This is a genomic window from Yoonia sp. 208BN28-4 (genome assembly GCF_037543925.1).
Classification (GTDB): Bacteria; Pseudomonadota; Alphaproteobacteria; order Rhodobacterales; family Rhodobacteraceae; genus Yoonia.
The window spans coordinates 1-226646 of record NZ_JBBIFY010000002.1; the positions used below are offsets into that span (position 1 = coordinate 1).

A 226646-nucleotide genomic window follows, 5' to 3' on the forward strand; every position below is an offset into this window, starting at 1 on the left:
TGCATCTATGACAGTTTTATCATCCAGTATGATGGCGCAGGAGCGTTGAAACAGGTCATGGCTGAGGCGTCCCAGGCTGTTGTAGGTCTTCCGATCAACGTCGAAAGCAACTTTATTGGCCTTGACGAGATTGAACAGAAAGACCCGGATTATGTCGATGGGTACAAGGCAGCACGACATCTAGAACCTTGTACAGAATACCATGCCAGACAACATCTGTTCACCGAAAGACGTCTGTATTTGCGGTCCTTAAGGTAGGATTTAGTAGTGGTGATGGTGGAGGGTGGGCTAGCAAGCACATAGGTCTGATACAATCTTTCTGCTTGTTCCTCCTTTAAGGAAGGGAGGGACAGGCTTATGATCAGTCAGGTCTGTTCTCCATCCTTACCCCCCCTTTGTCTATCATTACTTATCCCTATCCCCACACAGGGACCGGTTACATACTCAGACGTATTGGGGCACTTTCTAGGGCACTTCCCGACCTTGACCGGACAGGTGGTGCTTATAGCAATGTCAGTGATTTGCTGGCTGGGATGGTAGGATTCGAACCTACGGTACACTGTACCAAAAACAGTTGCCTTACCACTTGGCTACATCCCAGCAGCGACGCATCAGATACGCGGATCAGACGGGGCGATCAAGCCCCAATCCGGCAAAAATTTTCATTCTTTCATCGCTTCTTCGCGCAGCAAATCTTCGTTGGCATCCGCCTCGCGTTCTGCCTTGATAATCTCGTCCAACGCTTCGTCGGATTTGGCGGAAACGGTCTCGACCGCCGTGGTTTCGGTCGGCGACGTGGCGACCTGCTGGCGTGCGGGTTGGCTTGTCGCGTCATCGCCCTGACCTTCCAGAATGACCACCTGTGCAGAGTTGGTAAGTTCGATCTCTGCCTCGCGCAGGGCTAGTTTAACCTGCCGGATCGCCTCGCCTTTGGACAACACGATAGAGGATGCATTCTGGTCAATCCAACCGGTGACGACGATCTCGACACTTGAGGTATCGACGCCTTCGATCCACGCCTGCGCCGCGGGCACATCAATCACAAACGGCAGGTCTTGCACCGTTTGCTGGATCAGCGTGCGTGCCACCTGCAAATCCTGCCCGCGATCAATCAGGATCGAAAACATAAAGCGACGCTCTGCGTTTTGCGAAAAGTTGATGATCCGGCTTTTGAAGACCGTCGCGTTGGGGATACGGATGTGATTGCCATCAAACGACAGCAGGATCGTCGCGCGACTGGTCAGGCGGATCACCTTGCCCTGATCGCCGTTGATCTCAACCGTGTCATTGGGCCGGAACGGTTGCCGGATCGACAGCATCACCGAAGCGATGAAGTTTTCAACTGTGTCGCGCACGGCAAAACCCAGCGCCAGACCGATGATACCCGCAGCCCCCAGAATGGTGGACAGCAGGGCCGTGGCATTCAGAATGTCCAGTGCGATCACGATCGCGGCGATCACAAAAATGATGCGCACGATATGGCGGAACAGATCGGCGATAAAGGCATTGGGGGCAAGACGTTCCCACGGTTGGCGCGCCCGCGCGATCCGCATGCCGATCAGCACGATAATAAAGAAAACGACGCCCGCGATAGCGGCCAATGGCAGGAACACCAGAAACTGGTCAATCCTTGCGCGAAAACGTTCTACCGCAGGGTTCAGACGTTCTGCGATATCGGTGGTTTCCGTCACCTCGTTCTTGACGGCGACGACCCCTTCCACACGATTGGCAAGCGGGCCAAGCTCTGTTGCTTCTATTGCGGATGTGGCCGTGCCGCGAAACGTCACAATCCCTTCGCTGACCGTCACGCTGACGTCACCATAATTGCCAAGTTCGGACAGGATATCGCGGATGCGGTTGGCGATATTCGCGTCAAGCTGGTCCGTGTTTTCGGTGGTAATGGTGCCGTTTGCCTCTTGCGCCGCTGCGGGCAGGGCGAGGGTGAACAACAGGCAAAGCAGGGTGAGAATACGCATGGGATCTGGTCTATGGCTTGGTTGCAATGCCATAGACCTTAGCGCGACCCAAGAGGGCGGTCTATCGCTTAGACGCGCAGCGGATCGGCTTTTGCCAATGCGTCAAAATCCATCAGGCTTTTCACCAGTTTGCCCATCTGATCCAGCGGGATCATGTTCGGCCCGTCGGAAGGGGCCGTATCGGGTGCCTCGTGCGTTTCGATGAACACCGCCGCGATGCCCAGCGACACAGCCGCGCGCGCCATGACAGGCGCAAATTCGCGCTGCCCGCCGGAACTGCCGCCTTGCCCACCCGGTTGCTGCACCGAATGGGTGGCATCCATCACCACCGGATAGCCTGTCTTGGCCATCGTCGGCAGGGACCGCATATCAGCGACCAACGTGTTGTAACCGAAAGTCGCGCCACGCTCTGTCAGCAGGATGCGCTTGTTTCCGGTGCTTTCAATCTTGGCAACCACATTGGGCATGTCCCAAGGGGCCAGAAACTGCCCCTTTTTGACATTGATCACCGCACCCGTTTCGCCAGCGGCAAGCAGCAGGTCGGTCTGGCGGCACAGGAATGCAGGGATCTGCATCACGTCGCAAACGTCTGCAACGGTGGCGCATTGGTCCGGGCTGTGAATATCGGTCAGCACGGGACAGCCGATGGCATCTTTGACCGACTGCATCACGCGCAGGCCTTCATCCATGCCAAGCCCGCGCACGCCATTCACAGATGTGCGGTTCGCCTTGTCGTAGCTGCCCTTGAAAATGAACTGCGCGCCAGCGGCCTTGCAGTTTTCGGCCATCTGCCCCGCGATCATTTGCGCGTGGTCTTCGCTTTCAAGCTGGCAGGGGCCCGCGATGACCAGCAGAGGGGCATCATTACTGACCGTCAGGTCGCCGATTTTAACATCAATCATCAGTTGGTTACCTGTTCGCGCAGGATCGACGCGGTGAGCGAGATCATAAGATAAATGCCGCAGAAGATCAGGAAGGCCAGCACCGTGTTTTCAAACGCCCGCGGATAGGTCGCCTCGTCGGGCGCGACAGGTTCAACACCAAGCGACAGATAGCGCACCTGCCGGTTCGCCTCGATCTGGGCGGCTTCCATCTGGGTCTGCGCGGTTTGCAGCATCAGCAATTCGGTCTGGTAGTTTTCCTCGGCCTTGCGCAATTCAGCGGTGATATTGGCCAGCGTGCCGGATTGATCACCCGTTGATGCAAGCTGGGACCGCAGGTTGTTGATGGAATCGTCAAGCCGTCCGATTGCGGCACGCGCCTGATTGACCCGCGCCTCGTTCGGGCGGGTATTGTCGAGCAGGCTTTGCAGTTCCAGTTCGCGGGCGTCGCGCTCAATCTCGAGATTGGTAATTCGTTGTAGCAACGCGCCGCTTTCGCTGACGGGATCAAGGATTTCGCTTTGCGCCTGAAGTTCTGTCAGACGATCAAGCGCCTCGGCGCGGCGGGCCTGTGCGCTTTCAAAGCTCAGCGTGGCACCGGCCATCTGGTCTTCGCGCAGGCGGCGGGTCAGTTGGTCGACCTGTTCTTCCGCGTATCCGATCAGGGCTTCGGAAAATTCCTGACTGGTTTCGGGATCAGCGGCGATCACCTCCATCCGTAGGATACCTTCGGTAGGGTCATAGCTGATCTTGACCATATCCTCGTAGACGCCAAACGCCGCCTCATTGGTGGCATCAGGTTCAAGACGCTGGATCGGGTCGATATCGGGGCTTGAGAAATGCTCCTTGAACCCAAGATCATCGTTCAAACGCTGCATCGCCGCACGGGACGCCAGATAGGACTGCACCGTGATGCTGTCCTGCTGCGTGGCCATGCCTGTCCCTTGGAACAACCCGCCCAGGCCCGCTCCACCTGTGGCGCTATCGGCCTGCTGGATCACAAATTCGGACTTTGTGGCGAACATCGGGGTCGCCATTGCATAGTAATACCACGCCACTGCAATCGTAGGCAGAAAGACAAACGCAGACAGGCGCGTCATCAGCAGGAAGAAGCGGCGGCGGCGGCGTTTTGTCAGATCGCGCTGGATCTTCATGATCTCGCTGGCGCGTGTGTCGGCAGGGCTGACCGTTTCGGTTGAGGGCAGGTTCTGTCCACCCTGCGGCACGGTCTGGGGCAGCTGGATGCGTCCCAATTCCTTTTTGCCATCGTCACCGGTTTTGGCAGCCGCAACACCGGCCGCGGCAGCGGGGGCGTTTTCGCCGCCTTCAGGCGTCACAAGTTCAAGAATGGTATTGCGTTGGAATGGATCAATGCCCGCAGCCCGCAACTGGCGCACGGCGTCAAAGTCGGATGCCACGGCCAGACCGTTTTTCTGGGCCACACGCCGCGCCATCCGCAGCTGACGTCCGGTCAGACCTTCCTTGCGGATGTCATCCAGCGTCGCCTCTCCTGCGACTTGCGCCGGCGTGGCCACATCACCACCGCCAGCGACACGGCGCTGCGGTTCCTGTGCCGCGACAGGCGTTTCCTGCGCCGCACTGTCAGAAGCCATCGACACACCACGGCGGATGCGGAATTTCTTTGCCTTAGGCTTGGTAGTCATAAAGCTGCTTTGCCTCTTCCAGTGTATCAAACATATGCAGTTGGCCGTCGCGCAACACAGCGGCGGACCGCGCAAAGCGTTCCAGTGTGGCGGCCTGATGCGATACGATGATCACGGTTGTATTTTCCAGTCTTTCGCGCAGGATATCACCCGCCTTGCGATTAAATTCGGCATCCATCGTTTGCGGCATGCCTTCGTCGATCAGGTATATATCAAATTCCAGCGCCAACATTAGGGAGAAAGTAAGGCGCGCGCGCATCCCCTGACTGTAGGTGCCGACGGGCATGTCAAAGTATTCGTTCAGCCCGCACAGCCAGCGGCAAAACGCCTCGATATAGTCGGGGTCCAGCCCGTAAAGGCGAGCCACGTAGCGTGTATTTTCCTTGGCCGTGTGCCGCGACACCAGCCCGCCCATAAAGCCAAGCGGAAACGATATCTTGCAGTTGCGGGTGATGGTGCCTTCGTCGGGCTTTTCCAGCCCCGCCATCATGTTGATCAGCGTTGTCTTGCCGGTGCCGTTGGGCGCAAGAATACCAAGCGACCGCCCGATATCCACGCGAAAGGACACGCGATCAAGGATCACCTTGCGCTGGGTGCCGGTCCAGAAGGATTTACTGACATTTGCGAATTCTAACATGGCCCTGCGGCTTTGTGCCCTTGCTCTTGCCCTGACATGGGTGCCGTCTGGTCTAGCGGCAATAGATTAACGCCGCCTCACGGCGCACCTGTTGTTCTTGTTACCACCACTTGACCGAATTTGCGGATCAATCTCAATGACATTTCCGCAATCCGGCACAATTGCAGGCCGTCTGTGACCCTGTTGCGCAAGGCTTGGCCATTGGCGCATGCGGCGCTAGGTCGTGTGGCATGAGCATTCAGGACGATATTGCAGCCTGCCGCATCTGTGCGGAGCGGTTTGCGGCTACCGCGACAGCCCACGACCCGCGTCCTGTGGTGTGGTTCAAAGGCCCGCCACGGATCCTGATTGCATCGCAGGCGCCGGGGATGCGCGTGCACGAGGCGATGACCCCGTTCTGGGATCGGTCCGGCGACCGTTTGCGCGACTGGTTGGGGATGGACGAGGATACATTCTACGACCGTGACCGCGTGGCGATTGTGCCAATGGCGTTCTGTTTTCCGGGATATGATGCCGCCGGATCAGACCTGCCGCCGCCACGCATTTGTGCAAAAACCTGGCGCAGCGATGCGCTTGCCGCCTTGGGTGATGTGCCGCTGACCGTCCTGATCGGCGGTTACGCCCAAAGCTGGCATCTGGGCGGCAAAGAAGGGGTGACAGCCCGCGTTGCTGCGTGGCGCGACCACGCCCCGCGCGTCTTTTGCTTGCCACACCCGTCGTGGCGCAATACCGGATGGCTGAAAAAGAACCCGTGGTTCGAAACCGATGTGTTGCCTGCGTTGCGGGCCCGCGTGAAAGAAGTGCTATGACCGACACCGTGACCGATCTTGATACCGCCCACGCCGCGATGAACGCAGCCCCCGATGATGATGCCGCACGCCTGCGGTTTTATGAACGGCTTGCCGACACCGAACTGTTTTTGCTGCTGGCGGGCGAGCCTGAGGGCGACCAGATCACACCGGAACTGTTCGACATCGAAGATCAGCAATTTGTGCTGGTGTTCGACCGCGAAGAACGCCTGTCGGAATTTGTGGGGCGCACAGTGCCTTATGCCGGACTGCCGGGGCGCGGGTTGGCGCAGATGCTGGCGGGGCAGGGGATCGGACTTGCGCTGAACCTGCAAGTAGCGCCATCCGCCATGCTGATCCCCGGCGAAGGTGTTGACTGGCTGGTCGACACATTGGCCCACGGCCCCGAACAGGGCGAGGCGCGGATCATGGAATTTACCCCGCCGACAGGCTTGCCAGAGGCTGTCGTGACCGGACTGGACCGCAAACTTGCCATCGCAGCAGGCCTCGCCAAGCTGGCCTATCTGGCTGGTGCGGAACACGAAAACGGGATGAAGGGCCATGTGCTGGCTTTTGTCGATGCCGTTGACGGGGCGGAGCAATCCCTTGCGAATGCCGCCTCCGAAGCGCTCACGTTCTCAGGCATCGAAGCGGGTGCGATGGACGTTCTGTTTCTGAAAGCAAGCGACCCTGCCGCCGCCTTACTGGCCAAGGTTGGCTTGCGCTTTGATCTGCCTGTGCCGGAAAAACCCCAAGCGCCCGGCGCACCGGGCATGGACCCCGACAAGCCGCCGAAGCTGCGTTAATAACCCGCGTCGCGGTCCACTTTGTGCTGTAACGGCGCGCCACGCTCCACGCCTGCGATGTTTGCAGCGATCACCTGTGATGCGGTGTCGGCCCGCGTCGTGGATGCGATATGCGGCGTGACGGTGACGTTTGGATGCGCCCAGAAGGCATGATCCTGCGGCAGCGGTTCGATCCGAAAAACGTCGAGCGTGGCGTGCCCGATTTGTCCGCTGTTCAGCGCGTCCAACAGCGCTTCATCGTCAATCAATGGCCCGCGTCCGGGGTTGATGATGACTGCGCCTTTAGGCATCAGCGCCAAAGCATCCGCATCAATGACATTCTCGGTCGCGTCAGTGAGCGGCAGCAACAGCACCATGATATCAGCGGTTTGTAGGGCGGTTTTCAACCCGTCGTCGCCGTGCAAACAGGTCACGCCGTCAATGGCTTTTGCCGACCGGCTCCACCCCGTGATCGGAAATCCAAGACCGGCCAGTGTCTGCGCGCAGGCCGCCCCAAGCGCGCCCATGCCAAGCACCGTCACACGGCGATCCTTGGCCAGCGGCGGCGGGGTATCGTCCCACGCGCCATCCTGATGCAGAATGTGCTGATCCATGCCCAGATGATGCCGCAGCACATGGCCTGTCACCCACTCGACCATGCCGCGCGTCAGCCCTTCGTCCACCATACGGGCCAGCGGTTGCGTCAGCGTGGTGTTGGTCACGATGCTTTCCACACCGGCCCACAGCCCAAGGACCGCTTTCGTCTTTGTGTAGGGCGTGAAATCCGACACAGGACCGCTTGGCGCAAACACGATATAGTCCACGTCGCCGGCTTGATGATCCGTCGCCAGATTGACCGTCAGATCATTGTCGGCAAATGCTTTGCGCAGATGCGGTTCGTACTCGGCCCATTGGCTGGCGCGTGCGGAAAACAGGACATTGATCATCGTGGTTTATGTACATGCGCGCTTTGCACAAGTCCAAAGCCAATCAGCAACACCAGCATCGCCGACCCGCCATAGCTGACCAGCGGCAGCGGCACACCCACAACAGGGGCCAGCCCCGTGACCATCGCCATGTTCACGGCAAAATACAAAAAGAACGCTGTCGCAATGCCAAGTGTCAGCAGCGACGAGAACCGATCCTTGTTCGTGATCGCTGACACGATGCAAAAGCCCACGATCAGCACGTAAAGCGTCAACAGGGCCGACGCGCCAATAAAGCCGAACTCTTCGGCTAGCGTGGTGAAGATAAAGTCAGTGTGCTTTTCGGGCAGAAAGTTCAGCCGCGACTGCGTGCCTTGCATAAATCCGCGCCCCGTCCAGCCACCGGAGCCAAAAGCGATCTTGGCCTGCGTGATGTGATAGCCCGCGCCCAGCGGATCATTGGCTGGATCAAGGAAGGTATCAATCCGGCGGTATTGGTAGTCTTTCAGAATTTGCCACGTGGTCCCGCGCGATTCAAACACCGCCACGACAAGGGCTACACCACCGGCAATCACAGTCGCAAAATAGGCCCAATGCACGCCCGCAAAAAACATCATCGCAGCCCCACCGAACAACAGCAAAAGCGATGTGCCAAGGTCAGGCTGGCTGAGCACAAGATACGTCGGCGCAAGGATCATCAGAACCGGAATAACCACCCACAGCGGGCGCGAGGTCTTATTGCGCGGCAGCCAGTCGTAGTAGGCGGCCATCAACATCACCAGCGTGATCTTCATCAGCTCTGACGGCTGTAGGTCCATTGGTCCCAGATCAAGCCAGCGCTGTGATCCGTTTCTCTCCACCCCGACAAATTCCACCGCGACCAGCAGCAGGATCGCCACGCCATAAGACACAACGGCCATGTTGCGCCAGAACCAGATGGGTGCCATCGCAACCGTGATCATCAGCGCCATACCCAGCGCAAAGCGTTCGATCTGCGTGCGCATCCACGGTTCGCTTGATCCGCCAGCAACGGAATAAAGCATGATGAAACCCGCACAGGCCACCGCCGTCAGCAGGATCGCGACAGGCCAGTTCAGATACATCAGCTTGCGAAAGCCGGATGGCACGTACTTTGTATTTTGGGCAAGATAACTCAACGGCTTATGCCCGATCCTGCGTCGTCGCACCGTCCGCGATCATTTCGCTGATGCGGCGCTGCTGTGCCTCGATCCGGCCACGCACGGCGGACGGATAGGCGCTTAGCGGCGGCGTGCCGTCATAGAGCGCCTGCAAGGTGATATCGCGGGCAATCGGCGCGGCTGCGGTTGATCCGCCACCACCATGTTCCACGATGACAGCCACGGCAAAGCGCGGATTGTCCACGGGCGCGAAGTTCACAAAAAGCGCGTGATCACGCCGTTCCCATGGCAGGTCTTCGTTACGGGTCACACCGCGTGCGCGTTCTTCAACGGTGATGCGGCGCACCTGACTGGTGCCCGTCTTGCCCGCCATGCGCATTTCGCCGGGCATAATGCGGGCATTGCGGTAGGCCGTGCCGCGCGAATTGTTGGCAACGGCCGACATCGCCTCGCGGATACGGCGCAGCATATTTTCATTGATATCAAGCTTTTCGCCCAGCCCGCTGGGCTGTTCGATCCCGTCAACCGACCGCACCAGACGGGGTGTCACCTCGCGTCCCGTGGCCAGACGCGCCGACATCACAGCCAGTTGCAGGGGCGAGGCCAGCACGTAACCCTGACCGATAGAGGCGTTGACGGTGTCACCGATGCGCCAGTCTTCGTTGCGCACTTCGGTTTTCCACGCCTTGTCAGGGGCCAGCCCTGATGCGACCGCCGACAAGGGCACGTCGTGCCGGATGCCCAGCCCCAGCTTGCGTGCCATCGCGGCGATCTTGTCGATGCCCACGCGCTGGGAAATTTCGTAGTAGTAACAGTCGCACGATTGCTTGAGGCTTTCATGCAGGTTCATGTTGCCGTGACCCGCGCGTTTCCAGCAGTGGAAACGGGTTCCGAAAACTTCCGTATAGCCGGGGCAGTAAACGGTTTCGTCCGCCGTCACGACACCGTCTTCCAACGCGGCCAGCGCCGTCACCATTTTGAATGTCGAACCGGGCGGATAGATGCCCTGCACAGCCTTGGCCGCTAGCGGGCGGTATTTGTTTTCGTTCAGATCGGTCCAGTCCTTGACCGAGATACCGCGCACAAAAAGATTGGGATCAAACGTCGGCGCTGATGCAACAGCCCGCAGATCACCGTTCTCAAGGTCAATCACCACGGCACCGGCGCTTTCGCCAGCAAGACGGGCTTGCGTATAGCTTTGCAGGCGGGCGTCGATGGTCAGCTGCACATCCGCGCCTTTGACACCTTCCTGACGGCCCAGCTCTCGCATGACGCGGCCAAGGGCGTTGACTTCAATCTGCTTGTTACCGGCAGAGCCGCGCAGCATCCGCTCAAGCTTGTTTTCGGCACCGGTCTTGCCGATCTGGAATTTCGGGATCTGGAGCAGCGGGTCCTGATCGTCGATCCGGCTAAGATCATAATCGCTAACTGGCCCCACATAGCCGACCACATGCGCAAGATCGGCCCCCCACGGATAGGCGCGCGACAGGCCAACCTCAGCGGTGATACCGGGCAGGGCGGGCGCGTTCAGATTGATCCGCGCCATGTCGTTCCATGTCATCCGGTCCGCAATGGTGACTGGCACGAAGGGTGAGCGGCGCATGATTTCTTCACGCGCTTTTTCCAGCGCCTCGGGGTCGATATAGACAAGCTCGGTCAGACGGGCGAGCACCTCATCCACGTCGCCCGCATCCTCGCGCACCATGACAACGCGGTAATTCTGTTCATTTTCGGCAAGCGCCCGACCGTTGCGATCAAAGATCAGACCACGGGCAGGAGGGATCAGGCGAATGTTGATCCGGTTTTCCTCGGCCAGCAGGCGAAACTCGTCCGCCTGTTCCACCTGCATGGATTGCATCCGGTAGCCAAGCGCGCCGACCACAGCCAGTTGCGCCGTGCCCATCAGCAGGGCGCGGCGGGTAATCTTGCGGGCGCTTTCGCCGTTTTCCTTAACAGGACGTCTCATATCCGGTGTCCGTAGCTGTTCGTCTGCCCCGGTGTCGTGCGCGCGATGCCAAACACATATTGCGCGGCGAAAAGCACCACAGGGTAGATTGCAATCGTCATCAACATCTGGATCAGGGTCAGGCCAAGTGGCGCCTGCGGTGTCATGACAATCGCCAATATAACACGATTGGCCACCGTAATTCCAATGATACCAATCGCCACAGCCCCCAGTTCAACCGCGATAGGCACGCTGCGCATGTTGCGGGCGCGCACCCGCAATATCTCGGTCAGAATGATAACCAGCGCAGTCCATAGACCGGGTGGGCGCTGGAACAACAGGTCAGTCAGCAGAAAAATGGCCGCGATAATGTACACTGGCAGAAAATCGGGGCGGCGCGACACCCATGCCAATGTGCAGGCCAATAGGAAGTCTGGCGCCGCCCACTGGCCCGGTATCGTATCCAGCGGCAAAAGTTGCAGGAACACGATCATCAGCGCCACGCTGATAAACACCATCCGGCGCATCCAGATCTGCGGGGTCGAGCGTTCAGCCATCGCCAGCCTCCACGGCGGCGGTCTCTTCTTCCGCGTCGTCGGATGGGGGCAAAATCACCCCTTCATCCGGCACCAAAAGGCCACCGGGGTCATTGATCACCTCATGCGGTTGCGCGCGCAGGACCCGCAGGAATTCAAGCCGTCCGTAGTCCGCGGAAAGCCGGACGCGCAGGCGGCGATCATTGCCAAGCGCCACTTGCCCCACCTGCAAATCGGCTGGAAAAACGCCGCCATCACCTGACGTGACCACACGGTCACCGGGGCGCACCAGATCGGCGTTCTCCAGAAACTCGATCGGCGGATTGAGGGTGTTGTCACCTGCCAGAATGGCCTTTTGTCCCGAAGGCTGAATCGTCACAGGGATGCGGCTGGAGGTATCGGTCAACAGGATCACACGGCTGGTTTCATCACCCACACCCGCGATCCGCCCCACAAGTCCGATCCCGTCCATCGTGGGCCAGCCGTCGATGATCCCGTCCCGCGCACCCACGTTCAGCAGCACCGACTGGCGGAAGGGCGAACCGGAGTCGGTGATCACCACGCCCGTGACATAAGTCAGCTGCGGATCAATTTGCACATTATTCAATCCAAGCAGCTTGGCGTTTTCCTGTTCAAGCTGCAGCGCGGCCTCTTTCCACGCTTTCATCTGCTGCAACTCGCGCCGCAGGTCACCGTTTTGTTCGGCAAGCTGTTGATAAGACTGAAAATCCGCGACCAGATTGATGACGCCTGTCACTGGCGCCATAGCCCAGTCAAACGATGGTACAACGCGGTCAATGACCATGGCGCGGAACCGCTCAACGCGCGGGCTATCGATGCGCCAGAGCAGAAAAACACCCAGCAACACAAGAACAAGCAACCCGACCAGCAGTCTGCGGATCGGGCCTGTGTAGTCGTCAGATGATCTGTCTCGTGCCAAGGCGGAACCTCACCAACGGGTCGGGAATCTGTTAGCTGTCGTAGTCTATCACATGCCGAAGCTGTTTTTCATACTCCAGCGCCTTGCCAGTGCCGAGAGCCACGCAGTTCAAACTTTCGTCAGCCACCGAAATCGCAAGACCGGTTTGTTCACGCAGCGCCAGATCCAGCTGGCCCAAAAGCGCGCCACCACCGGTCAGCATCACGCCGCGATCAACGATGTCGGCGGCCAGATCAGGTGGCGTTGCTTCCAGCGCGGTCATCACGGCTTCGCAAATCTGCTGCACGGGTTCGGCCAATGCTTCGGCCACTTGCGCTTGCGAAATCTCGGTTTCCTTTGGCACACCATTCAGCAGGTCGCGTCCGCGAATTTGCATGGACGACCCACGCCCGTCATCGGGCATGCGGGCGGTGCCGATAGATGTCTTGATCCGTTCGGCAGTCGCATCACCGATCAGCAGGTTATGCTGGCGGCGCAGGTAATTCACAATCGCCTCGTCCATGCGGTCACCACCAACGCGGACGGACCGTGCATAAACGATATCGCCCAGCGACAGCACGGCGACTTCGGTCGTGCCGCCACCGATATCCACGACCATGTTGCCAGTTGGATCGGTGATGGGCATGCCCGCACCAATCGCCGCGGCAATCGGCTCTGCAATCAGACCAGCGCGACGGGCGCCCGCAGACAGAACAGACTGACGGATCGCACGCTTTTCAACGGGGGTGGCCCCGTGCGGCACACAAACAATGATCTTCGGCTTGGAGAAGGTCGAGCGTTTCGCCACCTTGCGGATGAAGTGTTTGATCATCTCTTCGGCGGTATCGAAGTCGGCAATCACACCGTCACGCATCGGGCGGATCGCCTCAATCGAACCAGGTGTGCGGCCCAGCATCAGCTTGGCATCTTCGCCCACAGCCAGAACCTTTTTCTGACCGTCCTTGACGTGGTAGGCCACCACAGACGGTTCAGACAGGATCACGCCCTTACCTTTTACGTAGACCAGCGTATTTGCTGTCCCAAGGTCAATCGCCATGTCCGACGAAAACAAACTTCCCCAAAAGGCCATTCTGTCGTGTTCCTGTAGTTACAAATTCACTTGGCCCCGCGACTCGCGGTCGGGGGCTATCGCTGCCTTATAAGGTCAGCGGCACAGGGATTAAAACCCCTTGATTTACAGGACTAAGCGCCATTTCGCCGCTTGTCTAAAGCGAATGTCGAAATGAGCATTTACTCGCAAAAAATCCCCAAAGTTTCACTTTTCGAACATTTAGGTTGTGCTCACACCCTTAGATCGGTGCCTTGGGGTGCACGTTGGGAAAAACACCCGAAATATGATATAAGCGACGCACTTTCATGAGCAGGGCAGGTATCGGCAGGCCATTCAAAGAGAATGACAATGCCAAATTCCAAACGCGATAAGCTAACTGACATTTCGACCAAAGAGATTGAAGCTGAATTGAAAGCGCGGCGCGATGACGCCGCCAAGCACCCGACAGATGACAGTATTGATAAGCTACACGCGCTGATGGAATCGCCGCTACTGGCCGGTCACGCCATGCAAAGCGCGCTCAGCGGTATCTTCTTCGCGGCCCTCCACAAGATCCCGGACCCCGAAGATTGGAAGACCGTGTTCGACGGCACGCCCTTTCAGGTGAGCCATGCTGGCGACGCTGTCACTACCACTGACAGCAATGGCTGCACCGTCATCACCATTCCTGTGAAGTGGGACTATGAGACCCGCATTATTGGCATCCCACGCCACCGCGTTTTTACGATCGAAGAGACCGGCGGGGGATCAGGTGGTGCGGGTATTTCCGTTGGGCCTGGTGGCGCAAGCGGCTCGGTCCCGATCAGGCTTTATCAGATCATGGAATACGTCATCGGTCCGATATTCCATTACACCTTTGTGGTAAGCGGCACGATGACGGTGACCCACTGTCCCGGTCAGGTTCCGGTTGTCGCGAAGGCCCGAACTTCTGCGGCGTGGTCGCTGACCCATCTCGAACCCGAAGGCATTATCGGCGCGCCAATCGCGCGAAGCGGTGGTTTGCCTGATAAGGATCACGCGACCGCGATGCGCAGCGCACTGCTCAACCAGACGCCCGGTTCGACAACCGGTAACAGCAAGCTGGGCCTGCGCGACGGGTAGCAAAGCGAAAGGCTGCCCGACAGATCGGGCAGCCCGCGCTTATTTAGCTGACGTCTTTGTAGCTGACACCCTTGGTATCATAGCCGGGTCCGGACTGTTCGCGGCGCACCAGCAGACGGTTCAGCGCGTTGATGTAGGCCTTGGCACTGGCCACAACCGTGTCTGTGTCGGCGGACTGGCCCGTGGCGATGCGGCCTTCCTCTTCCATACGTACGCTCACTGTGGCTTGCGCGTCGGTGCCTTCTGTCACGGCGCTGACCTGATAAAGCTGCAACCGCGCGCCGTGTGTAAACAGCTCTTTCACCGCGTTGAATGTTGCATCGACGGGGCCGTCACCGGTTGCCGTGGTTGACACCTCTTTGCCGTCAACCTCCATCACCATGTCAGCCGTCTGCGGCCCGTCTGTGCCGCAGACCACCTTCAGCGAAACCAGCTTCAGGCGATCCTCGGCGCCCGAATTCTGGTGCACCAGCGCCAGAATATCATCGTCAAAAACTTCCTTTTTGCGGTCCGCCAGATCCTTGAATCGAACGAACAGGTCCTTGAGCTGGTTGTCGGCCATATCAATGCCCAACTCTTCCAACTTGGCCCGCAGCGCGGCGCGACCCGAATGCTTGCCCAGCGGCAGCGACGTCCCAGACAGACCCACGTCCTCGGGACGCATAATCTCGAACGTTTCCTTGTTCTTAAGCATGCCATCCTGATGGATGCCACTTTCGTGGGCAAAGGCGTTTTTACCGACAATCGCCTTGTTGAACTGCACCGCAAAGCCCGACACCGTTGCTACACGCCGCGAGATGTTCATGATCTTGCGGGTGTCGATCTTGGTCGTGTAGGGCATGATGTCGCTGCGCACTTTCAGCGCCATGACGACCTCTTCCAGCGCGGTATTACCCGCACGCTCGCCCAACCCGTTGATCGTGCACTCGATCTGACGCGCGCCGCCTTCAACAGCGGCCAGAGAGTTCGCCGTCGCCATGCCCAGATCGTTGTGGCAATGCGTGGCAAAAACTACGTCCTCGGCCCCGTCCACCTCTGCAATCAGGCGGCGGATCAGGTCGGCACTTTCCACAGGCGCGGTGTAGCCGACAGTATCGGGAATGTTGATCGTGGTCGCACCCGCCTTGATCGCGATATCAATCGTGCGCTTGAGGAAATCCCATTCCGTGCGCGTGGCATCCATCGACGACCACTGCACGTTGTCGCACAGGTTGCGGGCATGGGTCACACACTCATGGATACGCTCGGCCATCTCGTCCATCGTCAGGTTCGGGATCGCGCGGTGCAATTCCGACGTGCCGATAAAGGTGTGGATGCGCGGGGATTTGGCGTGCTTCACAGCCTCCCAGCAGCGATCGATATCCTTGAAATTGGCACGTGCCAGCCCGCAGATGGTCGACGTTTTCGCCAGCTCCGCGATCTCGGACACGGCCTTGAAATCACCCTCCGACGCGATCGGAAAACCGGCCTCGATAATATCGACGCCCATATCATCAAGCAGTTCGGCGATCTCCAGCTTTTCGGCATGGGTCATGGTCGCACCGGGGGATTGCTCGCCGTCGCGCAGGGTGGTGTCGAAAATCAACACGTCATTCTTGGTCATTTTGGAAGTCCTTTTGTCCTTAGCATATCTTGGCGCGTTTCACCTCTGAGCGGTCGCGCCGGAAGGCACGCTCAGAGGCAGCTAAGGAGAAGTAGGTCGCGGCAAAGCAGCCCGTTGGGGGCAGCGTTTGTGATATGTGCGACGGTATTCATGGCTGTGGACTATACTGACGTCGCCCGCGTTTGAAAGAGTGTTCTTGCCTCCGGCGGGAGATATTTTCAAAAAAGCGAGACTGCGTGGGTGGGCAAGGCTGCGTGCTGCACTACCGTCTGGACTATGAAAAATGCACTTGTTCTTGGCCATACTGGCGGCATCGGCGCCGCGATTTTTGCCCACCTGCAAGGGCAGGGCGTGGATGTTACGGGCCTGTCGCGCACCGACGGTTTGGATGTCACCGACCCTGCGGCGGTGGATCGGGTCCTCGGTGATGTCAGCGGACCATTCGATCTGATTTTCGTGGCCATCGGGATCCTCGCCCCGCCCGATGGCGCACCGGAGAAATCCCTTAGCGCGATCGAAGCGGACGCCATGGCGCAGGTCATGGCCGTCAACGCCATCGGCCCGGCGCTTATCCTCAAACACGCCGCCCGCCTGCTGACAAAGGACGCGCGCGGGGTCATCGGTGTGCTGTCGGCGCGCGTGGGCTCAATCGGTGATAACGGCATCGGCGGCTGGTATTCCTACCGAGCGTCCAAGGCCGCTTTGAACCAGATCGTTCACGGCGCTGCCATCGAATTGGGCCGCTCGCACAAGCAGTCGGTCTGCGTCGCCCTGCACCCCGGCACGGTCGAGACCCCTTTCACCGCCGACTACGCAGGCCGCCACAAAACCGTGCCTGCGGATGAGGCCGCTGGGAACCTGATTGACGTTCTGGCGGACCTGACCCCCGAACAATCCGGCGGTTTTTACGATTACGCAGGCAAGGAGATCGTGTGGTGAGGCTTGTTCTGGTTCTGGGCGATCAACTGTCCGACAATCTGTCTGCTTTGCGCAAATGCGACAAGGCAGAGGATATCGTGGTCATGGCCGAAGTTGCGGATGAGGCATCCTACGTCAAGCACCACCCCAAAAAGATCGCCTTCCTTTTTGCAGCCATGCGCAAATTCGCTTTGCGTCTGGAAAATGACGGCTGGCAGGTGGCCTATACGAAGCTGGACGATCCCGACAACGCAGGTTCCATCACCGGCGAGTTGCTGCGCCGCGCCGAGGAACACGATGCTGCCGGTGTGGTCTATACCGAACCCGGCGAATGGCGGCTGATCGAGGCACTTGGCGACATGCCCCTCAAAACGCACAGCCTGCCCGATGACCGCTTTATCGCCTCTCACGACGAATTCGACGATTGGGCCGAGGGCCGCAAACAGTTGCGGATGGAGTATTTCTACCGCGAGATGCGTCGCAAGACCGGCCTGCTGATGGACGGGGACGAGCCGGAGGGCGACAAGTGGAACTACGATCACGAGAACCGCAAATCAGCCCCGGATGCCGTCCACTACTCCGGCCCGATGCAATTCACGCCTGATGACACCGTGAAGGATGTCCTCGATCTCGTGCGCGAGCGGTTCCCCAGCAACTTCGGCACGGTTGATAATTTCTGGTTCGCCACCGACGCAGGGCAGGCCCAGCGTCATCTCACTCACTGGATCAAAAAGGCGCTGCCGCATTTCGGCGACTATCAGGACGCGATGGTCACGGATGAACCCTATATGTATCACGCCATCGTCGGCCTTTATATCAACGCAGGCCTGCTGGATCCGCTCGATGTCTGCCAGCAGGTCGAACAAGCCTACAAAGACGGCGACGCGCCCCTGAACGCCACCGAAGGCTTTATCCGCCAGATCATTGGCTGGCGCGAATATGTGCGCGGCATCTATTTCCGCGAAGGGCCGGATTACACCGACAACAACTACCTCGAACACGACCGCGACCTGCCCGATGTCTACTGGGGCGGCGAGACGAAGATGAAATGCATGCAGCAATCCGTCGCCCAGACCCGCGACGAGGCTTATGCACACCACATCCAACGCCTCATGGTCACGGGCAATTTCGCGCTTCTCGCGGGTATCCACCCCCATCAGGTCCACGAATGGTATCTGGCCGTATACGCCGACGCCTATGAATGGGTCGAGGCCCCCAACGTGATCGGCATGTCCCAGTTTGCCGATGGCGGTATCATCGCGTCAAAGCCCTATGTCTCAAGCGGCAACTACATCGACAAGATGTCGGACTACTGCAAATCCTGCGCCTATAAGGTCAAAGACAAAACCGGCGAAGATGCCTGTCCCTTTAATCTGCTCTATTGGGATTTTCTTGTCCGCCACCGCAACCGCTTCAAGGCAAACCCGCGCATGGGCCAGATGTATGCCACGTGGGATCGCATGGCCGACGAAAAGCGCGACACCATCCGCACAGAAGCCGCCGCATGGTTGGAAAAACTCGACGCGGGCGATCCTGTCTAGCTTCTTTTGGATGCAAATACTTCGGGGGAGTCTGCCTTTGGGCAGACGGGGGCAGCGCCCCCTAACCTGAATATCACGTGCGGCGCAGCCGCTCCGTCAGGTCAGTCTTCAGCAGCTTCTGCGTCGTCGGGGTCTTCAGCAACCGGTGCGACGACAGGTTCTTGCTCAAGGGCACCATCAGACCAGTCACCCGAGATTTCCTCACCCGTGGCATAGCGCATCGTGCCAGCGCCCTGCCGGCGTCCGTTTTCGAACATGCCTTCATAGACGTCACCGTTGGCATAGGTTGCCACGCCGATCCCGTCGATCTCGCCGTTTGTCCACTGGCCTTCGTAGGTAAAGCCGTCCGGCAACGTGATCTTGCCTGTGCCGTGCCGCTGCCCGTCTACAAAGCCGCCTTCGTAAACCGTCCCGTCCGCGTAAGTGGCGACACCCTGACCGTTGCGCTGCCCATTGGCCCAGTCACCGTCGTAAACGTAACCATCGGCATAGGTCATTTTCCCGCGCCCGTGGTTCTTGGCGTTCAGGAATTCGCCCTCGTAGATCAGTCCGTTGGTGTAGGTTGCCACACCATTGCCGTTGATCACGCCGTTCTCCCAGTCGCCTTCATAGCTGGATCCGTCCGCATAGGTGATCTTGCCAATGCCGTGCGCCAAGTCCGTGCGGAACGTGCCTTCGTAAACCGATCCGTCGGGATAGGTAACAACACCGCGCCCATCGATCTGGCCGTTTACCCATGACCCGATGTATTGATAACCATCCGTGCCGGTAAACGTGCCTTGGCCATGCCGCTTGTCATCCTGAAAGCCGCCTTCATACACATCACCATTGGCATACATCACTTTGCCAGTGCCCTGACGCCGACCAGCGGCAAGCCCGCCTTCATAGATGTCACCGTTGGTCTGCTCAAGCCGGCCCTCGCCCTGTATTTGCCCGTCGACCCATGTGCCCGCAAACACCGTGCCGTCCGCCATGCGCAGCGTGCCTGCGCCGTTGCGCTCACCTGCCTGCAATGCGCCTTCGTAAGTGGCACCGTCAGGATAGGTGATCTGGCCGATGCCTTCTTTTACACCGTTGATCCACGGCCCCTCATAGACGTAACCGTTTGGGCTTTGCATCTTGCCCATGCCGTGGTGCATCGCGTTGCGAAACTCGCCCTCGTAGGTGACACCGTTGGCATAGTTGGCAATGCCGCGTCCGGTGATGTTGCCATCCACCCAATCCCCCTCAAAGGTGCCGCCATCGGCAAAGGTGATCATGCCGGTGCCTTCGGGTTTCCCGCGCGCGAACGTGCCTTCATAGATTGATCCGTTGGGGAACATCGCCGTGCCTTGGCCGCGAATTTCACCCTCGAACCATTCGCCGGTGTATTCATAGCCATTGGGCAGGCGGTATGTGCCTGTGCCGTGCTGTTTGCCGTTCAGGAATTCGCCCTCGTAGACGCCGCCGTCATCGTATTGCTTGGTCTGCACTGTCTGGGCATCGGCGGTTGTGCCAAATGCGATACCGGCCGCCAAAAGGGCTGTCTTGGTCCATCCAAACGTCATGCTGCGATCCTCGGGTCTGGTCTTTTGTTGGCTTAACCTAGCGATGCGGCGGGCAGGGGGCAACGCCCGTCTGATGTGTCACGGCGGCATTCGGCTTTCCCTCCCGCGCCAGTCTGCTACATCTTTCCACAGCAATCAGGACGCCGCATATGACCAAGACATTCCGCCTTACCATGGCCCAGTTGAACCCGACCGTTGGTGATCTGGACGGCAACGCTGCCAAAGCCCGCGATGCGTGGGCGCAGGCAAAGGCTGCGGGTGCGGATATGCTGGCCCTGCCAGAGATGTTTATCACCGGCTATTCGACGCAGGATCTGGTGATGAAGCCTGCGTTTCATACCGCTGCCATGGATGCGATTGAGGCACTGGCGAAAGACTGCGCCGATGGACCGACTATCGGTATCGGTGGTCCCTATCTTGAAGGCGTGCGCCTGTATAACGCCTATCACATCTGCCGCGGTGGCAAGGTTGTGGCACGCCAGCTCAAGCATTTCCTGCCCAATTACAACGTGTTCGACGAAGTGCGCCAGTTCAACCGTGGCGCAATTCAGGGACCATATGCCATTCCTGACGGCCCGCGTATCGGCTCACCCATCTGCGAAGATGCGTGGTTTGAAGATGTCGCCGAGGCGATGGTCGAAAGCGGTGCTGAAATTCTGGTCGTTCCCAACGGATCGCCGTTTCGCAAAGACAAGTTCGACGTGCGCATGAACAAGATGGTCGCCCGCGTCACCGAAAACAACGTCCCGCTGGCCTATGTGAATATGGTGGGCGGGCAGGACGATCAGGTTTTTGACGGCGGGTCGTTTGTGCTCAATCCCGGCGCAAAATTGGCTGTGCAACTGCCGCTTTTTGACGAGATGCTGCATCACGTGGATTTTGAACAGACCGATGCGGGCTGGATCGCACACGACGGGCCAAAGGCCGTGTTCCCCGATGATCTGGAGCAGGATTACCGCGCTATGGTGGAATCCTTGCGCGATTACATGGGCAAGACGGGTTTCAAGAAAGTGCTGCTGGGGCTGTCCGGCGGGATCGACTCTGCGATTGTCGCCGTAATCGCGGCTGATGCGCTTGGCCCGCAGAACGTGCGCTGCGTGATGCTGCCGTCCGAATACACATCGCAATCCTCGCTTGATGATGCGCAGGCGGTGGTTGATGCGCTTGGCTGCAACTACGACACGGTCTCTATCGCTGGCCCGCGCAACGCGGTGACCGAGGCGCTGGCCCCGCTGTTCGAGGGTCTGGAGGAAGGCCTGACAGAGGAAAACATCCAGTCACGCCTGCGCGGCGTCTTGCTGATGGCGCAGTCCAACAAATTTGGCGAAATGCTTTTGACCACCGGCAACAAATCCGAAGTCGCGGTGGGCTACGCCACGATCTACGGCGATATGGCGGGCGGCTATAACCCGATCAAAGACATGTACAAAACGCGGGTGTTTGAAGCCTGCCGCTGGCGCAACGCCAATCACCGCCCGTGGATGATGGCCCCTGCGGGCGAGATGATCCCTGTGGCAATCATCGACAAACCCCCAAGCGCGGAATTGCGCCCCGACCAGAAAGACAGCGACAGCCTGCCGGATTACGAGGTGCTGGACGGCATCCTCAAAATGCTGGTGGACGGTGAAAAGTCGGTCGCCGATTGTGTCGCGGCTGGCTATGACCGCGACACCGTAAAGCGGGTGGAACATCTGCTCTATATTTCCGAATACAAACGCTTCCAGTCCGCCCCCGGCACGCGCCTGTCGAACCGCGCCTTCTGGCTTGATCGCCGCTATCCGATTGTGAACCGGTTCCGCGACACCAGCGGCTGAGAAATCCCAAGACAGTGCTTTACCGACGCTGCAATGGTTAACGCCGCATCGGTGCACGCGCAGTGCACGTCCTGTGCACGTGCGGTGCACCGCCATTTTGCGCAGATTGGAACTCGTGTTAACCATGTCCCCACCTATCGGAGGGCATCTCATGGCTGACAACAAAACCGTCGCAACAGCGCAAAGCGTCACCGACTTTATCGCGTCAATCGACCACCCCGTGCGCCGCGCAGATGCTGAAACGCTCCATCAGCTTTTCCGTGACGAGACAGGTTGGACGCCGCGCATGTGGGGGCCGACGATCATCGGATATGGCGAATACCACTATACCTACGACACTGGTCGCGAGGGCGATTTTCTGGCGACAGGCTTTAGCCCGCGCAAGGCCAACCAGTCGATCTATGTTATGCCGGGATACGCCAATTTCCAGCCCATTCTGGACCGGCTTGGCAAGCATAAAATGGGGAAATCGTGTCTTTACGTCAATAAGTTAGCCGATATCGACCTCGACGTTCTGCGCGAACTGATCCGCGCGGGCTTGACCGACCTTGCTGCCAAGTATCCGGTCAAGCCCAGCTGATTTTTTACATCAGTTGATAGCTGTGCGGCACATAGTGATAGCCGCCTTCGCCTCGTGTTTCGATAAAGCCCAGACCGGGGAACGGCATGTGATAGCCGATCAGCGGAATACGGTCCGCTGCGGCCATGCCCATCACGCGCTTGCGGGTCGCTGCTGCTGCGGCCTTATCCTGATCAAAGCGCACTTCCCACTCCGGATAGGCCACTGACCAGACATAGTGGTTCGCGGTATCTGCCATCAAAAACAGCTGCTTACCGCCACTTTCCAACATATACCCCATGTGCCCCGGCGTATGCCCGAACGCGGCCATCGCCGTGATGCCAGAGCGCACGGCATCGCCGTCGCCAAGGAAAGACATCTTATCGGCAAGCGGGCGGACCTTGGTCTCGAACCCGTCATTTTCTGCCTGCGCCCATGCATCGTATTCCACCTGACCCGTGACATACGCCGCGTTCGAAAACGTCTCGGCGCCGCTGTCGTCGGTCAGGCCGCCGATATGATCGCCGTGCATGTGGGTCAGCACGACATGTGTGATCTGGTCTGGCGTGTAGCCCGCAGCGCTTAGCGCGCTTGATGTGCCCGCTGCATTCAGCCCTGTGTCAAACAAGATAACTTCTGCCCCGGTGTTGACCACGGTGGGCGTAAAGAAGAATTGGGTCTCGTCCGCGCTGATAAAGTTGGCGGCGCTCACCTCGTCAAAAGTGGCGTCATCAACATTCATTCCGAAAATCTCGTGCGGATTTTCCGTGGCGCGGCTTCCCGCAAGAAGCGTCGTGACCTTGAAGTCGCCCAGCACGAAATCACGGTGGGTCGGCATGGCAATGGCGGTGTGCCCATCTGCGGCGGCTTGGCCTGCCAGTGTGGCACCAAATGGCAGTGCGGCACCCGAAAGCAGGGTTTGGCGGCGTGTCAGTTTCATCTGTCTGTCCTCCTGTTTTGAAAGTCTGACTAGGATGTAGCGCTTGGCCGCGCCGTGACGACAAACACCTGCTTGATCGTGCGCAATATGGACAAAGCTGCTGCGCCGTGACAGATGAACCTCCTGAAATGGAGAGCCCCATGACCACAACACGTTTCGCCCCTTCGCCAACCGGCTGGCTGCACATCGGTAACCTGCGTGCCGCCCTGTTCAACTATGCCATCGCGCGGCAAAACGGCGGCACTTTCATCCTGCGTATCGACGACACCGACCCGGAGCGGTCAAAGGATGAATACGTGCAGGGCGTGAAGGATGATCTGACATGGCTCGGCTTTGATTGGGACCGCGTGGAGCACCAGTCGGCCCGTATGGAGCAGTATCACGCGGCCAAGCAAAAGCTGATCGATATGGGGCGTTTGTACGAATGTTTCGAGACGCCGGTCGAGCTTGACCTGAAGCGTAAGAAGCAATTGAACATGGGTAAGCCGCCGGTCTACGATCGCGGGGCGCTGGCGTTGTCCGAAGATGAAAAGGATGCCTTGCGTGCCGAGCGCGGGTCGCACTGGCGGTTCAAGCTGGATCACGAGCGGATTGAATGGACCGACGGCATTATTGGCGACATTTCCATTGATGCGGCTTCGGTGTCTGACCCTGTGCTATTCAAAAATGACGGGCAAATCCTCTATACGCTGGCATCGGTGGTGGACGACACAGAGTTCGGGATCACCGATGTCGTGCGCGGCTCTGATCACGTAACGAACACGGCGACGCAGATTCAGATCATGCAGGCGCTTGGCGGATCAATTCCGCGCTTTGCCCACCATTCGTTGCTAACTGGTCCGCAGGGCGAGGCCTTGTCCAAACGGCTTGGCACTTTGGCACTGCGCGATCTGCGTAAAAACGGCGTTGCGCCGCAAGCGATCCTGTCCTTGATGGCCCGCCTTGGATCGTCTGATCCTGTCGAACTGCGTGCGGACATTGATGCGGTTGTCGCTGGGTTTGACGTGTCCAAATTCGGATCGGCCCCGACGAAATTTGATGCCGAGGACCTGTGGCCGCTGACTGCGCGGTATTTGGGCACGTTGGACCATACTGAGGTTTCCGAAACGCTGGACGCCGCTGGTGTGCCCGCAGACCTGCAACCGGCCTTCTGGCAGGTCGTGCGTGATAACATCACCAAACTGGATGACGTGGCTGGATGGTGGGCGTTGTTCCGTGATGGTGCGACACCACTGGTTGCTGATGACGACCGCGAATTTGTGGCGCAGGCCTTTGATATGCTGGGTGATCCACCCTACACCGCTACCACGTGGTCAGATTGGACAAGTGCTGTCAAAGACGCCACGGATCGCAAAGGTAAAACGCTATTCATGCCACTGCGCCAGGCGGTCACAGGCTTGCAGCGTGGTCCCGAAATGGCCGACGTCATGCCGCTTTTGCAGGTGAAGCCAAAGCTCTGACCTCTTGCTAAGCTTGCGCGAACCTGTTCCCGTGGCGACGACCCACAGGAACAGGCCGCAGCACATGGCAGAGACGCAGGCAAAATTCGTCACCGGAAATCTGTTTCGGCACATTACCGTGATGTCGCTGACCGCCTCGGTTGGTCTGATGGCTGTGTTTGCCGTCGACTTTATCGACATGATCTTTATCGCGATGCTGGGCAAGGCAGAGCTTGCTGCTGCGATCGGATATGCAGGCGCAATCCTGTTTTTCACGACATCCTTCGGGATCGGCATGGCCATCGCGGCGGGGGCTTTGGTCGCGCGGGCTTTAGGCGCGGGCGAGGTGGAACTGGCCCGGAGACGCGCCACCAACGCGCTGATCTGGGGCGTCGTATTCGGCGCTGTTTTTGCGGGCGTGGTCTGGATGAACCTTACCAGCCTATCGGCGCTGATGGGGGCCAGCGGTGAGACATTGGCGCTATCGGTGCTTTACCTTCAGATCATCGTGCCATCGCTGCCCTTTTTGATCGTCGGCATGGTCGGCGGCGCAATTCTGCGCGCTCACGGGGATGCGCGACGCGCGATGATGGCGACCCTCTGGGGCGGATTAGTCAATGCCGTGCTGGACCCGATCCTGATCTTCGGGTTTGATCTTGAACTGACCGGAGCTGCACTTGCCAGCGTGGCCGCGCGCCTTGTCATTGCCTATGCTGCGCTGCAACCGCTGCTGAAACACTACGGCGGATTTGATAGGCCCACTTTGAACACGTTGACCATTGATTTGCGGCCCATCGCGGTCATCGCATTTCCGGCGATCCTGACACAGCTGGCCACACCGGTCGGGCAAGCCTATGTCACCCGCGTCATGTCAGAATATGGCGAGGATGCGGTAGCGGGCCTTGCCATTGTCAGCCGGATGACGCCGCTGGCCTTTGGCGTGTTGTTTGCCATGTCTGGCGCCGTCGGCCCGATCATCGGCCAGAATGCAGGTGCGGGAAATGCCGCCCGTGTGCGGGGCGCGTTCCGCGACGGGTTGATCTTTGCGGGGCTGGTCGTGGCATTGATGTCATTGCTGTTGTTTCTATTGCGCCCGCAGCTTCAGGCGCTGTTCCAGCTGGACGGTTTGGCGCTTGTACTGGTGTTTCTGTTTGCCGGACCGCTATCGCTTTTGTTCTTCTTTAACGCCGTGATTTTCGTGGCCAATGCCGCGTTCAACAATCTTGCGCATCCGTTTTATTCTACATGGGTCAACTGGGGCCGCCACACGCTTGGCACGGTGCCGTTTGTCCTTTTGGGGGCCGCGTGGTTTGGTGCGCCAGGTATTCTTGTGGGGCAATACGTGGGCGGGGCGGTCTTTGCAGTCATCGCCTTCGTGCTGGCGCAGCGCGTTATGGCGACGCCTGCCGCTGGCGATCAGGACCCATACGCCCGCCAAAGCAGACTACTCAGCCTGTTGCACCTGCGCCGGTAGCAGGGCGATGTGCCTGTCGACAAGAGCCGTTTCTGCGGCATCCAGCGTCTGGGCTCGCGGATAAATCGGGTCCGTGCGATCGTTCAGGATCGGGCGCGCCCATCCGTCTGTGGTGGCGAAAAAGCCAGCGACACCGTCCGCGCCAAACGATCTGAAATAGCCCTGCACCACAACGTCCAGATAGCTCAACAGTATGGGATAAGGCCCGCTTAAGGGGGCAGTGATGTTCTGGGTGATCTGGTAGATCGACAGGCCCTCACGCCCCGCAACCTGATCCCGTTGATACGCTGCCTCGCGAGCATCCAGAGCTGCCCAGTCACCATTTGGCACGGTGGCCGCAATGCCGCGCAGCGTTGTGTCAGGGCAGGGCGTGACCGACAGGATCGCAAGCTGGCGGTGCGTGGTATCACGCCAGATACGCCGCCAGCCTGTCACGGTGGTCATCTGCGGGTCCGCGTAATCATGGGTCGCCAGATTGACGAGGCTCCCATACCCAAAGAAGGCCGGATCGGTCATTCGCGCGCGCGCAGCACCTGCGCCGGTTTGGCCCGCAGCGGCCTGATGGCAAAGGCAAGCCCCGCCAGAAGTGATGCCATGATCCCGCCGCCGATGATCAGGAACGCGTTGGACCAGACCACGTTAAACGCCGTCTCCATGATGTATGTGGACACGGCCCAGCCGCCTAAGATACCCGCGCCCAAGGCGACAGCACCCGCTGCAAAGCCCAGCAACGCGGCGCGAAGTGCAAAGCTTGCCAGAATGCGCCCGCGCGATGCTCCAAGCGTTTTCAGCACAGCCGCTTCATACGTGCGCGCCCGTTCGCCTGCAGCAGCGGCACCGATCAGCACGAGGAACCCCGTCAGCAGTGTCACCAAAGCGCCATAGCGCGTGGCCTCGGCAATGCCGCCGACGATTTGGACGACCTGATCAATCGCATCGCGGATACGGATCGCGGTGATGTTGGGATAGGCTGATCCAAGATCGCGCAGGATCTGCGCCTCGGCCTCCGGCGTGGAATAGACGGTTGAAATCCAGCTGTGCGGCGCACCGGCCAAAGCGCCTGCATTCATTGCCAGTACAAAGCCGATGCCCGCGTCTTCAAAGCTCACCTCGCGAAAGCTGCTGATCGTGCCGGTAATGTCGCGGCCCAGCACATTCACGGTCATCACATCGCCAATCGACAGGCCCATCTCGGCGGCCTCTTCTGCGGAAAAGCTGATAAGCGGCGGTCCAGCGTAATCGGCAGGCCACCATTCGCCTTCGGTGATGATGGTTCCGTCAGGGATTTCATCCGCGTAGGTGATCCCGCGATCACCCTGAACGACCCAGTGATCGTCGGCGAACGTCGCGGCGTCGGTATTGTTGATTTGCGTGATAATCCCGCGCAGCATCGGGGCCGTTTCAAACCGGCTGACGGCAGGGTCGCTTTCAAGGCGCTCGGTATAGCCGTCGATCTGGTCGGGCTGGATGTCGACAAAGAAATAGCTTGGCGCGTCTTGCGGTAGTTCCTCGGTAAACGCGGCGCGCAGGTTGGCGTCGATCTGGCCAACGGTGGCCAACACGGCAAGCCCAAGACCCAGTGACAAAACGACAGATGTGCTTTCCCCGCCGCGGTCGCCGATGGCCCCCAATGCCCACCGCCAGATCGGGCGACCACGCGCAGCACGTTTGGACCGGCGGGCAATAAAGCGGGCGATCAGCGCCGCGATGACAAGGATCAAAAGCGCGCCGATAATGCCGCCTGATGTCCAAAGCGTTAGAAACGCATTGCCCGAGAACCAGATGGCCGCACCAATGAGCGCGGCGACCAGAACCGCCGTGGCAATCAGATAACGCAGCGCGGGAAAGCCCTTCGCGCTGGCCATCGCGTCGCGAAACAAGGTTGCGGCGCGAATATCTTCGGTGCGGGCCAGCGGCCAAAGCGTGAAGATCAACGCGGCGAGGACGCCATAGAGCGCCGCCTCGGCCAACGGGGCGAATTGCAGCGTAAATTCTGCTGGAATGGGCAGTCGCGCCTCGATGATTGGGGCGAATATCAGCGGCAGTCCCCCGCCAAGGATCAGGCCAAGCACCACGCCGACTACGGTCAGCACCGCGACCTGAAGGAAATACGTCAGAAAGATCGTTTGCCGTGTGGCGCCCAGGGTTTTGAGCGTGGCGATTACACCGGTTTTGCCAGCCAGATAGGCCCGCACAGCCGCCGACACGCCAACGCCGCCCACGGCCAACCCGCTGAGACCCATCAGGATCAAAAACGCACCGATGCGATCAACAAAGCGTTCTGTCCCGCCAGCGCCACGCCTGCTATCGCGCCAGCGCAGACCGCTGGATTCAAACTGCGCTTCGGCGGCGTCCTCTGTCGCTTGCAGGTCGGTGCCTTCTGGAAGGTCCAATCGGTATTGTGTGGAAAACAGCGTGCCTTCGACGATCAGGCCAGAGTTCGCCAGATCATCCGTCAGAACAATCGTACGCGGGCCAAGGCCAAAACCGCCCGCGGCGTTGTCAGGATAACGCTCCAGCACGGCCCGCAAAGTGAACGCCTGCTGGCCCAGCGTGATCTGGTCGCCGACAGACAGCCCCATCCGGTCCACCAGCAAACGCTCCATCACTGCACCTTGATCTGCGAGCGCATCGGGCAGGGGGATCGGCGGATCAAGGGTGACCTGTCCAACGAGTGGATAAAGGTCATCCACAGCGCGGACCTGCGTCAGCGCGCGATCATCTCCCGCCACGGCCATCGACCTGAAATCAACGGTTTCGGACACCTGATCGGCGATGCCGTTCAGCCACGCCAATTCATCATCGCGGGCGAAACGATAGGTAAACTCAACCTCCGCATCGCCGCCCAGAAGGGAAGCGCCCTCACGCTCAAGTCCCGCCTGAATACCAGCGCGGACCGTGCCAACGCCGGCAATCGCGGCGACACCAAGTGCGAGGCACGCCAGAAACACGCGAAACCCGCGCAAGCCACCGCGCAATTCGCGGCGGGCAAATTCGGCGGCGAGTGACAGGCTCATTCGGCAGCCTTCAGCGCGGTGTCGATCCGCCCGTCACGCAAGCGCACAACGCGATCGCAGCGCGCCGCAAGGTCATTGGCATGTGTCACCATGATCAGCGTGGCACCGTGGCGGTCGCGCAGATCAAACAGCAAGTCGATGATGGCCTGACCGTTGGTTTCATCAAGATTGCCTGTGGGTTCATCCGCCAGCAAAATTTTGGGCCGCGGGGCAGAGGCGCGGGCGAGCGCCACGCGTTGCTGTTCGCCACCGGACATCTGGCTGGGATAATGGCCCGTGCGATCAGCCAGACCAACGGCGGCCAGTTCCGCCTCGGCGCGGTCAAACGCATCCGCGACACCGGCCAGTTCAAGAGGTGTTGCCACGTTTTCCAGTGCCGTCATTGTCGGGATCAGGTGGAAAGATTGGAACACCACACCCATATTATGCTTACGAAAGCGGGCCAGCCCGTCTTCGTTGCGGGCGGTCAAGTCCTCTCCGAGGGCTGTTACCGTGCCAGATGTTGCCTGTTCCAGACCGCCCATCACCATAAGGAGCGACGATTTGCCAGAGCCAGACGGCCCCACCAGACCAAGCGTTTCCCCTTTTGCGACGTCCAGCGTGATGCCGTGCAAAATATCGACCATCCCCGCATTTCCCTTCAGCGACAGGGACACATCGACAAGCGACAAAACAGGATCAGACATGAGATATACTTTCCGCGAACAGGTTGCCTTTGGATATGGGGCAATGCGCGCGCTTCGCAACCTTGGCGCTGCATTGTTGATCGGGACAGGGGCCGCGCAGGCTGACACCGTGGTCATTGCGGCGCTAGGCGACAGCCTGACGGCGGGCTACGGATTGCCTACGGCGGACGGGTTTGTGCCGCAGTTGCAAGACTGGCTGGACGCGCAGGGTATTGATGCAGAGGTGCGCAACGCGGGCGTGTCAGGTGACACCACGGCAGGTGGCCTGTCGCGCACCGACTGGACACTTACACCAGAGGTGGACGCGATGATCGTGGCCCTGGGCGGCAATGATTACCTGCGGGGGCTTGATCCGGCGGTCAGCCGCGCCAACCTACGCGGTATCCTGGAAAAAGCGCAGGCGGCTGAGGTGGATGTGCTTTTGGTCGGGCTTGTGGTAGGCGGCAACTACGGGCTTGATTACAAACAGGATTTTGAAGGTATGTATGCCGATCTGTCAGATGAGTTTGACACGTCGCTATTCCCAAGCTTCTTCGCAGGCCTACAGGCTGCCGCAGGGATGCAAGAGGGCGTGGCAGAATTCATGCAAGCCGACGGAATTCACCCCAATGCCGAAGGGGTCGCCGTGATCGTGGATGCGATTGGGCCCGCGGTCGAAACACTCGCAGAGGCGGCGGACTAATATGCCGGGGCGGCTGTTTCTGACCCGCGATCTGGGGTTGACCGCATTGCCGCAGCCGCCGCGCCATAACATCGCGCCGGGCCAAGACGTGGTGACGCTCACCACCCAAGGGTCGCAGATGATGCGGTGGGGCATGATCCCCGTTGGCCGCGTGAACGCGCGGGGCCGTCCGGTGATGGAGACCATCATCAACGCGCGATCCGAGACCGTGTTCGACAAGACCGCCTTTGCAGACGTGAAACGCTGCGCTGTGCCCGCAGACGGTTGGTACGAATGGACGGGCGAGGCGCGGCGCAAAACCGCTTGGGCAATCAGCGCCAAAGATGGTGCATTGCTATACTTCGCCGCGATCTACGACATCTGGACCGCACCCGGCGGTACACAACTGGCGCAGGTCGCCACGCTGACATGCCCGCCCAACGCCGATGTGCGCGATATCCATCACCGGATGGGGGTCATCCTGACAGCCGCGCAATTGGACATCTGGCTGGGTGACGATCAGGAAGCGGCCACAATGTTGATGCGCCCGATGCCTGACGGCACATTGCAGGTGGCAAAAGCCGATGATGTGGACTGGACCGCGCCTTAGGCCTAGGCTGTGCCCATTCCATTCATGAAAGGTCACAAAATGTCAGTCGCAAAAGTCACGGAAATCATTTCCTCGTCCACCAAATCGTTTGATGACGCCACCGAAAACGGGATCAAGCGGGCCTCAAAGACACTCAAGGGGATCACAGGCGCGTGGGTGGCCGATCAGAAGGTCACCGTCGATAATGGCGAAATATCGGAATACCGCGTCGTCCTGAAAGTGACGTTCGTTCTGGACGACTAAGCCCCAGAACGCAAAAGGCGCGGGTAAATCCCGCGCCTTATCAACTTTCGGATCGTGCCTTTAGGCAAGCGCGAGATTAATCGCGCTTTCGCGGCCATCGCGGCCTGCTTCGATGTCGAATGTCACTTTTTGGTCGTCTTGCAGTCCGGTCAGGCCCGAACGCTCAACAGCTGAAATGTGCACAAAAACGTCTTTGCTGCCGCCATCGGGCGCAATAAAGCCGTAGCCTTTGGTTGTGTTGAACCATTTGACAGTGCCGGTAGCCATGTCGATTTTCCTTCAAATGGACCGCTCGCTTGATTGCAGCGGCTTGGCCTACATTCCTGGATCGAAGGCCCAATCCGAATGTGTTGCCGGATGAAGGAGCAGTGGTCGATAGAGGTAACGTCGCGTCAACATGCTACGCAATGGGATATCCAAAATCAACAAGTGTGACCGATTGAAACAGTTCCGGTTAAGTCACTGTCCGCCAATGCGAAAAACCGTATAGGCACAAAAAAGGGGCGCCCGCAGACGGACACCCCAACGTCTTGAAGCCCTAGGACTTAGGCCAGAGCGAGGTTCACTGCCGACTCGCGGCCATCACGGCCAGCTTCGATGTCGAAGGAAACCTTCTGGTCGTCCTTGAGGCCAGTCAGGCCGGAACGCTCAACAGCGGAGATGTGAACGAAAACGTCCTTTGTGCCGCCATCAGGAGCGATAAAGCCGAAGCCTTTAGTTGTGTTAAACCATTTCACGGTGCCAGTAGCCATCACGTGTTTTCCTTGTATTAGGCTGCCCGCATTGTGCGGCAGCTTGGCGAAGTCAGTGCTAGATCGGACTGTGGCCAGTAAGGAGAACAGTGGTCGAGATAGGTAACGTCTGCACTGCGCATATGGGGCCGCGGGCGCACAATAGCAAGGCAAATCGTTGAAACCGCGCTCGTCTGCGAAACTCCGCGCATCGGGGCTGTTGCTTGGCGCTGTGCCTTGCTAGGGCGGTCAGGCGATGAATTTGGCGCAAGGATATGATGATGCGGTGGGATGAATTGATGGATCGCGCGGGCGGCGTGTGCGAATTTTGCGGCGCGTCCGAAGGGCTGAAAGCGGTTGACGTCACCGATCAGGATCAGGCGCTGTTATGTTCCGTCTGTCGGGGAGGGGGCGAAGCAGAAGCTGCCCACTGGCGCTGTCTGGAAGGCGCGGCTTGGTCCGCAGAGCCAGGCGTGCAGATCGCTGTCTGGCGCAAACTGGGCGAGATTGACGCGGCTTGGGCGGTCGAGACGCGCGCCAACATGATGATGGAACCTGATGTTTTGGCCCGCGCCGAAGGGCAGGCCGAGGTTGTCCACCTTGACGCCCACGGCATGCCATTGGCCCACGGCGATACTGTTGTCTTGGTCAAGGATCTGGTCGTCAAAGGCGCGGGCTTCACCGCCAAACGCGGCACGGCGGTACGCGGCATCTCACTGGTGCTGGACAATGCTGCGCATATCGAAGGCAAGGTCGAAGGCCAGCGGATCGTTATTCTGACGGAGTTTGTGAAGCGGAAGTGATTGGTTAATTCTTCAGCGGCTACAGTTCGGCACATGCCAAACTATCGCAGACCAAATTATACAGGCGGAACGATCTTCTTTACCGTCTGCCTTGCTGATCGACGTAAGTCGCTGTTGGTCGATTATATCGAAAAGCTCAGGACAGCCGTATCCGAGACGCGCAAAGACAGGCCGTTTCAGATTGATGCGTGGGTCGTGCTTCCCGATCATATGCACGCTATCTGGACATTGCCGGATCGTGATCGCGGGTACGGTGTCAGATGGGGCGCGATAAAGTCGAAATTCACGCGATCGCTGCGCCAATCAGGTGTCCTGTCTAGGGATGCGATGCGTCATGCAAAACTGGCCACAGGCACAGCAGGCGTCTGGCAGCCAAGGTTTTGGGAGCATCACATACGAAGCGCAGAATCGTTTCGACGCTGTCGTCACTACTGCTGGTACAATCCGGTCCGGCACGGCTATGTCGACGCGCCGGAAGATTGGGAATTTTCTTCGGTCCATCGCGATTTGCGGAACGGGGAAAGGATAGAGGCGGCGGGGTATAACCCCGCCCTACTATCGCGTCCCGGATTGGTGGTATCGTAGGGCGGGGTTATACCCCGCCGCGCCGATCATCTTAGCGCACGAACTTCTTGTGCTTCATGCGCTTGGGTTCCATTGCGTCGGCCCCCAGACGGCGTTTCTTGTCTTCTTCGTAGTCCTCGAAGTTGCCTTCGAACCACTCAACATGCGCGTCACCTTCGAACGCCAGAATGTGCGTGCAGATGCGGTCAAGGAAGAAGCGGTCGTGCGATATCACAACGGCGCAACCTGCGAAAGATGTCAGCGCATCCTCCAACGCACGCAAAGTCTCAACGTCCAGATCGTTGGTCGGTTCGTCAAGCAGCAGCACGTTGCCGCCTGATTTCAGCAGCTTGGCCATGTGCACGCGGTTACGCTCACCACCCGACAGCAGACCGACCTTCTTTTGTTGGTCGCCGCCTTTAAAGTTGAACGCCGAGCAATAGGCGCGGCTGTTCATCGACGCATCGCCCAGCTCGATAATTTCGGACCCGCCGGTGATTTCTTCCCAGACGGTGGCATCTGGCGACAGCGCATCGCGGGACTGGTCCACGTAGGACAGCTTTACAGTGTCGCCATATTCGACCGTGCCTTCGTCGGGTTCGGCCTGACCGGTCAGCATGGAGAACAGCGTGGATTTACCCGCGCCGTTAGGCCCGATCACGCCGACGATGCCACCGGGGGGCAGGTCGAACGACAGACCTTCAACCAAGAGCTTGTCACCCATGGCTTTCTTCAGGTTCTCGACCTCGATCACTTTGGACCCAAGACGTGGTCCGTTGGGGATGATGATCTGTGCGCGGCCCAGCTTTTCACGCTCGGACTGGTTTGCCAGATCATTATAGGCGCTGATGCGGGCTTTGGATTTGGCCTGACGTGCCTTCGCGCCCTGACGCATCCATTCCAATTCACGCTCAAGCGTCCGCTGCTTGGACTTATCCTCTTTCGCCTCGCGCTCAAGCCGTTTGGCCTTTGCCTCCAGCCACGACGAATAGTTACCTTCGTGCGGGATGCCCGACCCGCGGTCGAGTTCCAGAATCCAGCCGGTGATCGCATCAAGGAAGTACCGATCATGGGTGACGATCAGGATCGTGCCTTTGTAATCAATGAGGTGCTGCTGCAACCACGCGATGGTTTCCGCATCAAGGTGGTTCGTCGGTTCGTCAAGAAGCAGCATATCAGGCGCTTCAAGCAACAGCTTGCACAGCGCGACGCGGCGCTTTTCACCGCCCGACAGCGTGGTCACATCCGCATCATCGGGCGGGCAGCGCAGTGCCTCCATGCTGACGTCGATTTGCGCATCCAGATCCCATAGGTTCTGTGCGTCGATCTCGTCTTGCAGCTTCGCCATCTCGTCGGCGGTTTCTTCGGAATAGTTCATCGCCAGTTCGTTGTAGCGATCCAGAATGCCCTTCTTTTCCGCCACGCCAAGCATCACGTTTTCGCGCACGCTTAACGCCGGATCAAGTTCGGGCTCTTGTGGCAGATAGCCGACGCGCGCACCTTCGGCGGCCCAAGCCTCACCAGAGAAATCCTTGTCCTGACCGGCCATGATCCGCATCAGCGTCGATTTACCGGTGCCGTTCACACCAACCACACCGATTTTCACGCCGGGGAGAAAGTTCAACCGGATGTTTTCAAAAACCTTTTTCCCGCCGGGATAGGTTTTTGAGACACCGTCCATAAAGTAGACAAACTGGTAGCTGGCCATCACATGCTCCGCCCTAGGTCAGGAATTTGCCCTTAGATAGCGTTGGCGTGGCACGGGGGCAATCGCGGAACGGTCGATTGCGGCGATCAGGTCAGGGCGCGATGTCAGCCACGGGATGACATCATCGGCGGGCATCGGTTTGGCGAGCCAGTATCCCTGAACAGTCTTTCCGCCGATCCCGATCAGCGTGGCGGCATCTTCATCCGTTTCGATCCCTTCGGTCACAACATAAAAGCCCAAATCCTCACAGAGGTCATGGATCATCGCGATGATCTTTGCGTCAGGACCGCAGTCGCAGATTTTACTGGTCATGCTACGGTCGATCTTTACGCCACCCACGGCCAGCGTGGAAAGATGCGCAAGGCCCGCGTGGCCTGTCCCGAAATCATCCAGCAAGGTCGTGAACCCCTCGTCAGCGAGGCGCTTGATCGTGGTCACCATGGGATTTACGCGGTCCTGATCATGTATCACGACGCTTTCCAGCACTTCGATCACGACTTCCTTTGCCGTGACATCCCGTTTTGCCATCGTGCCTGACAGTCGTGTGAAGAAATCAGGATGGCGCAACAGTTCGGCGGACCCGTTGATTGTAACCCTAACATTGTTTGGTCCGTGCGCATTCAGCTTTTGCTTCATCGCCAGCGCCGCCCGCATCGCACCGAAATCGACCTGCGCCATCAGGCCAAGTTTGCGGGCGACTGGCAGAAAACTGTCAGGCGGGATCAGGCCGAGCCGTGGGTGGTGCCATCTGACAAGTGTTTCCAGGCCCACGATGTCGCCTTCTTCCAGTGACATAATAGGTTGAAAATAGTAGCTGAGCGCGTCGTTTGAGACCGCCGTCATCAGTTCGCTCGATAGCAGGTCTTCATCGGTAATGCGTTTGTGCAGCGTGCTGTCGTAGATCGCGACAGAGCCTTGACCGATGGATTTCGCCTCGTACAGGGCGGCATTGACGCGGCGCATGATGTCCTGCGCCGTGATCGATGCATCATCCACCATCGCGGCCCCCACGCAGGCCTGTCCTGTGATGACCCCCTGACTGCATCGCAGCGGTTGGCCAATGGCTTGGGCAACGGATGCGCCGATGATCTGCAATTCGGCAAGAGACGTAATATCGGGACAAACCACCACAAATTCGTCACCCCCGATCCGCGCGGCCAGATCGGTTTTGCGGATCGTCTTGCGCAGTTGACCCGCGACGTGCACCAGCATCGCATCGCCCGCAGCGTGGCCAAAATGATCATTCAGCGTTTTGAACTTGTCCAAATCAACTTGCAGGATGCCAAGGTGACCAGCGCCTTTGCGGGCCAGCTGGTTGTCCAGAAACTGTGTCAGTGCCGACCGGTTGGCGAGGCTGGTCAGTGCGTCCGTGGCCGCCAGACGGGCAAGGTCGTCACGGGTGCGCATCAACTGTTCTTCTTTAGAGATCTGCTCGCTCACATCGCGGCAGGCCAGAATGCTGATCCACATCCCGTCAGGAAATTGATGGAATGACTGGTTGATCTGGTTCCAGAATATATGCCCATCGCCATGGCGATTGCGGAACAACGCAAGATCGTTCGCAGATGACGCCTGCGGATCATAACGGAAAGCGGCAATCTGGGCGGCAGAGGGCGTTTCATCTTCGGGCAGGCAGAACGACAGCGGATTGCGCCCCAGCATCGCATGAAGATCGCGGCCCATCAGCGCCGCATACGCAGGGTTGGCCCATAGGATGATGCCGTGCATATCCTGCAGAACGATGCCGTCGTTGCTGTGCTGGCTGGCGATCCTGAAAAAGCTGTCCTTGTGCGCCGCGATCAGATCCGCCGCGATGCCAAAAGTGATGCCGGGTTTTTTGTTCATCCTGTTATCCCCGGAGCCGTGTGCAATGGCGCGATCCCTGCGCGGTTAGCATCCGGCCCATCACGTTTTGTGCCTCATACGGTGGTCGGGATACGCGCAATCGGTGCAATTTTGGTTAAAGTGTTTTCGTCGCGCCGGAATTTGCCCTAAGTCCAAAAGACAGTGTTCAAATTTCACACGCAGGAGCATCCATGACTTATGTCGCCGCTGAAAACCGCTATGACCGTATGCAATATCGCCGTTGCGGGGCATCGGGGCTGAAACTGCCGGCGGTGTCGCTGGGCCTTTGGCACAATTTCGGGCACGACTTTCCGCACGAGACAAAGCGCGACATTTGCCTGACGGCGTTTGATCATGGCATCACGCACTTTGATCTGGCCAATAACTACGGCCCGCCGCCGGGATCGGCTGAGCATGCTTTCGGGTCGATCCTGAAGGATGATCTGAAACCGTATCGCGATGAACTTATTATCAGCTCGAAGGCGGGTTATCTGATGTGGCCCGGCCCATACGGCGAAATGGGCAGCCGCAAGTACATGATCGCATCCTGCGACCAGTCGCTGAAACGGATGGGGCTTGATTACGTCGATATCTTTTATTCGCATCGCTATGATCCCGACACGCCGCTTGAGGAAACGATGGGTGCGCTGGACACAATCGTGCGGTCAGGCCGCGCGCTTTATGCTGGTATCTCGTCCTACAACACCGAACGCACCCGCGAGGCTGTGGCGATCCTCAAAGACCTCGGTACGCCCTGCGTGATCCATCAGCCGTCCTACAACATGCTGAACCGTTGGGTCGAGCGGGACGGTCTGAAAGATGCGCTGCAAGAGCTTGGCGTCGGGTCCATCGCGTTTACGCCGCTGGCGCAAGGCATGCTGACCAAGAAATATCTGGGCGGTATTCCCGATGGTTCGCGTGCGGCGCAGGATAAATCGCTGTTCCCGTCGATGCTGACAGAAAACGCGATCACCAATATCCGCAAACTGAACGAGATCGCAGAAGGCCGTGGGCAGACGCTGGCCCAGATGGCCATTGCATGGGTGCTGCGCGGCGGGGGGATCACCTCTGCACTGATCGGGGCGTCAAAAGCGTCGCAGGTGATAGATTGCGCAGGCGCGGTGAATAATCTGGAGTTTACAGCCGACGAACTGTCCGAGATCGAAAAATACGCAGACGAAGAGCAGATCAATCTGTGGGCAAAGTCGTCGGAAATGGACAGCTAGTCTTATGCTTGGCATGCCAACCGCACGGCCGGGGCAGGTGATTGGCCTGCTGGGTGGATCATTTGATCCGGCCCACGCAGGCCATGTGCACATCACCAAGGCCGCGCTGGCAAGGTTCGGGCTGGATCATCTCTGGTGGATGGTCAGCCCCGGCAATCCGTTGAAGGAACGCGGCCCCGCACCAATGACCGAGCGTTTACAGGCCGCGCGCGCGTTGATGCAGGACCCGCGTGTCACCGTTACAGATGTCGAGGCCAAGCTGGGCACGCGCTATACGGCCCAGACGCTGCGCGCTCTGCAACGCCGCTATCCGCGCGTCACATTTGTCTGGCTGATGGGGGCGGATAATCTGGTGCAGTTTCACCAATGGCAGGACTGGCGCTGGATCATGGAAAACGTGCGCATCGGTGTGCTGGCCCGTCCGGGCGACAGGATACAGGCGCGGCTTTCCAAGGCGGCGCGGTTTTATCGCGGCGCACGGATCAGGGGGCGGGCGGCGCATGCGCTGGGCCGTCATCCGACACCTGTCTGGTGCTTTATCAACGTGCCTTTGTCCGAACAGTCATCCAGCGCGATCCGCGCTCGTGGCGAGTGGTGATATAACCGTGACCGCGTGGGGCGTTGCCCCTGTCGCGTGCATCTGATTAATAATCCCCATGACACTGAAACTGACCCGCCGCGCCTTGCTGACGACCGCTGTGTCCAGCGTCGCGACCCTTGCGCTTGCTGAAGCGCCTTTGACATCGCTGCGGCCAACGGCCCGCCCCGGCACAGATATGCCAATCCTTGCCCGGATCGGCACGGACGAAATGCTGGCCGACGCCAATCTGGGCGGTATCGTCGGCTTTGTCGTGGCGGATGCCGCCACGGGTGAGGTGCTTGAGGCGAACGAGGCGGACGCCGCCTTGCCGCCTGCGTCAGTCACGAAGGCGGTCACGGCGCTTTACGCACTTGAAATCCTCGGGTCCGATTTCAAATTCCGCACACGCGTTCTGGGCACCGCACCCGTTGTGGACGGGGTGCTGGACGGTGACCTGATCCTTGCGGGTGGCGGCAACCCGAATTTCCTGACCGACGATATGGTGGCGCTCGTTCAAAGCCTGAAGGACAGCGGCCTGCGCGAAGTGCGCGGCGACTTCCACGTCTGGGGCGAGGCGCTGCCCTATCTGGACGAGATCGACGAAGAGCAGCAGGACCACCTTGGCTATAACCCGTCGATCAGTGGCCTGAACCTGAATTTCAACCGCGTCCACTTTGAATGGAAGCGGCAGGGCGCGTCCTATGATGTGTCGATGGATGCACGGTCCGAGACGATCCGCCCGCGCGCCTATACCAGCCGGATGCGTGTCGTGGATCGCAGTCTGCCGATTTACACATACGCGCAGGCGGGTGGTGTTGACGAGTGGACCGTGGCGCGTCGTGCGCTGGGCGATGCGGGATCGCGCTGGTTGCCTGTGCGCAATCCGCGCCTTTACGCCGGCGATGTGTTTCAGACGCTGGCCCGCGCGCAGGGCATCGTGCTGAAGAACCCGCAGATCATTGATGACCTGCCAACCGCGACCGAAATCGTGGGGCACGATAGTGAAGACTTGCGTGCCATGATGCGCTCCATGTTGCTTTATTCGACCAACATCACCGCTGAGGGCGCGGGGCTGACGGCGACTGCCGCGCAAGCAGGGCAGGCGCGTGGCTTGCGCACATCTGCGCTGAGTATGACGCAGTGGGCACGTGCCAAGGCTGCCATTACCCCGACTTTCGCCGATCATTCTGGGTTGAGCGATCAATCCGCCATTTCCGCCGCCGATATGGCCAAACTGCTTCGCGCCCCCGGCGTTGACGGCATGTTGCGCCCGATCATGAAGCGGATCGCGATGACCGACGCCGAACGCCGCGAGATTCCCAACTTCCCCGGTGAGGTGCGTGCCAAGACAGGCACGCTGAATTTTGTGACAACGCTGGCCGGATATGTGGATACCGGCGGCGGGCGTGATCTGGTCTTTGCGATTTTCGCAGCAGAGCCAGAGGCGCGGGCGCGAGGCAAACTGACGCCTGACGAACAACCAGCGGGATCGGTCAGCTGGAACAGGCGGGCCAAGCGGTTGCAACAGCGGCTCTTGCAGCGGTGGACCTTGCTTTATGGTGCCGACAGCTGAAACGAAAAAGGCGGCCCAAATGGACCGCCTTTTCTATATTTGCTGAGGGCCGCTTATGCTGCGACAGAACCGCTACGTGGCCCTGCGAAATACCAGATGATCAGACCGACCACTGGCAGCGCGAGTATCAGAATGGTCCAAAGCAGCTTGGCACCTGTGCCAGCACCCGAACCCCAGACTTGCACGATCGCATAGATGTCCGCGATCAGGATCAGAAGACCTACTACACCATATTCCATTGTCATTCTCCGTTGATTTCCATTTGGAGACACAACGCAGACCTGCGACAAATAGTTCCAGTTTGGTTAAAGCGTCATGTGCCGTGCGCGCGAACCACGCTCGATCGCGGCGGCGTGCAGACGATCCAAGTTTAATTCTTCGCGGATTTCTTCCAGCATACGGGCTTCGGCACCCGCAATGCGCCCGTCCGCTGCGGCCACATCACATGACAGCGCATAGGCAGTTTCGAACAGCTTTTCGGGCAGGGATGCACGGATGATGTCAAACAGCGCCTCAAGCCCGTCTTCCTTGTCCAGAAGATCAAAGACCGTTTTGCTGACGCGCGGCAGGTGCTCTTCGTCGTATGCGGCAAAGACCGGCAGCATGTTGATGGCATTGCTGATCTTGATCAGTTCGGCGGTGCGGATATCGCTGTCGGCGGCTGATACAGTAATCATCAGCGCGACAAGCGCATCTTCGGCGGTAAGTGTGACGTCGTTATTCATGACTAAATCCTTAACTGCTGTCTTGGATTTATTGACGCCTGTGCGTCCGCGCAATAGGGAGTGCGCGTTAAAGGCGCGACAACGCCCCTTATTCCTGATGCGAGACATGACATGACCAATCTGCGCGATGCTGCAATGACCTCTAAGGCGTGGCCTTTTGAAGAAGCACGTCGTCTGTTGAAACGGTATGAGAAAAAGGCACCAGAAAAGGGCTATGTCCTGTTTGAAACGGGTTACGGCCCCTCCGGCCTGCCGCACATCGGGACCTTTGGAGAGGTGAGCCGCACCACGATGGTGCGCCGCGCGTTTGAGGTGATCTCCGACATTCCGACCAAGCTGATCTGTTTCTCGGACGATGTGGACGGCATGCGCAAGGTGCCGGGCAATGTGCCGAACCCCGAACTGCTGACGCAGCATTTACAGCGGCCGCTGACACGCGTGCCTGATCCGTTCGGGACGCATGAAAGCTTTGGTCACCATAACAATGCGCGTCTGCGGACCTTCCTGGATACCTTCGGTTTCCAGTACGACTTTATCAGCGCGACAGAATTTTACGGCTCTGGCAAGTTCGACGAAATCCTGCTGCGCGCGTGCGAGCGGTATGACGATATCATGAAGGTGATGCTGAAGTCCCTGCGCGAGGAGCGCCGCGAGACCTATTCCATCTTCCTGCCCATCCACCCCGAAAGCGGGCGGGTGATGTATGTGCCCATGAAGCATGTGGACGCCAAGAACGGCACGATCACATTCGACGACGAGACAGGGCAGGAGATGACGCTGCCCGTCACGGGTGGCAACGTGAAGCTGCAATGGAAGCCCGACTTTGGCGCGCGCTGGGCGGCGCTCGATGTTGATTTTGAAATGTATGGCAAGGATCACAGCACCAATACGCCGATCTATGATCGCATTTGTGAAATTCTGGGTGGCAAGAAGCCGGAACATTTCACTTACGAACTATTCCTTGATGCTGACGGTCACAAGATTTCCAAGACGTCCGGCAATGGCCTGACGATTGATGAGTGGCTGACCTATGCGTCCACGGAATCGCTGTCGTATTTCATGTATCTTAAGCCCAAGACGGCCAAACGGATGCACTTTGACGTGATCCCCAAGGCTGTGGACGAGTATCACCAGCAGTTGCGCGCCTATCCAACGCAGGATGACGCGGGCAAGTGCAACAATCCGGTGTTCCACATCCACGGTGCGGACGTGCCAGAGTCGGACATGGTCGTGCCATTTGCGATGCTCTTGAACCTAGCAAGCGTTTCGGGCGCCGAGGAGAAGGATACGCTCTGGGGCTTTATCCAGCGTTATGCACCTGATGCGTCGCCTGAACAGAACCCGCAGTTGGATCAGGCCGCAGGGTTTGCGGTGCGCTATTACAATGATTTTGTGAAGCCTGCCAAAACCTACCGCGCTCCCAATGATCAGGAGCGTGCCGCACTGGCCGATCTGGCAGACCGTTTGCGGGCTTGGGACGGTGGTTTGGATGCAGAGGAATTGCAGACGATGGTCTTTGCTGTCGGCAAAGAGCACGGGTTCGATCCGCTGCGCGCATGGTTCACAGCCCTTTACGAAGTGCTGTTGGGCGCATCACAGGGCCCGCGCTTTGGCGGGTTCATTGCACTTTATGGTGTGGACGAGACTGTCAGTCTGATCGAAAACGCACTAAAATAGCCTGAAATCTGGTGGGTCGCCCTTAAGGCGGTTCACCGATTCATCCCCTCGCGTTTACCGATCCTTCATTTTTGTTTGATCCATTCCCTTGACGCGTGCGTAAAGCAAACAACAAGGGGAGCTGTCATGCGAAATATCATGTTTGTCATCGTGGGGATCTGGGTCTTCAGCGCGCTGTCGTTGTGCGCACAAGAAAGCCCGGTCGTGCCGGACCTGACAATCGAGGATGTGATCAGCAACCAGTTGTCTGCCTTCAATGATCGCGATGTCGAAGAGGCTTGGGCATATGCCAGCCCCTTTATCAAAGGCATCTTTGGCAACCCCGGCAACTTTGGCACCATGGTGCAACGCGGCTACCCGATGGTCTGGGACAACGACGCTGTGCGCTTTCTTGAACTGCGCGACGTCAACGGGCGTCCGATGCAAAAGGTCATGCTGCGCGATGCCGACGGAGGCGTGCATTTTCTGGAATACGAGATGCTGGAAACACCTGACGGCTGGCAGATCAACGGTGTTGCCCTCGTCGAGCCAGACCTGTCCGCCTGATCCGTTTGCCTGACACAGCGTTGCGCCCCCCAACGGGCGCAGCACCAAGGCCCCACTAACCTCTCCGATTTATCCCTTAGCGCGAGGGTCCGGCACATATGTCGGGTTTTGGCGCAATCAGGTTGTGTCGCTGTTTTGTGTGATCCGTCACACCGCGACCGCCCCCTGAGCAAAGGGATCGTTTATGAACAAGGCAATTACTGACGGGCTGGTGCTGATGCCGCTGCCGTTTGTGGCAGGGCTGGGTGTGTGGTCATCCGAGGATGGCACGCCGGGGACCGACACATACGCAACGTCCACCACCGCGGCATTTGTGTCGGCGGATCAGGATTTTGGCGGCTGTTTGGAACTGCAAAAGACAGCCACCACCACGCGTGTCCGCTACATGGGCGAAACCCCGATCTTGCCGGGCTGCTATCTGCGCATCACCGCGCGGATCAAAGCGGTAGCAGGTGCGTTCCCGACAGTGCGCATTGCAGCCTATGCAGGCGCTGCGGGGGGCGGCGCTGCGGGGGGTGTCACTACCACCGGACCCGCTACGCAACTGACCGCCTATGGCGACATCGTCGAGGTAAGCGCCATCGTTGGCACCGGTGCGCGGACCGGGGTGGATATGGTATGGCTCGATCCGGCGTTTGGGCATTTCGGGATTGATCTGACCGGCCCAAGCGGAGGCGTTGTACGTCTTGATGATCTGATCATCGAGGACATCACATCAGCCTTTCAGCGCGATATCATGTCAGTGGTTGATGTGCGCGATTATGGCGCAATCGGTGACGGCAACGCAGACGACTCGGAAGCTTTTGAAACAGCAGACGCTGCCGCGAATGGCCGTCGGGTGTTGGTGCCTGCGGGCACATTCCGGCTGGCCCAAGACGTGACGATCCAGAACCGGATTATCTTTGAAGGGACAGTGACCCAGCCCGCTAACAAGCGTTTCATTCTGCAAAAAGAATTTGATTATCAGGCCTACGTCGATGCGTTTGGTGATGAGGAGATTGCACTGCGCAAGGCCTATCAGGCGCTGATCAACTTCTCCGATCACGACTCGCTGAACCTGAACGGCCGCCGGATCAACCTGACCGAGCCGCTGGATATGCAGGCGGCTGACCCTCTGAAAACCGTTTTTGCCACGCGCCGTGTGATCCGCAATGGTCAAATTCGCGCGGTCGACGGACCGGCGTGGAATACGACACAAGTCACATCCCAAGGCACATATTCCGCCAGCCAGTCTACCCGCCTAAGCAATGTCAGCAACATCGCCAACATTCCTGTCGGCGCACTTGTTGAAGGGGCAGGCGTTGGCCGCGAGGTTTACGTGACGGCCGTGAATGTGGGGCAGCAGCGACTGACGCTGAGCCAACCGTTGTTTGATGCGGTGGGCACACAAAGCTTTACCTTCAAACGCTTCAAATACCTGCTCGATTTTTCGGGCTACGACAGCCTGAGCCAGTTTGTGCTGGATGATATCGAATTCCAGTGCGAAGGCGTGGCGTCCGGCATCATGATCGCCCCTGACGGTCTGACGTTCCATCTGCGTGACTGCTTTATGACTAAGCCCAAGGACCGTGGTCTGACCTCAATCGGGCGAGGGTGTCAGGGTATGATGCTGGATCGCTGTCAGTTTATCTCGAACGAACAGGCGTTGCCCGTGCCTGCGCGCACATCAATTGCGTTTAATGCCAACGCCAATGACGTGAAAGTCCGCGATAACCGCGTGGCGCTGTTCAAGCACTTCTGCGTGTTGTCCGGCACCGGCAACCTGATCAACGGGAACCACTGGTTCCACGGGGACAGTGACACAAACGCCGTGCGCAAGGGTGGCATTATCCTGACCTCGCCCAACTGCATGACCGCAATCACGGGCAATTATATCGACAACAACTTCATTGAATTGTCCAACGAACACGATGCAACGCCCGCGCTGGGCAATCAGCTTTCTTTTGGCGGCCTCACAATGACGGGCAATGTGTTCACAGCGCTTGGTGCCGCAAACTGGTTCAATTTCATCGTGGTGAAGCCCCATGGCCCCGATCACTTTGTCCACGGGCTGACGGTCACCGGCAATGTGTTCCGCGCGATCAACGGCAATATCCGCCGGATCGATATGGTGGACACCACTTTTGCTGATCTGGACTATACGCGGATGCGGGCGATCAGCTTTGCCAATAACACCTTCAACGGGATTGACGAGCCGATCTACAATCCCGCGCAGTTGGTCCACACACAATCGTCGACCGCCCGGTCCTGGACCGCTGACACCGAAACGAACATGCCGTTCGGCGGGCAGGCAAGGTTTGTTGACAGTTTCATGGCCGAGGGTGCGATCCGCGATTCCGGCAATGACGAGGTGTTCGACATGCCATACTTCGACGGCAACCAAGGTAGCGATAAGCAGGGGGTGAAATTTACCTTCAGCAAAGCTGTGAAGGGCAAAATCCGCTATGCGGTCCGCATGGATAACCCGCTTTAGGGATATGACGATTTTTGGCGGGGCATTGGCTCCGCCGAAGGTTCCGCTGAAAGCCTTGCAAATATTGCATGTCGGGACTGCAGGTTTGTGCGTTGTCCGCGCGGCGCTGTCGCACCAGATAAGAGGCAACGCACAACTGCAATCCCATGAGGTTTTTCAATGGCTTCGCTTCCAAACTCACACATCATCAGCAACGGCGAAATTCTGCTCGAACTGCTGGCAACACCTTTCCGCGCTCTGGGCGACATGTTCACGCGCGCAGCCGAGCGTCACCCACGTTTTATCGCAGTTGAGAAAATCAACGCGATGAGCGACGCCGAACTGGCAGCCCAAGGTCTGACACGCGCCGATGCGACACGCCGCGCGCTTGGAATTTACTTCTAATCCAGCGGTCCTTTGATCCGCCGTGCTGCCAATCGTGCAGCGTAGGCGGGGTAAGCAAAGGTTTCGCGCACATATTGCCGGGCCTGCGTGGGCAGATGACTGCCCTTCAGACCCGGTGACGATACAGAAGCCCGCAGCCCAAGCGTGCGGGCCACCAGTTTGGCCCTTGGACCGTGGTAGCCATCTGTGACGATGGTGATTTCCGCGCAGTCATATGAGCGCAAAATCTGCCGCGCAAAGATCAGGTTCTCCAGCGTGGTGGTGGATTGGTCCTCTTGCAGGATTTTGGTGGGCGGCACGTCGTTGGCCCTCAGGATGGTCATGATCGCCGCCGCCTCGGACGGCGGGAACCGACCCAGACCACCACATGCCACTATGAGGTCATGTCCGCCCCCGTGCCAGACGGAGGCCGCATGCACACTGCGGCGCAGCAGTGTTGGGGATGGCCCCTCTACCCAGACAGCGGCACCGAGAACGATAATGGCTTTCATCTGTCCCTTGTTTCGCTTTCCGGTGGCTATGTGAAGGCCTAGTGGTCCGTAAACAAATTGACATCCTGCGCGGTGTGATTTCTCGAACTTTACAAAAACCGATGCGCGGCAGTGGCGCCGGACTTGGCAAATGAACATTTCTGCCCATGATGGCCCCACCATAAGATCGGGGAGGATCATTCATGTCGGACCAAGCGAAAACCTATGCGCCATCAGATGCGTTTGCAGCCAATGCGCATGCGGACAAAGCCAAGTATGACGAGATGTACGCCGCGTCGATCAACGATCCGGATGCGTTCTGGGCCGAGCATGGTAAGCGCGTTGACTGGATGAAGCCGTTTACAAAGGTGCGCAACGCGTCCTTTGCGCCCGGCAACGTCGATATCAAATGGTTCGAGGATGGCACGCTGAATGTCGCCGCCAACTGCATCGACCGCCACCTAAAAGAGCGCGGCACGCAGACCGCGATCATCTGGGAACCCGACAGCCCCACCGACGAGGCGCAGCACATCACCTACCAGCAGCTGCATGCGCATGTGTGCAAGTTCGCCAATGTTCTCAAGGATATGGGTGTCAGCAAGGGCGACCGCGTTGTCATCTATATGCCGATGATCCCGCAGGCCGCTTATGCGATGCTGGCCTGTGCGCGGATCGGCGCGATTCATTCCATCGTTTTCGCGGGCTTCTCGCCCGATGCGCTGGCCGCCCGTGTAAACGGGTCCGAGGCCAAGGTCGTCATCACCGCAGACGAAGCCCCGCGCGGTGGTCGCAATACGCCGCTGAAGGTCAATGCTGACAAGGCGTTCGACAAGATTACAGTTGATACCAAGATGCTGGTCGTCAAGCGCACTGGCGGCGATATCACGATGGAAGACGGGCGCGATGTCTGGCTCCATGAGGCCGAGCAGACGGTTGCAAACGACTGCCCGCCAGAGGAAATGAACGCCGAAGATCCGCTGTTCATTTTGTATACGTCCGGCTCCACTGGCCAGCCCAAGGGTGTGGTCCACTCAACAGGTGGCTACATCGTCTATGCGTCCATGACGCACCAATATACCTTCGACTACCACGACGGTGACATCTTCTGGTGTACTGCTGACGTGGGTTGGGTCACGGGCCACAGCTATATTGTTTACGGGCCGCTGGCCAACGGTGCCACCACGCTGATGTTTGAAGGCGTGCCAACGTATCCTGACGCGGGTCGCTTCTGGCAGGTTTGCGAAGAGCATAAGGTCAACCAGTTCTACACTGCGCCCACCGCGATCCGTGCGCTGATGGCCAAAGGCGACGATCATGTGAACAAATACGATCTGTCGTCGCTCAAGGTGCTGGGCACCGTGGGTGAGCCGATCAATCCCGAGGCGTGGAACTGGTATCACAACATCGTCGGAAAGGGGAACGTGCCCATCGTCGATACGTGGTGGCAGACCGAAACCGGTGGTCATTTGCTGACACCGCTGCCCGGTGCGACAACACTGAAACCCGGCTCTGCCACAACGCCCTTTTTCGGAATTGAGCCGGTTATCCTTGAACCCACATCGGGCGAGGAAATCCACGATACCGCCGCCGAGGGTGTCTTGTGCATCAAGTCCAGCTGGCCCGCGCAAATGCGGACGGTTTGGGGTGATCACGAACGGTTCGAGAAAACCTATTTCGCGGACTACAAAAACTACTATTTCACCGGTGACGGCTGTCGTCGGGATGAGGACGGCTATTACTGGATTACGGGTCGCGTCGATGACGTGATCAACGTGTCAGGCCACCGCATGGGCACCGCCGAGGTGGAAAGCGCGCTTGTTGCGCACCCCAAGGTGGCCGAGGCCGCTGTTGTCGGTTACCCGCACGACATCAAGGGGCAGGGCATCTACGCCTATGTGTCCTTGATGGGTGGTGACGAGCCGTCAGAGGAGTTGCGCAAAGAGCTTGAGGTCTGGGTCCGCTCCGAGATCGGTCCGATTGCCAAACCCGACCTGATCCAATGGGCACCCGGCCTGCCGAAAACACGTTCCGGCAAGATCATGCGCCGTATCCTGCGCAAGATCGCCGAGGATGATTTTGGTGCGCTGGGCGATACATCGACGCTGGCTGATCCGTCGGTGGTGGACGATCTGATCGCGAACCGGATGAACCGTCAGGACTGACGGTTATTTCGCCTAAAGATATGGAAAGGGGTGCCAATGGGTGCCCCTTTTTGCGTTGAGGTGGGCGACGCAGGGCGAGCCATGTCTCAATTTGGAACAATCTGACAGCATCAGGCGTAACATTATGTCATAGATTGCAGTCGCTTTGATTGCTTTGGTGCGTTTGGCCAAATGCCGTCGGGTCACCCCAAGATTCACCTTGCCATTTGACCCGCATCGCAAAAGGATAGTGCATCAACACGCGCTAGACGTGTGACGACATCCAACAGAACCGACTGCATCAATGCGGTCAAACGATGGGAGAATAACACATGAAAATGACAACAACCCTCAAGGCGACCACAGCGATCATGCTGCTGACAGCCGGTGCCGCATACGCTGACGGCCACGCGACACACCCCGAAACCGGTGAAGCCTTGGCCTCCGAGCAGACTTTTGTTTACCGCGTCGGCGACGAAAGCCCCTCATTTGACCCCGGTCTTGTCGAAGACGTTGACGGCTCCAAGATCGTGCGTGACCTGTTTGAAGGTCTGATGAACCAGGATGCCGACGGCAACCTTGTGCCCGGCGTTGCGACTGATTTCACCGTGTCTGACGATGGCATGACCTACACATTTAACCTGCGCGACAACGCCATGTGGTCCAACGGCGATCCCGTGACCGCAGGCGATTTCGTCTATGCGTGGCGCCGCGCGTCATCGCCAGAGCTGGCATCGCCATACAGCTGGTACATGGAACTGATGTCGATTGAAAACGGCGCTGCCGTGATCGCCGGTGACATGCCCACCGAGGAACTGGGCGTGACAGCCATCGACGACACTACACTCGAGGTGCGCTTGTCCCAGCCGCTGCCGTATTTCGCGCAGATGGTTGTGCACGGCACCACGTTCCCGGTCCATCAGGCCACCGTGGAAGAGCACGGGTCCGAATGGACACGCCCTGAAAACATCGTGTCCAACGGTGCCTACGTCCTGTCCGAGCATGTGCCGCAAGAACGCCTCGTGCGCGTGCGCAACGAAAACTACTGGGACAACGAAAACACCATCATCGAAGAAGTGACCGCACTGGTTATCACCGATGAAAACACCGCCCTGACACGTTATCTGGCGGGCGAGCTGGACAAGACCCAAGTTCCAGCAGGCCAGTTCCCGCGTCTGTCCGCTGAGTATCCAGAGCAGGCCGTGTCCGTGCCAGAGGCATGTTCATATTACTACACCATCAACATGACAGAGACAGGCAACCCCGCGCTGCAAGACCAGAACGTGCGTCAGGCCTTGTCCATGGCCATTGACCGCGATGTGATCGCAGAGGCCGTTCTGGCCGGTGGTCAAAAGCCTGCCTATACGTTCACGCACTGGTCCACTGCCGGGTTTGAAACACCTGACATCGGCTATGCGAACATGACGCAGGAAGAGCGGAACGCCCAAGCTGTCGAACTGATGGCGGCTGCCGGTTACGGCGCGGATAACCCGCTGTCCATTGACCTGATCTACAACACGTCCGAATCCCACAAATCTGTCGCCATTGCGATCAGCCAGATGTGGAAGCAGACGCTGGGTGTGGAAACGGAACTCGGCAACCAGGAATGGCAGACATTCCTCGAGACACGTGGCAATCAGGACTACGAAATTGCCCGTGCCGGCTGGTGCGCCGACTACAACGAAGCGTCCACATTCCTTGATCTGATGCAGTCGGATTCGGGCTATAACGACGCCAAGTATATGAACGAGCGTGTTGACGAACTGCTGGCCGAAGCCAAAACATCCGACAACCCGCAAGCCGCTTACACGGAAGTCGAGCAGATCATCGCAGAAGAGATGCCGATCATTCCAATCTACCACTACGCGGCTGTGGATATGATTGCGGAAGACCTTGAGGGCTGGCCCTACAACAACTTCCAGCAAAACATCTACTCCAAAGATCTGTTCAAGATCGCCGAGTAACCTTTTGGTTTGAAACCAACGCGGCCCCGGATCATGTCCGGGGCCGCACCTGTTTATATCCGCCCCCTCATGCGTGGACCCTTTGCACATGATTAGCTTTATCGTCCGACGCCTTGCCGTCGCGATCCCGACGCTGTTGATCCTCGTGATCCTGTCGTTCGTCCTGATGTATGCGGCCCCCGGTGGTCCGTTTAACTCCGAACGCCCGCTGCCGCCCGAAGTCCTCGCCAATATCGAGGCGAAATACGGGCTGGATCAGCCGTTCTGGAAGCAGATCGTCAACTATGTGTCGGGCGTTGTGACGTCGTTCGATTTCGGACCGTCCTTTCAATATAAAAGCCAATCGGTAAACGATGTGATCGCCCAAGGCTTTCCTGTCACGCTGACATATGGCTTTTGGTCCTTCGCGCTGGCCGCAATCGTCGGCGTGTCGCTGGGCATCGCCGCCGCGCTCAAGCAGAACACATGGCTCGATTATCTGGCCGTTGGCTTTACCGTTGGCGCGCAGGTGCTACCGAACTTTGTGATGGCTCCCATTTTGGTGCTGGTCTTTACGCTGTGGCTGGGCTGGTTGCCCGGCGGTGGCTGGAACGGCGGCGCGTGGCAGAACCTGATCATGCCGGTGATCGCACTTTCCACATCCTACATGGCGTCGATTGCACGCATCACGCGCTCTTCCATGCTGGAGACACTGAACGCCAATTTCATCCGCACCGCACGGGCCAAGGGCCTGCCGATGCGCCGGATCATCTGGACCCATGCGTTCAAGCCGACGATCCTGCCGGTCCTGTCCTATCTGGGGCCAACATTCGTGTTCATGATCACCGGCTCTGTGGTCATCGACATCTTCTTTTCCACCGGCGGTATCGGCCAGTTCTTTGTGAACTCTGCGTTCAGCCGCGATTATTCGGTCATCATGGGCATCACCATTCTGGTGGGCGCGCTGACGATCCTGTTCAACCTTCTGGTCGATATCCTCTACGCGTGGATCGACCCGAAAATCCGGCTTTAGGGGGACGTCATGTTACCTGATACATCCGCAATCGAAAGCGTCGGCGACAGCATCCATCTGGCCGAAGTGCAGGGCAGGTCGCTCTGGGCTGACGCCCGCACCCGCTTTATGCGTAACAAGGCAGCGGTCGTGTCGCTGGTGGTGCTGGCCCTGATCGGGGCATTTGCCCTGTTCGGTCAATTCATCGCGCAGCACGAACGCGATTTTGTGAACTTCTCGTTGATGGGCGCCAATGCCTATAAGGGCGTGCCGTCGATTGAGACGGGGCACTATTTCGGCACCGACAGCTCTGGTCGCGACCTTTTCGCGCGAGTGGTGCAGGGCACTGGCATCTCGCTGATGGTCGGCATCGTTGGATCGCTTGTCGCGGTGGTTGTCGGCACGCTTTATGGTGCCACGGCTGGCTACTACGGCGGACGCATCGACAACATTATGATGCGGATCGTGGACGTGCTGATGTCGATTCCGTTCATGTTCGTTCTGATCCTGATGCTGGTGATATTTGGCCGTTCGATCTTCATGCTGTTTTTGGGCATCGGCCTGATTTCTTGGCTGGATATGGCGCGGATCGCGCGGGGCCAGACACTGACGATCAAGAATAAGGAATTCGTTGAAGTGGCCCATGCCATCGGCGTCTCGCCAATGCGGATCGTGCTGCGCCACATCATCCCCAACCTGCTTGGTATCGTGATCGTCTACGCCACGCTGCTGGTGCCGACGCTGATCATCTACGAAAGCTTTATCAGCTTTCTGGGGCTTGGCGTGCAGGAACCCAACACGTCGCTGGGTGCGCTGATTTCGGAGGGGGCGGCGAACATGTCCTACGGCGTCTTGTGGCAGCTGTTCTTTCCGCTACTTTTCTTTGTGCTGACCATCTTTGCGTTCTTCTTTGTAGGCGATGGCCTGCGTGACGCGTTTGACCCCAAGGACCGCTGATATGGCATTGCTAAGCATTGAGGACCTGACCGTCACCTTTTCCACCCCCGACGGCGATGTGAACGCGGTCAACGGCGTGGGCTTTGACGTGGATGCGGGCGAAACGCTGGCCATTGTGGGCGAAAGCGGGTCGGGCAAATCCCAGACCGCCTTTGCCATGATGGGTCTGCTGGCCAAAAACGGGCGGTCCACGGGGCGTGCGATGTTCGATGGCAAGGACCTGCTGACCATGAAGCAGGGCGCGCTGAACAAGATTCGCAGTCAGGACATCGCGATGATCTTTCAGGATCCGATGACGTCACTGAACCCCTACATGCGCATTTCGGACCAGATGGCCGAAGTGTTGCAACTGCACAAAGGGCTGGGCAAATCAGCCGCCGTGAAAGAAGCGGCGCAAATGCTCGACGCAGTGAAAATCCCCGACGCCCGCAACCGGATCACGATGTATCCGCACGAATTTTCGGGCGGTATGCGGCAACGTATCATGATTGCTATGTCGCTGTTGTGCCAACCACGTCTGTTGATCGCGGACGAGCCGACAACCGCTTTGGACGTAACCGTGCAAGCGCAGATCATGGAACTTTTCGGCGAGATCCGTGATGAATTCGGCACTGCCGTGATCCTGATTACGCACGATCTCGGGGTTGTCGCAGGTTTTTGTGACCGCACGCTTGTGATGTACGGCGGGCAGGTGATGGAAGAAGCGCCGACAGATGCGCTTTTTGCCGATCCGTCCCATCCCTATACCTCGGGCTTGCTAAAGGCTGTGCCGCGATTGGATCGCGACGATGGTGCGCTTGCCACCATCGCGGGTGAACCGCCCGATATGTCGCGTCTGCCCAGCGGTTGCCCGTTCTCGCCGCGCTGCGCGCAAGTCATGGACCACTGCGTCACGCAGCGCCCCGCTTTGGAAACCTTTGACGCCGGCGCACGCCGCCGCGCCTGCCATCTGCCTGCATCGGAGGTCGCGTAATGACTGATGCCATTTTGTCCGTCAAAGACCTGTCCGTCACTTTCGACGTGCGCAAACAAGGCGCATGGCCGTGGACCGCGCCGCAAAAGCTGCACGCAGTGTCCGAGATGTCGTTCGACCTGAAGCCCGGCGAATGTCTGGGTGTAGTGGGCGAAAGTGGGTCGGGCAAATCCACGCTGGCCCGCGCCATCGTCGGCACCGTTCCCACATCGGGCGGCAACATCATGTTCGAAGGAGCCGATCTGGCCGCGATGGACACACGGCAGCGGCGCGTGCACCGCCGCGATGTGCAAATGATCTTTCAAGACCCGCTTGCCGCGCTAAACCCCCGCATGACCGTGGGCGAGATAATCGCAGAGCCGCTGATCACCCACGAGCCGCAGACGCCCCGCAGCGAGGTGAAAGCCCGCGTGCGCGAACTGATGGAACGGGTGGGCCTGCTGCCCAACCTGATCAACCGCTACCCGCACGAATTCTCCGGCGGACAGTGCCAGCGCATCGGCATCGCCCGCGCGTTGATCCTGAAACCCAAGCTGGTTATCTGCGACGAACCTGTATCGGCCCTTGATGTGTCGGTGCAGGCGCAGGTGGTGAACCTGCTGATGGAATTGCAGCGCGACATGGGACTCTCGATGATCTTCATCGCGCACGACCTGTCCGTGGTGAAACACATCAGCGACCGGATCATCGTGATGTATCTTGGCCGCCAGATGGAGATGGCCGACGCTGGCACGCTGACAACGCTTCCCGAACACCCCTACAGTCAGGCGCTGATCGCGTCTGTGCCAATCCCCGATCCGGTGCTGGAACGCGCGCGCGTCCGTCCTATTCTGGAAGGGGAATTGCCCTCACCGCTTGCACCGCCATCGGGGTGTGTGTTCCGCACGCGCTGTCCCAAGGCACAGCCCGATTGCGCGGGCGACAGGCCCGCGATGCAGGATTTGGGGCAGGGGCATTTCGTGGCCTGTCCGTATCATGCGCCGATGGATGTGCAGAAGACGGCTTGAGTGGAGGTGTCGGTGATCTCCGGTAGCTGATCGGTGCCGCTGTCACATCGCGAGCGATGTGACCTTGCGCACGCTGACGAAAAGACGGTGCTTTTCGTCAGTAATCCCGCTCGTAAAAGATGCCGATGCTGGTTTCACCGTCGTCGCTGAAAGTGCCTTTGGCGGTCACGTCGTCGGTGATATCCAGATTGATATTCACCTCGGTTGAACCGTCCGACGCGATAGTGACGTCGGTATAGACGTTCTCGGACAGATACGCGCCCGCGCGCACGGCGGCATTGCCTTCCTCGTCGGTTGTGATGTCAAAGTCATCAAGCCCGATGTCCTGACGGAATGTATCGATCAAACCGCCGCCGCCGCGCCCCGCCAGAGTGCCGACTGCTGCGGCCAGTTGGACAGCCTGCAACGGGCTAATGTCCGCCAGATCGCGGCCAAAGATCAGCTGCGCCAGCACCTCGTCCTGTGGCAAGTCGGGGCTGGACTCGAAGGTTACCTCAGGCTCGGTGGCCGGGCCTTCGACGATGATGTTGATGACTGTGCCAGTGGCCGATTGCGTAGACGCGACCAGCCGGATGTAGGGTACAAAGTCGCCTTGCAGCGATGCGCGTCCCTCGGTCAAGTCAAAGCGTTGTTGCAGGATATCGATGCGCCCGCGAATCAGTTCAAACTGCCCGATCGGCACGATGTTTGATGTGGTGCCACCCAGTGTCAGTTGCCCGCCCAATTCGGCATCCAGACCACGACCACGGACAAACACGCGTGACGGCGCGTTGATCACCAGATCAATCGGATAACCGCCGCCGCCGCCGCCCGTGGATGCGCTGGTTGTGGCATCGTCATTGACCCCGGCGCGATCAAGCGTGCGACGCACGGACAAAGGTGCGCCGACATGCGTAACATTTGGCAATGTGCCCAGCCCGCCAACGCCGGAAGACGGCACCTGAATTTCCGTTGGCCCAAGGTTCAGTGTGCCAGCAATCTGCGCGCCGCCAGCCAATGGTCCGCGCACGGTGATTTGCCCATCCACAGTCGTCTCATAAAGCTCGGGGTCGCGCAGGCCGACATTGTTCAACCGGACAGCAAGATCGGCCGTATTTCCACCAGCAAGCCCGACAGGCCCGCTCACCGATACAGTGCCACCGCTGCTGACTTGTCCTGTGATATCCACCTGAGCGGCATCACCGTTCAAACTCACGCCGCCGTTGATATTTGTCAGCGCCACATCAAGGGTAGGCGCCGTCAGACGCGCGCCGTTCAGATTGACCTGCCCGGATACCGACGACAGCGCGGGCGGGCCATTGACCGCCAGATCGAATGTCGCGGTTCCATCAAGTCTGCGCGGCGCAAGGGCTGCATTGGCCAGGCCAAGCGGGACCTGACCGTCCACGTCCATATTCAGCGTGCCGCTTTCGTTATAAGTGCCGTCCGCGCGCACGGTGATGCCACCAGGACCGGTTCCATCCACATCGATCCCCCAGTTTCCGCTGGCATTACGGCTGGCGGTGCCAGAGGCGGTGACCGGCCCGCTTAGCTGGTCAGTAAAGAGGCCAACATCACGCAGGCGCGCATTGAATTGTCCGCTGCCTTCACCCGCGCGACCGTCAAGCGATCCGCTGAGAGAGACGTTGGGCGTCGTGGCGCTAAAGTCGCGAATACGCAGCCCTTCTGTGGTTTGCGATACGCTTGCATCCAGACGCCCCAGACCGCGCAGCAGCGGATCGACGGTCGCGTTGCCAATCGCAAGATCGCGGGTGGTGACGTTAATATCCGCAGTGGCACGGGTCAGATCGGGAAGGGCCGCGCCGCTGATGTTGGCGGTCACGCCGCCCGACAGTGGCAGGCCGGATATGGTCCGATAGGGGCGCAGGTCGTTCACGAACACCTCTGCAGTGCCGCTGATTTCGTATGTGTCGGCGGCAATGCTGGCATCAATGTCGGCGGATGCACCGGGGGCGGTGGCCTCTGCATCGATGGCCCAGACACCTTGCGCATCCAGCCGCGCCGTGCCCGTGGCTGTCGCGGGGCCGCTGATCCCGTCGGCAATGAGACCAATGTCGCGCAGGCGGGCATCAAACTGGCCTTCGCCAGCGCCTGATGCGCCTTCAAGTGATCCGCTAAGCGTCACATTGGGATAATCTGCGTTCACGGTTTCTACCCGCAAACCTGCTTCGGTCAGGGCCGCAGTGGCATTCAGCGTGCCAGCACCGCGCAGCAGCGGATCAACAGACGGATTGCCAATCGCAAGATCCGTGGATGACAAATCGACAGTCCCGTCAAAGCGGCTCAGGTCGGGAAGGGCGGTGCCAGCCACGTTCGCAGTCACAGCACCATCAAGCGGCATACCAGCCAGATCACGATAGACGGACAAATCCGCGACCGTCGCATCAAGCGTGCCGGTAATCCGGTTCGTCACCGCCTCGATCACTGCATCAACGGCAAAGTCCGTTCCGGGACCATTGCCTGTCACATCAACTGTCGCGTCACCCCCGGCATCACGCGACGCGGTGCCACGCAGGCTGAGCGGGCCATCAAGACTTGCCACAACTTGACCTGCATCGGTGAGCATGAAGTCAAACGTTGCATCGGCAGGGCCTGAGGCATCATACGTCGCATCGGCCCGCAGCCGGATTGCGGGTGTATCCACGGCAAGGTCTTGCGCGCGGTAAACGCCGTCACGCGGCGCGGCAAGGCTGACGGACAGCGTGCCGTCGCCTTGCAACAGTTGGTCAACTTGCGCGACCCCCACGGCCAGATCAGTTGTTTGCGCGGTCAGGTCCATGTCAAAGCGCAGACCGTCGCTCAGCAACGTGCCGGTTAATTCGGCATTGATCGCGCCATCAAGATCACGATCCGCCAGCTCTGAGAAGGTTTCCAGATCAGCAATCTGCGCCTGCACTGTGGCGTTGACCGCTTGACCGGCAGTGTCGGGAATGGCCTGTCCCACGGCGGTGATCGTGGCCGACGGACCCTCGGCGCGGATGTCGAAATCGGTCACAAGCTCGGCACTGCGGGCAGCCGTGCCAGTCACTGTCACGGGGCCGCTAAGCTCCGGCATGACAAGGCCGACCTCGCGCACAAGCACGTCAAAGCGGGCATTGCTGGCCCCACTTGTCAGATCGGCTTCTGCGGTGATTTGTGCCTCTGGGGTGGCGATATTGAGTGCCTCCAACCGCGTACCTTGGGTGTCGCGCACGGCAGCCACGGCGATCTCGCCCTCACCGGCCAGCAGCGGATCAAGTTGTTCAATCCCGACAGCCAGATCATTAGTCGTGCCGGTTACGGTGACGTCAAACATGCCATCTAGCGGCAGGACTTCTGCCTGAATGTTCACGTTCCCGCCGCCCGCCAGATCGCGGCCTGCCAGCGTGGAAAAGCGGCCGAGCGCGTTGACCTGCAAGTCGATGTTGCCAAATGTGCGGAAACCGTCGCCGCCGCCCGCAATCGTCGCGGCAGCCTGCATTTCAAGACCGGGACCGGTGAGGGTCAGGCGCGAGATATTGGTCGGCTCACCCTCGATCCGGTCAATTTCGATCACGCCGGAGATCTCGTCGCCAAGTGCTTGCGATGCGCCGGCATCATCAAGTTCCAACCCGCTGGCGGCGTAGGTGAAGTTTGCGGTCACCTCACCTTGCGATGCGCCTTCGCCGTCGCGCAGGATACCACCACCGTCAAGCGTGATGTCACGGATCAGCAAACCGGGGCGGTCAAAACCCGCGATGTTAAACTCGGCTGACCAGTCATCTGACTGCGATCCGTCATAGCCAATCGCCAGTGTCGCGCGGTCGATATACGTCTTGGGGCCGGTCAGTGGCAGCAGGACGATATCACCGTCCGTGTCTGCGATCGTGCCGTTCAGCGAAAGCCGCTGCGGCCAGCCTTGCGCGCCGATTAGCGCGCTGCCTGTCATCTTGATGCTTTGCCCGTCCAACTCGAACGTTGAAAGGTCAAAGCGGCCATCGGCCAACTGCCGCCCTTCGGCAATCAAGCTGACGTCATCGCCGAAAAATTCCTGATATTCCGGCACCAGAAGCGGCGTGACGTCACCACCGATATTGGCGGCGAAGCGCTGCTCTCCTTCAACTTCTGTCAAGGTGACAGTGCCACTCACGCGATCAACCCCGTCGGTGGCTAATGCAATTTCGGCCTCATAGCTGCTGAGCGGCCCCGCACCTTTGACCGTAAGAGCCAATGGCGGCTGACCCGGCAGGTCCAGCCTTCGTGCGATAATGCCGTTTGGACCTTCGGACAGCTCCAGTGCCAGCGCCAACATAGATGTCTCATTCTCGAATGAGGCGTCAATGATGAAGCGCCCTTCCTTATCATCAAGGCGGTTTGCTTCGACAATTGCGCCGCCTTCTCCGCCGATCAATGACGCGGATCCCGTCAGACTGGCGGCAAAAGGCTCTCCCAAAATGGTTTCGCCAAGTTCAATACGCGCGATGTTCAGTTTTTCAAGCTCAACGCTGACGGGCAGTTCGGGCAAGGAAAACGGCGTTGCTTCCGGCGAGGGGGCACTGTCATCAGCTTCAGACACCGGCACGCGCGCAACAATTACACGCTCGGCGCTAAGTTCCTCAACGTCGATAGCACCGCGCAGCAAGGCGGACCGGTTCCAGTCCAATACGACGTTCTCCAGCGTAAGCCATACGCCTTCATCGTCCGAGATGGTCATAACGTCCAAGGACGCCTCTGAGCTAAGCGCGCCCTCAAAGCCGATGATGGTCACATCGCGGCCAGCACCTGACAGGTTGTCTTCGATCAGGCGGGTCAGATAACCCTTATCCTCTTCGGCCTGATCCTGCGCGGCGGCTGGCAGCGGGGCCAGCATGAGGGCTGATGCCAAAAGAAGCTTTTTCAAAACGCTTGCCCAATCCCGATATAGACCTCAACGCGGTCGTATGCATTGTCACCACTGGCCGGCGTTGCGATATCCAGCCGGATCGGCCCGATGCCAGTGTTATATCGCACGCCAAAGCCCGCACCGCTTTGCCACTCTCCGTCACCGAAGGGGTTGCTTGTGTCGCCAACAAATCCTGTGTCGTAGAACCCGACCAGTCCGATGCTTTCTGTCACATCCACGCGGCCTTCAAGCTGTGCGCCCACGAACGAAAGACCACCCGTGCGGACATCTTCACCGTCAATCACGCGATCAACGCCAAGCGATTGGAACCGCTGACCCCGCACCGTGTTGCTGCCGCCCGAGAAGTAGAGGAAATCGGCAGGGGCGGTATCAAGTGATGCGCCAAGAACGGTGCCAATCTGGGACCGTGCGGCAAGGGTAAAGCGGTCATCCTCGCCAAAGCTGCGGTAAATGCGTCCGTCCGCGTAGGCTCGCGCACCATTGTCACCGCCGACGATGCTGATGAATGGCGTGGCGTCCAGATCAAGGTAGTAGCCGTTTTTGGGATTGGTCGCATTGTCGCGCAGATCATACGTCGCGCTGAGCGGAACCGTCAGCAAAACATAATCACGCTCGCCGGTGTCGGTCACCTCTCGGGCGGCAAGGATGCCAAGACCGCCTTCGATGGTGAGGTTGTCCCCGACTGGCCGTGTCAGCGTGGATTCAAGCGAAAACTGGTCGAGCAAGTAGTTCGGCTCGTCCTGTCGGCTGATCGAGATTGTATTCAGGAAATCCGTGTCAGCGCCCCACACGGCCGGACGCCGCAGGCTGGCAGAGAGGCGATAATCCGTGCCGCCGGTTTCCCCGCCGATGCCCGAAATCTCGCCCTCAACACGAAAGCGCTCGGCCCCGCCCAGAAAGTTGCGATGCAGCCAGAACGACGACAACGTCAGCCCGTCAACGGTCGAAAGTTCAATGCCAGCCCCGATGCGCCGTGGCTTGGCCTCAACGATCTGAGCAGTCACAGGAAGTGTGTTGTTCGGGCCGATATCATCGGACTCGACCAATGCCACGGATGCAAATGCCCCTGTGCGACGCAGGCGGTCTTCGGCGCGGGCGATTGCATCAGGCGAATAAATCTCACCGGTGGGCAGGCCTGCGATCCGCAAAATGCGGTTGGTGCGTACATCCTCATTGCCCGAAACCGTCAGGGGGCCAAATGTCAGGCGCGGGCCAGTGGCCAGTGACACGCTCACATCCAAGCGTTCGGCGGGGTGGCGTGCGGTGATCTGCTGACCGGATGGCGATACCTTGGCATAGCCCGCGTCCCGCCATGCGCTTGTCGCGGCGCTTACGCTTGAGCGGATGACCTCGGACTGGGCCGGTTCGCCGCTGCGGAAACCTTCGGGCAGGGTAGTTGCAGGAGCCAGTGGCGCGATGTCGGTGCGCCCAAAGGTAAAGCGCGGACCAGTGGCCACATCAATCGTGATCCGGTTAACCCGTGATGGCGCATCAAGCGGCGCAAGGGACGCAGCCTCGCGTCCGTCAATCTTGATCGAGATTGTGCCGCCATAATAGCCGTCGGCATAAAGTGCCGTCAGGATGCGCCGGTAATCGGCTCGCGCGGCTGCCACGTAATCCTGCGCGGCAGAACCTTCCTCGGGATCAATTTCAAGGGTCAGTGACGCGCTGCGCAGCAGATCGGTCAGATCCTCATCGGCATTAGGTGCAGAAAACGTGACTTCTTGCGCTGTTGCTGTCACCGGACACGTCAAAATTGCAGCCAATGCTGCCGCTATCGTTAGATTCTTCATGCCCCGCCCTTATCGTAGACCCCAAACCACAACGCCACGATTGGACCTTGGTTCCCTTCACCATAGTTTGTGGCAATCCGAAACGAAACAACGCGTTGTAGTATTACGCATCAATCCGCCGTGATTTTTTGCCTTAGTCCGCGAAGGGATCGTCGGGATAGCCGACACCGGCCAGATATAGCCCCATCGGCGGGCAAACCGGACCGCAGGCCGCACGATCCCGCGCCGCAAGCGCACGGCCCACATCATCAGGTGTCCATGCGCCAGCGCCCACCCGCTCTAACGTTCCAACAAAGCTGCGGACCTGATTATGCAAGAATGATCGTGCGCGCACGCGAAACTGGTATTCGGTGCCGTTTGCCCGTGGAACCTCGGTTACGTCCAGCGCATCGAGCGTTTTGACAGGGCTTTGCGCCTGACACATGGTCGATCGGAACGTGGTGAAGTCGTGCTCCCCAAGCAACTGATCAGCCCCGGCCTGCATGGCCGTCAGATTAAGCGTATGATTGATCCGCCATGCCTGACCCGCCTCAAACGTGAGCGGTGCGCGGCGGGCGATGATGCGAAACAGATAGCGACGTTCATGTGCTGAAAAACGCGCGTGCCAATCATCTGCCACACGCGCTGCCCCGACAATCGCAACAGGCGCGGGCTTAAGATGAAAATTCAGCGCCTCGGACAGGCGAAACGGGTCCCAGTCGCGGGTCAGATCGCAATGGGCAACCTGTGCGGTGGCGTGCACCCCTGCATCCGTGCGCCCGGCGGCGGCAATGGTATGCTGACCGGGTTGCAGCCGCGCCAAGGCGGCCTCAATCGCGCCCTGCACAGACGGCTGATCTGCCTGCCGCTGCCAGCCTGCGAAGGGCGAACCATCGTATTCGATCTGAAGGGCAAAGCGGGGCATGCGCGCGGCCTAAGGGGAAGGCGACGCAAAATCAATCCCTACACAAGACGCCATCCGCGCCCTATCTTTGGCAGAACATTGAATTGAAAGGGCCGGATTTTGGTCATCTCCGCAATTGCCGACCGGATTACCCGCAGCGTTGATGCGGTGGGCGAAACCTTGTCAGCGCCCTTTAGCGATCCGGTGATCCGTCTTGGTGTGACGGGCCTGTCGCGGGCCGGCAAAACGGTTTTCATCACCTCGCTTGTCGCCAACCTGATGGATCGCGGGCGGATGCCGCAGCTTTCTGCGGCGGCAAACGGGGCCATCCGCACGGCCTATCTGCAACCGCAGCCCGACGATACGCTGCCGCGCTTTGCCTACGAAGATCATCTGGCGCGGATCACGGCATCCGAGCCGCGATGGCCCGATGGCACGCATACGATCAGCGAATTGCGTTTGTCTCTGCGCGTGCAGCCAACAGGGCTTTTGTCCGGCTTCTCCGGCCCGCGCACGGTGCATCTTGATATCGTGGACTATCCCGGCGAATGGCTGCTGGACCTTGGCCTGCTGGATCAGGACTTTGCCACGTGGTCTGCCGCAGCGATTGCGCGCGCGCCCGAGCGGCCCGAAGGGGATGCGTTTCTGGCCGAACTGGCCACCATTGACCCCGCGGCTGATCTGGACGAAGGGCAGGCCACTGCGCTCGCGCGCCGCTTCACATCGCACCTCAAGGCCGCACGCGAGGCGGGCTTTTCCGATTGTTCCCCAGGGCGGTTCCTGCTGCCCGGTGATCTGGCCGGATCGCCCGTGTTGACCTTTGCGCCCTTGCCAGACAGCTCATCGCCCAGAGGGTCGCTTGCCCGTGAATTTGCGCGCCGCTTCGAGAGTTACAAGCGCAACGTCGTCCGGCCGTTTTTCCGTGACCATTTTTCCAAGATCGACCGCCAAATTGTGCTGGTTGATGTGCTGGGTGCGATCCATGCCGGCCCCCGCGCGGTTGAGGATCTTAGGCAGGCAATGGCCGATATTCTTGGTGCCTTCAGGCCGGGGCGGAATGCTTTTCTCAGCCGGATTTTCCAAGGCAAGCGGGTGGAGAAAATTCTGTTTGCGGCCACCAAGGCAGATCATTTGCATCACACGCAACACGGCAAGCTGACGGCAATTACCGAAGCCTTGCTGCGCGAGGCGCGTGACCGTGCGGATTTCGCAGGGGCACAGACAGCTGCCATGTCCATTGCCGCGTTACGCACCACGGTAGAAGAGACCGTCGATCACCGCGACGGGCCGCTTGATGTGGTGCGCGGGCGGCTTTTGGGATCAGGCAAACAGGCTGCGTTCTACCCCGGATTGCTGCCCCGTGATCCTGCGCATTTGCTTTCACCCGCACGGGCCGGTGACGCAGATTGGCAGGATGCCGGATACGAGGTGATGAATTTTGCGCCAGCGCCACTGACGCTTCGCCCCGGCGACGGGCCGCCGCATATCCGCTTGGACAAGGCCGCCGAGTTCCTGATCGGTGACAAGTTATGATCCGCCCCGCACGAGAGGCCGATGACGATGCCATGGCCGCCACATTGGGCGCTTGGGTGGCCGAGACTGACTGGATGCCCAAATTGCATAGTCCTGACGAGGACCGGTGGTTTTGTGGTCATTTGATTGAAACAGGTCTGGTCTGGGTGGCCGACTGCCGCGACGGTCTAGGCTTTCTGGCGAGCAAGGACAATGAGGTTGCTGCACTTTACCTGCCCCCCGCCCTGCGCGGACAAGGCTGGGGGCGTGCTTTGCTGACGGCTGCAAAAGCTGGCCGCAATCGCCTGACGCTGTGGACATTTCAGGCCAATACGCGCGCGATTGCGTTTTATCAGCGCGAAGGATTTGTCGTCGGTGGTTTCACGGACGGCAGGGCAAATGCGGAAAAGCTGCCCGATGCGCATCTGATCTGGGAAAGGGACGCGTGATGGCCAAAGGCCCGGTTTTGATCGATCTGGATGATGACGCGCCAAAGGCCGATCCCGCGGCAGCCCTGCCGGTGCTGGATACGGAAGACGCTGCACGCGGAGCGGCGATGCAGCAAGTTGCGGCATTGGCTGCGCGCCGTCCGTCCAGCCTTGCGCGTTGGTTCTGGTCGCTGCTCTTGTCGATCATCGGCATTGTGGTTTCGCTGGCCGCTTATGACTACGTTGCCTCGCTGATCGTGCGGTCCCCCGTTCTTGGCATGACCGTCCTCATCCTGCTGGTCCTGTTTTGTGGCGTTTTGCTGGTGATGGGATTGCGGGAACTCGCAGCGTTTGCGCGCTTGCGGCGGTTGGACAGTGTGCACAAGGCCGCTGAAACAGCGATTTCCACGCATGATCTGGGCGAAGCGCGGCGTGTCGTGGCGGCGCTGAACCGGCTTTACGCTGCACGCGACGATACCCGCTGGGGCCGCGAACGGTTGGCCGAGCAGCAGGACGACGTGCTGGACGCGGATGGGCTTTTGGGTCTTGCCGAAAACACCGTGCTGGCCCCGCTGGATGCGCGGGCCATGCGCGAAGTGGAGGCGGCAGCACGTCAGGTCGCGACCGTCACAGCGATTGTGCCGTTGGCGCTGGCGGATGTTGTCACGGCGCTGACGGCAAACCTGCGCATGATCCGCCGCGTGGCCGAGGTCTATGGCGGACGGTCAGGCACCATTGGCAGCTGGCGTCTGACCCGCACGGTCTTTACTCATCTGATCGCCACTGGCGCGGTTGCGGTGGGCGATGATCTGATCGGATCAGTGGCGGGCGGTGGCGTGTTGTCCAAAGTGTCGCGCCGCTTTGGCGAAGGCGTTGTCAACGGGGCGCTGACGGCGCGGGTTGGCGTCGCCGCAATCGAGGTCTGCCGCCCGCTGCCATTTCGGGCCCAGAAACGCCCGTCAGTGACCGCTTTGGTGCGACGGGCCATGATGGGTCTGTTCAGCGGTTGGGGGCAAAGCTGAGATTTTGCGCCCCAAACGCCGCAGCGACGTACAGTTTAGACGACGGCATGGGCCCTAGGGGTGAAGCCGGGGCGCTGGACCCAGCGGGAAAGGGCCGATCGACATACGCCCGTCACTAAACGACAGGGTCAATTCAAGCGTATCGCGGCCTTCTGACAACGCGGCGGCCAGATTTTCGAAGGTGGTATCAAAGCCGGGTTCAATCAGGCCCGCATTGCTGGCCGCAGCAATCATGGCCCGCCAGTCTTGCACGGAGATATCTATCTCACCGGTTGGCACTCCGCTTTGGTCGACGGTCAGGTCGCCATTGGCTGAAACTGCCATGGTGCCCCACTGCAACTGCGCCTCTTTTACGGTGACCGCCGTAATCAGCGCAGGGTCGGTTTCAAACTGCGCAATGCTGTGGCGGTCAAGCGGACGGTCAAGCGTGACGGTGCTGTTCAAGGTCAGGTCGGCGATGCTGTCGGGATGCTGTCCGTTTGGATCAAGTGCAGCACGCATGGCGTCGGGCAGGGTGATGGTGTCGAGGTTTGTGTAAACGTCATAGCGATTGACGACCGGACCCGCCTCGCGCAAGGCGGCGATCACGCGGTTTGTGGCCAGAGTGATGTCCGGACCCAAAGCGAGAGCAGCGCTATCGCCCTCAAACGTGATGGCATCCAGCGACAGATCGGCATTGAGATTAACCGCGGCACTGGCCCGCAACGCATCGGCATCAAGGGCCAGCAGATCAGCGCCCAAGCGCAAGGTCTGACTTTCCGGAAAGACGACGATCAGCTTGTTGGGCTGGTAGCTCAGCGCCAAAGCCTGCAGGAACGGGGCCTGATATTGCAGGCTGTCGTCAGGTGCGGTCATGTCCAGTGCATCAACCGTCGTATCAAAGCGGGACGGGAAACCGCGCGTTCCAAGATCGTCGTACGTGACCTGCCAGCCGTCGGCGCGCAAATCGTCAAACGCCTGTCGCACGCCGCGTTCCATGGCCATGGCGCCGATCATCCAATAGCCGCTGTAAAGAAGCGCAAGCACGATCACAACGATTGTCAAACGGCGCATGGGCAACCCTTTCATTCCGCAGATTTTGCGTGTCTACAGGGGCCGCAGCAGAAGGGCCAGATCAGATGCCAGACCAATCCGTTATTCCCGCCGACCAGCCACTTTGGGTGTTTGGATACGGGTCGCTTTTGTGGAACCCCGGTTTTACGCCTGCCGAAAAGCAGCGCGCACGGCTGGATGGTTATGCCCGCAGCTTTTGCATGCTGTCGATCCATCATCGCGGGTCGCACGAAGATCCCGGGTTGGTGCTGGCGCTGGATGAAAACGCGGATGAATTCTGCACCGGCGTGGCCTTTCGCGTGCATGAGGAAGAGCGTGACGATGTGCTTGCCGCACTGCGCGAGCGAGAGCTGGTGTCGTCGGCCTACTACGAACAACGCGTCTCGCTTGCCTGTGATGACGGCAGCCAGATTGCGGCGCTGGCTTATGTGATCAGCAATGATCATGTGCAGTATTGCCAGTTCGACCTTGAAAAGCAGGCCCAGATCATTGCGCGGGCCAGCGGCGGGCGCGGGCCGAACACGGAATATCTTTTCAACACAGCCGAGCATCTTTTCGAAATGGGGATCCGTGACGCCGACATGACATGGCTCGTGGCGCGGGTGCGGGAACTGACGCAGTAACGCTCAGAGTGGCATGCGCGATTACCGTTTGGGTTTTAAGGGAAAACCCGTATAACAGCCGCCAACCAGAACCCACATAAGAGGGACGCCTAAGTTGAGTGATGCAGTGACTGATCCGCTGACCGACCCCGGGGAACCAGAGGCAGAGCCGCAGTTTTCACAGCCCATCCGGCAGATCACCTTTATGATGATCGTGTTGGCTTTGGTGGGGGCGGGGCTTTATCTGGGCCGCGCGCAAATCGCGGCGATCTTTTTTGCCAACATCTATCTGAACGGCGTGATTTTCGCCGTCTTCGTTTTGGGCGTGCTGTCGTGTTTCGGGCAGGTGTACCAGTTGGTGAATTCGGTCCAGTGGATCGAAGGGTTCGCACGCGACCATGAAGGCAATCCGGCGCGGCGCGTGGCACCGTCGTTGTTGGCGCCTTTGGCCACGCTTTTGCGATCACGTGGGGCGCGGATGCAGCTATCGTCCAGCTCTGGCCGGTCGATCCTTGATTCCGTGGGCCAGCGGATTGACGAAGATCGCGAGATCACACGATATATCGGCAATACGTTGATTTTTCTCGGCCTTCTGGGTACGTTTTACGGCCTTGCTACCACAGTTCCGGCACTGGTCGAAACGATCCGGTCGCTGAACCCCGGCGAGGGAGAAGACGGCGCGGACATCTTCGGGCGCCTGCAGGCGGGACTTGAAAGCCAGCTTGGCGGTATGGGAACGGCGTTTTCGTCGTCCTTGCTCGGTCTGGCAGGATCGCTTGTTGTGGGGCTTCTGGAATTGTTCGCCAGCCACGGGCAAAACCGCTTTTACCGCGAGCTGGAAGAGTGGCTGTCGACCATCACGCGTGTCGGCTTCTCCACCGGCGAGGATGGTGGCGGCGACACCTCTATGCTGGCCAGCTTTGTGGATCATCTGGCCGAACAGATGGACAGCATGCAGACGCTTTTTGTCCGCTCAGAGGAAAGCCGCGCGCATGTGGATGAACGGATCACCCAACTGGTGCACACCGTCGAAACCATGGCCCATTCTGCCGATCAATCCGGCGGGGACCGTGACGTGCTGCTGCGCATTGCCGAGGGGCAGGAGGCGCTGATCAAGAAGATCGGCGATGGCGGCATGGAAGGGATCGACGCCGAAAGCCGGATGCGATTGCGGTCGATCGACGTGCAACTGCTGCGTATCCTAGAGGAGATGTCAGCGGGACGTCAGGAAACCATTGCCGATCTGCGCAATGACATTGCCGGACTGGCGCGCGCGATCAAACAAGGGCGCGGACGCCCGCCCAGCGACGGGGCGTAACCGATGGCGCTGTCACGCAGGCAAGGACGTTTTCAAAACGCCATCTGGCCGGGTTTCGTGGACGCGATGACGGGGCTTTTGCTGGTCCTGATGTTTGTGCTGACCATCTTTATGGTGATCCAGTTTGTGCTGCGCGAGACGATTACAGGGCAAGAAAGCCAGTTGAACGAACTATCCGCCGAGGTTGCGTCGCTGGCCTCTGCGCTTGGTCTGGAGCAGGACCGCACCGCCAGCCTGACCACAGCACTGGACGATGCGTCTGATGCCGCCGACACGCAATCGGCCCTGATCGCGCAACTGACAGCCGAGCGCGATGCCGGTCTAGCAGCACTCACGCAGGCGCAGAATAGCATCACTGGGTTCGAGGCGCAGGTCGCAGGTCTACTTGCCCAACGCAGCACCAACGAGGACCGGATCGCGGCGCTATTGTCCCAGCAAGCTGCCAATGAAGAGGTGATCGCGGGGCTGGAAACAGACAACGCAGATGCTGCGTCCCGTATTGCGGCGCTTGAAACCCGCGAGGCGGATCTGCTGACCGAAGCCGAGGCGCTGAACCTCGCGCTGGCTGCGGCCCGCTCAGAAATCGACCAAGGTGTCGAAGCGGCACGATTGGCAGCCGCTCAACGTGAAGCACTGGAAGCCATGATCGCTGATCTGGAAACCACCGGACAGACTGACGCCGCACGCATTGCCGCGCTTGAAACGGCTAATAGCGAAAACACCGCCCAGATCACGGCGCTGGAGGCGCAACAACTGGCCGAGGCAGCAGCGGCAGAGGCCTTACGCGAACGGCTCGCCAACGCGGACACAGAATTGACGGCCATGACACTGGCGCTTGAAGAGCAGCGCCGTGATGCGGAAGAAACGCTCACGCTTTTGGCCGCCGCCGAGACGGCTCGCAACACTCTGGATCGCAATCTGGCAGCCGCACTGCTTGCCCAGCAACAGGCAGAGAACGATCTGGCCCGCGCCCTGACAGAAGGCAGCGATCTGGATGCACGGTTGCTGGCGGCTTTGTCGTTGCAGGACAGCACCGCCGCTGAACTGGCGGATGCGCGCGCCGCACTTGATGCGGCCGCAACCCAGACCGATGATCTGACAAGCCGTCTGGCTGCCGCGATATCTGCACGTGACGCGACAGGTGCGGACTTGCAAGCGGCGCGCGACGCGCTTGATGCAGCCCTCGCCGACAGTGACGCGACCGAGACCGAGATACAGGCGCAGCTTGCCAGCGCCATCCTCGCGCAGGAGGCTGCTGCCGCCGAGCTTGCCGCCTTGTCGCAGACCCAAGCGCAAACCGATGCTGAACGCCAAAGTCTGGCAGATCAACTTGCCGAGGCGCTATTGGCGCAACAGGCGCTGACCGCCGAGGTGGCATCCCTATCGCAAGGGCAAAGCGAAACCGCGCAGGAACGTGCGAGCCTTGAGGCACGTCTGGCCGAGGCGCTTGCTGCAATGGCAGCCGCGCAAGAGGCCGCCGATAGCGGCCAGACCGAGCAGGAACGCCAAGCGGCCCTGTTGGCGCAGGCCAATGCAGCCCTAAGCGATGAACAGGCGCTATCTGCGGAAAGCCAGCGGCAGGTGGCGCTTTTGAACGAACAGGTCGCGGCGCTGCGCAATCAGGTTGGAACGCTGCAAACCCTGCTTAATCTGGCAGAAGAGGCGGACACGGCAGCAAACGTGCAGATTGAACAGCTTGGCGCTGACCTGAATACCGCGCTGGCCCGCGTTGCCGCCGAAGAGCGCCGCCGCCGCACGCTGGAAGAGGCCGAACGTATCCGGCTGGAAGAAGAGGCCGCCCGCCTTGCTGCTCAAGCGCAGGATCTTGAACGGTTCCGCTCCGACTTTTTTGGCGAAATTCGCACGCTGCTTGAAGGTCAGGATGGTGTGCAGATTGTTGGCGACCGCTTTGTGTTTTCGTCAGAAGTGCTGTTTCGGCCCGGTCAGGCCGAATTGTCCGAGCAGGGGCGTGCGGAAATTGCCAATATCGCAAGCATTTTGCGCGACATCGCAGACGATATCCCCAACGGCATCGATTGGGTGATCCGTGTGGACGGGCATACCGACGATGTGCCGCTGTCCGGCACGGGCCAATACCGCGACAACTGGGAACTGTCACAAGCGCGGTCGCTGTCGGTGGTCCAGTACATGATCAACTTCCTTGGCATCCCGCCAGAGCGTCTGGCGGCAAACGGCTTTGGTCAGTATCAGCCGCTGGTTGATGACGACAGCGATGCAGCGCGTGCCGCGAACCGCCGGATCGAGATCAAGCTGACCGAACGCTAAGGCTTAACCGCAATCGTCACGACCTGCGTATCAAGCACAGCACCATCGCGTGTCAGCGTGACCGTTCCTGTGTAGTCTCCTATGGACCAGCCGGTGTCGGGCGTCCGCCGCCCGCCGGCACGAAACATCTGCGCCTGCGTGCGGTCAAGCGTTTCGTCGTTGGCGAACACCTCGCCGTCCGGTCCGATAATGTTCAGCGTTACAATATCATCCGCGCGAGTACCAAAAGCATATCCCCAAAGAACAAGCGCCGCATCGTCGGTGGCAATGACGGGCGCCGCTGCCGTGCCCGCTTTAACATCTGCATAGTCAGGGATCGCGGTTGCGAAGCCGCTGGCGATCAGTCCGCCCTCTGGCGCGTCAAGCGGGGTGGACCAAAGCGTATCGTTGCTTGGCTGATCGCAAGTAATCTCGCCGTCAGGATCAAATGGATCAACGACGTCGCCGTTTTGACGAACGGAGATGTGCAGATGGGGAAATTCAGTGCTGCCTGATAGCCCGACAAAGCCTAGCGTATCGCCTGCTTCGACGCGGTCACCGACAGCGACGGTAATACTGTCCTGCGCCAGATGGCAGTATTGCGTTTCCCAGCCGTCAGGATGGCGCAAAAGAACACCGTTGCCACATTCCACATCGCGCACGTCAGGCGCGTCAGGTTCGCCTTGCAGGATGTCGGGCAGGTGGCTGCGCAAGGCGGTCACTTCTCCAGCGCTCGCCGCAAGGACCGCGATACCAGCCGCCTTCGCGGCAAGTGAAGGCAGGGCAAAATCGGTGCCCTTATGCGTGTCATATGTCAGCGGACCACAGCGAAAATTGGATGCGGCATCGGTGGGGTCGTGATCGACAAACTGCTGGATGTGACAAGTGTCGCCCAGCACGCAATCAATCGGAGGGTCCAAAGAAAATTCCCCCGCAACCGGATAGGCTGCGAGGGAAAAAATGGTGGCTGTCGAAAGCCGCATGTTAGTCGGCGGTCAGCAGGGGTGGCTTGTTACCCGAACCGCCGATCTTGCCTTGCTCCGGCTCAAGGAATTGCAGGTCAAGCTTGCCATCCTTTACGCCAACCTTGACCAGACCGCCCTTCATCAGTTTGCCGAACAGCAGCTCCTCTGCCAGTGGTTTCTTGATGTGCTCTTGGATAACGCGGCCCAGCGGGCGCGCACCCATTTTGGCATCATAGCCTTTGTCGGCCAGCCAATCGGCAGCGGCATTGGACAACTCAATATGCACGTTGCGATCAATCAGTTGTGCCTCAAGTTGCAGCACGAACTTTTCAACCACACGCAGGATGACAGGCTTCGGCAGCGCGCCAAAGCTGATGACCGCGTCCAGACGGTTGCGGAACTCCGGCGTGAACGTCCGTTCAATCGCGGCGGTGTCTTCACCTTCGCGGCTCTCGCGGCCAAAGCCCATCGCGTTTTTGGACATCTCGGACGCACCCGCGTTTGACGTCATGATCAAGATCACATTGCGGAAATCCGTTGTCCGGCCATTGTGGTCGGTCAGTTTACCGTGGTCCATCACCTGCAACAGGATGTTGTAGACGTCTGGGTGTGCCTTCTCCATCTCGTCAAGAAGCAGCACGCAATGCGGGTTCTGGTCCACACCGTCGGTCAGCATCCCGCCTTGATCAAAGCCCACATAGCCAGGAGGTGCACCGATCAGACGGGACACCGCGTGCTTTTCCATATACTCGGACATGTCAAAGCGCAGCAGTTCCACACCCAGCGTATCCGCCAGTTGCTTGGCCACCTCGGTTTTACCCACACCGGTTGGACCCGCGAACAGGTAGTTACCAATCGGCTTCTCAGGCTCGCGCAGGCCAGCCCGCGCCAGTTTGATGGCAGACGACAGCGCGACAATCGCGTCATCCTGACCAAACACCACGCGCTTCAGCGACTTTTCAAGGTCTTTGAGAACCTCTGCATCGTCCTTGGACACGTTCTTGGGCGGGATGCGGGCAATCTTTGCCACGACAGCCTCGATTTCTTTGGTGCCGATGGTTTTGCGGCGCTTGCTTTCCGCGACCAGATGTTGTGCAGCACCGGCCTCGTCGATCACGTCGATAGCTTTGTCAGGCAGCTTGCGGTCGTTGATATAGCGGGCGGACAGGTCCACGGCTGTGCGGATCGCGTCAGCTGTATATTTGATGCCGTGGTGCTCTTCAAAGTGCGGCTTGAGACCGCGCAGGATTTTCACCGCATCTTCGACCGAAGGCTCGTTCACGTCGATCTTCTGGAAACGACGCGACAGGGCGCGGTCCTTTTCAAAGTGCTGACGGAATTCTTTGTAGGTCGTCGAACCCATGCAGCGCAGCTTGCCGCCCTGCAACGCAGGCTTCAGCAGGTTGGAAGCATCCATCGCACCACCAGAGGTGGCACCGGCACCGATCACCGTATGAATCTCGTCGATGAACAGCACCGCATCAGGGTGATCTTCCATCTCGGTCATCACGGCCTTCAGGCGTTCCTCGAAATCGCCGCGGTAGCGCGTGCCAGCCAGCAGCGCACCCATGTCGAGCGAATAGATCGTAGCACCAGACAGCACCTCTGGTGTGTCCTTGTTCACGATCTTGAAGGCCAAACCTTCGGCAATCGCGGTTTTACCAACGCCGGGATCACCCACCAAAAGCGGGTTGTTCTTGCGGCGGCGGCACAGCACCTGAATGCAGCGCTCCACTTCGTGATTGCGGCCGATCAGCGGATCAACGTCGCCCTTGGACGCTTTCACGTTCAGGTCGACGCAGTATTTCGCAAGCGCCGATTTTTCCTCGGCTTCTTCACCGTTATCAACGGTGTCACCTTCGGACGTGCCAGTGATCGGGCGGCTTTCGCCAAACGCGGGGTCTTTGGCCACACCGTGCGCGATAAAGTTGACCGCGTCGTAACGGGTCATGTCCTGCTCTTGCAGGAAGTATGCGGCGTTGCTTTCACGTTCGGCAAAGATGGCGACCAGCACGTTTGCGCCTGTCACCTCGGTCTTGCCGGAGGATTGCACGTGGATCGCGGCGCGCTGGATCACGCGCTGGAACGCGGCTGTTGGCACAGCTTCGGATCCGTCCACATCGGTGATCAGGTTCGACAAATCCTCGTCGATGAAATCCTCAAGGTCCTTGCGCAATTCGTCCAGATTGACCGAACAGGCCTGCATCACGCGGGCGGCGTCAGGTTCGTCAATCAGCGAAAGCAGCAGATGCTCCAGCGTGGCGAGTTCGTGTTTGCGGGCGTTGGCCAGGGCCAGCGCGCCGTGAATGGATTGCTCTAGCGTGGTTGAAAAAGATGGCACGTGCGGTGCTCCTTTTGATCGGGGCAGTCTGCGGAGGGCCCGAGACTACCGTGGCCTGTTATCTTTAAGGTTTGGTTTTATTGCCGAACCTTCAAGGACTTTTTTGCGTTTGTTGTTCACAAAGGGCGGGAAATGCCGTGAACGTGTTGAATTTGGCGTGGTCGGCGCGGCAATTTGCTGCATGCGCCTTCACAGGCAGCACGATCAGAACTTGTCTTTGCGTGCACGAATTTCGGCAAATACGGCTGCATCATCTGCGTCGGGCATGCCGACTGCGGCTTTGACCTGAGGCAGATGCGTCCGCAAATACGGGTTGATTTGTTTCTCAAGGGCCAACGTCACACCTGTCGTCGGCCAATTCTCGTCTGCAAGAGTATTTAGGTGGTGTTTGCGCTGGGACAAGGCCCGCGGGTCGGGCGAACAGTGAGCGGCAAATTCCAGATTGGCATCCGCATAGTTGTGACCGCAATAAAGCTTGGTGTTATCCGGCAGCGCCGCAAAGCCCTGAACAGTCTCAAACATCTGCTGCGGCGTGCCTTCAAACAGCCGTCCGCATCCGTGGGTCATCAGGCTGTCGCCCGAAAACAGCGCTGTCAGTTCCGGCATGTAAAACGCGATATGGTTGATGGTGTGCCCGTCGGCGGCCATGACCTGAACGCTTGTGCCAAGGATATTCATGACGTCGCCGGGTGAAACCGCCTGATCCAGCTTGGGCAATCGGTCCGCATCTTTGGCACAACCGACAATCGTGAACCCGTCGCCTTTGTCCAAACCGTCGATCCCTTCGACATGGTCCCAGTGGTGGTGGGTCAGCAAAAGGGTCGTCAGGGTCAGCTTTTCACGCTTGAGAGCTTTGTTGATCGGAGCCGCCTCTGGGGCGTCGATCAGGATTGCCTGTCGCGTCTGCTTGTCAGCGACCAGATAGGCATAGTTGTCTTCAAGACACGGGACGGTGATGATGTCATAACGCATGGAATTCATGGTGGGCTTTGATAAGGTCGTGTCAACCCCGCGGCGGCAAGGAAAAAGACCCCGATGCACCTTGATGTTCTGGACTTGCGCAATTTCTACTATCGCAGTGCGTTAGGACGGCGGGCGCAAAAGGTGATCCGCGATGAACTGGTCGCGATGTGGCCCGATGTAAAAGGCCAGACGGTTGCTGGTTTCGGCTTTGCTGTGCCGCTGTTGCGACCCTTCCTGAAAGACGCGCGCCGCGTGGTCGGTCTGATGCCGGGGCCGCAAGGGGTGATGCCGTGGCCCGCTGGCATGCCGAATGTGTCAGTGTTGTGCGAAGACACGCTTTGGCCGATCGAGACAGGCCAGATCGACAAGCTGGTGATGCTGCACGGTCTGGAAACGTCAGACTACCCGTCTGCACTACTTGATGAATGCTACCGTGCCCTTGGTCCGGGGGGGCGGGCCGTGTTTATCGTGCCCAATCGCGCGGGCTTGTGGTCGCGGTCGGACAAAACTCCGTTTGGATATGGCCGACCCTATTCGCTGGGCCAGCTCGAGGCGCAGTTGCGCAAGCACCACTTTATTACTGAACGCTCCATGTCGGCACTCTATCAACCGCCGTCCGAAAAGCGGATCTGGCGCAAGGCGTCCGGTTTGATGGAGCGGGTCGGGCACAACATTCCCGTTTTCGCTGCCGGTGGTGTCCTGATTGTGGAGGCCAGCAAACAGATACCGGCACCCCGCAAACCGGGCCTGACCGCGCGTGTGCGCAACCCGTTGCGTGCGCTTGAAGGGATCGCAAGTGGCAGACCGGAACCGGCAAGACACGCGGGCAAGCCAACGGGCATGTGACAAAACAATTGTCAGATTTTTTCATTTGGCTACAGTCACGGGATATTTCGTGTTCAAATTCAAAGGTTTTCAAATGAACTATCTTCAGTCTTTTGCCTTGATCGGCGCAGTCACCGCACTTTCCGCATGCTCCCTTGAAGATTTGCTAGAAGAGCCGACACAGGCCGATCTGGCCGCGCGCGCTTTTGCCGCTGCGGTGGAGGATGGCAAGGCCTTCGGTCAGAATGGCGTGGATGGGCTGCGCATCTACAACGCATCCCAAGGGCAGCCTTTGACGACTTCCCAGCAGTTCCCGACCGTGGCCAAGGTTGAATATGACGGCCAGATCGCATTGGGCAGTGTTGAGAACAACGGCGTCGTGGGCGATCTGACCCTTTCGGCATCCTTTAACAATTCGTCCACAATCGGCGGCGGCGCTCGCAATTTCGTCGACCGCCTGAACAGACCGGTGGGGGGCACGCTGACCGTCTCGCCAAGCTCTATCAATGTGAATGCCGACCCAGATACCGCCTACCAGATCAGCCCGACCATTTCAGGCGATTTGACACAGGACGGCCAGGTGCGCCGCGTGAGCGCGCAGCTTTTGGGTGATTTCCTCGGATCAGATGCCGAGTTCATCGCGGGCGAAGTGTCTGACACAAACTTTGACGGGGCAGACGACGGCTTCTTTATTGTGCAAGAGCGCAACTAGAACCACCCGGTCTGCGTTAATCCGCTCTTAACGATTCTGTCCTGCAGCGGTGAAAGCCTTGCGGGGCAGGACCCAAAAGGCCCGAAATTGTATATAATGTCCGGCCTGATTGCGGGTATCACGGTTAAAACCTTATGCCAGCGGCACCTGCGGAAATTGTGACGCAGGTGACTTGCGGCACCATAACACCTCTGTTACATCGCGCATGATTTCGCCGCCCCCGCCTTTTGTGGGGGCCTCACATGCTGCCCTCTGTCATCCCGTCACTATGGGGTCTGCCGGACCGGGCGCCAAGACTTTGGAAGGGTGGACGTGTCCGAAACTGCTGGTATCTCCACAGGCATCGCCGAGCGTTACGCATCGGCTGTGTTTGATATTGCCCGCGAAGGCAAAAAACTCAAAGCGCTGGAAACCGATGTCGCCGCACTTGAAGGTGCAATGTCCGACAGCGAAGATTTCCGCACACTGCTGACGTCCCCGCTGTATAGCCGCGACGAACAGACAGCCGCGATTGGTGCAATCGCCAAGCAAATGAAACTGTCCGACACCACAGCCAACACGCTTTCGCTGCTTGCCAGCAAGCGTCGTTTGTTTGTGCTGCCACAGTTGACCACAGTCCTGCGCGAGCGACTGGCAGAAGAGCGTGGCGAAGTGACCGCCGACGTGACCACTGCCAAGGCGCTGACCAAAGCGCAGTCGGACAAGCTGGCCAAGACATTGAAAGCACAGGTCGGTAAGGCCGTGACAATCAACGAGACCGTGGATGAGAGCATCATCGGCGGTCTTATCGTTAAAGTGGGCTCCAAGATGATCGACACGTCGATCAAATCAAAGCTCAACGCACTCCAGAACACTATGAAAGAGGTCGGATAACATGGCGATCCAAGCGTCTGAAATCTCTGCGATCCTGAAGGACCAGATCAAGAACTTTGGCCAAGAAGCCGAAGTGGCCGAAGTGGGCCGCGTTCTGTCCGTAGGTGACGGTATTGCCCGCATCTATGGTCTGGACAACGTTCAAGCCGGTGAGATGGTCGAATTCCCCGGTGGTATCCGCGGCATGGCCCTGAACCTTGAAGCCGACAACGTGGGTGTTGTTATCTTCGGTTCCGACCGTGACATTAAAGAAGGCGACACCGTCAAGCGCACCAAGTCCATCGTGGACGTGCCTGTGGGTGACGAACTGCTGGGCCGCGTTGTTGACGGTCTGGGTAACCCGCTGGACGGCAAGGGCCCGATCAAGACATCCAAGCGCGCGATTGCAGACTCCAAGGCGCCGGGCATCATCCCGCGTAAATCGGTTCACGAGCCGATGGCAACCGGTCTGAAGTCCGTTGACTCCATGATCCCCGTTGGCCGTGGCCAGCGCGAGCTGATCATTGGTGACCGTCAGACAGGTAAGACAGCCATCGCGCTGGACACCATGCTGAACCAGAAGTCCTACAACGATGCCGCAGGCGACGACGAGAGCGGTAAGCTGTACTGTATCTACGTGGCGATCGGCCAGAAGCGTTCCACAGTGGCGCAGCTGGTGAAGAAGCTGGAAGAAAGCGGCGCGATTGAGTATTCGATCGTTGTGGCTGCAACCGCATCCGACCCCGCACCGATGCAGTTCCTTGCACCATATGCCGCCACTTCGATGGCAGAGCACTTCCGCGACAATGGCCGCCACGCGCTGATCATCTATGATGACCTGTCCAAGCAGGCCGTGTCCTACCGTCAGATGTCCCTGCTTCTGCGTCGCCCGCCAGGCCGCGAAGCCTATCCTGGTGACGTTTTCTATCTTCACTCCCGCCTGCTTGAGCGTTCGTGCAAACTGAACGAAGACAACGGGTCCGGCTCGCTCACAGCGCTGCCGATCATTGAAACCCAGGGTGGTGACGTGTCCGCGTTTATTCCGACCAACGTGATTTCGATCACCGACGGTCAGATCTTCCTTGAGACCGAACTGTTCTATCAGGGCATCCGTCCTGCGGTGAACACAGGTCTGTCCGTTTCGCGTGTGGGTTCCTCCGCACAAACAAACGCGATGAAATCTGTCGCTGGTCCGGTGAAACTTGAGCTTGCCCAGTACCGCGAAATGGCCGCCTTTGCGCAGTTTGGTTCCGATCTGGACGCCGCCACACAGCAGTTGCTGAACCGTGGTGCCCGCCTGACCGAACTGATGAAGCAGCCGCAGTATTCGCCGCTGACCAACGCCGAAATCGTCTGCGTGATCTACGCCGGCACCAAAGGCTACCTCGACAAGATCGCCGTCAAGGACGTGGGTCGCTTTGAGGCCGGTCTGCTGAAGCATCTGCGTAACGATGCAAAAGACGTGCTGGACTTCATCACCAAAGAAGACCCCAAGATCAAAGGGGAAGCCGAGGACAAAGTGAAAGCCGCAATCGACGCTTTCGCAAAAGACTTCGCTTAAACCCTTTGGACATAGGAGCACCTTATGCCTAGTCTTAAGGACCTAAAAAACCGGATCGAAAGCGTGAAATCCACGCGGAAGATCACCAAGGCGATGCAGATGGTCGCGGCCGCAAAACTGCGCCGCGCCCAAGACGCAGCCGAGGCGGCACGCCCCTACACAGAGCGTTTTAACGCTGTGATGGCTGGGCTTGCGGCTGGTGCGGCAGGGTCACCTGCGGCACCCAAGCTGTTGTCCGGCACCGGATCGGATCAAGTGCACCTGCTGGTCGTCATGACCGCAGAGCGTGGTCTGTGCGGCGGCTTTAACGGCAACATCGCCAAGCTGGCTCGCCAGCACGCACAAAAGCTGTTGGGGCAGGGCAAGACTGTCAAAATCCTGACCGTCGGCAAAAAAGGCCGCGACGCGATCAAGCGCGATTTTGGTGAGCACTTCGTCGGTCACGTCGACCTGACAGAGGTCAAGCGCGTGGGCTACGCCGACGCGCAAGGCATCGCCAAAGACGTGCTGGCGCGTTTCGATGCTGGTGACTTTGACATCGCGACGATCTTCTTTTCGCGCTTTGAAAACGTCGTCACACAGCACCCCACCGCCTTGCAGATCATTCCTGCACAGTTCGAAGCCCAAGAGGATGCGGAAAGCACCCTTTATGACTACGAACCAAGCGAGGACGCCATTCTGGCCGATCTGCTGCCACGCGGTGTGGCCACGCAAATCTTTGCTGCATTGCTCGAAAATGCTGCGTCCGAGCAAGGTGCCCGTCAGTCCGCCATGGACAACGCCACCCGCAACGCAGGCGAGATGATCGACAAGCTGACAATCGAATACAACCGTTCGCGTCAGGCCGTCATCACCAACGAGCTGATTGAAATTATTTCGGGCGCTGAAGCGCTTTAAGAGAACCGGAGAAACGTTATGGCAAATGCAAAAGGCAAAATCACGCAGGTGATTGGCGCCGTCGTCGACGTCAAGTTTGAGGATCACCTGCCAGAGATCCTTAACGCGTTGAAGACAGACAACAACGGCAAAGAGCTGGTTCTCGAAGTGGCCCAGCACCTTGGCGAAAACACAGTACGTACAATCGCGATGGACTCCACCGAGGGTCTGGTGCGCGGTCAGGACGTGACTGACACAGACGGTCCGATCACCGTGCCCGTGGGCGACGCCACACTGGGCCGTATCATGAACGTCATCGGTGAGCCGATTGACGAGCGTGGCGACATTGGTGAGCAAGAGCGTCGTTCGATCCACGCTGACGCGCCAGAGTTCGAAGCACAGTCCACAGCCTCCGAAGTGCTGGTAACAGGCATCAAGGTTATCGACCTGCTGGCGCCATACGCCAAAGGTGGTAAGATTGGTCTATTCGGCGGTGCCGGCGTGGGCAAGACAGTTCTTATTCAAGAGCTGATCAACAACATCGCGAAAGTGCACTCCGGCTACTCCGTATTTGCGGGTGTGGGCGAGCGGACACGCGAAGGTAACGACCTGTATTACGAATTCATCGAATCCGGCGTTATCAACATGGATGACCTGACCAAGTCCAAAGTTGCACTGGTCTACGGCCAGATGAACGAGCCTCCGGGTGCGCGTATGCGTGTGGCCCTGTCGGGTCTGACCATGGCCGAAGCGTTCCGCGACCAGTCCGGTACAGACGTTCTGTTCTTCGTGGACAACATCTTCCGCTTCACACAGGCCGGTTCCGAGGTTTCGGCTCTGCTGGGTCGTATTCCTTCCGCTGTGGGCTACCAGCCAACACTGGCCACAGACATGGGCCAGATGCAGGAACGTATTACTTCTACCAAGAACGGCTCGATCACATCCGTTCAGGCCATCTACGTGCCTGCGGACGACCTGACCGACCCCGCACCAGCGACATCGTTTGCGCACTTGGACGCGACAACCGTTCTGAACCGTGCGATCTCGGAAAAGGGTATCTACCCTGCTGTTGACCCGCTCGACTCCACATCGCGTCTGCTTGACCCCGCCATCGTGGGTGATGAGCACTACGCCGTGGCTGCCGACGTTCAGCAGATGCTGCAGCGCTACAAGTCGCTTCAGGACATCATCGCCATTCTGGGTATGGACGAGCTTTCCGAGGACGACAAACTGACCGTGGCACGCGCCCGTAAGATCGAGCGTTTCCTGTCGCAGCCGTTTGACGTGGCTCAGGTGTTCACAGGTTCGCCCGGTGTTCAGGTTCCACTGGATGACACAATCGCATCGTTTAAGGCCGTAGTCGCTGGTGAGTATGATCACCTGCCAGAAGGTGCCTTCTACATGGTTGGTGGCATCGCAGACGTGAAAGCCAAAGCCGAGAAAATGGCCGCTGACGCCGCTTAATCGGATTTAAGGAGTAGCCCTTATGGCAAATCTACAATTCGATCTTGTCTCGCCAGAGCGCCGCTTGGCGTCGATGGAAGCATCCGAGGTGCAAATTCCGGGTGCTGACGGCGACATGACAGCGATGGCAGACCACGCGCCAACGATCACCACACTGCGCCCCGGCGTTTTGCGTGTGGTGCACAGTGGTGGAACGGATGAATACGTTGTGGTTGGCGGCTTCGCCGAGATCACGCAATCCGGCGTGTCGGTTCTGGCCGAGCGTGCAATGCCAAAGTCCGAAGTGACGCAAGATGCGTTCAACGACCTGCTGGCCGAGGCGAAAGCCGCACACGCGCAGGCGCAGGAAACCTTCAAGAACGAACCTGGCCCTGTTGATGACGCGGCCAAGCTGATCGCCGATATGGTCGCCGTGGGTGGTCACATCGGTCTGACAGCCAACGACTAAGGTTCACATCTTTTGACGTCATAAAAAGGGCCCCGTTTTCGGGGCCCTTTTTCAATTCATGATCGAATTTTTAAGCATTTTGGTTAATAAGCTGTCTCTAGGGATGAGACTCGGCTGCGGGAACGGCAAATGACAATGAAAAGAATGCAAAGCCATCTGGTTGGCGTGGATCAGGGTGAAGTTGTCCTGTTTTCGGATTTTGCAGACGACGGCGAGATGTGGTCCGGCGATGGTCCGCGTGTCCGTCGCCACGAGGTGTCGTTCTCCGAACCCTATCACGTGCCGCCATCGGTGACCGTCAGTATGTCGATGTTTGATATGTCCAGCAGCACAAACCAACGCGCCGATATTCAGGCCGAAAACATCACGACGTCAGGGTTCGAGATCGTGTTTCGCACATGGGAAGACACGAAAATCGCCCGCGTCCGGGCGGCTTGGCAGTCTATCGGCGAATTGCCTAACGACGATACGTGGGATATCTGACCGCGCCTACTTTTGCCCTTAACGAAAAAGGGGGCGGGCACCGGCCCCGGTTGCCTGCCACCGACAGGCAACCCGCTAGCGGATCAGCCCTTGTACATGCCTTCGTAAATTGGTCCGAGTGTTTCGTGATTGAAAAGTGACGACACGGATGTGCCGTTTGACGTGTTCAAAATCGCCTGCGCGAACATCGGCGCGGTTGGCACGATGCGGATATTGGCGCAGTTTTTCACAGCGTCCGTCGCCTGAATGGTATCTGTGATGACGAGGTTTTTCATCACCGACTTGCTGACACGATCCACGGCAGGGCCGGACAGCACGCCGTGTGTGATATAGGCGTGCACCTCTTTCGCGCCATGCTCCAATAGCACTTCGGCGGCCTTGCAAAGCGTGCCAGCGGTATCGACGATGTCGTCAACGATCAGGCAGGTGCGGTCTTTCACATCACCGATCACGGTCATTTCGGCCACTTCGCCGGGCTTTCCGCGACGCTTGTCAACGATCGACAGCGGTGCACCGATGCGCTGCGCCAGATCACGGGCACGGGCCACACCGCCCACGTCAGGGGACACGACCATGATATCGTCGCGCTGATCTTTAAAATTGTGCATGACATCCAGCGCGTAGATCGGGCTGGCGTAAAGGTTATCCACCGGAATATCGAAAAAGCCCTGAATTTGCGTGGCGTGCAGATCAAGCGTCAGAATGCGTTCGACACCGGCCTCAACGATCATGTTTGCCACCAGTTTGGCGGTGATCGGTGTGCGCGCCTTTGACCGGCGGTCCTGGCGGGCGTAGCCGAAGTAGGGGATCACTGCGGTGATGCGCGCCGCAGACGACCGGCGGAGCGCATCGGCGATGATGCAAAGCTCCATCAGGTTGTCGTTGGCGGGGTTCGACGTGGGCTGGATAATGAACATATCCTCGCCGCGCACGTTCTCGAACACCTCGACGAAAATCTCGCCGTCATTAAACCGCTCGACCCGTGCATCTACCAAATCAACCGCGCGGCCACGGTGCATGGTCATCCGGCGGGCAACCTGCGCTGCAAGCGGGCGGTTGGCATTGCCGGAAATAAGTTTGGGTTCGTTGATCTGGGCCATGGGTGGCAGTGTCCTTTGGCAGCTTTCCGCGATGAAGTCACAGAATCGTGGCGTTGACACCGCGTAGCACACCGCTACCGTCACGCAAAGATTTGCCGCAGCAAGGATGCCCTAAATGGCCCATATTGATTACTACTTTGCCACCCTGTCACCTTACACCTACCTGTGTGGCACGCGCCCTTCCGAGATTGCGGCCGCGCATGGTGCGACGCTGACTTACAAGCCGCTGGATATCATGGCTCTCTTTGGCCGCACTGGTGGCACACCTCCCGGTGAGCGCCACCCGAACCGTCAGGCCTATCGCTTGCAGGATATGCGCCGTCGGGCGGCCATTCTGGATTTGCCGATCAACGTCAAACCCGCCCATTGGCCAACAAACGGCGCGCCAGCGTCCTATGCGATTATCGCGGCACAGGCCGAAGGTGGCGATGTCGCCAAGCTGGTCAGCGCCATCAGCACCGCCTGCTGGTCAGGCGAAAAGAACATCGCGGACGATGCGGTGATCCGGGATTGCCTGAAAGAGACGGGCTTTGATCCCGATCTGGCTGACAAGGGGATGTTGTCCAGTGCTGAAACTTTTGCCAGCAACCTTGAGGACGCAGTGAATGCCGGTGTCTTTGGCGCACCGTTCTTTGTCGTGGATAGCGGTGAAGTGTTTTGGGGCGAAGATCGTCTTGCCGATCTAGACGCGCACCTGTCCGGCAAAATCTAGTTACCTTAAAGTGACGGGCGCAGCACCAATGCTGCGCCCGTCATGCGTTAGATGCGTTCAATCGCCAATGCGATGCCCTGACCGCCGCCGATACACATTGTGATCAACGCGCGCCTCCCACCGATCCGTTCCAACTCATACATTGCTTTGACGGTGATGATCGCACCCGTGGCGCCGACGGGGTGACCAAGCGCAATCGCGCCGCCATTGGGGTTCACACGGGCAGGATCAAAGTCCAGTTCTTTGCTGACCGCCAGCGCTTGTGCTGCGAATGCCTCGTTGCTTTCGATGACATCAAAGTCCGCCGCCTTCAGGCCCGTGCGTTGCAACAGGTTTTGCACGGCGGGCACGGGGCCGATCCCCATGACCTCTGGCCGCACGCCAGCATGGCCGTATCCCAGAACGCGGAACGCGGGTGTCAGGCCCGCCTTTTCCGCAGCATCCGCGCGTGCCAGCACAACTGCCGCGGCCCCATCATTCAGGCCGGAGGCATTGCCCGCTGTGACCGTTCCGTCCTTCTGAAAGGCAGGGCGCAATCCGGCAAGCGTGTCTGTCGTCGTGGCCTTGGGATGCGCGTCGGTCACGAAATCAACCATCTCGCGCTTTTGTTTCACTTGCACCGGTGTGATCTGGTCAGCGAAATAGCCAGCCTCGATGGCAGCAAGCGCGCGGCGCTGGCTTTCGGCGGCGAAGGCATCCTGATCGGTCCGGCTGATGTCATGCTCTTTCGCGACATTCTCGGCGGTGATGCCCATGTGGCCCGTGCCGAACGGACAGTTCAGCGCCCCCAGCATCATATCCTGCGTGCGCACGTCGCCCATCTTGGCGCCCCAGCGTTGGTCTGAAATGATGTATGGCGACCGGCTCATGTTTTCCGCGCCACCGGCAATAGCAAATTCCGTGTCACCCAGTTGCAGCGCCTGCACCATCGACACAATCGCCTGCACGCCCGATCCGCACAGACGGTTCACGTTCATAGCGGGCACACTGTCAGGCACACCGGCCTGCATGGCACCAACCCGCGACAGATACATGTCACGCGGCTCTGTATTGATGACATGGCCGTAGGCGACGCTGCCGATTTGCTCGGGTGCGACACCCGCACGCTCCATTGCGGCCTTGTTCACAGCGGTGGCAAGGTCTATCGGCGGCGTGCCTGCCAGTGCGCCACCAAATGTGCCGATAGCGGTGCGTGCCCCGCCCAGAATGACGATGTCTGACATTTGCAAATTCCCTTGCTGCTGATGTGTTGCGCCCAGACTATCGCAAGCCGCCCACCTGAACAGTCCGACGTTGGGTCATTGCAGGCACAGCCCCTTTGCGCGATGAAAGCGGAAAAGGACACGACAATGATTGTATCGCTCGACCACTTGCAGCTTGCTCTTCCCGCAGGGAAGGAGGACGACATGCGCGCGTTCTACTGTGACCTTCTGGGGTGCGCTGAAGTGGCGAAGCCCGATGCGCTTGCTGGACGTGGCGGATTTTGGGCGCAGGCCGGTGATCTGCAGCTGCATTTCGGCGTTGATCCCGACTTCAAACCGGCGGGCAAGGCCCATCCGGCTTTTGTGGTCGCCGATATTGATGATCTGGCGGCACGCCTATCGGATGCGGGACATGCGGTTGCGTGGGATGACAAGCTGCCAGATGTGCGCCGCTTCTTCATCGCCGATGCGGTTGGCAACCGGATTGAAATCATCGCCGCGTGAGAATTCGCGTCGCTGACCCTTTTCACACGCGCCGCGTGCTTTAGGTCCTGCGCAAAGGAACTGCTATGCTTTTGACCGTCGACAACCTGCGCAAGACCTACACCACGGCTGACGGGCCGTTTGATGTGCTGCGCGGTGTCAGCCTGACACTTGCTGCTGGCGAAACACTGGCCCTGACAGGGGAATCCGGGTCGGGCAAAAGCACCTTGCTGCACCTTATCGGCGGACTTGATACGCCCGATGAGGGGAAAATCCTGATCGACGGGACCGATCTGGCCGCACTGGATGACACAGGCCGCGCCCGCGTCAGACGCGGTGTTGTGGGGGTGATATTCCAACAATTCAATCTGATCCCAAGCCTGCGCGTGGTTGATAACATCGCGTTTCAGGCGCGATTGGCCGACACGTATGACGCGCAGTGGTGCGCCGATCTGGCAAGCCGGATGGGCCTTTCCGATCATTTGCAAAAATACCCCGAGCAACTGTCTGGCGGACAGCAGCAACGGGTTGCGATTGCCCGCACCTTGGCACCACGTCCCAAGCTGATCCTGGCCGATGAGCCGACAGGCAATCTGGACGAAGAAACGGCGGGTCAGGTGATGGATCTGATGCTGGGCCTTGCGGCGGATACCGGTGCGGGCCTGATGATGGTGACCCATTCGCTTTCGCTCGCTGGCCGTTTGCAACGCAGGCTGCATCTTGCGGCGGGGCAACTTGCGTGATCAAGGCCGGCATGACTGCGCTCCTGTCGCACTGGTGGCGCAATCCGCTCCAGCTGTTCACGTTGATGGCAGGTCTGGCCTTGGCCACAGCCTTATGGTCGGGCGTGCAAGCCGTGAACGCGGAAGCGCGCGCCAGTTATGACGCCGCTGCCGCGACACTAGGCGAGGGGACCTTTGACCGCATCACCCTGCGTGGCGGCGCCGCTATGTCTCAGGCCGATTACGTTGACTTGCGCCGCGCTGGTTGGCTCGTCAGCCCCGTTGTGGAAGGCCGGCTGAATGGCGTGCGCCTGATCGGAATTGACCCCCTGACAGCCCCCGCAGGCGTCGGGCCTGTGACTGTGGATGAAAGCGCTGACCTTGCAACGTTCCTGAGCGGCGCGGGTCAGATTTTTGCAAATCAGACAACGCTTGATGCCATTGGCGATCTTCAGAATGTAGAAAAAGTGCAGGTTGGTGATGTAGCGCCAAATGTGGCCTACACCGATATCGGCATCGCGCAGCGACTTTTAGATCAGGTGGGACAGGTTTCGTTCGTCATCGTGCATCCCGATCAACCGGTCGGACGCCCGACGCTTGCGCAGGTTTCGTCTGATCTTGTGGTGCGCACGGCTGAAAACGGCACCGATGTCAGCAAGCTGACGGACAGCTTTCACCTCAACCTGACCGCCTTTGGTTTCCTGTCGTTTGCTGTGGGCATCTTCATCGTCAACGGTGCGATTGGCCTCGCGTTCGAGCAACGACGATCCGTTGTACGCACGCTAAGATCATTGGGCATGCCGTTGCGAACACTTATCTTTTTGATCGTGTTTGAATTGCTGCTGCTCGCCATCGTCGCGGGCGTGATCGGTGTGGCGATCGGGTATCTTGTCGCCGGATTGCTCTTACCCGACGTGGCAGCCACCTTGCGCGGGCTTTACGGTGCCGATGTTTCTGGCGCGTTGCAGTTGCGTGCATCATGGTGGCTGTCTGGTCTGGCGATTGCCGTGGGCGGCACGATGCTGGCGGGTGGTAGCGCTTTGTGGCAATTGGCGCGTTTGCCGCTTCTGGCACAGGGACAGCCGCGTGCGCTTGCAATGGCCGCAGGGCGCAGGGCATGGTGGCAGGCGGCCATAGCGGCAATATTGCTTGGCCTTTCGGCAATCTTGGCGTTCACGGCGACGGGGCTTGTCGCGGGATTTGCCCTTCTTGCAGCGTTGCTGATCGGCGCTGCGCTCGCTTTGCCCGTGATCCTTAGCCAAGTCCTGACGTTCGGCGAAAATGCGTCCAAAGGCATGATCACAAAATGGTTTTGGGCCGATACCCGACAACAGTTGAACGGGCTGTCCCTTGCCTTAATGGCGCTTTTGCTGGCCATGTCTGCAAATGTTGGCGTGTCCACGATGGTCTCAAGCTTCCGTCTGACGTTTGTCGGTTTCCTTGATCAGCGCCTCGCGTCAGAGCTTTATGTCTATACCGACGATACCGCAGCGGCAGAGGCACTGGTGGACTACGTGACACCGCGCGTCGATGCGATTTTGCCGATCCAGTCAGCGCAGGTCACGGTGTCGGGCGTGCCAACTGACGTATTTGGCGCGCGCGATCATCCGACCTACAGCGACAACTGGACATTTGTGGCCATTCAAGAAATGCCATGGAAGAAGGTCGCGCGTGGAGAGGCGATCCTGATTAACGAACAACTTGCCCGACGTGGAGCGGTGTCGTTAGGTGATCAGGTGAGTATCGCGGGGCAATCATTTGAAGTTGCGGGCATTTATGGCGATTATGGCAATCCCATCGGGCAGGCGCTCATTAATGAACAGCCATTCACGCGGCTTTTCCCTGATGCTGCCGCCCTCCGCTTTGGCTTGCGCATGCCGTCTGATGAAGTCGGTGATCTGCGCGATGATCTGGCACGTGACTTGGGCCTGCCTGACGCCAATATGATCAATCAGGCGGGGATCAAAGCCTATTCGCTTGATGTGTTCGACCGCACGTTTACCGTCACCACGGCGCTGAACATCCTGACGCTGTCAGTGGCTGGTTTCGCAATTCTGATGAGCTTGCTGACATTGGCGACGATGCGTTTGCCGCAGCTGGCACCTGCTTGGGCTACGGGCATGACACGCCGCCATCTGGCAACGCTTGAATTGGTCCGCGCCGTTTTGCTGGCGTCACTCACAGCCGTGGTCGCCTTGCCACTTGGTCTGGGATTGGCGTGGGTGCTGCTTGCGATCGTCAACGTGGCGGCTTTCGGATGGGAGTTGCCAATGTATTTCTTCCCCGCAGATTACGCGCGTTTAGGGATGTTTGCGCTGATCGCCGCCGCCTTGGCGGCGGTCATTCCCGCGATCAGGCTGTCCCGCACACCGCCCGCTGTTTTGCTCAAGGTGTTTTCCAATGAACGTTAGACTTATCATTGCGGCGCTGTGCTTTCCCGTCACCGCCTTCGCGCAGGGGTTTGCCGGGCTTGGGACCGCCGCGGATGACTTTGCTGTGCCGGAGGCAGGCTATGAATTCGACTTTCCGCGCGATCACGGTCCGCATCCTGATTTCCGAATCGAGTGGTGGTATCTGACGGCAAACCTGCGCGCGGCTGACGGCACGCCCTATGGTTTGCAATGGACACTTTTCCGCTCGGCCCTCGCGCCAGAGGCAGGCATGGGTTGGTCTGCCCCCCAGCTTTGGATGGGGCATGCAGCGGTCACCACACCTGACAACCATTATGTGTCGGAGCGTCTTGCGCGCGGTGGGATCGGGCAGGCAGGCGTCACCGCGTCGCCGTTCGAGGCGTGGATTGACGATTGGCAGTTAGTTGGCACGTTTGACGATTTGAATATGACAGCATCAGGCCCGGATTTTGCCTATGACATGCAGCTGGATGCCACCGGGCCGCTCGTTTTTCATGGCGATGACGGGTTTTCGGTCAAATCGGCAAGTGGGCAGGCGTCGTATTACTATTCCCAACCGTTTTACGAAGTGACGGGCATGCTGTCACTGCCTGACGGTGATGCGCAGGTCACGGGGAACGCGTGGCTTGACCGCGAATGGTCATCGCAGCCCTTGTCAGACAATCAAAGCGGATGGGACTGGTTTTCGTTGTCCTTCGCGGATGGCGCAAAGCTGATGGGTTTCGTCCTGCGCCAGACCGACGATACGTTTTACACCGCCGCCACTTGGATCAACCCCGATGGCACCACCGAAGCCTATCCAACTGGCGCCTTTGCTGCATCTCCGCTTGCGGTCCACGCCACCGCCGGACGCGATGTGCCGGTGTCTTGGCAGGTCACGTTGCCTGATCGGGAAGTTGATGTCACCGTGACGGCGATCAACCCGGATGCGTGGATGGACGTGTCGGTGCCATATTGGGAGGGGCCGGTGACAGTCACGGGATCACATGACGGAATTGGCTATCTGGAGATGACGGGATATGAATGACTGGCTGTCGTCATTAGACGCATTGTTCGAAAAGGTATGGGACCGGCTGGAAACAGGTGGCCAGAACGCGGATCAGGTTGCATTTGCAACGGTGGGTCCAAATGGCATGCCTGAAAACCGCACTGTCGTGCTGCGTCATGCGAACCGCGATACGGGTGTCATTGAGATTTATACCGACATTCAGTCTGACAAGATCGCCAGCCTGCGGGCCAATCCGCAGGCAGCGGTCCTTCTTTGGGATGCTGACCTAAAGCTACAGATCAGACTTCAGGCCAAAGTCGAGATATTGACCGGCGAAACAACAAAATCGCGCTGGGACGACGTGCCGCAGCATTCGCGGGCCAGCTATGGTGTGACGCCAGCGCCAGGTACGGTGATTGAGGCTGCGACAAGCTATGAAAAGCTCGCTCAACACGCGCAATTCGCGGTCATGCGGTGCACTGTGGAAACCATCGATGCCGTGTCGCTTCACACGCCGCATCAACGGGCCGCAGCCCACCGCGCGCCTTCACACGACGGTGACTGGGTGACGAACTGGCTGGTCCCTTAAGCCACGTCGCGCTAGATCGTTTTGCATGAATACATCACTTCCCCTGACCCGCGACCTTGTCCTGATTGGCGGCGGCCATACCCACGCGCTTGTCCTGCGACAGTGGGCGATGAAGCCTTTGGCAGGCGTGCGCCTTACGCTTATCAATCCGGGGCCGACGGCGCCTTATTCAGGGATGCTGCCCGGTTTCGTGGCGGGGCACTACACCCGCGATGAGTTGGATATCGACTTGGTGCAGCTTGCGCGGTTTGCAGGTGCTCGTCTGGTGCTTGGCGCTGTCACTGCGATTGATCCTGTCCGCAAACTCATCTCCGTGCCGGGGCGGCCTGATCTGGCCTATGATGTGACCGCAATTGACGTGGGGATTACCAGCGCGATGCCTGCGCTGCGCGGTTTTGCCGACCATGGTATCCCCGCCAAACCGCTTGGTCCCTTTGCCAGCCGGTGGAACACGTTTCGCGCGCAGGCGGATCAGCCGCGCGTTGCCATTATCGGCGGTGGCGTTGCGGGGGCAGAGCTTGCGATGGCGATGGCGTATGCCTTGCGTGAAAAAGGCGTTGCGAACGCGCTGGTGCAGCTAGTCGATCGTGGAACAATTCTAAAAGACCTTGGTCCGCAAGCGCAGGCCAAGATGCGGTCCGCGCTGGACCAGCAAGGCGTCACCCTGATCGAGAACGCCGATGTGGTCGAGGTGACAGCAACGTCTGTCCGACTGGCCGATGGCACGGAAATTGCGTCAGACTTCACCACCGGCGCCGCTGGCGCAAAGCCGCACGACTGGCTGGCTACAATCGGGGTAGAGACGCATGACGGGTTTGTTGCAGTAAACAAGGCGCTTCAATCCAGCGATCCTTCAATTTTTGCGGTCGGTGATTGCGCGCATCTGACGTACAATCCACGACCCAAAGCTGGGGTCTATGCGGTGCGCGAAGCCCCCGTATTGTTTGATAATCTACGCGCAGTTTTGTCGGGTGGGGCGTTGCGCGACTACGTTCCTCAACGCGATTACCTCAAGCTTGTGTCGCAAGGGGGGCAGGTCGCACTGGCCGAAAAGTTTGGCCGTGCATGGCAGGGCCGGATGTTGTGGCGGTTAAAAAACCACATTGATCGCAAGTTTATGAACCAGTTTACGGCATACCCGCAGATGCCGATGCCCGACCTGCCGCTGACGATCGCGGACGGTGTGACCGAAGCTTTGGGCGATAAACCAATGTGCGGCGGATGCGGCGCCAAGGTCGGGCGCGGTGCGCTATCGACAGTCCTGTCCCGGATGCCGAAGTCCACGCGTGCGGACATACAAAGCGTTCCGGGCGACGATGCTGCCATTTTGAAAACCGGCGGCGCGGTGCAGGTCATGACAACCGACCATTTGCGCAAACTGACAGACGATCCGGTGCTCATGACACGGATCGCGGCGGTACATGCCTTGGGCGATATCTGGGCCATGGGAGCCGCGCCACAAGCCGCGACGATCAACATCATTCTGCCGCGTCTGTCAGCGCAGCTACAAGAACGCACATTGACCGAGATCATGGCCGCGGCGTCCGATGTGATGACCGAAGCGGGCGCCGCAATCGTTGGCGGGCACACGTCGGTTGGCGATGAACTGACGCTTGGCTTCACCGTGACGGGGCTGGCCGAACGCGCACCCATCACGCTGTCAGGCGCACAGGCTGGCGATACGATCATCCTGACCAAACCATTGGGATCAGGGGTCATAATGGCAGCCGAGATGCAGACGAAAGCCAAGGGCGCAGACGTGGCGGCATGTCTTGATCTGATGGTGCTAGGACAAGCGGCGGCATCACGCTGTCTGGCTGGTGCGCATGCGATGACGGACGTGACGGGCTTTGGCCTTGCCGGACATCTGAACGGCATCTGTGAAGCCTCTGGCGTGGGGGCGGATATCAATTTGAATGACATCCCGATGATGCAGGGGGCGGTTGATCTAGCGCAAGCAGGCGTGAGATCGTCGCTGTACCCCGACAATCGCGCAGGTGCGGGGCCTGTGCATGGGGCTGCGGGTGCTGTGGCCGAACTGCTGTTTGATCCGCAAACCGCTGGTGGCCTTCTGGCGGCAGTTCCTGCGGCTAAGGCGGATGCCGTGTTGGCTGACTTGCGGCAGGCGGGTTATCCGGCGGCCATGATCGGATCATTCAAGGACGGTCCGGCACAGGTTACAGTGCATTCCTGACCAATTTTGCAATGGCGTCTGCAGCCATATTCAATCCGCTATCGTTCAGAGTGTCGGCATGCACCGACCCGAGAATGGCGCGGTCATTCAACCGCCGCGACTTGGCGTAGGATTTGTCGTAGTGATCGCGCATCAGTGCGGCTGCCAGACCTGTGAAATCCCGTGCGTCCTGAAGGGTTTGCCAGTGATCCACCGTCTTATGACCGCGAATCCGCCGCAACGGTGACAGACGATCACGCACTGTCGCAGGATCGCGCAGGATATCGGCATAGTCGTCAGCGATATAGGTTACGCGCGCGGAAAGGGGGGCTGTCAGATCAATACGGGGTGCCGCCACCATGCGGGCCCAAAGGGCAGGGGGCAGATTGATCTGGCCGATCTTGCTGCTTTCGGCCTCGACGATGGTAGGCTTGTCGGGATCAAGCGCCAAAAGGCGCTGGACGAGAGCCGTTTCAAAGCCGCGTTGCGCTGGTTGCCCACCGGGCATTGCCCCAAGCAAAGAACCGCGATGGCCTGCCAGCCCTTCAAGATCTATGGTCTGCACGCCACGCGCCGCCAATCGTGGCAAAAGCGCTGTTTTAGCAGTGCCGGTATAGCCGTCGAGCAGGATCAGATTATGCGGCAGGCTGCCGTCATAAAGATAGGTTTGCACCAGTTTGCGATAGCTTTGGTAGCCGCCTTTGACGGTATCGGCACGCCAGCCGATTTCCTTCAGGATTGTGGTGAAAACGCCTGATCGCTGCCCACCACGCCAGCAATACACCAACGGCTGCCAGCTTCCGTCATAGTCTTTCAGCGGCCCTGCGATGTGGTCGGCCACATTACGCAGAACAAGCGACGCGCCAAGTTTGCGTGCCAAAAACGGTGACACTTGCGTGTACATCGTTCCGACCTCTGCGCGTTCCTCGTTCGACAAGGCGGGCAGGTTGATGGCACCGGGTACATGATCTTCGGCGAACTCCGCCGGGGAGCGCACGTCGATGACAGTGTCAAAGCCGTGATCAAAAAAGGCGCTTGGACTGTCGAAAATACGAGGCATGTGCCGACTAGTAGAGGACCGGCGGACCAGAGGAAAGGGCGATCACGGTTGCAAAGGCACACGACCTTGGTCGGTTAACAGCCAGCAATTGCGGCCTTCAAAGACCGCAGGGATCAGCGGTCTGTCATAGCCTGCACCACCGTCCAGATCGATCCGGTTGCCGAAATGCTGCGGATAATCGAGCGCGGTGTGGCCGTGGACAACCAGACGCCCGAAATCATGTGTGCTGTCCAGAAATCCGTCGCGTATCCACAGCAGGTCTTCGGGGTCTTGCAAGGCCAGATCGACTTGCGGTTTCAGTCCGGCATGCACGAAAAGCAGATCATCGGTAAGGTGGGTGAGCGGGAGGCTATCCAGGAAATCGAGATGTGCTTGCGGCACGGCAGCTTGTGCTGCGGCATGGTAAGCGCTGGCATCCATCCGGGTGGTACCGTCGCCGGAGTGGATGAACTCTTCCAGCTCGCCACGTGTGTGTGGCGCAAAATGGGTGTCGCGCAGCAGTCCGTAAGAGGCCAGCGTGTTTGTGCCACCCAGGCGCGGATTCAGCCAGTGGATGCCGGAAGCGACGCGTGGATCATGGCCGCGCCCTGTGCGCACGTATGTGGTGAAAAACCGATCGTGGTTGCCTTTGATGAAATGCCAGTTGCGCCCCTCGGCCTGTCCGGAGATGAGCGTGTCGACGACGGCGCGGGATTGTGGTCCTCGGTCTGTGTAGTCGCCCAGAAATACGACCTCGGCGTCTGGTCCGCCGTCTGCGGTGATCCGCGCCAGAGCTTGATCCAGCATGTCTTTCTGGCCGTGGATATCGCCGATCGCATAGATCATGGTGCGTCCTGTCGTCTGTCGCTGTTGCCCGCGAGCGGGCAATGCGCCCCACCCGCCATCCCGTGGCGGATAGGGCAATTATGTTCAGGTATCAAACGACAGCGGCTTGACCTGCGAAAAGAGACCGGTGTCCTGCAAGGCGGTGATGGCGGTGGCAGGGACAGGCTCATCAACGTAAAGCAGCGCAATTGCCTCGCCCTGCGCGGCAGAGCGTCCGAGCGTGAAGTTCGCGATGTTCACGCCGTTGGCACCCATGGTCTGGCCCAATGCGCCGATGATGCCCGGCACGTCTTCGTTCGTGGTGTAAAGCATATGGGCACCGACCTCGGCATCGATGTTGATGCCTTTGATCTGGATAAAGCGCGGCTTGCCATCGCTAAAGACCGTACCCGCAACCGAGCGTTCGCGCTTGGACGTGACCACGGTCACCTTGATATACCCCTCAAACGTGCCAGAGCGGTCCTGCTTGGTCGTCGACACCTTGATGCCGCGTTCTTTTGCGATCACGGGCGCGCTGACCATGTTGGTGTCAGGGTTTGCCTTTTTCATGATGCCCGCGATGGTCGCAGCAGTCAGCGCCTCAAGGTTCATATCAGACACCGATCCATCGAACAGGATGTTGATCGCTGTGATCGGCTCGTCCGTCATTTGTCCGATGAAGTTGCCAAGGTGACCCGACAGTTTGATCCATGGGCCCATAACCTTTGCCTCTTCGGCTGTCACAGACGGCATGTTAAGCGCGTTCGAGACGGCACCGGTCAGCAGGTAGTCCGACATCTGTTCGGCCACTTGCAAGGCCACGTTTTCCTGTGCCTCGGTTGTGGCCGCGCCAAGGTGCGGGGTCACGACGACATTGGGCAGGTTGAACAGCGGGCTGTCCGTTGCGGGCTCTGTCTGGAACACGTCAAAGGCGGCACCTGCCACGTGGCCGGATTTCAGCGCTTCGGCCAAGGCTGCTTCGTCGACCAAACCGCCGCGCGCGCAGTTCACGATCCGCACGCCTTTTTTCAGTTTCGCGATGTTTTCGGCCGACAGGATATTGGCGGTCTGCTCGGTGTAGGGGACGTGCAGCGTGATGAAATCGGCATTCGCAAAAAGCTCGTCCAGCTCGACTTTCTTCACGCCCATCTTTTCGGCTTTTTCCTCGCCCAGATAAGGGTCGTAGGCCATGACCTTCATCTTGAGCGCGCGGGCGCGATCGCAGACGATACCGCCGATGTTGCCTGCACCGATCACGCCGAGGGTTTTACCGGTCAGCTCGACGCCCATGAACTTGGACTTTTCCCACTTGCCCGCGTGCGTTGACGCGGACGCCTCGGGAATTTGGCGGGCGACGGCGAACATCATTGCGATGGCGTGCTCAGCCGTTGTGATCATGTTGCCGAAAGGCGTGTTCATAACGATGATACCGGCCTTGGAGGCGGCATCCTTGTCGATGTTGTCTGTCCCGATACCGGCGCGGCCAATGACCTTGAGGTTTGTTGCGGCGTTGATGATTTTCTCGGTCGCCTTGGTGGCAGAGCGGATTGCCAGACCATCGTAATGCGGGATAGCGGCCAGCAGCAGGTCCTTGTCTTTGCCAAGGTCGGGCTGGAAATCAACATCGATGCCGCGATCCTTGAAGATTTGCACGGCAGCGTCAGAGAGTTTGTCGGAGATGAGTACTTTAGGCATTTTGGTATCCTTAACGCGCGGCAGGGCGTGCTGCGGGCGCGGCATGAGTATTTGGGAAAAAGCGATTACTGCGCTGTGATTTCGGCGTGGAAAGCCCATGACAGCCACGGCAGCATGGCTGTGATGTCATCGGTTTCGACAGTGGCGCCACACCAGATACGCAAGCCAGCGGGTGCGTCGCGATATGCGCCGATATCAAGCGCGACATCCGCATCCGCAAGCCGTTTGGCCACGGCCTTGGCGAAAGCGGCCCCGTCCGTGATCCGGTCATCGGTAAACTTCAGGCAGACAGAGGTGTTGGAACGCGTCGCCGGATCATCGGCCAGATTGGCAATCCAGTCGTTTTCATCGCAGAAGTCGAAGATGGCCTGTGCGTTGGCGTCTGCGCGGTCTTGCAGAGCGGTCAGGCCGCCGATTGCCTCGGCCCACTTCAGTGCGTTGAGATAATCCTCAACCGCGAGCATGGATGGCGTGTTGATTGTCTCGCCGCGGAAAATCCCCTCGATCAGTTTGCCGCCTTTGGTTAGGCGGAAGATCTTTGGCAGGGGCCATGCGGGCGTGTAGCTTTCGAGGCGGGCAACAGCGCGGGGTGACAGGATCAGCATACCGTGTGCCGCTTCACCGCCCATGACCTTTTGCCATGAGAATGTCGTCACATCGAGCTTATCCCATGGCAAATCCTGCGCAAAGGCCGCAGATGTCGCGTCGCACAGCGTCAGGCCCGCACGGTCTGCGGGGATCATGTCGCCATGCGGCATACGCACACCGGAAGTGGTGCCGTTCCACGTAAAGCAGACATCGTGGTCGTAGTTCAGCGCAGCCATATCGACGATCTTGCCGTAGTTAGCCGTGTGAACCTGCGCCTCGATTTTCAGCTGCTTGACCACATCGGTGACCCAGCCGGCACCAAAGCTTTCCCAAGCGACCATCTCGGCGGGGCGTTCGCCCAGAAGTGACCACATGGCCATTTCATATGCGCCGGTGTCGGAGGCAGGGACAATGCCGATGCGGTAATCATCGGGCACGCCCAGAATAGCGCGCGTGCGGTCAATCGCCTCGGCCAGCTTGGCCTTGCCGACAGCGGCACGGTGCGACCGGCCCAGCGGCGCATCGGACAGATCGGTCAGATCAAAAACGGGGGGTTTGGCACAGGGGCCGGACGAAAACCGTGGGTTTTGTGGCCGCACAGTTGGTTTTGCAGGCGCTTGGCCCGCGTCGGTGGTCTTTACCATCACTGGTATCCTCTCAGATATGCGCCCTTCGTTGGGGAAGGGTGTCCCAGCGCCTGAGTTAGAGCGCGAGGCGGGGTTCCACAACCGCAATTTTGGAGCTAGACCGCCGCTTGAGCCGATTTTTGCGACATGTTTGACGCAGATCGGAAACTCCGGCGTTGCGGTGACAGGTCCGGATTTGAGTATTTTTGGCAAAATGATGCAAAGGGCCACGCATGCTGAATGTTACGTTGATCGGGCGACCACTTGACCGTGCTTTGGTTGAGGCGCTGCGCAATGCATGGGGCGGGGGAGATGCGCTTTGGCTTGGTACAGATGAGGCCGCGACGTTTGATGTACCGGACCGACCCGACAACCAGTGGGCGGTTTGGGCAGACCTGCAGGCGCAATTTATTGATTTGGTGATCCAGCCCGCGGAGGGGCGTCGGAAACAGGTGCTGCTGGCGGACATGGACAGCACCATGATCCAGCAGGAATGTATCGACGAGCTGGCAGCCGAAGCGGGCGTCGGCCCGCGTGTGGCCGATATCACCGCGCGGGCGATGAATGGCGAACTTGATTTTGAGGCGGCGCTGGATGAACGCGTTGGTCTGCTTGCGGGATTGCCGACCAGCGTGATTGACGACGTTCTGGCCAACCGGATTACGCTGATGCCGGGAGGGCGGACGCTCGTCCAGACGATGAAAGCAAACGGGGCTTATGCCGCGTTGGTTTCGGGTGGCTTTACGGCTTTTACGTCGCAGGTGGCAGCGCAACTTGGCTTTGACGAAAACCGTGCCAACACGCTGCTTTCTGCGGATGGCAAACTCACAGGTCAGGCGGCGCGGCCCATTCTGGGGCAAGCGGCCAAAGTGCAGGCGCTGGAAGAGATTTGCGCGGCAAAGGGTCTGCCCGAGGATGCCGTGCTGGCCGTGGGCGACGGGGCCAATGATCTGGGGATGCTGGGGCGTGCGGGCACTGGTGTGGCACTTCATGCCAAGCCAAGCGTGCAAGAGCAGTGCGATGTGCGGATCAACCACAATGATCTGACCGCGCTGCTTTACCTGCAAGGCTATCAGCGCGATCAGTTTGTTTTGTCTTAAGGGCGTTTAGCTCTCGGTTGGGCCGCCAGCTTCTTTCCAGTCGGGGAAACCGCCGATGTTGGTGACGTTGGTAAAGCCCATCTCGTGCATGGTTTTGCCCGTCAGGGCGGCCTGACCGCCAGCGCCGCAGATCAGGTAATATGCGGCATTTTTGTCTTTGAACGTCGGGTCGAAAAGCGCCTCGACCGCAGGATCGGCGCGGAATTCGATCATGCCACGCGGGACGCGGTGGGCGCTTTTAATTGTGCCGGATTCCGCGATTGCCGCGCTGTCACGCACGTCGATGAATGTGCCGCCGCCGGCATTGTATGCGGCAATCGCATCCTCGGCGGACATGCGGGCAATCACGGCGTTTGCCTCGTCCAGATAGTCTTTTGCGGTCTTCATGGATCAGCGCTCCTTTATTGATGTGCGTTATACCCAGACATAGCAGGACTTGCTGCTGTGACCAGTCGCTGGTCTGTGCGCAAAAAAAGTCCGGGCACAAAGGCCCGGACAAGTCCAACAGGGAGGATGATGGCCAATAGCCCCGCCACCGTGGGGTCTGTCTTGCAAACGCGGTAATCGGGACGAAAGTTCCCGCGCCTGCAAAGAATTATGCGACCAAGCGGTAGCCGCCTGATTCCGTCACCAGCAAACGGGCGTTCGAGGGGTCGGGTTCGATCTTTTGACGTAGCCGGTAGATGTGCGTTTCAAGCGTGTGTGTTGTCACACCCGCATTGTAGCCCCACACCTCGTGCAGCAGCACGTCACGGGCCACCACGCCTTCGGTCGCGCGATAAAGGAACTTGAGGATATTGGTTTCCTTCTCGGTCAGACGCACCTTTTTGTCGTCTTCGGTCACCAGCATCTTTTGCGCAGGCTTGAATGTGTATGGCCCAAGCTGGAAAACAGCGTCTTCGGACTGTTCATGCGTGCGCAACTGACTGCGAATACGCGCCAGCAGGACGGGGAACTTGAACGGCTTGGAGACATAATCATTGGCCCCAGCATCAAGGCCGTAAATTGTGTCGGCGTCGCTGTCTTGTGCTGTCAGCATGACGATTGGGCATTTCACACCCTGTTTACGCATCAAACGGCACAGTTCGCGGCCATCAGTGTCAGGCAAACCAACATCCAGAATCATCAGATCATAAAGCGCCTCTTTGGCCTTGGTCATGGCGCTGGCACCATCATCGGCCTCGAAGACATCAAAATCTTCTGTCATGATCAACTGCTCGCCCAACGCTTCGCGCAGGTCGTCATCATCGTCTACCAGCAAAATCTTCTTTAGTTGTGCCATTGCGAAAACTCCTTTGAGTTGTTGTTTATAGAAATGTGGCCAAGACACGATTTGAACAAGATAAGGGGTGCGCATTTCACACGCTCGTGTGATATCACCGTGTAATGTTTCACTTTTGCGTCCAAACGGCTAAGGGATGAAACAAATAGAAGGCCTGTCGCATGGGTTTTGGCCCCGATATTACAGAACGTCTGGCGCGCGCCCGCGCGGATCTGCGGATGGGTGTGCCGATCATCGTGATAGGTGCGGCACCCGTGCTTGTGATGGCGGCGGAGACCGTCGATCATGATCGTCTGAACGCCGTGATGGCGACGGGGCAAGGTGCGGTGCTGGCCGTAACCGGACGGCGCGCTGAAATCCTGAAGGCCCGCGCCTACGATGGTGATTTGGCCCGTATCGTCATTCCCCAGAACGCGTCACTTGGCTGGGTGCATGCAATCGCTGATCCGGCAGGCGACCTGCAAAACCCGATGAAGGGCCCGTTGCAATCTGCGCGCGGTGGTGATGTCGCCGCACACAGAGCTGCGATTGCATTGATGAAATCCGCACGGCTATTGCCTGCTGCGATTGTGGTGCCGCTGCCCGATGATAGCCTCGCGCAGGCCGAAAACCTGACAGTGGTTCCTGCAGAGGCAGCACAGGCCACGGCACTATCACCGATGCACGAAGTGGTCGCGGCACGCCTACCGTTAGAGGTGTCGCAGGCAGGCCGCTTGCATATTTTCCGCCCGGAAGATGGTGCCGAAGAGCACTACGCGGTTGAAATCGGGCGCCCGTCGCGCGACGCGGCTGTGCTGACACGGCTTCATTCCGCCTGCTTTACGGGCGATCTGCTGGGGTCATTGAAATGTGATTGCGGGCCACAGCTGCGCGGGGCGATGGCGCAGATGGGCGAAGCGGGGCAGGGCATCCTGCTATACCTTAACCAAGAGGGGCGCGGCATTGGTCTGGCCAACAAGATGCGCGCCTATTCGTTACAGGATCAGGGGTTCGATACGGTCGAGGCGAACCACAGGCTTGGATTTGAAGATGATGAACGCGATTTCCGGATCGGCGCAGAGATCCTGACGCAGATGGGCTTTGGGCGGGTCCGGCTTTTGTCCAACAACCCCGCGAAAGTGGCTAAACTGGAAAGTTGCGGGATCAGCGTTGAAGAGCGTGTGCCGCTGCGTGTGGGTGAGAATCCGCATAACCACGCTTACCTTGCGACCAAGGCCGCAAAGTCGGGCCACGACCTTTGACCGGCGAAAAATTCTGGCGCGGGACCGCGCGATGAAGCAAACCGATCTGGTGGTCACGCCAACCTGTGTCCGGTTCATGGGCCGCAAATTTCCGCATACGGTCGGGCGCGGCGGGATCACGTCGCGCAAGGCCGAAGGCGATGGTGCGACGCCGCGTGGTACGCACCGGATCGTCGGAATGCTGTACCGACCTGACCGGATGGCAAAGCCTGCCGATTGGGCCGTGCCCATTCGTAACGGCGATTTGTGGTCGGATGATCCAGCGCATGAAGACTATAACCTGATGGTGCGCAGGCCCTGTCTCCACAGCCACGAAACCCTGCGCCGTGCGGATCCAATGTATGATCTTGTGATCATCACGGACTGGAATTGGCCTTATCCGGTCAAAGGGCGCGGGTCGGCGATCTTTATCCACCAATGGCGCAGATCGGGATACCCGACAGCAGGCTGCGTGGCGTTCCGGCGCGATCATCTGGCATGGATTGCCGCAAAAATCCGGCTCAATACCAGACTTGTTATCGCATAACGTCTGGACCTTGCGCCATGTTCTGGGCCAAACGAAAGGCACAGGCTTATGACACACCAAGGCACCTTTATGACTCCCGACGAAATTGCGCAGCTACCCTACCGTCCTTGCGTTGGCATCATGCTGGCCAATACGCGTGGCCATATCTTTGTTGGTCAGCGCCGCGACCGCGATCAGGACGCTTGGCAGATGCCGCAAGGGGGCGTCGACCCCGGAGAGACGACACGGCAGGCCGCGATCCGCGAACTGTGGGAAGAAACCGGCGTGACCGAAAACCTGATCTCGGTCGAGGCCGAAACCGCTGGGCTGATTGCCTATGATCTGCCCCACGAACTGGTGCCGCGTATCTGGAAGGGCAAGTATCGCGGGCAAGAGCAGAAGTGGTTCCTGTTCCGGTTCCACGGACAGGCCGACGATATCAACATCGCGACCGAACACCCCGAATTTTCCGAGTGGAAATGGATGCCAAAGGACGAATTAGTGGCCAATATCGTCCCGTTCAAGCGCGCAGTTTACGAACAGGTGCTGGCCGAGTTTGACGCCAAGCTTTAATCGCTTTGCTTCTGGCCTCTGATCTTGGCAATCGCATCACGTAGCATTGCGATGCGGTGTGGCCTGAAACTGCCATCGGTAAGGGTCAGCGCGCGCATCCTGTCGATGCGAAATGTGCGGCTGTCCTGGCGCAGATGACACCACGCCACAAGACACAGCGCATTTTGCAGATAGACGATGCCAAGCGGGTCAACCATACGCTCTGTCTCGTTTCCCTCGCCATCGGTATAAAGCAAATGAACAGTGCGCTCGTCCCAAGTGGCCTGCCGCAGGGCCGCGACGTCGATCGCAGGCTGCGGCGGTTTGATAAAGCGGCGGGCCGTCAGAACCGCGTGTTTGAGGCGGTGCGCCTGTGCAGCGGGCAGGCGGGCGTGCAATTTGGTCAGCGCAGATCCGGCGGCATTGGCCAAGGCCGGATCGGCAATCGCCTGCACATCGCGTAATCCCAGCACCAGCGCTTCGATCTCGTCATCGGTGAACATCATCGGCGGCAGGGCAGGGTCTTCGGTCAACACGTAGCCATAGCCTGCTGTCCCGTCGATCACCGCGCCCAGACCGCGTAGCGCATCAATATCGCGGTAGAGCGTGCGCAGCGACACGCCGGTATCCTCGGCCAATGTGGCCGCTGTGACTGGCGGGCGATGGCTGCGCAAGGATTGCATCAGTTGGAACAGGCGTGTGGTGCGTGACATGGGAAAACCCTATAGCACAACTCCTGCCAAAAAATGTCAGTATTACCTGCAATGCTACACCAACAGCGCAAGGAGTAGCATCAGTGTACCACCTCATCACATTCCCGCCCGCCTTTGGCGAAATCAGCGCCAGTCCGTTTTCGATCAAGGCCATTTGGTTGATGAACCACGCCGGATTTGCGTGGACCCGCGAGGTTTCCAACGATCCGCGCAAGATGCCGCACGGCAAACTGCCGGTTTTGCGCGATGGCGACCGGCTCATCCATGACAGCGGGCAGATCGCTCGATTCCTCTCGGATCACGGAGCGGATTTTTGGGCGGATACCAGCCCGCGTGATAGAGCTTTGGGCCATGCGCTGATCGCGCTGGCGGAAAAGGATCTCTATTTCCATCAGGTGCTGGATCGCTGGGGCGATGACGAAACCTTCGCGATGATACGCGAGACTTTCTTTGAGGATGTGCCGCGCCTTCTGCGGGGGTTGATTGCGGGCAAACTAAGGCGCAATTTGATGCAGGGCTTGTCTATGCAGGGACTGGGGCGGCTGACACCGGATGAACGCTTTGCCGCGCTGGATGCACACCTGCATGTCATTGCCGATGCGCTGGGCGAACAGCCTTTCTTGATGGGTGACCAGATTACACTGCCCGATTTCAGTGTGGCGGCGGTTCTGTCCGCTATGCGCGGATCGCCGGTGCCGACACGCATGTCGCAAAGGGTAACTGACGACGCGGCGCTTATGGCCTACGTTGCACGTGTGGAACAGCTTGTGGGAGAGACCTGATGCGCGTGCCGTTCGAAAATGACACGATAGCTGCTGCCTACGCCGCCATGCCCGAGAATAGCCGAGCAATGGCCCTGCGCCTGCGCGATTTGATCTACGAGACCGCGCGCGAGATGCCACAGATCGGTGAGCTGAGCGAAACGCTGAAATGGGGGCAGCCGTCTTATACTGTCAAAGGCGGCACACCGCTGCGCATTGCCGTGCCAAAGACTGGCGGATGTGGGCTATACGCGCATTGCCAGACCACAGTGATTGCCGATTACGCCGCCGTGCACGGCACTGACGAGCAGATTGAAGGCAACCGCGCCGTTATCTTCGCCCAAGCGGATGACATCGTGCAGGACCGGCTGCGGCACCTGATCCGCAACGCGCTGACTTATCACGGATCGTAGGGCAGCGGCGGGTCAAAGCCCCGCCCTACGATAAACCCGCATCATTCGAATGTGGCAAGATAGGCCGCGATGACATCAAGGGCGGCTTGCAGGTCATCCTTCTCGATCATCTCGGTCACCGTATGGATATAGCGTGTGCCAACGACGATCCCCACTGCGCGCGCACCGGCAGCGGCCTGTTGTGCCGCCGCACCATCCTGACCACCAGCGGCCAGCATCGTGCGCTGATAGGGGATGTTATTTGCAATGGCGACGGCTTCGATCTCTTTCACCAACGCGCGATCCGCGATGAACGAACTGTCGCGCACATGCAGGCCAAAGCCTTTGCCCTGCGTGGTTGTCGCGTCCTTGTCGGGAATGCCGGGTGTGTCGCAGGCCAGTGTCGTGTCGATCCCAATGCCGATATCCGGCTTGATGCGGTAGGATGATGTCCGCGCACCGCGCAAACCCACTTCTTCCTGCGTGGTGAAGGCCACGTGGATTTCGGCGCCGCGCCCTGCGTCCGCCAATTTACGGATCGCCTCGATCCCCAGCCAGCAGGCGATCCTGTTATCCAGCGCCTTGGACACAAATTTGTCGCCAATCTCGATAAACGGCTCGTCCATGACGACAAAATCACCGACCTTGATGTGGTCATGCGCTTTTTTGCCCATGCCCAGATCGACAAAGAATTCGCCGACCTCGGGGATTTTCTTGCGATCCTCTGGCGACGAGATGTGAATAGGCTTGCCGCCGGGGTTCATCACACCTTTGAAATCACCATCATCCGTGCAGACCAGCACGCGGCGCGAGAAAAGATTGCGCGGATCAAAACCGCCCACGGGTTGTAGGAAAAGATAGCCGTCCTTGCTGATGTGACTGACCAGAAAGCCGATCTCGTCCATATGGCACAAGAGCATGATGCGCGGCGAGTCAGCGCTCTTTGCATCGCGGCGACACAAAAGCGTGCCCATCGCGTCTGTCTCCATGTGGTCAAACAGGTCCGCGACTTCATCCATGATCAGATCGCGCACGCGATGTTCATTGCCCGGCACACCGGGTGTTTCGCAAAGGCGTTTGAGCAGGTCTGTATTCATGGCAATGCACCTTGATTTGATCATGTTCGGGGTCGCGCAACCTTGTGGGGATGATCTGCCAATGGCAAGGGGCTGCGACTTATCCCCAAGAAATTGCTTTACACAAAGGCCCCAAGCGACCACGATATATCGTAGGGGCATAACAAGAACGACACCGCCCCTAGAGGTGGCACATAGCGGTAAGCGCGCACACAAGCAGCGCCGCGACAGCAGTAAAGGCCCGAGCAGATGACACTTGCGGAACAGATTTATGACGTCGAAGACCTGCACCCCATCGATCTGGTGGAGCATATCGCCGAACATCATGACTGGGAGTTTGACCGCATTCATGACGATCAAATCGCCATGGCGGTCGAGGCACAGTGGCGCACATACGCAATTACGCTGGCGTGGTCGGCCTATGACGAGACGCTGCGCCTGATCTGCACCTTCGAGATGGAACCACCCGAGCACCGCTTGCCTGCGCTTTACGAGGCGCTGAACACGATCAACGATCAGTGCTGGGCCGGATCGTTCACATGGTGGGGCGAACAAAAGATGATGGTTTACCGCTACGGCCTTGTTCTGGCGGGCGATCAGGTCGCCGGACCCGATCAGGTTGATACGATGATCAATGCGGCTGTTGCATCCTGCGAGCGGTATTACCCTGCGATCCAGCTGGTCACATGGGCCGAACGTGACCCCGCAGACGCCGTGCAAGTCGCGATGAGCGAGGCCTACGGGCGCGCCTGAACGCATGTGACTGCCGTTAACCTAAGCGGCGGCGCCCCACGTTTTTTGACTACAACGCACCAAAAAGAACCATCCCCGCCGTGCCTTGTTTCGGCGGTTGAGGCTGGCTGTGAGTTTGACTAGCCTTCGTCTGAAACGATGCACGAGGGAATGGGCTGATGAATTTGGATGACATAGCACGGCGTGGTTTGGTGCTGTTAGGATGCGGCAAAATGGGGTCGGCGGTGCTGGCAGGCTGGCTCAAGAATGGTGTGCCTGCGTCATCGGTCTGGGTGCAAGACCCAAATCCCAGCGATTGGGTCAAGGGGCTGGCCGTGCATGTCAATGTGACTTTGCCGGAAAATCCGGCTGTGGTTCTGGTAGCCGTCAAGCCGCAGATAATGGGCGATGCGCTGCCGGATATGCAGGCGCTTGGCAACGGGCAGACGTTGTTTATCTCGGTTGCCGCCGGCACGCCCATTGTCCGGTTCGAGGCGGTGTTGGGGGCTGGCACGCCTATCGTGCGGGCCATGCCGAACACGCCCGCTGCTGTGGGGCAGGGGATCACGGCGATGATCGGCAACGATCTGGCGTCAGACGCACATCTGGAAATGGCCGAAGGGCTGTTGGAAGCGATCGGTCAGGTGGTGCGGCTGGATAACGAAAGCCAGATGGATGCCGTCACAGGCGTATCAGGCTCCGGTCCGGCGTATGTCTTTCATCTGATCGAAACGCTGGCCGCCGCAGGTGTTGCACAGGGCTTGCCAGAGGCGATGGCGATGCAGCTGGCCAAGGCGACGGTTGCGGGCGCTGGCGCTTTGGCGCAGGCCGCCGAAGACGGCCCAGACCAGCTGCGCGTCAACGTCACATCGCCAAATGGCACCACACAGGCCGCACTTGAGGTGCTGATGGATGCAGAATCCGGCTTCCCGCCCTTGTTGGAACGTGCTGTTGCGGCTGCGGCTGACAGGTCACGGGAACTGGCGAATGACTGAGATTAGCTTTGACGATTTTATGGCCGTTGACGTGCGTGTCGGTCGTGTGCTTCGCTCCGAACCCTATCCGGAAGCGCGCAAGCCTGCGATCAAGCTTTGGATCGATTTTGGCGACGAGATCGGCGAGAAAAAGACATCGGCCCAACTGACCGCACACTACACACCGGACGGATTGATCGGAAAACAGGTGCTGGCCGTCGTCAATTTCCCGCCGCGTCAGATCGGAAAGTTCATGTCCGAGGTTCTGGTGCTGGGCATGCCAGACGCCGATGGTGGTGTTGTTCTTGTTGGCCCTGACCAGCCTGTGCCCGAGGGGGGGCGTTTGCATTGAAAAAGCTTTTGATTACGCGGCAGATGCCGGGTGCGACCATCACCGCCGCACAGGCCAATTATGACGTGACTTTGCGCGACGACACCGATGGGCTTGACCCGCAAGCGGCGGCTGAGGCGCTGCGCGACTATGACGCTGTGCTGGCAACGTTAGGTGACCAGTTCAATGCCGAGGCGTTCGCCACGGACAACATCCGCTGCGGCATTGTCGCGAACTTCGGTGTTGGTTTTAACCATATCGACGCCAGCGCCGCCAAAGCGGCGGGCGTTGCGGTTTCAAACACGCCAGATGTGGTGACAGATGCCACGGCAGACATCGCGATGACGCTGATCCTTTCCACGTGCCGCCGCGCTGGCGAGGGGGAGCGCATTGTCAGGTCTGGTAAATGGCATGGATGGGGCCCGACACAGATGCTGGGCCTGCATGTCACGGGCAAGCGTGTCGGTATCATCGGCATGGGCCGCATCGGGCAGGCGGTGGCGCGGCGGTGCCACTACGGCTTCGACATGCCTGTGATCTACTACAACCGCTCTCAGAAAGAGGTGGATGTTCCGTCACGACAGGTTGAGACGCTTGAGGCACTGATGAGCCAGTCTGACGTGATCGTCATCACTGTGCCTGGCGGCGGTGCAAACACAAATCTGGTTGATAGTGCCGCAATTGCTGCCATGCAGCCCCATGCGGTGATCGTGAATGTGGCCCGCGGTGACGTGCTGGACGAAGAGGCGCTGATTGCCGCCCTTCAGGACAAGCGCATCGGCGGCGCCGGACTGGATGTCTATGCGAAGGAACCGCTTGTGCCGGAAAGCCTGCGAGCTTTGGAAAACGCGGTTCTCTTGCCGCATCTGGGCACCGCTGCGCTTGAGGTGCGCGAGGCGATGGGGCAGATGGCACTGGATAATATCGTGGCGTGGGATCGCGGTGTCGCGCTTCCTAATCCGGTGAATTAATCACACGCAGCATAGGTCCAGTCCACGCTACAGCCTTGCGGGTCAAAGCCGAAGTATAGCCGGTTTTCATCTTCCGTAGACATCAGTAGTGGCGGCTGACGTTCGACCCAATACCAGTCGGTCAGCCCGTCAGGCGCGATGCAGAAATTGAAATCATCGCGCGGCCCATGCGCCCAATCGCGTGCGGTGGCTGCGGCAACGATTTCGGCGCGGGTGACACATCCTTCGGCAGGCAGGCTTTGATAGAAATCGGTTGTGGCCATCGCGACCTGCTCTTCGTTGGACAGGCGATCGTCAGACAGCGCCCAGCCGATCATCGCGCCGATTGCCGCCAGAACAGCGCCAAATGTCGCCCACTTCTTCATGTCACGTCCTCTCCCATCGCGGCCCGCCAATGTTTGCGACACAGCGATACATACCGTTCGTTGCCGCCGATCGACACCTGATCGCCAGCGGTCAGCACACGGCCCTGATCGTCCTTGCGCACGACCATAGTCGCTTTCTTGCCGCAGTGACAAATTGTGCGGACTTCGCGCATCTCATCGCAAAGCGCCAGCAAGGCCGCTGATCCGGGAAAGAGGTTGCCCTGAAAATCAACGCGTAGCCCAAAGCACATGATCGGCACCCGCAGATCATCAACCGCGCGGGCCAGTTGCCAGACCTGATCCGGCTCTAAAAACTGCGCCTCATCGATAAAGACACAGGCACAGGGGCCTTGGGCCAGACGGCTTTCAATCTTTGTGAACAGATTTTCGGACGGGGCAAACGTATCGGCCTGTTCACCAATACCGATGCGGCTGGCGATGCGACCTTCGCCCGCCCGATTGTCAAACTGCGCCGTCAGCAGATAGGTCTGCATTCCGCGTTCGATATAGTTATGGGACGCTTGCAAAAGCACAGTGGATTTGCCTGCGTTCATCGTGGAGTAGTTGAAATAGAGTTTGGCCATAGGCCCCGTGTTAACGGTGCCGGACAACTGAAATCAAGCATCCCATCCAATTTCAATTGTCCAGCGCCGATCGCGTCTGGCACCCGCCCCGTGAGTGGCCGACTCGAAAGCCGTGGACGCGCAACTTCCAAGACCATTCAGCGGATCAATCGGTTTGTTGCACAAGTGCGGCCAGCGCCGTCGCGATCTATTGCCCCGCCTGACAGGGCTGGCCCTTGTGTGCCAAACGGGATTAAACTTGCGCATGGGAATGAGCTATTTGTTTTCCCCGGTGAAATGTCCTGCGAAAGACGTCACCAAGACGAAAGCGATGAGGGGGAAGATCATGAGCGGTTATAACAGTTACCTGAAAAAACACACCGAAGCCTTGGTGAAAGATGTCGGTATCGAGAATGCCTGCAAGCTGACCGGCAAATCAAAAGCGACGCTGGGGCGTTATTATTCCGACAGTGACGAACACGCCGACAGGTTCATGCCTGTGGATGCAGTGGCAGCACTTGAGGCCGCGGCATCTTACCCGCATGTCACATCTGCGCTGGCAGAAATGAAAGGCATTACATTGTCTTACGACGATGAGCGCGGCAACAGCGAGGGTGGGATCAACAGTGATGTCATCAAGCTAAGCCAGCGGTTTGCGGTGCTGATGGGTGAATACAATATGTCCATCGAGGACGGCGTAATTACCACCAACGAGGCCAAGCGCCTGCTGCGCGAAACGACCGCTTTGCAAAAGGTTCTGCTTGAGATGAAGCTGCACCTTGAAGACCCGAACGTCAGCGCCTGACCGATGGATTTAAGCGATCTTCCGAACATTGACGCAGACCAGTTGCACCCGATTGACGTAGCGTCACTGGTTTCTGCAACCGATGATTTACACGCCCCACGTATCCTGATGCTCTACGGATCGCTGCGCGAGACCAGTTATTCGCGACTGGCGGCAGAAGAGGGCGCGAGGATTCTCACCGCATTCGGCTGCGAAGTGCGAACATTTGACCCGACCGGTTTGCCGCTGCCAGACGGGGCAGATGCCAGTCATCCCAAAGTTGCAGAATTGCGCGAGCTTGCGATGTGGTCCGAAGGCATGGTCTGGTCCAGCCCTGAACGCCATGGCGCGATGACGGGGATCATGAAGGCGCAGATCGACTGGCTGCCGCTGGCCCCAATCGGCGGTATCCGCCCGACGCAGGGCAAGACGCTGGCGGTGATGCAGGTCTGCGGCGGCTCTCAGTCGTTCAACACGGTCAATCAGTTGCGCATTTTAGGCCGCTGGATGCGCATGGTGACAATCCCGAACCAGTCTTCCGTGCCAATGGCGTGGAAAGAGTTCGAGAAAGGCCGCATGAAGCCTTCATCGCTCTACAACCGGATTGTGGATGTCATGGAAGAGCTGGTGCGCTTCACCTACATGACACGCGGGCGTCCGTTTCTGACGGACCGCTATTCGGAACGGGTCGAGGATGCAGCCAAGGTCCACGCGCGGGTGACTAAGCTCTAATCCGAGTTTGGCGACCTACGCGCGTTCGACGATAACCGATCCAACGGAATACCCTGCGCCAAACGAACAGATCAGGCCTTTGTCGCCTTTGCCCATGTCGTCAGAGTATTTTGAAAAAGCGATGATGGACCCCGCAGACGAGGTGTTGGCGTAGTCCTGCAGAATGTTGGGCTGCTCGCCGTCTTCCGGCACGCGGCCAAGCACCTTTTTACCGATGTAGTCGTTCATCGTTTTGTTGGCCTGATGCAGCCACAGGCGCTTCAGGTCATCCGCCTGCACCCCGGTATCGTCCATGTGGTCCGCGATATGTTTGCTGACGAGCGGCAGCACCTCTTTGAACACTTTGCGGCCGTTTTGCATGAACTGCATGTCACGCCGGTCGTCCATGTGATCGCGTGTGCGGCGCAAGAAGCCGTTGTTGTTGCGGATGTTGTTCGAAAACTGCGTGGCGCAGCGGGTGGATTTCACTTTGAAATGCGGCGCGGTCAGTCCCTCATCGCGTTCCAGCACTGTCGCTGTTGCAACGTCACCAAAGATAAAGTGGCAATCACGGTCGCGCCATTCCAGATGGGCGCTGCAAATCTCGGGGTTTACGACCAACGCGCGCCGGATCGACCCTGCTTTGATCATGTCCACCGCTGTCTGGATGCCAAACGTCGCAGATGAACAGGCCACGTTCATATCAAAGGCAAACCCGCCGCAGCCCAGAAGCTGTTGGATTTCCACGGCAATTGCCGGATAGGCGCGTTCATGGTTGGACGCTGCACAGATCACCAGATCAATGTCTTCACCCGTTAGCCCCGCCTGCGCCAGCGCCTTGGTCGCCGCGTCCGTTCCGATCTCGGCCATGACGCCGGGGTCTTCGTCGTCGCGCGATGGCAGGGCGGGATACATCCGGTCCGGGTCCAGCACGCCTGATTTGTTCAGCACAAAGCGCCGTTCGATCCCCGATGCCGCCAGAATAAAGTCGGAGGATGAATGGGTTTTCGCCTCAACATCGCCTGCCGCGATTGCGGCGGCATTATCTGCGTTGAATTTGTCGGCATAGGCGTTGAACGCGGCAACAAGTTCGTCGTTCGAGATGGTCTGATCGGGTGTAAAAACACCGGTTCCGGTGATGGCGACGTCGTGCATGCTGGCCTCAATCTGATGGATCATCGGACCCTAACGCGCCGCCATGTCAGTGTCCAACGGGCCGCTGCGTTACGGGACGGCAATCGCCCAGTAGGTCCCGTCGGGATGGTCACGCGGCACCAGCATCGGGCGTTCATCGGCAGGCAGGCGGTTGTGCACCACGTCGAAGATATCATCGATGATCGTCGCGTTATCGCCAAAGTAAGTGTGTCCGAAAAAGTCGCTTTCTGCACCCGTCGCGTCCACAATCTCGATGCCATCAACAAGGATGAGCCCGTCGCTACTGTCGCCCATCCGTGTAAAGCCCCGCGCCGCCCGCGACGCTTTGAGCGCGCTGTCCTCGGATGACGCGTAAAGCGTAATCGCGGCTTGCTCCATCGCGTCCAGACGTGGGGCGATATCGTTCACAAAGACCTGCTTGTCGATGTCGGGTGCGGCCAAGATCAGCGTGCTGATCCTGTTCGTGACAGGCGTGCCTTCGGTGACCAACTGTTGCAGCGCCTCTGACAGAACGCGTGTTCCCATGGAGTGTGCGATTAGGATGATATCGGGGCTATCGGGCAGCGACCCGAGATCGCCAAGAACCTGTTTCATCACGCGGATGGACTGGTCGGCGGCTGTGTCGTCCGTGAAATAAAGCCCTGCCTGCGCGCGACTGGGCCAGCTGTAAAAGAACGCGGCCCCGTCCCAGCCAAGATCATAGGTCATCTGCCCCATGCGCCGCGCCGCCTTGTCAAAGCTGGTGTTATAGCCGTGCACATAGACCAGCACCGCACCGTTGCCTGTGCTGGCTTGCGCGTTGATCTGTGCCAGAATCTCTGCGGTCGGGCGCACGTCGAGCGTTTCGACAAGGACATGGCTTTCGGGGTTCGGGGCCACGATAAATGACATCAGCCAGTTCTGGCTTTCCAGCACGCCCGCTTCGTGATCGCGGGGTATGGCCACCAAGGCATCGCCGTACACCAGATCACCAACAAGACCGGTGAAACGATCAGGAATATCTGCATCTGCATCCATCACGCGGTTTGTGGCGAAGTTCACCAGAACGGTGGCGTAATCACGTTCGTCCGTGGCCTCTATGATCACCGGTTCTGCGACAATGACGGGCGCTGGCGCGATAATGACCGGCTCGGGCGGCGGGGCTGCGGTGCGCGGTTGTGTAGTGGTGCGCGGTGGCACGCTGCGCGGCACCGCGGGTGGCTCGCTCCCACGCGCGATATCACCGCCATCCCATGGGGGCGGTGTCTCCGCCGCAGTGCCAACAGGTGTGCGCTCAGCGCTTTGGCTGGTGTCGCCAGCCGTCATGACAAATATGCCAACGCCGATCACAGCGATTGCAAGGCAGGCGATAACAATTTGGATAATGCGCGACGACATGGCGGAATGACCTGCAAAGACTTAAACGACAATGGGCGCAAGCCTAGTGACCTGCGCCCAGTCGGTAAAGTCAGGATGCCATGACCCCGCGGGGGGCGGCTAGCCCTGCAACGCGCGCACGTCCACGTCGCCTGCCATCCGCTCTTTCATGGCCAAGGCCGCGGCGTGGGATGCGGCGGCGGTGGTGAAGTATGGGATCTTGTCATAAAGGGCCACGGCGCGAATATCGCGGCTGTCTTCAACCGCTTGTGCGCCTTCGGTGGTGTTCATCACCAGCGCGATGTGCCCGTCTTTCAGGCGATCCACGATGGTCAGCCCGCCCTCGTAGACTTTGTTCACTGTCTCGCAGGCAATGCCCTGTTCCGTAAGCCAGCCCGCTGTGCCACGTGTGGCCGCGATGGTCAGTCCAAGGTCGGTCAGGATGCGTGCGGCGTCGGCCATGTCGGCGGATTTGTCCATGTCCTTGATCGACATGAACACGCAGCCTTCGGTTGGCAGGTCTACGCCAGCGCCCATCTGCGCCTTAAGAAAAGCGCGGGCAAAGTTGCGGTCCCAGCCCATGACCTCACCGGTTGAGCGCATCTCTGGCGACAAGATCGTGTCAACACCGGGGAAGCGGGCGAAGGGCAGCACGGCCTCTTTCACGCTGAACCACGGAGTTTTCGGATCGGCCAAGGTGAAGGCGTCGCCCAGCGGCAGTACATCCATCGGGTTGTCGGTCTCGGGGTAAGGCGCGCGCTTGGGGAAGTTCGACAGCGGCTCACCTGCCATGAGGCGAGCAGCGATCGACGCAATGGCGCTGTCTGTGGCTTTGGCCACAAACGGCACAGTGCGCGATGCACGCGGGTTCACCTCAATGAGATAAACCTCATTGTCTTTCACAGCGAACTGGATGTTCATCAGGCCCACGACGTTCAGCGCCTTGGCCAAAGCCTCGGTCTGCTTGCGGATCTCAAGGATGATGTCTTCGGGCAGGCTATGCGGCGGCAGCGAACAGGCGCTGTCGCCCGAGTGCACGCCGGCTTCTTCGATATGCTGCATGATGCCAGCGACGTGGGTGTCGGTGCCGTCTGAGAGGCAGTCCACATCGACTTCGACCGCGCCAGATAGATAGCTATCGAGCAGGACGGGCGACTTGCCAGAGACCACCACAGCCTCGGAGATATAGCGGCGCAACTGGTCCATATCGCGCACGATTTCCATCGCGCGGCCACCCAGAACAAAAGACGGACGGATCACGAGAGGGAAGCCGATGTCTTCCGCAATCGCAAGCGCCTCTTCATCCGTAGACGCGATCCCGTTGACCGGCTGCTTGAGCCCCAGTTTCTGCACAAGCTGCTGGAAACGCTCGCGGTCTTCGGCCAGATCAATCGCGTCAGGCGTTGTGCCAAGGATGGGGATGCCCGCGTCATGCAGCGCATTGGCGAGCTTCAGCGGGGTTTGCCCACCGAATTGAACGATCACACCGTGCAGCGTGCCGTTGTCCTGCTCGACCCGCAGGATTTCCATCACATGCTCGAACGTCAACGGTTCGAAATACAGGCGATCCGATGTGTCGTAATCCGTCGAAACTGTCTCGGGGTTGCAGTTGATCATGATCGTCTCGTACCCCTGATCGGTCAGGGCGAAACAGGCGTGACAGCAGCAATAGTCAAACTCGATACCCTGTCCGATCCGGTTTGGACCGCCGCCAAGAATGACGACCTTTTTACGATCCGAAGGTCGCGCTTCGCATTCCGCGTCACCCATGACGGGCGTCTCGTAGGTAGAATACATGTAGGGCGTCTGGGCCTCGAACTCGGCGGCGCATGTGTCGATCCGCTTGAACACAGCGTTGACGCCAAGGTTCTGACGCGCACGGCGCACGTTATCTTCGTCACGGCCAGTCAAAGTGGCAAGGCGCGCATCGGTGAAACCGAGCATCTTGATCGCGCGCAGGGCGTCTTCGGTCGTGGGCAGGCCGTTTTTGCGGATGTCCGCCTCTGCGTCGATAATCTCGCGGATACGGTCAAGGAACCACGGGTCAAACTTGGTCACGGCCTGAATATCGTCGTTCGACAGCCCGTGGCGCATCGCCTGCGCAATCACGCGGATACGATCCGGCGTTTGCTTGGCCAGCGCTTTGGTGACGGCGGCCGCGTCAGGCGCACCGGGAATGTCGATTTCGTCAAAGCCGGTCAGGCCCGTTTCCATCGACGCCAGCGCCTTTTGCATGGATTCGTGGAAGGTCCGGCCAATGGCCATCGCTTCGCCCACGGATTTCATCGCAGTGGTCAGGTACGGTTCTGCGCCCGCGAATTTCTCGAAGGCGAAACGTGGGATTTTGGTGACGACGTAGTCAATCGTCGGCTCGAACGATGCAGGCGTCACGCCTGTGATGTCGTTGTCCAACTCGTCGAGCGTGAAGCCGACGGCCAGTTTCGCGGCGATCTTGGCAATCGGAAAACCCGTGGCTTTCGACGCCAGCGCGGAGGAGCGGGACACGCGCGGGTTCATCTCGATCACAACCATGCGGCCATCCGCGGGGTTCACAGCCCACTGCACGTTTGATCCGCCTGTTTCGACGCCAATCTCGCGCAGCACGTTGATGGAATGCGTGCGCATGATCTGGTATTCTTTGTCTGTCAGCGTCAGGGCAGGGGCCACAGTGATACTGTCGCCTGTGTGCACGCCCATCGGGTCCACATTTTCGATGGCGCAAACGATGATGGCGTTGTCGGCCTTGTCGCGGACAACCTCCATCTCGAATTCTTTCCAACCCAGCAGCGACTCGTCCACAAGGATTTGACCCACGGGTGAGGCTTCCATGCCCGTCCGACAATAGTATTCATACTCTTCGCGGTTATACGCCACACCACCGCCGGTGCCGCCAAGGGTAAAGGCGGGGCGGATGATTGCGGGAAGACCCACGTATTCAATCGCGTCGATGGCAAGTTGCAGGCCTGCCTTGATATCGCGCTTGCCGTCGTCCAGCTTGGGCGCTGTGATGATTGTCGCCTTGGGGTTTTCGATCCCCAGACGGTCCATCGCGTCGCGGAAGAGCTTGCGGTCTTCGGCCATCTCAATGGCTTCGCGCTTGGCGCCGATCATCTCGACGTTGAATTTTTCCAGCACGCCCATGTCGGCCAGCGCCAGCGACGTGTTCAAGCCTGTCTGCCCGCCCATCGTCGGCAAAAGCGCGTCGGGGCGCTCTTTCTCGATGATTTTGGCGACAACCTCTGGCGTGATCGGCTCGATATATGTGGCATCCGCCAGCCCCGGATCGGTCATGATCGTCGCGGGGTTGGAGTTCACAAGGATGACGCGATAGCCTTCCTCGCGGAGCGCCTTACACGCCTGTGCGCCGGAATAGTCGAATTCGCAGGCCTGCCCGATAATAATAGGGCCCGCGCCGATAATCATGATCGACTTAATATCATCACGTTTTGGCATGGCGGCAGCCCCCTCATATGCAAATTGTCCTGCGTTATAGGGATGCACGGGGCGGGTGCAAGGGGGGATGAAGGCTTAATATGGCAGAGGAATAAACTGCCTGTTGGCCGGATCACTTATATAGTCGCGCGTCGCAGGCACGTCGGCCATATCGTGCGCCATCTGAAGCTGGAAATTACACTGGTTGCCATAATAGAAAACCGCTTCTGTGCCAGACAGATAGTACCGCCACATGCGTAAAAATCGCGCGTCATACATCTGGGTGATCCGTTTGGCGTTTGCCTCGGTGCGCATGCGCCATTCGTGGATCGTTTTGGCATAGTGCCCGCGCCAGATCTCCATATCGGTGATCTTCAGACCCTCTTTCTCCATCACTGGCAGGACTTCTGACACCGCCGGGGCATAGCCTCCCGGGAAGATGTATTTCAACATCCACGCAGACGGCAGGGCAGGTGGCGTGTTGCGCATCACGCAATGGGTCAGCGCCACACCACCGGTATTCAGCAGCTTTTTGACCTGCCCAAAGTAGTCGCGAAACTGTGTCACGCCCACATGCTCTAACATCCCAACCGTGACGATCCGGTCAAAATTGCCGCGCATCTTGCGGTAATCGAGCAATTCATAGCGCGCTTTGTCGCCCAGTCCTTCGGCTTTTGCGCGGTCGTTGGCATAGGCCGCCTGATTGACGGAAAGCGTTATGCCGGTGACATCCGCGCCGTAATCGCGTGCTAGCGTGCGACCCATGCCACCCCAGCCGCAACCGATATCGAGCACCTTCATCCCCGGTTCAATCAGCAGCTTTCTGGCGATGTGGTGCCGCTTGGCGATCTGCGCGTCCTCCAGCGTCAGACCGTCCTTGTAGAAATACGCGCAAGTATACTGGCGATCCTCATCCAGAAAGAGCGCGAATAACTCGTCCGTCAGGTCATAGGAGTGGGCGGCGTTCCTGCGGCTGGAATGCGGTGTGTTCTTCTGGATGACCGATTTGAGCGCCATCTGCCCTTTCGTCATCGCCTGAACCCAGCGCGGCAAAAGGGTGATGTCGTAGTTGATGAAAAGCAGACATTGCAGGGCAAACAGATCGTCGGTTTCGATTAGCCCTTCGGTATAACCTTCACCCAGCGACAATTCCGGCTGTAAGCACAGCCTGCGGACAATCACGGGATCGGTCAGCCGCATGTGCGCCTCAAGCCGTGGGCTGCCATTATATGTCGACTTTCCGCCATCGGGCCATTCAACCGTGAGGCATCCCTGACGGATCAGCCTCGCTAGCGTCGCGTCCAATGTGCGTTGCCAGAAATTGCTCATCGAAATATCTTTCGTCCAATAATTTCCATGGACTAGCACATTTGCCCCATTCCTCAAAATTCGGGCGTCGTTTCGGGCTTGGAACCAATCACGGTCAAAACGGTTAGGCTTTCAATTGCCCTCGCGTAAGGAACTGCTCCCATGACCTACCAAGCCATTTTTTTCGGTGCGATTGGCACCATCGTCGAGACCACCGAAATGCAACGACGTGCCTTCAATCTGGCCTTCGTTGAAGCGGGCGTGGATTGGTATTGGGCCCCTTCGGAATACGAGGAAATGCTGAAAAAATCCGGTGGGCAAGCGCGCATCCAGCGATTTGCCGATCATCTGGGTGAGACAGTAGATGCCGCACAGCTTCATGCAGATAAGGTGCGCATCTTCGGCCAATTGATGCGCTCCGAAGGTCTGACCTTGCGTGACGGTGTGCGCGACGTGATCGACAGCGCAAAGAACGAGGGCATGAAAATCGGCTTTGTCACCAGCACCGGCAAAGATCAGTCAGATGCCATTTTTGAAGCGCTTGGTGACAATCTGAACCAAGACGAATTTGATTATATCGGCGACGCGAGCAAAATCGAAAAGTCCAAGCCTGCGCCTGACATCTACCAAGACGCGCTTAAGGAACTGGGCCTGTCTGCTGATGACGTGCTTGCCATCGAAGATACTCCATCATCCGCCGAAGCTGCGGTGGCTGCCGGTATCGAAACAATCGGTTTCCCTGGCGAAATGACAGACGAAACCGCATTCCCGCGCGGCGTGCACATCGTCAAGATGCTGACCCCGATGGTCCTGCAAGACAAACTGCTAGCAGCCGAGTAAGCAATCCCGCTCCGTTTGGGCATGCAACCGACCAGCGGCGCTTGACTTCACGAGGCGAACAAGGTGTATCGGGCGGGATATTTTACGCCCGAGGATGACACCATGCACGCCTATAGAACCCACACCTGCGCAGAGCTGACAGCGGCCAATGTCGGCGACACCGTCCGCCTGTCCGGCTGGGTCAATCGCGTGCGCGATCACGGCGGTATCCTGTTCATCGACTTGCGCGATCACTATGGCATCACGCAAGTGCTGTGCGATCCGGATTCGGCTGCGTTTTCCGAAGTGGAAAAGGTCCGGTCCGAGTGGTGCATTCGCATTGACGGCGAGGTGAAAGCCCGCGACCCTGAACTGGTCAACGCCAAGCTGCCGACAGGCGAGGTTGAAGTCTTTATCCGCGACATCGAAGTGCTGGGTGCGTCCAAGGAATTGCCGCTAATGGTGTTCGGCGATCAGGAATATCCTGAAGAAACACGCCTGAAATACCGCTTCCTTGATCTGCGTCGCGAGGCGATGCAGGAAAACATGAAGCTGCGCTCTGACGTGGTGGCATCCATGCGTCGCCGTATGTGGGACACAGGCTTCCGCGAATATCAGACACCGATCATCACGTCGTCCTCCCCCGAAGGCGCGCGCGACTTCCTGATCCCGTCGCGCCTGCACCCCGGTAAATTCTACGCGCTGCCGCAAGCGCCGCAGCAGTTCAAACAGCTGTTGATGGTGTCCGGCTACGACAAGTATTTCCAGATCGCACCGTGTTTCCGGGATGAAGACCCGCGCGCTGACCGTTCGCCGACAGATTTCTACCAGCTTGATCTCGAGATGTCGTTCGTCGAACAGCAGGACGTGTTCGACACGATACAGCCCGTGCTGACTGGCATTTTCGAGGAATTTGGCGGTGGTCGCAAAGTGGACCAGACGTGGGAACAGATCAGCTACCGCGACGCGGCCCTTTGGTATGGCACCGACAAGCCCGATCTGCGTAACCCGATCAAGATGCAGGTTGTTTCCGAACACTTCGCAGGCTCCGGCTTTGCGATTTTCGCCAAACTGCTGGAGCAGGACGGCACCGAAGTGCGCGCCATTCCCGCCCCCAAAGGTGGCTCGCGCAAGTTCTGTGACCGCATGAACGTCTTTGCGCAAAAGGAAGGTCTGCCCGGCATGGGCTACATCTTCTGGCGCGAAAAGACAGCGGATGCTGTGGCGCAAGAACTGGGCATCACAGTGAAAGAAGCGCAAGCCAAGCTGAAATCAGGCGAGGTTGAAGGCGGCATGGAAGCGGCTGGCCCGCTGGCCAAAAACATCGGGCCAGAGCGGACAGAGGCGATCCGCCAGCAACTTGGCCTCGGTCTTGGCGATGCGGCGTTCTTCCTTGGTGGCAAACCAAAGGCGTTTGAAGGCGTTGCAGGCAAGGCCCGCACCGTCATCGGGGATGAGCTTGGCCTGACCGATACCAACCGTTTTGCCTTTGCGTGGATCGTGGACTTCCCGATCTACGAACAGGACGAAGAGAGCGGCAAGATCGACTTCGAACACAACCCGTTCTCCATGCCGCAAGGCGGTATGGACGCGCTGAACGGCGATCCGCTTGAGGTTCTGGGTTACCAATATGACCTTGCCTGCAACGGCTATGAACTCGTGTCGGGCGCGATCCGGAACCACAAGCCGGAGATCATGTTCAAGGCGTTTGAAATTGCGGGCTATGGCAAAGACGAGGTCGAGAAGCGCTTCGGCGGCATGGTCAACGCGTTCCAATACGGCGCGCCGCCCCACGGTGGCTGTGCTGCTGGTATCGACCGGATCGTGATGTTGCTGGCCGATGCCTCCAACATCCGCGAGGTCATCATGTTCCCGATGAACCAGCGCGCCGAGGACCTGATGATGGGTGCCCCGAACGAGCCGATGAACGAACAGTTGCGCGAATTGCGCCTGCGCGTTCTGCCACCTGAAAGCTGAGCGGCGTAAACCGCAAATCAAAAGCCGCGCCCAAAGGGTGCGGCTTTTGCGTTTCAGTCTTCCAGACTGTCTTCGCGTTTCTCGTCGATCAAGCCACGCTCTTCGGCTTTGCGCTTTTCAAACCGGTCGCCAAAGCCCGCGATCTCGTCCTCGGGGATGACCTCTTTAGCGCGACCAAACACCTCGTTCTCTTCTTCTTCCATATGGTGATCGTAGTCATGCTGAAGCGTCTTGAATTTGTTCAGCCAGCCCGACGATGACATATCCATCTCGTTCAGCTCTTCCATCAGATCATCCAACTGCTGATGTTCGTGCACAGAGTGGCGGGCCGCATCTTGCCCCCATGTCTTTGAAATCAGCTTGGAATAAAACGTCTCTTCCTCGGCTGCGGCATGGCTTTTCACGTCATGATAGAACGCATCCCAAGCCTCTTTCCGTTCATCGCTTGCACCCGTGGTGTCGGCGATCCGGTCCATCAGTTTGCGGTGTTCGTCGTGATCCGCTTTGATTGCGGCATAGATATCGGCCATTTTGGGTCCTCCGGCGTATTTGCTGTTACGCCTCACAGGCGCATTTATGTTGGACCAACGCGTTGAACGGCAAAGAGTTGCCACAGTGCGATCGGGCGATGAAACATCGGCTAAGATGACCTATGTTAAACGTAACAACCGCACAGGTTCTGCATGAGCTTTGACCCCACCCTTGCCGCGTTTCGCTTTGGCACCGGCCTGTCGCCGCATCATCCGGCACCGGCGGTTATCACAGATATCATGGCCGAGCTTGTCGGTGACGATGTAATGGCCGCGCTGCACCGTATCCCGCCCTATGCGCAGGCCGCTCCTAGTCTGCTGGCCCTGCAAGAGGCTGGACGCGCACGCAATGCCGCCAACGGCACCGATCAACAGGCCGCCGCCGAAGCCTATGAACAGACCATCAAAGACCTTGCCCGCACCCGTCTGGCCCGCAATCTAGCCGCCGACATTGCCCGTATGGTCGATGCCCCCGTCGGATTTCTGGAACGTCTTGCGCATTTCTGGGCTGATCACTTCACCGCCAAGGCCCGCACCGGCAGCATGCGCCATCTGGTATCCCCCTATATCGAAGAGGCAATCCGCCCGCACATCGCAGGGCGATTTTCGGATATGCTGCAAGCGGTCACCTTGCATCCGATCATGCTGATCTACCTGCAACAAATTCAGTCAGTCGGCCCCAACAGCGCAATTGGATTGCGGCAGGCCAAAGGCCTGAACGAAAATCTCGCCCGCGAGCTTCTGGAACTGCACACCTTGGGTGTTGGCGGACCCTACACGCAGGCCGATGTGACCCAGATGGCCGAACTTTTGTCCGGGCTGACTTATCACCAGATTGATGGTGTCGTGTTTAACGCCCGCCGTGCGGAGCCGGGGTCGGAGACGATCTTGGGCGAAACCTATAGCGCAGACCCTGCGATTTCGACGATCACGGATGCACTTGATGATCTTGCGCGTCACCCTGCCACAGCAGCCCACCTTGCCCGCAAGCTGGCCGTGCACTTTGTGTCCGACACGCCGGACGAGGGTCTGGTCACTGCGCTGTCCGAGACATTCCTTGCGACAGATGGCGATCTTTTGAAAGTCGCCCGCACCTTGCTAGACCATCCCGCGGCATGGGCCAAAGAGCGGGCGAAGGTGCGCAGCCCGCTAGAATTTATCGCGGGATCTTTGCGGGCGCTGGGTATGACCGGCGCGCAGATCATGGCGCTTGACGATCAGACGGCGCGCGGTGTGTTTGATGGGCCTTTGCGCGTGATGGGGCAACCTTGGCAGCGCCCGCTGGGGCCTGATGGCTGGCCCGAGGCACCGGATGACTGGATCATACCACAGACGATGGCTGCGCGCATTTCATGGGCGATGCGCAGGCCGGAGCGTCTGCTTCCCACGCTTCCCGATCCGCGCGAATTTGTCATTACGGCCCTTGGCCCCGCGCCTGATCAGGCTGTCAGCTTTGCCGCCAGCGCGGCCGCCAGCACCAGCGATGGCATCGGCGTGATCCTGTCCTCATCCGCATTTCAAAGGAGATAGCGATGAAACGCCGGGCATTTTTGCGCAACGGTCTGATGCTGGGCTGCTCGGCTGCGGCCAGCCCGCTTTTGACACCTGTCACCTTCGCATCCGGTCCGTGGGAAGCGCGATTGGTTGTCATCATCTTGCGCGGCGCCCTCGACGGTCTGGACGCGATCCGCCCGCTGGGCGATGCAAATCTCGCGGCCTTGCGGCCCGGTCTGACTACCGACGACAGCATTGATCTGGACGGGTTCTTCGGTTTGCATCCCGGCTTGGCCCCCATGAAACCGCTTTGGGACGCAGGCGATTTTGGCGCGATGCACGCCGTCTCCACGCCCTATCGCGATAAGCGAAGCCACTTTGACGGGCAGGATATCCTCGAAGCCGGATTGCCCGATCTGCCAAGCGGCGCACGGGATGGCTGGCTGAACCGGATGCTGCAAACCGTGCCGGGTGTGCAGGCCCAGACCTCTTATGCCATCGGGCCAGAGCAGATGCTGGTCCTGTCAGGCGATGCCCCGACCGCCCGCTGGGCCCCGCGCACGTCGCTGCGGATTACACCACAGGCGCGCCGATTGTTGGAATTGGTGACGCATGATGACCCGTTGTTTCGGGATGCCACGGCGCAGGCGGTTGAAATTACCGATCAGTTGTCGCTGGACGCGGACACAGATGCGGCGGGCGCTGCGGCCATGGCTGCCGATCCGATGATGGCCCAAGTTGGTGGCGGCCAGCACAGGCAGTTGGCAGAGTTTGCGGCCGCAAGATTGCGCGGCGCCACACGGATCGCCAGCTTTTCGATCGGGGGATGGGACACCCACCAAAATCAGGCGAATGCCTTGGCGCGCAATCTGGGCCGGCTCAGCGATACAATCCTGACATTGCGGTCCGGCCTTGGCGATATCTGGGGGCAAACGGCGGTATTGTGCATGACGGAATTTGGCCGGACGGCCCGCGAAAATGGCACCAAAGGCACCGATCACGGCACGGGCGGCGCACTTTTGTTTGCCGGGGGCGCTTTGCGAGGTGGTCAGGTTCTGGGCGGTTGGCCCGGTTTGGGAGATGACGATCTTTACGCTGGCCGCGACCTGATGCCTTTGGCTGACGTGCGTGCCGCTGCAGGCTGGACGATGCGCGGCCTTTTCGGGCTGGACCGCACAACAATCGAAACAGCCATTTTTCCGGGGTTGGAGATGGGTATCGACCCGGGCATTGTGGCGTGACGCGGTTGTTGCGAAAGGCACATGAACATGGAACGTCCCATCGGGCCGGTTGTGACCGGTTGGACCCCGCCACCCCGGCCAGAGGGTTTGCACCTGAAAGGGCGCTTCGCGCAGCTTGGTCCGGTGGATGCGCAGGCCGATGCAGCCGCGCTCTGGGCACAGTTTTCCGGTGCAGACTGGGTCTGGGATTATCTGTTTGAAGCGCCACCCGCCGATGGAAACGCTTTTGCCGCTGTGATGCAGGCCAACGAGGATCGGGCGCGACAGCCGTGTTACGTGATCCGGCAAATGGATGATCCAGCGCCGCTTGGCTACGCGTGTTTCTGGACTGTCGTGCCGGAAATGGGCAGCATCGAGATTGGTAACGTCAATCTGTCGCCAGCTCTTCAACGCACACCAGCGGCCACCGAGGCATTTTTTCTGATGACCGACTGGGCCTTTGCAAACGGATATCGGCGGATGGAGTGGAAGTGCAATGCGCTGAACATGCCGTCACGGCGCGCGGCGCAAAGGCTGGGGTTTAGCTTTGAAGGTATCTTCCGGCAGCACCTGATCGTGAAAGGGCGCAATCGCGATACGGCATGGTTTGCCGTGACCGACAGCGATTGGGGGGCGATGCGTGAGGCTTATCAAACATGGCTTTCGGACGACAACATTGGCGCGGATGGGCGTCAGCGCCAAAGGCTTAGCGCGCTGACCGCACCGCATCTTGTGCAACGTGATCCGACCCTGTGACCACGCCAAACGGCCCTGAAGTAGAGAGCCGCCGCTGAACGATGTCATGCAGATCTGTAATCGCAGGGGCCAGCGGGTCACCTGCGTCACGACGCTTTGCCAGTTGGGTCACGACACATACCAATTCATCATCCGAAACAGATCGTGCCACGCCACCAAGGAACTGGGTGACGTAGTCCACGATTTCGCCTGATTGGTCATCGGATAGCACCTGTGCCACATGGCTCAGATCGTCATGGAACGCGATGATGTCCGGCTGCACGACCTCGTCATTCACAAGCCGTGGGCCCGGTGGTTGGCGATTGGCGGGCAAGAATTGCAGGATACGGTTTTGGAATTCACCCAACGATGTGATTGGTTTCTCAAGAAAGTCGTCGGCACCGGCGGCCATGACATCCGCCTTGCGCTCAGGGTCACCGCTTGTGCCAAGGATTACGTCAATGCGCGGTGTCGCCTGGGTCAGGTTGTCAATTAAGGTGGTGCCATCACCATCAGGCAGACCCGCGTCAACGATCAACACGCAGGGTCGGTAGACCTTCAGGTGTTGTTGGGCGGCATATAGGCTGTCGGCCCGTCTGATCCGCGCACCGGACCGCAGGCACAAAAGGCGTAACGCCTCGCAGGCAAAGCGGCTGTCCTCAACCACCAGAACGGTAATACCAAGAAGCGGGCGCATTGCTGTCGCTGGCCGCGCGTGAAAGAAATTCTCCGTCTTGTCCATGTGATGTCCCTTATCCGGTGTGATCGCCTGACGGCGGATAGGTGCATTTGACAGCATTGGCATGAACAGAAGGTTAAGGCCGGGCATCTTCCTTGCAGCGCCTGTCGTGTCACGCCATAAACCGCAATAGTCTAATGCCAAATGGAGCCTTGTGATGATCGGTCGCCTTAACCATGTTGCAATCGCCGTGCCGGATCTTGAGGCGGCAAGCGCACAATATAAATCGATGCTGGGCGCTGATGTGGGCGCGCCGCAGGATGAACCGGATCACGGGGTCACGGTGGTCTTTATCACGCTGCCCAACACCAAGATCGAACTGCTTTATCCGTTGGGCGACGGGTCACCCATTCAGGGATTTCTGGACAAGAACCCATCAGGCGGCATCCACCACATCTGCTACGAGGTTGACGACATTCTGGCCGCCCGCGATCATTTGCTGGCCGAAGGCGCGCGCGTGCTGGGTGGAGGCGAGCCGAAGATCGGCGCGCATGGCAAACCTGTCCTGTTCTTGCACCCCAAGGATTTCAACGGCTGCCTGATCGAGCTTGAGCAGGTCTAGGCGCGTTTTGCCTCTTGCCGGAGCCTCTGGCGGGAATATCTAGACACCCAAGACGCGCAGGGCCATTGCGCCTGATTTGAAAGGTTCATCCCATGGGGATCACATCTGCCATCGTTCTATTCGCCGTGATCTGGTTCATGGTATTTTTCATTGTCCTGCCGCTGCGCATGGTCACGCAAGGGGACGAGGCCGAGATCGTGCCCGGCACCCACGCCTCTGCCCCGTCGCAGCCCATGGTCAAGCGCAAGGCCAAGATCACCACATATTGGGCCATTGGCCTATGGGTTGTGATCGCCGGGATCATCTTTTCAGGCGCGATTACAGTGCGCGATCTGGACTGGTTCGACCGGATGGCCACGCCAGAGGTCAGCGCCGATTAAGCGCATGAAACAGATGGGTAAATGTCGCCGCCCCTAGGATCGGAATGATCAGGTTAAGCAATGGCACGGTCAACGGCGCAACCATCAGACAACCAGCCACCAGAATTGTAAGGCGATGCTTGCGGCGCAAGGCCCGCGCGCCCTCACGCCCGAGACGGCGCATGGCCGCAATCTGGAAATACTCCCGCCCCAGCAGATAGCCGTTCATCGCAAAATGCGCAGGAATCGCAAAGATCAGCAGAAACGGATAGGCTAGCAATATCAATATATTGAGGCCAATCAGCACGCCCAGAAAATTCACGGTGTCGCGCAGGCCATCTGCAATGCTGACACGCGGCACAGGGGGCAGGTTCGGATAATACTTGTCTTCGACAGCCTGTGCGATGTCTTCCAGAAACAGAGACGTCACGGCAGAGGCCACGGGGATCATCAGGATCATGGACAGGAAGATCATGAAGATCGCCGATCCCCAACTCAGCAGATCGCCCAGCCACGTCACCGGCCCGACAAACGGCAATTCGATCGGGCCTGCGGTAATTGATTGCACCAGCCACAACAAAATTGCGTAAGCGCCAACCAGCAGCGCCAGCGTCAGCGCAATACCTAGGATCAACACGCGGCGAAAGCGCGGGTCCGGCAATTGGGCGATGGCCTTGTAAAAGCTGGCGATAATCATGTGTCGATCCAAGTGGTGATTGCGCCCAGATCAGGGCGGGGTCTGTCGGGTGGCGCGGATGTTTCTGTGCCGATGTGGATAAACCCCGCCACAGTTTCATGCGGCGCCAGATCAAGCCCGTCGGTCAGAAATGCGCGGTCATGGCTGGCCCAACCGGACAGCCAGTTGGCCCCCCAACCCGCAGCAAGGCATGCGTTCAACAGTGACAGACACACCGCGCCGGCAGAATAAAGCTGTTCGATCTGCGGGATTTTGTCCGACAGTTTCGGGCTTGAGATGACCGCAACCACCAGATCGGCGCGGGCGAAACTGTCCACGCCTTTGGTCACCTTGTCCGGATCAACGCCCAAGGCCGCCCCGCGGTCTGCCACCAGATCGGCCAGTCGGGTCAGCGCACCGCCGGTCAGCACGATAAAGCGCCACGGTTCCAGCTTGCCATGATCCGGCGTGCGGGCCGCCGCTGTTAGCAAGGTTTCCAGCGTCGCACGGTCCGGCGCGGGTCCCGTCAGCGTCTTTGCGGGTCGTGACCGGCGGGTGAGCAGAAAATCAAGAGCGGCTTGGTTGGGGGCGGGCATCGTTTTCCTCGGCTTTGGACTTGCGCTTTAGATAGGGTCAGCCAAGCGCCTGCGCCAGTGCCGAAAGATGTGTGTCCAGATAAGCGTCAAAGGCGTCGTCAGGCTGGCGCAGGTGAAATACCTCGCCAAAGGGATCGGGTGCCGTGATCTTGCTGCCTGACATCTGGGCCAACACAGCATGGCCGCAAAAGGGGACATAGACCTCTGAATAGCCACCCTCGTGCACCATCACCAGCTTGCCATCGCAAACGTCATCCGCCAGCGCCATTACCTGTTGGCTCATCGCCTGAAACGTGTCCTGATGGGCCAACATCCGGCCCAGCGGATCATTGGCCGCCGCATCATATCCGCAGGCAATGATCAGCACATCTGGCGCATAGGCGCGAATGGCGGGCAGGGCGATGCGCTCCATCGCGGCCAGATATCCGGCATGGCCTGTGCCTGCGGGCAGCGGGATGTTCAAGTTGTATCCCTCTCCAGCGCCACGCCCGCGATCAGCAAACGCGCCGGTGTCCATCGGGTAATTGCGATCCTGATGCAGGGACACTGTAAAAACATCGCCACGATCGTAAAAGATCGCTTCGGTCCCGTTCCCGTGATGCACATCCCAATCTAGCACGGCAAAGCGCTTGGCCTGTCCCGCCTCACGTGCAGCCTCAATCGCGATGGCGATGTTGGCCAGCAGGCAAAACCCGTTTGGCCAATCGGGCAGGCAATGGTGCCCCGGCGGACGCGACAGGGCGTAGGCATTGGTCAAATCGCCCGATAGCACGGCTGACAGAGCGGCCTTGGCCAGACCGGCGGATTGGGCGGCAATCTCGTAACCGCCGGGGCCAAATGGGGTCCTGCGGCCCAACTCTCCACCGCCTGCATCAGAGAGGCGTTTGAATTCATCCAGATAGCTTTTGGGGTGCACGCGCAGCAGATCATCTTGCGTGGCGGGTGGTGCACCGCGCATGGCCAGATCGCCTGCCAGACCAGTCACTGAGATCAGGTTGCACAGGCGACGCTTGCTTTCGGGGCTTTCGGGCAGGCCACCATCCAATGGCTGCACAAGCCCACCCACCGGCAACATTCCAGCGTAGTTGCCGCCGCCGTGCCAGAAGCACGTTTCGTCCCAGAAAAATCCAGTGGTCATGGCAGGCTCCGTATCAGGGTGAATTATAGGGGCGTCAGGGCTTTGATGGCGTGCTGAGATACACGCCTTCGGGCAGGTTCAGCGCGGCGCCGATATCGCGCACCTGCGCGTGTGACAGGGTGATCTGCGCCGTCGTCTCTGTGTCCGGATCATGCTGGATCACCGTCACATCGCTGGCCGAGATGCGCAGCGTTACATCCTTTGCCAATGGCGCGGGCGGTTCGTCAACAAGGGTGATGATTGTGGCGTCAAAGGCGTGTTCGATGGTAAACATGCCGCCAAGCCTAGCGGGATCACGCAGCAGCGCAAGCCGTCACAGCACTGCGCAACAGCCTGCCGAGCAGGTGAATTCTACGTGATTTGCACTGGCCGCCCCTTTGCCACCGCTCTAACTTGTGGTCTGTCACCGGGGGCGGTCCGTCCAGAATACCGTGTGCCGCTGCGGAGACTATGATGCGTTTCAAGACCTTATCCCTGAGCTTTGCCTTAATCGGACTGATCGGATGCGCCGCGCCCACGGGTGACCGTCCGACGATCTCGAAAGAGCCGCAAACCCGCGCGACGCAAGTGAACGCCAACCCGCAGGCCGATCGGATCACGGCCCGCACCGCGGTGCGCAATTTTGTAGAGGTTGTTGAAACCGTTGAGCCTGTGGCCGAGACCGTGTGCCGCAACCGTGCGCCGCGTGGCACAAACTGCGATTTCCGGATCGTTGTGGATGACCGCCCCGGCGCGCCACCCAATGCCTTCCAGACAATTGATGAAACAGGCCGCCCGCTGATCGCCTTTACCATTCCGTTGATTGCACAAAGCCGCAACCGTGACGAACTCGCGTTTATTCTCGCACACGAAGCAGCCCACCATATCCGTGGTCATCTGGCCCGCCAGCGTCAGAACGCGACCGTGGGTGCCGTGGTCTTTGGTCAGCTTGCCGGTGTGATCGGGTCGGGCAACCCCGAGGCCGTACAGGCCGCACAGGAATTTGGTGCAACGCTTGGGGCGCGGACATACTCCAAGGATTTCGAGCTGGAAGCCGACAGGCTTGGCACCATCATCGCAGCACAGGCAGGCTATGATCCGGTGCTGGGGGCAGAGTTCTTTTTTCGTATTCCTGATCCGGGCAACCGGTTCCTTGGGACGCACCCTGCAAATGCCGACCGCGTGCGCGTTGTTCAGGAAACCGCAGCAGGGCTGCGGGGCGGCACCTAGGCCACTGTGCGGTCCGACAATCCGTGCATCTGGCGCAGGGGCGACGGGCGATTGCGCAGACGGATATAAATCGCGACTGATGATATGCCGATCCAGAAGATTTGGATCAGGGCTGCGGCCAGATTGAATGATGTGAACAGCCCGATCAGGACGAACGTCGCTGCCAGCCAGTTGACGACGAAGTATTTGATCGAACAGCTTGTGACACGCTGGAAAGTCAGCATCGTGTAGTTGAGGACGTAAAGCCCGAAGCCCGCGACACCAATGGCGTCGAAGACTTCGGGAGGGAGGGTGCTCAGAAAATGTAACATCGCAAAATTCCGTCCGTATCAATCCAGTGTCCCGCGGCGCGGCGACGGTGGCAAAATGGCCTGTCGCGGTCAGTGGCAGCGGTTGAATAGACATTACGGATGACGCGGTGTGACGTCAGGTCAGGCAATCCGGACTTAGGGGGAAAAACGGGTCAGGTTTCCCCTACCTTATGCAGGGTGTGCCGGGCGCACAGGGTGGTTTGACCAAAAGGAGCCCGCCAAAGCGGGCACATCATGTTTTGATTTGGCGCCTCGGATCAGGCGACATTGCGCCGCTTAGACGGTTGCCACGGCCCCGATGGCAATCGCTGCAAAGAAGCAGGCGGATGCAGCCACGACAAACCCGTGCCAGATCGCCGTCGAGAACTTCATCTTGGCGGCGTAGAAGATCACGCCGAATGTGTAGGTAAGCCCGCCAATGGCGATCAGCGCCAGAACCGATGTGGGCATCACAGGCCAAAGTGACCAGATCAGACCCAAACTCATCCAGCCCATGATAAGATAAAGCGCAGGCCCGAACCGGCCCGGTGTGCGCCAGAAAAACAGTTTCAATGTCATGCCGATTATGGCCAGCGCCCAGACGATACCAAGGATCACGTAGGCAAATGCGCTGCCGACCATCACCACAAGTGGCGTGTAGGTGCCTGCAATTTTCAGATAGATTGCGGCATGGTCAAACCGGCGCAACATGGGGCGCATCTCTGGCCACGGGGTCATGTGATAGAACGCTGATGCGGTAAATGTCGCGATCAGCGCCAGCCCGTAGATGATCAAAGCGACCATCTGCCCCGCGCCGACCATGCTTGCCGTCCACAACAACAGGATCACAGTCCCAAGAACCGAGCCGACAACGCCGATGGCGTGCATTGTGCCATCCGCAATCCGTTCTGACTTGGCATAATCTGGATACATCGGATTTCCCTTTCGCGCTGCAGATCCAAGGTAAGCAGTAACCCATACCGGTCAATTGTTCCCTAAGGTCACAAGGCTGCGACCTTTTTGCTTGGCACGTTGGGCGCGCTGGGCGACTGTAGCGCGGATAACAAAGGGGGCGGCGCAAATGCTCAAGCAGCAACTGATGCGGATCTGGCAACGTGCGATCTGGTCGTGGGACGGCTTTGTACACGTGTGGCGCACCGAAGGGTCGCTGAAGCAGTGGCTGGTTGCCAATGCTGTCTTTGCGGTGCTGGCCTTTGTCCTGCCGCTGTCGGCGGGGGAGCGCGGCCTCGTTCTGATGGGCGGGATCATGGTGCTGGCCGCCGAATGTGTGAACACCGCGATCGAGCGTGTGGTCGATGACATCAGCCTCGAAAAGCGCGATCTGGCACGTCAAGCCAAGGATTGCGGATCGGCCGCCGTGGCCGTGACAGCCATCGCTGTCGGGGTGGCATGGATATGTATTCTGGTCGGGCTAGCTTTTTAATTGAAACTTGTTGGCGGCATTGTTCGTGCCTTCACCAAAGCAACTCACAACGGAAGAGTAGATTGACCATGAACCTTGTACGCACAACCCTGATCGCCGCCCTGATGCCTGTCGCAGCCTTTGCCGCTGGCAGCAACGACACCGCGCCCAAGCCATCCGAGACCACACAGCAATGTGCCGAAGGTCTCGTGTTTGATCTGGCCACGCAAAGCTGCATGACGCCCGAGCAAAGCACCAACGACGATAGCGCCATGATGGATATCGTGCGCGAACTGGCCCACTTTGGCCGCTACGCCGATGCGCTGGGCGTCTTGGGCACGCTGGAGAACCAGCAGTCCGATCTGGCGCTGACGTATTATGGCTTTGTGAACCGCAAAGCGGGTGACATGGACCTTGGCATGGCGTTCTACGATCAGGCTATCGCGCAAAACCCCGATAACATCTTGGCCCGGTCCTACATGGGGCAGGCTCTGGTCGAGCAGGGCGCCTATGAACTGGCCGCTGCCCAACTGATCGAAATCCGCCTGCGTGGCGGACGTGGCACATGGGCCGAAGCATCGCTGGATAGCGCGATTGCAACGGGCGAAACCTATACATTCTGATCGTTTGATCTAGCGCAAAGCCCGACTGCGGGCTTTGCGCTATTCACCGGATGCAACCTGAAACACGAGGGCATCCGATGACACCACTTGGCGATCCGACAAAGCATTTCTGGCTGACCATTGGCATGGCGCGCGCGTGTCGCGCCGATCTGGCGGATGCGATGCATGATGCAAAACTGACCCAGGCCGCGTTTGCCGCGATGGTCACCGCCTGCCGCAGCTGCAAAGCACCTGCCGCATGCGAAGCGGCCCTTGCCGCGCCGACGCGCCCGACGGTGCCTCCCGACACTTGCCGCAATCGCGACGCGCTGCTTGAACTGGCGGCCAGCTAACCGCTTGCCTCCCTGCGCGTGGTGGCCGACAAACCTGCCATGAAGATCATCGAAAACGCGCTGTCCGACCGTGGGTCAAAATATGCTGTCTCTGGCGGGGCTGTTGCGTCGGTGGACGCGGCGAAGGCCTTTGTGAAGACGCTGTGCCGCAACAAGAAATTCGCCAAAGCCACGCACAACACATGGGGCCTGATCCTGCCCGATGGCACGCCAGTGAAGAACGACGACGGCGAAAGCGGCGCTGGCATGGTGATCGTACGCATGCTGGAACGCGAAGGGCGTGTGGGCGAGATTGTCGTCGTCACGCGCTGGTTCGGCGGCACCAAACTGGGCGGCGACAGGTTCCGCCGCGTGCAGGACGCGGTGCGGGTTTATCTGGATGATCCGGGCTGAAAACCGGGTGTGATTTGCGTGCACCGAGCGTGCACTGCGCGTGCACCGCCGTTACGCTGCTGCCTTGCGCTGCCGCCGCAGGTGCCAGCGGTAAATCAGTGGAGCCGCGATGTAGTCATAGAGGAATGCGGCGATCTGCTTGAAGACCGGCAGCCCCACGATCTTGCCCAACCAGCGATACTTCGGCATCTGCGCCCAAAGGATCAGAAAGCCGTCGATCCCCGAGGCCAACTCGCCCTCGTGCAGAACATAGAGCCTGCGGGCGGCGGTATCTGCGTCGATATTCCACCGCTGGCGTGCGTCTGAATTGAGGTCGTCAAACCGGATCGGCAGGCCGTTCTTATCGGCATACTGCGCGTAATGACTGATCTCGAAATTACAGACGGGACAGTCGGCGTTGTAGAGAACGGATGTTTTGGTGTCTTGGGTCATAGTGCATAAATAGTCCCGCCTGCGCCTCTGCCCAAGAGCGATAGTGTCGCATGCGAAAGCGCAACGTTGGCGGGCAGCGCCCGGACCTCGGGGAGGGGTCGTGTGACGCAAGACCTCCCAAGTCGCGGTCCCGTCCTGCTGAATTGCAACGTTGCGAAGAGCGCCCTCTCCGTGGGGGAGGGTCTGCGCCGCTGCCCGGCGATGCCGGGGCGACCTCTAATTTATGATATCTCGAAATTCACGAACCTCTTTAAGGTGACGAAAAATTTCAGAAGTCGCGTTGTAGTTATGAAAACGTGCGAAAAAACTACGCGTCTGGCGCTCTTGCATTCGTAATAGTGCTTCATACCAGTAGGCGATCATCGCGCGGCGGAAGCCGGTAATCTGGAACAGGCTGAGGCTTTCGTCGAACGATGTTTCAAATTGGACTACGACGGAATTTCCCCAGCTTGACGCATACGGTGTTTTTCGGATGCGTCCATAGTTGGATTTCAACCAGCTTCTCACTTCCGGATCCTTCTTCACCATTTGATCGACGACTATGCTGTGAAAAGCGAATTCTTGCGTATCCCTGAACGGTGCGCTGTAAGCGACCTCATGACGATCAATATTTATCGTAAAATAACGCCCCCCGGCAGTGCTGGGAAATAGTGTGAAGGTCCAGCTTTCCTGAAGATCCCGGAAGTTTTCAAGGCCAGAATTCTGAAAAAGCGCCATCAAATAGGACATGAAGTCAGGCTGCAACGCGAGCTTGTTCAATGGTGCCGGTGCATTGAGATCCGCAGTCGGGATTGCGGCTAAAGCGTACCTTGCTTCCTGTGGCGTAATACGAAAAAGCTCGCGCTGGCCAATAATCTCTGTGACCGTGCGATCCGCAAGGCGGCGGTGCAATGCCGTTTCAATCGCGGTTACGTCCTTGACCTGCCGAATGTCCAGCTGACTCCATGGTCCTAACGGGCCATAGATTACATCTGTGTTCAATTGTCTTATTCGCACGAACGGAGGGTTGGTCGTTTTGCCGATCTTTATATGCGGGCACGTTTCTGACACGAGGGCATAAATCCATCCCTTTTTCATCTAGTGGCTCCGCCCCTTGCTTGGCGAAATGATCCCCCGGATCATTTCCGGGACGCCAAGCAAGCCCACAAATCATACTCCCCGGCCTCGTCCACTTCCACGGTCACGATATCGCCGACGGACAAACCTTCGGTCCCTTCGTCGATAAACAAGTTTCCGTCGATTTCCGGCGCGTCGGCCCATGTGCGGCAGGTAGCAACCATATCTTCATCTATGTCGTCTACGATGACGTCGAGCGTTTTGCCGACCTTCGCTTCCAGCTTGGCGGCGGAGATGGCTTGGGCTTTGGCCATGAAGCGGTCCCAGCGGTCTTGTTTGACCTCGGGTGCCACGTGGTCGGGCAGGGCGTTGCTGCGGGCACCAGCGACGTTTTCGTATTGGAAGCAACCGACGCGGTCCAACTGGGCCTCGTCCAACCAGTCAAGGAGGTGCTGGAACTCGGCCTCGGTCTCACCGGGGTAGCCCACGATGAAGGTGGAGCGCAGGGTGATGTCGGGGCAAGCCGCGCGCCATGCGGCGATTTCGTCCAATGTCCGCGCCGATGCGGCGGGCCGCGCCATACGTTTGAGAACGTCAGGGTGGCTGTGCTGGAACGGGATATCCAGATAGGGCAGCACGCCATTTGACGGGTCCGCCATGAGCGGGATCAGGTCGCGCACGTGGGGGTAGGGGTAGACGTAGTGCAGGCGCACCCATGCGCCCAGCTGGCCCAGCTCGCGCGTCAGATCGGTGATGTGACTGCGCACTTGCCCGCCCTTCCAGGCGGTCTCGTCATAGCGGCGGTCGAGGCCGTAGGCGGAGGTGTCTTGCGAAATGACCAGCAGTTCCTTGACGCCCGCGTCGACCAGCTTTTCCGCCTCGCGCAGCACCGCGTTGGCAGGGCGGGAGGTGAGCAGCCCGCGCATGTCGGGGATGATGCAGAACTTGCACTTGTGATTGCAGCCTTCGGAGATTTTCAGGTAGCTGAAATGCCGCGGGGTGAGCGACACTCCCGACGCAGGCAGCAGGTCGATGAACGGATCAGGTGAGGGCGGCACATTGGCGTGCACGGCGTCGAGGACCTGTTCGTATTGGTGCGGGCCTGTCACGGCGAGGATTTGCGGGTGGTGGTCGCGAATGTAGTCTGGTTCGGCCCCCAGACAGCCCGTGACGATGACCTTGCCGTTCTCTTGCAGCGCCTCTCCGATAGCATCAAGGCTTTCGGCTTTGGCACTGTCGAGGAAGCCGCAGGTGTTGACGATCACGGCCTCTGCACCCGCGTAGTCGGCTGAAATCGCGTAGCCTTCGGCCCGCAAACGCGTGAGGATACGCTCGCTGTCGACCAGCGCCTTGGGGCAACCCAATGAGACCATGCCGATGGTCGGCTGGTTCTTGCGGGGTGTGTCGGAAACGCGCGCTTTGGGCGCGAGATCGGGGCGGAGGGAAGGCGGGTTCTGGGACATGGCGTGCGTTTAGCGCAAGTCCGCACCAGTGGAAATGGTCAGTTGCCCCGCCCTACGCGTGGTAGAGCGAGGCATCGATACAAATCAGGCCGACTTTTCCTGCATCTTACGGATTTGCTTGAGCTTCATGCGGTTGGGCATCCACGGGAACAGCCAATTGAGGGCAAAGCGCAGTTTGCCGTCGTTGATGGCACGCAACTCGCCGCGCAGCATGGCGTCATAGCCGAATTTGGCCACTTCGGCGGGTGTCGCGCCTGATTTAGTGAGCGGCGTGTTGTCGAGATCGGCGCGGGCGGCAAATTCGGTCTCCACATAGCCCGGCTCCAGCGCGGTGACGGTCACGCCTGCATCCGACATCTCTTCGGCCAATGCCATCGACAGGCTGGACACGAACGCTTTGGTCGCGAAATACGTGGCCTGCAACGGGCCCGGCATATAGCTTGCCGTGGACGACACGTTCAAGATTTTACCCGAGCCGCGACGAACCATATCGCCGCCGACCTTGTGGCAAAGCGTGGTCAGCGCCTTCACATTCAGATCAATCATCGCAAGGTCATCGGCCAGATCGCGTTCTACAAACTTGCCATGGCCGCCAAAGCCCGCGTTATTGATCAGCACATCAATCTGCTGGCCCTTTACCGCGTCATAAAGCGCGTCGGCTCCGCCTTCTGCCCCAAGATCAAGAGCGACGCATGTGACGGTGATGCCGTGGGCGGCCTCCAGTTCGGCTTTGAGGTCATTCAATGCGTCTTCGCGGCGGGCATTGATGATCAGATCGCCGCCTTTCTTGGCGTGATAACGTGCGAATTCCTGTCCGATACCGGCGGATGCGCCAGTGATAAGGGCGGTGTTGGGCATGTGGGGCTCCGATCTGTGTGTTCGGGCTTGATATAGGGCGGCAGAGGCAGGTTTCACACCCGCCGTGGTCCCTGTCGCGGCGTCAGGCGGTCCCCATCAACTGGCTGACCTGCATCGCGGTGTTTTCCATCTCGAGAAACGGGCAGGTTTCGGCCATGGCGCGCGCCGCGTCAATATCGCTTGCCGTCACAATGGAATATCCCACCATCGGCGTCAGTTCGAAATCCCCGAACGTCAGTGTCTGCGTGAGAGGCTGTTGCGGCATCACCGCATCAACCGTGCCAAGCCATGCCTGAAAGCGGTCCCGCTGCACCTGCACCTCGTCATCCGAGGCGGGTCGGGTGCCGCCGTGATACGTTAGGATATACTGCGGCATGGGGGCTGTCCTTTCGGGGTGATGAGAGGAAGCCTAGCACATCCACAACTGCTGCGCCGATTTATCTGCGGCACTGGCGATAGGCTCACGAAATATCAATCAAATTGTCTGCATAAGCCCAGCATCGCGTTGGTGAAGGGTGAGGCATGCAAACACGGTTCAGGGCAGTTTTAACAGGGCTGATTTTGCTGGTGACCGGACAGGCCGCATCGGCAGAGGCTGTGACGCTGCTTGGACAAAACACGTTCCTTCAGGATCGCGGACGTCTGATCACGCTTGATCATGCGGCGACCCCGATCACCACGCCGCAGATGGGGGGCACACAGACGCAGGTTGCACGCACCGGCAGTCTGTTCGCAGGCAGTCAGACCGGCAGCCTGTTTGCGCCATATCCCGTGCGCGTGTCTGCGCCGCGATTGATGATGGGGCCGCTGTCGGTGGCGCAAGGCGGCAGTGATGTGGAACAGCTGCGCCATCTGATCAGTCAGGCGGAATCGCGATTGCATGGCTACGACGCCGTGCAGCACGGTGCGCGTGTGCGTCCGTCAAAACGCCCGACCGACATGACGCTGGGTGAAATATACGACTGGATTGCCGCCACGCCGGGTCAGCCACATGCGATTGGGCGATACCAGTTCATTCCTGCCACGTTGCGCAATGTGGCCGCGCGGGCCGGGGCAGGGGACCGCCTGCAATTCACCCCCGCATTGCAAGACAGGTTGGCCGATGAATTGCTGGCCGATGCAGGCTTTGCCGCATTCCGGCGGGGGCAGTTGGGCAGACATGACTTTATGAACAATCTTGCGAAGATCTGGGCCGGACTGCCCAATGACACCGGCGCGTCCCACTACGAGGGCTATGCAGGCAACAGCGCTGCAATCACTTGGGCTGCCTTTGACACCGCGATGTTGCGGATTTTCGGGGCCACCCCGTAGGCGGGCAAAAGGTAAGCTTTTCCGGTATAGGGCGGCAGGTTCCGCTATGGCAGGCTTCTGACATTCAAGTTTAGGAATTTTAGGAGAATTTTGATGTCAGCTGTTCAGAAAACCGTGGGTGCCGCATTGCTGCTTGGCGCGGTCAGCGCCTGTAGCGCCACAGAAGAGGAAGTGGGCCGCGCCGTGGGCTTTGCTCTTGCCACAGAGGTGCTGCGCCAGACGCCAGCGGTGCAACAACGCTTTGACGGGACCGCAGCGCCGACGGCAGCATTCGCCGATGTGCGTAATGCGGGCAACGTGGACTATACCGGTCAGATTGCGCTTTATGACGATCAGCGTGCGCTGCTTGACGCTGGCATGACAGAACTGGTCACGCCCGAGATCATTGGCCGGATGGATATCAGCACCAACATCGGCGCGACAAACGGCACGTTCATCGGCGAGGGCACGAATTTCACCTATGCAGATGGTGAGGCTTTGACTGGCGACCTTGCGCTGGAAGACGGCACGATCTCGGTCTTTAGTATCATCGGTCGCGGCGAGGTGATGACGCTTGAGGCGGACCTGAGCGGCAGTCTGACAGACGAGGACGGGTCACTGCCTTACAACACGGGCGTCGGTGGTAACTTTGCCGATGCCGGTGAGAGCCTGATCCTGACAGGTGGCACGGACGGGGCCGACAACGATGGCAATAGTTTTGCAACCGTGATCGGGGCCGTGCGTAACGACTGATCAATGACACATGCAAGAGGGGCGGTGCCATGCAGCACCGCCCCTATGCGTTCATGAACCCGATTTTGTGCTACCGGCGGCGGTCGCGCCGCGCGCTCATCGGTTGGAAGGCCACGCCGACGTGCGCCTCGCAATAAGGCTTGCCAGCTTGCACGGGCAGACCGCAGAACCAGAAGTCCGGTGTGGCGGGGTCGCCCACGGGCCACTTGCAGGTCTTTTCGGTCAGTTCCATCAGGCTGATCTTCTTGGCCGATTTCTCGACCTCGTTCACTTTGGCCAAGGCCTCCGGCGAAATCTCGTTGGCTGATGGCTGTGGTGGCAGCGGCTGGCCTGCGGGAATGATCGCGCGGCGGGCGGCAGAGATCGGAATCCCGTTCTCGTCCAGTTCCTGCTCTTCCTTGACGGCTGGCACGGCTGCGGCAGGGGCCTTTGGCTTGACCGCAGGTTTGGTTTCCATCTTCACGGGTGCGGGCTTTTCCTTGGCCGCGGGTTTGGCAGCAGCACCGCCGCCGGACCCTGCACGGTTCGACAGGCCCAACCTGTGCACCTTGCCGATCACGGCATTACGGGTCACGCCGCCCAGTTCCTTGGCGATCTGGCTGGCCGACTGGCCCTCGCCCCACATCTTTTTGAGCGTCTCGACGCGCTCGTCTGTCCAGGACATATGAATTCCTTTGGCTGTCAGGCGGGATGCACGTGGCATCAGGCCTTGTCTTATCGGTCGATCACCTATTCTAAGCATCCATAGGTGGGAAGTGAAGCGCCCGCCACCCAATTACCTGCTACACAAGATGGAAATGTCACGATGAACACGAATATCAACATGGGCGTGCGCCGTTTTGGACGCGTGAACTGGCTTGGCACGTGGACATTGGCCCGCCGCGAGGTGATGCGGTTCATGAATGTCTGGTCCCAAACGCTGATGGCGCCGCTGATTAACGCGGGACTTTTGCTGATGATTTTCACCATCGCAATCGGCCCGCAGCGCGGCGATGTGATGGGCGTGCCGTTCATGGTTTTCCTCGCGCCGGGCATCCTGACGATGACCGTGATCCAGAACGCTTTTGCGAATACCTCATCCTCGATGGCCTCGGCCAAGGTGCAGGGCAACATTGTGGACACGCTGATGCCGCCGCTGTCGGCGGGTGAGTTGCTGGTGGGCTACATGGGCGGTGCGGTCGCGCGCGGTGCCATGGTCGGTGCCGTCATCGCGCTGGGCTCGTGGCTGTTTTTGGGCGTTGGCATGATGCAGCCGCTGTGGGTGATCCTTTTCGTGGTGTTGGGATCGGTCTTTATGGGTGGGCTTGGCCTGATCGCAGGCATTTTTGCCAATAAATTCGATCAGTTGTCAGCCATTTCCAACTTCATCGTGACGCCGCTCGCCTTCCTGTCAGGCACCTTCTATTCGATCGAGGCGCTACCGCAGTTGATGCAGACACTGTGCCACATCAATCCGTTTTTCTACATCATTGATGGCGTCCGCTACGGCATGATTGGTGTAAGCGACAGCAGCCCGTGGATCGGGCTGGGCGTGGTCGCCGTGTCAGCGGCCCTTGTTCTGGCGGTATGCTGGCGCTGGCTGGATCGCGGGTATCGCCTGAAAAGCTAGCGGCGGTTCACGCCTTCGCGCCATGCCAGCAGGATCGCGCCCGCCACGATGATTGCAGCACCTGTGCCGCTAACCACATCGGGCAGGACGTTGAAGAAAAACAGGTCATACAGCGTGGCAAAGATCAGCGTCAGATAGCTGAACGGCGTGACAAAGCTGGCATCGGCGCGGGCCATCGCGTTGACAAAGCAGGCCTGTGCCGCGGCCATCATCGCACCAAGGGCTGCAAGTGCACCCCATTGCGCGGGTGTTGGCATCACCCAGACCCACAGCACGGCAATGGTGGTCAGCGTCAGGCCAAGCGCGTTGTTGATCAGCAGGATCTGGAACGGCGGTTCGCGGTCGGCCAGTTTCTTGATGAAGATCAGCTCGAAGCCCATCAGCAGGGCCGCGGTCAGCGCAAGCAATGCTGCCGGTTGGAATGTGCCAACCCCCGGCCGCAGCAGGATCACCGCGCCGATCAACGCCATGACCGTCGCCAGCCAACGCCATCGCCCGATCCGCTCACCCAGAAACGGGATCGCCAGCAGCATCCCGAACACAGGGTTCAGAAAGCTGATCGCGGTAGCGTCCGCCATCGGGATAAAGGCAACGGCGGCAAACATGAACGTCACGCCGCCTGCGCCAAACACAGTGCGGCCTACGTGGACGGGCAGGTTGGGGCGCGGTGTGCCAAGGCGCGGGCGGAGGATGGCCGCGACCGTTACCAACGTGGCGAAGGCAAACAGGAACCGCCCTTGCGCGATCTGTAGCGGATGCAGCGGCGGGCCAAGCGCTTGTGTTCCCAATAGCTTTGCCATCAGCATGGTGCCCCCGATAAACGCGGTCGCGGTCAGCATCAGCCCAATGGCCAGCGGCAGGTTGGGGGCGGTACGGGTCATGCCTTTGCCATAGGCACAGGCGGCAGGCGGGGCAATCGCATTCGCAAAAGGGGCTTCACAAGCAGCACAGCTTTCGCTAGGTCAACACGCATGACACAGACACAACACACCCGACGCCGACGCTAAGTCTGCTTTTTGCGCCCCCTCATAGGGGCGCCCGTTTGTCTGTTTCTCCTCCAAATATCGTTGACTTGGCCCGCGTGCTCCGCCACCCATTGGGCTTCTTATACTGAAAGGCTGATCCCATGATCGCTTCCGTCCTGCCGACCTATTCCCGTGCGCCACTGACCTTTGTCAAAGGCGAAGGCTCTTGGCTTGTGGAAGCAGACGGGCGACGGTTTCTGGACTTGGGCGCTGGTATCGCGGTGAACGCGCTGGGTCACGCGCATCCGGCATTGGTCAAGGCGCTGACCGATCAGGCGGGCGCTCTCTGGCATACGTCGAACCTCTATCACATTCCCGCCCAGCAAAAGCTGGCGGATTTGCTGGTGGAACACACCTTTGCCGACACCTGCTTTTTCACCAACTCAGGCACCGAGGCTTGCGAGCTGGCGGTTAAAATGGTCCGCAAGTACTTCTACGATAAGGGCCAGCCCGACCGGACCGAGATCATCACTTTCAGCGGGTCGTTTCATGGCCGCTCAAGTGCTGGCATCGCCGCTGCAGGCTCCGAGAAGATGACGAAGGGCTTCGGCCCGCTGCTGCCCGGTTTCACCCATCTGGAGTTTGGCGACCACGATGCGCTGACGGCTGCGGCCAGCGACAAGATCGCAGCTATTATGGTTGAGCCAGTGCAGGGCGAGGGCGGCATCCGCCCGCTGCCGGATCAGTGCCTCAAGGGTCTGCGCGACCTGTGTGACGAACACGGCATTCTGCTGATCCTCGATGAGGTGCAATGCGGCGTGGGCCGGACAGGCAAGCTGTTCGCGCACGAATGGGCGGGTATTGCCCCCGACATCATGATGGTGGCCAAAGGCATCGGCGGGGGGTTCCCCCTTGGTGCTGTTCTGGCCACCGAAGACGCGGCATCGGGCATGACGGCTGGCACCCACGGGTCCACATATGGCGGCAATCCCTTGGGCTGTGCGGTCGGCTGCGCTGTGCTGGAAGAGATCGCGGATGATGCGTTTCTGGCCGAGGTGAACCGCAAGGCGGGCCTCTTGCGCCAAAAGCTGGAAGGGCTGGTCGCGGCGCACCCAGACGTGTTCGAGGCCGTGCGCGGATCGGGCCTCATGCTGGGGCTGAAGTGTAAGGCCACCAACACCGACATTGTGAATGCGGGCTACACGCACGGCGTCATCACAGTACCTGCGGCAGACAATGTGATCCGCCTGCTGCCTGCGCTCAACATTACCGACGACGATATCGCAAAGGCCGTTGATCTGCTCGACCAGACAGCGACAGTGGTGGCGGGCCATGGCTGACTACAGCTTCCGGCCCATCACGATGGACGATCTGCCGATGTTCAAACGCTGGCTTGACCAACCGCATATCGGCGGCTGGTGGGGCGACAGCGGGACAGAGGCGCGGCTGGTGCAGGATGATATGGACAAGGACGTGGTTGATATGCGCATCGTCAGCACCGACGGCACGCCCTTTGCCTATATTCAGGACTACAACGCCCATGCGTTCGAAGCGCCGCAATACGTGGGCCAGCCGGCAGATGCCCGCGCCATCGACACATTCCTTGGCGATCCGGCGTTTCTGGGGCAGGGCCATGCCAGCGGCTACATGGCCGCCCGTATCGCGGAGTTGCGACAAAGCTATCCTTGCGTTCTGACAGACCCCGATCCCGCGAACACCCGCGCCGTCGCCGCTTACACACGCGCAGGTTTCCGTCCACTTGATATCGTGCCCTGCGAAGACGGCGACCCTGTCCAAGTGATGATCGCGCAATGACTGCGCCTTCCATCTTCGTATCATTTTGCCAAAAATACCTCCACAGGGGGTCCGGGGGATGTGAAATCCCCCGGCATTCACAAAGAAGACCGACATGACCCATTTTCTCGACATTCACACAATCGCCCCCGCTGACCTGCGCAAGATCATCGACGATGCGCGCAGCATGAAAGACGCCCGCCACGGCCTGCCCAAAGGCACCCCTGACGCGGATCAGCCGCTGGCGAACCACATGGTCGCGCTAATTTTTGAAAAGCCGTCGACCCGCACACGCGTGTCTTTTGACGTGGGCGTGCGCCAGATGGGCGGGCAGACGATGGTGCTGTCGGGCGCTGACATGCAGCTTGGCCACGGCGAAACCATTGCCGACACCGCCCGCGTTCTGTCGCGATATGTCGACCTGATCATGATCCGCACGTTTGAGGAACAGACCCTGCTGGATATGGCCGAATACGCAACTGTACCCGTCATCAACGGACTGACCAACCGCACGCATCCCTGCCAAATCATGGCGGATGTGATGACATTCGAGGAACATAACGGTCCGATCAAAGGCAAAAAGGTCGTCTGGTCGGGTGACGGCAATAACGTCTTTGCCAGCTTTGCCCATGCTGCCAAGCAGTTCGAATTTGATCTGGTCTTCACCGGCCCGCCGCCGCTCGACCCCGAACCCGCGCTGGACGGTCTTTATACCACCGTGCGCGATCCGAACGAGGCGGTTGAGGGCGCTGATCTGGTGGTCACGGACACATGGGTCAGCATGCATGATCCGCAGTCGGCCCGCGAACGCCGCCATAACCAGTTGCGCGGCTATCAGGTAAATGATGCGCTGATGGCGCAGGCCAAGGACGACGCGCTGTTCATGCACTGCCTGCCGGCGCACCGCGATGACGAGGCGACAAGCAGCGTGATGGACGGCAAACATTCGGTGATCTTTGACGAGGCCGAGAACCGTCTGCATGCGCAAAAAGCGATTATGCGGCACTGTCTGGGCAAGTAGCCGCAACGCGCCAGAAAAGAAAAAGCCCCCGCACGAGACGGGGGCTTTTTGATGTTTAGACTATCGAAAGACGTTATACGAACGACGCCTGCAGGATAAAGAAGATCACCCCCGACATGATCGCGGCAGCGGGCACTGTGATCACCCATGCAGCGATAATGGTCATGAAGTGCGATCGGCGGACCAGCTTGCGGCGGCGGCGCTCTTCCGGTGCGATCACGGGCATCTCGGGGCGTGCTGCGCGGGATTTACGCAGGCGCCGCTCGGTGTCGTATTCGCGGTAAAAGCCCACGCCAAACACACCACCCACGGCGATGTGGGTCGATGACACGGGCAGGCCCAGCCAGCTTGCCACGATCACGGTGATCGCTGCGGACAACGACACACAGTAGGCGCGCATCGGGTTCAGCTTGGTGATCTGCGAGCCTACCATGCGGATCAGCTTGGGCCCGAACAGGATCAGACCGAACGAAATACCAAACGCACCGATGACCATGACCCAAAGCGGGATGTTCACCTTGCCTGCAAATTCGCCAAACTCTTCGGCGTGCACAATCGCGGCCAGCGGACCAACTGCGTTCGCCACGTCATTGGCGCCGTGCGCAAACGACAGCAGGGCCGCAGACAGCACCAGCGGGATCGAGAACAGGATTTTGAGCGATTTATTCCGGTTCTCCATGCCTTCCGATTGCTTGCGGATCAGCGGGGCGGTGATCACATAGACCACGGCACCGACCAGACAGCCGATCAGAACGGCGGGCAACAGATCGACAGAAATAATCTTTTTTAGACCTTTCAGCGCCAGATACATCGCAAACACACCCGCCATGATCCCGATCAGGACCGGCACCCACGTGCGTGCAGCGGCGATCTTGTCATCGCGGTAGATGATGAAGGTCTTGATGAAGGCCAGAAACGCAGCGGCGATGATGCCACCCAAGACGGGCGAGATGACCCATGACGCGGCAATCGTGCCCATCGTGGGCCAGTTCACGGCGGCAAAACCGGCAGCAGCGATACCCGCACCCATCACACCACCAACAACCGAGTGGGTCGTGGAGACAGGCGCGCCGACCCATGTGGCAAGGTTCACCCAGAGGGCGGCCGAGATCAGTGCGGCCATCATCGCCCAGATGAAAATCTCACCGCTGGAGACACTTGCGGGATCAATAATGCCCTTGGAAATGGTCGAAACCACGTCACCACCGGCCAAAAGCGCACCCGCACTTTCGCAGATGGCTGCAATGACAATCGCACCACCCATCGTCAGCGCGTTGGCCCCCACAGCCGGACCCATGTTGTTGGCCACGTCGTTGGCGCCGATGTTCACGGCCATGTAGGCGCCGATCGCGGCTGCGGCCACAACAACATAAGATGTCTGCGTGCCGCCAAAGAACAGCGTGCTGGCCAGTCCGGCAAGCACGATAAACGCAATCGCCACACCAAGGCCCACCATGGGCTGGGCTACGTATTGCACTGCATTTTCAACACGTGCGATGCGACCAAGGTCGCGATCAAGCGTGTCAAAGTGATCGTTTGGTGGAATTGTCATCAGTTTGCCCCCGCAAATTATTCGGCGGGCTTAGGTCAGGTCACCCTGATGTGGCAACCTTTTTGTGCAAACTTGTGAAATTTCCGGCAACCAGAGGCGTTAACGGGACGGCAAATCACTGAAAAGCGTTTTCAGCGCACCATCGTCCACCATCTCGGCCGCTTTTTCGGGGGACACCCAGATTCGCTCGCGGCGATCCGCCTCCGGGAAATCATCGGCCAGCTTGGTGACCTTGACCGAAAACACCTTCACCTCGCAGGGCAGAACGCGTCCGTCGTCATAGCGTTTTTCAGCAAGGATGCTGCCAACGGCCTTTTCGCTGACATGGCATTTTTGCACGCCAGCCTCTTCCCATGCTTCGATGCGCGCCGCCTCGGCGGCGGTTTTGCCGTCCATTGGCCAGCCTTTGGGAATGATCCAGCGTCCGCGCGAGGACGAGATCAACAGGACCTCTTTCCCGTTCTTGCCGTCACGGTGGCACAATGCCGCCAGTTGCAAGCCAAGAGGGCGCCGGTAAATGGGCGTAATAAAGTCCGTCCACAAGGAACGGAGTGCAAGAAAGGACATCATACCTGCCAAGTAGTTCTTTTTGATTAATGTTTACATAACACTGTCTGCAACAGGTTGCAATTCACCGAAGCGAGATCGCGCGTGAGGCGTCTAGGTGCCGCGCGGCTTGGCGCGCAGGGTCGGATCGGCTTGGGTCGGGTCCTCGGGCCAGGGATGGCGCGGGTAGCGGCCACGCATGTCACGGCGCACATCAGCATATGACGTGGCCCAGAAGTTGGGAATATCGGTGGTGACCTGCACCGGCTTTTGCCCCGGTGACAGCAGAACCACCCGCAACGGCGTGCGCCCGACAGTGGGGTGGGTGGTGGTGCCGAACAGCTCTTGCAGGCGCAGCGTGATTTCAGGGGTGTCTGCGCCGTAGTCAATCGGGACACGGCGGCCCAGTGGCGTGGTGAAATGCGACGGGGCCGCCTGATCTAGCCTGCGCATCTGGTCGTAATCCAGCATCGCCCGCAAAGCGGGGAGCGGATCAAACGCTTTCCAGTCGGCAGCACTGCGCACGCCCGCCAGATGGGGCAGCAGCCAATCGCCCAGCGTTGCCATCAATTTCTCATCCGACATATCCGGCAAGCCGGCGTCGGTGGCCCGCAGCAGCATCACGCGGGACCGGAACCGGGCGGCAGAAGGAGGCAGGCGCAGGCCAAGCTGTGCAATGCCGTCGATCATGGCAGCGGCGACAGCCGTATCGGGCGCATCGGACCATGTGCGATCATCCAGCACCAGCGCGCCCAACCGCTCCTGCTTGCGGGTCAGCACGCGGTTGTCACGGCGCGACCATAGGCAGACGTCATGCCACGCAATCTGATCGCCGAAAAGGTCGCGGACCTCGGCCTCGGAGATAGCGGCCGCCTGTCTGACGCGGGCCTCGCGGGTATCGCCGTCAAGATCGGTGGCGACAATCAGACGCTGACCCGCGAGCGGGTCACCCGCGTCGATGACAGCTCCTTTGCCACCCGACAAAACATAACGCGGTGCATCCCCGGCGCGGCGCAGGCCGATGCGATCAGGATAGGCAAGGGCGGCCATCGCGGCCACAGATAGGGGCGCGACGCTTGTCTGTCTCTTGCGTGACAGCCGCGCGATTTCGGCGTTGATCTGGGCGATCGCGCCACGGTTCACCTGACCCGGCCCCTGATAGCGCCCCGCGACAGCCTGAACGCGCAGGCTGATATCAACTGGCGCGCCGCGCAAAGGATCGCGCGCCGCAAGAATGGCTGCCAAGGGGGCCGCTTGTGCGCCTGCTGTTACCAGCATGTGGGCCAGTCGCGGGTGCAAGGGTTCTGCCGCCAAGGCGCGCCCGTGGGCGGTGATCGCACCGCTTTGATCCAACGCACCAAGCGCTGTGAGCAGGGCGGTGGCCTCTGCCATCGGGCCGGGGGGCGGTGGGGTAAGAAACGGCAGGTCGGTGCTGCCCCATTGCGCCAGTTCCAGCGCAAGGCCAGACAAATCCTCGATCTCGATGCCTGCGGGCGGAAAAGCGGCAAACGCGCCTTCTTCGCCCTTGGTCCACAACACATAGGCGTCGCCTGCGGCGACACGTCCCGCGCGCCCCGCCCGCTGAGTGGCTTCGGCCCGCGACACGCGTTCCGTGACCAGCCGCGACATGCCGGAATTTGATTCAAACCGCGCACGGCGCGCACGGCCCGCGTCGACCACCACGCGGATATCCTCGATCGTCAGCGACGTCTCTGCGATGGAGGTGGACAGCACGATCTTGCGGCCGGACTTGACGGGGGCAATCGCGGCACGCTGGTCTTTGAACGGCATCGCCCCGTAAAGCGGGCGGATCGTGCAGTCATCCGGCAGGTTCAAAAGCGCCTGCGTGCGTTTAATCTCGCCTTCGCCGGGCAGGAACACGAGCACGCCGCCCGTGGTCTCTGCCACGGCCTGTGTGATCAGGTCAGCGGTGGCTTGCTCAAGGCGGGTCGTCTTGGGAACGGCTTTGGGCAGGTGATGGGTCGTGACCGGAAAGGCGCGGCCCTGGGATGTAATGACGGGCGCATCATCCAGCAAAGCTGCAACGGGCCCTGCATCCAGCGTGGCTGACATCACCACGACATGCAGGTCAGGGCGCAGGGCCTGTGCGATCTCCCACGTCAGGGCAAGGCCGAGATCGGCGTTCAGGCTGCGTTCGTGAAATTCATCAAAGATGACCGCGCCGATACCTGTCAGCTCTGGATCGGTCTGGATCATGCGGGTCAGGATCCCTTCGGTCACGACCTCGATCCGGCTGCCTTTGGTGTTGTCACCGCGCATCCGGTAGCCCACGGTTTGACCGGGGGCTTCTCCCAACTGGCTGGCAAGCCGATCGGCTGTGGCGCGTGCGGCAAGCCGTCTGGGTTCCAGCATGATGATCTTATGCGGGGTCAGGTCTGCCTCTAGCATGGCCAGCGGCACGCGGCTGGATTTGCCTGCGCCGGGCGGGGCTTGCAGGACGGCGCGGTGCTGTTCGCGCAGGGCCGCGATCAGGTCGGGCAGGACGCTTTCGATGGGCAGACGGGTCATGCCGCTTGGGTCGCTGGAAATGACGGACGGGTCAAGGGCGGTCTGCCGTCGCGCATCATTGCGACTAAGTCAGTCCAGTCGCGTCAGCGTCCAGCCATCATCGCGCAACAGGTTCAGCAACCCCTGATCACCGGGCAGATGTGCGGCACCTGCGGCCACCATAAGGCGGCTGTTATCGCGCGCCGCGTCAAGGATCATTGGCATCCATGCGAGGTTGCGATCAATAAGCAGCCCTTGTTCGGTCTGCGCAAAAATCGCCTGTGCCTCGGCGGGGTCCACGTCGGGGATGCGGGCAACGGCAAGGCGGGACGTTTCCCACATTTCGGCGGTGCGGGCGTTGGCAAAGCCGTCCAGCATGGCCGCAAAGATGCTTTCCTGTAACGCGACAGGCGGCAGTGCCACGGGCAGTTGTGCGATTTGTTCATCAATGCTGCCGTCGCGCAGCACATCAATCAACGTGTCCCAAGGTTCGAGCGCGGCAACGGGCACATCGGCGGCTTGCGCATCGGCGATAATGCGGTGGTCCAGCCCCGGCGCGCTTGAAGAGATCGCGGCCATGGCGCAGGGCGGAATAGCAAGCGTCAGCCCCAGATACCAAGGCTGGTACTGCGACACCATAAAAGGCGGAATGCCACGCGCCTTGGCGGCTTCGCTGATCTTGTCCCACATCTCTGTTGGCAGGCGGTCGGGCAGGGTGGGCCCGTCGGTAATCATGAAGATCGCGGGGTCGTCTGTCAGCGCCTTGATCAGGGCGGTTTCCTCGGCCTTTGTGGCTTCGACCAGCAACAGATCGGCGGTGGTGACATAGGGGGCGGCAACGGCCTGCAGCGCGGGCAGGCTGGGCGCATCAATGTGCAGGGTCCCGAGAAGCGTGATCTGGTGATCGTCGCGGGTGGCCTGCCATAGCAATCCATCAGCAAATGGCGTGGCGGCTACAGCGGCTTCAAGCGCGGTCTGTTCCTCCGGCGTCATCTGGTCCAGAAAGCTGGGGCCATCACACAGCGCCGCAGCACCTGCGGGGGCCAGCGCAAGTCCAAGCGCAAGTGACAGGCCAAGAAACGCGTTACTGTGCATGGGCTTTCCCTTTCCGGTCTGGCCGCGCGGGGCGCTTACCCCGCGCGCTGTGTCATGATCATACGCTGGCCCGTCCGGATGAGCCACCGGCCAATGAAATCGCGCAGGCTCCGCCGTGGCGGTGGCACAACTTGCAACCGCAGACCCGCCACCATCGGCTGACCGCTGGGTGACAACGGCAACGTGCTGGTGGGCGCCACAAGCGGCACGGGCGGCCAGCCTGCCACGGGTGTCAGATCCAGCGGACAAGGCTGGTTGCGCCGTGGCGGTTTGCCATCGGGACGGGGAAATGGATGTGGGCCGACCTTGTGGTCGGTAAAGATAAACGGGGGATGCATGGATTTGATCCTGCTGAAGTCGGTCGTCGGGAAAAGGGGTGTGCAGCCACGTGGGGCGCACGACATTGCAATGCGCTACCACGGGTGGGTAAGTCGGGTCTCCATCGCTCGCATTGCATTTCCTTTCGATTCGCGTCTTCGCTGGCAGTTGCCTACCGCAGGTTGTGCCGTTCACCAAAGGTTTTTTCCCCAACGCCCTGAAACCGGCGGTAGACCGTGTTGGAAAGAGCCGCTGGCGGCAAGATGGCCAAAGCACGTTGCTCGCAAGGATGCGACGGATTGTTTACTTGCTATCAAGCCGCGATCCTTTATCCCGTTGCCCAAGCCAAACAGGGACGGGCAGGCAAATCTCAATGAAAGACTATGATAACGCCGCGGCGAATATGGCGCCGCGCGACTGGGTGCAGGTGCTGGCAAAGTATCGCGAACCAAGCACATGGCGCAGCAGTTTCGAACTTGGCGTCAGCCTTGTTCCGTTTGTGATCCTGTGGGTGCTGGCATGCTGGGTGGCGCAATACAGCTATCTGGCGGCCTTTGCGATTTCAGTGCTGAACGGCTGCTTCCTCCTGCGCCTGTTTTGTATCCAGCACGACTGCGGGCACGGATCGTTCTTTGCCAACCGGCGCGTGTCGGACTGGGTCGGGCGCGGCCTGGGGATTGTGACGCTTACACCCTATGATGTCTGGCGGCGCACCCATTCGATCCATCATTCCCATGCGGGCGATCTGGATCATCGGGGGATCGGTGATGTGATGACCCTCACCACCGAAGAATACCACCAGCGCACGGCCTTCGGGCGCTTTTTGTATCGGGCCTACCGGCATCCGCTTGTGATGTTCGGGCTGGGGCCGACCTATCTGTTTTTCCTGCAAAACCGCTTGCCGCTCAGCTGCATGGATCAGGGGCGTAAATACTGGATTTCTGCGCTGGGCACGAATGCAGCACTCGCGGTGATCCTTGGCGTGATTGTCTGGTTTGGTGGCTGGCAGGCCTTGGTGCTGGTGTTCTTGCCCACCTCGCTGATTGCTGCGTCGATTGGCGTCTGGCTGTTTTATGTGCAGCACCAGTTTGAACAGACACAGTGGGACACGCATGACGACTGGCAGGTCCATGACGCCGCCTTGCACGGATCATCGCACTATGATCTGCCACCGATCCTGCGCTGGTTTTCAGCCAATATCGGCATTCACCATGTGCACCACCTTTATGCGCGTATTCCTTTTTACCGCCTGTCCGAGGTACTGCGCGATCACAAGGAACTGGTGGAATGCAGCCGCATGACCCTGCGCGAAAGCTGGCGCTGCGCGTCGCTTGATCTGTGGGATACGCAGTCGCGCCGGCTTGTGTCGTTCAAGGAGGCGCGGGCGTTGCGGAAGGTGGCCGCCGCTTAGGGCGCAGCGCTGAGGTCTGTTGTGCGGACAAAGCTGCCGAAGGACAGGTCATCTCGATTGTCGGCTCCCGGACATATAACTGCCGCTCGAAATCGTCAAACACGTTGCATTGCAGCATACTCAGCCGCGACCTGCGACACTTGCTTGGTATCGGTTAAGGTCCGAGACAATCGATTGGCCGAAAGGCACGTCCATCCGTTCGCAGAACTCTGCCCAGACGACAGCATAAGGCAAGTCCTTGATCTCTTCGGTCACAACCAAGCGGGACGTATAGTCGAGGTTGTTTTCCGATGATTTCAGACTGTCCCAAGGGGCCAGTAGCGCGCGCAACAGTGCTTTTTGCATGTTGCGCGTGCCTATCACCCAAGCCGCTGTTCGGCTGATCGTGGCATCAAAGAAATCAAGACCGATATGGGTGCGCCCCAGCAAGTCCGCGCTCACCAGTTCTTGCGCCATTTGCAGGATTGAGTCGTCCAGAAGGATCACGTGGTCGCTGTCCCAACGCATCGGACGGCTGACGTGGAGCAGGATTTCATCGACCGACAAGGCCACCGAACTAAGTTTGTCGGCAACATTTTCGGTCGGATGGAAATGCCCCATATCAAGGCACAGCAAGGTGCCATTGCGGATCGCGTAGCCCATGTAGAATTCGTGGCTGCCGACAGTGCAGGCCTCGACCCCGATCCCGAACAGCTTGCTTTCGACGGCATCAAGCATCTGCGCCTTGTCGTATTGTGTGACCATCATCGCGTCGAGCGAATTTTCCAAACGCTGGCGCGGTGCCATGCGGTCAACGGGCGTGTCCTTGTAGCCATCGGGCACCCAGATGTTGTTGACGCAGGGCGTGCCAAGCGCAGCCCCGATTTGCGCCGCGATATCGCGTGAGCGTAGCCCATGTTCGATCCAGAAATCGCGAATGCCGGAGTCGGGGTGGCTGAGTGTCAGGTTGTCGTCGGCCTTTGCGTGGGCAAAGAACGTCGGGTTGAAATCAAGACCAAGGCCCTGATCTTTCGCCCAATCGACCCAAGGTGCGAAGTGGCTGTATTCAATCTCGTCGCGATCAGGGTTCTGGTCAGTATCGAGGTAGCAAGCATGCAGGTTCAGCCGGTGATTGCCGGGGATCATTGAGTATGAAAACTCAAGATCAGCACGCAACTCATCTGGTGTTCGCGCACGGCCCGGATGGTTGCCCGTGGCTTGGATGCCACCGCCGGAGCTGCCGGTTTTTTCTTCGAAACCGACCACGTCATCGCCTTGCCAGCAGTGCATGGAAATCGGGATGCCGGCCAACCGGCTTAGGGCCGCTTCGGTGTCTACACCCCAGTTTGCAAAGGCGGCTTTCGCGCTCTCATAGCTCATGTTCTGTCCTCCCTGCTGCGTTTAGCGCGTGAACGCTTCTTTGTTACCTGCATCGACGTTGATGATGTTGCCCGTCGACTTGGCCGACAGATCGGACGCGAGGAAATATGCGGCTTCCGCGATATCCTCGGGCAGCACTGAGCGCTTCAGCATGGAGCGTTCGCGATACATTTCCTCCAACCCGTCCTTGTCGGTGCCGTAGGTGCCAGCGCGCTGGTCGAGCCATTCACCCTGCCAGATCTTGGACCCCTTCAGCACGGCATCGGGGTTCACCACGTTCACTCGGACACCCATCGGCGCACCTTCAAGAGCAAGGCAGCGTGCAAGGTGAATTTCGGAGGCTTTGGCGGTGCAATAGGCAGAGGCATTGGGCGATGCGGCGAGGCCGTTTTTGGAGGCCACAAACACAACCGCGCCGCCCATGTCTTGAACCTTGAACAGCTTGAAGGCCTCGCGGCTTACCAAAAAGTAACCCGTAGACAGGATCGACATGTTCTTGTTCCACAGATCAAGGCTCGTCTCCTCGATAGGGGCAGAGCTGGCGATTCCTGCGTTGGACACAAGGATGTCGACGCCGCCGAATTCAGCGGCGATATCACTGTAGGCGGATGCGACAGCGGATTCATCGGTGACGTTCATGTTCACGGTGCGCAGAACGTCTGCGGAGTATTTTGTGCTGAGACCGTCAAAGGTTTCGGCAAGGGCTGCATCATCAATATCGGCCAGCATCACGCAGGCGCCTTCGCGCAGGTAACGCTCGGCGGTGGCGGCGCCAATACCGCCAGCGCCGCCCGTGACCAAGGCCACACGGCCCGCCATGGATTTTGGCGCGGGCATGCGTTGCAGTTTGGCCTCTTCCAGAAGCCAGTATTCGATGTCGAAAGCCTCTTGTTCGGGCAAGCCTTGGTATTCGGAGACAGCATCCGCGCCACGCATCACGTTGATGGCGTTGACATAGAACTCACCCGAAATGCGTGCTGTTGCCTTGTCCTTGGCAAAGGTGATCATGCCGACACCGGGGATCAGATAAACCACTGCGTTGGGGTCCCGAATGGCTGGGCTGTTGTCGTGTTTGCAACGATCATAATAGGCTTGGTACCCGATACGGTAGTCAGCGATTGACGCATCAAGGCCCGCAATCGTGGCTTCTACGTCCGGCTTGGCAGGGTCGAAATCGACCACAAGCGGGCAGATTTTCGTGCGCAGGAAGTGGTCGGGGCAAGACGTGCCGAGGGCAGCAAGCCGTTCCATATCCTTGGCGTTGACGAACTCCAGAACAACGTCGCTGTCAGTGAAATGGCCCACCATATGCTGTTGGCCGGACACATATCCACGGATGGCAGGCATCAGGCGCGCGGCGGTGGCGCGGCGTGTATCCGCATCAAGGCTGGTGTGAACTGTTCCGCCGAACGCATCCTTGCCAGCGGTTTCCCTGGCAAACCAATCCATCGCCGTTTGAATAACGTCCAGCGTCAGCTCATAGCAGTCCTTTGCGTCATCCGCCCAAGTGAACAGCCCGTGGCTTTCAAGGACAACGCCCTTGGCATCAGGGTTCTTATCGCAGAAATCCGACAGCCAGAGACCCAATTCATAGCCCGGCTTCTTCCAAGGCAACCAGCCGATGCTGTCACCGAAAATTTGCTTCGTCAGCGCCTTGCTGTCCTTGGCCGCCGCAATGGCGATGATTGCATCGGGGTGCATGTGATCCACATGTTTGGCAGGTACATAGGCATGAAGCGGTGTATCAATCGAGGCCGCGCGCGGGTTCAGGTTGAACGTGCAGTGGGGAAGATAGGCCACCATCTCGTCCTCGAATTCGACACCGCGATAAAGCCCGCGCAGCGCGTTCAGTTTGTCCATATAGAGCGTTGAGAACCCGTCCATCTTGATCGAGCCAACGTCACCACCTGATCCTTTGACCCACAGCACCTCAGCGACTTCACCTGTCAGCGGATCATCTTGCATAACTTTCGCGGACGTATTGCCGCCACCGTAGTTCGTGATTCTCTTGTCCGACCCTAGGAGGTTGGAGCGATACAGCAGTTTCTCCGGCTCGCTCATCTTGCTGGCTTGGGCGGCATCCCATTTATTTTCAAGACGTTGGCTGTTTTTGGAAGAGGTCATGTGTGTCTCCGTGGACGGCGGGTTAGGACTAGCTATTAGAAATCAACGTGACGGCAGGCTGCAGGCAAGTCAATCATTTTCAATCACAAACAATCATGCTGCAATGCGGAATGATTGCATATGACAAATAATGATTGACAAACTGTCGCGATTCGCCCCACGTTCAAAGCAATCAAAGGAACACCCCATGCACGAGAACGATCGCCACAGGGTCATTCTATCTGCCGTTCAAGACCGGTCCCTTGTGACTGTCATTGACCTATGCACGTTGACTGGCGCGTCTGAAGCGACGGTGCGTCGTGACATCAATACGTTGGACGAGAAAAAGCAGCTGCGCCGGGTGCGCGGTGGTGCCGAGGCCCTGACGACCACACCATTCGTCGGCCTTGCCGGACGACCGTTCTCTGTCAATGAAACGCTGAACAGTGCTGAAAAACAGGCGATTGCTGCCGCTGCGGTAGAGCTTTGCGCAGATGGCGAGCCAATCATCATCAACGGCGGCACGACTACATTCCAGATGGTTCACCCATTGGCATCGCGCCGGATGCAGGTCTTTACCAATTCATTCCCGATCGCCGAACACCTGCTGAAGAACACCCAAAACACCGTGATGTTGTCAGGCGGGATCATTTACCGCGAACAAAACATCATCCTGTCGCCGTTTGACAATGACGTGACGCGCAACTTTTACGCCAAGCGGATGTTCATGGGCGCTCAGGGCATCGGCCCACTGGGCCTGATGGAGGGCGACCCATTGCTAATCCAGGCCGAACAAAAGCTGATCGGGCAAGCCGAGGAACTGATCGTTCTGGTGGACAGCTCCAAGTTTGAACAACGCTCCAGCCTTGTGCTGTGCCCGCTTGAGCGGATCGACACAATCATCACTGACGACAAGATCGATGACCGCACGGCGGCCATGCTGGAATCGGCTGATGTGACACTGATCGTAGTGCCCTCTGGCGCTGCGCAGAAAGAGGGGGTGGCGCAACTGCCAGCCTGATGAAACCACTCCAAGGGAGGAAACCATGAGTGTATTTAAGAAACTAGCAGCATCTGTTGCACTGGCCGGCGCAATGTTCGCCGCTCCAGCATTCGCACAAGAAGACGTTCGCATCGCGATTGTTGTCAAGGCGCTCGGCATCGGGTTCTTTGAGGCAGCCGCAGAAGGCGCTGAAGAGGCTGCCGCAGAGCTTGGCAACGTCGAGATTATCTATACCGGTCCGACAGACACCACCGCCGAAGGCCAGATTGAAGTGATCAACGCATTGATCGCCCAGCAGGTCGATGCGATTGCGATTTCCGCAAATGACACAGACGCATTGGTTCCCGCCCTCGAGCGCGCGATGCAGCGTGGTATCACGGTCATCAGCTGGGACTCCGGCGTGGCGCCCGAGGGCCGCCAGTTGCACCTGAACCCGTCGTCGAACTCGCTGATCGGTAACATGATCATCAAGCTGGCCGCAGACCATCTGCCCGATGGCGGTGACGTCGCCTTGCTGTCGGCAACGACGACATCCACCAACCAGAACATCTGGATGGAAGAGATGATGGCCGTGATGGGCAACTACCCCGGCATCAACGTTGTAGCGACTGTCTATGGCGACGATCTGGCCGACAAATCCTACCGTGAGGCTACTGGCCTGATGCAGTCCTATCCTGATCTGGACGCGATCATCGCGCCGACTTCGGTTGGTATCGTCGCCGCCGCGCAGGCTGTCGTGGATGCCGACAAAGTCGGTCAGGTGAACGTGACAGGCCTTGGGCTGCCGTCCGAGATGGCCGGTGCCATTGAATCCGGCGCGTCCCAATCCTTTGCGATCTGGAATCCGATCGATCTGGGGTACTCCGCGACCATGCTGGCCTATGAACTCAGCCAGAACGGTGTCGAAGCTGCGCCGGGTGCGGAAATCCCGATGGGCCGCATGGGCAGCCTGACGCTGGATGAAAACAACGAAGGCGCCATGGCGGATCCGTTTGTTTATGACGCCAGCAACATCGACCAGTTCAAGTCGATCTTCTAAGATATCTGCTTGGTTCGGTCCGGCGCAACACGCGCGCTGGGCCGAATGACCCCAATCCCCAATCCTAAGAGAGTATCGGCATGTCGACTCGCCCCGCGCCTTCCACATCGACTGACGTGTCCCCGATGGTCTCGATGGACAGGATCACAAAGACATTTCCCGGGGTTAAGGCCCTGGATGAGGTCAAGCTTGACCTTTACCCTGGTCAAGTGACCGCCCTTGTCGGTGAGAACGGTGCCGGAAAATCCACGACCGTCAAAATCCTGACAGGCATCTATCAACCCAACGGTGGCACAATCCGTATTGACGGTGACCCGATTTCCTTTGCCTCTCCGAATGACGCGGCCAAGGCGGGTATCACGGCCATTCACCAAGAGACTGTTCTGTTCGATGAGCTTTCCGTGGCGGAGAATATCTTCATTGGCCATGCACCTCGGACCCGATTTGGCCTGATTGATAAGCCAGAAATGCACCGCGCCGCCGCCAAACTACTGAACGAGATCGGCGCGCTTTTCAGTTCTCACACCCAATTGCGTGACCTTGGCATTGCCAACAAACACCTCGTGGCGATTGCACGCGCTTTGTCTGTCGATGCGCGCGTGGTCATCATGGACGAGCCAACGGCGGCCCTGTCCCACAAAGAAATCGAAGAACTTTACGAGCTGGTCGAAACCCTCAAATCCCAGGGCAAGGCGATCTTGTTTATCAGCCATAAGTTCGACGAGATTTTCCGCATCGCCGACCGCTACACCGTTTTTCGTGACGGCGCGTTCGGCGGGGATGGCAAGATTGCGGACATCTCCGAAGGCGATCTTGTGACGATGATGGTCGGACGATCCGTTGATCAGATTTTCCCGCAAAGCGACCATGACATTGGCGACGAAGTCTTGAAAGTCGTGGGATATGAACACCCGACAGAATTCGCCGACATCAATTTCAGCCTCAACAAGGGCGAAATCCTTGGCTTTTACGGCCTCGTCGGCGCTGGCCGATCCGAGTTTATGCAAGCCCTGTTCGGGATCACCAAACCCTCAAAAGGTGTGTGCCGCGTCAATGGCGACATCAAGGTGATCCGCTCGCCTGCGGATGCCGTTGCAAACGGGATCGTTTATGTCCCCGAGGATCGCGGCAAACAAGGCGCGATTATTGGGTTGCCGATTTTCCAGAACATTACTTTGCCTTCGCTGGATAAAACATCGCGCAACGGATTTTTGAAGCTCGCCGAGGAATTCAAACTTGCACGCGAGTACTCGCAGCGGCTGGATCTTCGGGCCGCTTCGTTAGACCAGGACGTGGGCAACCTGTCAGGCGGCAATCAGCAAAAGGTCGTCATCGCCAAATGGCTGGCCACCCAGCCCCAAGTGATTATCCTCGATGAACCCACCAAGGGTATCGACATCGGATCCAAGGCGGCGGTGCATGAGTTTATGTCCGAATTGGCCGCGCAGGGCCTATCCGTCATAATGGTCAGCTCTGAAATCCCCGAAATCATCGGCATGTCGGACCGAGTGATTGTCATGCGCGACGGTCGCATTGCCGCCGAGCTTGCGAAAGACGACCTGACCCCCGAAATCCTCGTGCGCCATGCGGCGGGCATCACAACTCCAACTGAAGGGGCCGCAGCATGACCCGTTTTCTGCCCGTGCGTGAATTGATACTTGGTGGTGCCATTTTGGTCCTACTTGTCCTGATCTCATCTCGTTTTTCCGGCTTTGTTGCGCCGTCCAATCTGGCCAATGTGTTCAACGACACGGCACCGCTGATCATCCTCGCGTTGGGGCAAATGGTCGTGATCCTGACACGCTGTATTGATCTGTCGGTTGCCGCAAACCTTGCGCTGACGGGAATGGCCGTGGCGATGATCAACGTCGCGATGCCGGGCCTGCCGATCCCTGTCATTATCGCGATTGCTGTTTTCCTAGGTGCGATCATGGGCGCAATCAACGGCGTGCTGGTTTGGAAACTGGCGATCCCGCCAATCGTCGTGACCCTTGGCACCATGACCATCTTTCGCGGCATCATCTTCCTGATTTCAGACGGCAAGTGGGTGAATTCCCACGAAATGTCCCCCGCCTTCACCGACTTTCCACGCATGGTTCTGCTGGGCCTGCCCGTGTTGTCATGGGCGGCGATCATCACGATCATCCTGTTCGGGATCATGATGGCGCGCACGCAGTTCGGGCGGTCCATTTTCGCAGTGGGCGGCAACCCACATGCGGCCGTCTACACCGGAATCAACGTCGGTAAGACGCAGTTTTGGGCTTTCGTCGTATCCGGCGCGCTCGCTGGCCTGACGGGGTATCTTTGGGTTTCTCGCTTTGCAGTGGCTTACGTTGATATCGCGGGCGGGTTCGAACTTGAGGTCGTGGCCGCTTGTGTCATCGGTGGCATCTCCATCGCTGGTGGCATTGGGTCCGTAGGTGGCGCGGTGCTGGGCGCGATCTTCCTTGGGGTCGTCAAAAACGCGCTTCCGGTCGTTAGCATCTCGCCCTTCTGGCAGCTCGCCATTTCTGGCAGCGCGATCCTGATTGCCGTGGCTTTTAACGCCCGTGCAGGCCGCAACAAGGGCCGTATCATTCTAAAAGAAGCAGAGGCCGCTCAATGACCGACGCAACTCAAACCAGACATGTCCCCGACCGCCTGAACAGCCGCGCCGCGCGGATCTTCAAAAGCTGGGAGGCCTTGCTGCTCGCCGTGGCCATTGCGATCTTCGTCGTGAACAGCTTTGCCTCGCCCTATTTCCTAAGCGCATGGAACCTGAGCGATGCGACATTCAATTTCACTGAAAAAGCGATGATCGCTTTCGCGATGGCGTTGCTGATCATCTCGGGCGAAATCGACCTGTCCGTCGCCTCGATCATCGCGCTTTCTAGCACGGCAATGGGGCTTGCGTTGCAATACGGAGCAGGTACGCCAGAGTTGGTCATCATCGGACTGACGGTTGGTGTGCTTTGCGGGGCTTTCAACGGTTTTTTCGTCACGGTGTTAGGCCTACCGTCTATCGTGGTCACAATCGGCACCATGAGCCTATTCCGCGGCATCAGCTTTATCATCCTCGGGGATGATGCCTTCCGCGGCTATCCGGCCAGCTTTTCGTGGTTCGGCCAAGGTTACATCTATTGGGTCTTCACGGTCGAGATGCTGTTGTTTGTTATCATCGCCATCATCTACGGCGTGCTACTGCACAAAACCAATTTCGGCCGCGCTGTCTATGCGATCGGCAACAACCCGACCGGTGCATTGTTCAGCGGCATTCGTGTGCAACGCGTCAAATTTATCCTGTTCCTGCTGACTGGCCTGATGTCGGGTATCGCAGCGGTCTGTTTGACGTCCCGCCTAGGATCCACGCGCCCAAGCATTGCCACGGGAATGGAGTTGGAGGTCGTGACAATGGTTGTCCTTGGAGGGGTCAACATCCTTGGCGGGTCAGGCACGATCCCCGGCGTTGTTATCGCTGCATTTGTTATGGGTTTGGTGACCTTCGGGTTGGGCCTGCTCAACGTGCCCGGAATCGTGATGTCTATCTTCATCGGCCTGCTATTGATTGGCGTGATTGCCCTGCCGCGCCTTGTGGCGATGGCCGCCGCACGGCGCAAAGCATGAGAGGGCGTTACGTGTTTCGCATGCGGCTGAACGATGGGATGGCCGATGAATACAAGCGCCGCCATGATGCGATCTGGCCCGAGCTTGTTGATTTGCTTCGTGACGCGGGCGTCAGCGACTATTCGATCCATTTGGACGATGAAACAGGCCACCTTGTTGGGGTCCTGACCCGCACGGACGACCATGGCATGGACGCCTTGCCGGACCATCCCGTGATGCAGAAGTGGTGGGCCTATATGGGGGACATCATGGACACGAACGAAGATGACTCTCCCGTTGCCGTGCCGCTCACGCCGCTGTTTCACATGCCATGACCGCGCCGCGCCATATCGCTGTCATCGACATCGGCAAGACCAACGCGAAACTCGCGCTGGTCGATCTGTCGACCTTGACAGAAATGGCCGTCGTTACGCGCCCGAATATCGTGCAACCCGGCCCCCCATATCCGCATTATGATGTCGATGGGCACTGGGCGTTCCTCTTGGATGCATTGGCGCAATTTCATCGAGAGCACCGCGTTGACGCGATATCGGTAACAACCCACGGGGCCTGTGCCGCGCTGATAGACACCAATGGCGCCCTCGCTGCGCCCATCCTTGACTACGAACACACCTATCCCGCCGAGGCTGTTGATGCTTACGATGCCATCAAACCTGACTTTGCCCAGACTGGATCGCCCAAACTTGCGGGCGGTCTGAACATTGGCGCACAGCTGCACTGGCTTTTTAAAACCGATCCAACTCTCAAGGGACGCACCGCCAAAATCGTGACCTACCCGCAATACTGGGGGCACCGCCTGACAGGCGTGACCGCGACCGATGTCACCTCAATCGGGTGTCATACAGATCTGTGGAACCCCTACGAAGGGACGTTCTCTGACCTGCCCACTCAGCTCGGTATCCGCGATAAGATCGCACCTGTTCGCCGTCCCAGCGACATCCTCGGACCAATTCTGCCAGAGATCTCAAAGGCCACCGGCCTTGCGCCGGATACGCCAGTTTGCGTCGGCGTCCACGACTCTAACGCCTCGCTCTATCCGCATGTGATTTCGCAGGACGGTCCTGTTTCGGTCGTGTCCACTGGGACATGGGTCATCGTCATGTCGATGAAAGCGGGCGGCGCAGCTGCTCTTGACCCTTCTCGAGATGCCCTCGTTAACGTCAATGCGCGGGAGCAAGCTGTTGCCAGCGCGCGCTTCATGGGTGGACGTGAATTCGAAGTGATCCAACAGGGCCAAGGGGTCGAACCAACGCAGCAAGACGTGTCGGCGGTGCTGGATGGGCATCGCATGCTATTGCCATCGGTCGAAACTGGTTCAGGCCCGTTTCAGAGGAGCGAGATGCAATGGCACGGCGATGAGCCGGAGGTCGGTACGGGCCAACGATCGGCTGCGCTTTCGTTCTATCTTGCCCTGATGACAGGCACTTGTCTGAAACTCGTTGGCGGGGCTGGCCCAACGATCGTGGAAGGGCCGTTCGCCAGAAACCCCGAGTTTCTCGCCATGCTGCATGCCATTACGGCACGCCCCGTCTTCACGAACTCAGCCGTCACAGGAACAAGCATTGGCGCAGCCATGTTGCTCGGTGGTGATGAGTCTCCTCCTAAGCTTGCCCAATTTGAAACGGCTTTGCCTTTGGAAACGCTTAGGACTTATGCCGATCTGTGGATAGAGCTGGCGGGCGCCGAATAGCCACGAGACGTACGAAACGGCGGATCGCAGCCGGAAGGACGGTCATTTCGCCACTGCAGCGAAAGTCCATTTCCCACCGAAGCCGACATCTAGGCGCTACGCAGCATCAGACACTTCGGGCTCAGAGCGGACCTGGGAGGCAGCGCGGCATCTTGTGTTAAAGTGTTCCAGTCAACGTCTGGTTGTTGTTGCGGGAGGGATTGGCGGATTGGAGGATCAGTCATGGAAACACCAAATTTACCTGCCATTCGCGCACTTCGCTCGGCTTGGAACAAAGGCCGTATCGTCGGCCAGAAGCGCCCCCTGAAACCAAAGCATGTCTGGGCGATCAGGGTTCGGCTCGAGTTAGCAGAGAACCATCGGGATCTCGCCCTCTTCAATATGGCGATCGACAGCAAGCTGCGCGGCTGTGATCTTTGTCGGATGCAGGTTGTCGATGTCATGGCATCAGGCCAGATCAAGGAACGCGCATCTGTGCTTCAAAGTAAAACGCAAAAACCGTGCGGTTCGAGATAACCGAAGGCACGCGGGCATCAGTTGCCAAGTGGATGGAGGACCCGCTGATGGTCGGTTCAGAGTATTTGTGGCCTGGCCGGCTTCACGAACGCCTTCACATATCAACACGCCGGTATGCGCGGATTGTTCGGGATTGGGTAACATCAATCGGTTTGGAAGCGACTGCATATGGCACACATTCAACGCGCCGCACGAAGGTCACGCAGATTTACAAAAAGACTGGAAACCTGCGCGCCGTTCAGTTGCTACTCGGACATACAAAGATGGATAGCACGGTCAGATATCTGGGGGTGGAACTTGAAGATGCTTTGGCGATCGCGGAAGCGATCGAAATTTAGTGCATTTGGGCCGCTTTCGCGGGCGGCCCAAAGCTGCCGTCCACAACATGATCAACATGCTGCGATGCGGCCCGTCGAAGAATGCATTCGATGCGCCTGCTAAATCAAATGATAGGCCAACACACATATACTGCGGGAAGAGACTGCCGTTGGTGTTTCTTCATCAAATGACTGCTTTTCGGGGTCTGCAGGTGCGTTAGGAATGCGCCTCTGACTGATGAATTACGACTAGAAATCGCAATCTCAAAAGTATATTTGCGCCCCTTCAACTTCCATCAAAACACCGATGTCGCCACGGTCACGCTGATAGACGTCTACGCCGCTTGGGGTGGTTGCGGACGTCGGAAGCGCTCTGAACGTAATGCCAAGCACTTCTTGCACCATTCCAGCTTCGAATGGCGTAATGACATTGTTTGAGATCATCAACGGCAGTTGGTCGATCACAGCTTGCGGTGCCAGAACGACAGTATCGCGGCGCAAGAGTCCGATCATGGTGTCGATACTTAGATGACTAGGATGAACTCTTGTTAGCACAACAATGTCCGGTCGGCCGAAGCGTCTGTATTGATCCTGTGGGCCTACCGGATCAATGAGCACCAGTGCCTGATCCAACGCAAAAACGGCACTGGCGCGATTTATCACAACGGGCTCGATCATCGCTACAGGAAGAAGATAGTTGTTCTATACTTGATCAGAACTAAGACCACGTTCGCTGACTAACATACCTGCATTCACAGTCGCAAAATCTGAACCTGCCTGCGCGGGATGCTGAACAAAAAATGCGACCATCGCAACGGCGAATAGGTTCTTTACCATTGGCTCTCATCTCTTTTTTGATGTGACTGAGACTTCAGGTTTGGATGTCTCGCACCCACCTTTCAGCGGGTGCGACAACTATCGTTAAGCGAGATAGGTGCGAAACCAAGCGACCACACGTTCCTCTGCGAGCATCGCTGCCGCTTCGTCATAGCGCGGCGTCGTATCGTTGTGGAAACCGTGGTTGACGCCCGGATAGATATGCGCCTCGTAGGCCTTATCGTTTGCTTCCATCGCCTTCTGGAATGGGGGCCACATGGCATTGATACGTTGATCCAAAGCGGCGAGTTGGACCATCAATGGCGCTTCGATCCCTGCGACCTGTTCAGCATCCGGGAAAGAGCCGTAAAACGGCACTCCAGCCGCCATTTCAGGATAAGCGGCAGCAAGCCGATTTACGACGCCACCACCATAACAGAACCCCGTCGCGCCAACTTTGCCATTGGTTCCCTCAAGCGCCTGAAGATACTCAAAGCCCGCAAAGAAGTCGTTAAGCAAAGCCTCTTGATCGAGCGTGCGCTGCATATCACGCCCCTCGTCGTCAGTACCGGGGTAGCCGCCGAGAGAGGAAAGGCCATCAGGTCCCATTGCAATGAACCCCGCCTTTGCAAGCCGCCGAACAACGTCGCGGATATATGGGTTCAGCCCTCTGTTTTCATGAACAACAAGGACTGCTGCGGGTGGCCGATCTGGATCAATTTCAGCTGGGCGAACGATGTAACCCGTAATGTCCCCCGTCCCGTTGGGGCTGGAGTAAACGATGTCCTCGCCCACAATGTCGGGGTCGTTCTCTTCAACCTGCTGCGCGAGCGCATAGTTCGGCGATAGCGTGCTCAAAATCGCGGCAGCCGTCAGGCCGCCCACAGCCCAACGTCCTGCGCGGTCGAGGAACTCGCGCTTCGTGATCTTTCCGTGAGCGTAGTAATCGTACAGATCAAGAAGATCTTGGTCAAAGTCTGCCGCCGTCAGGCGAGGCTGCGGTGTGTGCTTATTCATTTCCAAATTCTCCCTACTGGTGCTCATGATAGTAGGGTGATCGCGCCAATTAGCGAGTGCGTTTCTCCATGAGCCTACCTACGAAGGTTTTCTTGGCAGTCGCTTTCCCAATTGCCGACTTTCGCTGCGGCTTAGCAATCATGTAGTTTGGGTTTGTCGTGGCCATCGGAGGCAATGCAGGATCCGCTGTGGCTGGCGGTCGTACGGCTTGCAGGGACGGCCCAAACCGGACTTTGCCGGTGTCATCGAACGCTGCGCTGCAGCTTCCCCGAAGCGGACATTGATCGCTCGCGCAACATCTTGACGGAGCCGATGGCTGCAATGCGGACAAAGTTAACCTTCGCTGCGCCTGCGCCAATGTCCGGTTTCGGAAATTGGCGCAGTATTCTCCAAGTCTGATCGAATTTAGGCCGGCGCTTCCTTGGCGCCCGTCATAAACGCGACCGCGTCCGACATAGTGTAGTCTTTCGGATCGATCACACACAGACGTTTGCCAAGACGGTGGACGTGGATGCGATCAGCGACCTCGAACACGTGCGGCATGTTGTGGCTGATAAGGATGATCGGGATACCGCGTGAGCGGACATCAAGGATCAGTTCCAGCACACGGCGGGATTCCTTGACGCCAAGCGCCGCTGTGGGCTCGTCCAAAATGATGACCTTGGACCCGAACGCGGCAGCACGCGCCACAGCCACACCTTGCCGTTGGCCGCCCGATAGGGTCTCGACCGCTTGGTTGATGTTCTGGATCGTCATCAGGCCCAGCTCTGACAATTTGTCACGGGCGACCTTTTCCATTTTCGGGCGATCCAGCTGACGCAGCCATTTGCCGCGGAAACCAGGTTTGCGGATTTCACGGCCCATGAACATGTTGTCGGCGATGGACAGAGCAGGCGACATCGCGAGGGTCTGGTAGACCGTTTCGATCCCTTCCTTGCGGGCATCAATGGGGGACGTGAAGTGGACCGGTTTTCCCTCAAGGAACACCTCTCCTTCGTCGGGGACAACGGCACCAGAGACAGCTTTGATTAGGGAGGACTTGCCCGCCCCGTTGTCGCCAATCACGGCGAGAATTTCGCCGGGGTAGAGATCGAAGTCACAGTGATCAAGTGCGGTCACCTTGCCATAGCGTTTGACCAGCCCACGGCCTTTGAGGATGGGTTCAATCGATCCATTCGCGATGTTTTCCATCAAAGTCATGCTGAGACCTTTCTGATCCATTGATCTACTGCGACGGCACCAATGATAAGTGCGCCAATAAGGAGGAATGTCCATTGTGCGTCAGCACCGGCAAGGCGAAGGCCAAGAGTGAACACACCAACGATGAGAGCGCCAAAGAGCGGCCCCATGATTGACCCACGACCACCGAACAGTGAGATGCCGCCAATCACTACAGCCGTGATGCTTTCGATATTCAGGAGTTGCCCAGACGTCGGGCTGACAGAACCGATGCGTCCGATCAGTGCCCAACCTGCGATGGCGCAGATGAAACCTGTGACGGCGTAAACAGAGATCAGCGTGAATCTGACGTTGACACCTGAAAGCTGTGCCGCATCGGGATCATCCCCGACAGCATAGATGTGGCGGCCCCAAGCCGTGTGTTTGAGGGCATAGGCGAGGACAGCAAAGATCAGGACCATCGCTATGACGCCAAACGTGAATGTCGCACCTCCGCGCCCTGCCTCGTCCGCGCCAACCTTGAATGTCGAGCCGAGAAACTGCAGCAAAGGCGCGTTTTCTTCAATCTCTTGGCTGCGGATTGTTTCGTTTGCCGAGTACAGGAAGTTTGCAGCCAAAACGATCTGCCACATGCCGAGTGTGACGATGAAGGGGGGGAGCTTCATCACCGCAACAAGCCAGCCATTGAACGTTCCGACCAACGTTCCGAACGTCAGGCCAATCACCACAGCAATCTCAACCGGAATACCATACCGGAACGTAAACTGCCCCATGATCACGCTTGAGAGCACTGCGATGGCGCCGACGCTGAGGTCGATACCCGCGGTCAGGATCACGAGGCTCTGAGCGGCGGCAACGATACCGACGATCTGCACCTGTTGAAGGATTAGCGTCAACGCAAAGGGAGAGAGGAATCTCGATCCTAACAAAAGCGTGAATAGGACAATGGAAACCAATAGAACGAACAACGGAACAAGCGCAGGATTCACATGCAGTGCGTGTTGCAACCGTGCAAGAAAACCTTTGCGTTCGATAAATTCCGCCACCGTATCGGTGGTGGATGGCTTGATGGCCGCTTCAAAATCGTCGGCATTGCGAGACATTGTTCGATCCCCTCACTTTGAATTGAATGTCGTGTAGGAACATATCCTACAGCGTAAAAAGGGGCGGAAAATATTCCCGCCCCTTGAGTTGCATCTATCGTCAGATGCGGGAGGAATGGCTTAGCCCCAGCAAAGCTCCGTGCCTTCGGCAACAGAAATGCTTTCAACACCCTCAGCTGGCTGATCGGTGACCAAGGCGACGCCTGTGTCGAAGAAGTCTTTGCCAGGTGTGTTTTCAGGCAGTGTGCCATCGGCCGCATAGGCTGCAATGGCTTCGATCCCGAGTGCTGCCATGCGCAGGGGATACTGCTGGGCTGTTGCACCGATGACGCCATCATCGATGTTCTGAACGCCGGGGCAGCCGCCATCGACGGAGACGATCAGAACGTCATTTTCACGACCGATCGACCGCAGGGCCTCGTAGGCACCCGCAGCGGCAGGTTCGTTGATCGTGTAGACAACGTTGATTTCAGGATCGACGGCGAGGAGGTTTTCCATTGCGGTGCGCCCGCCTTCTTCGTTGCCTGCGGTCACGTCGTTGCCAACAATCCGTGGATCATCTTCGTCGCCATTTACGTTCGGGTCGGCCAAATCAATGCCGAACCCCTGCAAGAAACCCTGATCGCGCAGCACGCCAACAGTTGGCTGGGACACGGCAAGGTCGAGCAAGGCGATCTTTGCATTTGCAGCGTCGTCACCCAGCTGTGCCGCAGCCCACTGGCCGATCAACTCACCAGCCAGGAAATTGTCTGTGGCGAATGTCGCGTCTGCCGCATCAACCGGATCAAGCGGTGTGTCGAGAGCGATGACCAGAAGGCCCGCGTCACGTGCCTGTTGGACAGCGCCAACAATGGACGATGTGTCGGACGCGGTCAGCAGAATACCGGATGCACCATCAAGAATGCATGTTTCAATCGCGGCAACCTGTGTCTCGTGATCACCGTCAACCTGACCCGCGTAGGAGTTCAGTGTAATGCCAGCCTCTGCGGCTGCAGCTTCAGCGCCTTCGCGCATCTTAACGAAGAATGGGTTGGTGTCGGTTTTAGTGATCAGGCACGCGGAAACAGCGTGACCGTCAGCCATAGCGGAACCAGCGGATGTAATGGCAGCAAGAGCAGTGCCGATGAGCAACTTTTTCATGATGTCCTCCCAGACAATTTATGTGTCAGAGCCTCCACCCTGACAATTTGTACGACCGGCACTTGCCCATCGCTTGACTTTAAGAAATCCGATTCTCAAGCACCTGTCAATTAATTAGTTAACTTTTCTTATTAATATGTTTACCTGTATACGAGGGCTGCTATGGTGCAGGGCATGGAAGATGGACTCATCAGATCGATCAGCACAGGCCTTAGCCAAAAGGGCGTTAGAGATCACAATGAACGGCTTTTGCTGTCATTGCTTCAACGCAATGGCCACATGCCCGGAAGCGATCTGGCAAAGCTGGCAGAACTTTCCCCGCCAACAGTTTCAACCATCCTGCGCCGCCTTGAAGGAGAAGGTATTCTTGAGCGTGGAGACCCTGTGCGCGGCAAGGTCGGCAAGCCATCTATCCCAATGCGGCTGGCATCAAACGGGGTGTTTTCCTTCGGCCTCAAAATTGGTCGCAGGTCCGCCGATCTGGTTTTGATTGACCTGAACGGAGAGCTGCGCGAAGAACGCCAACTGACCTATCCGATACCCGTTCCCGACGACATTTTTGACTTTCTGGAAGAAGGCGTTCGCAGCATCACGGAGGCGATGGACCCCGATCACTCCGCGCGTATTTGTGGCATCGGGATCGCGGCCCCTTTCGAGATGTGGAACTGGCCTGACCCATCGATGGACATGTCGGCGGCATTCGCCCCATGGGAAGGAATTGACCTGAAAGAGGAAGCTCAAGCACGAACAGATTTTCCCGTACACCTTCTGAACGATGCAACGGCCGCTTGTCAGGCCGAACACACTTACGGTCGCGGCAAAGAGTTTCGCGATTACGCCTACTTCTTTATCGGAGCCTTCATTGGCGGCGGGATTGTGTTGAACAACTCCGTCTTTGAAGGCCGTCAGGGGAACGCGGGTGCACTTGGTTCATTGCGAAGTATCGGCCCCAATGGTGAAAGCATGCAGTTGGTCGATATGGCTTCGATCCATCAGCTGGAATTGCGTCTTCGTGAAGTTGATCTGGACCCGCAACAACTCTGGTCGGACCCCGAAAGCTGGCATAACCTGTCACGCTACGTTGACCCATGGCTGGGTCAGACGGCCCAAGAGCTTGCGAAAGCAGCCTTGTCTACCTGCTCAGTCATCGATTTCGAAGCGATCCTCATCGACGGTGCATTCCCGGCCAGCGTCCGTGAAGACTTGGTCAGCCGTGTTCGCCGTTACGTTGTGACACAAGACACCCGTGGCCTGATCCAGCCTCGTATCGAAAGCGGCAGCATAGGCGGCAAGGCCCGGGCAATTGGTGCTGCAACACGACCCATCGGGGCGCAATTCATGATGCAGGCAAGCGTTGGTATGACAATTTGATTGGCCGGTTCGAACAAGGGAAACATCGTTCAAAGTGTTCATACATCAGGATCAAATCAAAACGACGCTCATGTGTCAAAATCGGAGGGTAAGATGCGGGTTTTCTTTACAGGCGGTAGCGGCAAGGCGGGCAAATGGGCGATCCGGCACCTCATGGCGCAGGGCCACCATGTTGTGAATGTTGATCAAGCGCCGTCCGGCCTCGACTGTCCGGAGTTGCTGATTGACCTGTGCGACGCGGGTCAGGTCATTGGTGCGATGTCACAATTCGTCGAATTCGGCGAGCTGGACGCGGGCACTGGTGTGCCCACCTATGATGCCGTTGTGCATTTTGCGGCGATCCCGCGCGTCATGATCGGGACAGATGGCGAGTGCTTTCGCCGGAATACCTTAACCACCTATAATGTGATCGAGGCCGCAACCAAGCTGGGTGTGCCCAAGGTGATCTTTGCAAGCTCTGAAACAACCTACGCCATCTGCTTTGCGGACGGAGAGCTCAAACCGGATTTTGTGCCGATTGACGAGACCCATCCAACCGTACCCCATGACAGCTATGCCATGTCGAAGGTCTGCAACGAGATGACAGCCCGTTCATTTCAAGCTCGGACCGGTGCCGACATCTATGGTTTACGGATTAATAACGTGATTGAGCCGCACGAATATGCCGAAATGTTCCCAGCCTTCGTGAAAGATCCGGCCCTTCGCCGCCGAAACATATTCGCCTATATCGATGCCCGTGATTTGGGGCATATGGTCGATTGCTGCCTGAAAACGGACGGATTGGGATACGAAGTGTTTAATGTATCAAACGACGATACGTCGGTCGGGATCACTTCGGAGCAAGTCATCGCGCAGTTCTATCAGGGCGTCGAAGTGCGCAGCGAAATGGACACCTACGAGACGTTCTTTTCGAACAAGAAAGCCAAGAAGATGGTTGGTTTTCAACCAAAGCTCGCATGGCGGGATACCTTGGAGTAGATCGCAACTAGCTGGCGTTCGAATAAAATGCAGCATCGGTTAAAGTGGGCTCGAGCCCGCCATTCGCGGCACCAGCAAAATGCTTGCAACCGCTTGCCTCGTGCCAAGCGGCCCCGATTTTTTGAATTGGCCAGCCGCACCCTGTTGACACACCCCGTCTGCTTGCCTACCTACCCATCGTTATCACTCGCTACTGGTGAGTGCTAACGACAGTAGAAACGCAAACTCAGGGAAGTTTCGACATGGCATTCACACCACTTCATGACCGTGTATTGGTGCGTCGCATCGAAAGCGACGAGAAAACAGCAGGCGGTCTGATCATTCCAGACAGCGCAAAAGAAAAGCCAGCCGAAGGCGAGATCGTCTCGTGCGGCGAAGGTGCACGCAAGGACAGCGGTGAGCTGATCCCGATGGCTGTCAAAGCAGGCGACAAGGTCCTGTTCGGCAAGTGGTCCGGCACCGAAGTAAAGATCGACGGTGAAGACCTGCTGATCATGAAAGAAAGCGACATTCTGGGCACCATGTAAGTGGGCTTGGCGGGGGAACCCGCCAGACAGAAAGACGCGATCCAAACACAGAAATTCAAAGGAGCTAATCCATGGCTGCTAAAGACGTCAAATTCGGCACAGACGCACGCAATCGCATGCTCAAGGGTGTGAACATCCTTGCTGACGCCGTCAAAGTAACACTGGGCCCTAAAGGCCGTAACGTGGTTCTGGACAAATCGTTCGGCGCACCACGCATCACCAAAGACGGTGTATCTGTTGCCAAAGAGATCGAGCTTGAGGACAAGTTCGAGAACATGGGCGCGCAGATGGTGAAGGAAGTTGCTTCCCGCACCAACGACGAAGCCGGTGACGGTACAACAACTGCCACAGTTCTGGCCCAGGCTATCGTGCGCGAAGGCATGAAGTCGGTTGCCGCTGGCATGAACCCGATGGACCTTAAGCGCGGTATCGATCTGGCAACGTCCAAAGTTGTTGAAGCGATCAAAGCGGCGGCACGCCCTGTGTCCGACAGCGACGAAGTTGCCCAGGTCGGCACGATCTCTGCCAACGGCGAAGAAGAAATCGGTCGCCAGATCGCAGACGCCATGCAGCGCGTCGGCAACGAAGGCGTGATCACTGTAGAAGAAAACAAAGGTCTGGAAACAGAGACCGATGTTGTTGAAGGCATGCAGTTCGACCGCGGCTACCTGTCGCCATACTTCACCACCAACACCGAAAAGATGACAGCCGAGCTGGAGGATGCGATCATCCTGTTGCACGAGAAAAAACTGTCGTCGCTTCAGCCAATGGTCCCACTGCTCGAGTCCGTGATCCAGTCCGGCAAGCCGCTTCTGATCATCGCCGAGGACGTCGAGGGCGAAGCCCTTGCCACGCTCGTCGTGAACAAGCTGCGCGGTGGTCTTAAGATCGCTGCTGTGAAGGCACCGGGCTTTGGTGACCGTCGCAAAGCCATGCTGCAGGACATCGCGATCCTGACAGGTGGTCAGGTGATCTCCGAAGATCTGGGCATGAAGCTTGAGAATGTCACAATCGACATGCTGGGTTCTGCCAAGCGCGTGAACATCACCAAGGACGAAACAACAATCGTCGACGGTGGTGGCGATAAGGCCGAGATCGAAGCACGCGTGACACAGATCCGCAGCCAGATCGAAACCACAGACAGCGACTACGACCGTGAGAAGCTGCAAGAGCGTGTGGCCAAGCTGGCCGGCGGTGTTGCCGTGATCCGCGTGGGTGGCATGTCCGAAGTGGAAGTGAAAGAGCGTAAAGACCGCGTTGATGACGCGCTGAACGCAACCCGTGCTGCTGTGCAGGAAGGTGTTGTCGTTGGCGGTGGTGTTGCCCTTATTCAGGGTGGCAAGGCGCTGGAAGGTCTTGAGGGTGCAAACTCTGACCAGAACGTGGGTATCTCCATCGTCCGCAAGGCGATCGAAGCACCTCTGCGTCAGATCGCTGAAAACTCCGGTGTTGACGGGTCCGTTGTGGCTGGCAAAATCCGCGAGAGCGACGACAAGGCGTTCGGCTTTAACGCACAGAGCGAAGAATATGGCGACATGTTCAAGTTCGGCGTGATCGACCCTGCGAAAGTTGTGCGCACAGCACTTCAGGACGCAGCATCGGTTGCCGGTCTGCTGATCACAACAGAAGCCATGGTCGCTGATCGTCCGTCGAAAGACGGCGGCGGTGCAGGCGGCGGCATGCCCGACATGGGCGGCATGGGCGGCATGATGTAACCACTTCTCGGGCTTTGCCCGAAAGTGTCGGGGGTGGCAGTGCCTTTTGCTTGTCAAAAGGTCACGAGAACCCCACCGTCAGACACGAAACAAGGGCGTCCCAAACGGGGCGCCCTTTTGCGTTGCAAGCCATCACGACCCTGCGATGGGGATTGCACAGCTGCGCGTAAAAGCGTCTAGCTGCACCACATGCAACTGTTCCTCCTCACCACCCTTGTCATGACAGCCTTTGCCGCCAATTCGGTGCTGAACCGGATCGGGGTGGCGACCTATGGGATGGACCCGCTGGTCTTTGCGGTGATCCGAACGGGCGCGGGGGCTGCTATGCTCGCGCTGCTCGTCGTCCCTCGCAGGACGCCTCGCCCTGTGGTGTTGCATCCAAAACGCATCGCCGGGGCCTTGGCGCTCGCGATCTATATGATCGGCTTTTCGGCGGCTTACCTGAGCCTTGGCGCGGGGCTGGGCGCGTTGATCCTTTTTGGCGTTTTGCAGGTGGTGATGTTCGGCTGGGCCGTGGTCGAGCGGCAAAAGATTGCACCGTTGCGCTGGGTAGGGGCCGCGATTGCGCTGGTTGGATTAGCGGTGTTGCTCTGGCCTGCTGGGGATACAGCAGTGCCATTGCTGGGGTCGATCCTGATGGTCGCTGCTGGTGTCGCTTGGGCAGTTTACACGTTGCTCGGGCGTGGCGAGGCGGATGCTTTGGGCGCTACTGCGGTCAATTTTGGCCTGTGTCTGCCATTAGTGGCTCTGGCGCTCATGTTGCCGCTGGCCGGTCAAATCAATGCGGGCGGGGTGGCAACAGCGGTTTTGGCAGGTGCTGTGACATCAGGGCTGGGCTATGCGCTTTGGTATCTTGTGTTGCCCGCCCTCCCGACGGTGACGGCGGCTGTCGCACAGTTGAGCGTGCCTGTGATCGCGGTGGCCGCTGGTGTGGTTTTTCTGGGCGAAGCGCTAACGACGCGACTGGTGATCGCGGGCGTGCTCGTGCTGGGCGGAATTGCGGTGTCGCTACTGCGGCGCTAGCGCAAGATCGGTTCTAGCGGATCATAATCCGGCGCATCCGTATCGCCCCATGCCACAGCGGCAAGACTATCGGGTTTGATGGTCAGATCTGCCATTTGTGCGCGTGTGAACCAACGGCGGGTGGTGACGATACCTTCGGGATCGGTCCAGTCGCCATAAGGATCGCCGCCCGTGATCGTGCAGCGGAAATACACATCAACCTGATGATAGTCGTGGGCCGGATCGTGAAATTCGTTGACCAGACAAGTGGGGCCGATGGCGATCGTCAGGCCGCATTCCTCCATGATCTCGCGGTGCAGATTGTCATGCAGGCTGCTGTGCGGTTCGACACCACCACCGGGCGCGCACAGCAACCGGTCAGAGGCTTTCCAAGCGTTCACCAAAAGCAAACGGTTTTCGTGCAAGACGACAGCACGGACAGCAAGACGAGGGGGTTTGGCCATAAGCGCACCGTGACGCGGGGGCGCAAAAGACGCAAGGTCAGGATCGGCGCACCTTTTCTTTGCGTAAAGCGGTGTTACCTATGATGCATGAAACGCTTACTGATCGCCTCACTGGCCTTGCTTGGCTGCGCGCCACTGGCGCAAAGCCTTGTGCAGGCGCAACCGCGCACCACAGACGAATGCGTGGTGCTGCTTCACGGGCTGGCGCGATCGGAAGTGTCGCTGGTGCCGATGGCCGCTGTGCTTGAGGCGGCAGGGTATCAGGTGGTGAACACCGGCTATCCATCCACCGATCTGCCGATTGAACGCCTTGTGCGCGAGGCTGTGCCTGCGGATGTGGCGGCCTGCGGTGACAAGCGCGTGAATTTTGTGACCCATTCGATGGGCGGTATCCTTGCCCGCGCGTGGTTGTCAGAGGCGCGGCCTGCCCAGATGGGCCGCGTTGTGATGCTTGCGCCACCCAACAACGGGTCGGAACTGGTTGATATTTTTGGTGATTTTGAACCCTTTGAATGGGTGCATGGCCCTGCGGGCCTTCAGCTTGGCACGTCCGAGCAGGAAGAGGCAGGCATCACATCGGTGCCCAACGAGCTGGACAGCGTACCCTACGAGATCGGGATTATTGCGGGTAACACCAGCCTGAACCCGGTCTATTCAACGCTGATTGACGGGCCTGACGACGGGAAAGTGTCGGTTGAATCCACACGGCTAGAGGGCATGACCGATCACATTGTGCTGCCTGTCACGCATACGTTCATGATGAACAATCCGGTGGTGATCGCGCAAGTGCAGGCGTTCCTGACCGAAGGCCGCTTTGATCGCGGATTGAGCATTGGCAATGTGGTGTTCGGGCTGGATTGATCCGGTCTGGCGGTGCGACACGCGTGCAAGCACGACGTCCCGCCCGCCATCCCGCAGGTGAGTATTTCTGGCAAAATGATGCGCGTGGTCAGGGGTGACCGGTGATCCGGTTCACATGGCCCATTTTGCGTCCCGGTTTGGCGTCGGCTTTTCCGTAAAGATGGATCGCCGTGTCAGTCGCGGCGACTTGCGGCAAGCGGTCCACATCATCGCCGATCAGGTTTTCCATGGTCACATTCGCGTAGCGCACGCCATCACCCAAAGGCCAGCCTGCCACGGCGCGGATATGCTGTTCGAACTGGTCGATCAGGCAGCCGTTCTGGGTCCAATGGCCGGAGTTGTGCACGCGTGGGGCAATCTCGTTCACGATAAGCCCGTCGCGGGTCACAAAAAGCTCCACCCCCATGACGCCGACGTAATCCAGTGCGTTCAGAATTTTGGCGGCGATCAGCACGGCATCGGTGCGCTGTGACGGCGTGAGTTTTGCGGGCACCGTAGTGGTGGACAGGATGCCGTTCTCGTGCACGTTTTCGCCCGGGTCGTAACAGGCGACCTGTCCGTCTGCATTGCGGGCGGCAATCACAGATACTTCGTGTGTGAAGGTCACAAACCCTTCGAGGACGGCACTGGCACCGGCCATATCGTCCAGCGCACGGGCCGCATCATCAGGCGACGACAGGCGCGACTGGCCCTTGCCATCATATCCCATTGTGCGGGTTTTCAGGATGGCCGGGCAGCCGATGTCGGCAATGGCTGCATCAAGGCTTTGCGCATCGGTCACATCGGCAAATGGCGCTGTGGTCAGGCCCAGATCATTCAGGAATGTCTTTTCCGTCAGCCGGTCCTGCGATGTGGCAAGCGCGCGTCTGTTCGGGTGGATCGGCTTGATTTCTTCCAGCAGGTCCGAGGCGCTGGTGGGGATGTTTTCAAATTCGTAGGTGATCACGTCCACGGCTTGCGCAAACTGGCGCAGCGCATCGTGATCGTCATAGGCGGCCTTGAAGTGGTAGTTGGCCACATGGGACGCGGGGCAATCACCGGCAGGTTCATAGATGCAGGTTTTGAAACCCAGCCGTGCTGCCGCGACTGACAGCATGCGGCCCAGTTGTCCGCCGCCCAAAATGCCAATGGTGGCGCCGGTTTCCAAAGGTTCAGTCATCTTGCGGCTCTTGCGGGATTGAGGCCGACAGATCGGCGCGCCACTGGTCGAGGCGGGCGGCAAGGCCCGTATCGTTCAGGGCCAGAATACCTGCGGCCATCAGCCCGGCATTGGCTGCACCAGCGGCCCCAATCGCCATGGTCGCCACCGGAAAGCCGCGCGGCATTTGCAGGATCGAATAGAGGCTGTCGACACCGGAAAGCGCTTTTGTCTGGACCGGCACACCGATCACAGGCACGCGGGTCTTGGAGGCCATCATGCCGGGCAGATGGGCCGCACCGCCAGCACCTGCAATGATCACCTGCAACCCGCGATCCACAGCCGTTTTACCATAGTCCCACAGGCGGTCGGGCGTGCGGTGTGCGGAGACGATCTTGGTTTCATAGGTAACGCCAAGCGCATCAAGCATCTCTGCTGCCTCGCGCATGGTGGACCAGTCGGACTGACTGCCCATGATGATACCGACAGGGGGATGGGACATGATGCTGCGCCTTAGATGCCTTGAAACGGCACTATAATCGGCAGGGGGGGCTGTGCAACGCCTTTACGCGATGATGTCGGGGGTAAGGCGGTCTTCAAGCCGGCTGATCTGGTCTTTGAGCGAAAGTTTTTGCCGCTTGAGCCGTTGCAGCGTCAGCATATCGGGCGCGCCCTTGGCGTGAAGCGCATGGATTGCATCATCCAGATCGCGGTGTTCCTGCCGCAAAACGGCCAGTTCCACGCGTAGCACCTCGGTCTGTTCCATCTTGGCGGAGTTGTTCATCAGCGGCAGCCTGTTCCGGTTCTGCCCTCACGATAGATCACGCGGCGGCTTGCCGCTAGTGCCTGTGCACTTCATTTGCCGCGCAGGCAGGCGTAAACCACCCCGCGCGGCGCAATTACGGGCCAGTTACGGGGTAATTGTGGTGCCCAGCATGATCAGATCAAAGGTGCTGACAGCACCCTTGGCCCCGAACAGTGCACCCACATCACCCGGCATGCCGGTATCTTCGTTCAAACCAAAAAGCCTGCCTGTAAAGTCTGGCGCGACTTGACTGGAGATATCAATCGGCACGCCGTCGGCGGTCGCGACAGCGGTGCCGCCGCCAAATGTGTCACCGGTGAACTGTGCGCCTGTGATCGACAGGTCCACCACCACACCGCCAGAGGTCGTGTTTTGCGCGGCCAGTGCCACGGTGCTGTTCGCGCCGTCAAAGGTTGCCGTCAGCGTTGCTGGCTCTTTTTCCCAATCCTCAAACGGGGCGTTCCCGCCGATTGTGCCGTTGAAGATAGCCGTGCCGGATGACGGGAAATCCTCGGTCTGGAGCGGGATACCGGCAAAGCCGTAGTAGCGGATATTGTTGGTGCCGGTGGGATCATTGATCAGCAGTGGCTGCACATAGCCATAGCCGTTGTCGACCTCTTGAATAACATTGGTGCCGGTGATTGCGGGGGTCGTATCGTCCACCAGCTGGTTGTTGTTGTCAGGCCCGTCACTGTCCGTGATCAGCGGCTGATTGGCGGGCAGGGTGAGCGTGAATGCCTGCGTATCGTGTGTAATAGAGCCGTCAGCGACCACGCGAAGATCGGGGTCAACCGATCCGCCGGTTTCAAACCTGCGCATTACAGCCACTACTTCGGACGTGGCGGCATCGGTGTTCAACAGCGTGCGATAGACGTTGTTATTGGGGCCGGAGCCAGTGTTTGTCGTGCTGCAAGCGCCAAGAAGTAACGCAGCCGCAGTCACGCCAAGACGCCCAATAGGGCGGGAAACATTGCACATCGGAAATACCTTTTTGAAATAATGCATAAAATACCTGCAAGCGTGACAGGTCGGCCTGCGCGCGACAAGGAAAACATATGTGCGCGCTTGTGGCTGCCCCTTGCCAGATCAGGTTCCTCTCCCCATATTTATGCTAACGGGCAGCCGGTTTCGGGGCCCGATACACACAGTCGCTTGAACGTATGAGGACGTGTCGCATGACAAAAATGGCTTTGGGAACGCATCCGTTCCTTTTGGGATTTGAGCAGCTTGAACGGTTGGTGGAACGCACCGCAAAGACCGGTAATGACGGCTATCCCCCTTATAATATTGAACAAACATCCGAGACATCCTACCGGATCACGCTGGCTGTTGCCGGTTTTGCCGAAGATGATCTGGCGATCACGCTTGAGGATAACCAGCTTGTCGTGCGGGGCCGTCAGACCGACGACATGGGGGAGCGTGTCTTTTTGCATCGCGGCATTGCGGGGCGTCAGTTCCAGAAATCCTTCGTGCTGGCCGACGGCGTTGATGTGGGCGAGGCAGTGATGGAGAACGGTTTATTGCACGTCGACCTGAACCGTGCCGTGCCCGAAAGCGTTGTACAGACAATTGCGATCAAGAAAGGATAGAACCATGGATACCAAAGTGAAGTTCGATCAGATCGATCAAAAGATTGTCTACGTCAAAGCGATTGCCGCGACCGACTTGCCAGACGATGTGCAGGACGAGGTTGGCGATGTCGACACAGTGTTTGCCGTGCACGACAAGGACGGCGCGCAACTGGCGCTGGTCGCCAATCGCAAGCTGGCCTTCCATCTGGCACGCGAAAACAACCTGCATCCGGTGACAGTGCATTAAAATGTGGCAAGCTCTGGCGCGCTAGTCTAGTGAATGTATTTCCATTGCGACTTCTAGTGCAGCTAAAGTGTTAGTGCCTGGAACTCCGTCGACTGAAAGATTGTGCTGTATTTGAAAGGCTTCTATTGCCTGCCGCGTCTGAAAGCCGATCAGGGTATCCTGACTAGCGCCGTCGAGGAAACCCAGTGTAGCGAGGGCCGATTTCATGTTAGCGATCTCCAAGGGAGTTTGCGGGCTACGCAGTCTGGAACGAATATCCCTGTCGATCCAGATGTCATACCGTGTTTTAATTCGATCTAAATCGGCTTGATCAACATCGCGCCGCATCGCGCGGTAGAGCTTGGACCAATTCTCGCTGCTGAAACCGTCGAGCGCATTGCGTCTCTCCAGAAGACTGAGCATCACGTAAACTTGGTTCTCGTCATTGATATAGATTTCTTGAACGAGAGCGGCTGGTGAGGTGAAGCCAGCATCTGCGTAATCTGCGCCGCGAATACGAGTCATGCCCCACTCAGTTTGCTCCAATGCTGCATCGGGCGCTATACGGTATGCCACTCGAAAATCGAGAATTGAGCGGATTTCATCAGGAAGTTGAGCAGCATCGACGGCAGCGCGTAGATCACCCCCAATTGCGGCAATGAAGCGGTCTCGATCTAATCTAAGCATTGGATGACCGTTTGGATTATGTCCATGCGGTCTTACTTGGAAAACGTCTAGAAAGGCCCTTAGAGCCATTGTTTCAATAGAAACGCTGGTTGCCAAATTATCTAGCGCTCTTCTACTTACTAGACGGCCGCAACCTAAAGACTTTGGATCTTGGGAATTAATGAGATCGTCGATCGCGTGTAGCCCGCAAGACGCATTAGAAGGCAGTTCGTTGATTGGTTGATATTCAATTAGCAGCGCCTTGCCAGCGCTTCTGTAGGTTTGCTCAATTCGGAAGCGAGCCTCATCAAGTTCTAAAAATTGACGGTCGAGCTGCGTGAACTGATCCTCGTAAAACTCCAGGGTCTCGCTGAGCGTAAGAAGACCGTCAGTCGTTTGTTTGCTCAGGTCGTCAAATCTTGTATTCTGACTACTTAGGCTTTCTTCAATTTCGGCAGATATTTCTGCCATGTCTAATCTCAACTCGGTAGCGCGTAAAAGATTATTATCTCCGACAATCTCGGCGCGAATGAGCGCCGAAGTCGCTGCATCAATAGTTGGTTTGGTTTCCCTATCAACAATCGATGAAATAATTGTCTCAAATCCCAAAAACCCGCAAATAGCTAAAATCGCACCAAATGCACCAAAGCGAACTTTGTCCCAAGATCGCAACTCGTCTTTAATCTCTGCGACAAGTAATTTCTTTTCGCTTTCACTAATAAATAAATTTGTCATCAATCCGCTCCAACGCAGTGGGGAGAGTATTGAAGCTTGTTTTTGTTGTGTCTAGCAAAAAACTTTATGCCTTAATCAGGCCCATGCTTTCCAGCTTCAGAATGACCTGATGCGCGCAGTTGTCGACCTCGACGCTTTCGGTCTCAAGGCGCAGTTCGGGGTTTTCGGGAACGTCGTAAGGGTCTGAAATGCCTGTGAATTCCTTGATCTTGCCTTCGCGCGCCAGCTTATAAAGCCCCTTGCGATCGCGGCGTTCGCATTCCTCGATGGAAGTAGCGACATGGCATTCGATGAAGGCGCCAAAGGCCTCGATATCCTCACGTACGGCGCGGCGGGTTGTGGCGTAGGGCGCGATGGGGGCGCAGATCGCGATGCCGCCGTTTTTGGTGATTTCACTGGCCACATAGCCGATGCGGCGGATGTTGAGGTCACGGTGTTCTTTGCTAAAGCCCAGTTCGGAGGACAGGTTTTTCCGCACGATATCACCGTCCAGTAGCGTCACGGGACGGCCACCCATTTCCATCAGTTTCACCATCAGCGCGTTGGCGATGGTGGATTTGCCGGAGCCAGAGAACCCCGTGAAAAAGACAGTGAAGCCTTGGTTTGCACGCGGCGGGCGGGACTTGCGCAGTTCTTCGACCACGGCTGGAAAACTGAACCATTCGGGAATGTCCAACCCTTCGGCCAGACGGCGGCGAAGCTCGGTGCCCGAGATGTTCAGGATCGTGACGTCGTCCGCATCCGCAATCTCGTCGGCGGGTTCGTATTGGGCGCGGTCCTGCACATAGACCATGTGCTTAAAGTCGACCATTTCGATGCCCATCTCGTCTTGATGTTCACGGAACAGGTCTTGCGCGTCATAGGGGCCGTAGAAATCTTCACCAGCCGAGTTCTTGCCGGGGCCCGCGTGGTCGCGGCCCACGATGAAGTGGGTGCAGCCGTGGTTTTTGCGGATCAGCCCGTGCCAGACCGCTTCGCGCGGGCCAGCCATGCGCATGGCAAGGTTCAGCAGCGACATGGAGGTGGTGGAGGACGGGTATTGATCCAGCACGGCCTCGTAACAACGGACGCGGGTGAAGTGGTCGATATCGCCCGGTTTGGTCATGCCCACAACGGGATGGATCAGCAGGTTGGCCTGTGCCTCTTTCGCGGCGCGGAAGGTGAGTTCCTGATGCGCGCGGTGCAGGGGGTTGCGGGTTTGGAAGGCCACAACCTTGCGCCAGCCCATCTTGCGGAAGTAGGCGCGCAACTCGTTAGGTGTGTCGCGGCGGGCGCGGAAGTCGTAGTGCACGGGCTGCTGGATGCCTGTGACGGGGCCGCCGAGATAGATTTTACCGGCCTGATTATGCAGGTAGTTCACCGCTGGGTGTGCGCTGTCGTCGGCACCAAAGACCTGTGCTGCCTCATGCGCCTTGTTCGGCTCCCATTTGTCGGTGATGGTCATGGTGGCAAGGATCACGCCCTCTTGGTCGCGCAGGGCAATGTCCTGACCGGCCTCGATCTTGGCGGCGAAATCTTCGGACACGTCCAGCGTAATCGGCATGGGCCAGAGTTCGCCCGTGGTCAGGCGCATTGTATCGACGACGCTGTTGTAGTCATCCTCGCTCAAGAACCCTTTGAGCGGGTTGAAACCGCCGTTCATCAACAGTTCCAGATCGCAAATCTGGCGCGGTGTCAGGTCGTGGCTGATCAGATCACCGGCCTCCGCCTTCATCTTTTGGGCGCTGTCGTAAGAGACATAGAGTTCGGGGATCGGGGCGAGGTTCTGGGCCATGGGAGGACTACTCGTAATATTGAGACTGTTGCCTCGCGTCCTAGCGGGCGATTGTGGCTACATTCAAGCGTTGCGGTGTGGATTTGGTGAAATGCGCGGGCAGTGGCGCAGAAATACACGCCCGCTGCATGGCAGGTCTTGCGCCCGCGGTGCGGTTGCGAGGGGGAGCCGCCTGCGGCGGCTTGCCTCCGGCGGAAGTATTTTTGTCCAAAAGAAGTTGGGCGGTGGTTATTCGGCGGCGTCCTGTGGCGCGCCGTAGCCCAGTGGCAAGGACGGGTCGATGTCTTGTTCGCCCTGTTCGGCAAGGAATTTTTCCGCGTCGAGTGCCGCCATGCAGCCCATACCTGCCGATGTGACCGCCTGACGGTAGATGTGGTCGGTCAGGTCGCCCGCAGCGAAGACGCCGGGGATGGCTGTGCGCGTGGTGCCTGGTTCGACCTTCACATAGCCGCCGTTGTGCAGTTCAAGCTGGTCTTTCACCAGTTCGTTGGCGGGGGCGTGGCCGATGGCGATGAAGATACCTTTGGCGGGAATTTCCGTGATCTCGCCGGTTTTGGTGTGTTTGACGCGGACGGCCTCAACGCCCAGCGGGCTTTCGGTGCCTGTGACTTCCTCGATCTCGTGGAACCAGAGGGTCTCGATCTTGGGGTTCTTTTTCAGGCGGTCTTGCAGGACCATTTCGGCGCGCAATTCGTCGCGGCGGTGGACCAATGTGACTTTGGAGGCGAAGTTGGTGAGGAAGAGCGCCTCTTCCACAGCCGTATTGCCGCCGCCGACCACGACGATTTCCTGACCGCGATAGAAGAACCCGTCACAGGTGGCACAGGCGGAGACGCCGAAGCCTTTGAACTTTTCCTCGGACGGCAGACCGAGCCATTTGGCGCGGGCGCCGGTGCACAGGATGATCGCGTCGGCGGTCCAGTTGGTGCCGCTGTCGGTTGTGGCCTTGAACGGGCGCTCGGACAGGTCCAGCGAGGTGACGATATCGCCGACAATCTCGCAGCCCATTTCGCGGGCGTGGGCTTCCATCCGGACCATGAGGTCGGGGCCTTGGACAGTGGTGTCGCCGGGCCAGTTTTCAACCTCTGTGGTGGTGGTTAGCTGGCCGCCGGGTTCGATGCCCTGAATCAGAACAGGGGACAGCATCGCGCGTGCGGCATAGACGCCGGCGGTGTAGCCGGACGGGCCGGAGCCCACGATCAGAACTTTGGTATGGCGTGTGTCGGTCATGGCAGCGTCCCCCTTGCGTGTTGACCCGATATAGGACGGGTGTGCGGCAAGGTGAAGGGGTGTCGCATTTCCGGTTCTTGCGCAGTTATGAAATATTGTTGCGCACGGGTCAGGCTTTGGGTAGTTATCGCAACAGCCATATCACTTTAGGGGACATTCATGCCGGGCCAAAAGCTGGACGAAATTGATCGTATGATTCTGGCCGAGTTGCAGGCGGATGGCCGTATGACCAATGTGGAACTGGCCAAACGTGTGGGCATTTCTGCGCCCCCGTGTTTGCGCCGCGTGCGCACGCTGGAGGAATCGGGCTTTATCCGAGGGTATCACGCGGAAGTGGACCCGCGCGAACTTGGGTTTGAGGTGCAGGTCTTTGCGATGGTCGGGCTGATGAGTCAGGCCGAGGTGGACCTGAGCGCGTTTGAGGATCGCTGCGACGGATGGCCGCTGGTGCGTGAGTGCCACATGCTGAATGGCGAGGTGGATTTCATCCTGAAGTGCGTCGCACCTGACTTGCGCAGCTTTCAACGGTTTCTGACAGAAGAGCTGACAAGCGCGCCGAATGTGGCGTCGGTCAAGACATCGCTCGTGATCCGTGGGGCCAAGGATGAACCCGGCGTGCCATTTGATGTTCTGGAAGCGCGACTGGCCCAAGAACCATAGGCATATCTTCCCCGCGGGGAAGGTTTTCGTTCGTTAACAAATAGTTAAATCTACCGGAGCGGATTGAGTTCCTGCTGCCAGTCGTTCACCGCCTCAATCGGATAGACCAGCATCAGGGTGGATAGCACCATGCTGTCGCGTCCAAAGATTGCGGCTGTCAGTTCCAGCACCACCACAAGCACGATCACCCAAAGCGTCGGCAGGGCGCGCGCCGCGAAAAAGCCGCCAAGCATGAAGATATAGTCCATCACGGCGTTCAGAACGCTATCGCCGTAGTAGCCCTGATTGATCGTCGTGGCGCGAAAGGCGCCCAGCACCCATTCGGTGTGTTCGACAATCTCCCAAGCAATCCCTGTCAGGGCCGCGATTGCCAAAAGCCACGGGGCGCTAATCTGCGGGAAGAAAAGCCGCCCCGCCAACGTGACCAGCACACCGTGCAGGATATGGCTTAGCGTGTACCAATCCGCGATGTGCTGCGAATTGCCGGAATGAAAGATCGAGCTGATCCACGGGGCGATATAGCCGCAGGTGCAGATCATCGGCTGGCCCCACGCCAGTAGCGTCACAGCGATGATCAGGATACCGGATGCAGCGAAGGTATTGGCGTGTGTGCGTGTCATAAGACGTACCCTAGCGTCATTTGCGGCGATGCTAAGGCCGATTTGCGCATGGGGTGTGGTCGGTCATGCGGTGTTGCGCCGACGTCATGGCCGCATCTTTCACCAATTAAGGCACAGGATCGTGTGAACCGAACCGGTGCGCGCGGCGTTGGCCTCAAAACAACGATGGGGCATTTTATGCGAGCACTGACACTTACCGCGTTTATCATCGCGGCCACGCCTGCTTTGGGGCTGACACAGGACGATATTGATGGGGCTGCCTTTGACGGCGGCGCATTGCCTGACGGTCAATCCGGCCTGACGGTGAAATTGCAGGTTTTGCTGGACAGGGCCGGTGTGTCGCCGGGGATTATCGACGGCTACAAGGGCGGGATGAGCGAAAGCGCCATTCGCGGTTTTGAAGAGCGCGAGGGGCTGGCGGTGGACGGTGTGCTGGATGCAGACGTCTGGTCCGCCTTGGGTGGTGACAGCGCGGGGGCCGTGCTGATGGATTACACCGTGACCGAGGATGACGCCGCCAACCTGACCGAAAGTATCCCCGACAATGTGGCCGAGAAAGCGGAACTGGACGCGCTGGGCTATACGTCTGTCAGCGAAAAGCTGGCCGAGCGGTTTCACATGGATGAGGATTTCCTCAAGGCGTTGAACCCCGATGTGGGGTTTGCCGTGGGTGACACGATCACGGTGGCCGATGTGGGCGACAGGCTGGAGGCGCAGGTCGCGCGGGTCGAGGTGCGCAAATCCACGCAACGCGCTGTGACCTTTGATGCAGACGGCAACCAGATCAGCAATTATCCGGTGGCAATCGGATCGGATGAAACCCCGTCGCCCGAAGGCACGGTGGAAGTGACTGCGGTCGCGATGGACCCGACCTACAGCTATCGCCCTGACGTGAATTTCGAAGCTGACGGCGTGAAAGAGGCGCTTACACTGCCGCCCGGTGCAAATGGTCCTGTCGGTTCTGTCTGGATTGATCTGTCAGAGCCGACATATGGCCTGCACGGCACCGACACTCCTGCCGCGCTATTCCAGAACGAAAGCCACGGTTGCGTGCGCTTCACCAACTGGGACGTTGAGGAGCTGGCCTATATGGTCAGCGCAGGCGTCACGGTGGAGTTCATCGAATGATGCGCGCGGCGGCACTGGCTGTTGTGCTGGCCAGCCCTGCCATCGCGCAAGAGGCTGCCGACACGATTGTCGTGCCGCAAGATGGCGCGGGACAGCGCGATTTGCTGATGCTGGATGACGCGGCCTATGGGGCGTGTCTGACCGCATTGGATGAACTGGGCGTGGTCTATTCAGAGGCCGCGCCGATTGTGCCCGAAGATGACGCGGACTGCGGTATCCTGCGCCCGCTGACCATCACTGAAATTGCCCCAGGCGTGGCGATTGATCCTGCCGCAACAGTTCGCTGCCCCACGGCTGAGGCACTGGCGGTCTGGACACGCGACTTTGTCCTACCCGCTGCCGCGCGGCTGGACGATCGCGGACCGCTGGCGTCGATCCTGAACGGGTCGGGCTATATTTGCAGGCGGCGCAATAACGCGGCGGATGGTAAGCTGTCGGAACACGCGTTCGGTAATGCGTTTGACGTGATGGGCTTTACCTTTACCGACGGGGCCAACATTGCCATCGAACCGCGCGAGGCGCAGGGCACGATGGCAGAGAGCTTTCAGGATGCGGTGCGCGCGTCGGCCTGTCTGGATTTCTCAACCGTGCTGGGGCCCGGGTCCAACGCGATGCACGACGATCACCTGCATCTGGATATCGTCGCCCGCAGTTCCGGCTACCGCCTGTGCGAACAAGGCGGCGCCACGGATCAGTAAGGGGCTTTAGGCCACCGCAAAGAGGTCCAGATCACGCAAGCGGATACGCGGATGGCACATGGTGCCAAAGCTGTTGATGTCGCGCTTGTGCGGGAACAAAGACATGAAGATCGCACGCATGTCGTGTTTCACCTGCAAGGTGTGCGGTGCGCCCGGATGAAGGGTTTCCACCTCTATCCCATTCACGCAAATCCGTTCATGCCCGTCAAAGCCAAGCTGGTAGACGTGCACCGGCGCAATCGGGCGCAATTCGATGATACTGGACCCGTCGATAAAGTCGCGCACCGGCACAAAAGCTGCATCCGATCCTGTCAACGTCCGCACGCCCGCGTGGGTGTGCAGCATCCGTGCAGCAGGCCCCACGACCAGATCGGGGCCGGGGCGACCAAGGCCAAGAGCATCGGCTGTGATACGGGTCATGGTGCCCATTTCGGGGCGGTGGTTTTGCGCGCCGGGGATGATCTGCATCGTCCCGCGCCATTTGAGCGTTTGAAAGCCGTTGGTGACCGTTTTGACCTGATCACCCGGCAGCAGGTCTTCCACTGCCATCGGGCCGGTCTGGGTCTGCACAATCGCGCCACGCCCAAGTGCGGCAAAGCTGTCTTCGAACGCAGGTGTCGCGGGGGCGATGCGGGTAAAATCTTCGATGTCACCGGAGGAGGTCAGGTGGGCAACCTCGTACTTCCGCATCAGAGGCCGTGTGCGGTGAGGTTGCCCATCTGGACTAGCGATCCGTCCCGAACGGGACGAAGAGGTATAAGTGTCCGCCGAGAGGCCTTCGGCGGTGCGTGGGGTCATTTTCATCAGAGCACCTAATTGGTTGCTCTCATCTGCCGGCCCCACCGACAACATCTGAGGAGAGTTGCTGTTGGGACCAAATGTGACGCAATCGGGGCAGTGCTGTCAAAGAAAACTGCAATCGGGCGTGTTGGCGATACTAATCATGGCTACGCTGGCATGATTGTTTTCAACTGCAAGACAAATGCGCCTTATTTGCCTGCGTAAGACCCCCAGAAGGGCCGGCAATATCGGACGGCACCACGAATCAAGGCGATAAAGACTGGGTAGCTTCGGCGTTCAAACAGCGCCAAACGACAAACAGCCACGCAGGGGGAGGACCTGCGCGGCTGTTCTGTGCCGACTGAAGTTCGTAAATAGGGTGTGTCGGCTTAGCCTGCTGCGTCGAGCGTCATGAACGCAGGCAGCGGCGGGAGCGTGATCTTGGACGTCCGCTCATCGTTTTCCAGACGGCGGGCGATCATGGCCTGACGGCGCAGGCCGCGTTCCCATGGCATCTTTGTTGTGCAGTTTGCGGCTTCGGCTTTCACGGATTTCATCCAGCGTTTCTCGGACATGTTTGGTTTCCTTCAGTCGGTTGGTGCGGCCCGTTACGGGGGGAATGCAGTGGGCCGCGTTTGATAAGGAAAGATTGCCAAGTCACATGGGCGAGATTTTGACCCCACGCAAAAAAGATGCAGAAAAATGCGTGATTGATTGTGGCAGAGCGACAATCAGCGCCAAACGCGCCGATTGGCCTGTTTTTTCAGGCGATTGATGCCGTGCGTCAGAACAATCTCGTGACCGCGATAGTGATTGTTTCGCACAATGCGGCAAAGGCGCGGCAGGTTGCCGTCAGATTGTCGCCCCATTCGGCAATGTGATGGCCGCAATCAAACGGCCATAGTCCGCCTCTTGCGCGTGCACGGACCGCCTGTAGCTATAGAAGCGATCCACATCCGCATAAGTGCAATGGCGGGTCCATGCCGCATCGGCGATGCCTGCGCTACGCAAACGATGGAGCCCGTAACCCGGCAGATCAAACTGGAACTTCCCGTCGCGGCCATTGGCAAAAAACCGTGCGGCGCTGTCATCCTCGGCCATGACGTTGTCGAAATACTCTGGCCCAACCTCGTAATTGCGCTGGCTGATGGTAGGGCCGATGACGGCTTTGATCGTCTCGCGGGTGGCACCAAGGTCTTCCATCGCAGCGATGGTGTTTTCCAACACACCACCCACGGCACCTTTCCAGCCTGCGTGCGCGGCACCGATCACACCGTTGGCGGCATCGGCAAAGAGCACTGGCTGACAATCGGCGGTCAGGACAGACAGGGCGACGCCGGGCGTGGCCGTGACAAGAGCATCGGCCTTGGGCTTATCGCTTGTGGGGGCGTTGACCGTGACGACATCCGGCGAATGAATCTGGTGCACACCGATCAGTGCGTCATCCTGCAAGCCCATCGCAGCGGCAACGCGGGCGCGGTTGATCGCCACGATGTCATGCTGGTCAGAGCTGCCAAACCCACAGTTCAACCCCGCGAACACACCCGATGATGCGCCACCGCGTCGGGTAAAGAACCCGTGCGGTGTGCCCGCAAGCAGATCGTCCGTGATAATATCAAGCGTCATTTATACAAGCCCCGGCAGTGGCGTGTCAGCGGTGGGCGCGATCCCAATTACTTTGAAAAGGTGGCCCATCTCGTCGGGGTGGGTCAAGCGGCGATGTGCGGCGACATGCGCGTCCAGCGCGTCACCGGTCAGCGTTTGAGCCAGTTGTTGCGCACGCGGGGTGATGCCCAACCGTTCCAGAAACACGCCTTGTGGGACCATCGGCGTGGCCGTTTGGCCTGCGGCCTGCGCGATGGCTGCGAAATCTACATGTGCGGTCAGATCGGCAGCACCCGGCGTGGCAAGCGGATCAACAGGGGCGTTGGCTTGCAAGGCTTGAAACGTGTCGCCCTTTGACTGCCAATCACCGTAGTCGATGATAAACGCGGCCCCGCCGTGCGCGGTGATACGCGTGGTGATATCGCCGATGATCGCGGGCAAGGCGGGGCAGATTTCCACCATGTCCCCGTCGCCGGTATCCTCAAGCCTGTGCGAGAGCAGACCAAGCGGAGCCGCCGCCGTCAGCCCCAGTGTCAGCGTGTCGTCAACCAGCGCCACGGTTGTTTCGCGCCAACCGCGCCCGTCGCGGGTGAACTGCCGTATGGGCAGGGCGTCGAAAAACTCATTCGCTATCAGGAAAAGCGGCTGGTCGGGCAGGGTGGTCACGCTGTCGTGCCACTGCGCATCCGGCACGGCCTTGGCCTGTGCGGCGCGCAAGACGGGCGAGGTTTCGACGAAATGCACCTGCGCTGCCGCATGAAAGCCCGGCACGCCGCGCGTCGCCCGCAGCGCATCGGCCATGAGCGTGCCGCGGCCGGGGCCAAGCTCGGCCAGTGTAAAGCTGTCGGGCGATCCTTGATCCAGCCACGCCTGCGCAATGGCCAGCCCCAGCAATTCGCCAAACATCTGGCTGATCTCTGGTGCGGTGATGAAATCGGCGCCGAACGGGTCGCGCGTGGCGTAATAGCCCAGCGTTGGGTGCATCAGGCAATCGGCCATATAGTCGGCCAGCGTGATCGGGCCCTGCCGCGCGATGCGGGCTTTGATCAGGTCGGCAAGGGCGGTCATGTGCGCTTGCTGGCCCAGATGATGACGCTGACACCGACAAGGATCATCGGGATTGTCAGAATTTGCCCCATGGTCAGGCCGTAGCCGCCGCCAAACTCAAGCGCCAGACCCAGCGGGTTGCCGGGTGACTGGAATTGCGCATCGGGCTGGCGGAAGAACTCGACGATGAAACGCGAGATGCCGTAGCCCGCAAAGAATACGCCAGAGAGCAGCCATGGCGATTTCAGCGCCTTGAAGCGGAAGGCCAGCACCATCAGGATGGTGCCCAGCAGCAGCCCTTCCAGCCCCGCCTCATAAAGCTGTGACGGATGCCGCCCGCACAGTTCGGTCGCCGTGGCACAAGCCTGTGCCGCCTGACCCGGAAAGGCCACGGCCCACGGCACGTCCGTCGGGCGGCCCCATAGTTCGGCGTTCACAAAATTGGCGATGCGCACCAGCAGGATCGCGGGTGTGGCGGCGATAGCGACCACATCGGCCAAGGACCCCAGCGGGACCTTGTGACGATAGGAAAACAGCCAGACCGCCAGCACGACGCCTAGGAACCCGCCGTGGAACGACATGCCCCCCGTCCAGATCATCGGGATTTCCAGTGGATTGGCGATAAAACGCGATGGATTGTAGAAAAGCACATAGCCCAACCGCCCGCCTGCAATCACACCGATCACGATGTAGGTCAGCAGGTCTTCCAGCTTGGCCGGTTGCATCGGGGCCACGCCACCGCGCCACAGGTGATCGCGGCGCAGGGCGGCGGCGATCACCTGCCAACCGATTGCAATGCCCACGATATAAGATACCGCGTACCAGCGCAGCGGAATATCATAGCCAAAGATGCCGTTGGGAAAAACAAACGGCGAAATATCGGGGAATGGGATGGGTCCGGTCATGGGCTATCTCTGTGCGGCGATATGCGTAAAGTCAACCAGCTTGCACGCGGGCGTGGCCCTGCCCATATAGAAGTTAACACCAGATCAGACCGGAGTGTCCCCTATGCAAAAGAACAACAAGATTTTCGACGACCTAAGCCAGTTGATGACCAATGCGATGGGCGTGGCCCAAGGCGCCAAGGACGAGGCAGGCAATGCAATGTCCGGCATGATGGACCGCTGGCTGGCCGACCGTGATTTCGTCACCCGCGAGGAATTCGACGCCGTGCGCGCGATGGCCCAGAAAGCGCGCGAGGAAAACGAGGCGCTGTCAGCACGGATCGCAGCATTGGAAGCCGCCGCGAAGTAAGCGGCATCCGCCCCCTTCTTTTGGACAAAAATACTTTGGGGGTGCGGGGGTAAAACCCCCGCTGCGCGGCCTCTTGCCGCGCACGGCCCTCGTGGCCTATAGAGACGTCCAAATTGATCTGATCGAAAAAGAGGTTCCGCATGGCCGGCCACTCCAAATGGGCAAACATCCAGCACCGCAAGGGCCGTCAGGATAAGATCCGCGCCAAGGTGTTCTCCAAGATGAGCAAGGAAATCACCGTGGCCGCCAAGATGGGCGATCCGGACCCCGACAAGAACCCGCGTCTGCGTCTGGCCGTGAAAGAAGCCAAATCGGTTTCCGTGCCTAAGGACGTGATCGACCGCGCCATTAAAAAGGCTGTTGGCGGGGATGCGGAAAACTATGACGAGATCCGTTATGAGGGCTACGGCCCCAACGGTGTGGCGGTGATTGTCGAGGCGATGACGGATAACCGTAACCGCACGGCCTCCACTGTCCGCTCCACCTTCTCCAAAACCGGCGGCAATCTGGGCGAAACTGGATCAGTCGGGTTCATGTTCGACCGTAAGGGTCAGGTGACGTATCCTGCCTCCGTGGGCGACGCAGACACTGTGATGATGGCCGCGATCGAGGCGGGTGCCGAGGACGTGGAAAGCGACGAAGAAACCCACGTCATCATCTGCGCCGATACGGACCTGAACGATGTGTCCAATGCGCTTGAGGCAGAACTGGGCGAAAGCGACAGCACCAAGCTGATCTGGATGCCCAACATCCGCACAGAGCTTGATCTGGACGGGCTGACCAAGCTGATGCGTCTGGTTGATGCGCTGGAAGACGATGACGACATCCAGACGGTCACCACGAATTTCGAAGCCTCTGACGAGGTGATGGCAGCCTTCGCTGAAGAGTAAGCCAATCTAAGTGAGACATTCAGGCGCGCTTCATGTCAAATGAGGCGCGCCTTTTGCGTAACCGCACCTTGCCAAGCGGGCAGGGCGCTGTCACCGATGCACCATGCAAACCACCTCCACGACACGCGGGATATTCTGGATGGCCGTCACCGGCCTGAATTTCGTGGCCGTGACGGCGATTGTGAAACACGTGGGGTCTGATGTGCCCGCCGCGCAGGGCGCGTTTCTGCGCTACCTGCTGGGCTTGGTGTTCCTGATCCCGATGATCCGCCCGATCATCTCGGCGCATTTGTCACGCAGGCAGGTGAAGCTCTTTGTCTGGCGCGGCGTTGTGCACACGCTGGCCGTGATCCTGTGGTTTTACGCGATGGCCCGCATTCCCATCGCAGAAGTGACAGCGATGAATTACCTGTCGCCAGTCTATGTCACGCTGGGGGCCGCGCTATTTCTGGGCGAAAAACTGCCCCTGCGCCGCCTGATCGCCGTGGCCGTTGCGCTGCTTGGCGCATTCATCATCCTGCGCCCCGGCATCAAAGCGGTGGCGCCGGGCCATATCGCCATGCTGGGCACTGCGGTGATGTTTGCGGTAGGCTATTTGCTGGCCAAACAGCTTTCAGGCGAGGTCGCCCCAGCGGTTGTCGTGGGCATGTTGTCCATCACAGTGACCATCGGCCTGCTGCCGTTTGCGCTGGCCGTGTGGGTCACGCCCACAATTCCGCAACTGGGGTGGCTGTTCCTCGTCGCCTGCTTTGCCACGGCGGGGCACTACACGATGACCATGGCATTTGCCGCAGCCCCGCTGACCGTCACGCAGCCGGTGACGTTCCTGCAACTGGTCTGGGCCGTGCTTTTGGGCGCGCTAATGTTTGGCGAGGCTGTGGATGTCTGGGTCGTGATCGGCGGTTTGGTTATCATGGCATCGGTCAGCTTCATCACATGGCGCGAGGCTGTGGCGCGACGTGCGGTGACGCCAAGCGTTTCACAAACAAAAGGCTGATTGCGCCTGCGTTGCAGTCGCCAGAAGGCGGGCGCCTGCGGCGCCCGCGGCCCTGATGGGAATGGCAGCGCTTTTTGCAAACGGACGGAGCCTCCGGCGGGAGTATTTGGGGCAAAATGATACGGGTCATTTTTATTGATTGACGAGTCAATTAAAATAAATGTAATGATGGCTCGAAAGGGAGCCTGTCGTGCCAAAGTTAGGAATGGAACCGATCCGCCGTGCCGCACTTGTGCAGGCCACGATTGCCGAGATTGGTGAGGCGGGCTCGCTCGATGTTACGGTGAGCAAGATTGCAAAGCGGGCAGGCATGTCATCGGCATTGGCGCATCATTACTTCGGCGGAAAAGACCAGATATTCGTTGCGGCGATGCGGCAGATTTTGCGCGAATACGGGGATGAAGTGCGCTCGGAACTGGGCAAGGCTGCAGGGCCAAGGGATCGGGCAGAGGCGATCCTGCGCGCCAATTTCGCGCCGACCTGTTTTGCGCCAGCTAACGTCAGTGCCTGGATGACGTTTTACGCCCAAGCCCAGACCAACCCGCAGGCCATGCGCCTGTTGCGGGTCTATCAGGCGAGGTTGCGGTCGAACCTGACCCACGCGCTGCGCCCGCTCTGCGCCGATCCGGCAGGGGCGGCTGACCTAATGGCGGCGCTAATCGACGGGCTGTATCTGCGGTCGGCCCTGACAAAACCTGACGCAGACCCGCTTGGACGGGCGCTGTCATTTCTCAGAACTTTGACGGAGGGGGGCAAATGACCCAACCGAATATTCTGATCATCATGGTCGACCAGCTGAATGGCACATTGTTCCCCGATGGCCCTGCCGACTGGCTGCATGCGCCTAATCTGAAGAAGCTGGCGGCGAAGTCGACGCGGTTCCAGCAGGCCTATACGGCATCCCCGCTCTGTGCGCCTGCGCGGGCAGCGTTCATGTCGGGGCAGTTGCCGTCGCAAACCGGTGTTTATGACAACGCGGCAGAGTTCGCTTCGTCCATCCCGACCTATGCGCACCACCTGCGCCGCGCGGGCTACCAGACGTGTCTGTCGGGCAAGATGCATTTTGTGGGTGCGGACCAGTTGCACGGGTTCGAGGAGCGCTTGACCACCGACGTCTACCCGCCCGATTTCGGCTGGACGCCCGACTATCGCAAACCCGGTGAGCGGATCGACTGGTGGTATCACAACATGGGCTCCGTCACCGGTGCGGGCGTGGCCGAAATCACCAACCAGATGGAGTACGATGACGAGGTGGCCTACCACGCCACCCGCAAAATCTATGACCTGTCGCGCGGACACGATGCGCGGCCTTGGTGCATGACCGTCAGCTTTACGCACCCGCATGATCCGTATGTGGCGCGCAAGAAATACTGGGATTTGTACGAGGACTGCGCGCATCTGATGCCAGAGGTTGGCCCGATCCCCTATGAGGAGCAGGACGCGCATTCCCAGCGTATCCTTGACGCCAACGACCGCGATAATTTCAACATCACCGAGGAACATATCCGCCGCGCCCGCCGCGCGTATTTCGCCAATATCAGCTATATCGACGACAAGATCGGCGAGGTGTTGCAGACGCTTGAGGACACGCGCCAAGAGGCGACGATCCTGTTTGTGGCCGATCACGGCGACATGCTTGGCGAGCGGGGCCTGTGGTTCAAGATGTCGTTCTACGATGGCTCGGCCCGCGTGCCGATGATGATCTGTGATCCGCGCATGGCGCCGGGTCTGGTCACCACCCCGGTCAGCAACATCGACGTCTGTCCGACGCTCTGTGACATCGCAGGCGTGGACATGACCGAGGTCATGCCTTGGACGCAAGGCGAGAGCATTATGCCGCTGGGGCAGGGTGGTTCGCGCGATACGCCCGTTGCTATGGAGTACGCGGCAGAGGCGTCTTACGCCCCGCTTGTTTCCCTGCGCTATGGCAAGTGGAAATTCAACATGTGCGCGCTGGACCCCGATCAGCTCTTTGATATGGAAGCCGACCCGCACGAGCTAACCAACCTCGCGGATCATCCCGACCATCAGGGCACGCTGCAAACCATCCGCGCGAAGGCTGAAAAACGCTGGGACCTTGATGCGTTCGACGCAGGCGTGCGCCATTCCCAAGCGGGCCGCTGGGTCGTCTACGAGGCGCTGCGCAACGGATCGTATTTCCCTTGGGACTACCAACCGCTGCAAAAGGCTTCGGAGCGGTACATGCGCAATCACATGGACCTCAACGTGCTGGAAGAAAACCAACGCTTCCCTCGCGGCGAATAACATGACCGCAGACCTTACCCAACTTCATTTGGCCAAAACAACTCCCGCCGGAGGCACCATGACCTATCCAACCCAACCCAAAGCCAGCCACTTTATTGGTGGCCAATATGTCGAAGACACCGCGGGCGAGGTGATCGAGGTGATTTACCCCGCAACCGGCGCCGTGATTGCCACCCTGCACGCGGCGACCCCTGCGATTGTCGATCAGGCGCTGACGTCCGCGAAAAATGCCCAAGCTGCATGGGCCGCGATGACAGGGACAGAGCGGGGCCGCGTGCTGCGCCGCGCTGCTGATATCATGCGCGAACGGAACCACGATCTGTCGGTGCTGGAAACTCACGACACGGGCAAACCCTATCAGGAAACGTCCGTCGTTGATGCGACCTCAGGGGCCGACGCGCTGGAATACTTCGGCGGTTTGGCTGCTGCAATCACGGGTGAGCATATCCAGCTGGGTGAGAATTTTGTCTATACCCGCCGCGAGGCGCTGGGCGTCTGCGTGGGCATCGGTGCGTGGAACTATCCCACGCAGATTGCTTGCTGGAAGGGCGCGCCAGCGCTGGCTTGCGGCAATACGATGGTCTTCAAACCCTCCGAGATGACACCGCTCTGCGCGCTGAAAGTTGCGGAAATCCTACACGAGGCGGGTGCGCCGGCTGGCGTCTATAACGTCATTCAGGGCTATGGCGCGGTGGGTGCTTCTCTCGTCACAGACAGTCGTGTCGACAAGGTCTCCCTGACAGGCTCCGTGCCCACGGGCAAGAAAGTTTACGCCGCTGCTGCCGAAGGTATCCGCCATGTGACCATGGAATTGGGTGGCAAGTCTCCGATGGTGATCTTTGATGACGCTGATCTGGAAAACGCGGTCTCCGGCGCGATCTTGGGCAACTTCTATTCCACAGGGCAGGTCTGTTCCAACGGGACGCGGGTGTTTGTGCAGAAGGGCATTAAAGACGCGTTCCTGAAGCGCCTGACCGAAAGGCTTGAGGGTGTGAAGATGGGTGATCCGCTGGACGAGACCGTCAATTTCGGACCGATGGTCTCGGATAAACAGCGACAGATCGTGCTGGGCTATATCAAAAAAGGTGTCGCTGAAGGCGCCCGCTTGGTCACCGGCGGACAAGAGGTGGACGGAGACGGCTTCTTTATCCAGCCAACCGTCTTTGCCGATGTGACGGACGATATGACCATTGCCCGCGAAGAGATTTTCGGCCCCGTTCTGTCGGTGCTCGATTTCGAAACCGAGGAAGAGGCGCTGACACGCGCCAATGCCACCGAGTTTGGTCTGGCGGCTGGCGTGTTCACAAACGACCTGACCCGCGCGCACCGCATGGTCGCAGGGTTCGAGGCGGGAACGTGCTATATCAACACCTTCAATCTGGCGCCCGTCGAAGCGCCGTTTGGTGGGTCGAAGCTTTCGGGTGTAGGACGGGAAAACTCCAAGGCCGCGATCGAGCATTATTCCCAGATCAAGGGTGTCTATGTGGGGATGGGAGACGTGGAAGCGCCGTTTTAGCCGTGGCGTGACCTGCCGGAGTGCTTCCGCACATTTTTGATATTGCCAGCATCGCGTGATCGCCCGGATCGGTGGATGTGGTGCCGGTTTCGGGCGATGGCCCATCTGCAATGAGGTGCTTGAGGGATCAGAGTGATCCTCAAGTCACCAGCCCGAGGGTTTTGCGAGTCTCAGACGCGTCAAGGACGGGCCATGCAAGCATGGTCGCCTGCGGCGATCCTTGACCCGCCAGAGAATCGCGAAGAGGACGACGGACATGAACGCGGATTATGTGATTGTGGGTGCGGGCAGCGCGGGCTGCGCGATGGCCTACAGGCTGGCCGAAGCGGGTCAGCAGGTGCTTGTGATCGAACACGGTGGCTGGGACGGCGGGCCGTTCATCCAGATGCCAGCGGCCTTGTCCTATCCGATGAATATGAAAACCTATGACTGGGGGATGCGCACTGAGCCCGAGCCTCATCTGGGCGGGCGCAGTCTTGTCACGCCACGCGGCAAGGTCATCGGCGGGTCGTCGTCGATCAACGGGATGATCTATGTGCGCGGGCACGCGCGGGATTTTGATCACTGGGCAGAGAGCGGGGCGGCGGGCTGGAGCTATGCTGATGTGCTGCCGTATTACAAGCGGATGGAGCATTGGCATTCGGGCGGGCATGGCGGCGATCCCGCATGGCGCGGCAAAGACGGTCCGTTGCACATCACGCGCGGCCCCCGCAAGAACCCGCTGACCCGCGCCTTTGTCGAGGCGGGACGGCAGGCGGGCTATCAGGTCACAGGCGATTACAATGGCGAGCAACAAGAGGGGTTTGGCCCCTTTGACGCCACCATCTGGAAGGGGCGGCGCTGGTCGGCGGCAAACGCCTATCTGCGCCCGGCGCTCAAGCGGCCCAACTGCACATTGATCCGCGCCTTTGCCCGCAAGGTGGTGATTGAAGACGGGCGTGCCGTTGGTGTCGAGGTGGACATCAAGGGCAAGACCGAGGTGATCCGCGCCAACCGCGAGGTGATCATTGCCGCATCATCGCTTAACTCGCCGAAGCTCTTGATGCTGTCCGGCATCGGGCCTGCGGCACATCTGGCCGAACATGGCATCGACGTTGTCGCCGACCGCGCGGGCGTGGGGCAGAACCTGCAGGACCATCTTGAGCTTTATATCCAGCAAGCCGCGATCAAGCCTGTTTCGTTGTTCAAATACTGGACCTTGCTCTGGAAAAGCCGGATCGGCTTTGAGTGGCTGGTGCGCAAAACTGGGCTTGGCACATCCAACCAGTTTGAAAGCGCGGGCTTCATCCGGTCAAAGGCGGGTATCGACTATCCCGATATCCAGTTCCATTTCCTGCCCATTGCGGTGCGCTATGACGGGCAGGTCGCCGCCGAAGGGCATGGCTATCAGGCGCATGTGGGACCGATGCGGTCCGTCTCGCGGGGCGAGGTCACCTTGCGATCCGCTGATCCGCACGAGAACCCGAAAATCCTGTTTAACTACATGTCCGATCCCACTGATTGGCAAGACTTCCGCACCTGTATCCGACTGACCCGCGAAATTTTCGGGCAGGACGCGTTCAAGCCGTATCGCGGCCACGAAATTCAACCGGGCGAAGATGCGCAAAGCGATGAAGCACTTGATGCGTTTATCAAAGAGCATGTGGAAAGCGCCTATCACCCTTGCGGGACCTGCAAGATGGGTGCCGCCGATGATCCGATGGCGGTTGTTGATCCGCAGGCCCGTGTGATCGGTGTGGAGGGACTACGCGTGGCCGACAGTTCGATCTTTCCGCGCATCACCAACGGGAACCTGAACGGCCCGTCGATTATGGTGGGCGAGAAAGTGTCGGACCACATTCTGGGGCGCGCGCCGCTGGCGCCGTCTAACGACGCGCCTTGGATCCACCCTAACTGGCAGACGCAGCAACGCTAGGGGGTCAGTTCGCCGCCGCGTTTTCCAACCGCCACTGCGCTGCCGCGCGTTGGGCATCAGCGGCGGCTTTCTCCTCGGCGAGGATTGCGTTTTGCGCGGCTTGGGCTGTGGCAATATCGGCGGCTTGAGCGGCGGCTGCGGTTGCGTGCATGGCGGTGGCCTCGGCAGCGAGCCGCTCGATTTCTGCCGTGGCGATCCGGTCGCGCTGTGCGTTGTCGCGGGCGATCGTGTGGCCCCAGTTTAGCCCGACCAGCAGGCTGGTTGCCAATGCGACCACGGCCACAAAAACGCGCGTTTTGTCGTAGGTCACAGGCTTGGCTGGTGCGCTGCGTTCCTCCTTGCCGTCGCCGTTATCGTCCCCTGTGGCAGTGGCGGTCATAATCGTCGGGCTGGCGCGGGCGGTAAGGCTGTCTTCGGTGGCAAAAACCGCGCTCATCAAGGACGTGCTGCCGTATTCAACGCGTGTCTGGACGCGTGACATTGTGGCGGGGCGCGGTGGTCCACCCTCGGTCTGTATCGGGGCCTCTTCGGTTTCGCGCTCGACTACCTCGGTCTTGCCGGGAACCTGCAAGGTTGACCCAAGATAGGCGAGGGCGGCGGCAAGCAGGGCGGGCATGGCCTGCGCCAGACCGCTGCCGTCGATCATGCCAAACGTCATGCCAAACACGATCCCGGTGATGCCGAAGCTGACCGCGATGCCAAAAATCAGGCTCTTGCTGTTGCCGGACTTGCGGGTGATCACGACGAAGAAAATGGCCAGCGCGATGGCAAAGAGCACGGGGCCAAGCGGCACAATCATGCGGACAAGTGATGCAAATAGATCGGACCAAACCATCGGCTGCTCCTGTCAAAAATGGAATAAAATACGTTAAATCACTTGATATGGTAGCATATCGCGGCGGTTCGGGTCCACCTTTAGGTTGCGTTCCAACGGCGGCACGGCCCGTTGGTGGCAGTTGGGCCGTTCGCAAATCCGGCACGATATGCCGATGGGTTCATAGGCGGCATCGGTGTCGATATTCATGTGATCGGCATAAACCAACGCGCCGGCGTGCTGCACTTCGCATCCCAGACCGATGGCATAGCGACGGGTTGGTGCGTGGTAAGAGCCGCCCGTTTTGCTGACATCGCGGGCAAGACAGAAATACCGCACACCATCAGGGGTCTGGGCCAGTTGGCGCAGAAATTGTCCAGGCGTTTCGAACGCACGATGAACGTTCCACAGCGGGCAGGCACCACCGTAGCGGGCAAACTGAAGCGTTGTGGCGGAATGGCGTTTGGTGATGGTGCCAGCCTGATCGACGCGCACAAAGAAGAATGGAATGCCCTTGGCACCGGTGCGCTGCAGCGTGGACAGGCGGTGCGCGACCTGTTCCAGCGATGCGCCAAAGCGGGCAGACAACAGTTCAAGATCGTGGCGCGTGTCTTGTGTGGCTTGCAGGAACGCGGTGTAGGGCATGAGGGCGGCACCGGCAAAATAGTTTGCCAGCCCGACCTTGGCGATGCTGCGTGCGGCATCGGACTGAAAACGCGCCAGATCAAGTGTCGCCTCAAGCAGATCGTCCTGCGTGCTCAGCGCCAGTTGCAGCAACAGTTGAAACGTGCGGGTGGCAGTAGCTGCGTCGCGTGACAGGGTCAGCGTTTTGGTTGCCGGATCGAAGTGACGCAACTGGTCGGTGTGGGCCAGATTGATGGTAAAGCCGCGATCCTCCAACGTGGTTTGCGCGGCCTGCGCCACAGACTGGCCAGCGCGGGCGCGTGTGCTGAATTGCTCGGCGGCGCGGTCAACGGCGTCGATGTAGTTGTCGCAGTAGTGGAAAAAGTCGCGCACTTCCTCCCACGGGCTGGGGGCGGGGCGCGCGTCTTCGCGGCCCAAAGCCTCGTCCAGTGATGCGAGACGTTCGTGGGTTTGTTTGTAGCCGCGATGCAGGTCCAGAAAGGCCCGCGCCAGCGTTGGCGCATTGGCGGCAGCAAGGCGCAGGTCGGCAAGCGCCGGTGCGGGGCCGGTAAAGACCGGATCGGCCAAAGCCTCTTTCATGTCGCTGACAAGGCGGGCCTCATCCGCTGATTCAAGTTCGCTGACGTCAAAGTCAAAGGTGTCGGCCAGACCAACCAGCACTTTGGTGCTAATCGGGCGGTTGTTGTTTTCCATCTGGTTGAGATAGGGGACAGACACGCCCAGCCTGTCTGAAAACGCCCGTTGCGTCAGGCCAGCACGCCCGCGCAATTCGCGCAGCTTTGCGCCCGCATAGATTTTCTGCATTGCCATGTCATGACCCCAGCCCGTTCGGGCAGAGTTTGCAACATCGCGTGCGAAGTTTGCAAATTAAATGGTGGTTTTTGCTTCGCGCCAGATCACAAACAGGATCGCGCCCAGCGATGCAAGGCTGGTCAGGAACATGATGATCTGAAGCGGGATCGCGCCATAGGCCGGATTAAGAAAGGCACCCGCGATTGCCGACAATGCCGCGCCACCACCAATCATGATCGCCCCGCTGAGCCCGCTGGCAGTGCCTGCCAGATGCGGGCGCACCGACAGGGTGCCAGCCATCACATTCGGCAGGATCAGACCATTGCCCAGACCCAGAAACGTGCAAAATCCGAAGAACAACATGGCAGAGTTATATCCCAGCAAGGCCAGCACCATGCCCAGCCCGATCCCGCCGGTGATGACGATGGACCCGATCAGCGCCATCTTGTTGATCCCCAGCCGGACAGAGAACCGCCCCGACAGGAAGTTTCCTGTCGCATAGCCAATAGCGGGAATCCCTAGGGTGATACCGGTCCAGAGCGGTGACAGGTTAAAGACTGTGCCAGCCACAAACGACGACCCGCCCAGAAATGCAAAGAACGCACCCGACGCAAAGGCAGAGGCCAGCGAATAGCCCCAGAATCGAGGCGAGCGCAAAAGCTCCGGATAGGCTTTCACTTGATCGCGGAAGGTCATGCCGCCAGCGGCAACCGTTTCGCCCTGATCCTTAAAGCACAAGGCCAGCACGCCAAGCCCCGCAATCGTGAGCAACACAAAGGTCGCGCGCCAGTCGAACAACTGGTCCATCAGGCCGCCAATCATCGGGCCGAACATCGGCACGAGCGCCATACCCATTGTGACATAGCCGATCATCGATGCTGCCTGATCCTGCGGCACCATATCGCGCACAATGGCTCGGCTAAGAACGATGCCAGCGGCAACGATGGCCTGACACATGCGAAAGACCAAAAACATCTCAATCGTGGTGGACAGCATCGCGCCAATCGTGGCGACGACATAAATCGCAAGGGCCGATAGCACCACGCGCCTGCGCCCGAAGCGGTCTGCAACAGGGCCGATGAAAAGCTGCATAAAGGCCGTAGCAAACAGATAGCCCGAAATCGACAGCTGCATGATGCCGTAGGACGTGTCGAAATAGGTCGCCATGCCGTTCAATGACGGCACAAAGATCGACATATTCAACGCAGAAATACCTGCCAGCAGGATCAGTGTCGAAATATGGGGCGGGGTGCTCCGGTCCAGAAAACGGACGGTGGGTGCGGTGGTCATACCTCTTGCTAGGCTTCATGGCGCGGGGTGTCCATGTCGATTTTTACCGGATGGTCGAATTTTCCGTAGTTTGCGGTTTTGCAAATCCAGTGGCTAGTCTGTGGAAAAGTTTGCAAATTACAGGTTTCGCGGAAAACCTGATCTGATAGATTGGACTGCATACCAGCACGTCATCAGGGGCATGATCCGCATGAGCATTTTGCAAGAACTCGAAGATCGCCGCGCGGTTGCGCGTATGGGCGGTGGGCAGCGCCGGATTGATGCGCAACACGCCAAGGGCAAGCTGACCGCCCGCGAGCGCATCGCGCTTTTGCTTGATGACGACAGCTTTGAAGAATTTGATATGTTCGTGGCGCACCGCTGCACTGATTTCGGGATGGAGGCAGAGCGCCCGCCCGGCGATGGCGTTGTGACAGGCTGGGGCACGATCAATGGCCGGATGGTCTATGTCTACAGTCAGGATTTTACCGTCTTTGGCGGGTCGCTGTCCGAAACGCATGCGCAGAAAATCTGCAAGATCATGGATATGGCGGTGCAGAATGGTGCGCCAGTCATTGGACTGAACGATTCCGGTGGTGCGCGTATTCAAGAGGGCGTTGCATCGCTTGCCGGATATGCCGAGGTGTTCCAGCGCAACATTATGGCATCGGGTGTGGTGCCGCAGATCAGCGTGATCATGGGGCCATGTGCGGGCGGTGCCGTGTATAGCCCCGCGATGACCGACTTTATCTTCATGGTCAAAGACACGTCTTATATGTTTGTGACCGGCCCTGACGTGGTCAAAACAGTGACGAACGAAGTGGTGACAGCAGAAGAACTGGGCGGTGCGACGACCCACACCAAGAAATCATCCGTCGCGGATGGTGCGTTTGAAAACGATGTAGAGGCGCTGATCGAAGTGCGCCGTCTGGTGGACATGCTGCCGCTGAACAATCGTCAGAAGCCACCCGTGCGTCCGTTCTTTGATGATGTAAACCGGATCGAGGAAAGCCTTGATACGCTGATCCCGGACAACGCCAACACCCCCTATGACATGAAAGAGCTGATCCACAAGCTGGGCGATGAGGGTGATTTTTTCGAAATTCAGGAAGATTTTGCCAAGAATATCCTGACGGGGTTCATCCGGCTGGAAGGCTCGACCGTGGGTGTTGTCGCGAACCAGCCGATGGTGCTGGCGGGCTGTCTGGATATCGACAGCAGCCGCAAGGCCGCGCGGTTTGTACGGTTCTGCGATGCGTTCGAAATTCCGATCCTGACGCTGGTCGACGTGCCGGGCTTCTTGCCGGGGACCGGGCAGGAATATGGTGGCGTGATCAAGCACGGGGCGAAACTGCTGTTCGCTTACGGTGAGGCGACAGTGCCGAAGGTGACAGTGATCACGCGCAAGGCCTATGGCGGCGCATATGACGTGATGGCATCAAAGCATCTGCGCGGTGATTTCAACTACGCCTGGCCCACAGCCGAGATCGCGGTGATGGGGGCCAAGGGTGCGACAGAGATCATCCACCGCGCCGATCTGGGCGATGCGGATAAGATCGCGGCGCATACAAAGGATTACGAGGACCGCTTTGCCAATCCGTTTGTGGCGGCGGAAAAAGGGTTTATCGACGAGGTGATCATGCCGCAATCAACGCGCAAGCGCGTGTGTCGTGCCTTTGCATCGCTGCGCGGTAAAAGCCTGCAAAACCCGTGGAAAAAGCACGATAACATTCCGCTTTGAGCGGGAAATGATTTGCGCCGCCTATTGCGTCGCCAGAGGGGGTGGCCCGTGCCGGGCCACTTGGGGGCAAGCCCCCAAACCCCCGCGATACGTTGGATCAAGATAAGGAGGGCCGCAGCGTGACAGACCAGACATTCCAGATCTCGCATGTGGGCGATGCTCCTTTTGAGGGGCAGGGGCTGCGGGCGTTCTTTGAATACCGCCAGATGGGAATCGATGATGCGACCGGTGGCGATTTCAACGCCCATGTGATCCGTGCCGTGCCTGGGCGCGACAGCGAAGGGGCGTGGCATTCCCACAAGCTGGATTTCCAAATGGTTTACGTCACCAAGGGCTGGGTCATTTTTGAATATGCGGGGCAGGGCGAGCATATCTTGCGCGAAGGGTCCTGCGTGCTGCAACCGCCCGGCATTGTGCACCGCGAAGTGCGCCATTCGCCTGATATGGAGCTGATCGAAATCACAAGCCCGGCCGTGTTTGAAACCGTGCCCGAGGAGGCACCGTCGTGATCCGTATCCTTGCCATTGCTGCGGTGCTTGCGGCGCCGGTCGCTGACGCGCAAGAGGTTGTTGTGCCATCGGGCCTCTCCATCGTGTTGCAGGAAATCCGGCTGGAAGAAGAACCGCGCAAGATGGCGCGCTTTCGCTTTGTTGCGCCTGCCATCAAGGGCGGCGCAGTCGCATTCGCCGATCTGGTGGATGATGTGGATTTCCTATGTGCCGAAGTCGTACTGCCGGGGCTGGCCGACAATGGCTGGACCGATGGCAACGTGGTGATCTCGCTGGCCGAAGTGCCGACGGAATTTGGCACGCCTGCGCCGGACATCACCCAGTATTTTCAACCTTACCGCGTCGTTGACGGCGCCTGCATCTGGGAGCCGTTTTGATGGGGCGCGCGTCACTACCTGATATGGAAAAGCACCGTGGATTTCCCGGGCGTCTGCCGGGCACGGATTTTCAGTTCACGATCCGCCGTCCGGCCAAGGAAGGTGCCACGGCACTGGTCGAGCGCGAGCGGTTCCCCGACCGGCGGCCTGCCGACCGGCGTGCGGACGCAGGGTTCATGCAAGCCTTGTGGGAGCATTTTGGTGAGGAGCCGTTTGTGCGTGGCAATCTGGATGCGGGGCGATTGGGCTGGCTTCTGGGCCGCGAAGTGGTGCCTGCCGAAGACCCGTTTGATCCGGCCAGTTATGACGCGCTGCTGCGCATTGATGTGGACCGCATGCGCATCAGCTTTCCAGAGGTGGCAGGCACATGACCCAAGTGGCCGTCGGCAGTTTTCCGCTTTCGACCTGCGATTTCCGGCAGGTTTTGGCGCATTTTGGCGACACGCGCACGAAACGCTATGCGCCTGCGCGATTTGCAATGAACGTAAACCCTGTAGCCGCGCATCCCAGCAACACAGCGGCTGCAAATTGTCTAAACCGTTACCCTTCCCCAAACCGGTCTGAGCCCCACAGGCTTGGGCCGGTTTCCCTTTTTGGCGTGGTTTTTGCCCGTGTCAGGCCGCTTTTTGCCTGTCTAATGGTATGGAAATCCACCGTTATTGGATATCAACGCAACATTTGCCTTGATGTTGGCGAGCAGAACAGTGAGTCTGCCCCCACAACATATCTTAACAGAGGCAATCTATCATGCTTAAAGTATCTACCGTATTCGCTGCTATCGCCGTTGTCGGCCTGTCGGCTTGTTCCGGCATCAACACCAACGGTGAGCGCGCGCTTGTCGGCGCAGGCATTGGCTGTGTCGCTGGCGAAGCTATTGCCGGCAGCAACTGCACCGAAGGCGCGCTGGCTGGCGGTCTCGCAGGCGCACTGGCCCGCGACGTCACAGGTCGCTAAGACATCCATCCAGCCTCGGCTGGTTCAATTCGAACGCCGTCAGAGCAATGCTCTGGCGGCGTTTTTTCGTTCAAAGGACTGCAACTGATGTTCAAGAAAATCCTGATCGCCAACCGTGGCGAAATCGCCTGTCGCGTTATAAAGACGGCCCGCAAGATGGGCATCCAGACGGTAGCGATTTATTCAGATGCGGACCGCAACGCGCTGCACGTCAAGATGGCGGACGAGGCGGTGCATATCGGCCCAGCACCAGCGAACCAGTCCTATATCGTCATCGACAAGGTGATGGATGCGATCAAACAGACGGGGGCCGAAGCCGTGCACCCCGGTTACGGTTTTTTGTCCGAAAACAGCAAGTTCGCCGAAGCTCTTGAAGCGGCTGGCGTTGCCTTTATCGGCCCGCCCAAGGGCGCGATCGAGGCGATGGGTGACAAGATTACCTCCAAGAAGCTGGCGCAAGAGGCGAATGTGTCCACCGTGCCGGGCTACATGGGCCTGATCGAAGATGCCGACGAGGCGGTGAAAATCTCGAACGAGGTTGGCTATCCCGTGATGATCAAGGCCAGCGCTGGCGGCGGCGGTAAAGGCATGCGCATCGCGTGGAACGATGACGAGGCGCGCGAGGGCTTCCAGTCGTCCAAGAACGAGGCGGCAAATAGCTTTGGTGACGACCGGATTTTCATTGAGAAGTTTGTGACCCAGCCGCGCCACATCGAAATTCAGGTGCTGTGCGACAGCCACGGCAACGCGGTTTACCTGCACGAGCGCGAGTGTTCGATCCAGCGCCGGAACCAGAAGGTGATCGAAGAGGCGCCTTCGCCGTTTCTGGACGAGGCCACGCGCAAGGCGATGGGCGAACAGTCTGTCGCGCTGGCGCAGGCTGTGGATTACACCAGTGCGGGCACGGTAGAATTCATCGTGGACGGCGACCGCAACTTTTACTTCCTTGAAATGAACACCCGTTTGCAGGTGGAACACCCCGTGACCGAACTGATCACGGGCGTTGATCTGGTCGAACAGATGATCCGCGTGGCTTACGGCGAGGCGCTGCCGTTCAAGCAGGATGACCTTAAAATTAACGGCTGGGCGATGGAAAGTCGCCTTTACGCCGAAGACCCCTATCGCGGGTTCCTGCCGTCCATTGGTCGCCTGACCCGCTACCGTCCACCTGCGGAGGAGCACACCAAAATGCGTGCTGTGCGCAACGACACCGGCGTCTATGAGGGCGGCGAGATCAGCATGTATTATGACCCGATGATCGCCAAGCTGTGCACATGGGGACCGGACCGCGCCACTGCGATTGAAGAGATGCGCCTTGCGCTGGACGGGTTCGAGGTTGAAGGCATCGGGCATAACCTGCCGTTTCTGGCCGCTGTCTATGACCACCCGAAATTCACATCCGGCAATATGACCACGGCGTTCATCGAGGAAGAATATCCCGAAGGGTTCGACGGGGTTGAGCTGCCGCAGGCCGATTTGCTGCGCATTGCGGCTGCCGCCTCTGCCATGCACCGCGTGGCCGAGATTAGGCGCACGCGCGTATCGGGGCGTATGGACAACCACGAACGCAAGGTCGGCTCTGACTGGGTGGTAAACCTGCAAGGGCATTCGCTTCCCGCGACGATTGCGGCGGACCACGCGGGTGCGACAGTTGCGATTGGCGATGACACGTTCCGCGTAGAAAGCGACTGGACCCCGGGACAGCCCTTGGCGCGACTGACTGTGGATGGCACGCCGCTGGTGCTGAAGGTCGCCAAAATCCCCGGCGGCTTCCGTGTCCGCTATCGCGGTGCGGATATGCCGGTGCAAATTTTCACGCCGCTCCAAGCGGAACTGGCCACGCACATGCCCGAGAAAATCGCGGCTGATACGTCCAAGCTGCTGCTGTGTCCGATGCCCGGCCTGATCGTATCGGTAAATGTGGCCGAAGGCGACGAGGTGCAGGAAGGGCAGGCGCTGTGCACCGTCGAGGCGATGAAGATGGAAAACATCCTGCGCGCCGAACGCAAAGGCACCGTGTCCAAAGTGAACGCCACGGCGGGCGACAGTCTGGCGGTGGACGACATCATCATGGAATTTGAGTGAGCTTTCTGGCTGGCATATGGGCTTGGCTTGCCGCGATTGATCCGCGGATATGGCAGGCTGTGCTGGCCGGTTTCTTTGTGGCGACGGGCTGGGTCTATAATGGCCGTCGCAACCGGCGCGAGGCGGCAGCACTGCGGGCGGAACGCTTGCGTGACGTGCATCGCGCGCTTTTCGCCGAGATCGGCGCGAACCTGTCCAATATGGAGTCGCGCGAAGCGATCTTTGCTGGTCGTGACAGGATTTTACAACGGATGCAGGAAGACCGGACTTATCATCCGTTCATCGTGCAGGAACACAAAAGCAATGTCTTTGATGCGATTGTAGGCGACATCCATGTCCTGCCACGATCATCGATTGATGCGGTTGTGGCCTACTACGCCCAGCTTTCGACCATTCGCAGCATGGTCACCGACCTGCGCAGCAAAGACGTGCGCGATCTGTCGCTGGACCGTCGCGAGGCGCTTTACCGTGATTATATCGAATTGCGTGCGCAGACCTTTGAATATGGCAACTTCGCGTTGGCCATGATCGACGCCTATTCACAAGGAGGGGCAGAGGCCGCGAAAGCAGCCGCGCAAAGGCTTAGTAGCCTTCCGTCCGCGCCCCCGTCCGACCCGTGACCGGGATGGGCGTATATGGCGGCAGCTTTGGCAATGGTGCGTTTGCTTTGTCAGACATGATGTGTCCTCCTGCCATCAATATAACCGCAAAGTCCGGTGTTTTCAATAACAAGCGCTATTCGTTGCCCAGACGGCGGTTGTTTACCTCTTGCAGGCGCAACGGCATTTTATCGATGGAGCGGGACAGCTCTCGAATGCCCCACGGCGCGGGCTTGCGCAGCTCTACCCGACCGTCTTTGGACAAAAGCGCCAGCATGAACCCGCGCGGGCGTAATTGCAGGCGCGCATCACTTGGATTGGCCGGATCCGTGTCCGTGATGATGATCACATCGCGTTCTTCCAGCAATTCGGTGCGTTCCAACAGCAGCGACATTTGTTGTTCAAACTGCGGGTCATTGGGCGACTGCGCGAAAACGATCACGGGCCGCGCCTCCCAGATGAGATCGTCAAGATTGACATCGGCTGCGTTAAAAATGGTTGCATGGTCCGCACGCCATTCTTCGAGCACGTTAACCTCTTGCGCGGCAACGGGTGAGGCAAGCAGGGCGGCGGCAGCGATGCCGTTGATGAGAAACTGTTTCATACCCTTCAACATAGTATCGCAAGTCGCGTTTGCTAAGATTTCGGGCGCGATATGCGTCATTTTTCCGCAATTTATCAAAGGCACAGTCAGATTGGTCGTCTGCCGCGCTGTTGTGACACCTCACACCACCTTTAATCACACAAGACACAAACCGGGCGACTGGCCGCGTAACCGCGTAGCCACCCCCTGACGGGAGATGACGATGGGACAAAAGAAAGACTGGTCCGAAATTGCAGCCAAGGAGCTGCGTGGCAAATCATTGGAAAGCCTCACATGGGACACGCTGGAGGGGATTCCCGTTCAGCCGCTTTATACAGCCGAGGACGTGGCAGAGCTGCCGCATATGGGCGGCATTCCGGGGCAGGCACCCTACACGCGCGGTGTGAAAGCCACGATGTATGCGGGCCGCCCTTGGACCATCCGGCAATATGCGGGGTTCTCTACGGCTGAAGAATCCAATGCGTTCTACCGCGCCGCCTTGGCTGGTGGTCAGCAGGGTGTCTCTGTGGCCTTCGATCTGGCGACGCACCGCGGCTATGATAGCGATCACGAGCGGGTTGAAGGTGACGTGGGCAAGGCCGGTGTGGCCATCGATAGCGTTGAGGATATGAAGATCCTGTTTGACGGCATTCCGCTGGATAAAGTCAGCGTTTCCATGACGATGAACGGCGCAGTTATTCCAATTCTGGCCAATTTCATCGTCGCCGGAGAAGAGCAGGGCCACGATGTGTCGGTCCTGTCGGGCACCATTCAGAACGATATTCTGAAAGAATTTATGGTCCGCAACACCTACGTTTATCCGCCTGAACCTTCGATGCGGATCATCGCGGATATTATTGAATATACGTCCGGCAACATGCCGAAATTCAACAGCATTTCGATCTCTGGCTACCATATGCAAGAGGCGGGCGCGAACCTTGTGCAGGAACTGGCGTTCACGATTGCTGACGGGCGCGAATACGTGCGCACCGCGATCAAAGCGGGCATGGATGTGGACAAGTTCGCGCCGCGCCTGTCGTTCTTTTTCGCCATCGGCATGAACTTCTTCATGGAAGCGGCCAAGCTGCGCGCCGCGCGCCTGCTGTGGTCGCGGGTGATGGCGGAATTTGAACCCAAGAATGAAAAATCATCCATGCTGCGCACCCACTGCCAGACCTCTGGCGTGTCGCTGCAAGAACAGGACCCTTACAACAACGTGATCCGCACAGCCTATGAGGCGATGTCAGCGGTGCTGGGCGGTACGCAGTCGCTGCACACCAACGCGCTGGACGAGGCGATTGCGTTGCCCACCGATTTTTCAAGCCGGATCGCGCGAAATACCCAGTTGATTTTGCAGGAAGAAACCGGCGTGACCAACGTGGTCGATCCGCTGGCAGGGTCTTACTACGTCGAAAGTCTGACGCATGAGCTGGCCGAAAAGGCGTGGGCGCTGATTGAGGAAGTCGAGGAGATGGGCGGCATGACCAAGGCCGTGGCCTCTGGCATGCCCAAGCTGCGGATCGAGGAAACCGCTGCCACCCGCCAAGCGATGATCGACCGCGGGACCGAGGTGATTGTTGGCGTGAATAAATACCGCAAGGACAACGAAGACCCGATTGATATTCGCGACATTGATAACGCCGCCGTGCGTGACGCGCAGATCGCGCGGATCAACCGGACCAAAGACAGCCGCGATCAAGCCGCTTGCGATGCGGCACTGGACGAAATCACGCGCCGCGCCAATGAGGGTGGCAATCTGCTTGAGGCCGCCGTCGCCGCGTCACGCGCCCGCGCAACCGTTGGAGAGATCAGCATGGCGATGGAAAAAGCATTCGGGCGGCACCGCGCCGAGGTCAAGACGCTGGCTGGCGTCTATGGGGCCGCATATGAAGGCGACGAAGGCTTTGCCGCGATCCAGAAGTCGGTCGAACAGTTTGCTGAAGATGAGGGCCGTCGCCCGCGTATGCTGGTCGTGAAAATGGGGCAGGACGGGCATGATCGGGGTGCAAAGGTCATCGCCACCGCCTTTGCCGACATCGGCTTTGACGTGGACGTGGGCCCGCTGTTCCAGACACCGGCCGAGGCCGCGCAGGACGCGGTGGATAACGATGTGCATGTCATCGGTATTTCTTCACAGGCCGCTGGCCACAAAACACTGGCGCCAAAACTGGTTGCTGCCCTGAAAGAGGCGGGGGCCGAGGATATTCTAGTGATTTGCGGCGGTGTGATCCCGCAGCAGGACTATCAGTTTTTGTATGACGCTGGTGTCAAAGCGATCTTTGGACCGGGCACGAATATTCCTGCTGCCGCCGAAGATATCTTGCGCCTGATCAGGGAGGCGAAGGGTTAAATGTACATCTTTGATCACGTGGCCATCGGCTGCGAAAATCTGGCAGATGGTGTGGCCTGGACAGAGGAACAGTTGGGCGTGAAGCTGGTGCAAGGCGGACAGCACGTGCATTTCGGGACCCACAACATGCTGCTGGGAATGGGCGACATCTATCTTGAGGTGATCGCAAAGAACCCGGACGCAAAGCCGACGGGTCGCGCCACATGGTTCGATTTGGACAATTTCGAGGGGCCGCCGCGCCTTGCCAACTGGATTTGTCGTTCGGAAAATCCAAGTGCGGCCAGCGATATTACCGGCCCGCCGGTGCAGCTGAGCCGTGATAAACTGACGTGGGAGCTGACCGTTCCAGAGGATGGCAGCCTACCGATGCAGGGGGGATACCCGTCGCTTTTGAAGTGGGGCGAGGGGATCACGCCGCCAAGTGGCAACTTGCCTGATAGTGGGTGCCATCTGACACAGTGGATCGTGTCGCACCCCAAAGCCGAATGGCTGCGCCAGCATGTGCCGATTGATGACGCGCGGGTCAATTTTGTTAACGGCGCGCCGGGTTTTTCTGCCACCATCACGACACCTGACGGTATGCGCCACCTGTGACGGTCCGCCCTGCAAATCCACGCGACAACGCCGCGATCCGCGCCATTGTGAACGCGCTGATCCGCGACACGACAGTCACTTTTGCGCCCGATCCCAAGTCACATGACGACATTTCCCGCATTATCGATGGTCCGTGTTTTGTGGCCGAGGTGGACGGCAAGGTGCAGGGATATGCCGCCTATTTCCCGTTCCGGCCCGGTGCGGGATATGCCCGCACGGTTGAATATTCGATTGTGTTGACCCAAGCGGGGCAAGGGCGCGGGCTGGGCCGTGCGCTGCTGGATCAGGTGTGTCATCATGCGCGATCGGCAGGAAAGACCACTGTTGTTGCTGGCATAAGCGGCGAAAATACCGCCGGTTTGGCCTTTCACCGCGCGATGGGTTTTGAACAGACCGGACACCTTCCAGCCGTGGGCCACAAGTTTGGACGCGACATTGATCTGGTGATTGCGCAAAAACGGCTCTGACATTTGGTGTCAGAGCGGCTAGACTAAACCCCATGTCGATCTGGACCCGCATATCTGACGCGATTTCTGCGCTGACCGCAGGCGAAAGCCTGTCGGCTGTGTTTGAAAAACTGCGCGCAGCACCCGACATGTCGGTGGCTTTCACCATTGCCGTGATCGCGCTGGGGGCGAAAATGGCCAAGGCGGACGGGCAAGTCACCCGCGACGAAGTGACGGCCTTCAAAGAGGTGTTTCACATCGCGCCCAAGGATGAGCCACAGGCCGCACGGGTGTTCAATCTCGCCCGTCAGGACGTGGCAGGCTTTGAGGATTATGCCCGCAGTATCAAGCGGATGTACGGTGAAGATGATGCGCCGCTGTGCGACCTGATGGAAGGTTTATTCCATATCGCGATGGCTGATGGCGTCTATCACCCGCAGGAAAACGAATTTCTGCGCGACGTGGCGGATGCGTTTGGTTTTGACGAGCGGCGCTTTGTCAGGATCAGGGCGCAGTTTGTGCCGGATGCGCAGCGCGACCCCTATGATGTGCTTGGCGTGGATGCCACGGCCCCGATGGATGTGGTGCGTGCGGCATGGCGCAGGCTGGTGCGCGAAACCCACCCTGACCAGCTGACCGCGCGTGGCCTGCCGGAAGAAGCTATCAAACTTGCGCAGGCCCGCCTTGTCGCGGTGAACGAGGCGTGGGAACAGATCACGCAAGAACGGCAAAGCGAAACCGCGTGAGGCTGGCGACCTATAACGTCGAATGGTTCAACACGCTTTTCAATGATGATGGCAGTTTGCGCGACGATGATGGATGGTCGGGCCGCTGGGATGTGACCCGTGCCCAGCAGATTGCGGCATTAGGCACTGTGTTTCAGGCGATGGACGCCGACGCCATCATGATTATCGAGGCACCTGACACCAGTCGCCACCGGAGCGGCGTGAGGGCCCTTGATACCTTTGCCGAACGCTTTGGACTGCGCGCCCGCAATCCGCTGATCGGATTTCCAAATGAAACGCAGCAGGAAATTGCGCTGCTCTATGATCCCGACAAAATGACCGCCCGCCACGATCCATTGGGCGAGATTGATCAAAGCAGTGCCGCGCCGCGTTTCGACATGGAACTGCGTATGGATATCGACGTGGACGCGCGGCCCGACATCATCCGCTGGTCAAAGCCACCGTTGGAAGTAGCACTTGATGTCGGGGGCAAACCGCTGCGCCTGATTGGTGTGCATGCCAAGTCCAAAGCCCCGCACGGCGCGCGCGACGATGCCGAGGCCAGCCGTATCTCTATTCAGAACCGCCGCAAGCAGTTGGCGCAATGCATCTGGCTACGTCAGCGTGTGAACCAGCACCTTGAGGCGGGCGAAGACCTGATTGTGGCGGGTGATTTCAACGACGGTCCGGGGCTGGACGAATACGAAAAGCTGTTCGGTCGCTCGGGCGTCGAGATCGTGCTGGGCGAGGGGGATGCAACGCCGCTTTTTGACCCGCACGCGCAGATGGCACTAAGCCGCCGGATGGGCGCGATTGTCTCCACGGCGCGTTTCAAGCAGCGCGGTGGGCCGTATCTTCAGGCGCTTCTGGACTATGTCATGGTGTCGCCTCGCCTGCGCGCGCAAAACCCTGCGTGGCAGATATGGCATCCGTTTGACCATCCGGCCTGCTATGAAAACAAGCCGCTGCGCGATGCGTTGCTGCTGGCGTCGGATCACTTTCCCGTCACGCTTGACCTGACGATGTGATTTGGGTTTCCCGCCGACATGCGGTATATTGGGACTATGAAATATATAGCAGCATTGACCGTGGCCCTTGGCCTGTCCTTATCGCCTGTGGCAGCGCAGACATCTGACACAGAAGAAGGGCTTGATCTGTTGGAAGAGGGCGCACAGCTTCTTCTGCGCGGACTGATGAATGAGTTTGAGCCGGAAATGGACAATCTCCGCGCTTTGATTGATGAATTCGGCCCCCAGATCGAGACAATGATGATCGAGCTTGGCCCCCGGCTTGAGCTGATGATGGAACTGGTGGATAATTTCGACAATTATGGTGAGCCGGAAATGCTGCCGAACGGTGATATCATCATCCGGCGCAATCCTGACGCGCCCGAAGTGACGCCAGAGATCAGCCCCGAAGGCGAGGTCGAGCTGTAGGCCATGTTCAACCACCCGCTTGAGGACATGATCGACCGCGCGATTGAAAAGGCGCGGCGTGAGGGGCAGTTGGACAATCTGCCGGGTGAAGGGCAGCCGATAAAGGATTTGCATGCGCCTAAAGACGCCGTGCTTGACCGGATCGCAGCAGAGGCGGGTGCCACGTCCCCACTGGTCGTTTTGCGCAATCAGATCAATGATGCACGGGCGCATTTGCAAACGCTGACGGATCCGCAGGCGCGTAAAGACCAGATGAAGGTCATCGCCGATTTACAACTGCGCCTCTCGCTCGAGATGGAAGCGCACGCGCGGTTCGGCTAGGTCTTTGGCTCTTTCTTGAATTTCACGGTGCTTGTCGCGTTCAACGCGTTTGCAAGGGCTGCAAAGCGTTGTTCTGCCACCTCACCATATAATGGCCGTGCCCGTTCGTTCAGCGTCAGCACCAGTTCGCGCGACTTGGGTTTCCACTTCAAAGTGCCGGGCGTCTCGTCTGCCGACAGCCACAGCATGGCACCCAGACGCATGGCGCGGCCCATGATCTCGGCCTCGCGGCGCTGATCGTCGTCCAGCATCTCAAGCAGTGTATCATAGCGCCCACCGCCGGGCTTGGAGGTGTAGCGATACATCAGGGCCAGCCCCAGCAGCACACGCTCGTAATGCTTGAGCCCACCCAGATTGGCGCGGGTCGCGTTATCAAACGTCACTTCGGCGCGGTAGTCGGGGTGCGCCCGCCAACTGACATCGTGCAGCGACGTTGCGGCCTTGATGATCCGCTTGCGCTGCCAGTTGGCGCGGGGAAACAGCGGTTTGATAAAGTCGTAAAGGATGCGCCCAAAGCCGGGCAGACGGGCGTCTTTATGTTCGGCAAAGCGGCACGCCTCGATCAACGGATCGCGTTCGCGCAGTTCGCGTGGCATTTGTTCATAGAGCATCCCTTCGCGGATGCCGTAGCTGGAAATGGCGACGTCTTTGGGCCTGAACACCCGCATCAGCCGCTTGAGCACTTCAACCGCTAGCGGGACAAGCTGCATCCGGCTGTCTGATATGCCGCAGCGGCTGCGCAGGTCTTGCAGGTCATTTTCAGCAATGTAATCGGCGGTGGCCGTGATCTGCCGCGCTGTCATGCGGTATTCGTGCAAAACAGTCAGCGGGTAGCCGCGCCGCTCCATATCAACGCGCGCAATGGCACGCCACGATCCGCCGACCAGAAACAGGCGCATGCCGGTTTCATTGTCCATCTTGTCATGCAGGTCCAGCATTGTGGATTTGATGTAGGCCTTAAGCGCCTTCTTTCCGCCCTCGACCTCGCGCAGTTTCAGCGGGCCAAGCGCCGAAGTCACACGTTTGCCAACGCGACCGTCCGCCAGATCGGCCAATTCCAGTGATGAACCACCGATGTCGCAGACCAGACCGTAGGACCCGGGCCACCCCAACAGCACACCTTGGGCGGACAGGCGGGCTTCTTCCTTGCCGTCGATCACCCACAGTTTGATACCTGTTTCGCGCAATATTTCCTGCTGGAAGTCTTTGCCGTCAGACGCCTCGCGCACGGCGGCAGTGGCAACTGCCGTGATCGGGCTGATGCCCATGCCATCGGCCAAGGCGGCAAAGCGGCGGATCGCCGACACAGCGCGTTTGCGCCCTTCGGGGTTCAGATGACCGGTTTGGGACAGGCCCGCGCCCAGCGCACACATGATCTTTTCGTTATAAAAATAGGCCGGCGATCGCGCCGCACCATCGAACACCACCAGACGCACAGAGTTGGAGCCCACATCAAGCACCCCCACACGGCCCAGCCCCATCGCGGCTGCATCCTGAAACAACGGACGCCCGAAGCCGCCCCAATCGATGGCCTCATCGGTTTCGATCAACTGGTTTTGCATCTGGCGCCCCGTTATTCATCGCACCCGACCATGTGGTCTGCGCTGTCGCTGTGTCAATCTTCGGTATGTGTCAGGCGTGGCACATCTGACGCGCCTGCGGACCCGCGCCCTGACAGCGACGGGTTTTCCATGAAAAAGCGGTGGCAGTTGAAGGCAAATTCGCCTTCGGGGACCATCTCGCGGCTAAAGGCGCCGCTGCCGTCCATGACCCAGCTTTGGGCTACGTCATGCAGGTTGGCGGCCATGATTTGACCCGTGATCTGCGCCTTGACCGTGTTGTTGGTGATCTCGATCAGGGTTTCGACACGGCGGTTGAGGTTCCGGCTCATCCAGTCGGCGGACGACATGAAGACACGCGCCTTTTTGCTGGGCAGCACATGACCGTTGCCAAAGCAGACCAACCGCGAGTGTTCGAGGAACCGGCCCACGATGGATTTCACGCGAATGTTCTCGGACAGCCCCACCACGCCGGGGCGCAGGCCGCAGATGCCACGGATCACCAGACTGATCTGAACGCCTGCTTGTGACGCTGCATAAAGCGCGTCGATCACGTCCTTTTCGATCAGCGAATTCATCTTGGCCCAGATCGTGGCGGGTTTGCCATCGCGGGCGAGTGCTGTTTCCGCTTCGATCATCTCGATCAGTGATGATTTCAGATCAAGCGGAGAGATAGCGAGGTTTTGCAAATCATCCGGCTGCGCATAACCCGAAAGGTAATTGAAAACCTTGGTCGCATCACGTCCCAGATCGGTGTTGCAGGTAAACAGGCTGACGTCTGTGTAAATGCGTGCCGTGATAGGGTGGTAGTTGCCGGTGCCAAAGTGCGTATATGTGGCCAGCTTCTTGCCCTCGCGGCGGACAACCGTGCTGATTTTGGCGTGTGTTTTGTAATTGAGAAACCCGTAGACCACATGCGCGCCTGCGCGCTCCAGCCTGCGGGACTGGCGAATGTTGGCGGCCTCGTCAAAGCGGGCTTTCAACTCTACGAAAGCGGTGACGGATTTGCCGTCCTCCGCCGCCTCGCACAGCGCATCCACGATGGGAGAGTTGCGCGACGTGCGGTAAAGCGTCTGCTTGATCGCCACGACATCCGGATCGCGTGCGGCCTGCGCCAGAAACCGGACCACCATGTCAAAGGTTTCATAGGGGTGGTGCAGCAGCATATCCTTTTTGCGGATCGCGGCGAACATATCGCCGTCATGGTCCTGCACCCTTTCAGGCACCCGCGGTGTGAAGGGCGGCCACAAAAGATCGGCGCGATCATCAATCACCAATTCGCTCAGGTCCGCGATACCGATCAAGCCGTCGACCTCTACCACCTCGTCTTCGGTGACGTGCAATTCATCCATGATCAGTGATTTGAGCGCTGGCGGAGCATTGTCCGACATTTTCAGGCGCACCACCTCGCCACGGCGTCTGCGTTTCAGCGCGGTTTCAAATTCGCGCACCAGATCTTCTGCTTCGTCCTCAAGTTCAAGATCGCTGTCGCGTAGCACCTTAAACGCGCAGTGCCCCTTGATTTTATAGCCCGGAAAGAGGCGGCCAACGTGCAGCAAAAGCAGCTCTTCCAAGGGGAGGAAACGATGGCCATCCTCGCCGGGTAGGCGGATGAACCGATCGATCTGTGCAGGGACAGGCAAAAGCGCGCGCAATGGTCCCTTCCCGTTGATCCGGTCTAGTTGCAGTGCCAGCGCAAAGCCTTCGTTGGGCAGGAACGGAAACGGATGCGCGGGATCAATCGCAAGCGGCGACAGGACCGGAAACACCTGATCCAGAAACACGTCATCAAGAAATGCCTTGTCGGCGTCCGTCAGCCCCTCACGATCCAGAAGATGCATGTTTTCTGAGGCAAGTTCAGACGTGAGAGAGCGGAAAACATCCTGTTGGCGCGCCATCAGCTTGCGGGCGTGTGCGTCAATCAGGCTCAGCTGCTCTGCGGGGCTGCGTCCGTCCAGTCCGGGGGTCGTATTACCGGCATGGGCCAGTTCGCGCAGGCCCGCCACCCGCACGGTGTAAAATTCATCCAGATTGGTCGCGGAAATCGACAAAAACCGCATCCGTTCCAGCAATGGCACACGAGGGTTTTCAGCCTCTTCCAGCACGCGATCATTAAAGCCCAGCCAGCTCAGTTCGCGGTTTACAAATCGGTCGGCAGTGGACAGGTCCACATCATCAAGCGCCATCGGTTCGGGGAACGGGCTTTCAAGAAAATCGGCGATCATCATAGGCTTATCAGGTCTGCGCTTTGGCACATTGGCAACGTGCCCTCCAAGCCTTGTATTTCACTCCAGATCAACGGGCTTGTCCAGCAAGGCAGCCGCAAGGCGTTGCGAGATGTCCTTGCCTTCCGCCATCGCCAACTTGTCGAGCCGTTCCACAATGTCCGCCGCCGCCGCAAAAGAGCGTTCGATCCGCTGCGCCAGATAGGGGGCCAGATTGGGCGGTGGGACAATCTGGCGATCACTGAAGAGTTTCAGGATCACCACGGTCAGCAACGCATCATCAGGATCGTCAATCGGGGCCACGGTGGTGGCCTGCATCCGGCTGACCAGATCGGGCAGGGTAGCGGGCCAGCGTGCAGGGGGCAGGGCGGATGTCATCAACAGCGGCTGCCCGATATTGCGCTGGTGATTGTGCAGGTGGAACATCGCTGTCTCTGAGGCAGCAGGCAGGTTTTCCATATCCTCAACCACGATGGGCCCATCAGGCGGCGGGCCATCGACCAGATCAGAGGCCGCGATCACACGCGCCCCTGTTTGCAGATGAAAGACGCGGGCCAGATGGCTTTTGCCGCAGCCGATCGGCCCCGTGATCACCAGCTTGCCCTCGGGCCAGTCGCCCGGCGTGCGCAGCATGGCAAAAGCAAGCCGGTTGGCCTCGGACACGAAAAAGTCGTCAGGCCCCAGCGCGATACCCGGCGGGAAGTCAAAGGCCAGTTGCCTTGGTTGATGCTCGGTCATGTCAGTCGTCGGTGGTCAGGCCGCGATAAAGGCGGCTTTGCTTGTATTGGGTCAGGCCAAACCGGATCAGAACGCCGATCATGGCAGCAACAGGCACAGCAACCAGCATACCGACAAAACCAAACAGCGCGCCAAAAACCGACAGTGCGAAGATCAGCCAGACAGGGTGCAGCCCGACCGAATTGCCCACAAGGCGCGGTGTGATGATATTGCCTTCCAGAAACTGGCCAAAGCCAAAGATGCCTGCCACAGCGGCAATCCACACCCATTCACCCCAAAACTGATAGAGCGCGAGACCAATCGCCAGCGCGCCACCGACCAAAGCGCCAACGTAAGGGATGAATGTGATCAGGCCCGCGAAAAAGCCTACGACCAGCCCAAAGTTCAGACCCACTGCCATCAGCCCGACGGCGTAGTAAGTGCCCATGATCAGACAGACCGTGCCCTGACCGCGAATAAAGGAGGCCAGCGTGTCGTCAATATCGCGGGCAAGCTGGCGGATCGTGGGGGCATGGTCGCGTGGCAGCAGTTCATCAATGCGGGCCGTCATATTGTCCCAGTCAAGCAACAGATAAAACGCAACAACCGGCACAACCACGATCAGGACCAGCACGTTGATAAGGCCCAAAGCCGAGGACAGGATACCTTCAAGAAGCTCCCCGCCCTTGGCCTGAATGGCATCGCCGATTTTGGTAAGCTGCTGATAAACAGTGCTTTGCTCGTCCAGTACCGATGGAAAGTTTGTCGCCAGAAACTGCTGTAGCCTGTCGGGCGCACCCGGTGCCGCCGCAATCAGACCAGAGGTTTGCGTGATCAGCGTTGGAATAACCAGCAAGATCAGCACGACAAAGATCAGCACTGCCGCAAGCGAGATCAGAGCGACCGATATCGTGCGGCTAAGTCCCATCGCCTCAAGCCGGTCGGCAATCGGATCAAGACAATAAGCGATTGCACCGCCAAGGATAAAGGGCAGGATCACATCGCCCAGAAACCACAGCGCGATGAACAGGATCGCAGCAGCAATCCCCCAGTATTTTGCTTGTTGGGATACCGGATAAGCCATGATCGCCTGCTTTCTTGTGTTTCAAAACACATCGCAAATAGGCGACCCAAGCGCAAGGGCAGGGCCGTCACATGCGGCCCTGCCTGTGAGGGTGTCAGGTTTAGTGGCAGGCAGGGCGCGTGCCGGGCAGCAGCACCTTGTCGATCACATGGATCACACCGTTGCTGGCCTGAATATCGGCAACAACCACATTCGCCACTTCGCCTGTGCCGTCTGCAATCGTCACGCCGCTGTGGCTTGTGATGCACAGACGCTCGCTATCCAGGATCGGCTTGTAATAGTTGGCACCGGGGGCGAACTGCGCTGCGTTCAGCTGGCGGTCATCCACATGATACAGCAGCACGTTTGTCAGATCGCCCTTGTTCTCGGGCATCAGCAGCGTGTCGACCGTGCCCTCTGGCAGGGCGGCGAACGCTTCGTTCAAGGGTGCATAGACGGTGAACGGGCCGGGGCCGGACAGTGTTTCGGCCAGACCTGCGGCGGTGACGGCGGCCACAAGTGTCGAGAAGCGATCATCGCCAGCGGCGATATCGACGATGGTGTTTGCAGATGCGGCAGTGGCGGACAGTGCGACGGCGGCAGCGGCGAGTGTTGTTTTCAGTGTCATAAGTAGTCTCCCTGTCGTGGTTGAAATGCAGAACTTGCATGTGAAAGGGATTACGGGGCGGCAGGTTCATCGGGTCATGCGGCTCACGCAGAGGTCAGAAAGGCGAAATCTTTGATCCGAATGGCTGCGTGTGACGTGTGTGGCGCTTGCCACGCTGTCCTCTGCGCCCTAAACCTGCGCCAAATCGTTTATTTCCAAAGGGAAACCGCCATGCGCCTGAGCCGCTATTTTCTGCCCGTCCTGAAAGAGACACCCCGCGAGGCGCAGATCGTATCGCACCGCTATATGTTACAGGCGGGCATGATCAAGCAGGCCAGCGCGGGTATCTATTCGTGGCTGCCGCTGGGCTATAAGGTCCTCAAGAAGATCGAAAACATCGTGCACGAGGAACAGGCCAAGGCCGGTCACCACGCAATGCTGATGCCCACGATCCAGTCGGCTGATCTGTGGCGCGAAAGCGGGCGCTACGATGCCTATGGCGACGAGATGCTGCGGATCAAAGACCGTGGCGGGCGCGACATGCTTTACACGCCCACGGCGGAAGAGCTGATCACGGACATCTTCCGCGCCAACGTTACGTCCTACAAAGACCTGCCGCTGACGATGTACCAAATCCAGTGGAAATTCCGCGATGAGGTCCGCCCGCGCTTTGGCGTGATGCGGGGCCGCGAGTTCTATATGAAAGACGGCTATAACTTTGATCTGACAAAAGAAGACGCGCTGCACGCCTACAACCGTCACCTTGTCAGCTACCTGCGCACCTACGAGCGGATGGGCCTCAAGGCGATCCCGATGCGCGCGGATTCCGGTCCGATTGGTGGCGAGGATACGCACGAGTTTCTGGTGCTGGCCGAAACGGGCGAGAGCGAGGTGTTCTACGACAGCGCCGTGACCGATCTGACCTTCGGCGACCGCGAGATTGATTTTGACGACAAGGCCGCTTGTGCTGCCGTGATGGAAGAGTTCACAACCAAATACGCCCGCACCGACGAAACCCACGATGAAGCGCTGTTCAAAGAAATCCCCGAAGAACGTCGCAAAACCGCGCGCGGGATCGAAGTTGGCCAGATTTTCTACTTCGGCACCAAGTATTCCGACGCGCTGAACGCAGCCGTCGACAATGGCGAAGGCGGAAAAGTGAACGTCCACATGGGGTCGCACGGTATCGGCGTGTCGCGTCTGCTGGGTGCGATCATCGAAGCCAGTCACGATGACAAGGGCATTATCTGGCCCGAAGGCGTGACGCCGTTCCATGTCGGTATTCTGAACATGCGCACAGGCGATGACGCCTGCGATGCGGCTTGCGAGGATCTTTACAAGCAGTTCACCGCCGCAGGGCTTGAGCCGCTTTACGATGACCGTGATGAGCGGGCAGGGGCAAAGTTCGGCACCATGGACATGATCGGCCTGCCTTGGCGGATCACTGTCGGTCCGCGTGGCCTCAAGAACGGCGTGGTCGAGGTCACGTCGCGCCGCACAGGCGAAAGCGAAGAGATGTCGGCAGACGACGCCATCGCCAAGATCAAGGCAATCTACGCCGCATTGTAAGGCGTAGGGCGGGGCTTTGACCCGCCGTCTTGCTCGAATCGGACCGTGCATTTAACCTGCCCGCAACAGACGAAAAGTCGGGCAGGTTCCAAATGATCAAGATACTCGCTTTTGCAGGCGGGCTTTGCGGTGCGGTCACGCTGTCGCAATACCCTGAATTTGCACAACAATACACGCAGCGACTGGCCGGTCAGGTCGATGCGCTGACACAGGTTGTGGAAGATTTCGACACATCCGCGCTTGAGGCGGGACTGACACGCACGCAGGCGCTCGATGAAATGACAGGCACCGCTTTTCTTGATGCGCGTGCCGCTGACATGCGCCGCACATTTTCACGCCACGCGATGCTTGAGGCTGCGCTGACCGATCTGCGCAGTGCCACGCCGCTGTCGCGGGTGTTGATGCCGCACCGGCTGAGCGACCGTGAAACCTTTGTGCATACGTGGGATGATTTTGTGCTTGCCGTGCCGGTCAGTGTGGCGGGTGCCGCATCTGCGTCGGTCGGTTTTGCAGGCGGTTGGCTTGGCATCTTTGCGATGCTGTGGCTGCTGAAACTGCCATTTGCCCACCGGTCAACTGCCGAGCAGCAGCGCAGGGACCCACCGGTCCGGCCCATTGCGCAACCGGTGCAAGGCCGCACGCCGCGTCTGATGGGCGAAACGCGGCCCTAAGCCGCGCATCCGGTTTATTTGGCAGAAAACCCGCCACCGCAAGATTGCTGCTCTTGACCATCAAGGCCAAGCACACCACGTTCACGCGACCCAATTAACAGGACGCCCCATGGCCAGCACGGCACCTTTTGCAAAGTTCGAATGGATGATCGCGTGGCGCTATATCCGCGCCAAACGGGCCGAGGGCGGCGTCAGCGTGATGACGTGGATTTCGCTGGTCGGCGTGACGCTGGCCGTTTTTGCGTTGATTGCCACATTGGCCGTCCGCTCCGGCTTCCGCGCCGAGTTTGTCGATACTATTCTGGGCGCCAACGCGCATGTCGCGGCTTACCGCCAGTCTGAAGTTGTCGCCGGATCGGGCCAATACACGCAACTGATCAGCGGATATGATGAACTGGCCGAGGAATTGCGCGCGATTGAGGGCGTGACCCGCGCTGCCCCTCTTGTGCGCGGTCAGGTCATGGGCAACCGCGCTAATGCAAACGCTGCAGTTGATGTCTACGGGATTGCGTTTGAAGACCTGCTCACGATCCCGCGTATCGCCCAGCCAGAAGAGTCATCGGGCGATATCAATGACTTTCAGGACGGTATCGCGATCGGATCGGGGCTTGCGCGCGAATTGAATGTCAGTGTGGGCGACCGGATCAAGATTATCTCGCCCAATGGTGCGCGCACCGCACTTGGCACCACGCCCCGTGTGAACGCTTATGATGTGGTCTATATTTTCACCGCAGGGCGTTACGACATCGACAAAATCCGCGCTTACTTGCCGATTGCAGAGGCGCAGACGTTCTTCAACCGTGACGGTGTCGCGACCGAGATCGAGGTGTTTGTCGAGAACCCCGACGAGATCGACACCTACGTCCCGCGCATCATGGAGGTGATCGGTCAGGGTGGTTATGTCTGGACGTGGCGCGACAGTGCTGGCGCGTTCCTGCGGGCCTTGGCGGTCGAGGACAATGTGATGTTCGTGATCCTGTCGATTCTTGTGCTGATCGCCTCGATGAACATTATTTCCGGCCTGATCATGCTGGTGAAGAACAAGGGCCGCGATATTGGCATCTTGCGCACGATGGGCCTGAGCGAGGGATCAATCCTGCGCATCTTTTTCATCTGCGGGGCAGGGATCGGCACGATTGGCACTATCTTCGGCGTGATCCTTGGCTGTCTTTTTGCGATCTACATCGACCAGATTTTCAGCTTTGTGAATTATCTTGGCGGTGGTGGTGTCTGGGACCCGTCGATCAGGGGGATCTACCAACTGCCCGCCGAACTGCGGCTGGAAGATGTGCTCAAATCGGTGGCCCTGTCGCTGGGTCTGTCGTGGATCATCACGATCTTTCCGGCCCGTCGCGCCGCCCGCATGAACCCTGTCGAGGCGCTGCGCTATGAATAACGTGCTGGAACTGGCCGCCATCACCAAGGGCTACAACAAGGGCAAACCCAACGAGGTGACCGTGCTGCAAGGCGCTGATCTGGTTGCCGCCAAGGGTGAGGTGGTGGCATTGGTCGCCCCGTCCGGTGCTGGTAAATCCACGCTGCTGCATATCGCGGGTCTGCTGGATACGCCCGACAGCGGCGCCGTGACGATCAATGGCACCGATATGACCAGTCTGTCAGATCGCAAGCGGACTGCCGTGCGACGCGGCGAAGTGGGTTTCATCTACCAATTCCACCACCTGCTGCCGGAATTTACGGCGCTTGAAAATATCGTCCTGCCGCAGTTGGCCAACGGGATCAGCGACGCGGATGCGACGAAACATGCGATGGACCTGCTGGACCGTGTCGGCGTGGCCCCGCGTGCCAAACACCGCCCCGCCGCGCTGTCGGGTGGTGAGCAGCAGCGGGTTGCTTTCTGCCGTGCGCTGGCCAACAAACCGTCGCTTTTGCTCGCCGACGAACCCACTGGCAATCTTGACCCCGATACATCCGACCGCGTGTTCGACGCGCTGATGGAGCTTGTTCGTGATACCGGCCTTGCCGCCGTGATCGCCACCCACAACCTTGATCTGGCCGCGCGGATGGACCGCACTGTGCGCATGGATCAAGGTCGTCTTTCGCCCGCTTAGAATAAGGACCGCCGCCATGCCGATGAAATCCCCAGCCGAGATTTACGACGTCGCAAAAGCCGCTTTGCTGGCCCACGGGGCGGCGGATATGCAGGCCGGTCACGTCGCCAAAGCTGTCGCGCGCGCCGAAGAGTCAGGCAACATCATCTGCGGGCTTTACTACCTTGAGAGCTATTGCACGCAGCTGACCTCTGGCCGTGTCAGCGGCACCGTTGAGCCCAAGGTGACACGTCCCCGCGCTGGCTCTGTCATGGCGGATGCGGGTTTCGGGTTTGCGCAGCCTGCCTTTGCCGCCGGACTTGCCGATGCGGTCACTGCCGCGCGCGAAAACGGTGTCGCAACGCTGGCCGTGGCTCACGCGCATACCTGCACATCGCTGGGGTTCTTCACCGAACAGATCGCCGCCGCTGGGCTGATCGGTATCGGATTTACCAACGCGTCCCCCGTCGTGGCCCCGCCAGGCGGCAACAAGGCCGTGATCGGCACCAACCCCATTGCCATGACCGTGCCGGGTGATCCCAAACCCGCGCTGCATTTCGATTTCTCGACCTCTGCCGTGGCCTTGGGCAAGATTACGATGGCCAAAGCGGCAGGCACGCCAATCCCGCTTGGCTGGGCCGTCGACGCAGACGGACAACCCACGACAGACCCCGAAGCGGCGCTGAAAGGCGCGCTGGTCTCGGCGGGCGGCTATAAGGGCTGGGGCTTTGGCCTGATGGCGGAATTGCTGGCCGCGGGCATGACCGGATCGGTCAATTCGCTGGATGTGTCCGGGCTGAAGCTGCCGGATGGCAAGCCGCATGATCTGGGGCAATTCTACATCCTGATTGATCCCGCGACCCACGGTGACGCCTTCAGCGACCGCTTCGCCCGCGTGGCCGAGGCTGTGGCCGCGCAGGACGGTGCGCGCATCCCCGGTGCTGACCGTCTTGAGATGGCGAAAATTGACGTGCCGGATGCACTTTGGGACAGCGTGACGGCGCTGGCGGGTTAGACCTTCTGCGTCACGAAAACTCCAGCGGCCATCAGTGCGATCCCACCCGCGCGGGTCAGCGTGATGGGCGTGGCGTTGGCGCTGAAAAGGCCGAAGTGGTCGATCAGCGCGGCGGACACCAACTGGCCGAGCAGCACCAAAAACACCGCGTTTCCAACACCCATCACAGGCGCGATCCACGTGATCGACAGCACGTAGAACGCGATGAGAACGCCCGCGAAAAACAGGTGCAGCGGGGCCTGCGCCACGCGCGTCAAGGCACTTGGTTGCGTGACCAACGCCACCAGCGCCGCCGTACCGAACGCCACGGCGAACAGCACCGTCGCCGCCACGGCAGGCGATCCGATCAACCGCCCCAAGGCCGCGTTCAGCGCTGCCAG

Annotated in this window: 221 protein-coding genes, 1 tRNA gene and 1 pseudogene (1 of these 223 running past the window's edge); 125 read left to right on the forward strand and 98 right to left on the reverse strand. The window is 59.1% G+C overall.

What is annotated here, in order from left to right; all coding sequences use genetic code 11:
- On the forward strand, nucleotides 1-258 hold a 258-nt coding region (locus tag V8J84_RS06085), incomplete at its 5' end, for a hypothetical protein (RefSeq protein ID WP_339929119.1).
- A 267-nt stretch (nucleotides 259-525) separates the two neighbouring features.
- Here V8J84_RS06085 and V8J84_RS06090 read toward each other — a convergent pair.
- The 5 genes from V8J84_RS06090 to V8J84_RS06110 form a co-directional block, all read right to left on the reverse strand.
- Nucleotides 526-600: transfer RNA gene (locus tag V8J84_RS06090), tRNA-Gln, on the reverse strand.
- A 62-nt stretch (nucleotides 601-662) separates the two neighbouring features.
- Nucleotides 663-1976, reverse strand: coding sequence for a mechanosensitive ion channel domain-containing protein (locus tag V8J84_RS06095; RefSeq protein ID WP_339929121.1), 1314 nt, complete (start codon nucleotides 1974-1976; stop codon nucleotides 663-665).
- A 68-nt stretch (nucleotides 1977-2044) separates the two neighbouring features.
- Nucleotides 2045-2878 carry a 3-deoxy-8-phosphooctulonate synthase gene (kdsA, locus tag V8J84_RS06100; RefSeq protein WP_339929123.1) on the reverse strand — a complete coding sequence of 278 codons (834 nt, stop codon included), beginning with the start codon at nucleotides 2876-2878 and terminating at the stop codon, nucleotides 2045-2047.
- On the reverse strand, nucleotides 2878-4521 hold the full coding sequence (locus tag V8J84_RS06105) for a capsule biosynthesis protein (RefSeq protein ID WP_339929125.1): 1644 nt from the start codon (nucleotides 4519-4521) through the stop codon (nucleotides 2878-2880). Before V8J84_RS06105 ends, kdsA begins: the two co-directional genes overlap by 1 nt.
- A complete protein-coding gene (locus V8J84_RS06110; protein WP_339929127.1) occupies nucleotides 4505-5158 on the reverse strand; it encodes an ABC transporter ATP-binding protein in 654 nt (217 codons plus the stop codon). Before V8J84_RS06110 ends, V8J84_RS06105 begins: the two co-directional genes overlap by 17 nt.
- A gap of 230 nt (nucleotides 5159-5388) precedes the next feature.
- Between V8J84_RS06110 and V8J84_RS06115 the strand changes: the two genes are divergently transcribed.
- Nucleotides 5389-5967, forward strand: coding sequence for a uracil-DNA glycosylase family protein (locus V8J84_RS06115; protein ID WP_339929129.1), 579 nt, complete (start codon nucleotides 5389-5391; stop codon nucleotides 5965-5967).
- The gene (locus tag V8J84_RS06120; RefSeq protein ID WP_339929131.1) at nucleotides 5964-6752 is read left to right on the forward strand and encodes an SseB family protein; all 789 of its coding nucleotides are present in this window, start codon (nucleotides 5964-5966) and stop codon (nucleotides 6750-6752) included. Before V8J84_RS06115 ends, V8J84_RS06120 begins: the two co-directional genes overlap by 4 nt.
- Here V8J84_RS06120 and V8J84_RS06125 read toward each other — a convergent pair.
- From V8J84_RS06125 to V8J84_RS06150, 6 genes are read right to left on the reverse strand one after another with little or no spacing between them, the layout of a single operon-like run.
- Nucleotides 6749-7678, reverse strand: coding sequence for a 2-hydroxyacid dehydrogenase (locus V8J84_RS06125; protein ID WP_339929133.1), 930 nt, complete (start codon nucleotides 7676-7678; stop codon nucleotides 6749-6751). The two genes, V8J84_RS06120 and V8J84_RS06125, sit on opposite strands and share 4 nt — an antisense overlap.
- Nucleotides 7675-8814 carry a rod shape-determining protein RodA gene (rodA, locus tag V8J84_RS06130; RefSeq protein ID WP_339929135.1) on the reverse strand — a complete coding sequence of 380 codons (1140 nt, stop codon included), beginning with the start codon at nucleotides 8812-8814 and terminating at the stop codon, nucleotides 7675-7677. The genes V8J84_RS06125 and rodA overlap by 4 nt, the downstream gene beginning before the upstream one ends.
- A gap of 4 nt (nucleotides 8815-8818) precedes the next feature.
- Entirely contained in the window at nucleotides 8819-10762 is a 1944-nt protein-coding gene (gene mrdA, locus V8J84_RS06135; protein ID WP_339929137.1) for a penicillin-binding protein 2, read from the reverse strand.
- Nucleotides 10759-11298 (reverse strand): rod shape-determining protein MreD, encoded by a 540-nt coding sequence (locus V8J84_RS06140; RefSeq protein ID WP_339929139.1) that lies wholly within the window; start codon nucleotides 11296-11298, stop codon nucleotides 10759-10761. Before V8J84_RS06140 ends, mrdA begins: the two co-directional genes overlap by 4 nt.
- Nucleotides 11291-12217 carry a rod shape-determining protein MreC gene (gene mreC, locus V8J84_RS06145; RefSeq protein WP_339929141.1) on the reverse strand — a complete coding sequence of 309 codons (927 nt, stop codon included), beginning with the start codon at nucleotides 12215-12217 and terminating at the stop codon, nucleotides 11291-11293. The genes V8J84_RS06140 and mreC overlap by 8 nt, the downstream gene beginning before the upstream one ends.
- Nucleotides 12218-12248: 31 nt before the next feature.
- Nucleotides 12249-13286, reverse strand: a complete 1038-nt coding sequence (locus V8J84_RS06150; RefSeq protein ID WP_339929143.1) for a rod shape-determining protein — start codon at nucleotides 13284-13286, stop codon at nucleotides 12249-12251.
- Between the two features lie 330 nt (nucleotides 13287-13616).
- Here V8J84_RS06150 and V8J84_RS06155 point away from each other — a divergent pair, with 330 nt between their 5' ends.
- Nucleotides 13617-14369 (forward strand): hypothetical protein, encoded by a 753-nt coding sequence (locus V8J84_RS06155; protein ID WP_339929145.1) that lies wholly within the window; start codon nucleotides 13617-13619, stop codon nucleotides 14367-14369.
- A 43-nt stretch (nucleotides 14370-14412) separates the two neighbouring features.
- Here V8J84_RS06155 and V8J84_RS06160 read toward each other — a convergent pair whose 3' ends face one another.
- On the reverse strand, nucleotides 14413-15972 hold the full coding sequence (locus V8J84_RS06160) for a 2-isopropylmalate synthase (protein WP_339929147.1): 1560 nt from the start codon (nucleotides 15970-15972) through the stop codon (nucleotides 14413-14415).
- Nucleotides 15973-16248: 276 nt separating this feature from the next.
- On the opposite strand from V8J84_RS06160, the gene V8J84_RS06165 reads away from it, so the two are divergent.
- Both V8J84_RS06165 and V8J84_RS06170 read left to right on the forward strand, forming a co-directional pair.
- Nucleotides 16249-16911, forward strand: a complete 663-nt coding sequence (locus tag V8J84_RS06165; RefSeq protein ID WP_339929149.1) for an SDR family NAD(P)-dependent oxidoreductase — start codon at nucleotides 16249-16251, stop codon at nucleotides 16909-16911.
- A complete protein-coding gene (locus V8J84_RS06170) occupies nucleotides 16905-18431 on the forward strand; it encodes a cryptochrome/photolyase family protein (RefSeq protein WP_339929151.1) in 1527 nt (508 codons plus the stop codon). Before V8J84_RS06165 ends, V8J84_RS06170 begins: the two co-directional genes overlap by 7 nt.
- Before the next feature lie 101 nt (nucleotides 18432-18532).
- Here the strand turns inward: V8J84_RS06170 and V8J84_RS06175 are convergent, their stop codons facing one another.
- Nucleotides 18533-19978 (reverse strand): MORN repeat-containing protein, encoded by a 1446-nt coding sequence (locus V8J84_RS06175; RefSeq protein ID WP_339929153.1) that lies wholly within the window; start codon nucleotides 19976-19978, stop codon nucleotides 18533-18535.
- 149 nt (nucleotides 19979-20127) lie between these two features.
- On the opposite strand from V8J84_RS06175, the gene V8J84_RS06180 reads away from it, so the two are divergent.
- Both V8J84_RS06180 and V8J84_RS06185 read left to right on the forward strand, forming a co-directional pair.
- Nucleotides 20128-21792, forward strand: a complete 1665-nt coding sequence (locus V8J84_RS06180) for an NAD+ synthase (RefSeq protein ID WP_339929155.1) — start codon at nucleotides 20128-20130, stop codon at nucleotides 21790-21792.
- A gap of 151 nt (nucleotides 21793-21943) precedes the next feature.
- Entirely contained in the window at nucleotides 21944-22372 is a 429-nt protein-coding gene (locus V8J84_RS06185) for a DUF1801 domain-containing protein (RefSeq protein WP_339929157.1), read from the forward strand.
- Nucleotides 22373-22376: 4 nt separating this feature from the next.
- Here V8J84_RS06185 and V8J84_RS06190 read toward each other — a convergent pair whose 3' ends face one another.
- A complete protein-coding gene (locus V8J84_RS06190) occupies nucleotides 22377-23291 on the reverse strand; it encodes an MBL fold metallo-hydrolase (protein ID WP_339929159.1) in 915 nt (304 codons plus the stop codon).
- A 140-nt stretch (nucleotides 23292-23431) separates the two neighbouring features.
- On the opposite strand from V8J84_RS06190, the gene gltX reads away from it, so the two are divergent.
- Together gltX and V8J84_RS06200 are read left to right on the forward strand one after the other, a co-directional pair.
- A complete protein-coding gene (gene gltX / locus V8J84_RS06195) occupies nucleotides 23432-24751 on the forward strand; it encodes a glutamate--tRNA ligase (RefSeq protein WP_339929161.1) in 1320 nt (439 codons plus the stop codon).
- Between the two features lie 64 nt (nucleotides 24752-24815).
- Nucleotides 24816-26204 (forward strand): MATE family efflux transporter, encoded by a 1389-nt coding sequence (locus V8J84_RS06200; protein ID WP_339929163.1) that lies wholly within the window; start codon nucleotides 24816-24818, stop codon nucleotides 26202-26204.
- Here V8J84_RS06200 and V8J84_RS06205 read toward each other — a convergent pair.
- The 3 genes from V8J84_RS06205 to V8J84_RS06215 are packed head-to-tail and all read right to left on the reverse strand — an operon-like array spanning nucleotide 26175 to nucleotide 29907.
- Entirely contained in the window at nucleotides 26175-26720 is a 546-nt protein-coding gene (locus V8J84_RS06205) for a gamma-glutamylcyclotransferase family protein (RefSeq protein ID WP_339929165.1), read from the reverse strand. The two genes, V8J84_RS06200 and V8J84_RS06205, sit on opposite strands and share 30 nt — an antisense overlap.
- Complete coding sequence (locus tag V8J84_RS06210) at nucleotides 26717-29221, reverse strand: ABC transporter permease (protein WP_339929167.1); 2505 nt, start codon at nucleotides 29219-29221, stop codon at nucleotides 26717-26719. The genes V8J84_RS06205 and V8J84_RS06210 overlap by 4 nt, the downstream gene beginning before the upstream one ends.
- A complete protein-coding gene (locus V8J84_RS06215) occupies nucleotides 29218-29907 on the reverse strand; it encodes an ABC transporter ATP-binding protein (protein WP_339929169.1) in 690 nt (229 codons plus the stop codon). The genes V8J84_RS06210 and V8J84_RS06215 overlap by 4 nt, the downstream gene beginning before the upstream one ends.
- On the opposite strand from V8J84_RS06215, the gene V8J84_RS06220 reads away from it, so the two are divergent.
- Genes V8J84_RS06220 through V8J84_RS06230 form a run of 3 tightly spaced genes read left to right on the forward strand, consistent with a single transcriptional unit; the run spans nucleotide 29906 to nucleotide 31421 of the window.
- Nucleotides 29906-30589, forward strand: coding sequence for an arylesterase (locus tag V8J84_RS06220; RefSeq protein ID WP_339929171.1), 684 nt, complete (start codon nucleotides 29906-29908; stop codon nucleotides 30587-30589). The two genes, V8J84_RS06215 and V8J84_RS06220, sit on opposite strands and share 2 nt — an antisense overlap.
- 1 nt (nucleotide 30590) lies before the next feature.
- On the forward strand, nucleotides 30591-31178 hold the full coding sequence (locus V8J84_RS06225; RefSeq protein WP_339929173.1) for an SOS response-associated peptidase: 588 nt from the start codon (nucleotides 30591-30593) through the stop codon (nucleotides 31176-31178).
- 39 nt (nucleotides 31179-31217) lie between these two features.
- A complete protein-coding gene (locus tag V8J84_RS06230) occupies nucleotides 31218-31421 on the forward strand; it encodes a dodecin family protein (RefSeq protein WP_339929175.1) in 204 nt (67 codons plus the stop codon).
- Between the two features lie 60 nt (nucleotides 31422-31481).
- Here V8J84_RS06230 and V8J84_RS06235 read toward each other — a convergent pair whose 3' ends face one another.
- Both V8J84_RS06235 and V8J84_RS06240 read right to left on the reverse strand, forming a co-directional pair.
- Nucleotides 31482-31688: a cold-shock protein gene (locus V8J84_RS06235; RefSeq protein WP_339929177.1), complete on the reverse strand. Its 207-nt coding sequence runs from the start codon at nucleotides 31686-31688 to the stop codon at nucleotides 31482-31484.
- A 278-nt stretch (nucleotides 31689-31966) separates the two neighbouring features.
- Entirely contained in the window at nucleotides 31967-32173 is a 207-nt protein-coding gene (locus V8J84_RS06240; RefSeq protein ID WP_339929179.1) for a cold-shock protein, read from the reverse strand.
- Nucleotides 32174-32433: 260 nt separating this feature from the next.
- On the opposite strand from V8J84_RS06240, the gene V8J84_RS06245 reads away from it, so the two are divergent.
- Together V8J84_RS06245 and V8J84_RS16800 are read left to right on the forward strand one after the other, a co-directional pair.
- Complete coding sequence (locus V8J84_RS06245) at nucleotides 32434-32955, forward strand: PhnA domain-containing protein (RefSeq protein ID WP_445285966.1); 522 nt, start codon at nucleotides 32434-32436, stop codon at nucleotides 32953-32955.
- A gap of 33 nt (nucleotides 32956-32988) precedes the next feature.
- Nucleotides 32989-33540, forward strand: coding sequence for an REP-associated tyrosine transposase (locus V8J84_RS16800; RefSeq protein ID WP_445285957.1), 552 nt, complete (start codon nucleotides 32989-32991; stop codon nucleotides 33538-33540).
- 31 nt (nucleotides 33541-33571) lie between these two features.
- On the opposite strand, the gene ettA is transcribed toward V8J84_RS16800, so the two are convergent.
- The gene (ettA, locus tag V8J84_RS06250) at nucleotides 33572-35227 is read right to left on the reverse strand and encodes an energy-dependent translational throttle protein EttA (protein WP_339929183.1); all 1656 of its coding nucleotides are present in this window, start codon (nucleotides 35225-35227) and stop codon (nucleotides 33572-33574) included.
- An 18-nt stretch (nucleotides 35228-35245) separates the two neighbouring features.
- Nucleotides 35246-37072, reverse strand: coding sequence for a putative bifunctional diguanylate cyclase/phosphodiesterase (locus V8J84_RS06255; RefSeq protein WP_339929185.1), 1827 nt, complete (start codon nucleotides 37070-37072; stop codon nucleotides 35246-35248).
- A 191-nt stretch (nucleotides 37073-37263) separates the two neighbouring features.
- Here V8J84_RS06255 and mgrA point away from each other — a divergent pair, with 191 nt between their 5' ends.
- From mgrA to dacB, 3 genes are read left to right on the forward strand one after another with little or no spacing between them, the layout of a single operon-like run.
- A complete protein-coding gene (gene mgrA / locus V8J84_RS06260; protein ID WP_339929187.1) occupies nucleotides 37264-38298 on the forward strand; it encodes an L-glyceraldehyde 3-phosphate reductase in 1035 nt (344 codons plus the stop codon).
- Between the two features lie 4 nt (nucleotides 38299-38302).
- Nucleotides 38303-38896 carry a nicotinate-nucleotide adenylyltransferase gene (locus tag V8J84_RS06265; protein ID WP_445285958.1) on the forward strand — a complete coding sequence of 198 codons (594 nt, stop codon included), beginning with the start codon at nucleotides 38303-38305 and terminating at the stop codon, nucleotides 38894-38896.
- Nucleotides 38897-38954: 58 nt separating this feature from the next.
- Nucleotides 38955-40451, forward strand: coding sequence for a D-alanyl-D-alanine carboxypeptidase/D-alanyl-D-alanine endopeptidase (gene dacB, locus V8J84_RS06270; protein ID WP_339929191.1), 1497 nt, complete (start codon nucleotides 38955-38957; stop codon nucleotides 40449-40451).
- Between the two features lie 53 nt (nucleotides 40452-40504).
- Here the strand turns inward: dacB and V8J84_RS06275 are convergent, their stop codons facing one another.
- Nucleotides 40505-40690 carry a PLD nuclease N-terminal domain-containing protein gene (locus V8J84_RS06275; protein ID WP_339929193.1) on the reverse strand — a complete coding sequence of 62 codons (186 nt, stop codon included), beginning with the start codon at nucleotides 40688-40690 and terminating at the stop codon, nucleotides 40505-40507.
- Nucleotides 40691-40756: 66 nt separating this feature from the next.
- The gene (locus V8J84_RS06280; protein WP_339929195.1) at nucleotides 40757-41176 is read right to left on the reverse strand and encodes a tellurite resistance TerB family protein; all 420 of its coding nucleotides are present in this window, start codon (nucleotides 41174-41176) and stop codon (nucleotides 40757-40759) included.
- Nucleotides 41177-41287: 111 nt separating this feature from the next.
- On the opposite strand from V8J84_RS06280, the gene V8J84_RS06285 reads away from it, so the two are divergent.
- The 4 genes from V8J84_RS06285 to V8J84_RS06300 all read left to right on the forward strand — a co-directional run bounded on the left by V8J84_RS06285 (nucleotide 41288) and on the right by V8J84_RS06300 (nucleotide 46256).
- The gene (locus V8J84_RS06285) at nucleotides 41288-42853 is read left to right on the forward strand and encodes a lysine--tRNA ligase (RefSeq protein WP_339929197.1); all 1566 of its coding nucleotides are present in this window, start codon (nucleotides 41288-41290) and stop codon (nucleotides 42851-42853) included.
- Between the two features lie 126 nt (nucleotides 42854-42979).
- Nucleotides 42980-43399 (forward strand): DUF4864 domain-containing protein, encoded by a 420-nt coding sequence (locus V8J84_RS06290; RefSeq protein ID WP_339929199.1) that lies wholly within the window; start codon nucleotides 42980-42982, stop codon nucleotides 43397-43399.
- 184 nt (nucleotides 43400-43583) lie between these two features.
- Nucleotides 43584-45872 carry a glycosyl hydrolase family 28-related protein gene (locus V8J84_RS06295; protein WP_339929201.1) on the forward strand — a complete coding sequence of 763 codons (2289 nt, stop codon included), beginning with the start codon at nucleotides 43584-43586 and terminating at the stop codon, nucleotides 45870-45872.
- A gap of 159 nt (nucleotides 45873-46031) precedes the next feature.
- On the forward strand, nucleotides 46032-46256 hold the full coding sequence (locus tag V8J84_RS06300) for a DUF1127 domain-containing protein (RefSeq protein ID WP_339929203.1): 225 nt from the start codon (nucleotides 46032-46034) through the stop codon (nucleotides 46254-46256).
- On the opposite strand, the gene V8J84_RS06305 is transcribed toward V8J84_RS06300, so the two are convergent.
- Nucleotides 46253-46747, reverse strand: coding sequence for a YdcF family protein (locus V8J84_RS06305; protein ID WP_339929205.1), 495 nt, complete (start codon nucleotides 46745-46747; stop codon nucleotides 46253-46255). The genes V8J84_RS06300 and V8J84_RS06305 overlap by 4 nt on opposite strands.
- A gap of 182 nt (nucleotides 46748-46929) precedes the next feature.
- Here V8J84_RS06305 and acs point away from each other — a divergent pair, with 182 nt between their 5' ends.
- The 6 genes from acs to V8J84_RS06335 all read left to right on the forward strand — a co-directional run bounded on the left by acs (nucleotide 46930) and on the right by V8J84_RS06335 (nucleotide 54759).
- Nucleotides 46930-48888, forward strand: a complete 1959-nt coding sequence (gene acs / locus V8J84_RS06310) for an acetate--CoA ligase (RefSeq protein ID WP_339929207.1) — start codon at nucleotides 46930-46932, stop codon at nucleotides 48886-48888.
- Between the two features lie 311 nt (nucleotides 48889-49199).
- Complete coding sequence (locus V8J84_RS06315) at nucleotides 49200-50831, forward strand: peptide ABC transporter substrate-binding protein (protein ID WP_339929209.1); 1632 nt, start codon at nucleotides 49200-49202, stop codon at nucleotides 50829-50831.
- An 88-nt stretch (nucleotides 50832-50919) separates the two neighbouring features.
- On the forward strand, nucleotides 50920-51843 hold the full coding sequence (gene oppB, locus V8J84_RS06320; RefSeq protein ID WP_339929211.1) for an oligopeptide ABC transporter permease OppB: 924 nt from the start codon (nucleotides 50920-50922) through the stop codon (nucleotides 51841-51843).
- Between the two features lie 9 nt (nucleotides 51844-51852).
- A complete protein-coding gene (locus tag V8J84_RS06325; protein WP_339929213.1) occupies nucleotides 51853-52779 on the forward strand; it encodes an ABC transporter permease subunit in 927 nt (308 codons plus the stop codon).
- A 1-nt stretch (nucleotide 52780) separates the two neighbouring features.
- Nucleotides 52781-53752, forward strand: coding sequence for an oligopeptide/dipeptide ABC transporter ATP-binding protein (locus V8J84_RS06330; RefSeq protein ID WP_339929215.1), 972 nt, complete (start codon nucleotides 52781-52783; stop codon nucleotides 53750-53752).
- Nucleotides 53752-54759 carry an oligopeptide/dipeptide ABC transporter ATP-binding protein gene (locus V8J84_RS06335; protein ID WP_339929217.1) on the forward strand — a complete coding sequence of 336 codons (1008 nt, stop codon included), beginning with the start codon at nucleotides 53752-53754 and terminating at the stop codon, nucleotides 54757-54759. The genes V8J84_RS06330 and V8J84_RS06335 overlap by 1 nt, the downstream gene beginning before the upstream one ends.
- A 97-nt stretch (nucleotides 54760-54856) precedes the next feature.
- Here the strand turns inward: V8J84_RS06335 and V8J84_RS06340 are convergent, their stop codons facing one another.
- The 3 genes from V8J84_RS06340 to truA all read right to left on the reverse strand — a co-directional run bounded on the left by V8J84_RS06340 (nucleotide 54857) and on the right by truA (nucleotide 62317).
- Nucleotides 54857-59587 carry a translocation/assembly module TamB domain-containing protein gene (locus V8J84_RS06340; RefSeq protein WP_339929219.1) on the reverse strand — a complete coding sequence of 1577 codons (4731 nt, stop codon included), beginning with the start codon at nucleotides 59585-59587 and terminating at the stop codon, nucleotides 54857-54859.
- 26 nt (nucleotides 59588-59613) lie between these two features.
- Nucleotides 59614-61413: an autotransporter assembly complex protein TamA gene (locus tag V8J84_RS06345; protein WP_339929221.1), complete on the reverse strand. Its 1800-nt coding sequence runs from the start codon at nucleotides 61411-61413 to the stop codon at nucleotides 59614-59616.
- A 133-nt stretch (nucleotides 61414-61546) separates the two neighbouring features.
- The gene (truA, locus tag V8J84_RS06350) at nucleotides 61547-62317 is read right to left on the reverse strand and encodes a tRNA pseudouridine(38-40) synthase TruA (RefSeq protein ID WP_339929223.1); all 771 of its coding nucleotides are present in this window, start codon (nucleotides 62315-62317) and stop codon (nucleotides 61547-61549) included.
- A gap of 99 nt (nucleotides 62318-62416) precedes the next feature.
- On the opposite strand from truA, the gene V8J84_RS06355 reads away from it, so the two are divergent.
- From V8J84_RS06355 to V8J84_RS06365, 3 genes are read left to right on the forward strand one after another with little or no spacing between them, the layout of a single operon-like run.
- A complete protein-coding gene (locus V8J84_RS06355; protein ID WP_339929225.1) occupies nucleotides 62417-63829 on the forward strand; it encodes a YcjX family protein in 1413 nt (470 codons plus the stop codon).
- The gene (locus tag V8J84_RS06360; RefSeq protein ID WP_339929227.1) at nucleotides 63826-64257 is read left to right on the forward strand and encodes a GNAT family N-acetyltransferase; all 432 of its coding nucleotides are present in this window, start codon (nucleotides 63826-63828) and stop codon (nucleotides 64255-64257) included. Before V8J84_RS06355 ends, V8J84_RS06360 begins: the two co-directional genes overlap by 4 nt.
- Nucleotides 64257-65258 (forward strand): YcjF family protein, encoded by a 1002-nt coding sequence (locus V8J84_RS06365; RefSeq protein ID WP_339929229.1) that lies wholly within the window; start codon nucleotides 64257-64259, stop codon nucleotides 65256-65258. The genes V8J84_RS06360 and V8J84_RS06365 overlap by 1 nt, the downstream gene beginning before the upstream one ends.
- 54 nt (nucleotides 65259-65312) lie before the next feature.
- Here the strand turns inward: V8J84_RS06365 and V8J84_RS06370 are convergent, their stop codons facing one another.
- The gene (locus V8J84_RS06370) at nucleotides 65313-66311 is read right to left on the reverse strand and encodes a DUF2125 domain-containing protein (RefSeq protein WP_339929231.1); all 999 of its coding nucleotides are present in this window, start codon (nucleotides 66309-66311) and stop codon (nucleotides 65313-65315) included.
- A gap of 65 nt (nucleotides 66312-66376) precedes the next feature.
- Here V8J84_RS06370 and V8J84_RS06375 point away from each other — a divergent pair, with 65 nt between their 5' ends.
- The 3 genes from V8J84_RS06375 (at nucleotide 66377) to V8J84_RS06385 (ending at nucleotide 70517) form a co-directional block, all read left to right on the forward strand.
- Nucleotides 66377-66934: a gamma-glutamylcyclotransferase gene (locus V8J84_RS06375; protein ID WP_339929233.1), complete on the forward strand. Its 558-nt coding sequence runs from the start codon at nucleotides 66377-66379 to the stop codon at nucleotides 66932-66934.
- 184 nt (nucleotides 66935-67118) lie between these two features.
- Nucleotides 67119-68231 (forward strand): biopolymer transporter ExbB, encoded by a 1113-nt coding sequence (locus V8J84_RS06380; protein ID WP_339930681.1) that lies wholly within the window; start codon nucleotides 67119-67121, stop codon nucleotides 68229-68231.
- Between the two features lie 3 nt (nucleotides 68232-68234).
- The gene (locus V8J84_RS06385) at nucleotides 68235-70517 is read left to right on the forward strand and encodes a peptidoglycan -binding protein (RefSeq protein WP_339929235.1); all 2283 of its coding nucleotides are present in this window, start codon (nucleotides 68235-68237) and stop codon (nucleotides 70515-70517) included.
- On the opposite strand, the gene V8J84_RS06390 is transcribed toward V8J84_RS06385, so the two are convergent.
- The 3 genes from V8J84_RS06390 to gloB form a co-directional block, all read right to left on the reverse strand.
- Nucleotides 70514-71479 carry a M23 family metallopeptidase gene (locus V8J84_RS06390; RefSeq protein ID WP_339929237.1) on the reverse strand — a complete coding sequence of 322 codons (966 nt, stop codon included), beginning with the start codon at nucleotides 71477-71479 and terminating at the stop codon, nucleotides 70514-70516. The genes V8J84_RS06385 and V8J84_RS06390 overlap by 4 nt on opposite strands.
- Before the next feature lies 1 nt (nucleotide 71480).
- Nucleotides 71481-73802, reverse strand: coding sequence for an ATP-dependent Clp protease ATP-binding subunit ClpA (gene clpA / locus V8J84_RS06395; protein ID WP_339929239.1), 2322 nt, complete (start codon nucleotides 73800-73802; stop codon nucleotides 71481-71483).
- A 204-nt stretch (nucleotides 73803-74006) separates the two neighbouring features.
- Nucleotides 74007-74774, reverse strand: a complete 768-nt coding sequence (gloB, locus tag V8J84_RS06400; protein ID WP_339929241.1) for a hydroxyacylglutathione hydrolase — start codon at nucleotides 74772-74774, stop codon at nucleotides 74007-74009.
- 63 nt (nucleotides 74775-74837) lie between these two features.
- Between gloB and V8J84_RS06405 the strand changes: the two genes are divergently transcribed.
- From V8J84_RS06405 to V8J84_RS06440, 8 genes are all read left to right on the forward strand, one after another.
- Nucleotides 74838-75611 carry a class I SAM-dependent methyltransferase gene (locus V8J84_RS06405; RefSeq protein WP_339929243.1) on the forward strand — a complete coding sequence of 258 codons (774 nt, stop codon included), beginning with the start codon at nucleotides 74838-74840 and terminating at the stop codon, nucleotides 75609-75611.
- A gap of 73 nt (nucleotides 75612-75684) precedes the next feature.
- Complete coding sequence (locus V8J84_RS06410) at nucleotides 75685-76302, forward strand: hypothetical protein (RefSeq protein ID WP_339929245.1); 618 nt, start codon at nucleotides 75685-75687, stop codon at nucleotides 76300-76302.
- A 312-nt stretch (nucleotides 76303-76614) separates the two neighbouring features.
- A complete protein-coding gene (locus V8J84_RS06415) occupies nucleotides 76615-77175 on the forward strand; it encodes a F0F1 ATP synthase subunit delta (RefSeq protein ID WP_339929247.1) in 561 nt (186 codons plus the stop codon).
- 1 nt (nucleotide 77176) lies between these two features.
- Nucleotides 77177-78715: a F0F1 ATP synthase subunit alpha gene (gene atpA / locus V8J84_RS06420; RefSeq protein ID WP_339929249.1), complete on the forward strand. Its 1539-nt coding sequence runs from the start codon at nucleotides 77177-77179 to the stop codon at nucleotides 78713-78715.
- Nucleotides 78716-78739: 24 nt separating this feature from the next.
- Nucleotides 78740-79612, forward strand: coding sequence for a F0F1 ATP synthase subunit gamma (locus tag V8J84_RS06425; protein ID WP_339929251.1), 873 nt, complete (start codon nucleotides 78740-78742; stop codon nucleotides 79610-79612).
- A gap of 18 nt (nucleotides 79613-79630) precedes the next feature.
- Nucleotides 79631-81055, forward strand: coding sequence for a F0F1 ATP synthase subunit beta (gene atpD / locus V8J84_RS06430; protein WP_339929253.1), 1425 nt, complete (start codon nucleotides 79631-79633; stop codon nucleotides 81053-81055).
- A 22-nt stretch (nucleotides 81056-81077) separates the two neighbouring features.
- A complete protein-coding gene (locus V8J84_RS06435; protein ID WP_339929255.1) occupies nucleotides 81078-81503 on the forward strand; it encodes a F0F1 ATP synthase subunit epsilon in 426 nt (141 codons plus the stop codon).
- A 135-nt stretch (nucleotides 81504-81638) separates the two neighbouring features.
- Entirely contained in the window at nucleotides 81639-81986 is a 348-nt protein-coding gene (locus V8J84_RS06440; protein WP_339930683.1) for an H-type lectin domain-containing protein, read from the forward strand.
- Nucleotides 81987-82069: 83 nt separating this feature from the next.
- On the opposite strand, the gene V8J84_RS06445 is transcribed toward V8J84_RS06440, so the two are convergent.
- Entirely contained in the window at nucleotides 82070-83086 is a 1017-nt protein-coding gene (locus V8J84_RS06445) for a ribose-phosphate pyrophosphokinase (RefSeq protein WP_339929257.1), read from the reverse strand.
- Between the two features lie 115 nt (nucleotides 83087-83201).
- Here V8J84_RS06445 and V8J84_RS06450 point away from each other — a divergent pair, with 115 nt between their 5' ends.
- Nucleotides 83202-83798, forward strand: a complete 597-nt coding sequence (locus V8J84_RS06450) for a 2-hydroxychromene-2-carboxylate isomerase (protein WP_339929259.1) — start codon at nucleotides 83202-83204, stop codon at nucleotides 83796-83798.
- 47 nt (nucleotides 83799-83845) lie between these two features.
- On the opposite strand, the gene V8J84_RS06455 is transcribed toward V8J84_RS06450, so the two are convergent.
- On the reverse strand, nucleotides 83846-85021 hold the full coding sequence (locus V8J84_RS06455; RefSeq protein WP_339929261.1) for an acetyl-CoA C-acyltransferase family protein: 1176 nt from the start codon (nucleotides 85019-85021) through the stop codon (nucleotides 83846-83848).
- Nucleotides 85022-85147: 126 nt separating this feature from the next.
- Between V8J84_RS06455 and V8J84_RS06460 the strand changes: the two genes are divergently transcribed.
- From V8J84_RS06460 to selD, 6 genes are all read left to right on the forward strand, one after another.
- Nucleotides 85148-85504 (forward strand): VOC family protein, encoded by a 357-nt coding sequence (locus V8J84_RS06460; protein WP_339929263.1) that lies wholly within the window; start codon nucleotides 85148-85150, stop codon nucleotides 85502-85504.
- 65 nt (nucleotides 85505-85569) lie between these two features.
- Nucleotides 85570-86226: an ABC transporter ATP-binding protein gene (locus V8J84_RS06465; RefSeq protein ID WP_339929265.1), complete on the forward strand. Its 657-nt coding sequence runs from the start codon at nucleotides 85570-85572 to the stop codon at nucleotides 86224-86226.
- 11 nt (nucleotides 86227-86237) lie between these two features.
- Entirely contained in the window at nucleotides 86238-88616 is a 2379-nt protein-coding gene (locus tag V8J84_RS06470) for an ABC transporter permease (RefSeq protein ID WP_339929267.1), read from the forward strand.
- A complete protein-coding gene (locus V8J84_RS06475; RefSeq protein WP_339929269.1) occupies nucleotides 88606-89643 on the forward strand; it encodes a lipocalin-like domain-containing protein in 1038 nt (345 codons plus the stop codon). Before V8J84_RS06470 ends, V8J84_RS06475 begins: the two co-directional genes overlap by 11 nt.
- Nucleotides 89636-90193, forward strand: a complete 558-nt coding sequence (locus V8J84_RS06480) for a pyridoxamine 5'-phosphate oxidase family protein (RefSeq protein WP_339929271.1) — start codon at nucleotides 89636-89638, stop codon at nucleotides 90191-90193. Before V8J84_RS06475 ends, V8J84_RS06480 begins: the two co-directional genes overlap by 8 nt.
- 25 nt (nucleotides 90194-90218) lie before the next feature.
- Complete coding sequence (gene selD, locus V8J84_RS06485; protein ID WP_339929273.1) at nucleotides 90219-92387, forward strand: selenide, water dikinase SelD; 2169 nt, start codon at nucleotides 90219-90221, stop codon at nucleotides 92385-92387.
- On the opposite strand, the gene mnmH is transcribed toward selD, so the two are convergent.
- The 4 genes from mnmH to V8J84_RS06505 form a co-directional block, all read right to left on the reverse strand.
- Nucleotides 92371-93426, reverse strand: coding sequence for a tRNA 2-selenouridine(34) synthase MnmH (mnmH, locus tag V8J84_RS06490; protein WP_339929275.1), 1056 nt, complete (start codon nucleotides 93424-93426; stop codon nucleotides 92371-92373). The two genes, selD and mnmH, sit on opposite strands and share 17 nt — an antisense overlap.
- Before the next feature lie 42 nt (nucleotides 93427-93468).
- Nucleotides 93469-94251: a metallophosphoesterase family protein gene (locus V8J84_RS06495; RefSeq protein ID WP_339929277.1), complete on the reverse strand. Its 783-nt coding sequence runs from the start codon at nucleotides 94249-94251 to the stop codon at nucleotides 93469-93471.
- 84 nt (nucleotides 94252-94335) lie between these two features.
- On the reverse strand, nucleotides 94336-95925 hold the full coding sequence (serA, locus tag V8J84_RS06500; RefSeq protein ID WP_339929279.1) for a phosphoglycerate dehydrogenase: 1590 nt from the start codon (nucleotides 95923-95925) through the stop codon (nucleotides 94336-94338).
- Between the two features lie 65 nt (nucleotides 95926-95990).
- Nucleotides 95991-97157 carry a phosphoserine transaminase gene (locus V8J84_RS06505; RefSeq protein ID WP_339929281.1) on the reverse strand — a complete coding sequence of 389 codons (1167 nt, stop codon included), beginning with the start codon at nucleotides 97155-97157 and terminating at the stop codon, nucleotides 95991-95993.
- 215 nt (nucleotides 97158-97372) lie between these two features.
- Between V8J84_RS06505 and serB the strand changes: the two genes are divergently transcribed.
- Nucleotides 97373-98239, forward strand: coding sequence for a phosphoserine phosphatase SerB (gene serB, locus V8J84_RS06510; RefSeq protein WP_339929283.1), 867 nt, complete (start codon nucleotides 97373-97375; stop codon nucleotides 98237-98239).
- Nucleotides 98240-98245: 6 nt separating this feature from the next.
- Here the strand turns inward: serB and V8J84_RS06515 are convergent, their stop codons facing one another.
- A complete protein-coding gene (locus V8J84_RS06515) occupies nucleotides 98246-98626 on the reverse strand; it encodes a rhodanese-like domain-containing protein (RefSeq protein WP_339929285.1) in 381 nt (126 codons plus the stop codon).
- A 208-nt stretch (nucleotides 98627-98834) separates the two neighbouring features.
- Nucleotides 98835-99521 carry a response regulator transcription factor gene (locus V8J84_RS06520; protein WP_339929287.1) on the reverse strand — a complete coding sequence of 229 codons (687 nt, stop codon included), beginning with the start codon at nucleotides 99519-99521 and terminating at the stop codon, nucleotides 98835-98837.
- 161 nt (nucleotides 99522-99682) lie between these two features.
- Here V8J84_RS06520 and ribA point away from each other — a divergent pair, with 161 nt between their 5' ends.
- The 3 genes from ribA to V8J84_RS06535 all read left to right on the forward strand — a co-directional run bounded on the left by ribA (nucleotide 99683) and on the right by V8J84_RS06535 (nucleotide 101840).
- Nucleotides 99683-100762, forward strand: coding sequence for a GTP cyclohydrolase II (ribA, locus tag V8J84_RS06525; protein WP_339929289.1), 1080 nt, complete (start codon nucleotides 99683-99685; stop codon nucleotides 100760-100762).
- 31 nt (nucleotides 100763-100793) lie between these two features.
- Nucleotides 100794-101288 (forward strand): L,D-transpeptidase family protein, encoded by a 495-nt coding sequence (locus tag V8J84_RS06530; RefSeq protein ID WP_339929291.1) that lies wholly within the window; start codon nucleotides 100794-100796, stop codon nucleotides 101286-101288.
- Nucleotides 101289-101357: 69 nt separating this feature from the next.
- Nucleotides 101358-101840 carry an RNA pyrophosphohydrolase gene (locus tag V8J84_RS06535; RefSeq protein WP_339930685.1) on the forward strand — a complete coding sequence of 161 codons (483 nt, stop codon included), beginning with the start codon at nucleotides 101358-101360 and terminating at the stop codon, nucleotides 101838-101840.
- Here V8J84_RS06535 and V8J84_RS06540 read toward each other — a convergent pair.
- Complete coding sequence (locus tag V8J84_RS06540) at nucleotides 101837-102532, reverse strand: helix-turn-helix transcriptional regulator (protein ID WP_339929293.1); 696 nt, start codon at nucleotides 102530-102532, stop codon at nucleotides 101837-101839. The two genes, V8J84_RS06535 and V8J84_RS06540, sit on opposite strands and share 4 nt — an antisense overlap.
- Nucleotides 102533-102615: 83 nt before the next feature.
- Between V8J84_RS06540 and V8J84_RS06545 the strand changes: the two genes are divergently transcribed.
- Nucleotides 102616-103314 carry a glutathione S-transferase family protein gene (locus tag V8J84_RS06545; protein WP_339929295.1) on the forward strand — a complete coding sequence of 233 codons (699 nt, stop codon included), beginning with the start codon at nucleotides 102616-102618 and terminating at the stop codon, nucleotides 103312-103314.
- On the forward strand, nucleotides 103314-103706 hold the full coding sequence (locus tag V8J84_RS06550; protein WP_339929297.1) for a DUF1801 domain-containing protein: 393 nt from the start codon (nucleotides 103314-103316) through the stop codon (nucleotides 103704-103706). Before V8J84_RS06545 ends, V8J84_RS06550 begins: the two co-directional genes overlap by 1 nt.
- A gap of 41 nt (nucleotides 103707-103747) precedes the next feature.
- Here V8J84_RS06550 and V8J84_RS06555 read toward each other — a convergent pair whose 3' ends face one another.
- Entirely contained in the window at nucleotides 103748-104782 is a 1035-nt protein-coding gene (locus tag V8J84_RS06555; protein ID WP_339929299.1) for a M42 family metallopeptidase, read from the reverse strand.
- A gap of 228 nt (nucleotides 104783-105010) precedes the next feature.
- Here V8J84_RS06555 and V8J84_RS06560 point away from each other — a divergent pair, with 228 nt between their 5' ends.
- From V8J84_RS06560 to V8J84_RS06575, 4 genes are all read left to right on the forward strand, one after another.
- Nucleotides 105011-105514 carry a YbjN domain-containing protein gene (locus V8J84_RS06560; RefSeq protein WP_339929301.1) on the forward strand — a complete coding sequence of 168 codons (504 nt, stop codon included), beginning with the start codon at nucleotides 105011-105013 and terminating at the stop codon, nucleotides 105512-105514.
- 158 nt (nucleotides 105515-105672) lie between these two features.
- Nucleotides 105673-106488 carry a pyrroline-5-carboxylate reductase gene (gene proC, locus V8J84_RS06565; protein WP_339929303.1) on the forward strand — a complete coding sequence of 272 codons (816 nt, stop codon included), beginning with the start codon at nucleotides 105673-105675 and terminating at the stop codon, nucleotides 106486-106488.
- The gene (locus tag V8J84_RS06570; RefSeq protein WP_339929305.1) at nucleotides 106481-106819 is read left to right on the forward strand and encodes a tRNA-binding protein; all 339 of its coding nucleotides are present in this window, start codon (nucleotides 106481-106483) and stop codon (nucleotides 106817-106819) included. Before proC ends, V8J84_RS06570 begins: the two co-directional genes overlap by 8 nt.
- Before the next feature lie 23 nt (nucleotides 106820-106842).
- Nucleotides 106843-107769 (forward strand): 2-hydroxyacid dehydrogenase, encoded by a 927-nt coding sequence (locus V8J84_RS06575; protein ID WP_339929307.1) that lies wholly within the window; start codon nucleotides 106843-106845, stop codon nucleotides 107767-107769.
- Here V8J84_RS06575 and V8J84_RS06580 read toward each other — a convergent pair.
- Both V8J84_RS06580 and V8J84_RS06585 read right to left on the reverse strand, forming a co-directional pair.
- Nucleotides 107766-108134 carry a hypothetical protein gene (locus tag V8J84_RS06580; RefSeq protein ID WP_339929309.1) on the reverse strand — a complete coding sequence of 123 codons (369 nt, stop codon included), beginning with the start codon at nucleotides 108132-108134 and terminating at the stop codon, nucleotides 107766-107768. The two genes, V8J84_RS06575 and V8J84_RS06580, sit on opposite strands and share 4 nt — an antisense overlap.
- The gene (locus V8J84_RS06585) at nucleotides 108131-108718 is read right to left on the reverse strand and encodes a thymidine kinase (RefSeq protein WP_339929311.1); all 588 of its coding nucleotides are present in this window, start codon (nucleotides 108716-108718) and stop codon (nucleotides 108131-108133) included. The genes V8J84_RS06580 and V8J84_RS06585 overlap by 4 nt, the downstream gene beginning before the upstream one ends.
- 325 nt (nucleotides 108719-109043) lie before the next feature.
- Between V8J84_RS06585 and V8J84_RS06590 the strand changes: the two genes are divergently transcribed.
- Nucleotides 109044-109502 carry a hypothetical protein gene (locus tag V8J84_RS06590; RefSeq protein WP_339929313.1) on the forward strand — a complete coding sequence of 153 codons (459 nt, stop codon included), beginning with the start codon at nucleotides 109044-109046 and terminating at the stop codon, nucleotides 109500-109502.
- A gap of 3 nt (nucleotides 109503-109505) precedes the next feature.
- On the forward strand, nucleotides 109506-110213 hold the full coding sequence (gene arsH, locus V8J84_RS06595) for an arsenical resistance protein ArsH (RefSeq protein WP_339929315.1): 708 nt from the start codon (nucleotides 109506-109508) through the stop codon (nucleotides 110211-110213).
- A 15-nt stretch (nucleotides 110214-110228) separates the two neighbouring features.
- On the opposite strand, the gene V8J84_RS06600 is transcribed toward arsH, so the two are convergent.
- The 4 genes from V8J84_RS06600 to V8J84_RS06615 form a co-directional block, all read right to left on the reverse strand.
- Complete coding sequence (locus tag V8J84_RS06600) at nucleotides 110229-111347, reverse strand: beta-ketoacyl-ACP synthase III (RefSeq protein WP_339930687.1); 1119 nt, start codon at nucleotides 111345-111347, stop codon at nucleotides 110229-110231.
- A gap of 69 nt (nucleotides 111348-111416) precedes the next feature.
- Nucleotides 111417-112724, reverse strand: coding sequence for an alpha/beta hydrolase (locus tag V8J84_RS06605; RefSeq protein WP_339929317.1), 1308 nt, complete (start codon nucleotides 112722-112724; stop codon nucleotides 111417-111419).
- Between the two features lie 99 nt (nucleotides 112725-112823).
- Nucleotides 112824-116156, reverse strand: coding sequence for a carbamoyl-phosphate synthase large subunit (carB, locus tag V8J84_RS06610; protein WP_339929319.1), 3333 nt, complete (start codon nucleotides 116154-116156; stop codon nucleotides 112824-112826).
- Nucleotides 116157-116231: 75 nt separating this feature from the next.
- Entirely contained in the window at nucleotides 116232-117464 is a 1233-nt protein-coding gene (locus tag V8J84_RS06615; protein WP_339929321.1) for a cyclopropane-fatty-acyl-phospholipid synthase family protein, read from the reverse strand.
- A gap of 141 nt (nucleotides 117465-117605) precedes the next feature.
- Between V8J84_RS06615 and V8J84_RS06620 the strand changes: the two genes are divergently transcribed.
- Complete coding sequence (locus tag V8J84_RS06620) at nucleotides 117606-118283, forward strand: HAD family hydrolase (protein ID WP_339929323.1); 678 nt, start codon at nucleotides 117606-117608, stop codon at nucleotides 118281-118283.
- Nucleotides 118284-118385: 102 nt separating this feature from the next.
- The gene (gene aspS, locus V8J84_RS06625) at nucleotides 118386-120239 is read left to right on the forward strand and encodes an aspartate--tRNA ligase (RefSeq protein WP_339929325.1); all 1854 of its coding nucleotides are present in this window, start codon (nucleotides 118386-118388) and stop codon (nucleotides 120237-120239) included.
- A gap of 53 nt (nucleotides 120240-120292) precedes the next feature.
- On the opposite strand, the gene V8J84_RS06630 is transcribed toward aspS, so the two are convergent.
- Entirely contained in the window at nucleotides 120293-120769 is a 477-nt protein-coding gene (locus V8J84_RS06630) for a hemerythrin domain-containing protein (protein ID WP_339929327.1), read from the reverse strand.
- Between the two features lie 153 nt (nucleotides 120770-120922).
- Between V8J84_RS06630 and V8J84_RS06635 the strand changes: the two genes are divergently transcribed.
- From V8J84_RS06635 to V8J84_RS06645, 3 genes are read left to right on the forward strand one after another with little or no spacing between them, the layout of a single operon-like run.
- On the forward strand, nucleotides 120923-122299 hold the full coding sequence (locus V8J84_RS06635; RefSeq protein WP_339929329.1) for a DUF1800 domain-containing protein: 1377 nt from the start codon (nucleotides 120923-120925) through the stop codon (nucleotides 122297-122299).
- Between the two features lie 2 nt (nucleotides 122300-122301).
- The gene (locus V8J84_RS06640) at nucleotides 122302-123504 is read left to right on the forward strand and encodes a DUF1501 domain-containing protein (protein WP_339929331.1); all 1203 of its coding nucleotides are present in this window, start codon (nucleotides 122302-122304) and stop codon (nucleotides 123502-123504) included.
- Between the two features lie 27 nt (nucleotides 123505-123531).
- The gene (locus V8J84_RS06645; protein ID WP_339929333.1) at nucleotides 123532-124239 is read left to right on the forward strand and encodes a GNAT family N-acetyltransferase; all 708 of its coding nucleotides are present in this window, start codon (nucleotides 123532-123534) and stop codon (nucleotides 124237-124239) included.
- Here V8J84_RS06645 and V8J84_RS06650 read toward each other — a convergent pair.
- Nucleotides 124190-124960 (reverse strand): response regulator, encoded by a 771-nt coding sequence (locus V8J84_RS06650; RefSeq protein ID WP_339929335.1) that lies wholly within the window; start codon nucleotides 124958-124960, stop codon nucleotides 124190-124192. The genes V8J84_RS06645 and V8J84_RS06650 overlap by 50 nt on opposite strands.
- Nucleotides 124961-125114: 154 nt before the next feature.
- Here V8J84_RS06650 and mce point away from each other — a divergent pair, with 154 nt between their 5' ends.
- Nucleotides 125115-125519 (forward strand): methylmalonyl-CoA epimerase, encoded by a 405-nt coding sequence (gene mce, locus V8J84_RS06655; protein ID WP_339929337.1) that lies wholly within the window; start codon nucleotides 125115-125117, stop codon nucleotides 125517-125519.
- Between the two features lie 92 nt (nucleotides 125520-125611).
- Nucleotides 125612-125899, forward strand: coding sequence for a DUF1467 family protein (locus V8J84_RS06660; protein ID WP_339929339.1), 288 nt, complete (start codon nucleotides 125612-125614; stop codon nucleotides 125897-125899).
- Here the strand turns inward: V8J84_RS06660 and V8J84_RS06665 are convergent.
- Genes V8J84_RS06665 through V8J84_RS06680 form a run of 4 tightly spaced genes read right to left on the reverse strand, consistent with a single transcriptional unit; the run spans nucleotide 125886 to nucleotide 128562 of the window.
- The gene (locus V8J84_RS06665) at nucleotides 125886-126575 is read right to left on the reverse strand and encodes an EI24 domain-containing protein (RefSeq protein ID WP_339929341.1); all 690 of its coding nucleotides are present in this window, start codon (nucleotides 126573-126575) and stop codon (nucleotides 125886-125888) included. The two genes, V8J84_RS06660 and V8J84_RS06665, sit on opposite strands and share 14 nt — an antisense overlap.
- Entirely contained in the window at nucleotides 126572-127150 is a 579-nt protein-coding gene (locus V8J84_RS06670; RefSeq protein WP_339929343.1) for a nitroreductase family protein, read from the reverse strand. The genes V8J84_RS06665 and V8J84_RS06670 overlap by 4 nt, the downstream gene beginning before the upstream one ends.
- 37 nt (nucleotides 127151-127187) lie before the next feature.
- A complete protein-coding gene (locus V8J84_RS06675) occupies nucleotides 127188-128288 on the reverse strand; it encodes a class II histone deacetylase (protein WP_339929345.1) in 1101 nt (366 codons plus the stop codon).
- A 34-nt stretch (nucleotides 128289-128322) separates the two neighbouring features.
- A complete protein-coding gene (locus tag V8J84_RS06680) occupies nucleotides 128323-128562 on the reverse strand; it encodes a hypothetical protein (protein ID WP_339929347.1) in 240 nt (79 codons plus the stop codon).
- A 179-nt stretch (nucleotides 128563-128741) separates the two neighbouring features.
- Here V8J84_RS06680 and V8J84_RS06685 point away from each other — a divergent pair, with 179 nt between their 5' ends.
- On the forward strand, nucleotides 128742-129497 hold the full coding sequence (locus tag V8J84_RS06685; RefSeq protein WP_339929349.1) for a M48 family metallopeptidase: 756 nt from the start codon (nucleotides 128742-128744) through the stop codon (nucleotides 129495-129497).
- Here the strand turns inward: V8J84_RS06685 and V8J84_RS06690 are convergent.
- Complete coding sequence (locus V8J84_RS06690; protein WP_339929351.1) at nucleotides 129494-129808, reverse strand: CBU_0592 family membrane protein; 315 nt, start codon at nucleotides 129806-129808, stop codon at nucleotides 129494-129496. The genes V8J84_RS06685 and V8J84_RS06690 overlap by 4 nt on opposite strands.
- A 276-nt stretch (nucleotides 129809-130084) precedes the next feature.
- Nucleotides 130085-130720, reverse strand: a complete 636-nt coding sequence (gene trhA / locus V8J84_RS06695) for a PAQR family membrane homeostasis protein TrhA (RefSeq protein ID WP_339929353.1) — start codon at nucleotides 130718-130720, stop codon at nucleotides 130085-130087.
- A 148-nt stretch (nucleotides 130721-130868) separates the two neighbouring features.
- Between trhA and V8J84_RS06700 the strand changes: the two genes are divergently transcribed.
- From V8J84_RS06700 to V8J84_RS06715, 4 genes are all read left to right on the forward strand, one after another.
- Nucleotides 130869-131231 carry a diacylglycerol kinase gene (locus V8J84_RS06700; RefSeq protein WP_339929355.1) on the forward strand — a complete coding sequence of 121 codons (363 nt, stop codon included), beginning with the start codon at nucleotides 130869-130871 and terminating at the stop codon, nucleotides 131229-131231.
- Between the two features lie 68 nt (nucleotides 131232-131299).
- On the forward strand, nucleotides 131300-131833 hold the full coding sequence (locus tag V8J84_RS06705) for a chitin binding peritrophin-A domain-containing protein (protein WP_339929357.1): 534 nt from the start codon (nucleotides 131300-131302) through the stop codon (nucleotides 131831-131833).
- A 77-nt stretch (nucleotides 131834-131910) separates the two neighbouring features.
- Nucleotides 131911-132165 (forward strand): DUF6455 family protein, encoded by a 255-nt coding sequence (locus V8J84_RS06710; protein ID WP_339929359.1) that lies wholly within the window; start codon nucleotides 131911-131913, stop codon nucleotides 132163-132165.
- 39 nt (nucleotides 132166-132204) lie between these two features.
- A complete protein-coding gene (locus V8J84_RS06715; protein WP_339930689.1) occupies nucleotides 132205-132558 on the forward strand; it encodes a YigZ family protein in 354 nt (117 codons plus the stop codon).
- Nucleotides 132559-132609: 51 nt separating this feature from the next.
- Here V8J84_RS06715 and V8J84_RS06720 read toward each other — a convergent pair whose 3' ends face one another.
- From V8J84_RS06720 to V8J84_RS06740, 5 genes are all read right to left on the reverse strand, one after another.
- Nucleotides 132610-132990, reverse strand: coding sequence for a thiol-disulfide oxidoreductase DCC family protein (locus tag V8J84_RS06720; RefSeq protein ID WP_339929361.1), 381 nt, complete (start codon nucleotides 132988-132990; stop codon nucleotides 132610-132612).
- 216 nt (nucleotides 132991-133206) lie between these two features.
- Nucleotides 133207-134067, reverse strand: coding sequence for a GIY-YIG nuclease family protein (locus V8J84_RS06725; RefSeq protein WP_339929363.1), 861 nt, complete (start codon nucleotides 134065-134067; stop codon nucleotides 133207-133209).
- 41 nt (nucleotides 134068-134108) lie between these two features.
- Nucleotides 134109-135509, reverse strand: a complete 1401-nt coding sequence (rimO, locus tag V8J84_RS06730; protein WP_339929365.1) for a 30S ribosomal protein S12 methylthiotransferase RimO — start codon at nucleotides 135507-135509, stop codon at nucleotides 134109-134111.
- An 84-nt stretch (nucleotides 135510-135593) separates the two neighbouring features.
- Complete coding sequence (locus V8J84_RS06735; RefSeq protein ID WP_339929367.1) at nucleotides 135594-136367, reverse strand: SDR family NAD(P)-dependent oxidoreductase; 774 nt, start codon at nucleotides 136365-136367, stop codon at nucleotides 135594-135596.
- An 82-nt stretch (nucleotides 136368-136449) separates the two neighbouring features.
- Nucleotides 136450-136743 (reverse strand): hypothetical protein, encoded by a 294-nt coding sequence (locus V8J84_RS06740; protein ID WP_339929369.1) that lies wholly within the window; start codon nucleotides 136741-136743, stop codon nucleotides 136450-136452.
- A 146-nt stretch (nucleotides 136744-136889) separates the two neighbouring features.
- Here V8J84_RS06740 and V8J84_RS06745 point away from each other — a divergent pair, with 146 nt between their 5' ends.
- On the forward strand, nucleotides 136890-137678 hold the full coding sequence (locus V8J84_RS06745; RefSeq protein WP_339929371.1) for a hypothetical protein: 789 nt from the start codon (nucleotides 136890-136892) through the stop codon (nucleotides 137676-137678).
- A 93-nt stretch (nucleotides 137679-137771) separates the two neighbouring features.
- The gene (locus V8J84_RS06750) at nucleotides 137772-138410 is read left to right on the forward strand and encodes a hypothetical protein (protein WP_339929373.1); all 639 of its coding nucleotides are present in this window, start codon (nucleotides 137772-137774) and stop codon (nucleotides 138408-138410) included.
- 70 nt (nucleotides 138411-138480) lie between these two features.
- On the opposite strand, the gene V8J84_RS06755 is transcribed toward V8J84_RS06750, so the two are convergent.
- The gene (locus V8J84_RS06755) at nucleotides 138481-139074 is read right to left on the reverse strand and encodes a GcrA family cell cycle regulator (RefSeq protein WP_339929375.1); all 594 of its coding nucleotides are present in this window, start codon (nucleotides 139072-139074) and stop codon (nucleotides 138481-138483) included.
- Between the two features lie 141 nt (nucleotides 139075-139215).
- Between V8J84_RS06755 and V8J84_RS06760 the strand changes: the two genes are divergently transcribed.
- Nucleotides 139216-140019 carry an ABC transporter permease gene (locus V8J84_RS06760; protein ID WP_339929377.1) on the forward strand — a complete coding sequence of 268 codons (804 nt, stop codon included), beginning with the start codon at nucleotides 139216-139218 and terminating at the stop codon, nucleotides 140017-140019.
- Here the strand turns inward: V8J84_RS06760 and V8J84_RS06765 are convergent.
- On the reverse strand, nucleotides 140016-140900 hold the full coding sequence (locus V8J84_RS06765) for a DMT family transporter (protein WP_339929379.1): 885 nt from the start codon (nucleotides 140898-140900) through the stop codon (nucleotides 140016-140018). The genes V8J84_RS06760 and V8J84_RS06765 overlap by 4 nt on opposite strands.
- Nucleotides 140901-141145: 245 nt before the next feature.
- Here V8J84_RS06765 and V8J84_RS06770 point away from each other — a divergent pair, with 245 nt between their 5' ends.
- From V8J84_RS06770 to argF, 3 genes are all read left to right on the forward strand, one after another.
- Nucleotides 141146-142324: an aspartate aminotransferase family protein gene (locus tag V8J84_RS06770; protein ID WP_339929381.1), complete on the forward strand. Its 1179-nt coding sequence runs from the start codon at nucleotides 141146-141148 to the stop codon at nucleotides 142322-142324.
- Entirely contained in the window at nucleotides 142317-142799 is a 483-nt protein-coding gene (locus tag V8J84_RS06775; protein ID WP_339929383.1) for a GNAT family N-acetyltransferase, read from the forward strand. Before V8J84_RS06770 ends, V8J84_RS06775 begins: the two co-directional genes overlap by 8 nt.
- Nucleotides 142800-142893: 94 nt before the next feature.
- Nucleotides 142894-143799: an ornithine carbamoyltransferase gene (argF, locus tag V8J84_RS06780; RefSeq protein ID WP_339929385.1), complete on the forward strand. Its 906-nt coding sequence runs from the start codon at nucleotides 142894-142896 to the stop codon at nucleotides 143797-143799.
- Nucleotides 143800-143872: 73 nt separating this feature from the next.
- On the opposite strand, the gene V8J84_RS06785 is transcribed toward argF, so the two are convergent.
- From V8J84_RS06785 to V8J84_RS06805, 5 genes are all read right to left on the reverse strand, one after another.
- Entirely contained in the window at nucleotides 143873-145351 is a 1479-nt protein-coding gene (locus V8J84_RS06785) for an inorganic phosphate transporter (protein ID WP_339929387.1), read from the reverse strand.
- A 99-nt stretch (nucleotides 145352-145450) separates the two neighbouring features.
- Nucleotides 145451-145894, reverse strand: coding sequence for an NUDIX hydrolase (locus V8J84_RS06790; RefSeq protein ID WP_339929389.1), 444 nt, complete (start codon nucleotides 145892-145894; stop codon nucleotides 145451-145453).
- Nucleotides 145895-146011: 117 nt separating this feature from the next.
- A complete protein-coding gene (hrpB, locus tag V8J84_RS06795) occupies nucleotides 146012-148426 on the reverse strand; it encodes an ATP-dependent helicase HrpB (RefSeq protein WP_339929391.1) in 2415 nt (804 codons plus the stop codon).
- A 69-nt stretch (nucleotides 148427-148495) separates the two neighbouring features.
- Nucleotides 148496-149500 carry a TraB/GumN family protein gene (locus V8J84_RS06800; protein ID WP_339929392.1) on the reverse strand — a complete coding sequence of 335 codons (1005 nt, stop codon included), beginning with the start codon at nucleotides 149498-149500 and terminating at the stop codon, nucleotides 148496-148498.
- A gap of 35 nt (nucleotides 149501-149535) precedes the next feature.
- Nucleotides 149536-149838 (reverse strand): hypothetical protein, encoded by a 303-nt coding sequence (locus V8J84_RS06805; RefSeq protein ID WP_339929393.1) that lies wholly within the window; start codon nucleotides 149836-149838, stop codon nucleotides 149536-149538.
- A 353-nt stretch (nucleotides 149839-150191) separates the two neighbouring features.
- On the opposite strand from V8J84_RS06805, the gene V8J84_RS06810 reads away from it, so the two are divergent.
- Nucleotides 150192-151229 carry a fatty acid desaturase gene (locus V8J84_RS06810; RefSeq protein ID WP_339929394.1) on the forward strand — a complete coding sequence of 346 codons (1038 nt, stop codon included), beginning with the start codon at nucleotides 150192-150194 and terminating at the stop codon, nucleotides 151227-151229.
- Nucleotides 151230-151349: 120 nt separating this feature from the next.
- On the opposite strand, the gene V8J84_RS06815 is transcribed toward V8J84_RS06810, so the two are convergent.
- Together V8J84_RS06815 and V8J84_RS06820 are read right to left on the reverse strand one after the other, a co-directional pair.
- Nucleotides 151350-152588, reverse strand: a complete 1239-nt coding sequence (locus tag V8J84_RS06815; protein ID WP_339929396.1) for an L-rhamnose isomerase — start codon at nucleotides 152586-152588, stop codon at nucleotides 151350-151352.
- 21 nt (nucleotides 152589-152609) lie between these two features.
- The gene (locus tag V8J84_RS06820; protein ID WP_339929398.1) at nucleotides 152610-154712 is read right to left on the reverse strand and encodes a bifunctional rhamnulose-1-phosphate aldolase/short-chain dehydrogenase; all 2103 of its coding nucleotides are present in this window, start codon (nucleotides 154710-154712) and stop codon (nucleotides 152610-152612) included.
- A gap of 187 nt (nucleotides 154713-154899) precedes the next feature.
- Here V8J84_RS06820 and V8J84_RS06825 point away from each other — a divergent pair, with 187 nt between their 5' ends.
- From V8J84_RS06825 to V8J84_RS06860, 8 genes and pseudogenes are all read left to right on the forward strand, one after another.
- Nucleotides 154900-155712 carry a DeoR/GlpR family DNA-binding transcription regulator gene (locus V8J84_RS06825; protein ID WP_339929400.1) on the forward strand — a complete coding sequence of 271 codons (813 nt, stop codon included), beginning with the start codon at nucleotides 154900-154902 and terminating at the stop codon, nucleotides 155710-155712.
- Between the two features lie 25 nt (nucleotides 155713-155737).
- Complete coding sequence (gene rhaS, locus V8J84_RS06830; RefSeq protein WP_339929402.1) at nucleotides 155738-156733, forward strand: rhamnose ABC transporter substrate-binding protein; 996 nt, start codon at nucleotides 155738-155740, stop codon at nucleotides 156731-156733.
- 80 nt (nucleotides 156734-156813) lie between these two features.
- Entirely contained in the window at nucleotides 156814-158361 is a 1548-nt protein-coding gene (locus V8J84_RS06835; RefSeq protein WP_339929404.1) for a sugar ABC transporter ATP-binding protein, read from the forward strand.
- Nucleotides 158358-159338 (forward strand): ABC transporter permease, encoded by a 981-nt coding sequence (locus V8J84_RS06840; RefSeq protein WP_339929406.1) that lies wholly within the window; start codon nucleotides 158358-158360, stop codon nucleotides 159336-159338. The genes V8J84_RS06835 and V8J84_RS06840 overlap by 4 nt, the downstream gene beginning before the upstream one ends.
- On the forward strand, nucleotides 159335-160336 hold the full coding sequence (locus V8J84_RS06845; RefSeq protein ID WP_339929408.1) for an ABC transporter permease: 1002 nt from the start codon (nucleotides 159335-159337) through the stop codon (nucleotides 160334-160336). The genes V8J84_RS06840 and V8J84_RS06845 overlap by 4 nt, the downstream gene beginning before the upstream one ends.
- On the forward strand, nucleotides 160333-160650 hold the full coding sequence (rhaM, locus tag V8J84_RS06850; RefSeq protein ID WP_339929410.1) for an L-rhamnose mutarotase: 318 nt from the start codon (nucleotides 160333-160335) through the stop codon (nucleotides 160648-160650). The genes V8J84_RS06845 and rhaM overlap by 4 nt, the downstream gene beginning before the upstream one ends.
- Nucleotides 160647-162026, forward strand: a complete 1380-nt coding sequence (locus V8J84_RS06855; protein WP_339929412.1) for an FGGY-family carbohydrate kinase — start codon at nucleotides 160647-160649, stop codon at nucleotides 162024-162026. Before rhaM ends, V8J84_RS06855 begins: the two co-directional genes overlap by 4 nt.
- A gap of 222 nt (nucleotides 162027-162248) precedes the next feature.
- A pseudogene (locus V8J84_RS06860) lies at nucleotides 162249-162880 on the forward strand (tyrosine-type recombinase/integrase).
- A gap of 243 nt (nucleotides 162881-163123) precedes the next feature.
- Here the strand turns inward: V8J84_RS06860 and V8J84_RS06865 are convergent.
- The 5 genes from V8J84_RS06865 to V8J84_RS06885 form a co-directional block, all read right to left on the reverse strand.
- A complete protein-coding gene (locus V8J84_RS06865; RefSeq protein WP_339929414.1) occupies nucleotides 163124-163537 on the reverse strand; it encodes a hypothetical protein in 414 nt (137 codons plus the stop codon).
- 243 nt (nucleotides 163538-163780) lie between these two features.
- Entirely contained in the window at nucleotides 163781-164692 is a 912-nt protein-coding gene (gene yghX / locus V8J84_RS06870; RefSeq protein WP_339930691.1) for a YghX family hydrolase, read from the reverse strand.
- Nucleotides 164693-165097: 405 nt separating this feature from the next.
- The gene (locus V8J84_RS06875; RefSeq protein ID WP_339929416.1) at nucleotides 165098-165892 is read right to left on the reverse strand and encodes an ATP-binding cassette domain-containing protein; all 795 of its coding nucleotides are present in this window, start codon (nucleotides 165890-165892) and stop codon (nucleotides 165098-165100) included.
- Nucleotides 165889-166974, reverse strand: a complete 1086-nt coding sequence (locus V8J84_RS06880; RefSeq protein WP_339929418.1) for an ABC transporter permease — start codon at nucleotides 166972-166974, stop codon at nucleotides 165889-165891. Before V8J84_RS06880 ends, V8J84_RS06875 begins: the two co-directional genes overlap by 4 nt.
- Nucleotides 166975-167094: 120 nt before the next feature.
- Complete coding sequence (locus V8J84_RS06885) at nucleotides 167095-168114, reverse strand: sugar ABC transporter substrate-binding protein (protein ID WP_339929420.1); 1020 nt, start codon at nucleotides 168112-168114, stop codon at nucleotides 167095-167097.
- A 174-nt stretch (nucleotides 168115-168288) separates the two neighbouring features.
- Here V8J84_RS06885 and V8J84_RS06890 point away from each other — a divergent pair, with 174 nt between their 5' ends.
- The 5 genes from V8J84_RS06890 to V8J84_RS06910 all read left to right on the forward strand — a co-directional run bounded on the left by V8J84_RS06890 (nucleotide 168289) and on the right by V8J84_RS06910 (nucleotide 173728).
- Nucleotides 168289-169485, forward strand: coding sequence for an ROK family transcriptional regulator (locus tag V8J84_RS06890; protein WP_339929422.1), 1197 nt, complete (start codon nucleotides 168289-168291; stop codon nucleotides 169483-169485).
- 93 nt (nucleotides 169486-169578) lie between these two features.
- Nucleotides 169579-170463, forward strand: a complete 885-nt coding sequence (locus tag V8J84_RS06895) for an NAD-dependent epimerase/dehydratase family protein (protein ID WP_339929424.1) — start codon at nucleotides 169579-169581, stop codon at nucleotides 170461-170463.
- A 242-nt stretch (nucleotides 170464-170705) separates the two neighbouring features.
- On the forward strand, nucleotides 170706-170990 hold the full coding sequence (locus tag V8J84_RS06900; protein WP_339929426.1) for a co-chaperone GroES: 285 nt from the start codon (nucleotides 170706-170708) through the stop codon (nucleotides 170988-170990).
- Nucleotides 170991-171061: 71 nt separating this feature from the next.
- Entirely contained in the window at nucleotides 171062-172705 is a 1644-nt protein-coding gene (gene groL, locus V8J84_RS06905; RefSeq protein ID WP_339929428.1) for a chaperonin GroEL, read from the forward strand.
- Nucleotides 172706-172894: 189 nt separating this feature from the next.
- Nucleotides 172895-173728 (forward strand): DMT family transporter, encoded by an 834-nt coding sequence (locus tag V8J84_RS06910; protein ID WP_339929430.1) that lies wholly within the window; start codon nucleotides 172895-172897, stop codon nucleotides 173726-173728.
- Here V8J84_RS06910 and V8J84_RS06915 read toward each other — a convergent pair.
- Nucleotides 173725-174171, reverse strand: a complete 447-nt coding sequence (locus V8J84_RS06915; RefSeq protein ID WP_339929432.1) for an NUDIX hydrolase — start codon at nucleotides 174169-174171, stop codon at nucleotides 173725-173727. The genes V8J84_RS06910 and V8J84_RS06915 overlap by 4 nt on opposite strands.
- An 87-nt stretch (nucleotides 174172-174258) precedes the next feature.
- On the opposite strand from V8J84_RS06915, the gene V8J84_RS06920 reads away from it, so the two are divergent.
- The gene (locus V8J84_RS06920) at nucleotides 174259-175032 is read left to right on the forward strand and encodes an esterase/lipase family protein (protein ID WP_339929435.1); all 774 of its coding nucleotides are present in this window, start codon (nucleotides 174259-174261) and stop codon (nucleotides 175030-175032) included.
- An 88-nt stretch (nucleotides 175033-175120) separates the two neighbouring features.
- Here the strand turns inward: V8J84_RS06920 and V8J84_RS06925 are convergent, their stop codons facing one another.
- The 4 genes from V8J84_RS06925 to V8J84_RS06940 all read right to left on the reverse strand — a co-directional run bounded on the left by V8J84_RS06925 (nucleotide 175121) and on the right by V8J84_RS06940 (nucleotide 177953).
- Nucleotides 175121-176191 carry a 5-(carboxyamino)imidazole ribonucleotide synthase gene (locus tag V8J84_RS06925; protein ID WP_339929437.1) on the reverse strand — a complete coding sequence of 357 codons (1071 nt, stop codon included), beginning with the start codon at nucleotides 176189-176191 and terminating at the stop codon, nucleotides 175121-175123.
- Nucleotides 176184-176672, reverse strand: a complete 489-nt coding sequence (purE, locus tag V8J84_RS06930; protein WP_339929439.1) for a 5-(carboxyamino)imidazole ribonucleotide mutase — start codon at nucleotides 176670-176672, stop codon at nucleotides 176184-176186. Before purE ends, V8J84_RS06925 begins: the two co-directional genes overlap by 8 nt.
- 63 nt (nucleotides 176673-176735) lie before the next feature.
- Entirely contained in the window at nucleotides 176736-176954 is a 219-nt protein-coding gene (locus V8J84_RS06935) for a YdcH family protein (RefSeq protein WP_339929441.1), read from the reverse strand.
- Nucleotides 176955-177080: 126 nt separating this feature from the next.
- Nucleotides 177081-177953, reverse strand: a complete 873-nt coding sequence (locus V8J84_RS06940; protein ID WP_339929443.1) for a hypothetical protein — start codon at nucleotides 177951-177953, stop codon at nucleotides 177081-177083.
- 197 nt (nucleotides 177954-178150) lie between these two features.
- Here V8J84_RS06940 and V8J84_RS06945 point away from each other — a divergent pair, with 197 nt between their 5' ends.
- Nucleotides 178151-178564 carry an Hsp20 family protein gene (locus V8J84_RS06945; protein ID WP_339929445.1) on the forward strand — a complete coding sequence of 138 codons (414 nt, stop codon included), beginning with the start codon at nucleotides 178151-178153 and terminating at the stop codon, nucleotides 178562-178564.
- 4 nt (nucleotides 178565-178568) lie between these two features.
- Nucleotides 178569-178793, forward strand: coding sequence for a DUF1150 family protein (locus V8J84_RS06950; RefSeq protein WP_339929447.1), 225 nt, complete (start codon nucleotides 178569-178571; stop codon nucleotides 178791-178793).
- Between the two features lie 21 nt (nucleotides 178794-178814).
- Here V8J84_RS06950 and V8J84_RS06955 read toward each other — a convergent pair whose 3' ends face one another.
- The 3 genes from V8J84_RS06955 to trxB form a co-directional block, all read right to left on the reverse strand.
- On the reverse strand, nucleotides 178815-180173 hold the full coding sequence (locus tag V8J84_RS06955) for a peptidoglycan-binding domain-containing protein (RefSeq protein ID WP_339929449.1): 1359 nt from the start codon (nucleotides 180171-180173) through the stop codon (nucleotides 178815-178817).
- 64 nt (nucleotides 180174-180237) lie between these two features.
- Entirely contained in the window at nucleotides 180238-181947 is a 1710-nt protein-coding gene (locus V8J84_RS06960; protein WP_339929451.1) for a bifunctional sulfate adenylyltransferase/adenylylsulfate kinase, read from the reverse strand.
- A gap of 228 nt (nucleotides 181948-182175) precedes the next feature.
- On the reverse strand, nucleotides 182176-183177 hold the full coding sequence (gene trxB, locus V8J84_RS06965; RefSeq protein WP_339929453.1) for a thioredoxin-disulfide reductase: 1002 nt from the start codon (nucleotides 183175-183177) through the stop codon (nucleotides 182176-182178).
- 159 nt (nucleotides 183178-183336) lie between these two features.
- On the opposite strand from trxB, the gene V8J84_RS06970 reads away from it, so the two are divergent.
- Nucleotides 183337-183837: an Lrp/AsnC family transcriptional regulator gene (locus V8J84_RS06970; RefSeq protein ID WP_339929455.1), complete on the forward strand. Its 501-nt coding sequence runs from the start codon at nucleotides 183337-183339 to the stop codon at nucleotides 183835-183837.
- A gap of 50 nt (nucleotides 183838-183887) precedes the next feature.
- Here the strand turns inward: V8J84_RS06970 and V8J84_RS06975 are convergent, their stop codons facing one another.
- Nucleotides 183888-184457 (reverse strand): DUF2585 family protein, encoded by a 570-nt coding sequence (locus V8J84_RS06975; RefSeq protein WP_339929457.1) that lies wholly within the window; start codon nucleotides 184455-184457, stop codon nucleotides 183888-183890.
- 177 nt (nucleotides 184458-184634) lie between these two features.
- Between V8J84_RS06975 and V8J84_RS06980 the strand changes: the two genes are divergently transcribed.
- Both V8J84_RS06980 and V8J84_RS06985 read left to right on the forward strand, forming a co-directional pair.
- A complete protein-coding gene (locus V8J84_RS06980; protein ID WP_339929459.1) occupies nucleotides 184635-185585 on the forward strand; it encodes a L,D-transpeptidase family protein in 951 nt (316 codons plus the stop codon).
- Nucleotides 185582-186283, forward strand: a complete 702-nt coding sequence (locus tag V8J84_RS06985) for an extensin-like domain-containing protein (protein ID WP_339929461.1) — start codon at nucleotides 185582-185584, stop codon at nucleotides 186281-186283. The genes V8J84_RS06980 and V8J84_RS06985 overlap by 4 nt, the downstream gene beginning before the upstream one ends.
- A 6-nt stretch (nucleotides 186284-186289) precedes the next feature.
- On the opposite strand, the gene V8J84_RS06990 is transcribed toward V8J84_RS06985, so the two are convergent.
- The 5 genes from V8J84_RS06990 to lgt all read right to left on the reverse strand — a co-directional run bounded on the left by V8J84_RS06990 (nucleotide 186290) and on the right by lgt (nucleotide 190620).
- The gene (locus V8J84_RS06990) at nucleotides 186290-186973 is read right to left on the reverse strand and encodes a Hint domain-containing protein (protein WP_339929463.1); all 684 of its coding nucleotides are present in this window, start codon (nucleotides 186971-186973) and stop codon (nucleotides 186290-186292) included.
- Nucleotides 186974-187452: 479 nt separating this feature from the next.
- Nucleotides 187453-187638, reverse strand: coding sequence for a hypothetical protein (locus tag V8J84_RS06995; protein WP_339929465.1), 186 nt, complete (start codon nucleotides 187636-187638; stop codon nucleotides 187453-187455).
- A gap of 277 nt (nucleotides 187639-187915) precedes the next feature.
- Nucleotides 187916-188689, reverse strand: coding sequence for a peptidoglycan editing factor PgeF (gene pgeF / locus V8J84_RS07000; protein ID WP_339929467.1), 774 nt, complete (start codon nucleotides 188687-188689; stop codon nucleotides 187916-187918).
- Nucleotides 188690-189736 (reverse strand): class I SAM-dependent methyltransferase, encoded by a 1047-nt coding sequence (locus V8J84_RS07005; RefSeq protein ID WP_339929469.1) that lies wholly within the window; start codon nucleotides 189734-189736, stop codon nucleotides 188690-188692. It abuts the gene before it with no gap.
- Nucleotides 189733-190620, reverse strand: coding sequence for a prolipoprotein diacylglyceryl transferase (gene lgt, locus V8J84_RS07010; protein WP_339929471.1), 888 nt, complete (start codon nucleotides 190618-190620; stop codon nucleotides 189733-189735). The genes V8J84_RS07005 and lgt overlap by 4 nt, the downstream gene beginning before the upstream one ends.
- A gap of 103 nt (nucleotides 190621-190723) precedes the next feature.
- Between lgt and V8J84_RS07015 the strand changes: the two genes are divergently transcribed.
- From V8J84_RS07015 to betA, 7 genes are all read left to right on the forward strand, one after another.
- Nucleotides 190724-190969, forward strand: coding sequence for an accessory factor UbiK family protein (locus tag V8J84_RS07015; protein ID WP_339929473.1), 246 nt, complete (start codon nucleotides 190724-190726; stop codon nucleotides 190967-190969).
- Nucleotides 190970-191109: 140 nt separating this feature from the next.
- Nucleotides 191110-191859 (forward strand): YebC/PmpR family DNA-binding transcriptional regulator, encoded by a 750-nt coding sequence (locus V8J84_RS07020; RefSeq protein ID WP_339929475.1) that lies wholly within the window; start codon nucleotides 191110-191112, stop codon nucleotides 191857-191859.
- A 103-nt stretch (nucleotides 191860-191962) separates the two neighbouring features.
- Entirely contained in the window at nucleotides 191963-192856 is an 894-nt protein-coding gene (locus V8J84_RS07025; protein WP_339929477.1) for a DMT family transporter, read from the forward strand.
- A gap of 190 nt (nucleotides 192857-193046) precedes the next feature.
- A complete protein-coding gene (gene betI / locus V8J84_RS07030; protein ID WP_339929479.1) occupies nucleotides 193047-193616 on the forward strand; it encodes a choline-binding transcriptional repressor BetI in 570 nt (189 codons plus the stop codon).
- Nucleotides 193613-195121, forward strand: coding sequence for a choline-sulfatase (gene betC / locus V8J84_RS07035; protein WP_339929481.1), 1509 nt, complete (start codon nucleotides 193613-193615; stop codon nucleotides 195119-195121). Before betI ends, betC begins: the two co-directional genes overlap by 4 nt.
- Before the next feature lie 58 nt (nucleotides 195122-195179).
- Nucleotides 195180-196637 (forward strand): betaine-aldehyde dehydrogenase, encoded by a 1458-nt coding sequence (betB, locus tag V8J84_RS07040; RefSeq protein WP_339929483.1) that lies wholly within the window; start codon nucleotides 195180-195182, stop codon nucleotides 196635-196637.
- Between the two features lie 256 nt (nucleotides 196638-196893).
- Nucleotides 196894-198552 (forward strand): choline dehydrogenase, encoded by a 1659-nt coding sequence (betA, locus tag V8J84_RS07045; protein WP_339929485.1) that lies wholly within the window; start codon nucleotides 196894-196896, stop codon nucleotides 198550-198552.
- Between the two features lie 4 nt (nucleotides 198553-198556).
- Here betA and V8J84_RS07050 read toward each other — a convergent pair whose 3' ends face one another.
- The 3 genes from V8J84_RS07050 to V8J84_RS07060 are packed head-to-tail and all read right to left on the reverse strand — an operon-like array spanning nucleotide 198557 to nucleotide 202093.
- Entirely contained in the window at nucleotides 198557-199387 is an 831-nt protein-coding gene (locus V8J84_RS07050; RefSeq protein WP_339929487.1) for a hypothetical protein, read from the reverse strand.
- 33 nt (nucleotides 199388-199420) lie between these two features.
- Nucleotides 199421-200821 (reverse strand): helix-turn-helix domain-containing protein, encoded by a 1401-nt coding sequence (locus tag V8J84_RS07055; protein ID WP_339929489.1) that lies wholly within the window; start codon nucleotides 200819-200821, stop codon nucleotides 199421-199423.
- Nucleotides 200822-200878: 57 nt separating this feature from the next.
- Nucleotides 200879-202093 carry a multidrug effflux MFS transporter gene (locus tag V8J84_RS07060; protein WP_339929491.1) on the reverse strand — a complete coding sequence of 405 codons (1215 nt, stop codon included), beginning with the start codon at nucleotides 202091-202093 and terminating at the stop codon, nucleotides 200879-200881.
- Between the two features lie 190 nt (nucleotides 202094-202283).
- Here V8J84_RS07060 and V8J84_RS07065 point away from each other — a divergent pair, with 190 nt between their 5' ends.
- The 7 genes from V8J84_RS07065 (at nucleotide 202284) to V8J84_RS07095 (ending at nucleotide 208358) form a co-directional block, all read left to right on the forward strand.
- Nucleotides 202284-203813: an acyl-CoA carboxylase subunit beta gene (locus tag V8J84_RS07065; protein WP_339929493.1), complete on the forward strand. Its 1530-nt coding sequence runs from the start codon at nucleotides 202284-202286 to the stop codon at nucleotides 203811-203813.
- Between the two features lie 119 nt (nucleotides 203814-203932).
- A complete protein-coding gene (locus V8J84_RS07070; protein ID WP_339929495.1) occupies nucleotides 203933-204322 on the forward strand; it encodes a cupin domain-containing protein in 390 nt (129 codons plus the stop codon).
- Nucleotides 204319-204699 carry a DUF6497 family protein gene (locus tag V8J84_RS07075; RefSeq protein ID WP_339929497.1) on the forward strand — a complete coding sequence of 127 codons (381 nt, stop codon included), beginning with the start codon at nucleotides 204319-204321 and terminating at the stop codon, nucleotides 204697-204699. Before V8J84_RS07070 ends, V8J84_RS07075 begins: the two co-directional genes overlap by 4 nt.
- Nucleotides 204700-204722: 23 nt before the next feature.
- Nucleotides 204723-205070: a hypothetical protein gene (locus tag V8J84_RS07080; protein WP_339929499.1), complete on the forward strand. Its 348-nt coding sequence runs from the start codon at nucleotides 204723-204725 to the stop codon at nucleotides 205068-205070.
- Nucleotides 205071-205446: 376 nt separating this feature from the next.
- Nucleotides 205447-205653, forward strand: a complete 207-nt coding sequence (locus V8J84_RS07085; RefSeq protein ID WP_339929501.1) for a hypothetical protein — start codon at nucleotides 205447-205449, stop codon at nucleotides 205651-205653.
- Nucleotides 205654-205740: 87 nt separating this feature from the next.
- Nucleotides 205741-207738, forward strand: a complete 1998-nt coding sequence (locus tag V8J84_RS07090) for an acetyl/propionyl/methylcrotonyl-CoA carboxylase subunit alpha (protein WP_339929503.1) — start codon at nucleotides 205741-205743, stop codon at nucleotides 207736-207738.
- Nucleotides 207735-208358, forward strand: coding sequence for a hypothetical protein (locus V8J84_RS07095; RefSeq protein WP_339929505.1), 624 nt, complete (start codon nucleotides 207735-207737; stop codon nucleotides 208356-208358). The genes V8J84_RS07090 and V8J84_RS07095 overlap by 4 nt, the downstream gene beginning before the upstream one ends.
- Before the next feature lie 115 nt (nucleotides 208359-208473).
- Here the strand turns inward: V8J84_RS07095 and V8J84_RS07100 are convergent, their stop codons facing one another.
- The gene (locus V8J84_RS07100; RefSeq protein ID WP_339929507.1) at nucleotides 208474-208941 is read right to left on the reverse strand and encodes a DUF4174 domain-containing protein; all 468 of its coding nucleotides are present in this window, start codon (nucleotides 208939-208941) and stop codon (nucleotides 208474-208476) included.
- 202 nt (nucleotides 208942-209143) lie between these two features.
- Between V8J84_RS07100 and scpA the strand changes: the two genes are divergently transcribed.
- Genes scpA through V8J84_RS07135 form a run of 7 tightly spaced genes read left to right on the forward strand, consistent with a single transcriptional unit; the run spans nucleotide 209144 to nucleotide 214792 of the window.
- Nucleotides 209144-211270: a methylmalonyl-CoA mutase gene (gene scpA / locus V8J84_RS07105; RefSeq protein ID WP_339929509.1), complete on the forward strand. Its 2127-nt coding sequence runs from the start codon at nucleotides 209144-209146 to the stop codon at nucleotides 211268-211270.
- Nucleotides 211271-211864, forward strand: coding sequence for a VOC family protein (locus V8J84_RS07110; protein ID WP_339929511.1), 594 nt, complete (start codon nucleotides 211271-211273; stop codon nucleotides 211862-211864). It begins immediately after the preceding gene.
- Nucleotides 211861-212331, forward strand: coding sequence for a GNAT family N-acetyltransferase (locus V8J84_RS07115; protein ID WP_339929513.1), 471 nt, complete (start codon nucleotides 211861-211863; stop codon nucleotides 212329-212331). The genes V8J84_RS07110 and V8J84_RS07115 overlap by 4 nt, the downstream gene beginning before the upstream one ends.
- Before the next feature lie 32 nt (nucleotides 212332-212363).
- Nucleotides 212364-213056 (forward strand): molecular chaperone DjiA, encoded by a 693-nt coding sequence (locus V8J84_RS07120; protein ID WP_339929515.1) that lies wholly within the window; start codon nucleotides 212364-212366, stop codon nucleotides 213054-213056.
- Nucleotides 213053-214063 carry an endonuclease/exonuclease/phosphatase family protein gene (locus tag V8J84_RS07125; protein ID WP_339929517.1) on the forward strand — a complete coding sequence of 337 codons (1011 nt, stop codon included), beginning with the start codon at nucleotides 213053-213055 and terminating at the stop codon, nucleotides 214061-214063. The genes V8J84_RS07120 and V8J84_RS07125 overlap by 4 nt, the downstream gene beginning before the upstream one ends.
- A gap of 36 nt (nucleotides 214064-214099) precedes the next feature.
- Complete coding sequence (locus V8J84_RS07130; RefSeq protein ID WP_339929519.1) at nucleotides 214100-214471, forward strand: hypothetical protein; 372 nt, start codon at nucleotides 214100-214102, stop codon at nucleotides 214469-214471.
- 3 nt (nucleotides 214472-214474) lie between these two features.
- Nucleotides 214475-214792: a DnaJ family domain-containing protein gene (locus V8J84_RS07135; protein ID WP_339929521.1), complete on the forward strand. Its 318-nt coding sequence runs from the start codon at nucleotides 214475-214477 to the stop codon at nucleotides 214790-214792.
- Here V8J84_RS07135 and V8J84_RS07140 read toward each other — a convergent pair.
- The 5 genes from V8J84_RS07140 to V8J84_RS07160 all read right to left on the reverse strand — a co-directional run bounded on the left by V8J84_RS07140 (nucleotide 214789) and on the right by V8J84_RS07160 (nucleotide 220984).
- A complete protein-coding gene (locus V8J84_RS07140; RefSeq protein ID WP_339929523.1) occupies nucleotides 214789-216354 on the reverse strand; it encodes a Ppx/GppA family phosphatase in 1566 nt (521 codons plus the stop codon). The genes V8J84_RS07135 and V8J84_RS07140 overlap by 4 nt on opposite strands.
- A 53-nt stretch (nucleotides 216355-216407) precedes the next feature.
- Entirely contained in the window at nucleotides 216408-218579 is a 2172-nt protein-coding gene (locus V8J84_RS07145; RefSeq protein WP_339929525.1) for an RNA degradosome polyphosphate kinase, read from the reverse strand.
- 57 nt (nucleotides 218580-218636) lie between these two features.
- A complete protein-coding gene (locus V8J84_RS07150) occupies nucleotides 218637-219314 on the reverse strand; it encodes a chromosomal replication initiator DnaA (RefSeq protein WP_339929527.1) in 678 nt (225 codons plus the stop codon).
- A gap of 1 nt (nucleotide 219315) precedes the next feature.
- Nucleotides 219316-220377, reverse strand: coding sequence for an AI-2E family transporter (locus V8J84_RS07155; RefSeq protein ID WP_339929529.1), 1062 nt, complete (start codon nucleotides 220375-220377; stop codon nucleotides 219316-219318).
- Nucleotides 220378-220477: 100 nt separating this feature from the next.
- On the reverse strand, nucleotides 220478-220984 hold the full coding sequence (locus V8J84_RS07160) for a fasciclin domain-containing protein (protein WP_339929531.1): 507 nt from the start codon (nucleotides 220982-220984) through the stop codon (nucleotides 220478-220480).
- Between the two features lie 210 nt (nucleotides 220985-221194).
- Here V8J84_RS07160 and proS point away from each other — a divergent pair, with 210 nt between their 5' ends.
- The 5 genes from proS to V8J84_RS07185 all read left to right on the forward strand — a co-directional run bounded on the left by proS (nucleotide 221195) and on the right by V8J84_RS07185 (nucleotide 226266).
- Nucleotides 221195-222532, forward strand: a complete 1338-nt coding sequence (proS, locus tag V8J84_RS07165; protein WP_339929533.1) for a proline--tRNA ligase — start codon at nucleotides 221195-221197, stop codon at nucleotides 222530-222532.
- A 92-nt stretch (nucleotides 222533-222624) separates the two neighbouring features.
- Entirely contained in the window at nucleotides 222625-223203 is a 579-nt protein-coding gene (locus V8J84_RS07170) for a DUF2937 family protein (RefSeq protein ID WP_339929535.1), read from the forward strand.
- Nucleotides 223204-223312: 109 nt separating this feature from the next.
- Nucleotides 223313-224599, forward strand: a complete 1287-nt coding sequence (locus V8J84_RS07175) for a lipoprotein-releasing ABC transporter permease subunit (protein ID WP_339929537.1) — start codon at nucleotides 223313-223315, stop codon at nucleotides 224597-224599.
- Nucleotides 224592-225272, forward strand: coding sequence for an ABC transporter ATP-binding protein (locus tag V8J84_RS07180; RefSeq protein ID WP_339929539.1), 681 nt, complete (start codon nucleotides 224592-224594; stop codon nucleotides 225270-225272). Before V8J84_RS07175 ends, V8J84_RS07180 begins: the two co-directional genes overlap by 8 nt.
- A 16-nt stretch (nucleotides 225273-225288) precedes the next feature.
- Complete coding sequence (locus V8J84_RS07185; RefSeq protein WP_445285959.1) at nucleotides 225289-226266, forward strand: Ldh family oxidoreductase; 978 nt, start codon at nucleotides 225289-225291, stop codon at nucleotides 226264-226266.
- Here V8J84_RS07185 and V8J84_RS07190 read toward each other — a convergent pair.
- Nucleotides 226263-226646, reverse strand: partial view of a DMT family transporter gene (locus tag V8J84_RS07190; RefSeq protein ID WP_339929541.1) — the 3' portion only. It continues 51 nt past the right edge of the window; the window shows 384 of its 435 coding nt (coding positions 52-435); its start codon lies beyond the right edge, outside the window; the stop codon is at nucleotides 226263-226265. The genes V8J84_RS07185 and V8J84_RS07190 overlap by 4 nt on opposite strands.

Coding starts and splice junctions, on each gene's coding strand:
- V8J84_RS06095 (WP_339929121.1), bottom strand. CDS start 1,976: ATGCGTATTCTCACCCTGCTTTGCCTGTTGTTCACCCTCGCCCTGCCC.
- kdsA (WP_339929123.1), bottom strand. CDS start 2,878: ATGATTGATGTTAAAATCGGCGACCTGACGGTCAGTAATGATGCCCCT.
- V8J84_RS06105 (WP_339929125.1), bottom strand. CDS start 4,521: ATGACTACCAAGCCTAAGGCAAAGAAATTCCGCATCCGCCGTGGTGTG.
- V8J84_RS06110 (WP_339929127.1), bottom strand. CDS start 5,158: ATGTTAGAATTCGCAAATGTCAGTAAATCCTTCTGGACCGGCACCCAG.
- V8J84_RS06115 (WP_339929129.1), top strand. CDS start 5,389: ATGAGCATTCAGGACGATATTGCAGCCTGCCGCATCTGTGCGGAGCGG.
- V8J84_RS06120 (WP_339929131.1), top strand. CDS start 5,964: ATGACCGACACCGTGACCGATCTTGATACCGCCCACGCCGCGATGAAC.
- V8J84_RS06125 (WP_339929133.1), bottom strand. CDS start 7,678: ATGATCAATGTCCTGTTTTCCGCACGCGCCAGCCAATGGGCCGAGTAC.
- mrdA (WP_339929137.1), bottom strand. CDS start 10,762: ATGAGACGTCCTGTTAAGGAAAACGGCGAAAGCGCCCGCAAGATTACC.
- V8J84_RS06140 (WP_339929139.1), bottom strand. CDS start 11,298: ATGGCTGAACGCTCGACCCCGCAGATCTGGATGCGCCGGATGGTGTTT.
- V8J84_RS06150 (WP_339929143.1), bottom strand. CDS start 13,286: ATGGCCTTTTGGGGAAGTTTGTTTTCGTCGGACATGGCGATTGACCTT.
- V8J84_RS06155 (WP_339929145.1), top strand. CDS start 13,617: ATGCCAAATTCCAAACGCGATAAGCTAACTGACATTTCGACCAAAGAG.
- V8J84_RS06160 (WP_339929147.1), bottom strand. CDS start 15,972: ATGACCAAGAATGACGTGTTGATTTTCGACACCACCCTGCGCGACGGC.
- V8J84_RS06165 (WP_339929149.1), top strand. CDS start 16,249: ATGAAAAATGCACTTGTTCTTGGCCATACTGGCGGCATCGGCGCCGCG.
- V8J84_RS06175 (WP_339929153.1), bottom strand. CDS start 19,978: ATGACGTTTGGATGGACCAAGACAGCCCTTTTGGCGGCCGGTATCGCA.
- V8J84_RS06180 (WP_339929155.1), top strand. CDS start 20,128: ATGACCAAGACATTCCGCCTTACCATGGCCCAGTTGAACCCGACCGTT.
- V8J84_RS06185 (WP_339929157.1), top strand. CDS start 21,944: ATGGCTGACAACAAAACCGTCGCAACAGCGCAAAGCGTCACCGACTTT.
- V8J84_RS06190 (WP_339929159.1), bottom strand. CDS start 23,291: ATGAAACTGACACGCCGCCAAACCCTGCTTTCGGGTGCCGCACTGCCA.
- gltX (WP_339929161.1), top strand. CDS start 23,432: ATGACCACAACACGTTTCGCCCCTTCGCCAACCGGCTGGCTGCACATC.
- V8J84_RS06200 (WP_339929163.1), top strand. CDS start 24,816: ATGGCAGAGACGCAGGCAAAATTCGTCACCGGAAATCTGTTTCGGCAC.
- V8J84_RS06205 (WP_339929165.1), bottom strand. CDS start 26,720: ATGACCGATCCGGCCTTCTTTGGGTATGGGAGCCTCGTCAATCTGGCG.
- V8J84_RS06210 (WP_339929167.1), bottom strand. CDS start 29,221: ATGAGCCTGTCACTCGCCGCCGAATTTGCCCGCCGCGAATTGCGCGGT.
- V8J84_RS06220 (WP_339929171.1), top strand. CDS start 29,906: ATGAGATATACTTTCCGCGAACAGGTTGCCTTTGGATATGGGGCAATG.
- V8J84_RS06215 (WP_339929169.1), bottom strand. CDS start 29,907: ATGTCTGATCCTGTTTTGTCGCTTGTCGATGTGTCCCTGTCGCTGAAG.
- V8J84_RS06225 (WP_339929173.1), top strand. CDS start 30,591: ATGCCGGGGCGGCTGTTTCTGACCCGCGATCTGGGGTTGACCGCATTG.
- V8J84_RS06230 (WP_339929175.1), top strand. CDS start 31,218: ATGTCAGTCGCAAAAGTCACGGAAATCATTTCCTCGTCCACCAAATCG.
- V8J84_RS06235 (WP_339929177.1), bottom strand. CDS start 31,688: ATGGCTACCGGCACTGTCAAATGGTTCAACACAACCAAAGGCTACGGC.
- V8J84_RS06240 (WP_339929179.1), bottom strand. CDS start 32,173: ATGGCTACTGGCACCGTGAAATGGTTTAACACAACTAAAGGCTTCGGC.
- V8J84_RS06245 (WP_445285966.1), top strand. CDS start 32,434: ATGCGGTGGGATGAATTGATGGATCGCGCGGGCGGCGTGTGCGAATTT.
- V8J84_RS16800 (WP_445285957.1), top strand. CDS start 32,989: ATGCCAAACTATCGCAGACCAAATTATACAGGCGGAACGATCTTCTTT.
- ettA (WP_339929183.1), bottom strand. CDS start 35,227: ATGGCCAGCTACCAGTTTGTCTACTTTATGGACGGTGTCTCAAAAACC.
- V8J84_RS06255 (WP_339929185.1), bottom strand. CDS start 37,072: ATGAACAAAAAACCCGGCATCACTTTTGGCATCGCGGCGGATCTGATC.
- mgrA (WP_339929187.1), top strand. CDS start 37,264: ATGACTTATGTCGCCGCTGAAAACCGCTATGACCGTATGCAATATCGC.
- V8J84_RS06265 (WP_445285958.1), top strand. CDS start 38,303: ATGCTTGGCATGCCAACCGCACGGCCGGGGCAGGTGATTGGCCTGCTG.
- dacB (WP_339929191.1), top strand. CDS start 38,955: ATGACACTGAAACTGACCCGCCGCGCCTTGCTGACGACCGCTGTGTCC.
- V8J84_RS06275 (WP_339929193.1), bottom strand. CDS start 40,690: ATGGAATATGGTGTAGTAGGTCTTCTGATCCTGATCGCGGACATCTAT.
- V8J84_RS06280 (WP_339929195.1), bottom strand. CDS start 41,176: ATGAATAACGACGTCACACTTACCGCCGAAGATGCGCTTGTCGCGCTG.
- V8J84_RS06285 (WP_339929197.1), top strand. CDS start 41,288: ATGACCAATCTGCGCGATGCTGCAATGACCTCTAAGGCGTGGCCTTTT.
- V8J84_RS06290 (WP_339929199.1), top strand. CDS start 42,980: ATGCGAAATATCATGTTTGTCATCGTGGGGATCTGGGTCTTCAGCGCG.
- V8J84_RS06295 (WP_339929201.1), top strand. CDS start 43,584: ATGAACAAGGCAATTACTGACGGGCTGGTGCTGATGCCGCTGCCGTTT.
- V8J84_RS06300 (WP_339929203.1), top strand. CDS start 46,032: ATGGCTTCGCTTCCAAACTCACACATCATCAGCAACGGCGAAATTCTG.
- V8J84_RS06305 (WP_339929205.1), bottom strand. CDS start 46,747: ATGAAAGCCATTATCGTTCTCGGTGCCGCTGTCTGGGTAGAGGGGCCA.
- acs (WP_339929207.1), top strand. CDS start 46,930: ATGTCGGACCAAGCGAAAACCTATGCGCCATCAGATGCGTTTGCAGCC.
- V8J84_RS06315 (WP_339929209.1), top strand. CDS start 49,200: ATGAAAATGACAACAACCCTCAAGGCGACCACAGCGATCATGCTGCTG.
- oppB (WP_339929211.1), top strand. CDS start 50,920: ATGATTAGCTTTATCGTCCGACGCCTTGCCGTCGCGATCCCGACGCTG.
- V8J84_RS06325 (WP_339929213.1), top strand. CDS start 51,853: ATGTTACCTGATACATCCGCAATCGAAAGCGTCGGCGACAGCATCCAT.
- V8J84_RS06330 (WP_339929215.1), top strand. CDS start 52,781: ATGGCATTGCTAAGCATTGAGGACCTGACCGTCACCTTTTCCACCCCC.
- V8J84_RS06335 (WP_339929217.1), top strand. CDS start 53,752: ATGACTGATGCCATTTTGTCCGTCAAAGACCTGTCCGTCACTTTCGAC.
- V8J84_RS06340 (WP_339929219.1), bottom strand. CDS start 59,587: ATGCTGGCCCCGCTGCCAGCCGCCGCGCAGGATCAGGCCGAAGAGGAT.
- V8J84_RS06345 (WP_339929221.1), bottom strand. CDS start 61,413: ATGAAGAATCTAACGATAGCGGCAGCATTGGCTGCAATTTTGACGTGT.
- truA (WP_339929223.1), bottom strand. CDS start 62,317: ATGCCCCGCTTTGCCCTTCAGATCGAATACGATGGTTCGCCCTTCGCA.
- V8J84_RS06360 (WP_339929227.1), top strand. CDS start 63,826: ATGATCCGCCCCGCACGAGAGGCCGATGACGATGCCATGGCCGCCACA.
- V8J84_RS06365 (WP_339929229.1), top strand. CDS start 64,257: ATGGCCAAAGGCCCGGTTTTGATCGATCTGGATGATGACGCGCCAAAG.
- V8J84_RS06370 (WP_339929231.1), bottom strand. CDS start 66,311: ATGCGCCGTTTGACAATCGTTGTGATCGTGCTTGCGCTTCTTTACAGC.
- V8J84_RS06375 (WP_339929233.1), top strand. CDS start 66,377: ATGCCAGACCAATCCGTTATTCCCGCCGACCAGCCACTTTGGGTGTTT.
- V8J84_RS06380 (WP_339930681.1), top strand. CDS start 67,119: ATGATGATCGTGTTGGCTTTGGTGGGGGCGGGGCTTTATCTGGGCCGC.
- V8J84_RS06385 (WP_339929235.1), top strand. CDS start 68,235: ATGGCGCTGTCACGCAGGCAAGGACGTTTTCAAAACGCCATCTGGCCG.
- V8J84_RS06390 (WP_339929237.1), bottom strand. CDS start 71,479: ATGCGGCTTTCGACAGCCACCATTTTTTCCCTCGCAGCCTATCCGGTT.
- gloB (WP_339929241.1), bottom strand. CDS start 74,774: ATGCGTTATGACATCATCACCGTCCCGTGTCTTGAAGACAACTATGCC.
- V8J84_RS06405 (WP_339929243.1), top strand. CDS start 74,838: ATGCACCTTGATGTTCTGGACTTGCGCAATTTCTACTATCGCAGTGCG.
- V8J84_RS06410 (WP_339929245.1), top strand. CDS start 75,685: ATGAACTATCTTCAGTCTTTTGCCTTGATCGGCGCAGTCACCGCACTT.
- atpA (WP_339929249.1), top strand. CDS start 77,177: ATGGCGATCCAAGCGTCTGAAATCTCTGCGATCCTGAAGGACCAGATC.
- V8J84_RS06425 (WP_339929251.1), top strand. CDS start 78,740: ATGCCTAGTCTTAAGGACCTAAAAAACCGGATCGAAAGCGTGAAATCC.
- atpD (WP_339929253.1), top strand. CDS start 79,631: ATGGCAAATGCAAAAGGCAAAATCACGCAGGTGATTGGCGCCGTCGTC.
- V8J84_RS06435 (WP_339929255.1), top strand. CDS start 81,078: ATGGCAAATCTACAATTCGATCTTGTCTCGCCAGAGCGCCGCTTGGCG.
- V8J84_RS06440 (WP_339930683.1), top strand. CDS start 81,639: ATGAAAAGAATGCAAAGCCATCTGGTTGGCGTGGATCAGGGTGAAGTT.
- V8J84_RS06445 (WP_339929257.1), bottom strand. CDS start 83,086: ATGGCCCAGATCAACGAACCCAAACTTATTTCCGGCAATGCCAACCGC.
- V8J84_RS06450 (WP_339929259.1), top strand. CDS start 83,202: ATGGCCCATATTGATTACTACTTTGCCACCCTGTCACCTTACACCTAC.
- V8J84_RS06455 (WP_339929261.1), bottom strand. CDS start 85,021: ATGTCAGACATCGTCATTCTGGGCGGGGCACGCACCGCTATCGGCACA.
- V8J84_RS06460 (WP_339929263.1), top strand. CDS start 85,148: ATGATTGTATCGCTCGACCACTTGCAGCTTGCTCTTCCCGCAGGGAAG.
- V8J84_RS06465 (WP_339929265.1), top strand. CDS start 85,570: ATGCTTTTGACCGTCGACAACCTGCGCAAGACCTACACCACGGCTGAC.
- V8J84_RS06470 (WP_339929267.1), top strand. CDS start 86,238: ATGACTGCGCTCCTGTCGCACTGGTGGCGCAATCCGCTCCAGCTGTTC.
- V8J84_RS06475 (WP_339929269.1), top strand. CDS start 88,606: ATGAACGTTAGACTTATCATTGCGGCGCTGTGCTTTCCCGTCACCGCC.
- V8J84_RS06480 (WP_339929271.1), top strand. CDS start 89,636: ATGAATGACTGGCTGTCGTCATTAGACGCATTGTTCGAAAAGGTATGG.
- selD (WP_339929273.1), top strand. CDS start 90,219: ATGAATACATCACTTCCCCTGACCCGCGACCTTGTCCTGATTGGCGGC.
- mnmH (WP_339929275.1), bottom strand. CDS start 93,426: ATGCCTCGTATTTTCGACAGTCCAAGCGCCTTTTTTGATCACGGCTTT.
- V8J84_RS06495 (WP_339929277.1), bottom strand. CDS start 94,251: ATGATCTATGCGATCGGCGATATCCACGGCCAGAAAGACATGCTGGAT.
- serA (WP_339929279.1), bottom strand. CDS start 95,925: ATGCCTAAAGTACTCATCTCCGACAAACTCTCTGACGCTGCCGTGCAA.
- V8J84_RS06505 (WP_339929281.1), bottom strand. CDS start 97,157: ATGGTAAAGACCACCGACGCGGGCCAAGCGCCTGCAAAACCAACTGTG.
- serB (WP_339929283.1), top strand. CDS start 97,373: ATGCTGAATGTTACGTTGATCGGGCGACCACTTGACCGTGCTTTGGTT.
- V8J84_RS06515 (WP_339929285.1), bottom strand. CDS start 98,626: ATGAAGACCGCAAAAGACTATCTGGACGAGGCAAACGCCGTGATTGCC.
- V8J84_RS06520 (WP_339929287.1), bottom strand. CDS start 99,521: ATGGCACAACTAAAGAAGATTTTGCTGGTAGACGATGATGACGACCTG.
- ribA (WP_339929289.1), top strand. CDS start 99,683: ATGGGTTTTGGCCCCGATATTACAGAACGTCTGGCGCGCGCCCGCGCG.
- V8J84_RS06530 (WP_339929291.1), top strand. CDS start 100,794: ATGAAGCAAACCGATCTGGTGGTCACGCCAACCTGTGTCCGGTTCATG.
- V8J84_RS06535 (WP_339930685.1), top strand. CDS start 101,358: ATGACTCCCGACGAAATTGCGCAGCTACCCTACCGTCCTTGCGTTGGC.
- V8J84_RS06540 (WP_339929293.1), bottom strand. CDS start 102,532: ATGTCACGCACCACACGCCTGTTCCAACTGATGCAATCCTTGCGCAGC.
- V8J84_RS06550 (WP_339929297.1), top strand. CDS start 103,314: ATGCGCGTGCCGTTCGAAAATGACACGATAGCTGCTGCCTACGCCGCC.
- V8J84_RS06555 (WP_339929299.1), bottom strand. CDS start 104,782: ATGAATACAGACCTGCTCAAACGCCTTTGCGAAACACCCGGTGTGCCG.
- V8J84_RS06560 (WP_339929301.1), top strand. CDS start 105,011: ATGACACTTGCGGAACAGATTTATGACGTCGAAGACCTGCACCCCATC.
- proC (WP_339929303.1), top strand. CDS start 105,673: ATGAATTTGGATGACATAGCACGGCGTGGTTTGGTGCTGTTAGGATGC.
- V8J84_RS06570 (WP_339929305.1), top strand. CDS start 106,481: ATGACTGAGATTAGCTTTGACGATTTTATGGCCGTTGACGTGCGTGTC.
- V8J84_RS06575 (WP_339929307.1), top strand. CDS start 106,843: ATGCCGGGTGCGACCATCACCGCCGCACAGGCCAATTATGACGTGACT.
- V8J84_RS06580 (WP_339929309.1), bottom strand. CDS start 108,134: ATGAAGAAGTGGGCGACATTTGGCGCTGTTCTGGCGGCAATCGGCGCG.
- V8J84_RS06585 (WP_339929311.1), bottom strand. CDS start 108,718: ATGGCCAAACTCTATTTCAACTACTCCACGATGAACGCAGGCAAATCC.
- V8J84_RS06590 (WP_339929313.1), top strand. CDS start 109,044: ATGAGCGGTTATAACAGTTACCTGAAAAAACACACCGAAGCCTTGGTG.
- arsH (WP_339929315.1), top strand. CDS start 109,506: ATGGATTTAAGCGATCTTCCGAACATTGACGCAGACCAGTTGCACCCG.
- V8J84_RS06600 (WP_339930687.1), bottom strand. CDS start 111,347: ATGCACGACGTCGCCATCACCGGAACCGGTGTTTTTACACCCGATCAG.
- V8J84_RS06605 (WP_339929317.1), bottom strand. CDS start 112,724: ATGTCGTCGCGCATTATCCAAATTGTTATCGCCTGCCTTGCAATCGCT.
- carB (WP_339929319.1), bottom strand. CDS start 116,156: ATGCCAAAACGTGATGATATTAAGTCGATCATGATTATCGGCGCGGGC.
- V8J84_RS06615 (WP_339929321.1), bottom strand. CDS start 117,464: ATGAGCAATTTCTGGCAACGCACATTGGACGCGACGCTAGCGAGGCTG.
- V8J84_RS06620 (WP_339929323.1), top strand. CDS start 117,606: ATGACCTACCAAGCCATTTTTTTCGGTGCGATTGGCACCATCGTCGAG.
- aspS (WP_339929325.1), top strand. CDS start 118,386: ATGCACGCCTATAGAACCCACACCTGCGCAGAGCTGACAGCGGCCAAT.
- V8J84_RS06630 (WP_339929327.1), bottom strand. CDS start 120,769: ATGGCCGATATCTATGCCGCAATCAAAGCGGATCACGACGAACACCGC.
- V8J84_RS06635 (WP_339929329.1), top strand. CDS start 120,923: ATGAGCTTTGACCCCACCCTTGCCGCGTTTCGCTTTGGCACCGGCCTG.
- V8J84_RS06640 (WP_339929331.1), top strand. CDS start 122,302: ATGAAACGCCGGGCATTTTTGCGCAACGGTCTGATGCTGGGCTGCTCG.
- V8J84_RS06645 (WP_339929333.1), top strand. CDS start 123,532: ATGGAACGTCCCATCGGGCCGGTTGTGACCGGTTGGACCCCGCCACCC.
- V8J84_RS06650 (WP_339929335.1), bottom strand. CDS start 124,960: ATGGACAAGACGGAGAATTTCTTTCACGCGCGGCCAGCGACAGCAATG.
- mce (WP_339929337.1), top strand. CDS start 125,115: ATGATCGGTCGCCTTAACCATGTTGCAATCGCCGTGCCGGATCTTGAG.
- V8J84_RS06660 (WP_339929339.1), top strand. CDS start 125,612: ATGGGGATCACATCTGCCATCGTTCTATTCGCCGTGATCTGGTTCATG.
- V8J84_RS06665 (WP_339929341.1), bottom strand. CDS start 126,575: ATGATTATCGCCAGCTTTTACAAGGCCATCGCCCAATTGCCGGACCCG.
- V8J84_RS06670 (WP_339929343.1), bottom strand. CDS start 127,150: ATGCCCGCCCCCAACCAAGCCGCTCTTGATTTTCTGCTCACCCGCCGG.
- V8J84_RS06675 (WP_339929345.1), bottom strand. CDS start 128,288: ATGACCACTGGATTTTTCTGGGACGAAACGTGCTTCTGGCACGGCGGC.
- V8J84_RS06680 (WP_339929347.1), bottom strand. CDS start 128,562: ATGTTTACCATCGAACACGCCTTTGACGCCACAATCATCACCCTTGTT.
- V8J84_RS06685 (WP_339929349.1), top strand. CDS start 128,742: ATGCGTTTCAAGACCTTATCCCTGAGCTTTGCCTTAATCGGACTGATC.
- V8J84_RS06690 (WP_339929351.1), bottom strand. CDS start 129,808: ATGTTACATTTTCTGAGCACCCTCCCTCCCGAAGTCTTCGACGCCATT.
- trhA (WP_339929353.1), bottom strand. CDS start 130,720: ATGTATCCAGATTATGCCAAGTCAGAACGGATTGCGGATGGCACAATG.
- V8J84_RS06700 (WP_339929355.1), top strand. CDS start 130,869: ATGCTCAAGCAGCAACTGATGCGGATCTGGCAACGTGCGATCTGGTCG.
- V8J84_RS06705 (WP_339929357.1), top strand. CDS start 131,300: ATGAACCTTGTACGCACAACCCTGATCGCCGCCCTGATGCCTGTCGCA.
- V8J84_RS06710 (WP_339929359.1), top strand. CDS start 131,911: ATGACACCACTTGGCGATCCGACAAAGCATTTCTGGCTGACCATTGGC.
- V8J84_RS06715 (WP_339930689.1), top strand. CDS start 132,205: ATGAAGATCATCGAAAACGCGCTGTCCGACCGTGGGTCAAAATATGCT.
- V8J84_RS06720 (WP_339929361.1), bottom strand. CDS start 132,990: ATGACCCAAGACACCAAAACATCCGTTCTCTACAACGCCGACTGTCCC.
- V8J84_RS06725 (WP_339929363.1), bottom strand. CDS start 134,067: ATGAAAAAGGGATGGATTTATGCCCTCGTGTCAGAAACGTGCCCGCAT.
- rimO (WP_339929365.1), bottom strand. CDS start 135,509: ATGTCCCAGAACCCGCCTTCCCTCCGCCCCGATCTCGCGCCCAAAGCG.
- V8J84_RS06735 (WP_339929367.1), bottom strand. CDS start 136,367: ATGCCCAACACCGCCCTTATCACTGGCGCATCCGCCGGTATCGGACAG.
- V8J84_RS06740 (WP_339929369.1), bottom strand. CDS start 136,743: ATGCCGCAGTATATCCTAACGTATCACGGCGGCACCCGACCCGCCTCG.
- V8J84_RS06745 (WP_339929371.1), top strand. CDS start 136,890: ATGCAAACACGGTTCAGGGCAGTTTTAACAGGGCTGATTTTGCTGGTG.
- V8J84_RS06750 (WP_339929373.1), top strand. CDS start 137,772: ATGTCAGCTGTTCAGAAAACCGTGGGTGCCGCATTGCTGCTTGGCGCG.
- V8J84_RS06755 (WP_339929375.1), bottom strand. CDS start 139,074: ATGTCCTGGACAGACGAGCGCGTCGAGACGCTCAAAAAGATGTGGGGC.
- V8J84_RS06760 (WP_339929377.1), top strand. CDS start 139,216: ATGAACACGAATATCAACATGGGCGTGCGCCGTTTTGGACGCGTGAAC.
- V8J84_RS06765 (WP_339929379.1), bottom strand. CDS start 140,900: ATGACCCGTACCGCCCCCAACCTGCCGCTGGCCATTGGGCTGATGCTG.
- V8J84_RS06770 (WP_339929381.1), top strand. CDS start 141,146: ATGATCGCTTCCGTCCTGCCGACCTATTCCCGTGCGCCACTGACCTTT.
- V8J84_RS06775 (WP_339929383.1), top strand. CDS start 142,317: ATGGCTGACTACAGCTTCCGGCCCATCACGATGGACGATCTGCCGATG.
- argF (WP_339929385.1), top strand. CDS start 142,894: ATGACCCATTTTCTCGACATTCACACAATCGCCCCCGCTGACCTGCGC.
- V8J84_RS06785 (WP_339929387.1), bottom strand. CDS start 145,351: ATGACAATTCCACCAAACGATCACTTTGACACGCTTGATCGCGACCTT.
- hrpB (WP_339929391.1), bottom strand. CDS start 148,426: ATGACCCGTCTGCCCATCGAAAGCGTCCTGCCCGACCTGATCGCGGCC.
- V8J84_RS06800 (WP_339929392.1), bottom strand. CDS start 149,500: ATGCACAGTAACGCGTTTCTTGGCCTGTCACTTGCGCTTGGACTTGCG.
- V8J84_RS06805 (WP_339929393.1), bottom strand. CDS start 149,838: ATGCATCCCCCGTTTATCTTTACCGACCACAAGGTCGGCCCACATCCA.
- V8J84_RS06810 (WP_339929394.1), top strand. CDS start 150,192: ATGAAAGACTATGATAACGCCGCGGCGAATATGGCGCCGCGCGACTGG.
- V8J84_RS06815 (WP_339929396.1), bottom strand. CDS start 152,588: ATGAGCTATGAGAGCGCGAAAGCCGCCTTTGCAAACTGGGGTGTAGAC.
- V8J84_RS06820 (WP_339929398.1), bottom strand. CDS start 154,712: ATGACCTCTTCCAAAAACAGCCAACGTCTTGAAAATAAATGGGATGCC.
- V8J84_RS06825 (WP_339929400.1), top strand. CDS start 154,900: ATGCACGAGAACGATCGCCACAGGGTCATTCTATCTGCCGTTCAAGAC.
- rhaS (WP_339929402.1), top strand. CDS start 155,738: ATGAGTGTATTTAAGAAACTAGCAGCATCTGTTGCACTGGCCGGCGCA.
- V8J84_RS06835 (WP_339929404.1), top strand. CDS start 156,814: ATGTCGACTCGCCCCGCGCCTTCCACATCGACTGACGTGTCCCCGATG.
- V8J84_RS06840 (WP_339929406.1), top strand. CDS start 158,358: ATGACCCGTTTTCTGCCCGTGCGTGAATTGATACTTGGTGGTGCCATT.
- V8J84_RS06845 (WP_339929408.1), top strand. CDS start 159,335: ATGACCGACGCAACTCAAACCAGACATGTCCCCGACCGCCTGAACAGC.
- rhaM (WP_339929410.1), top strand. CDS start 160,333: ATGAGAGGGCGTTACGTGTTTCGCATGCGGCTGAACGATGGGATGGCC.
- V8J84_RS06855 (WP_339929412.1), top strand. CDS start 160,647: ATGACCGCGCCGCGCCATATCGCTGTCATCGACATCGGCAAGACCAAC.
- V8J84_RS06865 (WP_339929414.1), bottom strand. CDS start 163,537: ATGATCGAGCCCGTTGTGATAAATCGCGCCAGTGCCGTTTTTGCGTTG.
- yghX (WP_339930691.1), bottom strand. CDS start 164,692: ATGAATAAGCACACACCGCAGCCTCGCCTGACGGCGGCAGACTTTGAC.
- V8J84_RS06875 (WP_339929416.1), bottom strand. CDS start 165,892: ATGACTTTGATGGAAAACATCGCGAATGGATCGATTGAACCCATCCTC.
- V8J84_RS06880 (WP_339929418.1), bottom strand. CDS start 166,974: ATGTCTCGCAATGCCGACGATTTTGAAGCGGCCATCAAGCCATCCACC.
- V8J84_RS06885 (WP_339929420.1), bottom strand. CDS start 168,114: ATGAAAAAGTTGCTCATCGGCACTGCTCTTGCTGCCATTACATCCGCT.
- V8J84_RS06890 (WP_339929422.1), top strand. CDS start 168,289: ATGGAAGATGGACTCATCAGATCGATCAGCACAGGCCTTAGCCAAAAG.
- V8J84_RS06895 (WP_339929424.1), top strand. CDS start 169,579: ATGCGGGTTTTCTTTACAGGCGGTAGCGGCAAGGCGGGCAAATGGGCG.
- V8J84_RS06900 (WP_339929426.1), top strand. CDS start 170,706: ATGGCATTCACACCACTTCATGACCGTGTATTGGTGCGTCGCATCGAA.
- groL (WP_339929428.1), top strand. CDS start 171,062: ATGGCTGCTAAAGACGTCAAATTCGGCACAGACGCACGCAATCGCATG.
- V8J84_RS06910 (WP_339929430.1), top strand. CDS start 172,895: ATGCAACTGTTCCTCCTCACCACCCTTGTCATGACAGCCTTTGCCGCC.
- V8J84_RS06915 (WP_339929432.1), bottom strand. CDS start 174,171: ATGGCCAAACCCCCTCGTCTTGCTGTCCGTGCTGTCGTCTTGCACGAA.
- V8J84_RS06920 (WP_339929435.1), top strand. CDS start 174,259: ATGAAACGCTTACTGATCGCCTCACTGGCCTTGCTTGGCTGCGCGCCA.
- V8J84_RS06925 (WP_339929437.1), bottom strand. CDS start 176,191: ATGACTGAACCTTTGGAAACCGGCGCCACCATTGGCATTTTGGGCGGC.
- purE (WP_339929439.1), bottom strand. CDS start 176,672: ATGTCCCATCCCCCTGTCGGTATCATCATGGGCAGTCAGTCCGACTGG.
- V8J84_RS06935 (WP_339929441.1), bottom strand. CDS start 176,954: ATGAACAACTCCGCCAAGATGGAACAGACCGAGGTGCTACGCGTGGAA.
- V8J84_RS06940 (WP_339929443.1), bottom strand. CDS start 177,953: ATGTGCAATGTTTCCCGCCCTATTGGGCGTCTTGGCGTGACTGCGGCT.
- V8J84_RS06945 (WP_339929445.1), top strand. CDS start 178,151: ATGACAAAAATGGCTTTGGGAACGCATCCGTTCCTTTTGGGATTTGAG.
- V8J84_RS06950 (WP_339929447.1), top strand. CDS start 178,569: ATGGATACCAAAGTGAAGTTCGATCAGATCGATCAAAAGATTGTCTAC.
- V8J84_RS06955 (WP_339929449.1), bottom strand. CDS start 180,173: ATGACAAATTTATTTATTAGTGAAAGCGAAAAGAAATTACTTGTCGCA.
- V8J84_RS06960 (WP_339929451.1), bottom strand. CDS start 181,947: ATGGCCCAGAACCTCGCCCCGATCCCCGAACTCTATGTCTCTTACGAC.
- trxB (WP_339929453.1), bottom strand. CDS start 183,177: ATGACCGACACACGCCATACCAAAGTTCTGATCGTGGGCTCCGGCCCG.
- V8J84_RS06970 (WP_339929455.1), top strand. CDS start 183,337: ATGCCGGGCCAAAAGCTGGACGAAATTGATCGTATGATTCTGGCCGAG.
- V8J84_RS06975 (WP_339929457.1), bottom strand. CDS start 184,457: ATGACACGCACACACGCCAATACCTTCGCTGCATCCGGTATCCTGATC.
- V8J84_RS06980 (WP_339929459.1), top strand. CDS start 184,635: ATGCGAGCACTGACACTTACCGCGTTTATCATCGCGGCCACGCCTGCT.
- V8J84_RS06985 (WP_339929461.1), top strand. CDS start 185,582: ATGATGCGCGCGGCGGCACTGGCTGTTGTGCTGGCCAGCCCTGCCATC.
- V8J84_RS06990 (WP_339929463.1), bottom strand. CDS start 186,973: ATGCGGAAGTACGAGGTTGCCCACCTGACCTCCTCCGGTGACATCGAA.
- V8J84_RS06995 (WP_339929465.1), bottom strand. CDS start 187,638: ATGTCCGAGAAACGCTGGATGAAATCCGTGAAAGCCGAAGCCGCAAAC.
- pgeF (WP_339929467.1), bottom strand. CDS start 188,689: ATGACGCTTGATATTATCACGGACGATCTGCTTGCGGGCACACCGCAC.
- V8J84_RS07005 (WP_339929469.1), bottom strand. CDS start 189,736: ATGACCGCCCTTGCCGACCTGATCAAAGCCCGCATCGCGCGGCAGGGC.
- lgt (WP_339929471.1), bottom strand. CDS start 190,620: ATGACCGGACCCATCCCATTCCCCGATATTTCGCCGTTTGTTTTTCCC.
- V8J84_RS07015 (WP_339929473.1), top strand. CDS start 190,724: ATGCAAAAGAACAACAAGATTTTCGACGACCTAAGCCAGTTGATGACC.
- V8J84_RS07020 (WP_339929475.1), top strand. CDS start 191,110: ATGGCCGGCCACTCCAAATGGGCAAACATCCAGCACCGCAAGGGCCGT.
- V8J84_RS07025 (WP_339929477.1), top strand. CDS start 191,963: ATGCAAACCACCTCCACGACACGCGGGATATTCTGGATGGCCGTCACC.
- betC (WP_339929481.1), top strand. CDS start 193,613: ATGACCCAACCGAATATTCTGATCATCATGGTCGACCAGCTGAATGGC.
- betB (WP_339929483.1), top strand. CDS start 195,180: ATGACCTATCCAACCCAACCCAAAGCCAGCCACTTTATTGGTGGCCAA.
- betA (WP_339929485.1), top strand. CDS start 196,894: ATGAACGCGGATTATGTGATTGTGGGTGCGGGCAGCGCGGGCTGCGCG.
- V8J84_RS07050 (WP_339929487.1), bottom strand. CDS start 199,387: ATGGTTTGGTCCGATCTATTTGCATCACTTGTCCGCATGATTGTGCCG.
- V8J84_RS07055 (WP_339929489.1), bottom strand. CDS start 200,821: ATGGCAATGCAGAAAATCTATGCGGGCGCAAAGCTGCGCGAATTGCGC.
- V8J84_RS07060 (WP_339929491.1), bottom strand. CDS start 202,093: ATGACCACCGCACCCACCGTCCGTTTTCTGGACCGGAGCACCCCGCCC.
- V8J84_RS07065 (WP_339929493.1), top strand. CDS start 202,284: ATGAGCATTTTGCAAGAACTCGAAGATCGCCGCGCGGTTGCGCGTATG.
- V8J84_RS07080 (WP_339929499.1), top strand. CDS start 204,723: ATGGAAAAGCACCGTGGATTTCCCGGGCGTCTGCCGGGCACGGATTTT.
- V8J84_RS07085 (WP_339929501.1), top strand. CDS start 205,447: ATGCTTAAAGTATCTACCGTATTCGCTGCTATCGCCGTTGTCGGCCTG.
- V8J84_RS07090 (WP_339929503.1), top strand. CDS start 205,741: ATGTTCAAGAAAATCCTGATCGCCAACCGTGGCGAAATCGCCTGTCGC.
- V8J84_RS07100 (WP_339929507.1), bottom strand. CDS start 208,941: ATGAAACAGTTTCTCATCAACGGCATCGCTGCCGCCGCCCTGCTTGCC.
- scpA (WP_339929509.1), top strand. CDS start 209,144: ATGGGACAAAAGAAAGACTGGTCCGAAATTGCAGCCAAGGAGCTGCGT.
- V8J84_RS07110 (WP_339929511.1), top strand. CDS start 211,271: ATGTACATCTTTGATCACGTGGCCATCGGCTGCGAAAATCTGGCAGAT.
- V8J84_RS07120 (WP_339929515.1), top strand. CDS start 212,364: ATGTCGATCTGGACCCGCATATCTGACGCGATTTCTGCGCTGACCGCA.
- V8J84_RS07130 (WP_339929519.1), top strand. CDS start 214,100: ATGAAATATATAGCAGCATTGACCGTGGCCCTTGGCCTGTCCTTATCG.
- V8J84_RS07135 (WP_339929521.1), top strand. CDS start 214,475: ATGTTCAACCACCCGCTTGAGGACATGATCGACCGCGCGATTGAAAAG.
- V8J84_RS07140 (WP_339929523.1), bottom strand. CDS start 216,354: ATGCAAAACCAGTTGATCGAAACCGATGAGGCCATCGATTGGGGCGGC.
- V8J84_RS07145 (WP_339929525.1), bottom strand. CDS start 218,579: ATGATGATCGCCGATTTTCTTGAAAGCCCGTTCCCCGAACCGATGGCG.
- V8J84_RS07150 (WP_339929527.1), bottom strand. CDS start 219,314: ATGACCGAGCATCAACCAAGGCAACTGGCCTTTGACTTCCCGCCGGGT.
- V8J84_RS07155 (WP_339929529.1), bottom strand. CDS start 220,377: ATGGCTTATCCGGTATCCCAACAAGCAAAATACTGGGGGATTGCTGCT.
- V8J84_RS07160 (WP_339929531.1), bottom strand. CDS start 220,984: ATGACACTGAAAACAACACTCGCCGCTGCCGCCGTCGCACTGTCCGCC.
- proS (WP_339929533.1), top strand. CDS start 221,195: ATGCGCCTGAGCCGCTATTTTCTGCCCGTCCTGAAAGAGACACCCCGC.
- V8J84_RS07170 (WP_339929535.1), top strand. CDS start 222,625: ATGATCAAGATACTCGCTTTTGCAGGCGGGCTTTGCGGTGCGGTCACG.
- V8J84_RS07175 (WP_339929537.1), top strand. CDS start 223,313: ATGGCCAGCACGGCACCTTTTGCAAAGTTCGAATGGATGATCGCGTGG.
- V8J84_RS07180 (WP_339929539.1), top strand. CDS start 224,592: ATGAATAACGTGCTGGAACTGGCCGCCATCACCAAGGGCTACAACAAG.
- V8J84_RS07185 (WP_445285959.1), top strand. CDS start 225,289: ATGCCGATGAAATCCCCAGCCGAGATTTACGACGTCGCAAAAGCCGCT.